A 230686-nucleotide genomic window follows, 5' to 3' on the forward strand; every position below is an offset into this window, starting at 1 on the left:
AACGTTCCAAGCTGGCTCAGCTTGCCGCGGATTTATTATAGGATTACGGGTAGTTTATTTCCCGGAAAATGTTTCTATTGAACCGGCTCTTAGAGTCGGTTTTTTTGCTGAAAAAATATAAATCAGTTATTGCACAGAACTCGATATGCTCAAAGTATGCAAAATATCGGAAAACAGTTTTTTGGCAGGATAGGACAAGAGCACTACTTATTTGTTACAATGAACGTTGCAGGAAAAAATTAGGGGAGCAAGGAGGAGAAGTTAATGAAGCGTGGACATCAGGTAATATTGTTCGCAGTACTGCTTCTTTCGTTAACGATTCTGTCTCCCAGCTTTGATTTTAGAGGTTCACAGCTTAATCAGGAACGGGATCAGGAAAAAGATGCATTTCCTAACACTTCATCTCGAAATGAGGACCATCATGCCCCTTTAGAGATTGTAGTGTCAATGTCTGAGAAAGACTTTCAGTCGTTTAAAAGAATGGCAAATGAAGTAGCAGATGCTCAACATGTGGAAATTAATCTGCGTAATTTAGAGCCGGATACATATAAGCGAGTGCTTGATAATCAATTTTCGGTAGGTGAAAGCGGAGATATTATTCTTCTGGACAGTGCGGAAGTTCAATACCATGCCAAAAAAGGACATCTGTATCCATTAAACGGTACAACGCTGTCCAAGTCTTTGGGAGAAACGGTGGTGGGCTTGCGGGAAATGACAGAGTGGAATGGTTACCAATGGGGGATGCCGTTTGATTTTGATCCCTATGTAATCGCAGCTCGCTCTCCATTCCTTGAAAAAGCCGGTTTGGAAGGTTTGCCTGAAACTAAGGAACAGTGGGTTAAACTAGTACAACAGGCAGCGCAAAATAGAACGGATTTAATTAGAATAAACTTGAGTGATCTTCACGCGGTAAGTGCATGGTTGAATCAGTTTGAACCAGGCATGGCCCCTGACAAAATTAAGAAAGCGCAAACTTCTTCACAAATGGAGGCATACCAACAGGTCATACAACTACTGGATCAGATCCAGCCATATATTACAGTCGAATCAATAAATCCGACCCTCTCTGCTTCTAATGATCAGACGGATGCTCCTATGGTAGTAACGTTACTGTCTCGTTTGTTAAGCGGAAATCAAAGCGTGGCAGGCGAACAGGGTTCAATGGAGAGGATAGCTCTCAGTAAGTTGGAACCTCTAGGATCAAGAAGCCTTGTAATCGCAGCTGGCTCACTTGAGGCGGAAGAGGCCAGCCGCTGGATAGAAGGTATGACTTCCTCTTCCGTGCAATCGGAGTGGTACCAACAGGCTAGCTATTTACCAGCAAAGCAGCAGGAACTAGATCTTGAGTCACAGAAACTAATAGCAAAATATAATACGACTGATATAAAATCTTGGTTTCCAGCTGAATCTTCACAGTCTTTAATGACTGAAAGTCTTATACAAACTTCTGCCTTTCACAAGAAGATCCAACAACTTCTCGCGGGAGAGATCACGGCCAATCAGTACGTAAAAAGCATTATCGCCCTGCAGAGCGAATCAAAATGAAATAGCAAGCTTCACTTCAAGTATGCCTTCACTTGTGGAAACCTCAGTGGCTTTGACAAACGACAGAATTTTCTGTGGGTAAAATCCGAGATCGAATTCCCGTTCCAGCATACGACGTGTAGTATCGGGGAGCTCTAACTGATTAAACACAAGTTTATCCACATGAAAACGAATTGAATTCTGCGGTTCATTCTCGACCGTATAATGACCTTCAATACTTAATTGCAACTGATCACGCTGTCCCGAGGCGGTAATCCGATCTTTTTCAAACTTGAAGGCGAAGTCTTCGAAGATGGGATTTTGGGAACGAAGAAACGTATTCAGTTCATCTTGTCCAATGCGAATCGTGTATGTCGTTCCGGTAGTGGAGATTCCTCCGTTCTGTTCCTGGATAAATTGCGGCAGGTTCTGCATGGCTGATGCCAATGCTTTGAAGTATCGCTTGACCTCGTAAATGCCGATGTTCTCCCAATAGATGGTTAACTCATCCATCAATTTCTGCATGGCTGCAGCATCCCCGCTGGCAGCTACTTTTCCGTCCACTTCTTTTTGTAAGGCAAGTACGCGTTGACGTTGGTTTTGAAGATTGTTTTTTAGTTCAGACAGTTCTGAAGAGGTCTGGTTAATCTGGGCAGACGTTTGCTGCATGGCGCGATATCGATCCTGATACTTGTCCAGAACAGCCTGATCCCTGCCAATAATAATCTGATAGTAATCGTATAGAACAAACAGGTCTTTAAAGGATCTTGCCCCCAGAACCGTCATCAAGAGACTATCACGCTCTCCGGTATAGTAGGATCTTACAACTGCACCCGCACGGTCTTGCTGAGTATGTATCTGTTCTTTTTGTTCCTGAAGCTGAATGGATAACGTCTGACGCTGTTCGTCCAGCTGTTTTTGTCTTTCTGCAATACGTTCGATTTCATGATCGATTTCGACGATGGATAGGCTTTGTTGCAAAATTTCGCGTGTATCCTCAGAGGAAGGCTCTCCGTAGGCATAAGTCCAAGGTAGCTGGATCAAAAATATAATGCACACAATAAAGCCAGGAATGCCGTATCGACGTTTCACCTATCATTCTCCTTTCCTTATCTAAATAGATGCGAACCGGCTTATCTCTTCCAGACAATATATGAAATAAATACGTGAAATATCCGTAGTGGTTACATAACACAAAGAATAGTCATTTAATCTGAAAACGACAAAAAAGCAATCCGACTATAGCCGGATCGCTTTGATGCTGCTGGCGGATTAAAGCGGCAATCCCATTTCGAATACGGTCCAGTAGCTGAACCCTGTGAAAGTCACGATCATATAACCCCAGAAGAGCAATATGTACGTACGTTCGGTGAATTTCAAATATCCCAAAATGACAAAAAACGCAGTCTGCAGGAAAAAAAGCAAAGCCATTTCGACCAAGTCTCCCGCAAAAGCCATTAGGCCAATCGCTAGCGTGAAGAACCCGAGTACCCGAAACATGCGCGCCACGGTAAGTCCTCCTCTCCTATGTACGTTCATAGATTGTCTACACAACATTATACCGGGAAAGGAAAATGGTGTAAACAAATTTGGATATGAAAGCGAATTCTTTTTTAACCAAAACGAGTTAACGTATAGTTTGTTTTGTATATGCAACGTATGAGCACACATAAATGTGGAAATACATTTTAGTATGAAATCAATTCTATGAACTCTATGAGAGGCATAAGAATGAATGAAGCAGCTTTTATACCTAATTCACATGCCGGGAAATCGGTAATGGGGACGGTTATTTTAGGATGTTGTTAGGAGGGTATTATAGCATGACTGCAGTGAGACAGGATGCTTGGAGTACAGAGGACGATTTGATTTTGGCAGAGGTTACTTTGCGTCATATTCGGGAAGGAAGCACACAACTGGCTGCTTTTGAAGAGGTTGGCGAAAAAATAGGCAGAACCTCTGCCGCTTGCGGTTTTCGCTGGAACAGCTGTGTACGTAAGAAGTATGAGTCTGCCATTAGCAATGCTAAGGCTCAACGACAAAAGCGGAGTTATCTCCGCAAACAACCGGTTTTGCTTGGACCACAGGTAGCAGCTTTGTCTACCCTGGATACGGAAGAAAATCTGTACAAAGCTGATGGGATTTCGGATGACTCTCTATCCATTGATGCTGTTATACGATTCTTGCGGCAATGGAAGGGAACAGTGCAGGAAAACGGTCGCCAGCTTAAGATGCTTGAGAAAGAGCTTCGTGAAAAAGAGGATGAACTTCATGAACTGCGTTGCGAGAATGACCGTCTGTCCAAGGAAGTGAATGAAGTACAGACCGATTATCGTGTCGTAAATGACGATTATAAAGCATTGATTCAGATTATGGATCGTGCTCGTAGACTCGCATTTCTGACGGAAGAAGAAGAGGAACTCAAAACGAGATTCAAAATGGACGCCAACGGGAATTTGGAACGAATTGAATAATCGGAAAATGTGTTTGATGATCAGCATTAGATTAGGCCTGTCACACCTCCGTTACATAACGGCGGGGTTGACGGGTTTTTTGTTTACCGTTTTTGTTCTATTATAGATAAAAGCAACTATTGGAGCAGAGGTAGGGATGCAGCATGATCATTGACGTTGTAGGATCAGGGTCACTGGGTCTTTTGTATGGAGGAAAGCTTCAGGACGCAGGTAATGTGGTTCGATTTTGGACCAGAACGGCTGAACAGGCGGATAAACTAAGTATAGAAGGATTTAAGATCATCGAAAGGGAGAAAACCATCCATATTCCACCTAACCATATCCAGGTCAAGCCGATTACGGAGTTAACCCGAGTGTGGGAAGACTTACCTGGAGATTGGCTATTATTAATGGTGAAGCAGACAGCAATACATGATGTTATTCGTGAAATTGGTTCGTTGGCGAAGCAATCCATAAACATCGCATGTTTTCAAAATGGGGTCGGGCATCTGGATCATGTACAATCCAACTTGCCGCACTCCAATATATACAGCGTCATAACCACGGAAGGGGCGAAACGTCAGCAGGATGGGGTCATTCGTGCTGGTAAAGGGGAGACCTGGATAGGCAAAAGTGAAGAGAAACCTTACTCAGCCCTAATGCCAATGGATCAGAATGAGTCCATTCGTTTACAGGGACTTTTGCAACAGGCAGGATTTGGCTGTACAGTGTCGAATGAAATCGATAAGCTTATTTATAGGAAGCTGTTAATCAATGCTGTCATTAACCCACTTACTGCGATATGGCGTATTCCCAACGGTGAGTTAATTAAAAAGGAAGAGCGAATTGTATTTATGCGTCAGCTATATGATGAGGCGTCAGCAGTATACAAAGCAAACGGAATACTTTTAAATGTAGATATGTGGGAACAAATACTCTCCGTCTGTCGTTCTACAGCCTCGAATACATCTTCCATGCTTTCGGATGTTCTGCATGGACAACCAACGGAGGTGCAAGCCATTAACGGTCAAATCGTAAGGCTGGCGTGTCAATGTGGCCTGACTGCGCCGATGCATGAAGTACTGCTTCATCTGATTGAAGGTATGCAACCGGAAGGAGTGAGTTAATGGGATTTTTTATAGTGTTGAGCATACTGCCGTTCTTTCCGTTTTTTCTGGTTTATTGGATCATGTATGGATGGAAGAAAGATAAGCGTGTGGCGTTGCGCTCGGCCATGGATGTGACAACCGTATTCCTTATTTTCTCTGTGTCGGCGTTATTCAACTTAACATTTGATTCGAATTTTGGATTTTATTTAACACTAATACTCATACTAATAGCACTTGGATTCATCGGCGGAGCGCAAAATCGACTCAAAGGTAAGGTCGATGGGGGTAGAATGTTCCGGGCCGTTTGGCGCATGGCTTTCGTAATAATGAGTTTTGGGTACGTTTTGTTTACTATATTTGGACTATTTAGATACTTCTTGAAACAGATGTGAGGATACATAACGCAAAAGGGCTAAAAAATGTGTCGATTTTGTCGAAAACTGAAAAAAACATTACTTTCTGAAAAAGTAATGTAGATTTTTTTGACCGGTGGTTGTATAATCTATAAACATATACCACATCAATTTAGGGGGAAAGTGTTAGATGAAAAGGAAAAGTCTATTAGTCCTTTTGACGCTGATTTTGGCGTTCGGTACCGTACTTGCAGCGTGCGGTTCGAAAAACGAAGGCACAGGTAACACCGATAATGGTTCTGCAACCGAAGGAAATGGTCTTGCTAAAGATCAAGTCTTGAAAATTAACCTGTCAGCTGAACCTCCTACGTTGGACCCGGCTCAAGCAAAAGACAGCCAAACCAACACTGTTCTGAAATTCTTGTATGAAGGTCTTGTGCGTATCGGCGCTGATGGCAAAGAAGCTCCAGGCGTTGCTAAAGACTGGACAATCTCCGAAGACGGTCTGAAATATGTTTTCAACCTGAACCCGGATGCTAAATGGAGCAACGGCGATGCAATCACTGCCGAAGACTTTGTACGTTCTTGGGAACGTGCGTTGAAACCGGAAACAGCTTCTCCATACGCTTACCAATTGTATTACATCAAAGGTGCTGAGGGTTACAACCTGAGCAAAGACGAAACATATAAAGGTACTAAAATCACAGACTTCTCTCAAGTAGGGGTTAAAGCTACTGATGAGCACACGCTGGAAGTAACGTTGGAAAACCCAACACCTTACTTCTTGGGTCTTACAGCATTCTACACGTACTACCCAGTACACAAGTCTGCTGACACGAATGACAAATTCTTTACAGACTACAAAAACATGATCGTTAACGGACCATTCACAATGGATCAATACGCTAAAGGTCAAAAAATCGTCGTGAAGAAAAACGAAGGCTACCATGCAGCTTCCGATATCAAATTGTCTGAAATCAACATGTCCCTGACAAACAGCAGTGCTTCCGAACTGCAAGCTTACAAGTCTGGACAATTGGACTATACAGGTGCACCTAACGGTGAAATTCCTTCCGACCAAATTCCTTCTGTAAAAGCGGAATTGCCGGACGAGTTTAAAGCTACAGGTATTGCAAGTACGTACTACTATCAGTTCAACGTTAATGAAGCTCCATTTAACAACGTTAAAATCCGTAAGGCTTTTGCAATGTCAATCGAGCGTCAATTGATTGTTGACAAAGTAACACAAGGTGGACAAATTCCAGCTTTCGGCTTTGTACCTCCAGGTATCCGCGGTGAAAACGGCGAATTCCGTGATGAGCACAAAGATGACTACTTCACTGAAAACGTAGAAGAAGCTAAGAAATTGCTTGCTGAAGGTATGAAAGAAGAAGGTTACACAACATTGCCAGCAGTAACATTGATCTATAACACTAGTGACGGCCACGCGAAAATCGCTCTTGCTGTTGCTGACATGTGGAAGAAAAACCTTGGTGTTGACGTGAAAACGGAAAACCAAGAGTGGGGCGTGTTCCTTGAGAACCGTCAAAACCAAAACTTCCAAGTGGCTCGTGCAGGCTGGTCTGCGGACTATAACGATCCATACAACTTCTTGGAAATGTGGACTACTGGAAACACAAACAATGATTCCAAATTCAGCAACGAACAGTATGACAAAGATGTTAAAGAAACTGTAAAATCGGCTGATCCAGCTACGCGTATGGCTGCATTTGCTGATGCAGAGAAAATTCTGATTCAAGATGAAATGGGCGTAATGCCGATCTATTACTACACAAATGTATCTTTGACTAAGCCTTATCTGAAAGGCGTACAACTTGATTTCAGTGGAGCAATTGACTTCACTCGTGCATATCTGGAAGAGAAATAAGTTGTTCTGAAGTCTATATGATTACTTCGGGATATATATGTGGAATTCCATATATATCCCGATTTTTTTGTATGTGCACCGATTTTCCTTATAATTCTTGAAATTTCCGATAAATGGATTGGACATTATTCTTGTCTAATTCTACAATCGATTTGTATACAAAATATTGTTTGTGGAGGTGTGCAAGGGTTGGTTAAGTACGTGCTGAAAAAACTACTATTTATGCTGCTATCGCTTTTCATACTCGCATCAGCAACCTTCTTCCTGATGAAGGCCATTCCAGGTGACCCTTTTACATCCGAGAAAAAAGTCTCACCTGAAATTCGGGCACTTTTGGAAGTGAAGTATGGTCTGGACAAACCGATGTATGAACAATACCTGAAGTATATGGGTGGAATTATCAAAGGTGATTTCGGGGTTTCGATGAAATACCTGAATCAGGATGTATCTGGTATGATTACTCAAACGTTTACAGCATCGCTGAAGCTTGGAATCTTTGCGATTATTATCTCAATTGTTGTGGGTGTCTTGCTGGGGCTTCTTGCCGCAGTTTACCATCGCAAGCTGATTGATGATATTACGATGATCCTCGCTGTTATCGGGATTGCTGTACCGAGTTTCTTGCTCGCATCCCTGGTACAATATGTGTTCGCATTCAAACTCGGCTGGTTTAACGTTATGGGCTTCGATGGCCCACTCGACTATGTGCTTCCAGTTGCAGCCTTGTCTGCATCACCAATTGCCTTTATCGCTCGTTTGACGCGTTCAAGCATGTTGGAAGTGTTGCATGCAGATTACATCAAGACAGCCAAAGCGAAAGGCTTGAAATGGCCTGCTATCATGTTTAAACACGTTTTACGGAACGGTATTCTACCAGTCGTTACTTATGTTGGTCCGATGACAGCGAATATTATTACAGGTTCGGTTGTTATTGAACAAATCTTTAACATTGGTGGAATTGGTAAAGTATTCGTAGAGAGTATTACGAATCGTGATTATACGATGATTATGGGGATTACAATCTTCTATGGTATTCTCTTGATGCTTGCACGTTTCCTGACGGATATTGCTTACGTGCTGATCGATCCTAGAATTAAGCTAGAAAGCCGGAAGGGGGCATAACGTTGTCTGGCACGAATAAAAACAATAATGAAACGGTGAACACAGGCCTGGATAGTCAGGCAGCGTTGAAATCGCAAGAGAGTGTATCGCTATTCAAAGACGCTATGTATAGACTTGCAACCAACAAGGCCGCTATGATTAGTTTGGCTGTTCTAGTCCTTGTTGTCATTTTCTCTATGATTGGTCCAACTTCGTTGTTCTCAAGCTATAATTATTATTCCAATGATTTGTTGAATGCCAATGCCGCACCGAGTGCGGAACACTGGTTTGGAACAGATGAACTCGGTCGTGATGTATGGGTAAGAACCTGGGTAGGTGCACGTGTATCTCTTACTGTAGGTCTAGCTGCTGCTTTAATTGACCTTGTTATCGGGGTAATTTATGGAGCAATTATGGGCTTCTACGGTGGGCGTGTTGACGGCATCATGAACAAGTTCTCCGAGATCCTGTACTCCCTGCCTTACATGCTCGTTGTTATCTTGTTGCTGGTTGTACTGGAGCCAAGTCTGACAACGATTATCATTGCTCTTACCATTACAGGCTGGATCAGCATGTCCTGGATTGTACGTGGTGAGATTATGCAACTCAAAAACAGAGACTTTATTCTTGCGGCTCGTTCCATGGGCGCAAGCACAGGACGTCAGCTTTTCCGTCATTTGCTGCCAAATGCTATTGGACCCATTCTGGTCACATTGACTTTGTCCATTCCAAATGCGATTTTTGCTGAAGCATTCCTGAGCTTCCTCGGATTGGGTGTATCTGCACCTAAATCTTCCCTTGGATCCATGATCAATGATGCACTTACAGGCTGGACGCTGTATCCTTGGCGGATGTGGTTCCCTGCAGGTTTGATGGTTATGACAATGCTCGCATTTAACTTGCTTGGTGACGGCTTGCGCGACGCGCTTGATCCGAAATTACGTAAATAGAAATAGGAGGTGGGATTATGGAGCCGATTTTAACAGTCAAAGACTTGAGTGTGTCGTTTACGACGCGTTCTGGTGAATTTGATGCCGTTAAAAATGTGAGTTTTGAACTTGGCAAAGGAGAGACGCTGGGGATCGTAGGTGAATCTGGTAGTGGTAAGAGTGTTACTGCCCAAACCATCATGAAATTGATTCCCTCCCCGCCTTCGAAGGTCAAAAGCGGAGAAATTACTTTTCACGGGCAGGACCTGCTGAATAAGACAGATAAACAGATGGAAGCCATCCGTGGTAAAGACATCGGCATGATCTTTCAGGATCCAATGACTTCTTTGAATCCTACCATCAAAATTGGTAAGCAAATTACCGAGGTACTGCGCAAGCATCAGAATATGTCCAAAAAAGAAGCTGAAAAAAGCGCATTGGAAATGCTCGAACTTGTAGGCATCAAAAATGCCGAAGTGCGTATGAACCATTACCCGCACCAATTTTCCGGTGGTATGCGTCAGCGTGCTATGATTGCGATTGCCCTGGCATGTCGTCCTTCCCTTCTGATTGCGGATGAACCAACAACTGCGCTTGACGTTACCATTCAGGCTCAGATCCTCGATCTTATGAAGGACATGCAGCAAAAGCTTGGAACTTCCATCATGCTTATCACGCATGACCTTGGTGTAGTTGCAGGAATGTGTGATCGTGTTGTCGTTATGAAGGAAGGCGAGGTTGTCGAAACAGGAACAACTGCCGAAATCTTCAGCAACCCTCAGCATCCATACACGATTAAATTGCTGAATGCTCTTCCTCGTCTGGACGAGCCTAAAAAAGAAAAGCCTGCTCCAGTTGGTATTATCAAAGGTGCCAACAAGCCGCTAGTCCAAGTGAAGAACCTGAAACAATACTTCAATTTGGGTAAAGGCAACATTCTCAAAGCGGTTAATGATGTCAGCTTTGATATTTTTGAAGGCGAAACACTTGGAGTTGTAGGGGAGTCTGGCTGTGGTAAATCCACAACTGGCCGTACAATTCTGCGCCTTTATGAGCCAACAGGCGGAAATGTTAACTTTAATGGAACGGACATCTACAAGCTGTCTCCGCGCAAGATGAAAGAAATGCGTAAAGATATGCAGATGATTTTCCAGGATCCTTATGCTTCCTTGAACCCACGTTTCAACGTTATGGATATCATCGGTGAATCTCTTGATATTCATGGTTTGGCGTCAAGCCGGGCAGAGCGGAAGAGACGCGTTGAAGAATTGCTGGATCTTGTAGGTCTGAATCCTAGCCATGCACTCCGTTATCCACATGAATTCTCTGGTGGTCAAAGACAACGGATCGGGATTGCCCGTGCACTGGCTGTAGACCCTAAATTCATCATCTGTGATGAGCCATTGTCTGCCCTGGACGTTTCCATTCAGGCTCAGGTCGTTAGTTTGCTTGAAGAACTTCAGCAACGCCTCGGCTTGACGTACCTGTTCATTGCGCATGACTTGTCCATGGTTAAGCATATCAGTGACCGTGTAGCTGTAATGTACATGGGTAAAGTGGTGGAGTTGGCAGAAAGTGAAGAACTATATGCTAATCCGATTCACCCTTACACCAAAACATTGCTGTCTGCGATCCCTGTACCTGATCCGGAAGTAGAAGCGAGCAAACGTCGCATCTTACTGCCGGAAGAACAAGCACTTAAGAATGGATCTGGTGGTCCTGCAAATGATCCATACAACCTGGAGAATGCTCAATTGATTGAGGTATCCAAAGGTCACTGGGTTTCAGAACCTTACGTATAAAAGTACAATTTGTATTTGGACTTATCCATGAATATCAAACCGCCGACTTTGTTCGGCGGTTTTTTATTTTTTGATGCACTTTCTTTTGACGAAAAGGGCTCACATTCGGTACAATCAAGTAAGCTCTTTGAAGCAGAATAGGAGGCAGACCTCATGAAAGGTATTACCGAGGCACTCCGCAGCGGAACGAGACTTGCAGAAGACTATGTCTGTTCAAGGGATGCTGCGCGTGGCCTTTACGAGTATGACATTCGCTGGGAATCGGGGCTACATACACGTGCCGAGTGGCTGGACCAATCGGAGAACACACGTGTACCTCGTCAAAGTCTGGCAGAGTATCTACGTATATATAATAAACGGGTGAATGATCATGGTGCAGTCCATGAATCCATCACACGTCTCGCGGAACAAGATGCGTTGGTTGTTACGGGAGGGCAACAAAGCGGCCTGCTCACAGGTCCGTTGTTTGTAATTTATAAAGCGGCAAGTGTAGTTGCAGCTGCTCGGGAAGCGGAGAACAGGCTACAGCGGCCGGTCGTTCCCGTTTTTTGGATTGCAGGTGAAGACCATGACTGGGATGAAGTCAACCATACGTATTTACCTGATCCCAACGGAGAGATGAAGAAGCTCAAGTTACAGGGGCGATTCGCAGGAAGGGATTCCGTGAGTTATGTCCATGTGGAAACGGAGCAATGGATGAATGTGTTAGATCAGGTGGAACAAGTGTTGCCAGATACGGTCCATAAATCAGGATTGATGAAGCTGATCACCGAAATCCATCAGTCGAGCTCGAACCTGAGTGATGCGTTTGCCCGATTAATTTCAGCCTTGTTTGGAAGTAGTGGACTTATTCTGATGGATGCAGCAGATCCAGACTTGCGCCGACTGGAGCAGCCTGTATTTGAGCGATTAATTCGTGAGAATGAGACATTACGCAATGCATACTCACATGGCGCCTCTGTGCTGGAACAAGCCGGATATGCAATGCCTGCTGAAGTCGCGGAAGATGGGGCCAATTTGTTTTACATACATGATGGAGCACGGTTGCTTCTGATGTTGAAAGACGGATTGTACAGCGACCGTAAAGGTCTGGTTTCATTTACAGAAGAGCGGCTGCTTCAGGAACTGGCTGAACATCCTGAGCGGTTTAGCAACAATGTATTGACACGGCCTTTAATGCAAGATTCCATTTTACCTGTAGCGGCTGTTATTTTGGGTCAAGGCGAGATTGCATATTGGGGGTTAACGCGTGAGGCGTTTCGCCGTTTCGGATTACAGATGCCGATCTTACTTCCACGTTTGTCCTTTACCATTATGGAAGATGTTCATCACAAACATATGAAACAGTACGCTCTTTCTTTCCAGGACGTTCAATATCATATGGAAGAAAAGAAGGAACAGTGGCTGGCAAAGCAGGAGACCTTCCAGGTCGATGAACAATTTGAGCGAGTTCAGCAAGCATTTGCCGACTTATATCGTCCATTGCTTGATCAGATCGCAGAGATTCATCCTGGTCTGGAACGTATTGGAGATACCAATATAGGCAAGATCATCGAACAGATGCAGTATCTGCAACAGCAGACCCACAAAGCCATCAAAGATAAACACAATGTGAGTCTAAAACACTGGAACGGGATGCAAAACTCACTCTTTCCCATGAACAAACCCCAGGAAAGAGTACATAATGCACTCTTTTACCTGAACCGTTATGGAACCGAGTGGATTGGACAACTGATTGAAAGTCAGAGCGAATTCCGTGGACAACACCAAGTAATTACATTGTAGTTACCTTTTATAATAGAAGGAATTTATAATCGAGGAGGATGAGGAATGGCTACCCCTGCATTGCAAAACAGTATCGTTAAGGATATGGGACTCGCTTCGGAAGGTCATCTGAAAATTGATTGGGTAGAAGCGCATATGCCGGTGTTGAACCGCATTCGTTCTCAATTTGAACAGGATCTTCCGTTTAAAGGTTTGAAAGTAGCCATTTGCCTTCATCTTGAGGCCAAAACAGCTTATCTGGCGAAAGTCATTCAAGCGGGTGGTGCAGAAGTAACGATTACACACAGCAACCCATTATCGACACAGGACGATGTTTGTGCCGCTCTGGTGGAAGACGGCGTTACCGTTTATGCCAAACATAATCCGGACCCTGTAGAGTTCAAGGAATTGCAACTCCGTGCACTTGAAGTCAAACCTGATCTGATCATTGATGATGGCGGCGACTTTGCCACCATTATTGCATCTGAACGTCCTGATCTTGCTGCCACGATTCGTGGCGGAGCAGAGGAAACGACAACGGGCATCATTCGTCTGAAAGCTTTGGCGAAAGAAGGACAATTGCGCTTCCCGATGGTTGCAGTCAATGACGCTTATTGCAAATACCTGTTTGATAACCGTTACGGTACAGGTCAGTCTGCATTCGATGGTATTATCCGTACAACCAATTTGGTCGTTGCAGGAAAGAACGTAGTTGTAGCCGGTTACGGATGGTGTGGTAAAGGTGTAGCGATGCGTGCTAAAGGATTAGGAGCCAATGTAATCGTAACTGAAATTGATCCCATTAAAGCCGTAGAAGCACATATGGACGGATTCCGTGTGATGACGATGGTGGAAGCTGCAAAATTGGGTGATTTCTTCATTGCTGTAACCGGCAATAAAGATGTGATTACTGGAGAGCATTATGATGTGATGAAGGATGGAGCAATCCTGAGTAATGCGGGTCACTTTGACGTGGAAGTGAACAAACCTGAACTTGCTAAACGTTCCGAATCGATTCGTACCGTACGCCGCAACATTGAAGAATATCGCTTCAAAGATGGCCGTAAAATGTATTTGCTGGCTGAAGGACGTCTCGTAAACCTGGGTGCAGCCGACGGACACCCAGCCGAGATTATGGATACAACGTTTGCATTGCAAGCGCTGGGTCTGCGTTATGTGAGCGAGAACTATGCGGAACTAGGTAAAAACGTTGTTAACGTACCTTATGACATTGACCAACAGGTTGCCAGCTACAAACTGGAAAGCTTGAATATTGCCATCGACTCCCTGTCAGCCGAGCAGGAAAAATATCTGGACAGCTGGAAATTCTAAGAGGCATCCAATAATTACAAGCTGATTAAGTGCTTCAAAGGGTTTAAAATGGTTTATTAATGATACGGCTCATATGCGGGTGTACGTGCAATTGCCCGTAAACGGGAAACGTCTTTGATCCTGAGTGACAGGATCAAAGACGTTTTTTTGCGATTACTAAATTAAAAAAAAGTAAAGCAAGCAAGAAGGGTTTTGATTTTTTTGTGCGAATCTATTATGCTTAGGTGGTGGAAAGTGGGGCAAAGTGGGAGAAACGGGTGAGGAGTGAGTGGGCCAATGTTTATGGGGGAGTTCCAACATAGCATTGATGATAAGGGTCGGGTCATTATTCCGGCTAAATTCCGCGAATCTCTGGGACCGTCTTTCGTTGTCACACGGGGTTTGGACCAGTGTCTTTTCGTGTACCCCATGGAGGAGTGGGGGGTCATGGAACAGAAGCTCAAAGCACTGCCACTGATGAAATCTGATGCACGTGCGTTTACCCGGTTTTTTTTCTCGGGTGCCACCGAATGTGAATTGGATAAACAGGGCAGGGTAAATTTGCCGGGCAATCTTAGAGAGTATGCCAAGCTGGACAAGGATTGCGTTGTTCTTGGCGTGTCGAACCGGGTGGAGATTTGGAGCAAAGGCATATGGGAGAGTTATTTCAATCAATCCGAAGAAGCATTCAACGACATTGCCGAAAAGCTGGTCGATTTTAATTTTGATCTATAAAGTCAGGAGGGGTGCAGGTTGTTTCACCACATAACCGTACTCAAAGAAGAGGCAACAGAGGGTTTAAACATCAAGCAGGACGGTATATACGTGGACTGCACTTTAGGCGGTGGCGGACACAGCTCCGTGATTGCATCCAAGCTCGGTCCAGGGGGGCGTCTGATCGCACTGGATCAGGATGATTGGGCTTTGGATAACGCGCGTGAAAAATTGGCTCCGTATGGAGAGCAGATTACATTGGTCAAAACCAATTTTCGTGATCTGGAACAGGTTCTGAAAGATCTGGAAGTACCGATGAAAGATGGCGTGCCGCAAGTAGACGGTATTTTGTACGATTTGGGGGTATCATCACCGCAGTTCGACGAAGGAGAACGTGGATTTAGCTACAATCATGATGCTCCGTTGGATATGCGTATGGATCAGGATGCATCCCTTACCGCCAAAGAGATTGTTAATGAATGGCCGGAAGAGGAGATTGCCCGCATCTTGTATCGCTATGGTGAAGAGAAATTCTCTAGAAGAATTGCTCGTGTCATTGTTGAAAAACGAAAGCACTCCCCGATTGAGACTACTGGTGAACTGGTGGAATTGATCAAAGAAGGCATTCCGGCCGCGGCTCGTCGAACTGGAGGACATCCAGCGAAACGCAGCTTTCAGGCATTGCGAATTGCGGTTAATGATGAGCTTGGCGCGTTCGAAGAAGGGTTACATCAGGCCGTTCGGTGCTTGGCACCAGGCGGACGTGTATCTGTTATTACTTTTCACTCACTTGAGGACCGGATTTGCAAACAGATTTTTAGCAGTTATCTGGAGAAATGTACATGCCCTCCCGATTTCCCGTTATGTGTTTGCGGCGGTAAGGGTGTCATGCGTTTAGTGAACAGAAAACCGCTGATTCCAACGGAAACGGAACTGGCCGAAAACTCCCGTGCTCGTTCAGCGAAGCTGCGCGTAGCCGAGAAACTGTAAACCAAGAGCGGAGGAGAGAGTCGGAGTATGGCATATACACGTGGTAATCTAGCAGTGAAAGAAAAAGCGTCCCAAGAACGTGTGACCCAGCAGCGGTACAAGGAAACCACCAAGGTGGTGACCCGTCGTACCGGTCTTCCGGCACGCGAGAAATTTTTGTATTTGATTACTCTGGTTGCTGTCATTGTTGTGGGTGGTGTAATGATGTCGCGTTATGCTCACATTTATGATCTGAATAAGCAGGCACAGACGACGTTGTCCGATGTGAGAGAAGCAGAGAAAACCATTGCAGATCTGCAAGTGGAAAAAGAAAGACTGAACAATCTGGTCATCGAGAATGCTCGCAAACTTGGTTATGTTGAGGCTTCCGGCAAGGATGTCATTTTTGTACCTCGCTCAACAAGTACAACGAATTCGGCAGGTACTGAATCGTCTTCGGATACAGCGAATAACTAGAGCATTTTGTATCAATCCATAATGAGACTTCCTATCAGCAAGATGAGGATCGAAATACTGCTATTCGTCAACATCTTGCACTTGGGAGTGAGGTGGATTTGAAATACACAAAATGCTGAAGCAAAAGAGGTGTACCGATGGTAAAAAGAATAAAGATGCGCACGCTGCTTATAGGGGGATGTATTACCCTCTTTTTTCTTGTATTAATAACCCGCATTTTTTTTATTCAGGTTGTTAATGGCAGTATTTGGCAGGAGCGAGCGGCTGGTTTGGTCGAACGCGAACAAACCATCAAGGCCAGTCGTGGGACAATTACAGACCGCAATGGTAATATACTGGCGACGGATGCACCTGCTTACACGGTGTCGGTAAACCCAGAGATGATTAACCAGCTCGGGATTGAAGATGTGGTTATTAAGGAATTGTCTGGTTTGTTGGGGAAAAACGAGAGCGAAATGCGTGCACTTGTAACAGCCAAAAAAGAGGATGGTTCATTCTTTCAGCAACGTGAAGTACGAAGTGAAGGATATAAAATCAGCCCTGAATTAGCTGCTAAAGTAGATGCATTTCGTGAAAAACTGCAGGATGACTACAAGGCTAAAAACGCGATTGTCATGACACAAGAGTCGAAGCGATATTATCCCGAGGAAACGCTCGCCTCTCATCTACTGGGATACATGAGCCGTGATGGCAAGGCTGTTAATGGACTTGAGGTTTCGTATGATGAACAGCTTACAGGTACAGATGGTTATCTGAACTATCAGAAGGATGCCAAAGGTATTAAGCTTCCTGACTCCCAGGATAATTATCTTCCTCCGCAGAACGGGAACAATCTGAAGCTGACGATCGATGATACCATTCAGTACTACATCGAAGAAGCGATGAAAGAAGCGGTAGCCCAGTACAATCCACTGAGCATGACTGTCATCGCAGCAGATCCTAACACCATGGAAATCTTAGGTATGGCCAATTGGCCGACCTTTAATCCTAATACGTATGGGGAAACACCTGATCAGAAAAACTTTATTAACCATGCGATACAATCCATCTATGAACCAGGGTCTACTTTTAAAATTGTTACTCTGGCGGGGGCGGTTGAAGAGAAGCTGTTTGATCCAAATGCAACATTTGAATCCAAACGGGTATACATCGGTGGCTATCCAATCAGTGATAACGGCCACGCCTATGGCCGAATTTCCTACTTGGAAGGTGTCAAACGTTCAAGTAACATTGCGTTTGTTAATCTGGGTTATAACATGCTTGGTGGTGAACGGTTGCGTCATTACATAGACCAATTCGGTTTTGGTAAAAAGACGGGCATTGATCTGCCGAGTGAATCAGCCTCACCAATCAAGCCGCTGGTTTATAAATCAGAAATTGCCACAGCAGCATATGGTCATGGTCTTGTACAGGTAACGCCAATCCAGCAGGTAGCAGCCGTTTCGGCCATTGCCAACGGTGGCAAACTTATGGAACCGCATCTGGTGAAAGAAATAATTAACCCGAATGACGGTACATCAGAAGTAATCAAGCCGAAGGTTGTTCGTCAGGTTATTTCCAAGGAGTCTTCCAAACTGGTGAGCGGGTATCTGGAACAGGTCGTAGCAGACCAAACCATTGGTACAGGGCGTAATGCATACATTGAAGGTTATCGCGTGGCTGGTAAAACGGGTACAGCAAGAAAAGTTGTGAACGGGACATACAGCAAATCGAAGGATGTCGTTTCTTTTATCGGGTTTGCACCTGTTAATAATCCCAAAATCGCGATGTTGATTGTGATTGACCAGCCTGATGGATCCAATATTGGGGGAGGGACTGCAGCAGCTCCGGTATTCAAGAAGATTGTAAGCCAGACTCTTCAGTATATGGGAGTTCCCAAAGACACGGTGAAGACCACTGACAAAAAGTCAAAAACAACTCCGGTTGTTCAAGCGAAAGCTCCTGACCTGTCAGGTAAAACAGCCAAACAGGCCAGAAGCCAATTATTGAACGCAGGAATTGCCTATGAGACGCTTGGTCAAGGTGAAAATGTCATTCGCCAGTATCCTGTGGCGGGTGCAGCCATGAATCCTGGCCAGCGAATCTATCTGCTCACCGAAGAGAGCAGCAAGATGAAGATTCCTGATCTGACTGGCGAATCTCTCCGGGATGCCCTTGAAGTGCTTTCTCTTATGAAAGTGGGGGTAACCGTTAAAGGCGAAGGGTATGTCGTAAAACAAACGGAGCAGGTATCAGGCGAACAGAGAACGGTTGAGCTTTCGCTGCAGACGGCCAAAGCGGCAGTTACCGGTATAGCAGATGAAGCCCCCGAGTCTTCTGATCCAGCATTAGGTGACGAGACTAACAATCAGGGAGCAGCTAATGGTACGGAGAACACCGAAGAAACGGGCAAAACGGATACTACAAAACCACCTTCAAATGAGACAAAATCGTCTGCCAACACATCGGACGAGGGTTCGCTCCCATAGAGATCACTGACAGCTTGTTCTAACCCCCGGTTGTCCTGAATATTCATGAATGGAACACAATCATGATTTTGGGACGAGTGGGGGGATCTTTTCGTGAAGGGGTCAAGCGTAAATCTGCGGCGCAGGTTGTTGTGGAGTTTAGTGATTTTAGTTCTGTTATTCTCAGCCTTGGTGATCAGGCTTGCTTATGTACAGTTGGGAAAAGGACCGGAACTATCCGCGAAAGCGGAGGAGTCTTGGCGGCGGAATATTCCTTATTCAGCCAAAAGGGGAGAGATCCTGGATCGAAACGGAACCTCTCTTGCCTACAATATAACTACACCGACCATTATGGCGATTCCTGCCCAGGTGAAGGAAGCAGAGACAACAGCAAGAGCACTCGCTCCTTTGCTGGGGATGACCGAAGAGAAAGTGCTGGCAACCATCAAAAAAAGAGAACTGATTGTAAGACTACAACCCGGTGGCCGCAAAATTACGATGGAGAAAGCTCAGCACATCCGTGATTTGAAGCTTCCGGGTATCGTTGTTGCTGAGGACAATAAACGCTTTTATCCTTATGATGATTTGGCGGCTCATATTCTCGGTTTTACGGGCATAGATAATCAGGGCTTAACGGGTGTAGAGAAAAGATATGATGATAAGCTGAACGGTTTAAATGGCAGTGTGTCCTACTTGTCCGATGCGGCCGGAAGGCTGATGCCGGGCTCATCTGAGAAGTATGTGGAACCGAAGGACGGTCTGAACCTGAAGCTGACTATTGATAAATCGATTCAGTCCATCATGGAGCGTGAGCTGGATCAGGCCATGGTCAAGTTCCAGGCCAACTCGGCGCTAGCCATTGCAATGAACCCCAAAACGGGTGAAATCCTTGGCATGGCCAGTAGACCCGGATATGAACCAGCGGATTATCAGCAATATCCGGCCGATGTATACAACCGGAACTTACCGATCTGGATGACGTACGAACCAGGTTCAACGTTTAAGATTATTACGCTCGCAGCAGCACTTGAAGAGAAGAAAGTAAATCTGACGCAGGATCAGTTCTATGATCCCGGATTTGTTGAAGTTGGAGGCGCTCGCCTGCGTTGCTGGAAAAAGGGTGGCCATGGAAGTCAAACCTTCCTCCAAGTCGTGGAGAACTCCTGTAACCCTGGATTTGTTGCACTTGGTCAGAGACTGGGTAAAGAATCGCTATTCTCCTATATCAAAGACTTTGGATTCGGGACCAAAACAGGCATCGATTTAAGCGGTGAAGCCAGCGGAATTCTGTTCAAACTGTCACGGGTCGGACCTGTTGAGCTTGCAACAACTGCTTTTGGTCAAGGCGTTTCCGTTACACCGATTCAGCAAGTAGCGGCTGTGTCAGCAGCCATTAATGGTGGTAAACTATACAAGCCTTATGTTACAAAGGCATGGGTTCATCCGGAAACGGGTGAAGTGATGGAAGAGGCCAAGCCTGAACTGGTTCGTCAAGTCATCTCGGAAGACACGTCCAAGCAAGTGCGTGAAGCGCTAGAAAGTGTAGTTGCCAAGGGTACGGGACGTCCGGCGTTTATTGATGGATACCGGGTTGGCGGCAAAACGGGTACAGCCCAGAAAGTAATCAATGGACGTTATTCCTCTACCGAGCATATTGTATCCTTTATTGGTTTTGCTCCGGCTGATGATCCGCAGATTGTTGTTTATACTGCAGTGGATAATCCAAAAGGAATTCAGTTTGGCGGCGTGGTTGCCGCACCGATCGTACAGAACATTCTGGAGGATGCGTTGCATTATATGAATGTTCCTGTTCGGAAGGATCAGGTAGCCAAAGAATACAAGTATGGAGAAACGAAAATCGTGACGGTTCCCGATCTGACAGGAGCTACGGTCGAAGACTTGTATGAGGACCTGAATATGAATTTTATGCTGGCCAAATCCGGCAGTGGAAAATATGTCATTAACCAGGCTCCGAAGCCAGGAGCACGGGTCGATCAGGGTTCTACCATACGCATCTATATGGGTGATGTACTGAATGATATCCATGACCATACCAAGGAGGAAGGACAAGAGCCCTGATCGGGCTCTTGATCTCCACCGCAACAAAATGCACGGAGTTGCGTTTCATTAATTGGCTGTGTTGACGATAGTAATGAATACAGAACTGTTGAAATTGAAGTAAACTTGGAAAAAGTGAGGTTATTCATGTGCTTTTAAAACAACTTTTATCAATGCTGACAACCGCCCGTATCATTGGCGAACCAAATACAGAATGTCAAAACCTACAGACAGATTCTCGCCAGGTACAACCGGGAGATCTGTTTATCTGTCTTCCGGGGCATACGGTTGACGGACATGATTATGCTGAGAAGGCCGTAAACGCTGGGGCTGTCGCTCTGGTTGTGGAACGAGAGCTGGATCTGCCTGTACCGCAGCTGCTTGTAAAAGACAGCCGTTTCGCTATGGCTGTACTGGCGGATTCCTTTTTTGACTCACCAAGCCGCAAGATGAATATGATTGGTGTAACGGGAACCAACGGGAAAACAACGACTACCTATTTAATTGAAAAAATCATGAGTGATTTTGGTCAAAAAACAGGATTAATCGGGACTATTCAAATGCGTTATGACGGGCGTACGTACCCGATGTCAGGCACTACACCGGAAGCACTTGATCTGCAGCGCAGTCTGAATGATATGGTGCAAGCGGGCACGGACTGTTGTGTAATGGAAGTTTCCTCCCACGCTTTGGAGCAAGGTCGAGTAAAAGGGACGGAATTCCGTACGGCTGTATTTACCAACCTGACGCAGGATCATCTGGATTACCATCATTCCATGGAAGAATATCGGGGAGCCAAAGGATTGTTCTTTGCAAGGTTGGGTAACGGGTATACTGCGGATGCTTCCAAGCGCAAATTTGCAGTGATCAACGCAGATGATCCCGCTGCAGACTATTTTATATCTGTAACGGCAGCTGAAGTAATTACATACGGCATGGAGGACAATGCGGATGTACGCGCATCCCAAATTTCAATTACTTCGCAGGGTACCTCTTTCCATGTAGACACATTCAGAGGCAGCACCGATATTCGTTTACGCATGGTAGGTAAATTCAATGTGTACAACGCAATGGCTGCCATCGCTGCTGCTCTGGTTGAGGACATTCCGCTGGAGGAGATCAAACGTAGCTTGGAGACAGTACCTGGCGTAGATGGACGTGTTGAGGCTGTTGACGAAGGACAGTCGTTTGCTGTCATTGTTGACTATGCGCATACTCCAGATGGCCTGGAGAACGTATTGCGGACGGTGAAGGAATTTGCTGAAGGACGTGTGATCTGTGTATTTGGCTGCGGTGGTGACCGAGATCGTACGAAGCGACCTCTAATGGGCAAAATTGCAGCAAAGTATAGTGATATTGTATTTGTCACTTCCGACAATCCGAGGACAGAAGATCCCGATCTGATTCTCAAGGATATTGAACAGGGCCTGATTGAAGACGCCATTGAACCTGACCGTTATACCATGATTGTGGATCGGCGCCAGGCGATTCATGAAGCTATTGAAATGGCAAGCCCTGCCGATGTAGTATTGATTGCGGGCAAGGGGCATGAAACCTATCAGATTATCGGTACAACTAAAACGGACTTTGATGATCGGATCATAGCGAAAGAAGCGATAAGGGGCAAATCCAATTGATAAAAAGAACATTGGCACAATTGGCCGAGATGTGTGGAGGAACACTAACTGACATTGCTGCTTATGGTGATGTTGGTGTTGAAGGTGTATTTACAGATTCGCGTAAGCCCGTCCCAGGCAGTCTCTTTATCCCGCTAGTTGGCGAAAGGTTTGACGGACATGAATTTGTGCAAACCTGTTTAGAGAAGGGCGCTGCCGGGACATTATGGCAAAAGAATCATGGAACTGCACCTCAAGGTGCTGTGATTATTGTGGAGGATACCCTTGTTGCCTTGCAGGAGCTTGCGACCTCCTATTTAAAAGAAAACAAGGCCTCCGTTGTAGGTATTACAGGCAGCAATGGTAAAACAACAACAAAGGACATCGTGGATGCCATTCTGTCTACCACGTTCAAAGTGCATAAGACCCAAGGCAACTTCAATAACCATATAGGTCTCCCGCTCACCGTGCTAAGCATGGAGCCGGATACGGAGATCGTCATTCTGGAGATGGGCATGAGTGGCCGAGGAGAGATCGAAGAGTTATCTGTAATCGCCCAGCCTGATGTCGCGATCATCACGAATATTGGTGAATCCCATCTGCTTCAATTGGGATCTCGATTGGAGATTGCTCGGGCCAAAGTTGAAATTGCGGCTGGCATGAAACCAGGTGGGTTACTGATCTATAACGGAGACGAACCGTTGATTGAGCAGGTTCTGGCAGAGCCAGCCACAAAGCTGCCTGAAGGGCTCCAGCGGTATACATTCGGCCTGCAGGCTGATAATGATGATTATCCTACCGGAATCATGAATGCGCAGAGCGGGGTCGCGTTTACAACCAAGCAGTCTGGAGAAGTTGCTCTTACAATGCCATTATTGGGGACACATAATGTGGTCAACTGTCTTGCTGCATTAGCGGTTGCCCGTCATTTCGGAGTGGCCGCTGAGCAGATTGTGGCAGGACTGTCACGTCTGAAATTAACCGGCATGCGAATCGAGATTATTAACGGTGTCAGTGGTCTGACCATGCTCAATGATGCTTACAACGCCAGTCCGACTTCCATGAAAGCCGCTGTGGATGTGCTGGAGAGCCTTAAGGGGTATCGGATTAAAGTAGCCGTGCTTGGTGATATGCTTGAACTGGGGCCTCAGGAGCATGAGCTCCATCGGGGAATCGGTGAATACATCACACCCGATAAAATGAATATGGTGCTTGCTTATGGCCCATTATCAGCGAGTATTGCAGAAGGGGCAAGACAAAACATGCCAGCGGAAGCCGTGCACGCTTTTGAGAGCAAGGAAGAATTGACCCATTATCTGCTGGAGAATCTCCATTCCAGAGACGTTGTCTTGTTTAAGGCCTCCCGGGGCATGAAGCTGGAAGATGTGGTCGAAGCGCTAAAAATAGCTCCATTACAGAATAGAGTAGACTAGAGGGGTGAACCCATGGATTTTCAGGTATTACTGTTAACAATCGGTGTTTCATTTATTTTGGCGGTGATCGCCGCACCGCTCTTGATTCCATTGCTGCGTCGAATGAAATTCGGACAGCAGGTTCGGGAAGATGGGCCACAGAGCCATCTGAAAAAGAGTGGAACACCTACAATGGGCGGAGTTGTTATTTTACTCGCGTTCACATTGGCCTTTTTGAAATTTTCAGCTGTCAAAAATACGGACTTTTATGTCCTGCTTGTGGCTACACTCGGTTTCGGTCTGATCGGCTTCCTGGATGATTACATCAAGATTGTATTCAAACGCTCACTGGGGCTGACGGCTAAACAAAAGATGATTGGTCAGTTGTTTTTCAGTGCCGTGATGTGCTACTTGCTGATTCAGAATGGACACAGCACAGCCATATCGATTCCAGGTACATCCTTCTCCTTCGACTGGACGGGATGGTTCTACTATCCGTTTGTCGTATTTATGATGCTTGCCATCACGAATGCAGTCAACTTTACCGATGGTCTGGACGGCTTGTTGTCCGGCGTGAGTGCCATCGCCTTTGGGGCATTTGCCATTGTGGCGATGCAGGCAACATCCATGCCGGCAGCGGTATGTGCGGCGGCGATGATTGGTGCGGTACTGGGCTTCCTGGTATATAACGCACACCCGGCTAAAGTGTTTATGGGAGATACGGGCTCACTCGGAATTGGTGGTGCGATCGGTGCCGTTGCGATTGTAACGAAGACAGAACTTCTTTTTGTCATCATTGGCGGTATTTTCGTTATCGAAATCCTGTCTGTTATTATTCAAGTGGTATCCTTCAAAACTCGTGGCAAACGCGTATTCAAAATGAGTCCAATTCATCATCACTTTGAACTGAGTGGCTGGTCGGAATGGCGAGTTGTCATCACTTTTTGGGCGGTAGGTGCCATTTTGGCCGCTCTTGGACTTTATCTCAACAAGGGGTTGTAAACAATGAATCATCCTGAAACATATCGTGGGCAACAAATCGTCGTGCTTGGACTGGCCAAGAGCGGCGTGCAGGTCGCCAAAGTGCTGGATCGTGCCGGCGCAATAGTTACAGTCAATGATAAAAAAGAGAGAGAACAGTGTCCCGAAGCATCCGAATTGGAGGCTTTGGGAATTTCTGTTGTATGCGGGGGACATCCGGACGATCTGATTCACAGTGATGTGAAGCTTGTGGTCAAAAATCCGGGTATTCCTTACCAGGCGCCTCCTGTGCAGCAGGCACTTGCCTTAGGCATTGAAGTGGTGACTGAGGTGGAGGTGGCATATCATCTATGCGCTGCACCTATGATCGGAATCACTGGCTCTAATGGAAAAACGACTACAACAACGTGGGTAGGCAACATGTTGGAGCATGCCGGCTTGAAACCGATCGTTGCCGGTAATATTGGAACACCCTTATGTGAGGCAGCAGAGCAGGCTTCTGCGGATAACTGGATGGTGGTGGAGCTTAGCAGTTTCCAACTGAAAGGCACATCCGATTTCCGTCCGCGCATTGCCAGTTTGCTAAACGTAGCGGAGACTCATTTGGATTACCATGGGGACATGGATGATTATGTGGCTTCCAAGTCCAAATTATTCTCCAACCAGCAACCGGAGGATGTAGCTATTCTGAACTGGGATGATCCAGTATGCCGTGGACTGGTTCCTTATATCAAAGCAAGACTGCTCCCATTCTCGCTGACAGAGAAGCTTGAAGCAGGGGTATATGCTGATCCTCCATACGTGGATGGGGAAGAGGATGACGTGAAGCGCCAGGTGATCTATGCAGACGGTCAGGGAAACCATCATATCATTATTGATGTGGAAGACATCGGACTCCCAGGACGATTCAATGTGGGAAATGCATTGGCAGCAGTAGCTATTGCTGTGACCGCTGGAGCCGACCCGTCTGTTCTTGCTGCGCCTCTGGCTGACTTCAAGGGGGTTGAACACCGTCTTGAGTATGTACTTGAACATGATGGAGCCAAGTATTACAACAATTCTAAAGCGACCAATTCCAAGGCAACTGTAATGGCGCTGAACTCATTCAAGGAACCGGTTGTGCTCATTGCCGGAGGACTGGATCGTGGTTCAGACATGATGGAACTGCTGCCCTTGTTCCAGGAGCGTGTAAAAGCTGTGGTTGCTCTAGGAGAGACAAGAGTGAAAATTGCCAAAGTCGCGGAACTGGCGGGATTAAAGCAAATTAAGGTCGTCGATAATGAGGAGGACGCTGCCCGGACGTTAACCGCTGCCGTGCAGGAAGCTTCACAGTTTGCAGCTCCAGGTGATGTTGTCTTGTTATCACCGGCGTGTGCAAGCTGGGACATGTTTGCTTCCTATGAAGAGCGGGGACGCATTTTTAAAGAGGCGGCGCATAACTTGTAAGTAGGGGGGTGGAAAAGCCCCTACTTCCATGCAAGGGGTGGCCTCCTGATGAAACAGACGCGACCGGCGCCGGATTTCTGGCTCCTAATTTGTATTCTGGCATTGCTTGCCATCGGCATTATTATGGTATACAGTGCGGGCTCGGTGCTTGCTTTTCATGACTACGGTGATTCATTTTACTTTGTCAAAAGACAGCTGCTGTTCGCCGGACTTGGACTTGCTGCCATGTTTGTTACGGCAAATGTGGACTACCGGGTCTGGAGAAAGTATGCAAAGCCGATATTGATTGCCTGCTTTATAATGCTGATTGCGGTGCTGATTCCTGGCATCGGAGTGGTTCGCGGAGGGGCACGGAGCTGGTTGGGCATTGGCTCATTCGGCATACAACCTTCAGAATTCATGAAACTGGGTATGATCCTGTTTCTGGCTCATTGGTTAAGCAAGGAGCCTGGTAAAATCAAAACGTTCACGACGGGGCTTCTGCCACCGCTCGGCCTGATTGGTTTGGCCTTTGGTATTATTATGCTTCAGCCCGATTTGGGGACAGGCACAGTCATGCTGGGTGCTTCAATGCTCATAATTTTCACAGCAGGAGCACGGATGAAGCATCTATTACTGCTTGCCCTCGGTGGTGCAGCAGGGTTTGCCGGGCTGATTGCGGCAGCTCCGTACAGATTGCAGCGAATAACGGCTTTTTTGGACCCGTGGTCTGATCCACTTGGAGCCGGATATCAGATTATTCAATCTTTATATGCGATCGGTCCTGGAGGACTTGCGGGCTTGGGGCTGGGTATGAGTCGACAAAAATACAGTTATGTACCCGAACCGCAGACGGATTTTATTTTTTCCATTTTGGCAGAAGAGCTTGGCTTCATTGGTGGAATGATTGTATTATTGCTGTTCCTAGTCCTGGTGTGGAGAGGGATGCGCGTAGCGATGACGATACCGGATGCTTTTGGCAGCCTTCTGGGCGTAGGCATTGTGGGGATGGTCGCTGTGCAGGTCATTATCAACATTGGCGTGGTCATCGGGCTTATGCCGGTTACGGGGATTACACTCCCACTCATCAGTTATGGCGGTTCATCTCTGACCTTGATGTTGACAGCGTTAGGCATATTATTGAACTTATCCCGTTATGCGAGGTGAATGTACGATGCGAGTCGTTCTAAGCGGCGGCGGTACCGGTGGACATATCTATCCGGCCGTTGCGATAGCAAGGCAATGTGAGGCGGAGAATCCCGACTCGACATTTTTATATATCGGTGGTACCCGTGGACTGGAAAGCAAACTGGTGCCACAAGAGAATATTCCATTTCAATCGATTGATATTACAGGTTTTCGCCGGAAATTATCCTTTGACAACGTGAAGACGGTAATGAGATTTCTGCAAGGTGTACGCAAAGCCAAGAAAATGCTCAAGGAATTCAAACCCGATGTTGTCATCGGTACGGGGGGCTACGTGTGTGGGCCTGTCGTGTATGCGGCAGCCAAACTCGGTATTCCGAGTGTCATCCATGAACAGAATGCCATTCCCGGACTAACCAACAAGTTCCTTACACGTTATGTGGATACGGTCGCAGTTAGCTTTGAGGGTTCGGAGAAAGCATTCTCTGGAGCCAAAAGGGTTGTGTATACCGGCAATCCAAGGGCTACCACGGTAGCTCAAGCCAGTCGTGATCGTGGATTCGCGACACTGGGTGTACCTATGGACAGCCGAGTTGTTCTTGTGGTTGGTGGCAGCCGTGGTGCGAAGGCAATCAATAAAGCTATGGTGGATATGGCACCGATGCTGGCCAAGCTTGAAGATGTGCACGTGGTCTACGTAACAGGTGATTCTTATTTTGACGAAACGCGTGAAGCGATCCGCAGCTCCCTTGGAACGATGCCAAATCATCTGCATGTGCTGCCCTACGTACACAACATGCCAGAAGTTCTTGCATGCACATCGCTGATCGTGAATCGTGCTGGGGCTTCGTTCCTTGCCGAGATCACATCGCTCGGAATTCCATCCATCCTGATTCCATCACCTAACGTGACGAATAATCATCAGGAGGCAAACGCCCGCACGCTTGAGGGTGGAGGCGCATCGGTTACGATGCTGGAGAAGGATCTGACAGGCCAGGGGCTGTATAAAGCGATTGCTGGAATTATGAATGACGAAGCGGCGCGCAAAAGGATGGCAGAGGCCTCCAGGAAACTGGGGAAACCCGATGCAGCCGAGGTACTTGTGAGCGAGATTCGGCGTCTTGCTGCAGGGCGTTAAAGTGCGTTTTGGGCGATTGTCACACACACGGCGGGACTGACATAAGATACCCTATAAATCGTGACAATCGTTCCATGGCGACGCAACACGGCCAGCAGCAATGTAAACTGCCGTGCTCATCGGTTTTGAAGTAAAGGAGGATGTTAATATGCAGCAGTGGATATCGCTACTATCCCAGAACAATGTCGGCAATGTTCTTGAAAACGAGCCGCTAGCCAAATACACCACATGGAAGATCGGCGGTCCTGCAGATGCGCTGGTCATACCGGAAAACAAAGAGCAGATGGTTAATCTCATCCAATTACTGCACAAGCATCAGATCCCATGGATGCAGCTTGGACGGGGTTCAAACATGCTGGTGTCCGACAAGGGAATACGCGGAGTTGTTGTGAAACCGGGAGAAGGCTTTGATTATGCCGAGTTTCACGAGGGCGGGGTAACTGCCGGAGCGGCACATTCCTTTGTTAAACTCAGTGTTGTTGCTGCAAAAAAAGAGTGGACCGGTTTGGAATTTGGCAGCGGCATCCCCGGAACGGTCGGGGGAGCCGTATATATGAATGCTGGTGCCCATGGATCGGATGTGTCACGGATATTTCAATCCGCTGAGATTGTACTGGAGACAGGGGAATTGGTACGTTACAGCAAGGAGGACATGGAATTTGCTTATCGCCACTCTGTTCTGCATGACCGGAGAGGCATCGTGCTGGAGGCTACATTTGCACTCCAGCAGGGAGAACGCAAAGTCATTTCGGAATCAATGGCAGCTTACAAAGACCGTAGGCGCCGTACACAGCCACTACAGATGGCGTGTGCTGGCAGTGTATTCCGGAATCCACCTGGTGATCATGCCGCCCGTCTGATTGAAGCAGCGGGGCTAAAGGGTATGACCCAGGGAGGCGCACAGGTATCCACCATGCATGCCAATTTCATTGTCAATACAGGCCAAGCAACAGCAGAGGACGTTATCACCCTAATGCAGCAGATTCAGAGCACTATATCATCTCAAAACGGTATTAACCTGGTACCGGAAGTCTTCGTAGTGGGTGAACGGTAAACCCCGGAGGTGATACATTGGACAAATTGGTGATTGAAGGCGGGAAACCCCTCTCAGGATCCATACGCATCCATGGAGCAAAAAATGCCGCTTTACCGATCATGGCCGCAAGTTTGTTGGCAGACGGAGAAATTACGCTGCACAACGTTCCGCACTTGCTGGACATCGAAGTGATGCTGTATATCCTGGAACGACTTGGATGCACGTGTCGGCATGAACAGGGAACAGTGACGATAGATACGTCGTCCATCCGGTCATATGATGTGCCTGAGGATCTCATGAAACAGATGCGTTCTTCCATTTTTTTAATGGGACCATTGCTGGCTAAGTTTGGGCAAGTATCCGTGTACCAGCCAGGTGGCTGTGCCATCGGGGAACGCAAAATTGATCTTCACCTTCGGGGCCTGGAAGCGCTCGGAGCTTCGATTGAAGAGTTGGATCAGCAGATCATTTGCCGTGGGCGTAAGCTGGTGGGTACAGATATTCATCTGGATTTCCCCAGCGTAGGAGCCACAGAAAATATTATGATGGCAGCCGTTACGGCTGAGGGCACAACAACGATATTTAATGCAGCCAGAGAACCAGAAATACAGGATCTGCAACATTTTCTGAATGCGATGGGTGCACGAATTATCGGTGCTGGAACGGATACGATTACGATTAGTGGTGTGGAGAAACTCAAGCCTTGCTCTTATGAAATTATACCGGATCGGATCGTTGCTGGAACGGTGATGATTGCGGCCGCAGCAACGAGAGGGAATGTAACGCTTACACACTGCAATCCGGCCCATCTTACTTCCCTTATACATGTGTTGAAGCGTACTGGTGTTCAAATCACAGTTTGCAATGATATAATGACGGTGAGCTGTATGAGCCGTCCCAAATCAGTAGACCGCATTGTGACTTCTCCGTATCCTTCATTCCCAACAGACCTGCAGTCGCAAATTATGGTGCTGCTCAGTCTGGCAGACGGTTTTAGTGTGATGAAGGAAACGGTATTCGAGGGTCGGTTCAAACATGTGGATGAGCTGAATGTCATGGGTGCCGATATTTCGGTAGACCTGAATGCAGCATTTATCCGTGGCGTTCCCCGCTTGTACGGGGCTACAGTGGAAGCAACCGATCTGCGTGCAGGTGCAGCATTAGTCATTGCTGGCCTTGCTGCCCAGGGAAAAACGGTTGTGGAGCAAGTGCATCATATTGATAGAGGGTACGATCGTATCGAGAAGCTCTTTCAGAGTTTGGGAGCTTCGGTTGAGCGACAGTCCCCCGTTTCGAAGCAGCTGGATTTTGCCAATTAACGTCCTTTGAGTCCCCTTCTTAAAGGAAGGGGGCCGGAGGCTTTGTGGAGCGCGACCTATGCCTAAAAGCCAAATTCCGGTTCTGAAGAAGAATCGGCCCAAACGAAACACAAGCCGTAAAATTGTTTTTATTCTGTTACTTCTTTTTATTGTATTACTTGCTGTACTTTTTTTTCGTTCTTCGATGAGTCGGATTTCGGCAATTGAGATTACGGGTAATGTATACACAACAACTTCGGAACTGCTGGAGAAAAGCGGTCTGAAGGAGGGCGAACAGTTTTTTGGGACAAGCTCGGCTGATGTGATCGAGCGACTGAAAACGATCAAGGCTATATCAACCGTAACTGTGGATAAACAATTTCCGGGTACTATTCTTATCAAGGTGCAGGAATATCCAACGGTTGCATATGAACTTGGTTCTGACGGTACGCTAAAAGCCATACTGGCAAGCGGGACAAGCTTAACGGTTCCTGCCACCATTGGAGTTGCCGTAGAGAAACCTATATTAACCCAATGGAAGGCTGATGATCCGCTCAAGGCCAAGCTGAGTGAAACGTTAGCCAAGATCCCGAATGAACTAACGACGGATATTTCAGAGATTATTCCGAATCCTACGCCTTCATTTCCGGATCAGATTCGGATGTATACCAAGTCACAGTTTGAAGTGATTACAACCGTCTCTCTATTGTCCGATAAGGTAGAGTATCTCAACCAGGTCATTGAGACGGAACGGCCAGGGAAAATCACGATGCTGGAGGCCGATACGTACGTGCCTTTCATTCCGGATAACCCGGAAGAAGATGCTGAACCAGGAGCAACTCCCTGATTTCCGCCTTTAATTCGGTTAAGCTGCATTCAAAACCAGGCGGAATCGGGGTTTAGCCCCTCTTATCCAGTGAAAGTTGTTCTTTCTGAGACGAAGAAAAAATGATACACTTGAATATGGCACCTAAGTTGCCTCCTTCTTTTTTCTTCAAGGTTTTATGTCTCACAACCAGATCTTGGCACCCAAAAAAATTGTAGAAAAAAGAGGGAAAGCCTAAAGTGTGTTGAATATGTTTTAAGAGTGTTTAAACCCGAACGTATTTTACTATTTGGAGTCAGGAGGTGCCACAGACTTGAGCAACAATGACATCATTGTTAGTTTGGACATCGGTACATCCAAAATTCGCGCTATTATTGGGGAAATGAATAATGGAACCTTTAATATTATTGGAGTTGGATCTGCCGACTCGGAGGGAATTCGCAAAGGTGTAATCGTAGATATCGATCAGACGGTGCAATCGATCCGCAATGCAGTGGATCATGCAGAACGTATGGTAGGTATTCAAATATCCGAAGTATATGTTGGAATCTCGGGAAATCATATCGGACTGATGAGCAGTCACGGCGTCGTGGCAGTGTCTAACGAGGATCGTGAAATCGGAGAAGAAGACATGGAGCGGGTGTTGAAAGCAGCCGAAGTGATTGCGGTCCCACCGGAACGGGAAATTATTGATGTTGTAGCCAAGCAGTATGTTGTAGATGGCTTGGAAGGCATACAGGACCCCCGTGGTATGATTGGTGTTCGTCTGGAAGTGGAGGCGACCATCATTACGGGTGCAAAAACCGCGATACATAATCTTTTGCGCTGCGTGGAAAAAGCGGGTCTGAAAGTAAGTGATCTGGTACTCATGTCACTTGGAGCAGGTCAACTGGCTTTGTCCAAAGATGAAAAAACGATGGGTTCCGTGCTTGTTGATATCGGAGCAGGGGCTACAACCATCGCCATCTTCGAAGAAGACAGTCTCGTTGCAACTTCAACCCTGCCTATTGGCGGGGAGTTTGTAACCAATGACATCGCCTATGGTTTGCGCACATTAACAGATCAAGCCGAAAAGGTAAAACTGAAATATGGCTGCGCATGGCTGGATGACGCTGCTGCGGATGTCATGTTCAAAGTAACACGGATCGGCAGCAATGTAGACAAGGAGTTCTCTCAAGAGGATCTGGCGGCTATTATCGAACCTAGGGTTCAGGAAATATTCCAGATGATTTCTCAAGAAGTGAAGCGTCTTGGTTACAATGATCTTCCAGGAGGTTATATACTAACGGGAGGTACGGTCTCTATGCCGGGTGTTCTGCAGGTAGCTCAGCATGAGCTTGCTGCTTCGGTACGAGTTGCGGTGCCGGATTATATTGGTGTGCGTGACCCGGGCTATACAAGCGGTGTCGGTATTTTGCACAGTGTAATCCGCAGTTTGCGTATTCGTCCCTCGATTAACAACGGCGGTGGAAATAATAACAACAACAATAATAACAAAAAACCGACCAACCGTCCTAAGCCGAATGCGGCCCAGGAATCGGAGCAGAAACCAGGTCTGTTCGAACGGCTGAAAAATATGTTCAGTGAATTTATATAACAGGTTGGATCCATTTCATACAATTCTTGAAGCCGTTTGAATGCGCTGGTTCTAAAATAAACGCTTTCGTTCGTCGATATATGAAATTGATTCGGTTCAAATCAAAAATTGGACGGGCCATCCATGCACATTGAGGGGGAGATGGAATAATATGTTGGAATTTGATTTCGAGATGGAGAGCTTGGCTCAAATTAAAGTCATCGGTGTAGGCGGCGGCGGAAGCAATGCAGTCAACCGAATGATTGAAAATGGTGTACAAGGTGTAGAATTTATTACGGTGAACACGGATGCACAGGCATTACACCTGGCAAAATCCGAGCATAAATTGCAAATCGGTGATAAATTAACCCGTGGTCTTGGCGCTGGCGCCAACCCGGATGTAGGTAAAAAAGCAGCGGAAGAATCCCGCGATTTGATCATGAATACCTTGAAAGGTGCAGACATGGTATTTGTGACAGCCGGTATGGGCGGCGGTACGGGTACAGGTGCGGCTCCGGTGATTGCCGAAATCGCCAAAGAGTGTGGAGCACTTACCGTTGGTGTGGTTACTCGCCCGTTCACATTTGAAGGACGTAAACGTTCCAGCCATGCAGAGCAGGGTATTGAAGCTCTCAAGGAAAAAGTGGACACGCTGATCGTCATTCCTAATGATCGTTTGCTTGAGATTGTTGACAAAAAGACACCGATGCTGGAAGCATTCCGCCAAGCGGATAACGTGCTTCGTCAAGCGGTACAAGGTATCTCCGATCTGATTGCAGTACCGGGTCTGATCAACCTTGACTTTGCAGACGTCAAAACGATCATGCACGAGCGTGGATCTGCGCTGATGGGGATTGGTGAATCGACTGGCGAGAACCGTGCAGCAGAAGCAGCACGCAAAGCCATTATGAGTCCTTTGCTTGAAACGTCCATCGAAGGTGCACGCGGCGTTATCATGAACATTACGGGTGGCATTAACCTGTCCCTGTATGAAGTTAATGAAGCAGCGGAGATCGTTACATCCGCTTCCGATCCGGAAGTGAACATGATCTTTGGTGCCATCATTGACGAGGATCTGAAAGAGGAGATTAAAGTTACGGTCATTGCAACCGGCTTTGAAGATAAACCTGCTCCACCCCCACCAGGACGTAAACCTGCTCCAGCGAGTGAGCCTGCGGATAACCGTTCGCCGAACCTGCGTCCGTTCGGAAATCAGCCGAGCAATGATCAGCTGGATATTCCGACATTTTTACGCAATCGTTCACGCAATAATAATAACGATTAATACGTTAATCGATTTCAATGAAGACCCGGTACTCCTGATGGAGCCACCGGGTCTTTTTGTTTTTTTACACTTTATCACACATCATTGAACAAATTCTGAACAAGGGGCCTGAGTAATTCCGACAAAAAAAGTTGAAAGGGTCCCCCCATGATTAGACAGACTTTGAAAAGTGCGCTCCTTATACTTGTGAATATGCTCATGAATATCGGGATAACGTTATTTCGATATGTTGCGCGCAGGCAGGTGAAGAATGTGGTAGTTTATGTGGATCTTATTTTTTTGACGAACCTGTGTATTGACGGTGCACTCATCGGCTTGACGGCCTGGATGCGCAAAACGAAGCTGGTCTGGTGGAGATGGTTGCTGTCCGCGATCGTTGGTGCGTTGTACGTGGTCATGATGTTTGTGCCGGAGTTTGATTTTATGTTCACCTTTTTGATCAAGTTTGGATTGTCTCTGGTGATGCTGAGTATTGCATTTGGGTTTAAGGGTCTTCAGGCATTTATACGGACTTTGGGCACCTTCTATGTGATCAATTTTGTCGCCGCCGGAGGAATTCTGGGTGTACATTACATGCTCCAAAGCTCCGGGGAATTGTTCAACGGCATATGGTTTACGGCATCGGGTGGGATGTCATTTGATCTGAAAATCGCCTTCTGGTTCACGTTTATCGTCTTTTTTGCCGTGCTTTTTTTATTCAAAGCCGTGCAGAGCTCGAAACGTAAAACAGACCGAATGACAACGTACTTGGGTAAAGTGGAGGTTTTTATTGACGAGGTGACTATTTCTTGTACAGGCCTTCTGGATACAGGAAATCAACTCACAGACCCCCTTTCACGAATGCCCGTTATGGTCATGGAGGTATCGTTATGGCAAGATATGCTGCCTGCTGCATGGAAGGGCAGGTTGAAGGATGAGGCGCCGGACAACCTTATCATGGAGCTTGATCAGGAGGATTTTCACTGGCAGGATCGTTTAAGGCTGGTACCTTATCGAGGCATTAACAAAGGAACTGCGTTTATGCTGGCAATGAAGCCAGACCGGGTGAAGGTAACGATGGATGAGATGTGTTATGAGACGACAAAGGTATTAATAGGGTTGGACGGGGGCGTACTGTCATCCGATGGAAAATACCAGGCCGTGATTCACCCTGAGCTTGTGCAAGACGCCGCTTCTGCGCAGTCTACGGCTATCTCTGCGGGAGCAACAGAAAAGCCGCTGAATGTGGTATAGGAGGAACGTACATGCTTGTAAAATGGAAACTGGTGGCGCAGCTGCAGTACTATCGTTTATTATTTCTGCTTGGTTTAAAAAGTGAAGAGATTTATTATATCGGAGGCAGTGAGGCGTTACCGCCCCCATTAACACGTGAAGAAGAAGAATTTTTGTTGCAAAAGCTGTCTTCAGGCGATTCGGCGATTCGTGCCATGTTGATTGAACGTAACCTGCGGCTGGTGGTATACATCGCGCGCAAATTCGAGAACACAGGTATCAATATCGAGGATCTCGTCTCTATCGGTGCGATTGGATTGATCAAAGCGGTGAACACGTTTGACCCGGAAAAGAAAATTAAGCTGGCTACCTATGCTTCCCGTTGTATCGAAAATGAAATTTTGATGTACCTGAGACGTAACAGCAAAATTCGTACAGAAGTTTCTTTTGATGAACCACTCAATATTGATTGGGATGGAAATGAACTATTATTGTCCGATGTACTCGGTACAGAGAACGATACAATCTATCGGAATATTGAAGAACAGGTAGACCGGAAGCTTTTGCATAAGGCATTGGAAAAATTAACCGAGCGGGAGCGAATGATTATGGAGCTTCGTTTTGGGCTGACGGATGGGGAAGAAAAGACACAAAAAGATGTCGCCGATCTGCTTGGAATCTCCCAATCCTATATCTCCCGTCTCGAAAAAAGAATCATTAAAAGACTCCGTAAGGAGTTCAACAAGATGGTCTGAACCGGAGCATTTTTCATAATGGGTATTAATGGCAAGGGTGCCAAGTGCGAATAAAAAAGCCTGCCCCGGAGATAATGTACATTAATGTTTCTCCTTGGGAGGTAAATCACGATGACCCGAAACAAAGTCGAGATTTGTGGCGTGGACACCGCAAAATTGCCTGTCCTCACCAACACAGAAATGCGGGAATTGTTTCATTCCCTTCAGCAACACCATGATCGCTCAGCAAGAGAGAAATTAGTGAATGGCAACCTGCGTCTTGTGCTCAGTGTCATTCAGCGCTTTAACAATCGGGGAGAGTTTGTCGATGATCTGTTCCAGGTTGGATGTATTGGCCTGATGAAAGCCATTGATAATTTTGATTTATCCCAGAATGTCAAATTTTCAACCTACGCGGTGCCGATGATTATCGGTGAAATCCGTCGATACCTGCGCGACAATAACCCCATTCGGGTATCTCGCTCTTTGCGGGACATTGCTTATAAAGCACTTCAGGTGCGTGACAGCCTGACGAATAAAAACTCTCGTGAACCGACGATATTCGAAATTTCTGAGGTACTGAACGTGCCGAAGGAAGATGTGGTTTTTGCATTGGATGCCATTCAGGACCCGGTTTCGCTCTTCGAACCGATCTATCATGATGGTGGAGATCCGATTTATGTAATGGATCAGATCAGTGATGACAAAAACAAGGATGTATCCTGGATTGAGGAAATTGCACTGCGTGAAGCGATGCACCGTCTCGGTCAAAGGGAGAAAATGATTCTGTCCATGCGGTTTTTCGAAGGGAAAACCCAGATGGAAGTGGCTGATGAAATTGGCATTTCCCAGGCGCAGGTATCCCGTCTGGAGAAATCAGCGATACAACAAATGCAGAAACATGTGAAGTCGTAACAAGGGGCAAGCCATGAGGCGATTCAAGGGAAGAGATATTCCTTGGATCGTCTTTTTGCTTTTTGCATTTCGACACCAGTGGAAGTGAATTTGTTCAGTTTCCTCTGAAAAAGAGGACATTTTTCGCGTATGAAACATATATTGTATAGAAGCGGAGAACGGGCAGAAGCGGATTAATCGGGGGGCGGGACCATATGAAAGTGAACACAGGTGAACCGGTGGGCAGCGGGATGAAAATTTCGGATTTTCAAACCAAAGATGTTATTAACATTACGGATGGCAAACGTCTGGGTCAGATTAGTGATTTGGAGCTGGATCTGAAACAGGGACGAATCGAAGCGATTGTTGTGCCGGGTTATAGTCGTTTTATGGGGCTGTTCGGCGGGGGAACGGATCTGATTATCCCCTGGAGAAACATTGTGAAGATCGGTTCGGATGTCATTTTGGTTAAAATGGATGAAATGAAGGAAACTACCTATGATGACCGCGACCGTGAAGCCCGCTTGTATGACGAACAGAACAACCGCATGGACCGGGTGGAACGAATCGAACGGCTAGATCGCAGCCAGCGCCGAACGATATAATCGAGACAGAACGGGGTTCATTTGGTACACTGGAAGTTGTGAGGTGAGAGGATGGAACCGTTTATTTTGGATAAGGAAATACGGTCGGGAAGCCAGAACTCAAATTGGGGTCCTGACCCGTTGTTATTATATGTGGAGCCGTGGAAACTGGAGTTTAAGCATATGAAAGCCGGTTTTACGACAAGGCAGGGTGGTGTCGGAAGCGCGCCTTACGCCAGTCTCAACTGTGCCTATCATGTGGGGGATGATCCGGCTGACGTGCTACATAATCGTAAACTTGTAGCTGAAAAGTTGGGTTTCCCTTTGGAATCCTGGACTTGTGGAGAACAGGTACATGGGAAACATGTAACTGTAATTACAGCGGATGATCGGGGCAAAGGTTTGCTGGATCGGCAGTCTGCATTGCAGGATACGGATGGTTTGGTCACCAATGTGCCTGGGGTGCTGCTGACTTCCTTTTATGCAGATTGTGTACCCCTTTACTTCTATGACCCCGTACAACAGGCAGTGGGGCTTGCTCATGCGGGATGGAAAGGTACAGTTGCCGGTATAGCCGAATCGATGGTTGAAAAGATGGAGCAGGAATATGGAAGTCGCAGACAGGATATCCGTGCTGCAATTGGTCCCTCAATTGGGGATTGCTGTTATGAAGTGGATGAAGTGGTTATGCAGCATGTACGGGTTTGGCTGGATCATTCCTCGGGTAATGATGAATACAAGAACTCTGCATCAAATCAAGTATATCGGCCAGCCGGAAATGGCAAAACGATGTTAAACTTGAAAGAATGCAATCGACACATTATGATGAAAGCAGGAATATTGCCGGATCATATCGAATGTACAACTTGGTGTACAAGCTGCAATCCCGAGCTGTTTTTCTCATATCGTAAAGAAAATGGCATTACCGGGAGGATGGCGAGCTGGATTGGGCTGGAAGAGAGGTGACCCTCTGTGTCATTGGAGGAGCGTATACAACTGGTAAATCAGAAGATCGAAGCCGCGTGTCAGCGCAGTGGCCGTCAACGTGAAGATGTGAATGTGATTGCTGTCACGAAATACGTCTCACTTGAAACAACGGGAGCTGTGCTGAACCACGGACTTGAGCATATTGGCGAAAACCGCTGGCAGGATGCACAGGCGAAATGGGAAGCATTCGGTCAGCAAGGTACCTGGCATTTTATCGGTCATTTACAGACGAATAAGGTGAAGGACGTCATCGGTAAATTCCGTTACATACATTCACTGGAGCGTTTGTCCCTGGCCAAGGAGTTGGATAAAAAGGCGGCGTCTCTTGGCATCGAGGTGGAAACACTATTGCAGGTGAATATTTCGGGTGAAGAAAGCAAGTATGGCTTGCAGCCTGAACAGGCGAGTTCTTTTTTACGTGAAATCAGTTCGTTCAACAACCTGAAGGTCATCGGTCTGATGACCATGGCACCCCATGAGGAAGATCCGGAGCTTACACGTCCCGTATTTCGCGGACTGCGTGAGGTTAGAGACCATTTGAATGGACAAGCTCTGACGGCAGAGCCATTAGCCGAGTTGTCGATGGGCATGTCCAATGATTTTGAAGTGGCGATTGAAGAAGGGGCAACCTGGGTTCGGCTTGGATCGATTCTCGTAGGAAAAGAGGAGGGTTCACAATGGGCGTAATGAATAAGTTTATGAATTTCCTCGGGCTACAGGAAGAGGAAGAAATTGTGGAACGTGAGCGTATGGCGGCACAAGAGGAACATGATCCTGATCAACAGGAAGCTGAAACCTCAAGTCTCGATAAACGTAGAAACCAAAGGGGGAATAATGTGGTGAGCATTCATTCCCAGAAAAATGTTAAAGTCGTCCTTTATGAACCGCGTTCTTATGACGAAGCACAGGAGATCGCTGACCATCTGCGCTCCCATCGGACAGTTGTGGTTAACCTGCAGCGAGTGCGTCAGGATCAGGCACTGCGCGTCATTGATTTCTTGAGTGGCACAGTATATGCACTGGGCGGCGGTATTTCAAAAATTGGTGGCAACATTTTTCTCTGTACGCCAGATACGGTTGAAATTCAGGGAGCAATTACGGAAATACTGGCTGACAGCGAGCAAGATTATAACAGAATGAGGTGAGCCACTTTTGCAACAGGTTGAAGTAGTATTGTACACGCTATACCAGATTTATTTTTACATGGTCATTGTCTACATATTGATGTCATGGCTTCCCAACGCACGGGAAAGCTTCATCGGTGAATGGCTAGGCAAATTGGTGGAACCATACCTAAGACCTTTCCGTCGATTTATTCCGCCTTTGTTCGGTATGTTGGATATTTCACCGATTGTGGCGTTAATCGTTCTGCAACTTGCGCTTAATGGGCTGATCTCCATCCTCCGATACTTTGTATATTAGGGTAGGGTGAACATAGATGAGCGGTGAAATTTACGAGCATTTTAGTCATGACGAGCGGGATTTTGTGGATAAAGCCTCGGACTGGGTTGAACGTGCAGGCAAGTTTCATGACATGAAGCTAACTGACTTTCTTGATCCCAGACAGGCCTTTATTTTACAAACACTTGTTAACCGTCGAGATGATGTACAGATTCGTCTGGATGGTGGTTATGAAACAGCTGAACGTAAGCGGGCGCTGGTTGCACCGGATTATCGGTATCTGGACGATGAAGATATGGGTATGCAGGTGATGAGCATTACGTCTGACGATCAGAAGATTAAAGAGCTGGAGCATGGGGACTATATGGGTGCCCTGCTCGGGCTTGGCATGAAACGTGGCAAGATTGGTGATATTCAAGTGCTGGAGGACGGGTGCCATACGGTGGTGGCGTCGGAAACCGGCGCTTTTTTATCGCTTCAATTGAACCAGGTGCACCGGGTACATGTGTTTACAGAGCTACTGCCATTGGATCAGCTGAAATGGTCCCAAAGTAAAATGGAAACGATGGATATTACCGTGGCTTCTCTGCGTTTGGATGGCATCTGTGCAGATGTGTATCGGCTTAGTCGCAGTAAAGTTCTGGTCCCGATCAAGGCTGGTCGCTGTCGTGTGAATTGGAAAGTGGAGGAAGACCCGTCCAAATCACTAAAAGCCGGTGACGTGGTATCCATTCAAGGTTTTGGTCGATTCAAGGTGCTGGAACAGGATGGGTTGACCAAAAAGGGACGCTGTCGCGTAAAAATCGGCAAATTTGCCTAAGTGTGTTGCAGGAAAACCTTCTTTCTTGTCGAAATGTTTAAGGTAAAGGTGCAAAAAACATTCGGTGTTTCCGATATACATTAAAGTGCAAAGGTTGATATGATCGCTAAAGGATCAGAGTCTGATCCTGCATTCCGTATTAGTTGCCAGGATTGGGCATCTCATATACGGCCCCTTGGGTGGAACCCATATGCTGCAAACCTTCTCGGTCCGGGAAGGAACTTTTACAGGAGGTGGACAGCATGCCATTAACGCCGCTGGACATACACAACAAGGAATTTTCCCGACGCTTGCGCGGGTATGACGAGGATGAGGTCAATGAATTCCTGGATCAAGTCATCAAAGATTACGAAGGCGTCATTCGCGAAAACAAAGAGCTGAGCAATCAGTTGCTGTCCGTACAGGAGAAGCTTGATCATTTTGCAACGATTGAAGAGACGCTGAGCAAAACGATTATCATTGCGCAGGAAGCTGCGGATGATGTGAAGAACAATGCGAAAAAAGAAGCACAGTTGATCGTGAAGGAAGCCGAGAAAAATGCGGACCGGATCGTAAACGAATCATTGTCTAAATCACGTAAAATTGCTTTGGAAGTCGAAGAGCTGAAAAAGCAGGCGTCCATCTACCGTGCCCGTTTCCGTACACTTGTGGAAGCACAGCTCGAACTGCTGACTCAGGATGGTTGGGAAGTGCTGGAGAGCCGGGAGCAGGAAGTCCGTGACCGTGAGCGGGAAATGAAGGAAATTTACTAGTCTATCCGCCTGGTTGACTTTTACCTGTAAAGAGGCTATAACTATATTCATAATGAATAGTGATTCCATGACGGGTTCAGTACGTTATAATCTCATCCCTCAGAGAGTTGGCGTTTGGTGCAAGCCAATGGTTGAGTTATAGCCGAATATCTCCCCGGAGAAGTGACGCTGAAGCGGTGAAGTATTGGCCGTGTGTAAGCGAAACCGTGAGCCGAACGTTATATCGGCACCCTGCTGTAGTCAAGCGGGGCATAAGCGCTGTTGATGACAGAGCATACCCAATTTATGTTGGATGTGGTTTGTGATGAACAGAATTAGGGTGGTAACGCGAGCACAACCTCGTCCCTTTCCAGGGATGAGGTTTTTTTGTGTCCAAAAAAAGCAGCGAACGTGCAGGGGACCTCAAGGCGAACGCCCATGAGGCCCGAAGGTGCCTCAAGGAGAGAGCCACCGCCGGGGGAGCGAAGCGCCCGGCAACGGGCCTCACCAAGGCGAACGCCCATGAGGCCCGAAGGGACCTCAAGGAGAGAGCCCACCGCCGGGGGAGCGAAGCGCCCGGCAACGGGCCTCACCAAGGCGAACGTGCATGAGGCCCGAAGGGACCTCAAGGAGAGAGCCCACTCGCCGGAGGAGCGAAGCGTCCGGCAGCGGGCCTCACCAAGGCGAACGTACATGAGGCCCGAAGGTGCCTCAAGGAGAGAGCCCACGCCGGAGGAGCGAAGCGTCCGGCAGCTCCCCCCACTAGTAAGGCCCGGCGGCGTTCCCGGAGGGGACAGCCGCAAAAGGGCCGACTCCAACATACACCCCTTCGCAAACGCCGCCGCAGGTCTCGCCAAAGACAACCCATCCCGGGTGTCCAGAGGGCGGAGCGCCTATGGGGTCCCCCTTGGTAAGGGGGATTTAGGGGGATTGAAACGCTTTTTGTGGACGGTCCACAATCTAACACAGTTGAAAGGAAGAGATAATCATGCAACGAGTTGACGTCAAAGAGAAAGCACGCGCCAGAGAACTACGCGTGTTAAACAAATGGAAAACAGAGAATACATTCCAAAGATCCATCGAAAACCGGGAAGGCAAGCCGAACTTCGTATTTTACGAGGGACCGCCTACAGCCAATGGAAAACCGCATATCGGTCACGTACTCGGACGGGTCATCAAGGATTTCGTAGGACGTTATAACACGATGAAAGGATACCGCGTCGTTCGTAAAGCAGGCTGGGATACACATGGTCTGCCTGTAGAGCTGGGTGTTCAGAAAAAGCTGGGGATCTCCCACAAGTGGGAAATCGAAGATTACGGCGTGGAGAAATTCATTAACGAATGTAAAGCGAGCGTGTTCGAATACGAGCAACAATGGCGTGATCTGACGGAAGGGATCGGCTACTGGACGGACATGAATAATCCGTATATCACACTCGACAACAATTACATCGAAAGTGTGTGGAACATTCTGGCGACGATTCATGAAAAAGGCCTGCTGTACCGCGGTCACCGTGTGAGTCCGTACTGTCCTTCTTGTCAGACTACACTTAGCTCCCATGAGGTAGCGCAAGGGTACAAGGACGTCAAGGACCTCAGTGCTACGGCCAAATTCAAGCTCGATGACAGCGGCGAATTTGTGCTTGCCTGGACAACAACGCCTTGGACATTGCCATCACACGTTGCGCTGGCCGTGAACCCGGATATGGATTACTCCCGTGTTCGTCAGGACAACGAAGTTTATATCATGGCGACCAATCTGGTTGAAAAGGTTATGAAGGACGCCAAAGGTGAATATGAAGTGATCGGTTCCCTGAAAGGGTCCGATCTGGTTGGCAAAACGTATGATCCTCCGTTCAACTACGTGCAGGCTGAGAAAGCAAACATCATCCTGGGTGCAGGCTTTGTAACCGATGCAAGCGGTACAGGGATTGTACACATGGCACCTGCACATGGTGAAGATGACTATCGTGTATGTCGTGAGAATGGCATCAGTTTTGTGAACATGGTGGATCTGGAAGGCAAGTTTGTCCCACAGGTGACTGATTTTGCCGGACGTTTTGTAAAGGATTGCGATATTGATATCGTGAGGTACCTCTCGGAAAAAGGACGTTTGTTTAGCAAAGAAAAATATGAGCACAGCTATCCGTTCTGCTGGCGTTGTGATACACCTCTTCTGTACTATGCTATGGACAGCTGGTTTATCCAAACAACTGCAATCAAGGATCAACTGATCGCTAATAACAGTGAAGTAGACTGGTATCCAGGCCACGTTCGTGATGGGCGCTTCGGCAAGTTCCTTGAAGATCTTGTGGACTGGAATATCAGCCGTGACCGCTATTGGGGAACGCCACTGAACATCTGGGTGTGTGAAGAGACAGGTGAACAATTCGCCCCGCATAGCATCGCTGAACTGCGTGCCCGTGCCATTGGCGACGTGCCTGAGAATCTGGAACTGCATAAGCCGTATGTAGATGACGTCAAAGTCATGAGCTCTTGTGGCAAATATGAAATGAAACGTACACCGGAAGTGATCGATGTCTGGTTCGACAGCGGCTCCATGCCGTTTGCCCAGCAGCACTATCCATTTGAAAATAAAGAAACATTCGAACAGCAATATCCGGCAGATATGATCTGTGAAGGAATTGACCAGACACGGGGCTGGTTCTACAGCTTGCTGGCGGTGTCTACCCTTTTGACTGGCAAAGCGCCTTACAAAGCAGTTATGGCAACAGGACACGTTCTTGATGAGAATGGACAGAAGATGTCCAAATCCAAAGGCAACGTTATCGATCCATGGGAAGTGATTGAAGAATACGGTACAGATGCATTCCGCTGGGCTTTGCTGTCTGACAGCGCACCATGGAACAGCAAGCGTTTCTCCAAAGGCATCGTGGGCGAAGCGAAATCCAAAATGGTGGATACGCTGGTCAACACCCATGCATTCCTGACGCTCTATGCTACGATTGATGGATTTGATCCACAGGAGCATCCGTTCAAGCTGTCTTCACACAACCTGGATCGTTGGATCTTGTCAAGACTGAACAGCCTGATTCTCGTTGTAGAAAAAGCGCTGGCTGTTAACGACTACCTGAACTCTTCCAAAGCTATCGAAGCATTCGTGGATGAGCTCAGTAACTGGTACATCCGTCGTTCCCGTGACCGTTTCTGGGGCAGCGGATTGACAGAAGACAAACTGGACGCCTACCGTACATTGACCGAAGTGCTGGTAACTACAGCCAAGCTCGTGGCTCCGTTCACACCGATGCTTGCAGAAGATATCTATCTGAATCTGACTACTGGTGAGAGTGTGCACATGGATGATTATCCGGTTGCCAATGAAGCGTTGATTGATTTGGATCTGGAGCAGGATATGGAGACAGCTCGCCGAATCGTTGAACTTGCCCGTAACGTTCGTAACGAAACAGGCATCAAGACACGTCAACCGTTGTCCGAACTGATCGTTTCTCTGGATAAAGGCTTTGATCTGGCAAGTTATGAAGAGATCATCAAGGATGAGATCAATGTCAAAAGTATTCGTACCGAGCATGACGATGCGGACTTCGTTGATTTCACTTTGAAGCTGAATCTGAAAGTAGCAGGCAAAAAATACGGTAAAAACGTAGGCTTCCTACAGAACTTCTTCAAGGGAATGTCAGCGGATGAGACTCGTAAAGTGGTGGCAGAGGATGTGCTGAACGTCGTTTCTCCTGAAGGCGAAGAGCTGCAAGTGACGGGTGAAGAACTGCTCGTGGAGAAACAAGCCAAATCCGGTTTTGCCTCAGCATCGGGCTATGGTCTGACGGTAGCTCTCAATACGGAGATTACAGCAGAACTCGAACAGGAAGGCTGGGTCCGTGAAGTCATTCGTGCAGTTCAAGATACGCGGAAGAAGCTGGATCTGCCGATTGAGAAAAGAGTACGTTTGATGCTGGATGTGGACGCTGCTCTTCAAGCAGCGATTCAGGCCTTTGATCATGTGCTGCGTGAGAATGTGCTCGTTACCGAGGTAACCTTCGGAACAAATGATTCGATGCAGCGTATTGAAGCCGGAGGCAAAGCCATCGGAGTATATATCGAGGGGTAATACAGTGATTTTCACGTAAGGCGGTCCTGGAGAAAGGATAGCTTTGTCAGACTTTAACGGGGACAGAGTAACTCTATTTCAAATAGGACAGTATATAGAGACAGACATGCCAACGAGCCTCAGATGCAGGAGAAGAATCCTGTGTCCTGGCTCGTTTGGTTTTTCAGCAAATGGGCAATGATTTCTATTGTGCAGACACTCTATATACATCAAAGGAACTGAGTAAATTATGAACGAACAGGATAGCCAATCGCCATCGAATTCAGAATCCACGCATTCCAAGAATGCGGAGGACAAAATTGAAGAGCTTCATACGCTCACCAACCGGCTCGCCAATGAACTCGAACGTTCGCGGATCGCGCAGTACACAGAATTGCTGAACCGGCCATGGAAGCTGATTGGACTTAATCTATTGTCCGGAGCAGCACGCGGCGTGGGGATCGCAATCGGGTTTACCTTTTTTGCAGCCACGATCATTTATGTGTTACAGGTTCTTGGGGCCCTTAATCTGCCCATTGTAGGTGATTACATTGCAGATATTGTGCGAATTGTGCAACGACAGTTGGAGTTAAACACCTATTAGGCTCCTAAGCAATTAATACGAGTCGTCCGAATCGAAATCCGGTTCTAACAGGCCTTCGCCTTCACGGTTCTCCAGATACTGTCGATATTGCCGATTGCGCACGATGGACACATCATGACCGTAGATATCGGTTGCAACAAAGCTCTCATATGCCTCAACGCAGCCCTCGACCTCGTCTGTGGCTTCAATCGCCATAACATCATAACTGTCGATGTCCCGTCCCTCAGCCATGGCTGGCGTGTTGGAGGTACCCCAACTTTCAACAATCTGCCACGCATCTTCACCGTCGAAACCGTTCTGGTCATCACGTTCATCCAGGCTTGTGCGGCCAAAGGCCGGAGCGAGGAATTCTTCCTCTACAGGACGATTCTCAGAGACAACGGTTTCGGGTTGATGCTTTTTGCAGTACTTGGTGTAAGGAACAGCCTGCATACGTTCATAAGGGATAGGTTGCTGACACACGGCACAAGTCCCATAATGGCCTTCTTCGATGGAATGCAGGGCAGAATCAATACGCTCCAGTTGAAACTCATCATGCTCCAGCAGCGAAATATCCTTTTCGCGTTCATACATTTCGGTAGCGATATCACCCGGATGGTTGTCAATCGGTGATAATTCACCTGTCTGGAGTTTCATGGAGTCACCAAGGCCATAATGTTCGTTCTGCTCCAGTCTATGTTCAATATCACGCTTTTCGGTTATCAGTTGGGAACGTAACAATTGCAGTTGCTTGGCAGTGAAATGTGACATCGTTTTCCCCTTTCTGTTCCGTGTGGACTCCGGATTTTGACTCGGTTGTAGGATGTGCCATTTCGTGCAGAATTACAGGAGGGAAATGTTATCGTTTTTGCCATCCGTACTGCGACGTACCGCGTCGTGGACGATTTCCAAACAGCTGTGCTACAATGAATAAGTCTGGCGTTAAGCCTGGTATCGTTTGGAAAAGACAAGAACGGAGTGACAAACAAACGTGGTGTATTATATCCTCGCTTTTATCGTATTTTTAGTCGATCAGGGAACGAAGTTCCTAATTGCAACCCGGATGGAACTTAGAGATGAAATTCCGGTGATTGGCAATTTCTTTGTCATCACATCACATCGCAACTCAGGTGCAGCCTTTGGTATTTTGCAGGATCAACGCTGGTTCTTTATTGTGGTTACACTGGTTGTCGTGGTGGCTTTGGTTTGGTATTTGCAAAAGGTAAAAGATACTCCGCACAAATTGCTGCCCGTGGCGCTTAGTTTAGTGCTTGGGGGAGCCATTGGTAACTTCCTGGATCGGGCTTTGACCGGAGAGGTTGTCGATTTTATCCAGCTTAATTTTGGAAGCTACACGTTTCCCATTTTCAACATAGCCGATTCTGCGATCTGTATCGGAGTGGTACTGATCATTGTGGAAACGTTGCTTGAAGGACGGCGCGAGAAAGCTGCCGCAAAGGTCGAAGGGAATGAACATCATGAGTAAATCGCAAAATGAAGAACAGATTAACGGAGATATGTCAACACATGACGATGAACTCTTGAATGGCAATGATCGTATGGAATGGACGGTTGCCGCAGAACATAATAGGGAACGAATTGACAAATATATTACAGAATCAATGGATAACGTATCGCGCTCTCAAGTTCAATTGTGGATTGGAGACGGGTTCGTAACGGTGAATGGGGCTAAAGTTAAAGCTAACGCTAAATTATCTGAAGGTGATCAGATAGAGCTTCTGATTCCAGAACCGACGACTGTGGAGATTATTGCTGAAGACATTCCGCTTGAAGTGGTATATGAAGACAGTGATTTGATCGTTATTAACAAACAGCGTGGCCTTGTTGTCCATCCTGCACCTGGGCATACGTCCGGAACACTTGTTAATGCACTGATGTATCACTGCAAAGATCTCTCCGGTATTAATGGAGAGCTGCGTCCCGGAATCGTGCATCGGATTGATAAGGACACCTCAGGTCTGATTATGGCTGCCAAAAATGATCGTGCTCATGCCTCGTTGGCCGCTCAGCTCAAAGAGCATAGTGTGAATAGAAGATATATTGCACTCGTTCATGGGCATCTTAGCCATGATCAGGGTACGATTGATGCACCGATTGGTCGAGATACCAATGATCGCAAAATGTACACCGTTACAGAGCGGAACAGTAAACATGCGGTCACGCATTTTACTGTCACGGAGCGCATCAATGACTACACATTGTTGGAACTGAAGCTGGAGACAGGACGTACTCACCAGATTCGTGTTCACATGAAGTTCATTGGTCATCCGCTTGTTGGAGATCCTACGTATGGTCGTAATAAAGGGATCAAAATGCAGGGACAGGCTCTGCATGCTGCGATTCTCGGTTTTGTACATCCAACGACCGGAGAATACCTTGAGTTTACAGCGCCGCTTCCGCAGGATATGGAAGATGTTCTGGCCTCACTACGTAGTCGCTGACAGCTCGAGAAAGTACAAATGTTCGGAACATTTGTCCATGGTTTTGAACGCGCAAATGCTTCATATTTAAGTGTAGAAATTTGCGTCAAATGAGGAGATGAACAAAATCATGAGTATCGATAATTATCAGGAAACGTACATTCAGACTAATTTTGCCGACCGTATTGGCGGCTCCAACTATGGTAAAGACACCAACATCTATAAATTCGAGAAAATCAAACGTGCCAAAGCTTCGGCTAAAAAAGATTTTCCCAATGTAGAACTGATTGACCTTGGCGTAGGTGAGCCGGACGAAATGGCAGATGCAGGCATCGTAGCTGCATTGGCGGAGCAAGCCTCCAAACCAGAAAACCGTGGTTATGCGGATAATGGTATTCCGGAATTCAAGGAAGCGGCTGCTGCTTACCTGAAAAATGTATTTAATGTAGAGGGTATCGACCCATCAACTGAAATCGTGCATTCCATCGGTTCCAAACCGGCTTTGGCTATGATGCCATCCTGCTTCATCAATCCAGGTGATGTAACGATCATGACGGTGCCAGGATATCCGGTTATGGGTACACACACCAAATACCTGGGTGGGGAAGTATTCAACATTCAATTGACCAAGGAGAACAACTTCCTGCCTGACCTGACGGCCATTCCGGAAGATATCGCAAAACGTGCGAAGTTGCTCTATCTGAACTATCCGAATAACCCAACGGGTGCGAGTGCAACGGTGGAGTTCTTTACGGAAGTGGTTGAATGGGCGAAGAAATACAGCGTTGTCGTTGTACATGATGCTCCATATGCAGCACTGACTTATGACGGCAAAAAACCGTTCAGCTTCCTGTCCGTACCTGGTGCGAAGGATGTTGGCGTAGAGCTGCACTCCTTGTCCAAGTCCTACAACATGACAGGCTGGAGAATTGGTTTTGTAGCAGGTAACCCGCTTGTCGTAAAAGCATTCAGTGACGTGAAAGACAACAATGACTCCGGTCAGTTCATCGCGATCCAGAAGGCTGCTGCCTATGGATTGAACCATCCGGAAATCACGGAAAAAATCGCCGAGAAATATTCTCGTCGTCACGATCTGCTTGTAGCTGCACTGAATGAGCTGGGCTTCCAGGCTGAAAAACCTAAAGGTTCCTTCTTCCTGTATGTTGAAGCGCCAAAAGGGATTGTGGGTGGCCGCCGCTTTGAATCCGGCGAAGACTTTTCCCAATTCCTGATCCGTGAGAAACTGATTTCTTCGGTTCCTTGGGATGATGCCGGTAACTTTGTTCGTTTCTCCGTTACCTTTGAAGCTAAAGGGGAAGAAGAAGAGAAACGTGTTATCGCTGAAATTAAACGCCGCCTGAGCGACGTGCAATTCGAATTTTAATTTAAGTTCACATCATCATAATGATGTAGCTAAAAGAGACCGAAAACGGTCTCTTTTTTGTGCCAAGAATATAAAAATTTTCTTTTAATCCCTTTACAAAATTATACAAGCAACATATGATAAGATCTTTACGTTATGTATTTAGTCAGAAGTTGCTTTTGAAGGGAGTTATGGAAATTGTTATCATCACGTACCAATACCGTGTCCACACCTGCTGCAGGAACAGGTAATACCTTTTCAGGTTTGCTTAAACTGTTGAGGCCGAAACAATGGACCAAAAATTTGCTGTTGTTTGCCGCGCTGCTATTTTCTTTTGAAGAAATTCGGACGGAGACCATTCTAACGACTTTGCTAGGTTTTATTTTATTTAGCCTGGTTGCAGGCTGCGTTTATATTCTTAACGATTATGTTGATCGCGACAGAGATCGTCAGCATCCGGTGAAGAAATTCCGACCACTTGCTTCTGGACAGGTCAACCCGGCTCACGCCCTGCTATTCGGAATTCTGCTGTTGATTCTTTCCGTTGGGACAGCCTTCGTGATGAACCCGTTATTCGGGATGTTATGTATCGTTTATTTCCTATTGAATGTATCGTACTCATTTGTGCTGAAACATCTCGTTATTTTGGATATGATGACCATTGCGGCTGGATTTGTGCTTCGTGCGATTGCGGGCGGTGTGCTGATCCATGTCCCATTTACACCGTGGTTCCTCATCTGTACGATGCTGCTGTCCCTGTTCCTGGCTATTGGCAAACGAAGAAATGAACTTACCCTGCTTGAGGGAAATACCGGTTCACACCGTAAAGTATTGGACAACTATTCAATAACGTTATTGGATCAGTTCAATACGATCGTCACGACTGCTACCATTATCAGTTATTCGCTTTTTACGTTCACATCCGATCGCACCATTCATTTAATGTGGACGATTCCATTAGTCATATACGGCATGTTCCGCTATCTGTATCTGATTCATATGAAGAACCAAGGTGGTTCGCCGGATCGCGTTCTGTTTGAGGACAAGCCCATCTTAATCACGGTCATTTTGTATGTCATAAGTGTTATTTCGATTTTTGCTATTTTTGAATAAAAGCTAGAGTCTGGAAGGCAGAGGGGGATCAAGGTGAAAAGCACGAAAATCGCCATCTTTGATATTGATAAAACGATTATACGCAGAGACTCCATGTTTCAGTTTGTACATTACGGCGTTCGGCGTTACCCATCGCAGGTATGGAGATTGCCTGTCATTGCATTTCATACCGCGCTGTTCAAGGCAGGTCTAATGACCGTTGAACGTGTCAAACGTTCCTATTTCAAGAGTATTGAGCGTATGTCCGAAAAAGATTTGGAGCATTTTTTTGACACACGACTTCGTACTGCCATTTTTGCGGAGGCAAGTGTAGAAATGCAGCACCGTAAGGAAGCAGGCTATCACGTACTGCTGGTGACCGCATCTCCGCATGCCTATATGAAATATTTTAAAAATTTCCCCTGGGTGGATCATGTCATTGGTACCGATTTGGTTCGTCACCCGAATGGCTATACCTGTAGGATTGAAGGCAGCAATTGCAAGGGGGATGAGAAGGTTCGCCGAATTCAGGCCTATTTGGATGAGAAAAAGATGGTGATTGATTATGATCAGTCCTGCTCCTACTCCGACTCCTTATCCGATCTTCCAGTGATGCAGTTGGTAAGTCAGCGATATTTTATTAACAAGCGCGTGCCAGAGATGGAGGCATTGTCGTGGGGGAGATAAGAGGGCGCCATACAGGCAAGTTATTGATGTTGGTCTCCGCCTTTCTTACAGCGACGGGCCAACTGTTCTGGAAGTGGGGTCTGACTGAGTGGATCTATTTGGGCATCGGCTTTCTTTGTTATGGACTGGGTGCCATTTTGATGATCAAGGCGTTTGCTTTGGAAAAACTGTCTGTAGCCTATCCTTTGATGTGTGCCAGCTACGTGTTTGCGCTGATCTATGGATATTTTTTGCTAGGAGAAGAAATTACGGTGCAGAAGTTGGCGGCTGTCGTGCTGCTTGGAATCGGGGTGACATTGACCAGTGTTGATCGATAGCTGGATGATTGCTGTACTGATTGCAATGACCTTGTGTGGAGCGATGGGGGGAGCAGGTTTGAAAGCCTACGCCACCAGCCGCAAAAAGCTGCATGTCCTAATGGGGCTTGGATTCTACGGTACAGGTGCGCTGCTGAACATTGTATTGTTGAAATTTCTTCCGTTAACGGTTGTACTGCCTGCCAATGCGCTAACGTATGTGTGGACACTCATTATAGCGCGGTTTGCCTTTAAGGAGAACGTAGGCCCTTTGCGCTGGATAGGTATCGCATGTATTATAGGCGGGTTGTGTTTATTGGTTTTCTAGAAAATTGAAACTGGATGTGAACGCATGAAATTTATGGACTACATATTTGTTAATCGCAGAACCAATTGGACGGCATTTTGCCTGTTTGCGGGTTTTGCTCTTTTTTACGCTCTCATGAATGGACCTTACGTGACGTACATAGCGAATAACGCAGAGCTTCTAGGGTCATACACGCCATTTAGTACGATGCAGTTTCCACTTAATTTATTTAACTTCGACCCTTCCATGTATTATGGAGACAACAGTTCTTCGGTGATTCATCCGTTAATTTCGTTCCTGGCGGTTACGCTTGGAGCGGGTGCTCAACTGTTAGGCGGGAATTGGTTCTTTCTAATCCTGCAATCACTTGTGAATGCGGGCTCGGTTGTGCTGGTATTTCTGTTTTTGAGTCAAAAAGAGAAACAAACCACCATACCTTTACTTTTCGCTTTAATGTTCGGTTTCAGCTCGTATCTAATGTTTACCGCGTTGATTCCGGATTCTTATTCGTATGTACAGTTTGTTATCCTGCTCTCTGTGCTGTATATGCAATACACCCGTGAGCGGAAAGATGTCCGTTACATCCCAAATGCGCTGCTGGCATCCATTAACTTCGGACTGACGTCGACTAACATTGTACCATTTGCAGCCGCCATGTTTTTCAACTTGCGGACGTGGCGTAACAAGTCGGGTTGGAAAAAGTATATCGGGATTATGGCTCTGGCTGTTGCTTTTATCGTAGTATTGACAGGGGTTCAGTACATCGCGTTTGGCGGTCGCAGTTGGGTCAGCAATTGGTTACTCGGTATTCAAAATGGGGGCACAAGCTATGCCACTCCATTCCAGTTCGCAGTTCATTGGAAGGCTATAGGCTTGCTAACGATTAATCCGATGCTGTCACCGAAAGTGCATTTGCTGGACCCGGGCATGGTAGCGTTTGTAACGGACCTGTCCCGTTCCAATCCGATCTATGTGCAGCTCACGGGTATTTTTATCCTGCTGCTGGCGCTCACTGGGTTTATTAAGGGCATCCGTGAACGGGAAGTGTGGACTCTTGCGCCATACATTCTGTTTGCATTTGTACTTCATATCGTTGTTGGCTTCGGGCTGGCGGTATTTCAATACGATATGTACCTGTATGCAGGACACTATCTGTTTGCGTTTTTCCTACTTGGTGGGGGCTTCGTCATCGGTCTTCGTTCGGGACTGGGCAAAAAAGTGCTAATAGGCTTGATTATGCTGTCTGTTCTCGTTACCGCAGGGAATAACATCTATCGTCATGTAGAAACATTAACAACGATTAAGCAATCCTATGAACAGTTGGAACAGGAACGTACAGTGAAATAATCAGACATTTTAATTATCCTATACACCGAGACAAGGCCATTGGATTTACAGTCCAATGGCCTTGTCTCTTTGAGCATGATTCATTCGGTATGTGCAGGTTGGTTTAAAAACCAAAAGACCCTCTGCATTCATGACGCAGAGAGTCTTTCGGACGATTTAAGCAATAATTTTGGTCTTCTTGGCATTCTCGGCTGAACGTTTGGTGAGACTGCTGAGTGGACGTTTCAAAGCGAGGGCGACGATAAGACTCAGCGCGATGAATATGCACAACCACAGAATATCCTTGAGGGCAGTAGACCACAAGATGCCGCCGACCGACTCACGCAGCAAACTGATCGCATACGTGAAGGGCATGAACGGATTCAATGCCTGGAAAAAAGGTGATGTCATGCTGATCGGAAATGTACCGCCCGAGCTGGAGAACTGGAACACCATGAAGATGATGGCGATCCCTTTGCCGATATTCCCAAAAACGGACAGCAGGGTGTACGTTATGGTGACAAACACGGCACTCACCAGCATGGCAAACAGGACAAACCACAACTTATCTGCGACGTATGTTCCGAGAATCAGGATGTCTCCCAGGCTGACACAGACCGCTTGCAGCGATCCAATGGTCAGAAAAGTAGCAAGACGTCCGAGATACAACTCATATCCCCGGAACTTGCCTTCCGGATTCTCGGCTTCGGCTCGAAGCAGGGAGATCAGCAGCGTTGAACCAACCCACAAAGATAGCACGCCATAAAAAGGTGACATTGCCGATCCATAATTCGGAATCGGGTAAAGCTGCTGTTCCTTGATTTGTACTGGACTTGCAAGGAAAGCACTCTCTTCTTCAATGTCTCCGCGCAAAAGCTTGGCGAGTTCGGCAAACTGGTTATTGCCTTCCACTTCCCTAAGCTTGTCTGCAGCCTTGCTGATGGCACTTTCCAATGCGGGCAGGTCATCACGTACAAGCGTGGCAACACGATGTACTCCTTTTTCGACCTCTGGCAGCTGGTTCTGTACAAAATCAGATGCCTTGCCGATCTGTTTCTCGGCATTAGGCAGATCGTTCCGAACAAAATCAGCCGCTTCGTTCAGCTTGCTTCCCAGCTTGGGCAGATCGTTCCGAATTAATGAAGACACAGTATTCAGAGCTTGGATAAAGCCTTCACTTTTGTTCGCGAGTGTCTCCGATATTTCATGGATCTTAGATTGTATTTGAGGCAGTTCGCTCTGGATTTTCGTCAACTCGGTCTGCCCAAACGTAATCCCTTCTTTGGCTGACGCAAGAATGTCCTTAATATCCGGAATTCGATCTCTGGCCCCCTGTAGTGCATCTGCTGAAGTGGAGAGGATAGACCTGAGTTTATCCGCACCAGCCGCAAGTGCAGGTGATATTTCGCTATCGTAGCTGTTCAGGATATTGCCAATGCCGCTGCTAATGTCCTTGGAGAGGGCATTTAACTGAGCGATGACGTCGGCAGGCGGAGTTGTATTGCGACGCATCGCATCACTGATGATCCCAGCCAGGCGGATTTGCAGCTTAAGTTTATCAGAAATAGTGTTCAGTTGCGTAATTTTATCGCTCAGTGGATGGCTAGGAAGCAAATTGTCGATTTTGCTGAGTAATTCCGCCATACTGTCAACGAGTTTTACCGCAATCCCCAAGCGGGAAGCGATCCGGTCCAAATCCTCTGCTGTCGGCAGTTTACTAAGGTCCGAATTTTGCAATTGCCCAAATACGTCTGCCGCAGCGTTAGCAATTTGCTGCACCAGCAGCAGGTTTTGCCGGATCGCCGGGCCGATAGCCTGAAACGCTTCTTCACTGGAATCCACAAACTGATTCAAGCCCTCGGCCAGCTCAATCCCGTTGCCCGCGATTTGGGATACTTTGTCCAGATCTTGCTCTGCGGCCGTTACGATTGACAGAGCTTTGCCGGTTTTATCCAGAGCCGTTTGGATGACACCTGATACTTGACCAAAGTTTGCATCCACTTCTTGAATACGTTCTACGGCTTTTTGAATATCGGGAATCCGCCCCTGAATAGCTAACACTTCGGAAGCTGCATCATTAATTTGGGGCCAGTACTCCTGCACCTTGAGCACATATTGTGCGGCTTCATTGATTTCGGGCAGTTTTTTTTCGATTTCAACGATCTTTTGAGCATCTTTTACAATACCAGGCATGGCTTTTTCCACTTCCAGTACCTTTTGACCTGCAGCTTGTATAGCGGGAAGATTTTTCTCCAGCGTGAAAATGCCATTCTCCATCTTGCGCAAGGTTGGAAGCTGGGCATTGATTTCAACTCCGGCTTCCTTCAACTTAGTTAGGACAGCCTCACTGACGGCTTCAGTGAAATTTTCATTGATTTGTGTTGTTATGGCTGATACTCCGGAGCCTGTGATTTTTGGAGCAATGGCATTAACCTTCTCATTAACGGTATAGATTACCTCTGGGCGCTCCAGCTTACCGTCAACGATACCTGTAATTTTGGATGAAAAGTCCTCGGGAATGAGCAGGCTTGCATAATACTCTCCTGTTTGTACACCCCGATCAGCCTCAGCCTGGCCCACAAAAGTCCATCCCAGCTTTTCATTCTGTTTCAGGCTGGATACCAGTTCGTCTCCGATATTGACGCTGGTTCCCGCAACAGTTGCACCTTTGTCCTCGGTTGTCACCGCAATTTTAATCCCCTGGGTGTTACTGTACGGGTCCCAGACAGATTTTACGTTAACCCAGTCATACACTCCCGGCAGTAAAATAATAGCCACGATTAGAAAAATACCTGTGGGAACCTTTAGAATATGCAACCAGTCTGTTTTGTAAATGTGCCAAATGTGACGCATAACTTCCTCCTAAATGTAAATAAATGTAGATCTTATCTTATTTCTATGTCGCATATTTTGTAAATCCTTATGTATATCGGCTTTATTGCAGCTTCAATGAATTGTTTCATGTTTATAAACTTTACCCATTTCACAGCGTACTAATGCAGAGCCTTTATGTATTCCGTGTTTCTGGACGTTGAACTCTAGAACTTGAAGATATGGATCGCATTAAATATGCTATCAAAACTTAAGGCAGTTAAGGCTAAACTCAACGAATGTTTTAAAAGGGAGGGCTCTGTCTCCACGTTAAAAATAGTCGGAGGATTATTTTGGCGGTAAGATTCTCCTTAATTTCTTATGGATAAATATACAGTTTTATTGTATAATTATGAATAACGAATGAGATGTGATGTGTTTGGATGTTTTTCAGCCTAACTGCTGATTCTAAGAGGAATACAGTAGAGGAATTTCGCCTGTGATGTTGAGGTGTTGACAGAGGGTTGTCTTTCTGTCATAATTCATGAAGATAAACGGACATATTGAATACAGTACCCTGTGAGGTCCTGCAATATGAACGACATGAATAGCACCTTTAAATCAGTCCCGTGAGACTGGCAAGGTAACGTGAACGATACATCGTTTTTTGCTGCGGCAAATGAAGCGATGCATCCCGAGAGTAAACTTTCTTCAGAGCGGTCTGAAGTTCGGAGACTCCTTGCCAATAAACACGGCAAGGAGTCTTTTTTGTTCTCCTCGTCACGGGGCCATGATCTGAAAGGTAAATCCTGAGGAGGCTGAACGCATGAGCACAGAGACACATGTCATTATGGATGAAACCGCGATCCGCCGCGCATTAACACGGATTGCCCATGAGATTTTGGAAAAAAACAAAGGCATTGAGGGCTGTGTACTGATCGGTATTCGAACACGGGGTGTATACCTCGCAGAACGGATTGCCGCCAAGATTGAAGAAATCGAAGGTACACCGATCCCTTGGGGAGAGCTCGATGTGACCCCTTATCGCGATGATCGCTTGGATGAAAATAAAGCGAATCGCAAGGAACTGTTGACGATGACCCCTGAATCACTTTCGATTCATAACAAAAAAGTGATTTTGTTCGATGATGTGCTCTATACCGGACGGACGATTCGCGCAGCGATGGATGCCCTGATGGACTGTGGAAGACCACAGAACATCCAACTGGCGGTTCTCGCGGATCGCGGACACCGGGAACTTCCGATTCGACCTGATTTTATCGGCAAGAATGTACCGACTTCCAAATCAGAGGAGATTGAGGTTGCACTCATCGAAACGGACGGAACGGACGAGGTCAAAATCATTCAGAACCGGGGGGAACAGGCTTGATGATTACACAACCTGCATTGAAGGACCGGAGCTTGCTTGGCCTTAAGGAACTTAGTCGCGATGAGATCGAATCCATTCTGAACAGAGCAGCACACTGGGAAGCCCAGAAGGAGAAACTGGTTCCAGTACTGGAATCGCACTTTGTAGCTAACATGTTCTTCGAGAACAGCACGCGCACTCGCTTCTCGTTTGAGATGGCTGAGAAACGTCTGGGTGCACAAGTGCTGAACTTCACGGCGGCTGCATCAAGCGTGGAGAAAGGTGAATCCATCTATGATACGGTACGCACACTGGAGTCCATGGGCATTGACGCTGGGGTGATTCGGTTGAAACCATCAGGTGTTTTACAACAACTGGCTCAGAAAGTAAATGTTCCACTGGTGAATGCCGGAGATGGGAATAACGAGCATCCTACACAAGCGCTGCTGGATCTCTACACGATGCGGAAGGCATTTGGTGAACTGAAAGGTTTGCGTGTGTCGATCATCGGAGACATCCTGCACAGCCGGGTAGCCCGCTCCAATCTGTGGGCACTGCAAAAATTTGGTGCAGATGTGCGCTTCTGCGCACCGCAAACGATGCAGGCACCGGAACTCGCAGAACATGCGCCTTATGTAGGTCTGGAAGAAGCGCTGGATGCGGATGTAGTCATGATGCTCCGAGTTCAACTCGAACGTCATAAACACGGCCTGATTACTTCGGCTGAGGATTATCGCGAACACTACGGATTGACGGAAGAACGGGCGTCACGCCTGAAACCAAGCACAATTATCATGCACCCTGCTCCAGTGAACCGCAATGTTGAGGTAGATGATGCGGTAGTGGAGAGCGCAGCATCGCGGATCTTCCCACAGATGGCTAACGGTGTTCCAATCCGCATGGCGGTCTTGGAACGTGCGATGAAACGGTAACAGGGTCTGGCTGTGGGTCATAGGCTGACGGGACGGAAGTTCTTATAGGGCAATGTGAGGGTACACGATAAAAATCATCCGGCTTGTCTGGCAAGTCGGACAGAACCGAAGCGGAGGGCAATTATGCTACAGATTATAAAAAACGCGAACATCTTGAATCAACAAGGGGAACTTGAACGGAAAACGATCATTATAGATGAAGGAAAAATTCAAAAGATCGCTGGAGTGGAAGATGAAGCGGTACTGACAGCAGAGCAATCAGCGCATAGCGTAACCGATGCTTCAGGCAAACTGGTTATTCCCGGTTTGATTGATATGCACGTGCATCTGCGTGAACCTGGATTCGAGCATAAAGAGACGATCGAGACGGGTGCCCGTTCGGCAGCGCAAGGCGGTTTTACAACGATTGCCTGCATGCCGAACACAAGACCGGTAACCGATAATGCGGATGTCGTTAAGTTGGTTTTGGATAAAGCCAAAGAAGCCGACCTGGTGAAAGTACTGCCTTATGCAGCTATTACGAAGAACGAGCTTGGACGTGAACTTACGGATTTTGCCGCTTTGAAAGAAGCGGGTGCGATTGGATTCACGGATGATGGCGTAGGCGTACAAAACGCTCAAATGATGAAAGATGCCATGAGCCTCGCAGCAAGCATGGATATGCCAGTCATTGCTCACTGCGAAGACGACTCATTGGTAGTTGGCGGATATGTGACGGAAGGCGATTTTTCGAAGCGTCACGGTATCAAAGGTATCCCGAATGAATCCGAGGCTATCCACGTAGGCCGTGATATCCTGCTTGCAGAAGCAACGGGAGTTCACTACCACGTCTGCCACGTAAGTACAGAGCAGTCGGTTCGCCTGATTCGCCTGGCGAAGTCCATCGGCATTAAAGTAACTGCTGAGGTATGTCCACACCATCTGGTATTGTCCGATGAAGATATCCCGGGCATGGATGCCAACTGGAAGATGAACCCGCCTCTTCGCTCACCACGCGACGTGCAGGCTTGTATCGAAGGTTTGCTGGACGGAACGCTGGACATGATCGTTACGGACCACGCGCCGCACAGCGAAGAAGAGAAGGCAAAAGGCATGGAGCTGGCACCGTTCGGTATCGTCGGATTCGAAACAGCCTTCCCGCTGCTGTACACGAAGTTTGTGGAAACAGGGCTCTGGAGTCTGGACTTCCTCGTCAAACGCATGACAGCTGACCCGGCACGGGTATTCCGACTGGATACTGGTAAGCTGGAAGAGGGAGCACCTGCGGACATCACTATGATTGATCTGAATCAGGAACAAGTGGTTGATCCGGCAGCTTTTGCTACCAAAGGAAGAAACACGCCATTCACAGGCTGGAAGCTGAAAGGCTGGCCGGTACAGACATGGGTGGACGGCAAAAGCGTGTGGAACAGCACTGTACAACAATAAAACAGTACCTTAGTAACTCAATAAACCATTAAATAAATCATTAAACTTTTACAACATCTTTAACTTATAAAAACAACAAGTAATTTCTATAACTCTAAACTTACAATTTTTACATCAGTACCATCTTTACAACAAACTCGAGGCAGATCATGCCGAGAGTTCAACATACGAAACAAAGAAAAGTTGAATAATGCTTTTGAACATGGACACCAACGTAACTGCGGAGTGGGCAGAAAGAACCCGAAGAAGCAAAGCGTTCGCCTTTATCACCGGATTACACCATTTGAAGAATGGGATCAAAGTAATCCGGGGATAACAGCGATCAAAGGGTTTTCTGCCCACGGAGCCGCACCAAACGTAACGTCCCCCATGTTCAACTCAAAGTATTCAACGGTTGATAAACACAGAGGAGTGAAATGGGATGCAGGCACAGGCAAGATTATTGTTGGAAGACGGCACACTGTTCACCGGGAAAGCGTTCGGTGCTGAAGGTGAAACAACAGGTGAGGTCGTTTTTAATACGGGAATTACAGGCTATCAAGAGGTGCTTTCGGATCCTTCTTATTGCGGTCAAATCGTAACCATGACGTATCCACTGATTGGTAACTACGGCATTACGCGTGACGACTTCGAGTCGATTCGTCCGTTCGTACACGGTTTTGTGGTACGTCGTCATGAGCCGACACCAAGTAACTGGCGTGCGGAATACAGCGTAGACGATTTGCTTAAAGAGTATGGCATCGTAGGGATCAGCGAGATTGATACACGGATGCTGACTCGCCGGATTCGTCACCACGGCACAATGAAAGGAATTCTCACAACAGGATCGAAACCTGTGGAAGAGTTGCTGGAGATGATGGAAGACACCAGCATCGCTGAGCTGCGTAACCAGGTTCCTATGACTTCTACTCAACATGTCTACAACAGCCCGGGAACGGCTGAACGCATTGTCTTGGTTGACTACGGTGCAAAAACAGGGATTTTGCGTGAACTCAGCAAACGCAACTGTGACGTTGTCGTGGTTCCGCATGATGTAACAGCGGACGAAATTCGCCGCATGAACCCGGATGGCATTCAGCTGTCCAATGGCCCTGGGGACCCGAAAGACGTACCTCACGCGGTTAAAATGATCAGTGAACTGCTCGGCGAATATCCGATCTTCGGGATCTGCCTGGGTCACCAACTGTTCGCACTTGCTGCAGGAGCAGACACAGAGAAACTCAAGTTTGGACACCGCGGCGGAAACCACCCGGTCAAAGAACTGGAGAGTGGACGTTGCTTCATCACATCTCAGAACCATGGTTACACCGTAAACGAAGAGTCCGTGAAAAATACGGAGCTTGAAGTGACACATATCAACAATAACGACAAGACCATTGAAGGTCTGAAACATAAAACATTCCCGGCATTTTCCGTACAGTATCACCCGGAAGCAGCCCCAGGACCATATGATAACAGCTATCTGTTCGACCGCTTCATCGAGATGATTCGGGAGCACAAGATCACTCACCCGCAACAGCCGCGTCAAGCCGTACTGGCAGCCGCAGTGAAAGGAGCACAATAACATGCCGATTAACAAAGATCTCAAAAAAATCCTGGTGATTGGTTCAGGTCCAATCGTCATCGGTCAAGCGGCCGAGTTCGACTATGCCGGTACACAAGCATGCCAGGCACTGAAAGAAGAAGGCGTGGAAGTTGTACTCATCAACAGCAACCCGGCTACGATTATGACGGATACCAACATGGCTGACAAAGTATACATTGAGCCAATTACACTGGATTTTGTAACGCAAATCATTCGTCAGGAACGTCCAGACGGTTTACTGCCAACCCTTGGCGGTCAAACGGGTCTGAACATGGCCGTGGAACTGGCACGTGCTGGCGTCCTTGAACGGGAGAATGTCAAACTGCTCGGAACACAGCTCACATCCATCGAGAAAGCGGAAGACCGTGACTTGTTCCGTGATCTGATGCGCGAACTGGAACAGCCTGTACCTGAGAGTGTAATCGTAACAACACTTGAGGAATCACTTGATTTTGCCAATGAGATTGGATACCCAATCATCGTTCGTCCAGCCTACACGCTTGGCGGAACAGGCGGCGGGATCTGTGCCAACGAAGAAGAACTGCGCGAGACCGTAGCAGCAGGTATTCGCTATAGCCCGATCGGTCAATGTTTGGTCGAGAAGAGCATTGCAGGCATGAAAGAAGTCGAGTATGAGGTTATGCGTGACAAAAACGATAACTGTATCGTCGTCTGCAACATGGAAAACTTTGACCCGGTAGGTGTTCATACAGGTGACAGTATCGTTGTGGCACCAAGCCAGACGCTGTCTGACCGTGAATATCAAATGCTGCGCTCCGCATCCCTGAAAATCATCCGTGCCCTCAACATTGAAGGTGGATGTAACGTACAGTTTGCGCTTGATCCGCACAGCTTCCAATACTATGTTATCGAAGTTAACCCACGGGTAAGCCGCTCTTCGGCACTGGCTTCCAAAGCAACGGGTTATCCGATTGCCAAGATGGCTGCCAAAATTGCCATGGGTTACACCCTGGACGAAATTGTGAACCCGGTAACGGGTCAAACGTATGCATGCTTTGAGCCAACACTGGACTATATCGTGAGCAAAATCCCACGCTGGCCATTCGACAAGTTTATCTCGGCAAACCGCAAACTGGGTACACAGATGAAAGCGACAGGCGAAGTTATGGCGATTGGCCGGACATTCGAAGAGTCGATTCACAAAGCGGTTCGTTCCCTGGAAATCGGCGTACACCGTCTGTATCTGAAAGATGCCGAAACACTTGATGAAGAAACGCTGAACGAGCGTTTGGTCAAAGCCGACGATGAGCGTATCTTCCTGATCGCTGAAGCCTTCCGCAGAGGTTATACATTACAACAGCTTCAGGATCTTACGAAAATTGACTGGTGGTTCCTGGATAAACTCGAAGGTCTGATCGCATTCGAAGATCGCATTCGCGAGGAATCCGAATTATCCTCCGAAACTTTGTATCAAGCGAAGCGTCTGGGCTTCACTGACCGTGCCATTGCTGAGCTGCGTGCTGAAGGGCAACCAGGTGGTACGCTGACGAAAGAAGCTGAAGTAAGAGCACGCCGTGAAGAGGAAAACCTTCGCCCAGTGTACAAAATGGTAGATACGTGCGCTGCTGAGTTTGAAGCAACAACGCCATATTACTACTCTACTTACGAAACTGAGAATGAAGTCATTCCTTCAGACAAGAAAAAAGTGGTAGTTCTTGGTTCCGGTCCAATCCGGATCGGTCAAGGGATTGAGTTCGACTACTCGACAGTTCACGCAGTATGGGCTTTGCAAAAAGCAGGCTATGAAGCAGTTATCATCAATAATAACCCGGAGACGGTGTCTACGGACTTTAATACATCGGATCGCTTGTACTTTGAACCTCTGTTCTTCGAAGATGTTATGAACGTGATCGAACAGGAACAGCCTGTAGGTGTTATCGTACAGTTTGGTGGTCAAACAGCAATCAACCTGGCAGCACCGCTGCGTGCTGCTGGTGTAACGATTCTCGGAACAGATCTGGAAAACATTGATGAGGCGGAAGATCGCAAGAAGTTTGAGCGTCTGCTCTCTCGTCTGGAAATTGCACAACCCAAAGGTAAAACAGTTATTTCGGTAGATGATGCGGTCGAAACGGCTCAAAGCCTGGGTTATCCGGTACTGGTTCGTCCTTCCTACGTACTCGGCGGTCGTGCAATGGAGATTGTATACTCCGATGCCGAATTGCTGACATACATGGAACAGGCTGTTAAAATCAATCCGGAGCATCCGGTCCTGATTGACCGCTACATGATGGGTAAAGAGGTTGAGGTTGACGCGATCTGTGATGGTGAAACGGTATTGATTCCGGGCATCATGGAGCATATCGAGCGCGCAGGGGTTCACTCCGGTGACTCCATCGCAGTTTATCCGCCACAGCACCTGTCCCAGGATTTGAAAGAGAAAATTGTTGAGATTACAATCAAGATTGCAAAAGAACTGAAAACGATCGGTTTGGTTAACATCCAGTTTGTTATCCATGACGGCCAAGTGTACATCATCGAGGTGAACCCGCGTTCATCCCGTACCGTACCTTTCCTGAGCAAAGTAACCAACATTCCGATGGCGAATCTGGCAACACAAGCCATTCTGGGCGTGAAGCTGAAAGACCTCGGTTATGTCGATGGTCTGTGGCCTGAGTCGGATCATGTTTCCGTCAAAGTTCCGGTCTTCTCCTTCGCGAAGCTGCGTCGTGTAGAACCAACCCTTGGACCTGAGATGAAATCCACAGGTGAGGTTATGGGTCGTGATCCGAATTACGCCAAAGCGTTGTTCAAAGGTCTTATCGGTGCAGGCATGAAGATCCCGGCTACGGGAGCGATCGTGGTAACGGTAGCGGACAAAGACAAAGAGGAAGCTGTTCCACTGCTTGCAGGTTTCTACAGACTGGGATACAAAATCATGGCTACCGGAGGAACGGCAGCTGCGCTTGAAGCAGCGAACATTCCGGTGACGACGGTGAACAAATTAAGTGAAGGTTCGCCAAACATTCTCGATATGATTCGCAGCGGCGAAGCAAACTTTGTGTTCAACACGCTGACCAAAGGCAAAACGCCGCAGCGTGATGGATTCCGTATTCGTCGTGAGGCGGTAGAGAACGGCATCGTATGTATGACTTCACTGGATACGATCCGTGCCCTGTTGATCATGCTGCAAACGATCAATTTCTCCTCTGAGGCTATGCCGGCCCTTGTAAAATAAATAAGACGATTTGTCACTGATCAAGGACATCAGTCAGCCTTCGGGCTGGCGGGATGTCCTTTATATCGGGCAAAAACGGAAAAATTGAACTTGTGGAAGGAGCGCTGGACTATGAATCACCCGAATTTCAACGAAATGGCTGGCCGTCTGATGGTGGCACTCGATTATCCCGGAGCGGAGCAGGCGCAGGAATTGGTACAAGCTCTCGAAGGCATTCCCTGTTATCTGAAGGTGGGCATGCAGCTCTTTTACGCCGCTGGCCCGGACTTCATTCGGGAACTGAAGTCGAAGGGATACTCGGTATTCCTTGACGTGAAGATGCATGATATTCCAAACACGGTTCGTGGGGGTGCTGAAAGCATAACCCGTCTGGGTGTGGATATGTTCAATGTGCATGCAGCTGGAGGCACAAGCATGATGCGTGCTGCCCGTGAAGGCGCAGAGGCCGCTCTGGCTGCTGATCCTTCTCTGCGCAGACCTGAGATTATTGCGGTTACTCAGCTGACCAGTACCAGTCAGGAAACGATGAATGCCGAGATCGGAATCCAGGGAAGTGTTGAGGCAGCGGTAGTCCGTTATGCAGGACTGGCCCTTGAGGCAGGTCTGGATGGCGTTGTTGCTTCCCCGCTGGAAGTACCTGCGATCCGCGCAGCCTGTGGCAGTGATTTTCACACGGTCACACCAGGCATTCGTCCAGCAGGAAGTGGCCTCGGAGACCAGACTCGTGTCCTGACGCCGGGTGAAGCCATTGCCAGAGGCAGCCATTACATCGTCGTAGGCAGACCAATTACGGGCGCTCCCCATCCGCGTGAAGCGGCAGAAACCATTTTGAAGGAGATGTTGAACGCATGATCGAACTTACTAAAATTCCTAACCATATTGCTTCCCAACTATTAAAAATTAAAGCGGTGGCGCTGCGTCCGCAGCAGCCATTTACCTGGACATCCGGCATCAAATCACCAATCTACTGTGATAACCGCCTAACGATGTCTTATCCCGAGATTCGCAACGACATTGCTGAAGCCTTTGCTGCGATCATTCGTGATCAATACCCCGATGCAGAAGTCATCGCAGGTACTGCAACCGCAGGTATCCCGCATGCTGCATGGGTGGCCCAGAAGCTGAATCTTCCGATGGCTTACATTCGTGATAAAGCCAAAGGACATGGCAAAGAGAACCTGATTGAAGGTCTGATCACCGAGGGGCAAAAGGTTGTTGTTATTGAAGACCTGATCTCGACTGGGGGCAGTTCAATCAAAGCGGCAGAAGCGGTACGAGTAGCCGGGGCAACTCCCCTTGCAGTACTGGCCATTTTCAGCTATCAGCTGGACAAAGGCATTCAGGCTTTTGAAGAAGCGGGAATTCCGCTGCAAACCCTGTCCAACTACACTGCTTTGATGGATGTGGCGTTGGCTGAGGGCACAATCCAGGAGAGTGATTTTGAACTGCTCAAATCCTGGCGTGAAGATCCTTCTTCATTTGGTAAATAATATCATTCACAGTGGATTGAACGGTTTGCTTGTGAACGGTATCAAAATTGTAATGATTGCCGCCATAGAGGCAAATTCATCGAATATTCAAGAGGCATCCCGTACTTCGGGGTGCTTTTTTGGTTTGTTCATCAAAATATTAACTTTTTCGCTGGAACGTTGTAAAAAGCTTGTAACTTTTAGTTGTGATCGGTCGTTTATAATGCAGTGTAGTATGGAATAGATTTCTATTTTTAGTGTCTTGATGAAGTAAACGGGATATGAAGAAAGGATGAGCGTGATTGCTGGCATGAAGAAGTTATTTTCCAAAATCAGACCTGCCAAGAGCCAGTCAGGCGAAGACAGTGCAGTCGGACCAACGGAGCACCAGGAACCCGTTGGGCAGGAGGAAGCGGCATACATAAGTGAACCACAGAACCCATCCATCGACTCGCACGACATAACCAGTGACACAAGCCAGGAGGAGGTTGCGGTTGCAGCAGCTGAACCTGAAGTGAACTCCCAGTCTTCCAAGAAGGATCTGTTGCCTCCATATGACGGGCCCGTGCTGGAGGTTCGCAATGTTCATCGCAGCTTTCAGACAGGAAGCCGCATTATTCATGTGCTCAAAGGCATTGATATGGAAGTGAACCCGCAACAGCTGGTGATGTTGAAAGGGCGATCAGGCTCAGGGAAAACGACGCTGCTCAATATGCTGGGCGGCCTGGATCAGCCTTCAAGTGGAGATATCCTGTTCTCCGGCCAGCCTCTTCAGGATTGGGGAGACCGGCGGCGGACCGCTTTGCGACGCAGGGAAATTGGTTTTATTTTTCAGGCGTATGCGCTGATGCCCTTGTTGTCTGCCTGGGAAAATGTAGAGCTGTCGCTCCGCATGGCGGACGTGCCGCGTTCAGAATGGAAGGACCGGGTAGGTCATTGTCTGGATCTGGTTGGACTAACCAAACGGGTCAAGCACCGTCCATTCGAGATGTCCGGGGGAGAACAGCAGCGTGTGGCCATCGCCAAGGCGATAGCCCACAGACCGAGATTATTGCTCGCGGATGAGCCAACAGCTGAACTCGATTCCAAAATGGGAGCACAGGTGATGGCTGTATTTCGCAATATTATCGAAGTTGAACAAGTAACGATCTGTATGACTACACACGATCCTACGATTTTGGAGGTTGCGGACCATGTTTATGAAATGGCGGACGGCAGATTTATCAAGTAAAGGGGCCGCTCCGAAGAGGGGGAAACGCGCAGCGCTTATTGTGCTTAGTGCGATAGTGGCTGCAACGATGTCCGGATGCTCTTTGCTGCCGGCAGAAACAGAGGAAGAAGTGCTTCCGCCAATTACACCGCCAACGATCTCCAAGAAGCCGGAATATGAAGTTCGGACCGAGACGCTGGAGAAGAAAGTAAGCGGAAGTGGCAAGATGATGAGCCAGCGGGAAGAAAAGGTATATTTTACGCTGGACGGTATGCATGTCAAAGAGTTGAATGTAAAACCAGGGGATAAAGTGAAGAAAGGTCAACTTCTCGCTGTACTTGATGTAGAGAGTGTGGAGAAGGAGATCCGGGCCAAAAACCTGCAAATTCGCAAATCGGAAGTGCAAATGAAGGAAACGCTTCGCAAGCGGGATGAGATGGACCCGGTGGAGTTCGAAGAGTCCACGATTGCCTTTGAAGAACTTCGTCAGGAACTGGCTGATCTGGAGGATCAATTGGGTAAAGCCACTTTGACCGCTCCGTTCGGCGGAACGATTATTGCCGTGCAGGTGGAGAAAGGTGCGGCTGTCAAAGCCTATGACCCGATTGCGACCATAGCAGATACATCCAATCTGGTTGTCGCAGCTACGTTTGCCAAAGAAGATCTGGAAAAGTTCTCGGCTGGCATGAAGGCGGATGTGGACATTAATGGTGCAGGCAAAGTGGCTGGCAAAGTTAAAGTTATGCCTGTTGCCCAAGCATCTGGAAGCGGAACTGGTAGCGGCAGCGGCGGAGGTTCGGGAGAAGGCGGAACGCCTCCAGCGAAAGAAAGCCTGGATCAATATGTTATTGTTTCGCTGACGAAAATGCCCAAGGGTGTTGAACGCGGTACACCTCTAACGGTATCCATTGTTACCCAACGTACAGAGAACGCGATTGTTATTCCTGTATCCGCTTTGCGCTCCATCGGTTCAAGAACGTATGTGCAAGTGGTGGAGAGTGATGGAAGCAAGCGTGAGGTGGACGTGGAAGTCGGACAGCAGACATCTACGGATGTGGAAATTCTAAAAGGTCTGACCGTTGGACAGAAAGTAGTGGGCCGCTAATGGGGCTGCCATTGCTTCGACTGCTATTCCGCAAAATGTGGAACACTCGCTGGATGACGTTCAGCACACTGATCGGACTAATTGTGGCGGTTGCGTTCACCGTTAGTATTCCAATGTATGCCGATGGTGCGCTCAAGCGGGTCGTGGCCCAGACACTGCAGGATAACAGTGAGGGACTGCCAGCCGGTTCGTTGCTCATGAGTTATCAGGCACCTGGTGGTGTGAAGACTGACACACGTGGTCTGGAAGAGGTGGATCGCTATATTCGCGAGGATGTGCCTCGTGACATCGGTTTTCCTTTTCATACGTATGTGAACTCCCGTTCCATCCGCAGCACGGAAGTGAACCCGGAAGATCCTACTAAAGTGGATGCCAGCCGGGTCCGCAGCATGAGCCTGGGCACGATGACAGGTCTGGATGCACAGGTTAATTATTCTGCGGGAGTGAAGCCGGGCAACCAGGTCAAGGACGATATTATTGAAGCGGTCATGCTGGAAGAGGGCATGTATCGTAACGATCTGCATATCGGAGATGTGCTGGAATATCCGATTAACAGCGGTCTTGATATTACGTTGCGTGTGAAGATTACAGGTTCTTTCAAAGCGGATGATCCTAGCAGCCCGTACTGGGTGCAGGGGTTTGACGGTATGATGAACGGACTATATGTAGATGAATCGGTATTTAATGATGTTTTGTTGAAGGAAAAAGGGATCCCTCTTCAGAATTCACGTTGGTATTATGCATTTGATCTGAAAGAGATTCAAACGAGCCAGCTCTCGGGGCTGACCTCTGTGCTGGAAAGGCTGGATATTGATCTGTATCAGCGGTTGAAGGATACGAAAGTGGACATCACCTTCGGGGATCTGCTGAAACAATTCCGCAGTCAGAGTCTGCAATTGCAGACCATGCTGTTCACACTGGCAGCACCGATGATTGCGATGGTCTTTTATTTTATAGCCATGAATGCCAGACAGTCGTTGCAGAAGCAGGAAAGTGACATCGCGGTTCTGCGCAGTCGCGGAGCTTCTGCCCGGCAGATATTCTCTCTTTATCTGCTTGAAGGTATATTCCTGGGTGCGATTGCTCTCGTCATCGGACCGTTTCTTGGATGGTTTATGGCGAAAAGCATCGGTTCAGCCAGCGGATTCCTGTCGTTCGTGGATCGGAAATCCATTCCGATCGGAATATCGAAAGAAGCGATCCTGCTTGGCCTTATCGCTGTGTTGGTAGCCATCATAGCCTCGCTCATTCCGGCAATAACTTATGCGCGGGCGACGATTGTTTCGGCCAAGCGTCGGCAGGCTCGTACGGATCGTGCGCCGGTATGGCAGCGCTGGTTCCTGGATATTGCGTTGCTGGGGCTTGCGGGGTATGGATATTACTTGTTCTATGAACGGCAAATGTTGACGTTCCAGACCGGAATGACGACAGATCAGCTTCAGGTACAGCCGTTTTTATTTTTTGTTCCGGCACTCGCCATCTTTGCACTGGGACTGTTCTTCTTACGGTTGTTCCCGTGGATTTTGAAGCTCATTCAGCTGATCGGGCGCAAGTTTCTCCCGGTTCCATTGTATCTGACACTGACACAGCTTTCGCGTTCATCGTCTTCTTACTATCCTTTGATGATTCTGCTTGTATTGACACTCGGACTTGGTGTGTATAACTCGGCAGCGGCTCGTACTATTGATCTGAACTCGACCGAGCGCACGTTATACCGATATGGTTCGGATGTTATTATGCAGACCGTATGGGAAGGAACACCTGAGGTTAAGCCAACGGGTTCCGGACAAAGCGGCGGTTCAGGCGGAGGACAGCAAGGTGGAGGAAGCGGTAATGGTGGTTCTGGAGGCGGAGGAAATGGCGGCGGAGGTGGATCAGGTGGGGGTGGTGGTTCACAACCCACGAAGATGATCTATTCCGAGCCACCTTTTGAAGTGTTCCGCAGCTTGAATGGGGTCGAACATGCAGCGAGAGTGCTGCAAACGAAAGGCAATATTATTGTCTCTGGCAAATCGGGTGGACAGGGAATGCTGGTGGGGATCGACAATGTGGATTTTGCTCAAGTGGCTTGGTTCCGCAACGATCTGTTCCCGGCACATCCTTATAAGTACCTCGACTTGCTTGGAAAATATGAAGGGGCCGTATTGATCTCTTCCAAATTTGCAGACAAATTCAAGCTTAAAACCGGAGACCTCGTCTCCATTGGTGTACAGGGTCAGGCGATTGAATTTGTAGTTTTTGGCATTATCCCTTACTGGCCCGCTCAGTACCCGGATCAAATGCCGTTCTTCATTGCCAATCTGGATTACATCTATGATCAAGTGCCTCTGATTCCATATGAGGTCTGGCTGAAGATGAAGCCGGATGCCAAAGTCGCTCCGTTGATGGAGAAGCTTGCAGCAGAAGGCATTGAGTTATCGTCAGTACGCGATGTGCGTACAGAGCTGGTATCCCAGGGCAAACATCCGTCAAGGGGCGGAGTGTTCGGCATACTGAGTCTCGGATTCCTTGTGTCGGTCATTATTTCCCTGATCGGATACATCCTGTACTGGTTCTTCAATCTATCCGGGCGTGTAGTACAGTTCGGTGTTCTGCGGGCGATGGGGTTATCCCGTGCGCAATTGAGCGGCATGTTGCTGCTGGAGCAGGTGTTCACGGCGGGACTTTCGATCATTCTCGGTATTGGCATTGGTCAGGTATCCAGTCGTCTGTTCCTGCCCTTCCTGCAAACCACAGATAATGTGTCCGCACAGGTACCTCCGTTCCGAATTGTATTTGAAGAGAAAGATATGCTGCAGCTGTATGGCGTGACCGTGGTCATGCTGATCATTGGAGCAACAATGCTGCTGTGGCAAATCCGCAGGCTGCGGGTTCACCAGGCAGTCAAAATGGGAGAGGAGAGGTAAACGTGATCCAATGCGAAGGACTTGTCAAAATTTTTAAATCCAGCGATGTGGAAGTCGTTGCCCTTCAAGGTCTCAATCTGACTGTCAATCAAGGTGAAATGATGGCCATTATTGGCAACAGCGGCAGTGGTAAGTCTACCTTGCTCAACATCCTGGGAGGACTCGACCGTCCAACAGCCGGTACAGCCGTTGTCGGAGATTGGGATTTGCTGAAAATGACAGATACCCAATTGGTGGAGTACAAACGTCATACCGTAGGATTCATTTGGCAAAATAACGGTCGTAACCTGCTGCCATACCTCACTGCACTGGAAAATGTGGAAACACCCATGATTTTGGGAGGCAAGCGAGATCGCGCCTATGCCATGCAGCTGTTGGAGTGGGTTGGACTGAAGGACCGGATGCATAACAAGCTGCATCAATTGTCCGGTGGGGAGCAGCAGCGGGTGGCGATTGCCATCTCGTTATCGAATCGCCCCAAACTGCTGCTTGCCGATGAGCCGACAGGTTCGGTGGATTCGGAGACCTGTGATACAATCATGGGCATTTTTCGCAAAATGAACAAAGAGCTCGGGGTCACGATTGTGATTGTTACTCATGATCTGACCCTCGCTGGCAAGGTGGACCGGATCGTGGCGATTCGGGACGGCTTGACCAGCACCGAGTTCGTGAAACGCAATCCGAATCTGGATGATGAGCATGGCTTGTCTGAGGCAGGAGCCGCGGATATTCATGAAGCTTTTGTCATCATTGATCGGGCGGGACGACTTCAGGTGCCCAAGGAGTATCTGGAGGCACTGTCCATTGATAACCGTGCCACATTGGAATTTGACGGTGAACGTATTGTTATTACACCGCCAAGATAATTTTAGAGGGGGAATTGGGAGATGAAGAACAGGTTTTGGGGAAAACGGGTGCTGGCCGTGCTGGCTACAGCCAGTCTGGCATTGCCGCTGCTTGCGGGTTGTACAGCGAGTGAGTCCAAGGATAACGAGCAGCGTGTATTGCGTGTAGCAACGATGTGGGGGGGCCAGGATGACAGCTATTTCCGTCAGCAGTTTACCGATGCTTTTGAATTGACACATCCGAATATAACGATTGAAGTTGTTCCTGCCGTAGATCAGGGCAGTATGTATGGATATGGTAACCAGGAAGAGCAGAAGGACGTCCCGGATACCATGGAAAGCTTGAAGAAGATTATGACAGGGGATAACCCGGTAGACGTCATCGTAGCGGATACGGCGACAATCAAGTCGTTAATTCAGGAAAACATGGTGAAACAACTGGATCCACTGATGCAGGAAGACAAGTTTGATACTTCGGATATTGTGCCAAGTGTTCTCGAAGGAATCAAGGATTTGGGAGATCAGAGCATCTACGCTTTGACACCAACGTTCTCCTCTTCAGCATTGTTCTACAACAAGGGCATGTTTGAGAAAGCAGGCGTGGAACCTCCAACGGATAATATGACGTGGGACGATATTTTCAACCTGGGTACCCGTCTTACGAAGGGTGAAGGCAAAGACCATGTGTTTGGTTTCTCGTTCAGTACCTATCAAGGTGGTTCTCCATACTATACGATGTCCCAGTATTATAACTCACTGCAGCTGAAAATTTTTGATGACAAAGCAGAGAAAATGACCGTAGATTCTCCTCAATGGGAGAAAGTATGGAGCACCATTAGCAAACTTGCTCTTGATAAGGTCATCCCTAAAGGAGACGAACCGCAGGATCAGGATGACAGCGGGCGTTATAATCCAATTCAGGGTGATCTGTTCCTAGGTAGCAAAACAGCGATGGTCATTGGAGATTACAGCTACATTAATCAATTGATTGATGCCAATAAAAATGCGGATAAAATGAAAGATTTTACGAAGGTAGATTGGGATGTTGTTACACCTCCGGTTCATCCGGAAGCTCCCGAAATCGGAGGCAACATTTATCTGAGCAACCTCATGGCCATTAATAGTTCAGCTCAGAACCCTGATGATGCATGGGATTTGATCAAGTACATGAACAGTGAAGATTGGGCGAAGATCAAAGCACGCAGCAGTTATGAGATGGTTTCCCGGAAGAGTTTCATTAAACCGAAGGATGGCTTGGATTACAACATCCAGGCATTCTATACGCTGAAACCTGTACCTCCGACCAATACGAACTTGGATAAAATGTATCAAAAAATGCCTAACCTCTGGCAAGTAAGTGACAAGGGCATGGAATACTTCAATCAAGTGCTTGAGAACAAAAAGACACCAAAAGAAGCGCTTGGTGAATGGGCGGCCAAAGGAAATGAAATGCTGGAGAAGTTGAAAAAGAACCCTAAAGCCACGTTTCAATAAGGTTAGATGATCTTGTGATAAAATTATAGATACAGCCGCTGGAGATTTAGTTCTTTGGCGGCTATTTTTATGGAATTGGGGTATTCTACAAAAGCAGGGAAAAATGATGGCACCAGGAAAGGACGAGTGGAATGCACTGGGTATATTTTAGCAAATTGTATACAACCAAATTTCAGGCAGGGTGTCTTGCGAAGCGAATGGAGCAGGATGGATGGATTTACGGTCATAACGAGCCAGCTGAAGTGGAAGTATATCGTTCAAAAAAGGGGCGGTATGGTGTACGTTTCATTCCCTAACATTACCCCTTGACTTATGGCATAGGAATGGTGTATATTAATTAAGTCGCTGTTTTAATATTTCTTACTGACGCGGGGTGGAGCAGCCCGGTAGCTCGTCGGGCTCATAACCCGAAGGCCGCAGGTTCAAATCCTGCCCCCGCAATTTAGTTTTACTGGATGATTCACAGCCATCATGTGAACGTTATACGTTTTTGTTCAGGGCCCTTAGCTCAGTTGGTTAGAGCGGTCGGCTCATAACCGATTGGTCACAGGTTCGAGTCCTGTAGGGCCCATTCTCTCAAAACCCTTGCGGAGCAAGGGTTTTTTTCTGTTGTTACAACTGAAATATATACGAAAACCTGCAAAACTTGAAGGTGATGAACGTAATGATCTGTTCTGGTTGGCTGCAGTTTGGATCGCGACGACTCCGCCCGCTGGGAAATTGGACGTTTATTTTGGAAGTTGATTATTTTCAAGTGCTGAGAATTTTTAAATAATTCACTTGGAGAAAGCTCTGTTAGCATAAGGCTACCGGAGCTTTTTTTATGGCAGACAAGCGAGTGCTAAAGAATTTGTAAACGAACCTGACGGAGTGAATATATGGTATAATTTTGAAATATTTGCAGTAAAGGTGGTGACAGTTCGGTTATCGATTAACCATGGATGTATTAACGAATAGTCCCTGCCCTGAAAGGCAGGTTTTTTCTTTTTAGGGGAGTACAATATTGGCCTTGATTTGACCAGACGAAGTTTATGTTATAATGCGTTAGAGATTGAAGGGTCGGTCTATGAAATTAGAATGGAAAGCAGGGTTACAATTAATGATGCAAAACGAAGGACAGCGATTCCGCTTCAGTGAAGCTCCGGTGTGGGATTGGCAGCGTGCATATTATGAACAAAAAGGGCTGCATGCTTGGACAGAGAATCAGGTACCGCAATACATAACGAGTAATCCGATGATTGCAACGGCGTATGCCGAGATGATTTTTGGCTTTCTTCAGGACCTCGCAAGCAAAGGGAAGACAACCGAAACGGTGACCATTCTGGAGCTTGGAGCAGGTGTTGGGCGCTTAGCGCACCAAATTTTGCTCAAACTGATAGCGTTGAAGGATTTTGCAGGCTTGGAGTTGCCTGCTTTTCGATATGTAATGACCGATCTGGTAGAAGATAATGTGTTGGGATGGAGAGCGCATCCGTCCATGCAATCCTTCATTGATCAAGGGATCCTGGATTTTGCACGCTTTGACGCAATACAGGATACTGAATTGAATCTGGTGGTGGCGGGTACAGCTATTCGGCCTGGTGATTTGAAACAACCCTTGTTGTTGATTGCCAATTACTTCTTTGACAGTATTCCACAGGAGTTAATTTATGTTGGGGAGGGTGAGATATATGAATGTGATGTACTCGTCCAATCTTCAGCACCTTCTTCTCTTTATTCCAAACCTGACGAGCTGCTGGAAAATATGACACTGAGTTATGAGTACCGTCGTGCACCTGAGTACAGTGCAGAAAACTATCCGTATCATGAACTTATCGCGCTGTACAAGGAAGAGTTGGAGGATTCGCACATTCTGTTCCCGACCATTGGCCTGTCCTGTCTCGAACGGTTGAACACGTTATCAGATTCAGGGTATGTGTTGATTACTGCGGACAAAGGGGACCATCGACTGGACAACTGGAAGTTTGCTGAGCCGCCTGAATTCGTTCTTCATGGAAGTTTTTCTTTGACAGCGAATTATCATGCCATTCAATATATATTGGAACAGCGGGGAGCTCACACTCGTTTCACAACACACCATTATAAGGATCTGAACGTGGGATGTATGTTGATGTTGGACGAACCACTGGGGTACGTAAACACACGGCTGGCATATCACCGATTTGTTGAACGTTTTGGACCCGATGATTTTTTCAGTATAAAGGAATGGATGGATGATCAGGTAGAACGGATGGAGCTGAAGCAAATTTTACCTTTTTGGCGTCTGGGCGGGTATGATGCTGAGTTTTTGATCCATAGTGCCAACCGGATTTCGAGTCTTCTACCTGATGCAAGTGATGAGGAAATGCTTGATATTCAGTCTGGAATCCACATCATGTGGTCTTCTTATTATGCAATGGAGCGACAAGGAGATGTAGCATTTCTTGCAGGTCAGCTGTTATATGGGATGTATATGTATGAGGACGCTAAGCGTTTTCTGGAACTGTCCCTGGATGCGGATTCGAGAAAACAAAATTCTGCTGTGCTATACGACTTGGCCGTGTGTTGTTATGAACTTGAACTGGAAGAAGAAACGTTGGCTTACACGCGGAAAGTATTGGCTTTGGAACCTGAGCATGAAGAAGCAATGGATTTGCTGAATAGCTTCGAATGTTTATAAAGATTGAAACTCACTTCTCTTCATCGTATTATTAGGATAATCACACAATAATTTCCGGTGAACGGAAGAGGAGATGAGAAGATGAAGAAGGTTCTGACTATTTTGCTTTATCCACTTGCGGCGGTTGTGGGAGCGCTGGGTGCAAATTCAGCTGCGACTGGTGATATGGTACTTTTTGCGAAAGATATAGCTGTAGATCGAGGTTCTGACGGGCAGGAGATTAATGATAGAATCGAGCGCAGGAATTCCTAATTACATATCATTTAAACTGTAAAAGTAATTGTTAGACGGAGCGGTATACCAAAGACAATTACTCTTGAAGCGAAGTGCGATGAGCAGAAATTCTGCCTGTACAACCTTTAAGCCGGTTTCGTACCTGATTTAGGTGTGAACCGGCTTTTATTCATGAGGGGGATAACCGTTGAAGATTATAATTGGACAGCCCAAGCTGGAACAGCAGTTACTGCAGCTGGAAGCGGAATTGAAGCAACATCCGGAAGCGGATGTATTGTTTTTTCCTGAAGGTTATCTGAATCAGAACGTGGAAGAGGCCAGTCGTCTGGCAGCAGCATATGGAACGATGATTGTGTCAGGTTATCGCAGGTTGGAAGAACGCCCCAAGGACCGTTCGATCATTATTAACAAGGCGGGGGAGACTGTATTGGAGAAAGCGAAGTATACCTCTGCTGAGGTCGTTAAGGAACAGGAGTGGGCCATCAGCACCTTGTTGTGTGACGAGCTGGTGTTACAAGGTTTTCATAATGCGAATATTGGCAGAGTGGATATAATCATGCATTCCATTGGTGTAGGGATGTTCAGTGAAGAGCAGTATACAGAGTGGATGGAAGAAGCACGGCAGATAGCGGTACAAAATCAATGCATCGTTATGGGTACCAGTCATGCGGACGGTACGTATCGTGACAGTGAAATTTCAATTCCAATCGCTTATTGTATTGCCCCCGATGGGCAAGTGGTCTTGGCATCCAGAAACGATCCACGTACTCGTTTGATTACCCTGGACAAGCAGAATACAGCAGACCGCTGTCATGGAACATCAGGAAATAATGTAAATATTCAAGTCGTTCCTTCGGCATAATTCAACTGACAGAATACGCAATGATTGGGCCGTAAGCTTTCCGAATAGCCCGGTCATTGATGTTAGAATCGACATATGTTATGGCATACCTTGAAATTCAAAGGAGGCCAATCAAATGAGTGAAGTTGGATATGGTTGTAATAATGTTGGAGGAGTAGGAAACGGTATTTGTACTTCCACTGCCGCAATTCTGGTACTCTTCATCCTGCTCGTCATCATCACTAAATCTTTCTGGCTGTAAGCCAGAACAGACAAGGTGAGGACCGGGTTACGTGTACGCTCCGCTGAGACTTCAGCGGGGCTTTTCTGCGTTTCTATGAAAGAGTGATATGATGAAAGAGATTTGACAACCGAAAACAATGTGCTTAAAATCACATAAGAGACTATTAATAGAGATTGAAGGGATAGCAATGCCGTTTATTCGTTTTAAAGGATTCACAGGACCCCAACTGGAGGAAGTTGTACCCCGCATCACGGAGCAATTTGCGTTGATTACCAATATTCCGCGGGAGAGAATGAAAGCAGAACGTCATGACGTACAAGCTCTTACTCCTTCCCCGGCTTCAGTAGAGATTCTTATGTTCCAACGTGATCAGGAGATTCATAATCGGATTGCTTCCTCAATGCAGGCTATTTTGGAAGAAGCGGATTTGCCTGATGTGCATATTTTCTTCAATATACTGTCACCAGCGCTGTATTATAAACAAGGCAAGCCGTTGACAGATTACCGATTGGATTGAGAATAAAAGGGCTGCTCCGATCATGTTCGGAAGCAGTGGAGACGAGCAGATTGTGCTCGTCTTTTATTTTTAACTTAATCTTATAACGTAGCAGTTTCCTATCCCTACTTTTCTTTGATTCGATGCAACTGGAAAGCGCAAAGGGAGGATACGATGAATAAACCACCGCCAATCCAATACACCAGCCGAACCCCCATTTGATCAGCAATCAGACCGAAGATTACCGTAGATATGCTCATGGCAGCTGAGAGAACAATACCATGTGCAGCGTATACCTTGGACAGGAATTCGACAGGTACACTGCTCTGAAAAGCCGTTTGCTGAGCAACATCGCGGATCTGATAAGCGGGACCCATAAGCACACACAATACCAGGGCAAGCCAGGGAAGGCTGTTTAAACCGTATGCAATGGTCAGCAAGCTGATGAGAAGCGAACCTATTGTCATACTGGAGATCAGGTGCTTCTGTATGCGAGTGGCCAGCGCGATAGCCAAAATTCCCCCGAGAATGGTGCCTGCAGAGTAGCTGGAGTTGATAAGTCCCCACCAACCTTCTTCTTGGCCCAAAGCTTCTTTCACAAAAGCAAGCGTGATAGCGCCGACCCATATGGAGCCAGCAGCACCTTCAACCAGATCCATGAACGTAATCAGGCGCAACGACCGATTTTTCCAAAGGATAAGCCAACCTTCCCTTAACACATCCCATCTGGAAGTGGCATTTTCGACTTTTTCCTGAATATTGCGGGTAAGTGAGCTGATCGTAATCATCAGCATCAGGACAGCCCAGGATAAGGCTGTAGCCGCCCAAAATGTTTGTGCAGCACCCCAGTGCATAACGATGAATCCGGTCATCGCATATCCGATAATTGTCACGGTCTGAGTGGAGAAGGAGAGAAAACTGTTCGCCTTCACCAGATCTTCTCCTTGAACCAATCGGGGAGTTAACATGTTTAACATTGGAGCTTCCCATCCGTCCAGAAACGACAGAATCGCTACTCCCACAAGCAGAAGGGGAATATGCGTAGTGAGACCAGTAAATGCGATGGCGATCCCGGTAATCATCAATGTTTTGGCTAAAGGAATGGTAACCATCAGCCTCGAGAATGCGAAACGGTTCACAAGCATAGGAGCAGTAAATCCGGCCACGATACGCGCGGACATTTGAATAAATGGAAACAGCGCAGCGTAAAGGACAGACCCGGTCTGTCCGTAAATAAATGTCGTGATAACCATGATATATATAACATTAATGAGAGAGAGCAGTGTTTTGGCAGCCCAAAATGGATAAAATGCGATGTTCATGCTAAGGTGTCCTTTCCACAACGATAATTATATTTTACGGGTATCGTTGTGAACGCACCACAAACAAAGTTATCATTTTCCCGTCATTGAGCAGCAGAAAGACAGCTGTCCCAAGGGATAGCTGTCTTTCTGTTTTCTATAATTCAAGCCACAACGAGCGAAAAAGCGATAAGCAGCATCAGCAAACTGGTCATTCTGGTCATAGCCATATACGGTCTACTGGGTTCACCTTCACCCCGGGAAATCCAGCCATAACGCAGGTACCAGCCAAACTTAGGGAAGCAAAAATTGATGATACAAAGTGTCATGAATATAAAAAAGAGGGTTCTCATACCCGATCTTCCTTCCTCATTTTACATGACCGCCTCAAAATTAACGCTTACGTCTCGTGAAGAAGAAAACAATCAAAATAATAATAATGACAATTAATAGAAATTTCATAAGTGACCCTCCTGATGGCATGAAGAATATTTGTGAATGTATTTATCAGTTATTACCCAAGGAACACATGTCTTGAATAACTATGTTACAATTAATTATATTGTTTTTATATAAACACATACCAACGGGTTATCGATAGCTTCATTAAATACAATAAAGTTTGGTGAGATGAAGGAGGAAGCATGACTAACTACAATCAACTCGCTATACAATGGGAATTTATTATCTCAAAAATTAAATCTTCCGTGACCGTAGTCGATGCTACCTTGCCTGATTTTCCGCTAATATATGTAAATGAATATTTTAATCAATTAACTGGATATTGTGCGGAAGAGTCGATTGGACAGAATTGTCGGTTCCTGCAAGGGCCGGATACGGACCCGGAAACTGTACAGCACATTCGCGAAGCGTTGAAAAAGCAGCAGTCCATAAAGACAGAGATTTTGAATTATACCAAAGAGGGCAAGAAATTCTGGAATGAACTTAATATTGATCCCATCTTTAATGAAGCAGGGGAGTGCCTGTTTTTTGTAGGGATTCAATATGATATATCAGAACGGAAATATGCCGAGCAGCAGCTGCGGATGGCTGCTTCGATGACAGAAATGAACAGTCGGGGACAATTGGAGTTCATTGGGAAGCTGAACCATGAACTTCGCACGCCGCTGAACGGGATTATGGGCATGATTGAACTTGTCAGCATGGGTGAAAACAGTGAGGAGCAGAAGGAGTACCTGGAGCTTGCGCGTCAGTCCGGGGAAGCTCTTCTGAATATTGTTAACAATAGTCTTGATATGGCCAAGCTGGGCAGAGGAAAAATGAGAGTGGAGCAAATCGAATTCCAGCCGTTGAAGCTGATTCAACAGATTATTAAAACGCATGAACCTGCCGCGCGGAATAAACAAATTCGCTTGCACTGTCAGGCGGATCTGACTATTCCTGACGTACTCACGGGTGATCCTCTGCGTCTCCGGCAAGTGCTGGATAACCTGCTCAGTAACGCCATTAAATTTACGGAACAAGGTGAAGTGCACATACAGATGGATGTACAGGAGCGGCGAGGGGATACCGTTATCCTAGTATTCAATGTACATGACACGGGAATTGGCATTCCGGAACATAAAATCAATCAATTGTTCGAAGCCTTCACGCAGGCGGACGTCTCTCATGCACGCAAATTTGGCGGGAGTGGACTTGGACTCACCATCTGCAAAGAGCTGCTCGAGTTGATGAGTGGTCAAATTTCGGTGGAAAGTATCGAGGGAAAAGGGACGAAGTTTGAGGTTACCGTACCCTTACTTCGACAACGGGCGATTCCTAACGTGGGATAGTCTGTGCAGAACAGCCGGGAGATACCGGCTGTTTTTTTGTGCTTATATATTGTTTAGCGAACTGGCGTTCTGGTATAATGCAAGTGTTGAATGGGGGAGAAGCAGCATGAGTAAAAGGCGCAGAAGGAGAAAGAACAAGGGCATGCAACGATTTAAAAAGCAGATATTGACGTTAGTGGCAATGTTAATCGTCGCCCTGTATGCATGGGTTGGGGGAGAATGGCCACTGGATATACCGTCCCAATTCGGGGGAAGCGACCGGAGTGTGGATCATACCATCACATTCCCTGCCGAGCGTTATCCCGAAACGGCCAATCATATCAAGACGGCGATCAAGGCAGGTCATTCGGATGTTTGCACCATTGATCGCGGTGGGGCTGAGGGTAATCGGGATTTGTCCCTCAAAGGTGTTCCAGTCAAAAAGGGGAAAGATCGGGATGAATGGCCCATGGCGATGTGTGCGGAAGGCGGAGCAGATGCGGATATCCAATATATTAGTCCCAAAGATAATCGTGGTGCAGGGTCATGGGTGGGAAACCAACTAAGTACATATCCGGATGGAACACGAGTAAAGTTTGTGGTGAAATAAACGTCAGACGATGAATAAGAAAGTAATTGTTACAGAAATGCCCTGGCTTTGAAAAAGTGAGGCATAAAATGTAGGACAAAAATAAAACCAGACGTCTAGGCGTCTGGTTTTATGGTATGAAGAGCGAAATAAACACGTCTTGTTCACGTATAAATACATGAAGTGCTTATTCCTTGTTTACAGATCAGCCGTAGATAACTGCATTCCACTTAAATGATGAGAGCGGATGCTTAACAACCGTGTGACTTGCTCTACTTCGTCGAATGGAATCCACAGGCTTCCGTGGACTGTCCGTAAGGACAGAATGGACTCGTCGGCTGTACGCTCTGGAAATCCAGTTACCGTTTGACCGCTTGTATTACGGACGATGATCTGTTGTTTGCGCCGAATGGCAATTTCTACCTCTTTTTTCATATGTCATTGCTCCTGGTTATGGAATAGTAATTCGATATGTCAATAATTTCAATGGTTAATTTGTCTTCATTATCTAGTCTATCAGAACTAGGTATAGATTTCCAGATCAGAAATTATATTTTACATAGGTGAAAGGACTTATTTTATTCTATCCGTTTTTGAAGAAGCAACCAGGGTTATATAAGGGTAAAAGGAGGGGCACGGAAATGACACAATTGCTGATTGGACTTGTACGCACAGAGAATGAAGCCATTATGATGCTGAATAAACTGAAAGAGGAAGGCATAGCAGATAAATATTTGGGGGCGGTAGCCAAGGAACAGGTCAATTTAGAAGTGGTAAGTGAGAAGACGGGTTTACCTATGCCTCTGAAGGGTGCAGGAACTGATGGCGCTTTAGGGGTATTCAAAGGGGTACTCGCTGGTCTGGGCAAACGGATGGATCAGACGATGTCCATTGGGAAAGCTGTACGCAAACTTGCAGGCAACGAGATCGGAAGTGAGACGGATGATCTGGTGCTTACCCTGACAGAAGCAGGGGTCTCGGAAGAAGATGCTAATTACTATGAAGATTGGCTGTTGCAGGGGCATATCCTGGTAATTGTAGAATGCAGTGAGGAAGAGGCCGACCGAATTGCCCCTATTCTTCTTTTTTAGTTTAATTTAAGCCTGATTTTAGGTTTCTTTAATGTTGGGGAGGTATTCTTATTTTACACCTCCCTTAATATAGATGGTTTATAGAAAGTTCGGGACCGCAACTCGAACTTTCTAGGCACTGCTCGCTAACGCTGGCAGTGCCTGTTTCATTTTTTTTAGATTATTTGTTGTTAAGGTGTTGCAATGTTATAAATTTCATGGTAAGATATTTCTTGTCGCCTGAAGTGATGAAGCAATACATACATATGCCGGGGTGGCGGAATTGGCAGACGCACAGGACTTAAAATCCTGCGGTAGGTGACTACCGTACCGGTTCGATCCCGGTCCTCGGCATTACAGTGAAAACCTTGAGAAATCAAGGTTTTTTTACTTATTACCCTTGAATAAAGCTTTCGTCAAAAGCTAAAGGTTCTGTATGTCTGGGAATCACTTTCCAACACACAGAACCCTGACGATCATACTCCTTTTCAGTGCTTGTCTAACCACAAGTTCTGAAGAGGAGTTTTTATTAAAGGAAATAAACGAACGATAGTTAAATTTACCTAATCACTAGAGTTTATCAATTACTTTTGTTAGCTTTTGAAGTGCGGATAAAAAGTTTGTTAATTCTTCGTGTGTTAAACTCGCATAATATTTTTCGGAAATCTGCTGCATGAATTTTTCAATTTCTTTTTTGTAAAGCAGCCCTTTTTCGCCTAATTCAACTGAAAATGTACGCTTATCTTCAGGATGTTGTTTTCTATAAATATAATCTTCCATTTCAAGTTTTACCAACTGTTGGCTGATGGCACTTTTGGTAATATTCAATTTTTCTGCTAACTCTGTAGGAGTGGATGATGGATGCCGAATAATTATTGTTAATAACGTATATTGCTGATTATTTAATTGAAAATTCGTATAAGCTCTTTCTTTTGTTTCAAGTAACAGCCATAGTTCTTCAAGTGTTTGATTAATTTCCTCAGGCAGGTTTTCATTTTTCATCTTTTTGTTTATCACCTTTTCTTCTCCAATTTTTGGGGTTAAGCTTACTTTTATATTTGGTCACCACTTCTTTGCCAACAAAGGCAGCACCTATCAGAAAAAAGATTTCTCCCACTACTATACATGCTGTAATAACAGTGGTCTTTATGTGAATTGGGAATGGGGTAAAGGGCACAATAGCTGCAAATGCCCATAGTATAGGATAAAGGATTAAAAGTGCTATTCCAAGTTTAAAAAGGAATGGTTTCTTTTTCTTATCTCCGTTTGAAACGTTCTCTTTTTTCAATGTAAAGCCTCCATTAATTTAATTTAGTTAACTTAACTAAATTGTATATCGAAGCCTTGTTGATTACAAGACTTTAAAATACATTCAATTTGATCATCCTAATAAGCTAGTCGCATGAAGAGATGTATGCCAAAACATAAAAAGGTCCTGTGTGATTTTCCCAATCACACAGGATCTTTTTTTGATACAGCATCCAAATATATCGTAACCCATTTCTCTTAACGGAGAGAGTGTTTAATTGTTCCTCATCAGTGTAAAAGCCACCGGCAGAATCATAGTCAATCCCGCCAGTATGGCTGTACCTGCTGCGCCCCTGTAGTTCTTTTGTTTCCAGAGTCTTGGAGCCAGACTTCCAATATAGAGGCTTGCCCACAAGGAAATCACGCCTAATATAGAGAGTTTTACAATTACAACCGTCATTTTGTTATTTCATCTCCTTCAACGGCAGGACTGACCTGATCTCCATGCCTTTTCATGTGAAAACGAATATTCAAATGGTATTTCGTTTCTTTGATATGTTCTCGCCATTTATAAGCGTACCACTCCTGAAGTGTGGGGAAAGTCGCCCGGAGGCGGTTTCCAATATGGATACAATCCACATTCCATTTATAGAGTGTTTTATTTAGAAGTTCCGAAGCCATGGATGTCAGTTGTTCCTGAACCGAATCTTCTAACAGCTTAATATTTTGGGGCAACGTGTAGTCTACCTTGGACATGGAGCCTATCAACTCCCCAACCATATGGGGAGACAGGGAGATGTTGATTTGGTCATCTTTCCGTGTCAAAGTAAGCGGGTTTTTTTTCAGCGCATCCATACTGATCGTCAGATTGTATTTCGGATCAACTGGATCATGAAATTCCATAACGGTTTCCTCGAACTCCCCACGCAGAATATTGAGCGTTTTGGTCTCCAGCCCAGTAAGATAACCGGCCAGCTTTTGCCCCTTATATACTGCACTTCCAAAAAAATCAATGGGGGATTCTCCTTTTCTGGGAAGATCACCGGCATAGGTATTACTCGTGATTGGAGGCTCTCCTTTGGAGTTCGATGAAGACGACTCTTCCTTGTCCCACTTCAGGGTACCTTTCTCTACATCAGGACGTTCCGCTGATAGGATTGTTGTGCCTCCAGTTCCGGGTTGTTCAACATCCAGGACAAAATCGTGGAAGCGGGAACGCTTGGGCGTGATGGCTCCTGTATTATGGGGGTCCATCTCAAGCTCAAACCACAGATCAATATCATCCTCCATTATAGGTTTAATATTCTGGATGTAGGTATCGGCCCGACCTTTTGTTGTAATGACATTGACTGTCCGCCTGAATTCTGAATTACGCACAACCTCACCAAGGATGGGCATAACGCCCTGACGGGCAACGCCGTCTCCCAGGATGAATGCCTTGGAATGGATGAGGGTCAGCCTTCGGGCTACATAGCTTTGACTTGTTAACATTGCGGAAGACAGGCTTGAACCCTCTTGAGAAAAAACATTGACGATATTTTTGGATTCAGATTTGCTTTCGCTGCTTGAGCTGCTGCTTGACTTCGGCATGGCGACGGCAAAAGTATAGATATAATCGTTCCTTGGACCGGTATCGACGCCTACAGCCATAATGAATGCCATGTTTTCCGGGTCCAGTCGGTCCCAACACCCCGTCAGCAGCGGAAAAATTAAGATAAGGAGGAGGGAGCACTTGCAGATGGACTGCAATCGTGTCATGTTGGGCGCCTCCTCATTTTCATTTTAATTATGCCGACCAACCATGTAATCATAGGCAGGCCTATAGAGATGATTGACCCGTAAGTGCGCAGAAACTTTCCGTCCCAGGCGACGGCTCTCATTTCACTGGTAGGTAGTAAGGCAAAGGCATACACCAGGAGAGACAGCGGGAAAATAAGCGGCTTGACCTTCGTCAACTTCAAAACCTGGGATAATGTCGCAGCAGCACAATATAATCCGATGGCGAGCTTGATCACGGCGCTAATTAGCCATGCAATAAGGAACAGACTCTCCAGACGCTGAATCCATCGCCCAAAAATAATTAAACGGCTCACTTCAAACATTGGAACATTAAGCCTGATCGCTGTGGGATATGGGAAAACAAACAGATATACAATGGTGGTGCCGAATAGCATGATTGAAGAAATCAAAATGCACCACCACGCGGCCTGTCCCCATTCCTGTTTTTTGCGCAATCGGGGCAGAAGGAATCCAAAGACAAGCATTTCCGAAAATAATGAACTTTTGATAATCCCGAATTTGAACACCTCTGCTCGTCCCGTTCCCCAGAAGGGAGATAGCGCATTGACTTCCGAATGGGTCATTAATCCGCCCATGAGTACAATAACTACACCACCTACAATCAGTAAGATGGCGATCCAGCATAAGCGTCCAATCGCCTCAATGCCTGAATGGGCCATAAAGGCAATCGAGATTAGCAGCGAGACTTGAATAATGTTAATCGGTGTCCGTGGCAAAATATCGGAAGTGAGCAGTTCCGAAAATTCACGCAGAACCAGGAAGGTAATCATGAAAAAGAAGCAGAAATAGATGATATTCAGTAACGTACCGATCAGCGAGCCCCAGATTTCTTCCGTCGCTTCGATCAGCGTAGAGCCCTCAGTAGCATTTTGCAGCACCCCCCGGATTGCCCACCATGTCAGCGGACAGAGAGCAGCCCCAATCAGAACAATGATCCATGCCGCAGTCCCCCCGAGTTCGGCAAGTGATCTTTGAAATGGCAAAAAGATTTTGGTGATGATGAAAATGATCCCGATGGATGCCGCTTCATACACACCAATATAATTTTTTTTCACGAAGGACCTCCTTCTTCTCCGGAAGGAGAGGGTGGAGTTATAGCCTCTGGTTCTCCCATCTTGTTTTTCTTTTGAGGGCGCAGTGAAGCAGGTCTGCGAGTCTGGTGATGCCATGGATTACGGAGCAGGGAGTTATCACCCGGATGCTTAGGTGTAATTGGAGACAAGCTGGGTACTCCGAATCGGTTGGTGGCAATCCAGTCAGTCCATAGAATCATCGACAGCAACAGAATGCCAATCAACCCCATAAACGAAGCACAGGCCAAATAAACAAACCTGAGGATTCGGGTTGCGAATTGCATGTTATAGTTGGGAATGGTGTAGGAGGCAAGTGCCGTCGCCGCCGTGATAATAACCATGATTGGACTTACAATGTTGGCCTGAACAGCAGCTTGTCCCAAAATCAACGCTCCGACAATGCCTATGGTCGGACCGATCACACTTGGAATACGTACACCTGCTTCCCGAATCAGCTCGAACATCGCTTCCAGAAGGAAGGCTTCGGCGGCGACGGGCAGCGGAATGGATTCCCGTGTACTTGCAATTGCGAGCACAAGTGTAGTTGGTATCATCTCCTGATGGAAATTCGCAATAGCAACAAATAATGCGGGCAAATACAACGAAAGGAAAAACCCAACCACCCGGATTATCCGAAGAAAAGAGCTGTATTGCCAGCGAAGATTGCTGTCTTCGGCCGTTTGCAGAAACAAGGGGAACTGACTAGGCACAATGAGTGCAAAAGGAGAGTTATCCACCAGAATGCATACATAGCCATCCACAATTTGACTGGTAGCACGGTCCGGTCTTTCTGTACTTAACATCCCGGGATAGATGGAATTGGGTCTGTCCTCAATCCATTGCTCCAACATCCCGCTGTCGCCGATGTAATCCATTTTAACGTTAGCGATACGTCTGCGTACTTCATTGACAAGGGATGGATTGGCGATAGATTGCAGATAAACGATCGAAATGGAGGTGCGGGAGATCGTACCGACCACACCCGATTCAACCATCAGATCGGGCGTTTGCAGACGTCTTTTGATTAAGGACAGATTGGTTTGTATATTTTCCGTGAATCCAACCTGGGAACCGAGGATTACATTTTCCGTTTTGGGATTCTCCAGGCTTCGTTCATTTCCGTCTTTAACGTCCACGATTACCGCTTCATCTAGTCCGTTTACCATGACGATAGCTGAACCCTTTAGAATGTCTTGCACGATATGTTCAAGAGAAGAGGTCGCATTCTGTTTGCAGTTCGTCAAAATTTCGTTCTCCAGCGTTTCGATCTTCATTGGCTGGTCCATAGATAGATTCGCTCTCAACAAAGGATGAATAACGGTCTCATAGAGCAACCGTGCATCCACCTGACTTTCCATAAAGATGACCATACCCTCAGTGTCCGGAGAGCCAATCGCAACAGGGTGGAAAATTAAACCACTGCTCTGAGGATAAGAAAACTGTTTGCTCAGCCAATCTATATTCTCTTTCATAACCAAAGACAGCGAAGGAGCTTTTTTATCACTACTCCATGGTTGGGCCTGAGGCATTTCTACGTGCTCATCCTGCGATGAGGGCTGACTCGGTTCTCCTTTGTTTTCAGTATTCCAGTGTCCAAGGGAGAAGGTTTGATCAGAGTTGGGGCCCTCCGACAAATCAGCGATCACGTATTTTTTGAATTTTTTCCAGCCACTCATCTGTCTCATCTCCTGGGAAAAGCGAGTCAGCGCTCGCAGTATGATTATATATTGGTAATTGTAGTGTCTCTTCCCAATTTCATATTTATGCGGCGTTGAGGGTTAGAATTTGTATCTCACGTCTGTTGAAAGGGCAAAAAAAGATTTTTCATTACAATGAAAATCTTTTTCGTGTCAGCGATTATTTTATGGTGGGGTTCATAATACATATCAGAAGACGCCTATGGCTGCCCGTTAGGAAGACATGCAACGATGGTGTATAATATCCATAGGCATAAATTACCTTTATCTCTGAACTTGAAGAACTTAAGGTTGCATATCAAAATAAACAATTTTATGGACGGAGGACTCGACCCATGTTGAAACAGCTTAAGCCCTATAAGGTGCTGCAGGAACGCAGAATCGAAGAGTTGAAATCAGATGCGTATCTCCTGGAACATCAGAAATCCGGTGCCAAAATTGTACTCTTATCTAATCAGGATGATAATAAAGTGTTCAGTATCGGTTTCCGTACTCCTCCAGAAGACAATACAGGTGTAGCTCACATTCTGGAACATTCCGTACTTTGTGGTTCCAAGAAATTTCCGGCCAAGGATTCCTTTGTTGAATTGCTGAAGGGTTCACTTAATACATTTCTGAATGCGATGACCTATCCCGATAAAACGATCTATCCGATTGCAAGCCGGAATGATCATGATTTCCATAACCTGATGGATATTTATCTGGATGCGGTACTGCACACCAATATTTATGATAATGAAAAAATATTTCTACAGGAGGGTTGGAATTACAACCTGACCTCAGCTGAAGATGAGTTAACCTATAACGGTGTTGTATATAACGAAATGAAGGGTGCATTTTCTTCACCGGAACGGATTGTACGCAGAGAAGTTCTGAATTCACTGTTCCCGGATACCACGTATTCCTGTGAATCAGGCGGATTTCCCGATGCCATTCCCGATCTGACGTATCAAGGATTGCTGGATTTCCACTCCAGATATTATCATCCGTCCAACAGCTTCATTTATTTATACGGGGATATGGATATGGAAGAGAAGTTGCAGTGGCTGGATGAGAACTATCTGAGCGAATATGATCGAATCGAGATTGATTCTGCCATTCAGCTCCAGCCTGCATTCGGAGAAAGAGTGGATGCCGTCAAGACATATTCTGCCGGAAGTACCGAATCGGAAGTGGACAACAGCTTTTTGACCTATAATGCGGTCATTGGAACAAGTCTGGACAAGGAATTGAATATCTCTTTTCAGATTTTGCTGTACGCACTGCTTAACGCTCCGGGAGCGGTTCTGAAGCAGGCTCTGCTGGATAAGGGCATTGCGAAGGATGTATATGGCACGTATGATGACAGCTTGTATCAGCCTGTGTTCACCGTTGGATTGAAGAAGAGCAATCTGGCGAGCAAAGAAGATTTTCTGGGGACTGTAAAAGAGGTGCTTGAACGTGTTGTGAAGGATGGCTTCGATCCAAAAGCGCTGCTCGCAGGCATTAATTCCTATGAGTTCAATCACCGGGAAGCGGATTATGGAAGAATGCCCAAAGGGCTAATCTACGGTTTCTCCTCATTGCAAAGCTGGCTGTATGATGTGGAAGCTCCATTTACTCATTTGGAAGCGAATGACGTATTTGCCGAGCTGAGAACGAAGATGAATGAGGGTTACTTCGAAAAGTTGATTGAGACGTATTTACTGCACAATACGCATACTTCTTTTGTCGCAGTCACGCCGGATAAAGGGTTGAACGCCCGTAAAGAGGAAGCACTGAAAGCACATCTGAAATCGGTTCAGGCAGGACTGAGTCAGGAAGAAATTCAGCAGCTCATTCAGAGAACCGAGGCTCTCGCCGAGTACCAGAATGCACCTTCAACCAAGGAGCAACAGCAGGTGATTCCGACGTTGTCGATAGAGGATATTGAACCAAAAGCTTCCACCCTGTATCAGACGGTAAACCAGGTTGAAGGGACAACCGTTCTGCATCACAACATCTATACCAATGGGATCGGTTATCTCCGCCTGTTGTTTGATATTAAGGAAGTCCCACGGCGTTTGCTGCCCTATGTTGGATTGTTGAAAAGTGTGCTGGGTTACGTCGACACTCAAAATTACTCGTTTAATGAATTGTCGAATGAAATTCACATTCATTCCGGGGGCATTCATAGTGGCATTGGTACGTATGCAAACGCGCATGATCACCATGATTTCAAGGCTACCTATGAATTCAACGCCAAAGTGCTGTATGACAAGCTTGGATTTGCTTTTGACATGATCAAAGAAATTGTGTTTACATCCAAATTTGATGATTCGAAGCGTTTATACGAAATTATCGCCCAATTGAAGGGCAACCTGCAGCGCAATCTGATCAGCGGAGGGCACTCAGCGGGAATTGGCCGCTCTACCTCTAAACACTCGGCTGTTGCCAACTTCAGGGAAGCCGTTAGCGGCATCGCCTTTTACCAGTGGCTGGAGGATCTTCAGGCGAACTTTGAGGCAAGAAAAGAAGAGCTGTCGACCAGCCTTCAATCGCTGACAGGCTTTATTTTCAGACCGGAAAACTTGCTGGTGAGTTACACTGCGGATGATCAGGGATATGCGGGCTTGGAGGAGCAGGTGTCTGATTTAAAAGCGAAGCTGTTCACCCAAGACGTTGCGAAGGAAAAAGCAGCATTTACACCTGTGCAGCACAAAGAAGGATTCAGATCACCATCTGAAGTCCAATACGTCGTTCAAACAGGCAATTTTATCGATAAAGGGTATGCATACACTGGCTCGCTTCGTGTCTTGCAGGGGATTCTATCGCTGGATTACTTGTGGAACAATATCAGGGCCAAAGGCGGAGCATATGGCTGCATGTCAGGCTTCAGACGTAATGGAGACAGCTATGTAGCATCGTATCGCGACCCGAATCTCGAAAAAACATATAAGATTTATGAAGAGATGCCGCAATACTTGAAGGATTTCAAAGCAGATACGCGGGAAATGACGAGATATATCATTGGTGCCATTCAGGATCTCGATACGCCGAGAACACCTCATGGCGAAGGGTCATTCTCCCTGGAGTGTTATCTGTCCAATGTTACCGAGGCCGATCTCCAGAAAGAACGGGATGAAGTGCTGAGCACAACGGAAAGTGATATTATCGGTTTTGCTGAACTGATATCCTCCATATTGGAACAGCAGCAACGCTGTGTTATCGGTAATGAAAACAAGATTGAGGACCAAAAGCAATTATTTGACGAAACGCTGGATTTGATCAAAAACTAATGCTTGAGTTGAAGGTTGCAACAAGGCTGAAGGCTTGGAAGGAATGCATAAACAAATGATTCAAAAGGGCGCTTTTATGAGCTGTAATAGCTTATAACTGCCGCCCTTTACTTGTTGCAGGGGTTCTTTCTCTAATGCAATCGGAGCAAGTTTATGTTAAAGGTTTAAGTGACGGCGAGCATATTATAGATCTTTAACGTACGCAGGTCTTCTTTGGAAATTTTCAGTTCGTTATATAACTCCTGATTCTCAGGCAAGGGTGTTCGAGAGAATAACATTTTCAAGGCGATGGGCATAAAGGGACGGAAGGAGACACCTGCCATTAACCCCCACTTTTTCTCGGATTCCTGAAAAGACGCCAGAATGTTAATGTACAGCTTTTCCAGCGGTGTGGCCTGATTTTTCAAAATCAGCGTGGTGAGTGTGTCGTAATGCTCGGTGTGACCCCAATACATATTTTCGCATTCCTGATAATTCTCAAAATTCTTCACATTCATATACATTACGGTTCGATAACAATTGGCATCTGACTGTGCCATCATGTCAATGACACAACGGATGAGGCTATTGTTGCGCCCGTCATAAAAGTAGGAATAAAAGCGTGTAGAATTTTTGAAAAAGCTGGACGGTACCGTATTCATAAGCGGAGAGGCTTGCTTAGGTTCAATATACAGCAGTTGCTCTACTTGAATGTTCAATGAATCAGCAATTTGATGCAGCGTGACTACATCAAGTGTTATATCGCCGCTCTCATATTTGGACAGGGTCGCTTTGCTTTTGTGAATCTGATCCGCCAACTGCTGGACTGTCAACCCTTTCCATTTGCGAAAATTACGGATTTTCTTGCCCACTTCTTTGTTGATGATGTTCATATCCGGATCTCCTTCTGCTAAGTTTCTTAAGAATATGTGAAAAGGTGAAACCCGTTGGGAAAATCAATCTCTACGAAGAATATAACACTTTTATCGTGAAAAAACCTATTCTGAAGAAACATTTAGATATATTTGTTTCTTTTGAATAGATTGTATTACGTTTGATGTAGCTTCCGTGCCATGAAATAATACATCTAACAGAAACTCATTCCAGGATGGATAACAGAGAGAAAGAGGCGCAGAAGGCTATGAAGTATGATTTTGATGAGATAATTGATCGCACAGGAACTAATGCCATGAATACGGATGGTTTCCGTCAATATATTTTTAACGCAACAGAAGATATGAAATTTCCTTTCAAGGATGAAGAATTTATACGGATGTGGATCGCAGATATGGAGTTTGCCACACCTCCCGAAATACGGGAAGCAGTCAAGGAGCGCCTGGACCGAAAAATTATGGGGTACTCCCAGGTGTTCGATCCCGCATACTACGAAGCTGTCTCCAACTGGATGAACAGATACTACGACTGGTCTTTTCCCAAAGAGCATCTGGAGACATCGCATGGCATCATACCTGCTCTATATGAATTAGTTGAATATATTTGCAAACCGAATGAGAAGGTGCTGATTGTGACGCCATCCTATGGTTTTTTCAAATCGGCTGCGGAGCATAATCATCTTGAGCTGGTTTGCTCAGATTTGATCAATGAGCAGGGACATTATTCGATAGACTTTGCAGATTTTGAAGCCAAAGCTAGCGATGAACAAGTCACGTTGTGTATTTTCTGCAATCCGCATAATCCGTCTGGACGGGTATGGACAACAGAAGAGTTACAGCGTGTGGGCGAGATTTGTCTCAAGTATAACGTGTGGGTGATCTCGGATGAAATTCACTGTGATTTGCTGCGTACAGGAAGGAAGCATACACCTCTTGCCAAGCTGTTCCCAGATACGGATCGAATCGTTACCTGTATGTCTCCAAGCAAAACCTTCAACATGGCGGGTCTGATGTTTTCCAACGTGATTATTGCAAATGAAGGACTCCGAACGATCTGGCAAACCCGGCATTATGGATTTAAAAATCCGCTTAGCATTGCTGCAACTCAAGCCGCTTACGAACATGGCGACGAATGGCTGAAGCAGTTGAAAACGTATCTCGATGACAATTTTGCCTTTGTGGATCAATATGTGAAACGTGATCTGCCGCAGGCGGTCTTTCATATTCCGGAAGCTACGTATCTGGCATGGATTGATATCAGGGCATACGTCCCCAAAGATGTAAATCTGCCTTTATTTTTCGCTGAACAAGCAGGGGTATTACTTGAAGATGGTCATATGTTTGTAGCTAACGGAGGTGGGTGTATCCGCCTAAACCTGGCCTGCCCGCGTTCGGTTCTTGAAGAGGGGCTCAGAAGAATAAGCACCGTATTGGTTAATAAAAGTGAGAGCGAACCCGTTCAGGTCTGATTGTAATTATCTGTAGACAGCAATAGCCATCCCATGGTTAGTCTGGAGCAATGATTTGTTATACAAGTTATACAGGCATCCCTAACCCTAATGTACACTTCTGGTCTGCCGTCCCCGGTTATGTTAAAATGGTGGATAGTCTATGAGTCGTAGAATACGGCTCTCGCAGGTGGCAGTTCGTTATGTGGACTGCACGGATATGTATTTATGAGGGAAAGGAGCCTTTACATATGTTTGGAAATGATTGGGACACTGTGCTTCAGGAAGAGACTGAAGCCGAGTATTTCAACAACATTCGTTATGCACTCGCCGCCGAGTATAAAACACAGACCATCTTTCCACCCAAGGAAGATTTGTTCTCGGCTCTAAAACTGACCCCGTATCATAAGGTCAAGGCTGTTATTATCGGTCAGGACCCTTATCATGGAGCGGGTCAGGCACAAGGATTAAGTTTTTCGGTCAGACCCGGGGTACGTATTCCTCCTTCTTTGAAAAATATATATAAGGAGCTCCACGCGGATCTGGGCCTGCCGATCCCTAAGCACGGATCGCTGGTTCATTGGGCTGAGCAGGGGGTGCTGTTGCTTAATGCCGTTCTGACGGTACGGGAAGGGCAGCCGAACTCCCATCAGGGACTGGGTTGGCAGACGTTTACAGACGCTGTCATTCGGGCATTGAATGAACGTTCAGAACCGATGGTATTTATGCTGTGGGGCAGTCATGCCCAGAAGAAAGGGGCATTCATTAACCGGGATAAACACCTGGTGTTGGAGTCTACACATCCAAGTCCGCTTGCAGCGCATCGTGGCTTTCTGGGTAGTCGTCCTTTTTCCAAAGCCAATGAATTCTTGACCTCCAAAGGTATTGAACCGATCGATTGGACGATACCGGATAACTAGACAAACAGGGGGTGAAGGCATTGCGACATTGGGTAGGACGGAAAGTAGCCGTATATCGTGCAACCGGCATACGAGAGCCACTGAAAGGAACGCTGGTCGAGTGGGATGAAGAAGCGGATTGTGTACGAATCGGACCGAAACGGATCAAGGTATCGTTCGACAATATCGCAATGATCCGGCCTCTGCCTGAAGAGAGCCTTCCCTTAAAAAAAGCGCGTTCCGAGGTGCATAAGGTTGGATATGTGATGAAAAAGGCCGTACAGTTTGAAAATGCCATCTATTTCAAATCACAGGTTATGATTTGGCGTCGGGCCAAAATTGTAGCATTATCCACAACGATTTTACGCCATGACGATGATCAGGTTGAGCTTGCAGACGGCCGGATTCTTCGCAAGGACAAGCATATGTTTGTGGTACGCTCACGACGTGGAATACGATAAGTCACTCATATTTAATATTCATTTCATGCAAAGATCATATGGATTTAATGTTCGGCCTTTATAGTAAACAGTATAACAACCCCTTCTAAATGATGTGTATGAATTATGGGAGCCCGGCCGGCTGCAAACGGCCGGGTTTTTTTTATTCACATGTGTATGAGGAGTGATGTAACATAGTATTTACATTCATGTTATACACTAATGAAATAGTTAATGAGAAGGAGTGAAACCCATTGAAACGTATATGTGTTTTTGCAGGCTCCAATCCGGGAAATCACCCCGATTACACACAGCAGGCTATTAAATTGGGTAAACAGATCGCGGATAACGGGTACGCACTCGTCTATGGCGGTTCTTGTATGGGACTAATGGGTGCGGTCGCCGATGCTGCTCTGGAACAGGGTGGGGAAGTGATTGGCGTCATGCCAACTGGCCTGTTCCGGGGAGAGGTCGTACATGGAGGTCTTACGCAGCTGATTGAAGTGGGAACGATGCATGAACGCAAGGCGACGATGGCCGAGCTGTCCGACGGATTTGTGGCGCTTCCTGGCGGTATGGGAACATTTGAAGAATTGTTCGAGGTTCTTTGCTGGGCCCAAATCGGCATACATCGTAAACCTGTGGGTCTGATAAATGTAAACGGATATTATGAGCCGCTGATGAAAATGGTTGAGCACAGCGTGCAGGAAGGGTTCTCCAATACTTCACATCTCAGTCTATGGAGCCTGGAATCGGACCCGGCTGAGCTGTTGAACCGGATGTCATCCTATATTCCGGCCCAGTTGACCCAGAAGTGGTCACAGCTTCAAGATAAATAACTACCTGCTCCAGCGGAAACTTTCCAGTGTGCCCAATCAAGTTCCCTCCCCAAACATAGTCTATAGTGTACTTTCTTAAAAGAGGGGAGTGTCACTCATGAGCGAAATCAAAGGCACAGGATACGGTTGCGGATACGGCGGCTTTGGCGGTGGAGCTTGGACATCAACAGGCGCGATTCTGGTGTTGTTCATCCTGCTCGTTATCATCTCTCGTACATTCATTCTGTAATTCGATCAGCCATTCCGGGACGGTGACTTCATCGCCGTGGCAGTACCCGATGAAGAAATGGCCTTTCCAAAGAGACGTCGGTGGTGCTGGCGTCTCAGGGGAACGGTTTTTTTGTTTGCCGCAAAAAGAAAACTCTGTCTCCATGGAAAAGAGATACAGAGTTGAGGAAGGAAGCTAGAAAGTTACAACTGTACCGGTACTGCTTGGCAGGAAAAGTGTTTTCCAGGCAATGTATAGCCCAATGGCGGCAGCAATAAGAACCAATATAGCAGCGACAAATGCTAGCTGATCCAGTCCATGCTGTGTTTCAAAAGTGGAGGATTGATCGCTCGTTTGGTCAGATGCAGCCATGCCTCGAATGGACGCCCGCGTTATGCTTTGGCGTGATTTGGGGGGAGTTCGTGGTCTACTGCCCGGTCTGCCCGATCGGTTTTTGACAGGAGTCTTGGGCAATAGAACATGATTGGAGTAAGATTTGGAAGATACGGATTTCTTTTTCGTTAGGGGTTTCAATGGGCAACCTCCTTACAGCGGAGTGCAGATATCTATGACTGATACTATGTTATGTCTGCTCTACAGATTGAGTTCGCAAAATGAGTGAATCCCCAGGTCTTCAATCCTATGTCCTATACACGGACGGAGCATACAATTAAACCCTCTGTTAATACAGGTATGACAAACTGCGTATATAGTGAGAATCATAGAGTTCATGTTACACTCAGGAGGCGCTGGAATGAGAAGAATTGAGAATATCGCCCATAGGGGAGCATCTGCCGTATGCCCCGAGAATACGATGGTTGCGTTTGAACGCAGCTTGGAACTTGGAGCGACTGGCATTGAAACGGACGTACAGTTGTCCAGTGATGGTACACTGGTGTTGATACATGATGAGACGTTAAGCCGCACGGCTGGAGCAGAAGGCTGGGTTAAAGATAAATCGGTTGAAGAATTGCGTACTCTTGACGCAGGCGCTTGGTTCCATGCTGATTTTGCTGGAGAACGTATTCCATCTTTGGATGAATTATTTGATCTGGTTCGAGGCAAAAACATTCTACTTAACCTGGAATTGAAAAATGGTATTATTAGTTATAAGGGAATGGAAGAAAAGATTATTCAAGCGATTCGGGATTGGGACATGGAGCAGCAGGTGATTTTATCCAGCTTCAATCATGCTTCATTAGTAAGATGCAAACGTCTTGCCCCTGAGATTCGCACAGCACTTCTATATATGGAAAAGCTCTACCGCCCATATGATTATGCTGCCAGACTGGAAGCCTCTGCGCTGCATCCCTACAAGCTGGCTGTAACACGTGAAGAAGTTATTGCTGCGCTGGCTCAGGGAATTGCAACACATCCGTTCACAGTAAATGATCCTGCCGAAATGCAGGAACTGATTGACATGGGCGTGCAAGCGATTATTACCGATGTGCCTGATGTTCTGGCAGCACTGACTGCGGTACAGGCTCGTTAAGAATTACACCAATACAAGTGAAGTTAGTCCAAAATAAAGTGGGAATTGCCGACGAATAACTCGTTTGCAGTTCCTTTTTTGCGTGGTAGATCGTAAATCAAGGTGCTGTATTCCGAGCTACGATGCTTCGTGCAGCCCTTTTTACGTACAAAAATTCATTTATGCAATAAACTTGTCCCATTTGTCCATTGCCAGAGACAGTTCGTTGACATACAATGATCTATGGGAATGAGAATCAATATCATTATCAGTTTTGTATTAATAGAGAGGTGATTGTTATGTACATAGGATCTGTCTACACCACTCATAACAAGGGTGGAGACATATGAGCTCGAAAGTTTCATCGGAAAATCAGCCTGCGGAATCACCGACAGCCAAAATACACACTCGTCCCTGGGCTGCCACATTGATCCTGACCGGGGGGATTCTGCTGCTCGCGCTGGGGATGGCGTTGTCCATTTCGTTTGGTGCCGCAGATATCAAGCTGGGCGTTGTATGGCAGGCGATTTTCAACTTCAATCCTGATCTGACTCCGCATCAGATCATATGGGAGATTCGGTTACCGCGTATTCTGGGCGGAGCGATGGTTGGTGCCTGCTTCGCTGTAGCTGGTGCGATTATGCAGGGGATGACCCGTAACCCGCTGGCAGATTCGGGGTTGCTCGGATTGAATGCTGGCGCAGGATTTGCGCTCGCTATCTGCTTTGCCTTCTTCCCGGGCATGCCATATATGTATATCATTTTGTACTCCTTCGTCGGGGCAGGACTTGGGGTATTGCTAGTCTATGGTTTCGGTGCTGCGTCCAAATCTGGACTTACACCTCTCCGGCTCGTTCTCGCGGGAGCGGCAGTATCTGCCATGTTGTCCGCGCTGAGTGAAGGGATTGCGTTATATTTCAAAATTGGACAAGACCTCGCATTCTGGACAGCGGGCGGTGTGGCCGGGACGAAGTGGTCCCAGTTGGAAGTCATGTTCCCATGGGTTTTGGCTGCGCTTATTGCAGGGATTATTATCTCTCGTTCCATCACGCTGCTTAGCTTGGGAGAAGACATCGCCGTTGGATTGGGTCAACGTACTGGCCTGATCAAGCTGGTTGGTCTGGTTGTCGTACTGATTCTCGCAGGTACAGCCGTATCCGTGGTTGGTGCGGTTGGTTTTGTAGGACTCATCATTCCCCATCTGACTCGTAAATTGGTTGGGGTCGATTATCGCTGGATTATTCCATGTTCCGCAGTGATGGGCAGTCTGCTGCTTGTGTTCGCGGATCTGGCTGCACGTATGATTAACCCGCCATACGAGACGCCGATTGGCGCCCTGGTTGCCCTGATTGGGGTACCTTTCTTCCTCTATCTGGCGCGTAAAGAAAGGAGGACGCTGTAACGATGGAATCCTCAACTCTGGTTGGAGCGGAACGCAAAAAGAGAACAAAAAGCACCATTGTCTTGATTGTGCTTGGTGCGTTGATTATTACAGCTTTTATTATCAGTATGAATACAGGCTTCACTCGGCTTTCTCCACTTGAGGTCATGCGTACCTTGTTTGGTGGTGGGACGGCTAAGCAGGAACTCATCCTGTTTGAATTCCGTTTGCCGCGTATCGTCATTTCGGTTTTGGTCGGTGCGGGACTTGCTCTGTCCGGCTGTATTTTGCAGGGAGTGTCCCGAAATCCTCTGGCTGATCCAGGGATTCTCGGCATCAACGCTGGAGCCGGATTGGTTGTTATGCTGTTCGTTTCCTTTTTCCCGACAACGACGGCTGCTCCCGTATTTTTACTGCCGATCCTGGCCCTTATTGGGGCAACCTTTGCTGCCTTCCTGATTTATGTGCTCTCTTACAAAAAGGGAGAAGGTCTCATGCCTACGCGCATGCTGCTTACAGGGATTGGTGTAGCAGCAGGGATTAGCTCTGCCATGATCGTGCTTACTCTTCGGCTGAGCCCGGAGAAGTATCAATTTGTGGCGACCTGGATGGCAGGAAGCATCTGGGGTTCGAATTGGAAATTCGTTAAGGCGTTACTGCCATTTCTCCTGGTGCTGGTACCGCTTGTCCTGTACAAGGCCCGTGTGCTCAATGTACTGAACCTTGGGGATCAAACAGCGAGCGGTCTTGGCGCTCCGGTTGAGCGTGAAAGACTGATCCTGCTCGCTGCTGCCGTGGGACTGGCCGGATCTTGCGTATCCGTCAGTGGCGGAATTGGTTTTGTGGGTCTGATCGGTCCACATCTGGCCCGTCGTCTCGTGGGGCCGAAGCATCAGTTCCTTTTGCCTGCATCCGCATTGGTCGGTTCATTGCTTGTGCTTGTTGCAGATACGCTCGGGCGTGTCATTTTACAGCCTTCTGAGATTCCGGCAGGGATTCTGGTTGCCATCATTGGAGCCCCATACTTCCTGTATCTCTTGAGCAAAACGAAATAGAAAGCAATCATGTGGTATGGTTGCTATAAGGAGGGCTTCAGCCCATGCTTCGCCGTTTCTTTGCCTATTACAGGCCGTACAAAAAGCTGTTCATTCTGGACTTTAGCTGCGCGATTTTCGTAGCTCTGCTGGAGCTGGCCTTCCCGCTGGCAGTCAATCGAGTCGTGGATGACCTGTTGCCAGGGGGCCGCTGGGACTGGATTTTATGGGCGTGTCTTGCACTGCTCGCGATCTATCTGTTAAGCTCGTTCCTTAACTTTGTGGTGACCTATTGGGGACATAAACTTGGGATTAACATCGAGACCGATATGCGTAAGGCGCTCTTCAATCATGTACAGAAGCTGTCGTTCCGTTTCTTTGACAATACCAAAACTGGGCACCTGGTCTCCCGCATGACCAATGATCTGATGGATATCGGGGAGATTGCCCACCATGGTCCGGAGGATGCCTTTATTGCGGTGATGACCTTGATTGGTGCATTCAGCATTATGATGAGCATTAATGGAAATCTGGCCGTGTTAACATTTATCATCGTACCGCTCATTATTTATCTTTCCCTGTATTTTGGCAGCAAGATGTCCAAGGCCTTTAGCCGAATGTTCGGGGATATTGCGGACTTCAATGCACGTGTAGAAAACAATGTAAGTGGTATCCGCGTTGTTCAGGCTTTTGCCAATGAAGAACATGAAAAAGCTCAATTCGCTGTAAACAACAGTCGTTTCCGCCAAACGAAGCTGATTGCGTACAAAATTATGGCCTGGAACTCTTCCGTCAGTTACATGCTGATGAAGCTGGTTTCCCTCTTTGTACTCGTATGCGGCACATGGTTTGTCATTCAAGGCAGCATGAGCTATGGTCAATTTATTGCATTTATTATGCTGTCCAATGTATTCCTCACGCCGATCCAGAAGATTAACTCCGTGATTGAGACGTATCCCAAAGGGATTGCGGGTTTCAAACGTTATACGGAACTGCTCGATATGGAGCCGGATGTTGAAGACCGCCCGAGTGCCGTTAAGGTATCCCACCTGCGTGGAGATATCCGTTATGAGCAAGTGACGTTTGGTTATTCGGATCAGGAGCCTGTTCTGAAAGGAATCGATCTGAATATCCAGGCTGGTGAAACGGTGGCCCTGGTTGGACCATCTGGTGCAGGGAAAACAACGTTGTGCAGTCTGCTGCCTCGTTTCTATGATGTGCTGGAAGGTCGCATCACGATCGATGGTCAGGAGATTCAGGACATGACGCTGGATTCATTGCGCAGCCAGATCGGGATTGTTCAGCAGGATGTGTTCCTGTTCGATGGGAGTATCCGGGAGAACATTGCCTACGGCAAGCTGAATGCATCCGAAGACGAAATCTGGATGGCCGCTCGCCGTGCACAGATGGAAACACTGATACTATCCATGCCGGAAGGGCTGGATACGTTAATTGGTGAACGCGGCGTGAAGTTGTCCGGTGGACAAAAACAACGTTTGTCGATTGCTCGCATGTTCCTGAAGAATCCACCGATTCTCATTTTGGACGAAGCCACATCTGCACTCGACACGGAAACCGAAGCTGCAATCCAGCAATCGCTTGCTGAATTGTCTGAAGGACGGACTACCCTGGTCATTGCCCACAGATTGGCTACCATCAAAAATGCGGATCGCATTATTGTTGTTGCCGAGCAGGGAATTACGGAGCAGGGCAGACATGAGGAGTTGCTTGCAGCGGGTGGAGTTTACAGCCGCCTGCATTATGCACAGTTTGGTGCCTGAACGTAACACGGTGTGTTTTGTAACAACTAAATAATGATGAAAATAACGCCCTTCGTCTACTACTCTACAGGAGTAAGAACCGAGGCGTTATTTTGCTTTTTAATCTGTCCATACTGCTCCTGTTGGCAAGGTCTGTGAAAATAATGCGTTTGCGTTTGGCATGTACCAGAATGTCTGCTTTGTGAGCCGGAAAACGTATAAATGTTGCTATCCTTTTGTACTGGTTTGCTTAAGTTGGGTTGGTGGTAATATTCATTAAAAGGGTACCAAATTTGCATGCTGCTTTTATCGTTAAGGTTCATGCTTAGGGAGGGGAACATCGATATGCTATACATTTTCATAACTTGGCTAATATTGATTTTATCGCTGATTATCCTGGCTCAAGGCATCCAGAAGAACTCCGAAGATGGCGGGGAATTGGTTTATAAACGTTGGGGCGGATGGCTGATCGGACTTTTTGTTGTAGGCAGCGTGCCTTTGGGGTTTGCGTTATATACGGAGCTACGCGGGGGCTATATTGGGGCCAACATCGGGTTGGGACTGGCTTTGTTTTTTACCTGGGGATTATGTGCGCTTTTGTTATGTGTGGCATTGATTATATGGGTTAGGTACTGGTACAAGAGGAATAGAGTAGAGTAATTGATGTAGCCAGCACAGTTGTTGAATTACATTTATTGGAAACCTTTATCATATGTGAAACGTCAGAGTTAGAAAGAGGCAGTGAATAGAGGGGATATACACATGTTCAATGTTCGTATAGTGCTCATATCGTTCTCGGTCTTGATATTATGTCTTACAGGATGTACCGGGCAAAACGAATGTGAGACGCATGTTCAAGCGGATGCACAGAGAGAAAAAGGCTTCACTGGTTATGTGGTTGACCGCAAAGATGATTCCATCCTTGTTGTTGATCCTGTATATGAAGATTTAAGTGCCAATGGGGGAGCAGATCGGTATTATCCGGCAAAATGGTTCTCCAATGCGCCTGATCCACAGATCGGCTCATACGTTGAGATCTGGACGGATGGTGGTCCGGAAAACCAGCCTTACCCTGGGCAGGCGAAAGCAGAAACGATTGCTGTATCTTGTCCGGCCACTCCAGATGGTGCTTACATGAGTGAGGCTGACGCGGTTCGGGGTGGGCTCTATTCATCAGATGGAGAGAAAGTTCGTATTCCCGTGATCAAGGATGTCAATTTCGATGAGGATTCAAATACATGGACCATTCGGATACGAGATGCGATGTCAACGACAGATAGTGAGAATGAGATTAATGTGCAAGTAGATGATGTAGAGCCAGTGGGGGAGCAAAAGTAAGAATGATGGAATTCATTTATGGAGTTAGAAGTAGAAGAGAGGAAATCTGTATGGATATTAGGGAATGGCTTCCCCGAGACAAGCATGATTTTGAAGCGGTGCGTAAGTTAAGTAAATGTAGTGATGCAGAATTTAAGGAGATCATTCCCGAACTTATGGAGTGGTTACAAGATGGAAATTGGCCCATTTCTAAATCCGTCGAAGATTTACTTTTGAGATTTGGAGAAGAACTAATTCCTCATATAAAAAATGTTTTTAAAACAAAAGATCCACAGTGGGAATATTTTATGCTGACGCGACTAATTAGTAGATAGCCTTCTAAGTATTTGGTTTTGTTGAACGAAGATTAGAAAGATTATTAAAAAATCCTACGGAAGATGAGATGCTTGAGGAATTGGATGAGGTTATAGTGCCGCTACTGAATAAAATACAATAACAAGCAGTTCAGTGATTCAGGAAAGTTCATACTGAAGAGCAGCCCTTAACAACCTTGAACGGCTTAACGCCTTTCAGGGGTGTTTTTTTGTCAAACATATAACTTGAGTAATATTTTTCTGAGTTGAACTGAGATCCACTTGTGTTTAATTTGGAAACCACAAAAAAACGAACGTATGTTTTACAAATGAATTGACTTTTTGTTGCTACAATAATATATTTATTATGGACACAAAAAGTGGGGTGAAGCGATGTCGTCCAAAAAGATGGGGCGTCCACTATCTGACAATCCCAAAAGTGAATTAATTCGAGTACGTGCCGATCAGGCCATTCTGAGTAAGCTTGATGCTTGCACCGAAAAGCTGAACACCACTCGCTCGGATGTTATTCGTAAAGGGATTGAGAAGATCTACGACGAGCTCCAAAAATAAAAAAAGGAAGCAGCGTGAGTCCCGAGAAGAACACCGCTACTTCCTATCCCGCAATCACTATGAGAATGAGCTGACTGCATAAATATCCTACCATGTGCAGAAGGCTCATTCAAGTCGATGCGATTACATTCCTAGGAGGATGCACATGAATTCGATTTTGGAAGCACTTTATAGTGGACGACTTCGCCCGGATGAGACGATGATGCCAACTCATCCTGAATATCAAATGTTGGGTCGACAAATTGCAGTTATGACAGAACAATGGAAGAATCGATTGAGCGAGGAAGAATTCCGTGAGCTTGAACAGTTGTTTGACTTGTGTGGTCAATGTGATGGTATGCATAGCGAAGCTGCATTTGTTCAGGGGTTTAGGTTGGGAGCTAACATGCTGATTGAAGTGATGAGTCGACGTGAAGAGTCAGTTCTGGCGACTTCATAGGCTTCTGAGTGAACATGAGTTAAGTTTTACTTCAAATATGCACATACAAAAACAAGCCCTCGATCCTGCCACCAAAGCAGCAAAATCCGAGGGCTTTATCTATTTTTCATGCCATATCAACAACAACTAATACATCCACTACATAACGCTACCTTAATCCGCAATATTCCCCGCCATCTTCAGACGACGTGCAATTTCTTGGAAGTCTTCGTGAGAAATGCCTGGTGCGAATTCTTCTTCCACCGCAGGAGCTTCGGGGATCGGGAACCCTTCAGGTACGCCTTGAATGACTTCCAGCGGTTGTCCATCTTCGGGGTGTGTCCCTTTCCAGATCTGACTGATCGCAGTAAAGTCTTTATCACTATAAGTGTACAGCTTGGTGTGCAGGCCTTTTTCTTCGTATTTCCACGCTTCGTTAAAGGATTTATTACTCAGGGATGGAACCGGCACCAATTTGGTTACATTTACTCCGGTTGCAATCTCAAGCGCCTTGGCATAAGCAACCACATGCACACCGCCGCGTACCAGTAGGTAACCAACTACCGCCCGGGCTGCAGGGTGATCGGTCATTTCGTAAACTTTCATCTTATGAGTACGTGCTCCGCATTCGAGGAAAAAGTTATGCAGCAGATCTTCGACCAGATTGCCACTGTTGAAGACATGTGCGCCTGTCCATGGATTGCCCATGGAGTCGAAAGGCATGGCTCCCTGTGCACCAGCCAGGAAATGATAGGACAGACGAGCATCCTTCACGGAACCAAGCGGTGTATCATCAGGCTCTTTGTACTCGGTGGAACCTCTGAGGCATTTGTTAATGCCATGAGACACAAGCTCCACATGCCCCAATTCTTCGGCGGTGATACTCATCACCAGGTCGTAGAAGGGTTTCAATTTTTCCTTGGAGCGAAAATTAAACGATTGATAGAGGTAGTTGTTCAACGTTGACATCTCTCCGAATTTACCACCCAGCAATTCTTGGATCGCTGCCGCTGCATTCGGGTCTGGTTTCTCGACATTGGGGATTTCAATTGCGATTTCATCCATACGTTTGAACATTCGGGTGTAACCTCCTCAAAATGATTGTTCAGAATTCAGAATAATGAAGTGATGCCGTCAAGGCCTATTACACGTATATCCACTTTGCTAAACCCATAATTATGCAAATGAGGCTTTAGACGTATACTATGGAGTCTACATTTGTTATTTCCAATCTCATGTTATTTATGTACAATCAGGACGAATGAAGTATATCTGGTTGTGATGATGTTATTTAAATGAAGGAGAAACAGGAGAAATGCACAAACGTTGGTTTATGGTGGGATGGAGTGTTCTATTATTTGCAGTTTTGGGATGTCGTGATGTCACGGCATATGCAGATGCTCCGATTGAGTTGGATCAACAAACACGAGATGCAATTGCAGAAAAGTACGGTTTGGAAAAGCCGGAAGATCCACCACCGCGAAATCTGTTATTGGAGGGTGACTGGGGGATAAGCTTCAGTTCTCCAATCGAACGGTATAAGATGGCGGTAAGTACAGTTCAAACGCTCCAGCAACCGGTTACGGTTATCCTTCGTTTACTGGTGTAAAATAAACTTCTACAGGGCAGGCTAACGTAAACGTTGCCCAAGGAGTGAATGATATGAGAATGCTCATTGTTGCACTGATCACGGTGGTACTAAGTTTAAGTGGACTAACAACAAGTTCAGCAACCGCGATCCCTGATTATGCGAAGTGGGGAATCATTGCAGTGAAGGAAACGCAAACCAAGTACAATGTGGACATTTTGGATTACAAGCATATCGGCCGCACCTCGCTCACAGCAGACCAATCCCGTGAACAGTTCAAGTTATGGGTACGTAATAAAGAGGGCAAACAATTTGCTGTATATGTGAATGTTGATTTTAATCCGTCTACCCAGCAGCTGAAAAAAGTACAATTCACGGAATCAGATCGAAAATGAGGCCATATAACAGTAGCACGAAAGGTTTATAGATTGATTGCTTGCTTAGCAAGCTGAATAAGAACCAGACTTCCCTATAAAAAGGAGGGAGTCTGGTTTTTTTAATTTCAAAAAATCCTTTTTTTAGTTGTTGAATAAAGAACTTATGTTCGCATATAATAATAAAACAAACACATGTTCTTATTGGAGGGATGATTATGCTAGGAAAATATATTGGTCAGATGGTGGAACTCGTCTACATGGATCGTGCAGGGCATATTACACAGCGGCAGATTCGAATCAACAGTGTACGAGGAGGGATGATTAGAGCATCCGCAGGAAAAGAAGGGGCCCCCCGAACATTTCTGGAACAAGGTATTCTGGCATGGCGTCCCGTTCTCCATAAGGAAGGGAAGGAAGAAATATGCTGAATGATTTTGAGCGCAAAATTTTGCGTATTATTGTTAATTATGCAGGGCAGCGTCGCCGAGTGCCTCGAATGGATGAGCTGGAGAATAAGACAGGAAGAAGCAAGGCGTTCATTCACGAGTCATTGCTGGAGCTTGAGCGCAGGCAACATATTGTGTGGGAGAACAAGTCTACACTGGAAGGCATATTAATTCTTCAGGCATGGGAGCAGGAACCACAACCCATTCGCAAAAGCCAGCCTGCTGGCGATGCCGTGAAATATTTTACCGAATATTAGAACGTAAAAACGCCAACCCGGAAATCCGGATTGGCGCCTTGTTAAGCAGCAAGCATCTATTTTAGAAAATTGGAAGTTGATCAAGGTTATTGGTCGGGTCGCCGTCTGCGTCACCACGAATGTACATTTCACCATCTCTGCCTTTAAAGACGTTCACACCTGCAATTGATCCTGCTTTGACTTCCGCCAGTGCCTGTTGGTAATCCAGCACACGTCCAGATGAAGTTTGAAACGCCGTCAGATCGCCGTCACCATTTTTTTGTACTGCTGTGAAGCTTTCGCGTGTCGTTTGATCCATGATGTCACACTCTCCTTTATCTGACCAAATAGGAATCTGGGTTCCTCTTTAGCATGTCCGGAACAAAAAAAAGTATGCACAACATGGCTTCATATTGCACTAAAAGGATAGTTACAGGCTCTTTTGCATACGAACGTGCAGAATGTCTGCATCATAAAAAGGCTCTTCCGAGATCACTTCATATCCGAGCTTTTCATAGAACTTTTGCGCCTGACATTGGGCATCCAAAATCGAGTAAACCAATCCCAATTCGCGAGCTCGTTCTTCCATGGCTAACAGAAGTACACGACCATAGCCGAATGCACGATGAGATTGGAGCACAGCGATCCGCTGCATTTTGGCAGTATCCTTGGTGTAATAGATCAGACGCCCTGTGGCTACAGCTTGTCCATCTGTACTCAACAGTACGTGATGCACATCAGGACTGATGATATCATATTGATCAATCTCAATGTCAGCAGGCACCTGCTGCTCGATCACAAAAACATGATTGCGAATCTCCAGCGCTTTCTGGAGTTGTTCTTCAGTCGTTACATAACTAATCTCAGCTGCCAATTCCATTCCTTCTTTCTGCTCTACGCTATCAGTCTGAATTATACAAAAAAATGCTTTTCCTGTATAGTTAAGTCTGGAACATACTGGGAGAGGAGGTGCGAACCATGGGCATGGCAGGAGTGATGGCAATCACATTTTTGATGTCGGCCGGAATGATAGCTTTATTGTATTATGTGACCAAGAAGGCGTACTCCAAAAAGTGGGACGAAGACGAGTGAAATGCGATATCATGTTTCTCAGGGTAAGACTTCAACATGGCCTTGTGGGGAGTAAACATCATGCACAACAGACTTGGAATACACATCCAGCCAGACAGGCAGATCATCATCAACTTCATTGGGCTCCTTTAACTGTTGGAACTGTACCGTATGTTCATCCCGCTCTAAACTGCAACCTGCAGCAGCGCTGATTAGTATGACAAGCACAAGTAGACAGATTAAATTTTTGGCTGTTATATATAAATGTAGCTTGCGTTCTTTCTTGTTTCTCATATGGAAGTCACCTCGTCATCGAAATGGTAATCATTCCTTTATTGTGCCCAATACGGATAAAATATTACCAATAAAACGATTGACAATGAACACGGTTACTTGGTATGATACTGTTACTTGATTGGAAAACAATTAGATATCATGATCTGTTAGCTCAGCTGGGAGAGCACTATCTTGACAGGGTAGGGGTCAGTGGTTCGAGCCCACTACAGATCATACAGAAAAAACCCTTGTGTGCCAAGGGTTTGAGCGTTTAGACAGTCAAGGTGTAAAGCTCCAAATTTTGCGATTTGGGGGAGAAATGGGGGAGGATTTTTAAGTCGTTAGTTTTCTTCTTTTGGATTTCGAGAAAACTTATCGAACTTATTAGCTGACCTCTTTTTTATTTTTTTTGTAGCATGGACATATATATCAGCAGAGGTTGATAAACGGGAATGCCCCAAACGTTCCTGAATCACTTTTAAAATTGAATCAAAATTATTTTCAGATTCATCTTCAAGCAATAACGTGCCCGAGCTGTGTCTAAGCCCGTGAAATTTTATATATCGTATTTCGTGCCGGGTGCAAAATCTTCTCCACCATTTTGACGGATGTTGATAGTAATAAGGATTTCCTTCGCCATTATGAAAAACATACTGTCGATCCCCTCCAAGCCATTTTGTTCCAAGGCGCTTTCGTTCGCGAATCCATTCATCATAGTAGTCTTCTAATTCTTTCATATACCATTCTGGGAAATCTACATTTCTATGTGATGATATAGATTTGGGGCTTTTTTCTATTGCTTTTCCATTTTTAGATAAAGGAATATTGTTGTTTACCGTTAAAGTTCCTTCTTCAAAGTTTACATTCGGCCACTCTAAGGCAATTAACTCACCTCTTCGCCATCCTCCAAACATGGAACCAAGGATAAGTAGCCTCCATTTTCTTGATTCTTTGTAAAGAGCGTCTACTACCAGTTGCGCTTCCTTTTCTTCGTAATATTGTGGATTCTCTAATTTCATTAGTTGCTTTGCTCTTGCATTTTTATCTTTAGGTTTCTTGACTCCTTCCATGGGATTGGTTTCAATGTAATTCCATTCCTTCGCACGACTCAAAATGTTTTTCAATACTCTATAAATATAGCCGATCGTTCCAGCATCTAAGCCATCGGATTTCCCATCAAGTCTTGCTCCGGGTTGTTCCAAATCTTTAAGGAAATTTAGGATATGCATTGATTTTATTTCTCCTAGCTGCATGTGACCAAAACGGGGGATTAACCTGGAATCTAAATGTGTTTGGTAAACTTCCAATGTTGCTGGAGAAAGTTCATCTCTCGCGTAATTGTTGTACCAGTCCTTGAAAACAAAATCGTTAAATGTTAACTTTTCGGGTTTTACATAATTGGAAGCAAGTACTTTGTTGGTAAAGTTTCTAAGAGCGTCTTGAAGATACTCTTTTGTTTTTTTTGGGGATTTAAGTATGTCAGGATCGTCAATTGTGATCTTATCGCGTTCTCTTATTTGAGTAACCCCGTCAGCTTCATAGCCAGTAACCACAACCATTCTCCAAGTGTTTTTACCTCTTTTTTCTACATATCCCAAAAAAATCACCTCATATAAGAACGTATGTTCTATTTTTGTGTATAAAAAGACATTACTGGAGTGAAAAAGTGATGCATTTCAAGCGGAATTTTATTTCTTAGGAAAAATTTTTCTACGGTTTCTCCGCTTGAAATCTTGTTATCTCCAAGCAGTAGGATTATAGCGAAACTATTCGCCTGCCGCTCGAATTTACCAGGTAGATAGAATGACTTTTCATCAACAAAAAATCTCCCTATTCCTTTGTGCAATCTCTCATGTGCCAATTCATGTGCGCAGACAAAGCGTTTCCATTCATCTGGCAAGTCCTTATGTATACAGATATACTTTCGCTTTAGTTTTTTATAATAGAAACCACGAGTACCTTTGCCTAAATCAGCGAACATGACATTGATATTCAGATGAGCTGCAAGTTCGTAAGGGCAATTAGTTTTGTATTTAGATGTGAGTTTATCCACAATGTCACGCATAATATTTCCCCCGTGTTAGTCATCTATTGGTTTTCTTTTATTTTTCTTCTTGGCATCCCAGAACATCGCTTCCATTACTCTAATTATTTTTTCTTTGTCTTCATCCGCAATTGGAACCCCATCAAACATGACTTCTTCATCCTCTTCTAACATTCTCTTGAAATCCCGCTTGTCTTTAGAAGTTGCCCAAGGAGGGATGATTTTTCCATCTGCATTCTGCTCTACTCCTAAAAGAGAATCTACAGAAACGTTATGGATTGCTGCCAGTTTAGCTATCATTTCGATATCTGGTTTGGATATATTGTTCTCCCATGCATTATAACGTGCTCTTTTAATGTCTAATAATTCTGCCATTTGATCTTGGGTGTATGTTTTTTTGTTTCTTAATTGAGTTAATTTGTCTCCGATTTTCATAATGATCTGACAACCCCCTGAAAGTTTTGATAAAAATATTATCTAAATATGTTGACGATAATTAAATTATCAAATATAATCAGAAGTACATAAAGGAGGTGCACCAATTGATGGCTGCTAAACGTCTACTGTTTAGGCAATGTCGCGAACAAATCGGCTCTCAAGCTTTAGTTGCTTCTGAATTAAAAATTTCAACTGTCTACGTTAGAATGATTGAAAACGGAACTTTCACTCCTGGTAGAGATTTGATGTTCCGCATTGCACAACACTTTGGCAAAACCGAAAAAGAATTATTCCCAGATTACTTTGACAAAATCAAAGTTACTTAGCATCCCAAAAGCGATAAAAATATTATCTATTACGATTATAATTGATAAGTATATTATCGTCAAATATTTTGTTTGTTATGCATTTTTTTTACTATTATTGATAATTTAATTATCATTTGGAGGTGGAATATGATTGATAGTAATGCTTCTGATAATTTCCTTAATGATCTGGCGAAGCGAGTAGCTCAAATAATTTTGCCCGAAGTCATTAAGGTAGTGGGTAGCGAACAATTTAAAGAATCAGAAGATGCAACATTGGAAGCGGATGAAGCTGCTGCATACATTAATATTTCACGAGTCACCCTTTATCGGATGTGCGCAGAAAACTTATTACCGCATATGAAAATAGGTAGTAAAGGCAGCAAGCGATCAAAGTTGTTGTTCAGTTCCAACGCCTTAGATAAGTGGAAACGAGATCAGCTTAATGCTAATTATCAACCAGATGAAAAGTGAATATAAGGAATTTTATGACGATGTTGCTCAACATTATTAATTCAAAGTTAAAGGAGAGTTCATATGTCAGCGTTATTACCTACAACCCCTGCATTCGCTTTTCACCTGTTCAATGTAATGCAAGCACATAACGTATTGTGTGGCTTGGAATTTAAAGGAGGGCAAGCAGATCCGTTGCTCGGAATCGCTTATCAGCCAGTGAAGGTCGATCGCATCCTTGATAGCGCCCCCGAGGATCAATCATTAATTGTGAGTCTTGGAGAAGCGGAGTTTGCATTTGGATTGAAGGAACATCAGTTTTCTTACACAGTATCAGGCAGTCAAATTGATATTTGCATCACATCAGAAAATCATTCAGCTTGGTTCAACACTACTGGTATGAAACGATCTGCATTGAATGCAGCACTGGACTACGATTCAGATTCTGATGACAAAATCATTCATATGGAAGTTACCTCTGATGACTTCGAGGATGCTTTCCAGTTCTTAACGAACCTGATCCGTGAAGGAAGAGTCATCAAGAGTGTGAAGGTGCTGGGAGACGGGAATCAAGTACTGACGGTGGGTTACGTTGGTAAGGTGAGTTCATGACCCTTCCTGAACTGGCTCGACTCTGGTTCGGTAACCCCCTTCAACACGCCATTATTGTACGTAACATCCAAAAACAAACCAAAGGAGCGAAAATCCATGAAGCTGTCTGATCAAGAATCAGCCCTGATCCAATATATTCGAACGCTGAATTTCGAAACCATGTTGGACGCTTGCGATGCAATCGGGGAATCATCACGTGAATCCAAACGCAATGCCCTGGAAGAGTCCTATGATCGGAGCAATGCCGCTAGCGTTGCAGTGTGGTTTGTTCGTCACGATCAATTAAGTAAATTGCAGAAGCTGCTTGGAGCGGCAAACAAAGAATACCAGGAGCGGATTTCTCATGAATCCATCTGAGATTGAAAGTTTACTCAGCCGTCCCCTTACTCATGAAGAACGTCAAAAAATAGAATGGATGAACGGATGGGAGCGGGATACTCAGACTGTGGTTTGGGGTTTGCTACAAGCGGCGTATAAAGCCGGAGCGAAGGCGGCTCCCGCTCTTGCTCCGGATGTTATCCAGGACTACAAGGAACGCATGGTTAAAGAACTGGATTATCACGGTTTTGTACGTGAAGAGTCCTACACTATTATCGCACATGCAGTCATGAGTACCGATCTTCCCGACAATCAGAAGTTTGAGTATGTTCAAGCGTTGGACGATGTGTACACGGATTTACAAGATAAGGAGGGGAAGCTATGACCCATTCTAAAACAAAACATCGTGGTATGAGGGAAGAACTTCGGACGATTTACAGTCAAATCCTTGAAACTACGGATGTTGAACTGCAGGCGAATTTGAGAGTGAGAGCCCAGCGGATTTCAAATAAGTTGAAAGACAAAGAAGAATCCAGAAGCATGGAAGAATTCAGGATGGACAAGTATACCGCGGGTTATTGCATGAACTGCGAATATCACGTTCATGTCTGCGATCCGAGGAAAGTTATTGTAAAGGGTTACCTGTATTGTTGTGAAGGTTGTGCGGTGCATGATCAGGAGATGTCAGGGTATAGAAAAATGACCGCGTCTCGCGAACGCAGTCACCCATTTGAACACTTTTACAATTCATACGCCGTTATCATACCAAAGATCGTAAAAAAGGACAAGTTCGCGTATCCTGGGGTCCATTCATGACATTTGAACATCGGCCTTATAGTAAATCACAACAGACCGGAAGTAAGCGCATCAAGCCTACACAGCGCCAAATGGGTGACATTCGCAAGTCGGTAGACACTTCACTTAAAAAGCGCTCAGGCGGTGTGTGTGAAGCATGTGGCGAAGCAAGAGCAACGGAACGTGCTCATTTAACTGGTCGCAAGCAGCTTGAACATCGTACTGAGGTTTATGATTTAGCCCATTTATGCAAAGAGTGCCATGTCATGTTGGACGAGACGATCCAAGGGCTAAGGTTTCGACGCATGGCGGCGACGATCATAGCATCAATTTTGAAATAAAGAAAGAGTAGGTGAGACGGGTGACCGACTCTCGCAGGAAGAACGGATATGTAGCCATTGCCAACGAGATATGGGATGAGGTCATTCGTCGGGATTTCACCAAGCGCCAGAAAGATATTTTGTTCTTCATTTGGCGGCTTTCCTACGGCTGTAATCAACAGGTTGCAGTAATCCCGATGCAGAAGGATTTCTCCCTCTGTGGCGTGGGCAAGGGTCACATAGGGGCTGAACTGAAGCATCTGGAGACCTGCAAGGTGATTACACGAACGGACGCCGAGTATTGGTTTAACGAAAATTATGACTTATGGAAAATCGACTCAGTTCGTGGTTGGGAAAAAGAACGCTTTCATGAACTTATACATTTGAACTTAAAAAATAGTCGCTTATCTCGGCAAAAAGTTACTGAAACAGGAACCGAACCACTACCAGATTTGAGCGACAAACCGCCAGATGATGGTTACCGAAACAGTAACTCAGAACCTGTCCCAGAGTTACCAAAACAGGAACCGAAGATAATTCCTAAAGTTACTGAAACGGGAACCGAAATCGGAAACGAGTTACCAAAACAGGGACTTGCGGTTACTAAAACGGGAACTGAGAGTGCCGATGATCCTAAACAGGACGCGGCTTCCCGGCTCTCTAAAGACAGTTTAAAGACATTAAAAGATAAAGACAGTAAAGATATGTCCGTTTCTGATTTCGAAACCTTCTGGTCTGCCTATCCAAAAAAGGTTGCCAAAAAAGCAGCATTGAACATGTGGGAAAGAGCGATCAAGGCGAAGGTAGATCCTGCACTCTTGATTCGTTGTTCACAGAACTATGCAACACATTGCAAGGCGAACAGGACGGAAGAGAATTTCATCCTTCATGGTTCAACCTTTTTAAACCCGAAAAACGAACGGTATGCCGATTTCGAAGAAACTCCAGAACAAACAACAGTTGCTCCGGTGATTAAAGGCCAAGGCAATTCCCGGTCAGATCGGAACAAGGACATTTTACAAAAGCGGATGGAGGCAGCGCGATTTGAACAATCAAGAGGTACTAAGAATTTTGGCGGTAGTGGTTACAGCCTACCCCATAGTGGAACTTACTGACGAAATGGTCACGCTTTGGGAACGAATGCTTCATGATGTTCCTTTTTCACAAGCAGAACAGAACCTTTCGTATCACATCAAAACATCGCATTTTCCACCAGCGATTTCACAGATATACGGAAATCCAGCAGCTTCGAACATAGACAGGCTTCGCGCAGAGACACAGGAGCGCTTTGCCCTTATGGAGTCTTGGGAGAAAAGCGCCGTGCCGCTTCTGAAAGACGGTGAACCGGTTGAATAACCTTTACAACCTGCAGGCTGAACAGGCGGTAATAGGCAGCCTTCTGCTAGATCGTTCAGGAGATAATACAGCACTTGCTGTAGCTCTACTTACCCCGCAGGACTTTTCTTCACAGCACCGCCTAATTTTTGAATCGGTAATCGTGTTGCATGAATCTGAAAAAGCCGTCGATCTGGTAACACTTTACGCCGATCTGGAGACGCGAGGCGTTACGGAAGATATTGGAGGTATTGAATATCTTGGCAATCTGGTTGATGCAGTGCCGACCGTAGCGAATGCCAAGGAATACATTGCAATTGTTCAGAGTCTTGGACTCAAGCGGCAGGCATTGCGATTGTTGGAGGAACAACGCCAATCTCTTGAAGAATCTGCGGACCCGCTTGAAGTGATTGCAGGCATCAAGGCGGGGGCGGAAGAGTTATCAGGACGTTCACCAGTTGAAGGCGGCATGGTCAAGATTAATGACGTGATGACAGGTCATGATGACGATCTGGAGACACGTAGTAAATCTAAAGGCATAACGGGCGTTCCTACGTGCGGTGTTGATCTGAACAGGCTCACGGGCGGCAGACAGAAGCAGGATTTAATCATTGTTGCTGCAAGGCCTTCGGTGGGGAAGACGGCATTCATGCTGAACAACTCCAGAGCAGCGGCCATGTCTGGCGTAACCGTAGGGATATTCAGTCTTGAGATGCCCGGTAAGAAGCTTGGGGAACGGTTGATAGGCAGTATCGGAAATTTGGATGGTACCCTTCTTCGAACTGGTCAACTTGGACCGGAACACTGGCCGGAATACACGATGTCCCGCTCTATATTGAACGAGCTACCAATCTACATTGACGACACTCCTGGTATCACCATTCAGCAGATAGCAGCCAAGGTGAAGAAGCTCAAGAAAGAGCATGACAACTTGTTTATCCAGATCGATTATCTCCAGTTGATCAGCGCAGGCAAAAAATTCTCAAGTCGTGAACAGGAAATCGCTTATATCAGTCGTTCCTTGAAGCAAATTGCCCGAGACAATGATTGTCCGGTGGAAGTCCTGTCACAGCTCAGCCGGGGTGTAGAGCAACGACAGGACAAACGTCCGATGATGTCAGATTTGAGGGAGTCAGGTTCTATTGAACAGGATGCAGACGAGATTGATTTCTTGTATCGGGATGACTACTACAACGCCGAGACTGAGAAAAAGAACATCGTAGAAATCATTGTAGCTAAGGGACGGAATACAGGTACCGGACTTGCAGAGATGATCTATCTCAAGAATTTCAGCAAATTCGTAAATATAGAACGCATGCAGTACTGACGAGAAAGGCGGGGTGAAGATGACAAGTTCAGCAGATGAACTGGAGATCGAAAACAGCGTAAGGCTGATCATGAGATATCAAATCATGTTGGTCAGCCATTTAGAAAATGCGTTAAAAAACGGTCGAATCGACGAACACACATTCACCCGCTTGAAAAGTCAGGGCTGCATTGCTCAAACGCATGACGAAATATTGGATCATTTCGAGGGAATTTTTCACGAATTGCTGGCCTATTATCAGGATCGGTTACGAGAACGGATTGTGAAGGGTGCAGAATTTATTGATTCGCTTTCCCCAACTGATCCACGCAGGGAACCTGCATTAGATAAATACGACAGGCTGTGTGAGCAGCTAAGGGGGACAAGACACGCATGATCATCACAGGAAACTGCATCGACGTGATGCCGGAGTTGGATCCGGAATCATTCCACACATGCGTAACGTCTCCACCATACTGGGGTCTGCGTGATTACGGACTGGAGCATTCATACTGGCCCGAAACAACTTACACGCCGATGCCAGGGCTTCCACCGATTACAGTACCTGAGTGGACTGGATGCCTTGGTCTGGAGCCAACACCGGAAATGTTTGTTGCTCATACGGTACTTGTGTTCAGAGAAGTATTCCGGTTGTTACGACAGGATGGAACGTTATGGATGAACTTTGGAGATAGCTATTGTTCAACTGCTCCAGGCACACAAGGAGATCCAATTCATGCAAGGGGATATTTTAGCGGAGTCACTGAACAACGTGCTGCAGCAAGCGCAAAAATGAGACCTAACATTCCGGAAGGATTGAAGAAAAAAGACCTGATTGGTATTCCGTGGCGAGTAGCTTTTGCGCTTCAGGCGGATGGGTGGTATCTACGAAGCGACGTTATATGGGCGAAGCCTAACCCCATGCCAGAGAGTGTAGGGGATAGACCGACAAAGGCCCATGAATACATGTTCCTCTTGAGTAAATCGGAGCGCTATTACTACGACAAAGAAGCTATTAAAGAACCTGGAGTCCAGGACGAATGGGCAAACGGGTTCCGAGGTGGTAGCTACACAGGGAACGAAACGTTTGACAATCAAGATGGTGGCAAACGAAAAAATAAAGGGAACTTTAGAGTGCCAGCGGGGTGGGATACTGAACCGGGATCTCACGGCGCAATTCATCGGTCGGGACGTAGCAAATCGAACTCTTTCGCAAGAGCTGTTAAAGAATCTCCACCGCCAGGACAACCGCAACAACATCGACCTGATCGTAAAGACGTGGAATACAGTGGAATGCGGAATAAGCGCAGCGTTTGGACAGTGGCCACACAAGCTTTTCCAGAAGCTCATTACGCCACATTCCCCGAAAAGCTAATTGAACCTTGCATACTGGCAGGCGCCCCAGTCGGCGGACGTGTACTTGATCCATTTGGCGGATCGGGAACAACGCTGAAAGTAGCACATGAGAACAATCGGGAATGCACAATCATTGAAATGGGACGGCATAACGTTGAGATAGCAGAACGGCGTACTGCTGTGGTACAGCCAACATTGATTTTTTAAAGGAGCGGATGGAGCGTGGAAGCACTTAACATATACGAAATTTCATACCCTGGATTCTTTGATGATTATCCAGACTATTCAGTAACTAAAACCGCAAAATCAGCAGGTGCCGCTAAATACGATGCTTACCTTGGGTTTAACGATGGTTATGACATGACATTCCGAGAATACCTGAAAATTATTAAGGTTCGTAAGATCGGGCAATCAACTCCGGCAAGAAACGAAAAGCCGTTCCCGGGCCAGAACAGAATTGACACAGTAAACGCCTTAATTCGCGAGATTGGCAGCAGGGGAAGGAAGTTTTTGTATTCGAGCAGGCACGACAGATTTGCTTCTTTCCACTGGGCAGGAGGAAAGTTGTGGTTAACGGACGATCACACAGGTCTACCGCTTGTTATGCATGAATCAATGCCTGATGAGCATTACCATTTCAGTCATGGTGGAACACTTTGGGCGCTGATGTGTGATTTCCGAGATTATATCAGTGGTGACGACGACGCTAATCATAACAACGGATACGGCGGTCTGTACTGCCCTCATTGGGGATACTCAGCAGAGGATATGGATGTTATTCAGACTTATGCGATTGAAATTGGATATTTAAAACCACGGGTATAGGCCCACCAAAGGAGAGATATACCATGGTTAGCTTAATTACAACAGTCATTGGCAGATTCAAGTTGTTCAAGCAGCCGTACAAGGTCGGGCAAACCATAGAAGTTCGTGGTGAACCTTTGCTTGTATTAGGGATTGAGAATTTCGAAATATTCAGCTCTACGATCCTTATACGGTACACCTGCCAACGGCTCAATAAGATGGATTTTGTGAGTAAAGCGAAGGCATATAGGCAACCTTTCAACGCTGAGATGGTCATTGAAATTCCCCACAAACAGTGGGAAGAAATAGTTCCAGGCATCCGATTAGGTTCTATTCATTCGATCAAGGGAGAAGTATACAAGGTTACAGAATACACGGGCATAGCGTTGAAGAGCACTGATCTGATCATAGACATGATAGCCCGTCCTGTTTACCCGATAGATCGTAAAGAGGCAAAAGCCAAGTTGTTTAGCGAACGGCGGAAAAAACTGAAAATTGAAGTGTTATAAGGAGGTAGAACAACCATGAAGGCAATAACAATTATTCAACCGTGGGCGACACTGATCGCCATTGGAGCAAAACAATATGAGACACGCAGCTGGCCTACCAAGCATCGGGGAGAGATTGCTATCCATGCAGGGAAGAAGATTGACAATGAAGCCTGCAAAGAGCCTGAAATCCGTGCAGCACTGGAACGGTACGGATACACAGTAGACAATCTGCCTACAGGCGCGGTTGTGGCGACAGCTAAATTAACCAACTGCCTTAAATCGCTTGACACATGGACGGATGGGTATGAGCTTGAGGGTAACAGATTGGTTTACTCTCCAGAATACGAATTTGGAGACTTTACACCAGGTCGGTATGCATGGGAAATGTCGGATGTAAAACTTCTGAACGAGCCGATATCAGCTAAAGGGCAGCAAAGGCTTTGGAATTGGAATGAGGAGGAAGTAAGTCATGAGTAATGAAAAAGTAAAAGCTAATACACATTGGGTATGGACAGAAAAGGCCGCTGCGCAAAACCCAGCACATTCTCGTGTAGGTGAACCGATATGGCCCCATTTCAAGACCGCTGCTCCAAAAGATTGGTTGGAAGAGGGTTTGATCCAAGATGCATCGGAAATTGAACTTGAAGGGCAAACGACTATAGATGATTATATATAAGGGGTGTAAGGAATGGGGGAAACTGGTCAGATGGAGTTATTCCCGTCCCCCAGCCCTTCAGACATTCAACAGACTCGCGAACTGTTGAACAAGTATGTTCGGATGAGGAAGGCAGTTCAGGAAATCGGGACAATGACTAATCCATCAGAAAGATGGAAACAAGTTCAGATGGAGTATGAGGAGAAAACAGCTAATATTGAAATGGCTGTACGTTTAATAGTTGATGATAATGTACGAAGAGTAATGGACTTTCGGTTCATCCGAGGTAACCCGAGATGGGGAACTATTAAAAGATTCAGCAGTGTAACGGATAGGTCGATCGATCGGCAAATTATTAGAGGGATTGAGTCAGTAGCAGAAACTCTCAAACTAATTGGAGTAATTTAGACAAACTTTAGATTAATACAAAAAAAGAGGGTGTACATCCCTCTTTTTTTGCTCCACAGCTATGTAGTTCGGCCATACTTTCTTAAAACTTTCTAAGTATGAAATACAACGTTGCCCATAATAGCGTAGCTGGTACTAATCCCATTGAAGATGCATATACACCCAATAAGAAGAGCATGTACTCCAACAATGTCCTGGTAGTTTGATAACCCATTTATTTCGCCTCCTCTAACAAATATACAAGGGCAGACCCTTGCTGGGGAACGGATTCTCACCTTTCCCCAGAGTTAGAAGAAGTTAATTAATGGGAAATACCAAGATATTGCGGTGGATATTAGTGTGAGGTGGTAAATCAGGCTCAATGACATAAACCATAATAGAGGAGTTCTAAATGGGCCGGTTACCCTACCAGGAGTAAGCCGTTCATAATTACCAGAAAAATTAACGATCAATGATCACTTTGATAAATGGTATTTAATCAAGTAATACAACAAGACGTTAATTTTCTCTTGAAACATCCTTCCCTATATGTATTTTATGTACGCTTGATTTTCCTCACGTAAATCATTATATTTTCGAATGGGAAAACAATCAAGGGATTATATGGTAATTCTTATTCGTTTATAGTTTGGCTTGTCTGTATCGTGTCTTGTGTAGGACACTAGTAAGACAACATACCGTCTGGGGTTTGGAACTAAACTAGGGACATAAGGCAATTGCCTGGGTGTCCCTGCAAACCCGACGAACTATTCGATGCAGGACTCGACTGTGCTGTGGGAAGGTGAACTTCCTTAGACGTGGATCGCTTCGGCGGTCTCCTAGATCGTCAAGGGTGCAGATTGTGGGAAAGGCGGGTAAGATTCCTGCCGTTATATTATGACCTATTGGTGTAAGCTTGGTTCGATTCCCGGCAAGGTCAATACAAAAGGACAATTTCTTTCTCTGCCGAATTATGTTTAGTAAGGAAAGGAGGGGGAAATGGTGAGTTATTCCAACGAAAGACAAATATTAGCATCGGACATTGCAGCTAAAGAACTTCGTATTGATGACCTTAAGAGTAGGAGAGGTTATCCTGGGTTGTCAGATGAAGAAATTGATAAAAGCATCGCTAAAGAAAAAGAGGAAATTGAGCGAATGAAAGCTCGTATATTTGAACTTAATAAAGATTAACATTAGCACCCTTCGGGGTGTTTTTTTAGTCGCCCCGTTTAACCATCAAGCTATCAATAGTAAGCTGGTTCTTCAGGTAGCACGGAGTCGATGTTGAGATAGCGTAACATTGGAGATAATAGGAATTATGAAGGAGGGATGATCATGAGCCAAAGCACAAAGGATCTGAGCCAAGAGCTTTCAAATCGTGAAGGTGTTCAAGCTATTTCGGTTGAGCCTCACCAGGAATTCAAAATCACAGTAGGCCAGCAGGAACAAACATTTACTGGCCCAGCTGTGATCTTAATTAATCAAGATTAGAGCTTGCGATAACTATAGCCGCCTTTCTTGATATGGGCGTCGAAATAACTCCCATGCGAACTTGCAGACAGGAGTCCTGCATATTTGCTTTGCGGCACATTGGCATAAGAATATTCGCCACCATTGTTGAACCTTACGAAGAGCGTGGACGTGCTATCGTCGTAAGCCACAGCATCAAGGTTAGATGAAGATACAGATGTCCAATTCATGATGAAACACCTCCTTTCGTCCTAGTTCTTTCGACACCAAAAGAGGGAAATCCTTCCTATGCGTCGAAATGTGTTGTCGACGAGAGGAGGTGGGGGAATATGTGGATAGAGCAAACTTTTGTGTTAAAAAGCGGTTATGTCGTAACTAATACTATTGAAATTACAACAGACATTGAAACACATGGAAAAGAAACAGCAAGAGCTTTACAGAAATTTGACGGAATACTAACTTTTGAAAAAGGAAAAAACAGCGAGGGTGTTTGGTCGATCAGAACATCAGAGATTGCAGCACATTCTGTAAGAATACTAGATTAAAGATTAAGCATCCTTCGGGGTGCTTTTTTTATATCCAAAATGTGAGGTGGTGACATGAACGAGGTTCAACCGATCCGAGATAAGGCAGTTGTTGAACAGATCAAAAATTACCTGAAGGTAACCAGCTTCCGTAATTACATTTTCTTTAGTATGGGCGTTCATAGTGGATTGCGTGTTTCTGACTTACTGCAGCTCAAAGTCGTTTCCGTTCGGGATCAGGAACACATCAACTATGTGGCACAGAAAACAAAGAATCGGAAACGTAAGAAGCGTAAGCGGAAAAAGTTCATCATTCACCCTGATATCTACGATGATCTAATGATTTACATTGCAGATATGGACGATGATGATTACTTGTTCCCCAGCAGGCAACGGAAGACGCTCACTGGAGCCGTGGGAGAGCCAATCCATAGGATAACAGCATATAAAATGATTAGCGGTATAGCCAAGCGTTTTGGGCTTACGGACATCGGTGTCCATTCGCTCAGAAAGACGTGGGGTTATCACCTTTATAATGACGATCCACGCAATCTGGCGTTACTAATGGAGATGTTCGGGCATGAGGATATGGCAACCACGCTGATGTATTTGGGTATCACCCAGGACGCCATGGATGATGCAATACGCCGTTTGAGTTTTACACAATCCGGCTAATGTTGCACTCAAACGTGGGAATGGGACAAAGCTTGATTTAATCAGATTCTTGAACTTTCTCCAGTGCAACAGAAATAGAGTTATGTTTCACTCTACTTACTTAAATTGGTTCTAAATGGATCAAAAATGGTTTTTATTTTGGGTTGTATTTCAAGAAAAACAATTAGAAGTTTGTCTATTTAGACTGATTCTAAGAAAACCGACTCAATTATGGCTGTATAAACGATGAATAAACGCCCCATTTGAGGGCAATAAGTCGGGAAATAATCAAAATCGGCAAAATCGAAAAATCCAGTAATGACGCGGGTTTTCGGGTTTATGCATAAACTATGTATATTCACACAATTCAGTTAGCTGTCAAAAAGCCCGTAAAATCAGGGTTTTCGGCGTGGTTGTGGGAAAGTACATATGTACAAAAGACCGGGTTTTGAACACATGTCTTTGCATAAATATTGCATAAACGATGTCAGGGGTGAGGTGTATTATGTAATGGCGAGAGAGAGAAGCCCGGACCGCAAGAAAGCATTAGCGATGTGGTTCGCCAGTGGCAAGGAAATGAAGCCAGGAGAGATTGCCGAAAAGCTTGGAATCAGTGCTGGTCTTGTTCGTAAATGGAAAAGCCTTGATGAATGGGAGAAGCAGCCTGAGCCGCGGCCAGGAGCGCCCAAGGGCAATCAGAATGCAGTAGGCAATAGAGGTGGGCACGGTGGACCATATGGCAATGATAAAGCCGTCAAGCATGGTCTATTCCGTAAGTTTCTGCCAGATGATGAAGAAACACAAGAGATTTATGATACGACAGCCGAACTTTCCACGTTGGACATCTTGTGGGAGGGCATACGCATCCAGCTCACGAATATCATACGTGCCTTGAAGATCCAGCACGTAACGGGCAAGGATGAAATGATTAAGGAACTCAAAAAACAGAAGTTCGAAGTCCATAACACGGGCACCAAGAAGGAACCCAACATTGAACAAATACCGATTGAACAGGAATACGAATTCCAGTTTGCGTGGGATCGATCAGCGAACAGCCTGAAAGCCATGGCTGCTGCTTGGACGGCGCTGGGTAGCTCCATTAAGAAGTATGAAGACGTTTTGCGGATGGCTTCCCCTGATGAGGTGAACGAAGTCCAGAAGCAGCGTCTGGAGCAGATCAAGGCCAGTATTGCTGTGATGCGGGGTAAGGTGCCAGATAACAGCAAGCTTGATCTAAACCAGCAAATCACCGCATTGGCTGACTTGATCAACAACCCAGTGCCGGAGCGGGTGATAGACAATGACTGACACAGCCTTGATCCCCTATGCTCCATTTAATACAAAGCAGTCAGAGTATATCCGGCGTTGCCAGGACTCATGGCTGAACGTAGCTGAGGGCGGCAAGCGTGCAGGCAAGAACATCATTAATCTGATTGCCTATGCCATGTGCTTGGAGGTTCACCCCGACAAGCTCCATTTGGTTGCTGGTGTGAGTATGGCAGCCACGAAGATGAATGCCATAGACTCCAATGGATTCGGGCTGCAATGGCTGTTCAAGGGCCGTTGCCGCGAAGGTGAATACAAGGACCGTGCAGCACTCTTCATCCAGACCAAGACGGGCGAGAAGATCGTTATTATCGCAGGCGGGGGTAAGGCAAACAACGCCGCACTGATCAAGGGTAACTCCTACGGTACCGCATATGTGACAGAGGTTAACGAGTGCCACCCATCGTTCGTGAAGGAAGTATTTGACCGGACATTGGCGTCCACCAAGCGCCAGTTGTTCTTTGATCTTAACCCCAAGCCGCCAGCCCATTGGTTCTATGCAGACATTCTGGACTTTCAGGACGAGTTGTTAAAGCAGGGGCAGAACGCAGGGTACAATTATCAGCACTTTACCGTGTTCGATAATCTGAGCATACCTGATGATCGACTCAAGGCGTTGCTATTGACTTATGACAAGTCCAGTCTGTGGTACAAGTCAGAAATTAAGGGAGAGCGCACAGCAGCTACAGGACGGATATACACGGGCTACACCGTCAAGGATGTCATCATTGCTCGGGAGCAGATACGGGCCGAACGGTTCATTGAGTTTTCGGTTGGCATAGACGTTGGGGGCACGGACGCCACAGTTGCCACGCTCACTGGATTTACGCCGCGATATGGAGCGGTTATGCTGCTGGATGGCTTCTACCACAAGCAGGGCAAGGAGAATGGCTATACACATGATCGTTACGCCAAGGAGATCGTTGAAAAGATAGTCGAATGGTCGGAAACCTATCCGGCCTTTTTGTCGTGTGCCCATATATTTGCTGAATCTGCTGATAAACTGTTCCGGCAGGCGTTGTCTAATGAGCTTAAACGCCGTGGGATACACATTCCTGTGGTGCCTGCTTATAAGAAAGAGGGCATTGTTGACCGGATCAGATTGACGAACGTCCTGATTAACCAAGGGCGGTACAAAATCATGGCCCATCTTAAACATTGGATTGAAGCCATAGAGAATGCCACTTGGGACGAGACAGAACGCCAGAAGGGTGAATGGGTGCGGACGGATGATGGAAGTTACCCGGTGGACTGCTTGGATAGTAGCGAATACGCCGTTCAGCCGTTCAAGAAGAGACTGGAGGTATAGAAATGGGGTGGATCAAGAATATGGTCATGAAAATGCTGCGTATTAACCCAGCGCCGGAGAATCGAATTGTAAACATCACTGAGCCGCTATCATATCGGACGAATGTACTGCGTAACCGTTTATGGTTCCGTGGTGATGCTTCTGAGCTGGATCAGTTTTACAAGCAGACCGGGACGGATGCAGTGGGCAAGGCAAGGTTCTGGGCAGCGGTACCCAGTCAGAACATGGCGATTAGGAAAATCCATTCTGGAATGCCTGCCATGATTGTAGAGCGTCTATCGGATATCGTCGTTGCTGATCTAGAAGCCGTTGAGGTAGACAAGGAAACCGCATGGGATGATATCAGTGAGGACAATGATTTTCCTGAGTTGTTAGGGCAGAACATCATAGATGCTTTAGTGGCTGGGGATGGTGCATACAAGATTACCGTGGACACAGCGGTCACGGAGTATCCCATCATTGAGTTTTACAGTGGGGATCAGGTGGAGTATAGACGTAACCGGGGCAGGCTGCATGAGGTTGTGTTCTTTACGGATCACACGCTAAAGGGCAAGGACTACCGGTTGGAAGAAACCTATGGCCGTGGTTACATCCGGTATCAGCTTTATGATGCTTACGGAAAAGGCGTGCCGCTTACTGTATTACCTGAGACGGCAGCACTGGCTAACATTGAATACGATGGCAAGTTTATTATGGCCGTGCCGCTGATGTTCTTCCGCAGCTCCAAGTGGGAGGGACGAGGGAAATCCTTGTTTGATAGCAAGTCAGACAACTTTGACGCATTGGATGAGGTGGTCAGCCAATGGTGGGATGCAATCCGGGCCGGACGGGTGCAGAAGTACATTCCAGACGACTTGGTGCCGAAGAACCCTGAAACGGGGGCTCCAATGCGTGCCAATCCATTTGATAACCAGTTCATCAAGGTTGGCAGCTCCATGGCTGAGGACGGTAAAGACCAAATCACCATGTTACAACCGCAAATCCTGTATGAAGCATTCGTGGGGTCCTATGCCAGCGCACTGGACATGTGCTTGCAGGGCGTTATGTCGCCATCCACGCTGGGCATTGACTTGAAGAAGACCGACAATGCAGAAGCGCAGCGGGAGAAGGAGAAAGCCACGCTGTATACCCGCGGGAAGATCATTGATGCGCTGAATGAGGTGTTACCCCGTCTGGTGGAAACTGTATTGAAGGTACACGACACGATGCAGAGCCGGGCAGCAGGCGAGTATGAAGTATCGGTTAAGTTCGGAGAATATGCCAGTCCATCCTTTGACGCCGTTGTAGAGACGGTGGGCAAGGCCCGGACGTTCGGTGTGATGAGCGTAGAACGTGCCGTGGAAGAAATGTATGGTGACACCTGGACGGAGGATGAGAAGGCCGCTGAGGTTGCGCTCTTGAAGGCAGAGCAAGGATACATTTTAGACGAACCGGCACTGAATCGCGATGCCCCACCTGATCCCGAGGACGATGATGAGTCAGAAGAGGATGAGGTATGAAGAAGCGATATGACATCCGTCAAATCTTCTCTGACATGGAAATGGATCTGATCAAGTCCATGAAGCGCAACCTGAAACGCCATGAGCTTGCCGAAGAAGAGGAAGGCAAGGAATGGGAACAGTGGCAGCAACGCAAGCTGCAAGACATCCAGCAGTACCGCAAGGAGACACGCCAGATATCCAAGAAGTATGAGCCAGAAGTGAAGAAGGCAGCCGAGGAAGAGGTTAAAGGTTCCTGGCGGCGTGGGGCAGATCGTGTTGTTAACACGGTCAAGGGCTTGTGGAACAAGATCACGGGCAAAAAGCCGGATATCGAAGTTGAAGATGGTTCAGACCGAAGCTTCTTCAAGATCAACGAGAAGCGAGTTAACGCTTTGGCAGATGCAGCAGAGAACAATCTTCAAATTGCCCGCCATGCCATGCTGAGACAAGCAGATGACGTGTACAGACAGACCATCTACAAGTCCCAGGTGTATTTGAACAGTGGTGCTGCTTCGCTGAATCAGGCTATAGACATGGCGACGAAGGAGTTTCTGGAGAAGGGGTTTGACAATATCACCTATGCCAATGGACGGCGGGTGAACATTGCTTCCTACGCTGAAGTGGCGTTGCGTACATCTTCACAGCGTGCGGTGTTTGCCGGAGAGGGTGCCAAACGGGATCAACTGGGCATTCGAACCGTGGTCATATCTTCACACGGCAACTGTTCGAAGCTGTGTCTGCCTTATCAGGGCAAGGTGTTCATTGACGATGTGTATTCCGGGGGATCGGCTGCAGACGGGAAGTACCCGCTTCTGAGTACCGCCATAGCTGGGGGCTTGTTCCATCCGAACTGTCGTCACAACATGACCACGTTCATTCCGGGTACCAGTTCACTACCCAAGCCAGTTGACGATGAGCAGGCGGTATCCAACTATCAAGCGGAACAGAAACAGCGATACATGGAACGTCAGATACGCAAGTACAAGCGCTTGGAAGCGGGTAGTGTGGACGAAGAGAACCAAGCGAACTACAAGGCCAAGATTAGACAATGGCAAGCTCAGATGAGGATGCACCTGCGAGAACATGATTACTTACGCAGGGATTCCAAACGTGAAAAACTCAGAATACCGTCTAATTAGCACCTTCTCATGTAGAGGGTGCTTTTTGTATGGGCTCCAAATGAGACTTTTGGGGCTCACCGCTCAATAACCGGAGCATAACGGTTAACTCCCTTAGCTGGAGAGCAGCTATACAAATCTATGGAGGTTGATGATATATGGATTGGCTGAAAACGTTGTTGAAGAATGCGGGATTGGATGATTCAAAGATTGACGGGATCGTAACGGATGCAGGCAAGGAGCTTCCAAAACATTTTGTTCCCAAATCGCAGTACAACGACTTATCGGATGTGAAGAAAAAGCTGGAGAAGGACGTCACGGATCGGGACGCACAGCTTGAAACGCTCAGTAAGGATGCAGGAGCTTCGGAATCGCTCAAGGCTGAGATTGCCCGCCTTCAGGGGGAAAACACCACAGCCAAGCAGCAGTACGAAGCAGATTTGAAGGATATTCAGATGAACAATGCAATTTCTACCGCGCTTAATGGGAAGGTCCATAACGAGAAGGTGGTTACGGGCATGATCGACAAAGCCAAGTTAGTTATTGGCGATGACGGCAAGGTGGTTGGGCTGGATGAGCAATTGAAGGGGCTTCAAACATCGGATGCCTACTTGTTCAAGCCTGATGAAGCAGGCGGCGGTAACGGTGGCGGTGCTGGTGCTGGTGGTTTCCGTGTTGGTACGCCGGGACAAGGAACAGGACAAGCCACAAATGAACAACTGGCAAATATTTTCGGCGTTGCTGAAACGAAGTAATAAACCAATTTACTCATTTAAGGGAGAGATGAACACATGGCGTTCAACTATGTAGAAAGTTTTTTGACCACATTGCAGCAAAAGTATACGAAAGAGCTGGCTTCCGATGCCCTGACCACGCAAAATGCGATCTGGGTGAATACCAAAACAATCCAGGTGCCGAGTTTGGATGTAGCGGGATATAAGAACCACAACCGTTCTGGGGGCTGGAACCGACAGGCGGTTAGTAATACTTTTGTTAACCTGACTTTGGACTTTGACCGTGACGTCGAGTTCTTCGTTGACGCGATGAACGTAGATGAAACGAATCAAATCGTGTCTGCTGCTAATCTGACAGCTACATTTGAGAAGGAACAGGCCATTCCTGAGCTTGATAAATACCGTTTCTCCAAAATGTATGCAGATTATGTGGCGATGGGCTACACACCGGATACGACTGTGCTTGATGTTACAAACGCTTTGGAAGTGTTCGATGAAATGATGATGAACATGGACGAAGCAGAGGTACCACAGGAAGGCCGGATCATGTACGTAACGCCAACCTATATGAAGCTGCTGAAATCCGCTGAGAAGATTCGCCAGATCGTCACCGTGGGTCAGAACAGCGGGGTGATTGACCGGGCAGTACGAAGCTTGGATGAGGTTGTGTTGAAATCCGTACCTTCTAGCCGTATGAAGACAGTTTATGACTTCACAAACGGTGCTGTAGCGGGTGTGGGTGCAAAACAGATTAACTTGATCCTTGTTCATCCTGAGTGCGTGTTGGCGCCGATCAAACACAGTGCGGTTTATCTGTGGGAGCCAGGTAGCCATACACAAGGGGATGGGTATCTGTACCAGAACCGCCGTTACACGGATCTGTTCTTGATCGAGCGCAAAGCCGCAGCAATCCAAATGAATGTTCAAGCCTAAACATAACAGGCCAATAGAGAGGGGCAAATCACATGTTGATTGCAGTAAAGGGAAATACACAATTGAAGATTGATGATGCTGACCGGGATACCTATCTTAAACTCGGTTACGATATCGCTGAACAGTCGGGGAATACGCTTGAGGTGGTAGAGAATTCTTCAAGCAAAAAGGTGTCTTGGAAGGAATACGAAACCCTGGTAAGAGAGAATGAGGATTTGAGAAAACAGATTGCGGCATCCGGTTCCGGCACACCGGAAGCACTAGAGGGGATGAAAACCCAGTTGGATGACGCAAACAAGGAAATCAAATCACTCAAAAAGCAGCTTGCAGCCGCAGCCACACCTGATGACAAGTAGGTGATGGTATGTCATATGTAACGGCAGAAGAGTATGAACTGTATGGGGACGGCGTGATTCCGGCTGAGGACTTGAATAAGGCTCTCAGTCGGGCATCCGACCAAATAGACAGCCTGACCTATAATCGCATCGTACAACGCAAACTGGACGGTCTGACAGCCTTCCAGCGTGGGAACGTGGTCAAGGCGGTATGCCAACAAGCGGATTTCCAATACCAATACGGTGATTACTTGGATTTCCCACTCTCTGGATACTCCGCAGGCAGCGTGAGCGTGTCTTTTAAGGCCGTTGACGGTCCCGGAGGGGTTAGGACTACCGAAGGTGTTACAAGCCTGCTGAGGGCCACAGGGTTGATGAATAGGGGGCTACGTTGATGCGGGGCAAGTTTCCGTTTCCACATTGGATATTGAAGACACCGGTTCAAGTGTTTCACACCAAACTGTCAGAAGACGGGGAGCCTATCGAGGATTTAATCTTTGATGGGCTTGCTTGTTATGACGAAAAGATGCGTCAGAAGCTGGACAAGGAGCGCCGCTTGGTTACGCTGTCCGGTAAGGTGATTATTCGAGGTGACATTTTGCCCGGTCAACTGATTGAGGGTTTTGTCCGGGTTGGCGGTACTAATCGAATCATATTCAGCGCATCACGGCCGCAGCATCCAGACGGAAGCGTCTTTTCTACGGAATTGGAGCTGAGTTGATATGAAGGTTAAAGTGACGATGGATCCCAGAGCAATGCAAAAGCTTGCTAAAGCACCCATCGAAGCGCTTGAGGTTGTGGTGAACGGTAAGGAACAAAGCATTTTGACCGAGATTGCCAATGCGGGTGTTGTTCCGAAGCAGACAGGTGAGTTGGAGCGAAGCGCCTGGGTGGACAAAACAGGGCTGAAAAAGGGCCAGGTGAAGATTGTCTATGACACGCCATATGCACGCCGTCTATACTGGCACCCAGAATACAACTTCCGCAGGGATAAGAACGCAAACGCCCAAGGGTTGTGGCTGGAAGCTTGGCAGAAGGAACAGAAGGGCTGGATTCGCAAGACGTTTGAAAAGCTGATCAAGAAGTTTGGGGGTGGATTCATCAAATGATGCTGTCCGAGTTTCGGGATTGGCTGAAAACACAGATCGATTCCCCAAATTGGTACATTGGCAAGATTGATGGGAAAAAGGAACAGTCCGTTGGAATCTACAACCTCAACACCGGACAACCCTACATTGCCATCGGAGGGCTGGAGAACACCAGCTATGCCAGCAAGTCCATATCCATCTTGGTTCACTGGTCCAAGAATGCAGATACAGCGGAGCGTAAGGCCCATGAGGTCTATGCTGCGCTATTTGGTCGTTCTGATGGTGAGATTGCAGGGCGCCGTGTCATTGCCTTTGAGATGCACACGCCATGGCCTATTGATGTGGGTACCGACGATGCGGGAATTTACGAGTATGTGATTGAGACAACGATTTATTACGAGAGGTAGGGGAATGGAATGGCGACAACAGGCGTATTTCCGGTTCATAACAATATTTTCAAAGTGGGTATCAAAGGCCGTGAGTCTACGGATTCGGACATGAAAACGATCAAGGATTTGGAGAACTTCGCTCCGGCCATTGATGGTAATACCGAAGAGTGGAGCGCGATGGACCAAGGGGGCTGGACAAGACGTGCTGTAACAGGTAAATCCTTGTCTTTCAGCTTTTCAGGTAAACGGAACTATGGTGATCCCGGTAATGATTACGTTGCGGGATTGCTGCTTGGTACCGGGCAAGAGGTGGAAACGATCTTCGAGTGGACCATGCCATCCGGTGCGAAGCTGACCATGGATTGTGTCATTAACTTGACCACACCAGCAGGCGGCGATGCAACGAATATTGACGGTCTGGAATTTGAATTGTTGTCTGACGGTAAGCCGGAATTTGAGAAAGCACCAACTACACCATAATTCATAAACCAAGGGGGATTCACCATGTCAAATGTTATTAATATCACTGATAAGTTTTCTACTGAACTACCATCAATTCAGATTGGCGATAAGTTGTATCCGGTCAATAACGGTATTTCAGCCATGTTAGCGTTTGAAGAAGCGGCAACGGGTGGAATTGCTGGCATCCTGAAAGCCTTGGAAGGTGCGTTTGGCAAAAAGGCATATAAGGACATGGATGTCGAGGGCATGAGCATGGTAAATATCATGGTTCTGGCATCGGCAGTTCTTGCAGCAATGATGAACATCACCTACGAGGAAGCGAATGCGCGATTTCAGCGGGAAGTCCAGTCCTGATGGGTGGTATGACCTGTACGAAGATTGGGGGCTAATCGAAGCCAGTCTTGCCAAGCAATATGGAATCCGCATCCGACAACACGGGGATATGCCGTGGGAAGAGTTCTGTACATTAGTTGGCGGCCTTATGCCGGATACACCGCTGGGAAGCATTGTATCAATCCGGGCAGAGCAAGATCCCAAGACTATTAAGGGGTTCAACTCCGATCAGCGCCGCATCTACAATGATTGGCGTAAACGGCAGGCTGACAAACAATTGGACAACCCTGATAAGTTGGATCAGGAGATGAAGAATCTGGAAGCCGCAATGGCTCGGGCCTTTGGGGGTGAGTAGATGTCAAGTGCAGGCCGCGTAGATTTAGACTTGGGCTTGAACTACGGAGCCTTTCAACAGCAGCTCAACGGTATCTCCGGTACCGCTACGAATATGGTTGGCGGGGCATTTAAAAAGTTGGGTGGGATCGTTGCCGCAGCCTTTGCTGTTAATAGCTTAAAAGAGTTTGGTAAGGAAGCCATTAACCTGGCATCGGATTTGGCCGAAGTACAGAACGTGGTTAACGTCACGTTTGGATCAATGACAAACCAGATTAACAACTGGTCATCGAACCTGATTGAGTCATTCGGTCTGTCCGAGTTGTCCGGTAAACGATACGCATCCACTATGGGTGCCATGCTTAAATCTTCCGGTATTTCCGGTGAAGCCATGAAACAGATGTCCGTTAGATTGACGGAATTATCTGCTGACATGGCTTCTTTTTATAACATCACTAATGACGAAGCGTATTACAAAGTATTTAGCGGTATGGTCGGTGAGACTGAGCCGTTGAAACAATTGGGCGTAAACATGTCCGTGGTCAATATGGAAGCCTATGCGATGTCACAGGGCATCACAAAGTCCTGGTTATCCATGACGCAATCGGAACAGGCCATGCTTCGGTATGGCTATTTGTTACAGGTCACAGCCGATGCTCAGGGTGACTTTGCCCGTAATGGTCAATCATGGGCGAACCAAGTCCGTATGATGTCGGAACAGTGGAACATCTTCAAGGGTACAATGGGTGCGGGATTCATTAACATTCTGACGCCGATCCTGAAAGGGCTCAACTGGATCATAGCCAAGCTACAAGTTGCGGCAGCTTATTTCAAAGCATTTACGGAACTGGTCTTTGGTGACGCCGTTAATGCGGGTGGTGCTGGAATGACGGTGGCTACCGATGCCATGGGCGGCATGGGTGATGCAGCGGCCGCGGCAGCTCCTGCTGTAGAAGATACAGGGAAAGCCGCAGAGAAGGCAGGCAAGAAAGCCAAAAAAGCTGGAAAAGACATGAAGGGCAGTCTGGCCGGATTCGATCAGCTCAATACGCTGGCACAATCGGCAGCGTCGGCTTTGGATGATGCAGGGTCAAAAGCTGCAGGAGCTGGCAAAGGAATTGGCGGCCTGGGTGGTATGGCTGGGTTTGGTGACCTGGACTTGGGCACGCCTTCGATAGACGTCGATCCGATCAAGCAGCAAGTGGCGGCGTTCCTGGAGGACATCAAATCCCGATTCTCAAAAGCTTGGGCGTATATCTCTTCCGGCTGGGGTGAGATGCGTCCGGCATTGCAACCCTTCATCGACATGATGGTTCCCATTCGGAAGTCAGTTGATAACATTGGGAAGACATTCCTGGATCTGAAAGACAAGGTTCTAGTGCCGATGGCCAAATATGTATTGGGCGATTTTATCCCATCCATCGTTACTGGCTTTGTGAAGGCTTTTGCCCCGGTTATTGCGAAGCAGATTGTTTGGGCATTTGACATGTTCGACAAGACATTCCGCAATTCCACCGATCAGGCAATTAAGCTGTGGGATACTGTATGGCTGCCTAGTCTGGAGAAGGTGAAGAACGCCTTCGTTACCAACATGCCGTTAATTGCCACAGCTTTACAAAGCCTGCTGGACGGGACGCTTAATCCATTTACAGACTTCATGCTGAATGATTTTGCTATCCCGGTATCCACGGTGCTGGCTGAGACATTGGTACCTATCTTCACGGATACATTGGTTTGGGCCATTGATTTGTTCACCAAGACGTTTACGAATGCGGTCAACCACATCAACGATCTATGGTCAGGGACGTTGAATCCAGCATTGGAGAAGTTCAGGGATTTGTTCTTGGACATCATTCCGCAGATTGGGAAATCATTTTCTGACTTGCTGAATGGTACGATTAAACCTTTTGTGGATTATGCCTTGAATGACTTCATCATTCCGATTGCCGCGAAGGTCATTGATACGCTGGTGCCCGTATTTACAGACACGTTGGTCTGGGCTTTCAAGGAAGCAGCCAATACGTTTGAATGGGCTGTCAAGCTCATCAATGACATTTACAATACGGTACTCAAGCCTGTGTTCGATCTGATCAAGAAAATTGTCTTGGATACGCTGGAGACGATTAAGGGCCTATGGAACAAATACGGGGCCGAATTGCTTGCGAAGCTGACGGAGTTCATGACGAATACACGGAATCTGTTCCAGAAGCTTTGGGACGATATCCTGAAACCGATCATAGAGCCGTTCCTTAAAAAGCTGAATGAAATTTGGGACGGAACGCTCAAAGACATTATCAAGCAAATCGGTGAAGTGGTCATGAAACTGGTTAGCGCTGCGCTGGACATCTATAACAAGTTCATCGTGCCATTGATCAGTTATGTCATAGACAAGCTGGCTCCAAGCTTCACGAAGGGCTTTAACATCATACTGAACATCGTGACAACGGTCATCGAGAGCGTAGGCGGGATCATCAAGGGGCTACTGAAAACACTTGGCGGGGTCATTGACTTTGTGGCGGGTGCTTTCACGGGTGACTGGAAGAAGGCATGGACAGGCGTAAAAGACATTTTTGGTGGCATATTCGATTCCTTGTACAGCCTGGTCAAAGCGCCGCTGAATCTGATCATTGATGGCATCAACAAGGTCATTGAAGGGTTTAACAGCCTGAGTGTAAGCATTCCTGAGTTTGAGGTCTTTGGTCAGAAGGTGGGCGGGGGCTCCATTGGGGTACCGCAGATACCGAAGATTCCGAAGTTGGCAAAAGGTGGTTTGGCTTACGGGCCGACACTCGCGATGGTCGGGGATAACCGGGGTGCTTCCGTTGACCCCGAAGTCGTGTCGCCGCTGTCCAAGCTTCAAGACATGATCAGCGGGAATAATCAGCCGTTGGTGGAAATATTGCTCCTGATTCTGGATGCAATCCGTAACGGAGATAAGCAGACCGTCATTCAGCTCAACGGTACGGAGCTGGGGCGGGCTACCGTAGCCGCCATAAATGACATCACAAGGCGTCAAGGCCGTTCACCATTAACGACATAGGGAGGGATGCAGATTGGAAATCAAAATTAATGGTCAAGCGATTGCAGCCTATCCTTCATCTTATCAGGTGACGGTCCTTGACTTGGATGATGCGAATTCATCCGTGCGTACTGCAAATGGAACCTTGAACCGGGACCGGATAGCCGTCAAACGGCAGATAGACATGACTTGGGGGATGCTGACGTGGGCAGAGATGTCCTCCATCCTTCAATCCATGTCCAATGTGTTTTTTGATTGTACTTTTCCAGATCCGATGACAGGTAAGCACGAAACTAAACGAATGTATGTCGGTAATCGGCCTGCACCGTTTAGCGTCATGAGTGGCGGCGTCATGTACTGGAATGGGCTCAAATTGACGCTGACAGAGAGGTGATGAGATGTATCCAATATCGCCGCTCTACACGGATTATTTAAGACGGCCAGACCGGGAATTTATCGTCAAGGCTCTGGTGGGCAGCGAGGAATACGATAGCAGTAGAATCGTGGATTTCAGTATTGAGAACAGTTTGAGCCTGACCGATGGTTTCCAGATCGGGACGGCCATCCCTTCTAAACTGACAATTAAGCTACGAACAAACGAAATCATTCCAGCGAATGCGCGTATCGTGCCATACCTCTCGCTGTCTCTGGCTGGCCTGACGTGGCTAGAAGCGCAGTACCCATGGCAAGACATGAATATTACTTGGACGGGCTCAGGGACGGACTGGTTGCCGCTGGGTGAGTTCTTTGTCGATGATCGGGAAAAGATCAATGATGTCTGGACGTACACCTGTTACGACAAGCTGGTTATGGCTGACGTGGCGTACATATCATCATTGACGTATCCGACCACGCAAAGAGCGGTCTTCAACGAAATTTGCAACCGGCTTGGCTGGACGTATGATAGCAGCGTAGTGATTAATCCGGCCTATCAAGTGCAGGCAGGGCCAGCAGGGTACACTATGCGCCAAGTCCTTGCCTATATCGCTTCCGCGAATAGCGCTAGTATTTTTATTGATAAGGCTGGCACATTGAAATTCAAGCGGTTTACGGCTGCTGAAGAACCTGTATTTGAAATGACCACCGCAGATTATGTGGTTGCCAAAATGACTAACCCTGTCAAGTCATACAGCCGTGTAGTAGTGACGTACAACACCGAGGATGATTTGCAATATGAAGCGGGTACCGGGGATGAGAACCATACCCTCTACCTGGAAAACCCGTTCATGACCCAATCGCAAGTAAACAATCTTCACGCTGCACTGAATGGCTTTGCTTATCTGCCTTTGACGATGGAAGCGCGGGGGTATCCTCAGTTGGAACAAGGGGATGTCATCGGATTTGTGCAGCAGGAAGGCAGCACTTGGATTGATACCGTGTCAACATGGGAAGATACTCAAATCCCATGGAACGGGCTTGTAGAATACAAGTCAATCATCTTACACCAGGTGTTCAGTTTTGCAGGTGGCTTGAAGATGAGTCTGGAAGCACCGTCTGTGTCCGAACAGCGGAGCGAATTTGTGGTTGAAGGTAGCCTAACGCAACAAGTGAACAAGCTGAATAAGGATGCGGTCAAGGAAGGGAAGTCCTACTATGGGGCTACCATCACCCGTACAGAGGGGTTGATCATTGAACGGGAAGATCATAAAAGCAAGGTCATTCTGAACAGCGACAAACTATCATTCCAGGCCGATGGTCAGGACAAATTGTACTTCGATCCGGTTGCAGGCAAATACAAATTCATAGGCACGCTGGAAGCTTCGGATGGTGTGTTCAGCGGCACAGTTTCCGGTGGACGCATTGTGGGTGGTAGTATCCAGATAGGCAACTCATTTTCCGTCAACGAGTCCGGCCATATGGTTGCGGTTGGCGGGGAGTTTAGCGGTACGATCACGGCGGCAGTCATCACAGGGGGCCAGATTAACGGTGGTACCATCAATGGTTCAACCATCATTGGTTCGGTTCTGAAAACAGCCAATAGTGGTAGGCGCATTGAGATTGATACGGCTGGCTTCCGATCGTATGATTCCAGTGGACGCAACCGGATACAGATGGCGACTACAGATGATTCTTTGGCCGCTGCTCTAATCTTTAGGGATGCAAACGGAACATCGGTGGGCGAGATCAATTCCTATTCAAACAGTGGCGTCCTGACCATGTATGGAAATAGCATCATAATTGGTTCGAACAATACATCAAACCCTATACGGATGCAAGGGGCAGTCACCTTTGCTGGGGCTGTAACGTTTAACAGCTCTAACATAAGCGGTAGCATCCCTATGTCAGTTATCTCAGGATTGATGAATGAGATTAATGCGCTCTGGACAGCTGTGAATGGTAAGGCTTCAGCAAACCATACACATACAGTAACTACCGCTCATCATAATCACGGTAATAGTGCAAATAATCCGAATACTGGTGGTGGAACCTTTACGACATCGACCCCGTAATGTATCATATTAGGTAAATTGAACCAATTGCGGAGGTATAGTCATGAAGAAGTTTGCACACAAAGTTGCATATATTGCTGGCGGTATTATTATCGGCGTTGTTTTTTCGACATCAGCAGGCGCATTTGCCGATACGATCAAGAGTATGGTAGGAAAAAAAGTAACCGGAGAATATAGTATCGTTGTTAATGGACAATCTCTTGTCGAAAAAGGGGCGGTAATAGATTCTCGGGCAAACGTACCTGCTAGAGCTCTTTCAGAAGCGTTGGGAGCTGACGTTAAAGTGGAGGGGAGAACGATTAGCATTACATCTGATGAGGTACTTACGGATACAGGGAATACTGAAACGTCCACAACAAACAAATATGATGGTTTGTCAAAAACTTCGATTGAAGAAAGCATAAAAACTTTGAAAGAAAACATCATTCCTTTCAATGAGAGAATGAGAGCGAGTGTCCTCGCCGAGATAGAACAAGCCAAAACTGCCGGAGCAGATGAGTTGGTAAAAACAAAACAGAACCAGCTCAAGGAAGTTGAAAGTCAACTTTCTCAAGCTAAACAAGATTTGTCTAATGCCGAATCTGCTCTGTCTACAGCAAAATAATATCAACATTTCAGAGAGTCCATTCATGGGCTCTTTTTTTGTTGCCCTGGAAAGGTGTGATTAGCATGGAAGAACAGCGATTACGCGAGATTATCCGTGAGGAATTGATTGCCCATGACGAACGGACCAAGTCCGAGGTTATCACGATCCGCGTCAATGATCAGATGAAGGGCACTATGCTTGGAATCATGAAGAATATGAATTGGAGTGGTACAAGTGAAAATTAAGAAGGTGCTTGAACTATCTGTAGACGTGACTGACATTTTCCGCGAGAGTCCTTTGGTAATCCGGGCCATGGTTGATACATTGCCCACGCTGGATTCACAGGTTGCGTTCCTTCGGGCAATTCACCAGGACGTTGAAACATTATTGAAAGGAGTTGTTACGAATGGCGAACCGGTTCGCGAATCTGGAGGGCAGCAAAAAGATAAGTGAGGATTTCCAAAATATTAACATCGGCTTTGACCGTGTGCAGGCTGAAATGGATACCAAAGGTACACCAGCAGATGCCCAGGCTAAAGCCGATGCAGCCAAGGCTGCTGCTATTGCTACTGCAGCCGAAGCTCTGGCAACCCACAAGGCACGGGGAGCTGATGAGCATCCCACGGCAAAAGGCAATGCAGCGGGATTCATGAGTGCTGCGGATAAGCTCAAATCTGATGCCAGTACCAGCGCCGCAACGGCTGACACACTTATGCAGCGTGACGCAGAGGGACGGGCCAAGGTAGCAGCTCCAGCCGCAGCGGATGACATTGCCCGTAAAGCTGAAACGGATGCGGTACAGACCAAGCTGGACAGTCATGCAGCTGATACGGTTAAGCATGTGACCCAGGCTGAGCATGACAAGCTAAACGGGATTGCTGCAGGAGCTGAGGTCAACCAAAATGCCTTTGCCAAGGTGAATGACGTGGAAGCTTCCAGCAAGTCCGATACAATTAATTTTGTGGGCGGTGTCGGGATTACAGTCTCCACAAATCCAGAGACAAAACAGGTGACCGTAACCGCAACAGGGGAAGCAACGCCGGGGGCTCACGCGTTAACCCACCTTCCGGGAGGTACAGACGTCATTCCTGACGCAGTGACAGGCGGGTTGTCAGGACTCATGAGCGGAGCGGATGCCAAATTTGTTCGTGAAGATGGCGAGAGTAAAACTGGAGCGCAAGCAAAGGCAGATGCAGCTAAACAGGCCGCAATAGATGTGAGTCTGCCCCGTGCAGGCGGTGCTTTGACAGGACCGCTACGTATAAGTAGCTGGGGAGATATCAGCGCAAGCAGTGGTGGATATGTGTTGTATGGTCATAACTGTTATCTGGATGCGACTGGCGTTGTATATCGTTACCGTAACACTCACGCCAATATGGGGGCGCGAGGGATCGTGTTTAGGCTTGGTTCTGGACTTCAAGGAGCTTGGATGTTTGACATGGGGGCAATCGCGACAACAGCAGGGGCATCCTTTACGCCTGTCCTAAAGCGTATGCTTAATACAGATGACTATAGCGCAATCGTGCAGGATTATATCCGGCAGCCCGGATATGCGGCTACTACTGGCACGGCAACAACGTACACAGCTGCGCTTGATCCGGCGCCTGCATCTCTACCTGATGGATTTGGAATTACGATTGTGCCGCACGTTGCAAACGGAGCAAATCCTACCCTCAACGTTAACGGTCTTGGTGCGGTTGCGCTAAAGGATCAAAAAGGGGTAGCTTACACTGCTGGAAAACTGGTCGCAGGAAAACCATACACATTTCGAAAAGTTGGGTCGGATTTTTTGGCCGATAGCGGGTCGAGTAGCGGTACGGCTCAACCCGCACAAGTATTAGCTGGAGCAACGTTTGGGAATGACAACGGAGATCAAGTCGGAACCATGCCTAATAATGGTGCGGTTACGCAGAACATCACAACTCAGAATGGAACTTACACTGTGCCGGAGGGATACCATAACGGGACTGGCACTGTTCGCGCCGCTATAACAAATTTATCCGCAGGAAATATCAAGTCTGGAGTATCAGTAGGTGGAGTCGCCGGATCTTTTACTGGAAACTCATATGTCAATAACGTTCTATTACCAGGGAGGGGTAGCATTAATATTGATGTAGGGTTCACATACAATTCTGTCTTTGCATCATCCGATGCGAATACAGCTTATTGGGCTTTTTTGATTAAAAACAAGAAGACGTACAACAATCAGCCGTATTTGCAGGTAGCGAGTGGCGGGTCAAATATAATAACTTTGTCTGCCTCGGATTACGCTGCGAACCAAAACGTTGGATTAGATGTCTATTAGGAGGGTAACTATGTCTGACCAAATTAGAGAATTTCTAGCATCAAGTTTTGGAAATGCTATCTGTTTTAAATCATCGGATTTAAAAATAACTTACTTCTGCACCTATGAAGACTTTATCATCATGTTTGGCGAAGTGATTCGAAATGGTATAGAGAACGGCTTGGGTACGGATCAGTTAATTGAAGAAATCAAGGTTCATGATCAAGTTATGGGCTATGGCTGGTCCAATATTCTACAAACAAGTACAGACCAAAACGGAAATATCGTGTAACGGGCGTTCCGAAATCGGAGCGCTTTTATTATGCCCTCTGGAGTGGTCAGGGGGCTTTTTATATTCAGATAGAGACGGGGGAACGGTATGGAATGGACGGTACTGATCAGCGTTGTCGCAGCTATTAGCGGACTAATATTAGGGTGGTCAGGGCGCACTAGATCTTTTAGGCAAGACATTATCCAAGAAGCGGGAGCTGATGCCTTGCAACGCGCAGATGTGGATTACATCAAGCGCGGCGTGGATGATATTCGACTGGAACAGAGAGTTCAGGCGCAGCGTGTAGATGCTTTGTCGGAGCGGGTGACACGGGTCGAAGAGTCGGCCAAGCAAGCCCATAAACGGATTGACCGAAAAGAAGATAATGGGGGCGTATAAACTATGGAATGGGAAATTATTAACGGTTTGATTGATGCGAGATTACTTGTTGTCCTGGCTGCCTGCTGGGTTATAGGTTACATCCTCAAGCAAACGCCACGGGTACCGGACTGGACCATCATTTTTATTGTGACGGCGGTCGCTATCGTGTTTGTGTTGCTGATGCTGGGCCTGTCGGTTGAGAGTGTGGTACAGGGCATCCTGGTAGGCGCTGTGGCGGTCTATGGTAATCAATTGGTTAAGCAGACGAAAAAGGGAGTTGATACAGATGCAAGCGCGTAAAACAGGTAATGCCCAAGGGATTGACGTATCCCATCACAACGGTAATATCGATTTTAGAAAGGTAGCCGCTGACGGGATTTCATTCGTATTTATTAAGGCGACACAGGGTAAGTCCTTCCGGTCAAACAAGTTTCTGCAGTTTGTCAAAGATGCAAAGGCAGCTGGCCTGCTGATCGGTGCATATCATTACGTGGATGACTCTGCTGGCAGCGTTGATGCTGCGAAGGCAGAAGCGCAGAATTTCTACAGGGCTATCCATGATGCTGGCGGGATTGGCACGTTCGACTTACCACCTGTCATGGATTACGAGTCCAACAAAAATGGCTATAGCAAATCGGTTATCACAGCCGTAGCGAGGGCTTTCCTTGAAGAAACTCATAGGCTGACCGGAGTTAAGCCGCTGGTATATACATACCCGGCGTTCATTGGCAACTTTACAGGCTTGTCCTCCTATCCGCTCTGGATTGCACGATACAGCACACAAACGCCTGCTGATGCTTCTGGTTGGACACGATGGGATTTTTGGCAATATTCAGACGGATCAGCAGGGGCTTATCTGCCACGGGGAAACCGAAAGGTGGACGGAATCAGCGGAGCCGTGGACCTGAATGAATTTGACGGCACAGTGGAAGAGATGAAAGCAAAGTATTCTAAGAAGAGTGAACCCGTGAAGGAGGACAAGCCAGTGACACAGGAGAGAGACATTAACGTCCCAAGTAAGTGGGCCGAAGCAGCATGGGCAGAGGTTACAGCCAATGGTTATTTTGATGGGACACGTCCAGGGGCAACTATTACACGTGAGGAAGCTGGAATTGTTGTTAATCGGCTAAGGGAAAATTTCCTTAAGCTGATTGCAGGAATTAATGGTGATGTAGCCGATATGGATGAGCGTTTGAAAAAGATTGAAGCAACGCAGGAATAATACTAATCGCTTGGAAATACAAAAGGCCCTACCAGTACGTTCTGGCGGGGTCTTATTTGCGTTTGTAAGACTCATTCTGCTGGAGCTTCACCTTTCCCTCTTCTGAATAACTACCTTAAGTTCCATATTGTTAACCTTCCGCTGAAATTCAGAAGCGTATTCCTTACATTGTCTAAGCCCTCTTTCCTCAGTTTCACTATAGAAAACGTGAAGCGAAAAGCCGTTTGCCATAACTTCCAGTCTGTATAGGTTCATTATGTATACCCTCTCGTTGAGATGTTTCCATAAATCATACCAAAAACAAACGAAAAAACTACTTCATTTAAACAAATAAGCGATAATATGAAGTTTATATTCGACAATATAATATCTATTAACAGGAACATATGTTCCGTGTATAATGTTAGGTATATCTTTGGCACAAAGTCAATTCGCGGTTTTGTGAAGTATTGAGATGTAAAGTTTTACCTTCGGGACGTTCGACACATTGCGACACAACATGTCATAGGAAAAAGGTATTATTTTCTTATAAGTTTAGAACAAAATGTTCTAAATAATCCGGGGGAGTGCGGTAATACCGCCTCATGTAAGCTTCATATCAAACTCATATAAATCTTCCCATTTACACCCTAATATCATCACGGCAGTGTACATATCTTCAGGCAGCATCACACGGGTGTCATTACAATAATGGGAAATCATTCGCTGGGATCGACCAGACCGATTAGCATATTCAGTCTGGGTCCACCCCCTAGCGGTTATGAGTTCAAGAAGCCTACATCTCCCTCGGGAGATTTCCACTTAGACAACTCCTTGTAACTTGTTACTTTTCGAGACAATTATATCACGATAAGTTTAGATGAGAAAACAAAGACCGGGGAAGAAATTTTACATCAAGGGAGAGGGTCGCATGATAGAAGAGTGGATTAAAATTGCTGCTGATATTAAGCAAGAAGAAATGGTGGATATCTGTGAAGAAGCAACTGATACAACCTATAAAGAATTGATAAAAAATTTAGAGGAAATAAAGCGGAGCCACCCTGAGTTAATTTTAGTTACTGATAAAATTGAAAACTTGTTTATAAAAAAGACGAGAGAGGACGTTGCTGCAATTTTCTATAAAACGCTTGTTGATGGAATAGAAATAGGAAAAAATATAAGATGAAAATCAAATAGGGGAGTTGGGGGAGAAATGGGGGAGGAATTGGGGGAGAACCAGATAAATACAGATAAAACTAGATTAAAGCGAATTAGAAAAGTCCTTATGTATCAACGGTTTGTGTAACATTAGATAGGATTAGATAGTGGCTAAACCGACTTTGACAGGGTAGGGGTCAGTGGTTCGAGCCCACTACAGATCATAACAAAAAGTCCTTGCGCAGCAAGGGCTTTTTTCTTTTTGTCTGTTTTTTTGAGAAGGCATTATGGAAGACTTGGGGAACAATTGGGGGAGGAAAGTAAAAGAAATCTATCCTTCGTGGCAACCTTTTCACTGAGTTGTTTTCTGCAAATCAGCAAGATTCTGTCTCCCCCAATTGCAGAGAATCTCCAGCACAGGCATCAGCGTTAATCCTTCACGAGACAAAGAGTATTCTACTTTTGGCGGTAATTGCGGGTACTCTGTACGGATAATTAATTGATCGGCCTCTAATTCCTTCAGTTGAGAACTTAACATTTTATGCGTAATTCCATCCAAGGCTCTTTTTAATTCTCCATATCGCAATGTTTCTTTTTTCCATAACCAAAACAAAATATGCATTTTCCATTTTCCACCGATCAACGACATGGCGTGTGAGAATGGTCTAACGTTTACTTCCTCAGCAGTTTCCATATTCCACTCTCCTTTTAGATAGTATCTATCTTTTAAGTGCATACTATACTCTCATTTCACCCTACTATACAATAACTCATGAAACAGAGACAAGGGCGAGCAAGCCCAATAGAAGGAGAGAACATATATGGAAAATAATAATCATAATTTCTTGCAGCCTTATACATTTACGAATGGTTTTACGTTGAAAAATAGAGTGGTTATGGCGCCGATGACAACGATGTCCAGTTTCTTCGATGGTTCAATCACCAATGATGAAGTTGATTATTATGCAGAACGTGCTGGTGGCCCTGGTATGATCATTACGGGTGTTGCGTATGTAACCGAAGGGGGAAAAGGCTTCGAAGGTGAGCTTTCCATCGCAAGTGATTCTACAATTAAAGGACTTTCCAAAATTGCAAGAGCTATTCAGAAGGACGGAACCAGAGCGATTGCACAAATCTTTCATGCAGGACGCAAAACGAATTCCAAAACGCTAAGAGGTGTTCAACCCACCAGTGCGAGCGCAATCGCCTCCGTGCATCCAACAGGCTCGGAGACGCCGCGCGAGCTGACTTCCGAGGAAATCGAAAGCATTATCAAAGACTTCGGCAGAGCAACCTTACGCGCGATTCATGCCGGTTTTGACGGGGTAGAGCTTCACGGGGCGAACACGTATCTTTTGCAGCAATTTTTCTCCGTGAATTCCAATCAACGGACGGATCAATGGGGCGGCAGCTTTGAGAATCGCATGCGATTTCCGCTGGCGGTCATTCAGGAGGTCGCATCGATTATCGACGCCCATGCGGATAAACCCTTTATCCTCGGTTACCGGATTTCACCGGAAGAAATTCATATGCCGGGCATCCGACTCGAAGACTCTTTGGCTTTTGCCCAAGCTCTGACAGACACTCGGGTTGATTACATTCATCTGTCGATGGCCAGCTACAAACGAACATCCTTAAATCAACCTGAGGACAAGGAGCCGATCTTAGCCAAATTCGTCCGGGTTTTGGACAACAAGAAGCCTCTGATTGGCATTGGATCGATTGAACGGCCAGAAGATGCGGAAGAAGTCATCCATGCCGGGGCAACCTTGGCTGCACTCGGCCGGGAATTGATTCGCGAGCCAAAATGGGTGCAGAAGGTGGAAGCAGGAGACCTTGCCAGCATTCGCTATCAAATATCTCCATATGATATGGATGAATTGCGCATTCCATTGGCGATGCAGACTTATCTGGAGGGCTCGTTCCGGGAGGTCATGCACTTCACCACCGACGGTCAGGTGGATAATGACTACCAGAATTCGCTTGCGCCGATGGAGGGATTTGAGAAGAAGATGTAGTGGGTCGAATATATAAATAGGTGAATTCAACTTTTGGATAAGTAATAGACATTAGACATTTATCTATTAAGAAGCAACCATTTCCTTGTATTACACGAGGGGATGGTTGTTTTTTTATTTTACAATAATGATTTACAAACACAATTAAATTGTGTACAATTTAATTGTTAGCTAAACAAAAAGCGGCATCATCATTACAAAATAAATTAAAACATACAGAGGAGCCAAACCAAATGAAAACATTATATGAAACGACAGTAATCAATACAGGTGGACGTCAAGGAATTGTACAATCGCCAGATAACGTATTTATGCTTGATGTTGCTGCCCCACCTGAGCTGGGAGGCAAAGTAACGACAGCTACGAATCCAGAGCAATTGTTTGCAGCGGGCTACAGTGCTTGCTTTAATTCCGCGTTAGAGTTTCAGTTGAAGAAACACAACGTCGAAATTGAGAAAAGCACGGTTTCTGCAACGGTTATGCTTGTAACGGACCCTACGGATAATGGTGTGAAGCTGGAAGTGGAACTTGAAGTTAAAATTGAGGGGCTGGACGAGGAGACTGCACAGAAGTTTGTCAAACTTGCTCATGACTACTGCCCGTACTCCAAAGGCATCAAAGGAAATGTTAATGTTTCCGTAGAACTGGCATAATTACTGCGTTGGTCATATTTGAAGGTCGAAGTAATGCTTAAACTACAAGATTTTGTTTTGTTGTTCATTCTAAGCCTCCGAGAAATCGGGGGTTTTTTCGTATTCTGTTATTCCATGGGCGATGTCTCTGGGCACAAGGGAAATAAATGATAGAACTCAATTTTGATTGAAATATACCCATATGGGGTATATTATAGACGTAGAATTAAAAACCCAAAGGAGTGCAACTCATGAAAAAGTATGCAATGTTATTACTGACTACGGTGATTATGGGCAGTCTGATGTTAAGTGGATGTGGCAAGAATGCTGAGCAGGACAATCACAGTAGTGACAGTCATACAACGAGCACAGGCGAGATGCACCACTCCGAATCAGGGGAGTTACCGGAAGGAATTCACGTAAAGAGCAATCCTACATATCCAGTAGGCAGCCAAGCCATAATGAGCGCGGACCATATGCAAGGAATGAAAGGTGCAAAAGCGAAGATTGTGGGGGCTTATGAGACGACGGCGTATGCAGTCTCGTACACACCAACCACAGGTGGAGATCCAGTGGAAAATCATAAATGGGTTATACAAGAGGAAATTCAGGACCATACAGATCAACCGTTTGCAGCAGGAACAGAGGTTGTGCTGAACGCTGATCATATGCCAGGAATGAAAGGCGCTAAGGCCATAATTGACTCGGCAGAGCAAACCACGGTATATATGGTTGATTACACACCAACTACAGGTGGAGATCCGGTGAAGAATCATAAATGGGTCACGGAAGAAGAATTGTCTGCAAAATAAAAGAGTTTCCATAGATACTAGCGTAGCTCGTTCATATCTTCTTTTTTGAGAATTAACAAATTTTCATTCAATTATGGGTTATAATGGGATGAGAATGAACCAAAGTTGTTGGAAAGGAGAATGCATATGATGGACTTCAGCAAGCCACCCCATGCCTCCGAGTCACATACACACAAACAGCGTCATGAAGAAAAGGAACAACAGCTTTTAGCCGGAGGGAAAAGCATTTGGTGGGAAATCAGTAACTGGCTGATTCTCGGTGGCATACTCGTGGTGATCTTCGTATTGTTTAAGTACGTTTTCTAGTAAAGAATAATCGTTGAATTTAATCTAATAATGGATGTATGAATAGTGCAATACTCAAAACTCCATCCTTAAAATGGAGCATATACACAATCATGTAGGAGAAATATTAAAACGTTGTAAAAGGGCCATATTAAATGGGCTCTTTTTTTCTTGTACGGATAAAATGACATCTCAAGCTCATGACAAATGACAAAAATAAATATTTGTCATTTGTCATGAGCGATGTTAATCTATTTTCAATGGAGGTGACTTGAGGATGGTGTACCCATCTTATTCATATGGAAAAAACTTCTGAATTTTTAACCAAAGAACAAATCATCGCAGCAACGCAGGAAACGCTCAGACGTTTCGGTGTTGCCAAGACATCTGTTACGGATGTCGCTAAATTGCTCGGGGTCAGTCACGGAACCATTTACAGGCACTATAAAAGCAAGAAAGAATTACTTGAAGGCGTGACTGCACAATGGCTCGAAGATGAGATTATCGCGCCTTTGACAGCAATAACTAAGGATCAGAGTTATAGCGGAGAGGGAATACGTCATCTTAAAGTATATATAGAAGCATTAATTCGTCTTAAACGTCATTATGCCGAATCCGATGCAGAGTTGTTTGAGATGTACGCACGGGTGACACAGGAATCGGCAGAGATCATCAATAAACATGTGCAGCATCTTATACGTCATTTGAGTGAAATCATTCAGCAGGAGAACCAGTTCAAATACAGCAATCCAGATGTAGTTGCAACGGCGATTCTTCAAGCTACAGCTCGTTTTCATCATCCGGCACACGCCTATGAGTGGCTAAGCCCTACCATTGATGCGGAATTCGCACAGGTATGGTTGTTGTTAGAAAAAGGATTATTACATTTGGATCAAGAGAGGGAGTAATCGTAAATGAAAAAGCTAACAGGTAAAGTGGCCATTGTAACAGGCTCATCCCGGGGCATAGGACGTGCCATTGCAGAGCAGCTCGCTGAATTGGGAGCGGATGTCGTCATCAACTATGCGAGCAGTCCCGACAAAGCAGAACAAGTGGCGGACATTGCTCGCCAAAAAGGAGTACGTGCCATTATCGTTCAGGCTGACCTTGCCCGGAAGGATGATGTGGAGCGTTTATTTTCACAAACGATGAGTGAGCTCGGTAAAGTTGATATTCTGATCAACAATGCAGGTATCATGAAGACGACGCCTTTAGCGGATGTAACGGAGGAAGAATTTGATCAGCAGTTTGCAATCAATGTGAAAGGTACGTTCTTTGCCTGCCAGCAAGCGCTGAAACATATGGAGGACCAAGGCCGAATTGTTAACTTCTCCACCTCTGTAACGGGACAGATGTTTCCGGGGTACAGCGTGTATGCAGGAACCAAAGGAGCAGTAGAACAGATCACCCGTCAGCTTGCCAAAGAATTTGGTTCAAGACAAATCACCATCAATGCCGTTGCACCAGGCCCGGTGAATACCGAATTGTTTTCTGCTGGCAAGACGGAGCAACAGCTTGAAGGCATGCGTAAAATGAATGCCTTTGGTCGTCTGGGTGAGCCGGAAGACATCGCAAATGTGATCTCTTTCCTCGTCAGTGCAGAGTCTCAGTGGGTTACAGGACAGACGTTGCGTGCAAACGGTGGCTTCATTTAACGATATCATGCACGAAGTTTATTCCTTTTGACACACAACCGGGCGAATCCCCATATGATGCATTACATCAGCAAGCAATTGGGGAAATGGGGAATCCGGGATGGCAAAAGCAAAGGTAAAAAAAGCTCCCGTATTAAAGAGTGACAAACTTCGTGTATCGATGAAGTTGGTTACTTCGGATGTATGTGAGCGTTGCAAGACCCCCTGTACACGAGGAATGGATTATGCAGCACGGATGCGAACGGATGGAGCTGTAGGCAAGGGCGTACCTTGTATATTGACTCGTCATACTTCGTAGTTCCAGCAGTATAATAAGGGACTCACAAGAAGTTCGTATAATTACGCATTGCCAACAACAATACTATAGAGGCGCCCTTTAACAGGGAACGCCTCTTTTTGATCGTTCCAAGGGGTGGAAAATATTCTGGATAAAAAATGAAAAATGATGAAAAACAGCGCAACTTTGTTGCTGAATCTGCAGTATAAATGTACAACAGCTAGCAGCAGGGGAGGGAATATTGACGGAATGAAATGGAAAAGAATTTTGCTGTGTGTCACGGTATTCTCCTTGCTCGGCGGGTCTTTATTGTTTGCAGATTCAGTGAACGAGAAGATTCGGGTTCTCATAAACGGCAAGGAAGCAGCTGACGGTGGTTATCTCATTGACGGAACGACCTATGTACCTGTAAGGGAAGCGGGAGGAATCGCCAGATGGGATAGCACAAACAAGAGAGTAACGGTTATCAAACCGAATGTACATATTTTTCTCTTCAAGGGAGATACCGTGTTTGGCAACGTGAACGTGGGTAAGCTGAAATTTAATGTGTTCTCACAAGTCGACAGTTTGACAACAGATATAGCTGCCGTGAAGGTGACGATTACCAATCCAAGTGGTGATGTTAAGGATATACAGTCCCAGGAGCTTAAGACCCAGAAGGATAACTTCTGGTTCCGAACGTACGATTTTACGTATGACTTCAGCCGGGCTGGCAAGTACCAAGTCGGTTTTTATATTAAAGAAAATGCAAACAGTAACTATGTGCTGGCAGCTGAGAAAATCATTACCGCGCTGAACGAATGAAGCAAAAATAACCTTGTCGGTTAAATTGACCTGGCCCTATGAACATGTTACGATATGCAAGGTTACACAATATCTATTTATAAAGCGAGGTATTTCAATGAGCGATCACACACATGAACACGGCGATGCCTGCGGTCACGACCACGATCACGACCACGACCACGAGCATGAAGAAGTTCTTCTGACACTGACAGACGAGAACGGAAATGACGTGGAGATGGTTTTGGTGGAGACGTTTGACGTGGAGAAGCATGTTTATGCGCTCCTGCTGGAACGTAACAATCCTGAAGCTGACGGCATCATTCTGCGTATGGAAGAAGAAGACGAGGAAATGGTGCTCTACAATATTGAAGACGAAGAAGAGTGGACCCGTGTTGAAGCGGCGTACAACGAACTCGTTGCAAGCCAAGAATAGTCATCCTTTTGGAATAAAGCAAGAAGGCTCCTTGATCACAGGGGGCCTTTTGTTTGCTTTTTATTAGGCTTAAATGCTGCTTTTTCTTGCGAAAGGGACAGTGGAATAGGTGGAAAAATGCAAACGATACAGCGATCATAAGCCCATGGCAGTTCAATCTTCTTGGAGAAAAAAATAAAAAGGACCAAGCATCCCGCTTGGTCCGTAGAGATCGATTAACTCCATGTAGAAATGGCTGTTTTAGAAAATGGCATCTGCTTCCACAATGACTTTCACGTTGGTTACGCTGCGGTCCTCGGGTCCTTTTACAGGAAGTCCCACTTCAACATGATCAATGATGTAATCGATGTTTTCCTGAGTGATAACCTCACCTGGCAGCAGAATCGGAATTCCTGGTGGATAGACATAGATGAATTCCGAAATAATCCGGCCCGCGGATTCCTTGAATGGAATGACTTCGGTATCACCGTAGAACGCATCGCGTGGAGTCAGCATCAACTGTGGTACATCGGGTACCTTGACTACCAGCTCATGGGCTGGATTCACTTGATAATACGTACGGGATAGATCTTGCAGGGCGTTCAGCAAGATTTCTATGGAATCATCCGTATCTCCAGGCGTAATGAGGCACAGAATATTATACATATCACTGAGCTCCACCTCGATTTTGTAATGCTCACGTAGCCAGTTCTCTGTTTCGTAGCCTGTAATGCCCAGGTGGCGAACATGAATGGTTACTTTGGTTGGGTCGTAATTAAAGGTAGCCTCTGTGCCCAGCACCTCTCTGCCGAAGCAATACAGTCCGTCCATATCATTAATGGAGCGTCTTGCAAACTCAGCCAGATCAATGGCTTTCTGTGCCATCTGATGGCCATTCAGAGCCAGATTACGTCTCGACGTGTCGAGCGAAGCCAGCAGGATGTAAGAAGTCGACGTTGAAGTCAACATACTCAGAATGGTTTGAACACGTTGTGGATTCACATATCCATTCTTGGTGTTCAGATTGAGTACAGAACTCTGTGTCATCGAACCACCCAGTTTGTGCACACTCGTTGCAGCCATATCAGCACCGGCTGCCATGGCAGAGAGCGGCAGATCTTCATGGAAATGAATGAGTACGCCATGCGCTTCATCCACAAGTACTGGGACCTGATAGCTATGCGCCAGTTCAACAATTTCTTTCAGATCGGTACATACGCCGAAGTACGTTGGGTTAATGACGAGCAAGGCCTTGGCATCGGGATGACGCTCAAGGGCACGTCGGATCGCGCCTGTAGTAACACCGTGATCAATCCCCAGATTGGCATCCTGCGCAGGAGAGACGAACACGGGTTTCGCTCCTGAGAAAATAATGGCAGACATGACCGATTTATGCACATTACGGGGCACAATAATCTTGTCACCCGGCTCACATACCGACAGAATCATGGTCATGATGGCACTGCTTGTGCCCTGTACACTAAAATAGGTATAATCGGCTCCGAAGGCATCGGCTGCCAAAATCTGCGCTTCCTCAATGACACCGGTTGGCTGATGCAAATCATCTAGCGGAGCGATGTTAATCAAATCTATGGAGAGGGCGTTATCGCCGATAAATTCACGAAATTCGGTATCCGTTCCCAATCCTTTTTTATGTCCCGGAATATGAAATTGCACCGGATTGAGTGCCGCGTGATTTTTTAAAGCGGTAAACAGCGGCGTACGGCGGTGATCCATCAGTGCTGTCACAACCTTTCCTAATTATAATTTGTAAGAAAAACGTCTTTCGACGTAAATTCTATGAAGACAGACCGCATGTAGCGGAAGTTTTTCTTGCGATCACGGATGGATTTAGTTCAGCTTCGCTGAGAACTTATCATTTTGTAATCTTAAACAAATTTGAGTATAGCAAATTAAGAACCGAATGCAAGCAGTATTGCTTGACAATTTTTCGAATTGCTGAGATTTGGACACATCCCCGAGGGTTACAGTAAGCATAGGAGATGGGCAAGCAAGCATCGAAAGGGGAAAAAGAATGCAAACCAATACAAAACCAGCCAAAATCTTGCGATCACCTTTTTTTATCGCTATGTGGCTAACGCTTTTTCTAGTTGAGATTATCAAGGGTGCCTTGCTGGTCGCTGTTTTGCCCGTGTATATGGACAATATTCTGGGCCTGTCCGCTGGCGTGATTGGTGTGGCCTTTGCCCTTCAATATTTGGGTGATAATCTGTTCCGGGCTCCCTCTGGCTGGGCAGCAGAACGAATCGGGTTCCGTGCCACGATGGTAACGGCCCTAATTTGTACATTAGTCGCTGTAATCATGATTATCTTTTTCAAAAGTGCATTTGGACTTGCCATGGCTTGTCTTATTCTTGGAATTGGTACGTCACCCCTTTGGCCGTGTGCCATGACAGGTGTGACGGCGATGTCGGGGCCGCAGAACAAGAACGGCACAGCCATGGGCGCGCTGGAGATGGCGGCTCTTGGAGGGACCGGACTTGGTCCAATCGGCATGAACTGGCTGCTGGAACGGACGCATCACGATTATCGCACCATTTTCCTGGTATTGATGGGTGTTGCCATTCTGGTCATTCTGGTCGCGCTGATTTTGCCCGGACGTGTCGTTGTTGAGGGAGAGCATGCGGAAGGGGAGAGCAAGCGGGCGGATATGAAATATCCAGCTAAACCGAATTTGCTTACGCCTTTCATCCGACTCAAAAAGAGCGTCCAGGGTACACTGCAACGGGTACGTAGTACTCTTAATGTGAATCCGCTTGTATATCCTGCATTGTTCATGCAGTCCTTTGTTATTGGTCTGCTTAGTCCGGTAATCACGCTGTACACACGCACAGACCTGCATATCTCACCCAACCTGTACAGCCTGTTGCTGATAGCAGGGGGTGGGATTACGGTCATTGCACTGCTGCCTGTAGGGAAAATGGTAGACCGGTTTGGAACAGCACCCTTCCTGAACATCGGGTTTTTGATGGCAGCAGCGAGTCTGTTTGCATTTTCATCCATTACGTCCATTCCTGTGGTGTTCGGTATCGTTATGCTGGTTGGCGTCAGCTATGCGATGATTCTCCCGGCCTGGAATGCGTTTGTAGCCACATTGATTCCCAAAGGAGAACGCGGAGCGATCTGGGGGTTCTTCCTGACCCTACAGGGGTCAGGCATGGTCGTAGGACCGATTGTATCCGGACTGCTGTGGGATCACATTAGTCATCCGGCTCCATTTATCGGAAGTGCTGTCGTTATGGCTGGACTTGCTGTTGTGCACTATGTGTTATCCCGTAATCCGTATCGTACGGCCCCTGCAAAATGATGCGATTGAAGTCCGATGAGGATGAGTTGATAAGAAGAGGGAGTTCCAACGACCGTACAGGTTGTGGAACTCCCTTTTGGTGTAGATAATGCATCCATTCAGCTAACGACCAGAAGGTAATTCTGCCCGGCTTATGTTTCATTTCTGAATAAGAATCAATCGCTCTCTGACTCCATCCTCTTTAAGAGAATGACATCTGTATACCTTCATTTCGCGTCCATCATAGCATGAAAATCGGGGGCTTGCCCCTGTGCATCTGCGGAAAGCTGCGATCCCTCGGATCAATCGGTGAAAAATAGTCAAATAACCAAGTACCCTTACATAAAATGAAGTATAAAATAGGGTAAGCCGATTGAGTAGAAGCGATTGAAGAAGATGGCCGGAGCATCTCCGGTACAGATGGAGGGAGTGCCGTGAATAAGAGTTATGAAGTTGAATATTGCAATCTGGAGCTGCGGTTCAACCGTCGGCATATCCAAAATTTGATCAAAGACCTTATTCGTGAGGGGTATTCACTATATTGGAGCGAGGACGAATCCTTTTTTATTCTGTCAGTCCGCACCGGACGCAAGCTGGTAAAGCTCCGTTTTCAACAGACGCGCAGTGGGAATTACAAGATGACGGGGGATTATATTATTAAGGATGCAAAGCTTGCGGAATGGTTGGAGAAGCTGATTGGGGATACGCGCGGGCATGCCGTTGTGAAACGGTTTAAGGATCAGCAGATGACCGTGGAGAACATTTTGTTTGGTGAAGTCATCCGTCTCGTTGAAGTGTCCGGGTTCAAACAGCGCGTTATTTTTCAAAAGGAACCTGCGCCGACGGCGGAAGAAATGGAAGAGATGTTCCTCTCGCGCGAAGGCGAGGAGCGCCTCCTGCTGCTGCGTATGGAAGTGGACGATGAACTGGAGCGTCTGCATGCCGCCATTCAGATGGATAATATCGAAAAAGCAGATGCCTGTCGTAAAGTCCTAAAGCAGTTGTCAGGGCACATGTTGATGCTGGAAGGCTGACATTTAACGCTGTATTTATGAAAATACGATGAACACCTCAGGCAATTGGGGTGTTTTCTCGCTGTGCGACCATGGTCCGGGGTTCACTTCTATGCGTAAAACCGTTAAAATGAGGGTATTGTTGAGAGTACATTTCAATAAAATTAATTGGAGCAAAGGATGGAGGACCAGATGGCGAAACAACAGATCGGTGTCATTGGACTTGCAGTAATGGGCAAAAATTTGGCCCTTAACATTGAAAGCAGAGGTTTCTCTGTATCGGTATTTAACCGTTCCCCGGAGAAAACCAACGATCTTCTGAAAGAAGCCGAAGGTAAAAACCTGACAGGCACATTCTCCATTGAAGAGTTTGTGGCATCCCTGGAATCCCCGCGCAAAATCCTAATCATGGTACAAGCTGGTTACGCAACCGACGCAACCATTGAGCAACTGCTTCCTCATTTGGATGAGGGTGACATCATCATTGATGGCGGTAACGCCTATTTCCCTGACACCCAACGTCGCAGCAAAGAGCTGGAAGACAAAGGCATTCGCTTCATCGGTACAGGCGTATCCGGTGGGGAAGAAGGCGCGTTGAAAGGCCCGGCTATCATGCCAGGTGGACAAGAGAGTGCGTACAAGCTGGTTGAACCGATCCTGACAGCCATTTCGGCCAAAGTCGGTGACGATCCTTGTTGTACATATATCGGACCAGACGGTGCCGGACACTATGTGAAAATGGTGCACAACGGTATCGAATACGGAGACATGCAGTTGATTGGTGAAGCTTACCACCTGCTCAAATCCGTGTTGAATGTGTCCGTTGAGGAGCTTCATGCCATCTTTACAGAATGGAATCAGGGAGAGCTGGACAGCTACCTGATCGAAATCACGGCAGACATCTTCTCCAAATACGATCCGGAAACGGGTAAACCAATGGTTGATGTCATTCTGGATGCAGCTGGACAAAAAGGAACAGGCAAATGGACAAGCCAAAGTGCGCTGGATCTCGGCGTACCTTTGTCCATGATTACGGAATCCGTATTCTCCCGCTTCCTGTCTGCGATGAAAGACGAGCGTGTGGCAGCGAGCAAAATCCTGAACGGACCTGCGGTTGAAGCATTCTCCGGTGACAAAAAAGCGTTCATCGAGAATGTGCGCAAAGCGCTGTTTGCAAGTAAAATCGTATCCTACGCACAAGGCTTTGCCCAAATGCGCGCAGCTTCGGACGAGTACGGCTGGGATCTGAAATATGGCAACATCGCCATGATCTTCCGTGGTGGCTGCATCATCCGTTCGCAGTTCCTGCAAAACATCAAGGAAGCGTATGACAAGGATGCAGCACTGAAAAACCTGCTTCTGGACCCATACTTCCAAAACATTGTTGAATCCTACCAAGGTGCATGGCGTGAAGTTGTGGCTGCTGCAGTAACTCAAGGGGTTCCGGTTCCTGGATTCTCCAGTGCATTGTCCTACTACGATAGTTATCGCACAGAGCGTTTGCCTGCAAACCTGTTGCAAGCACAACGTGACTACTTCGGCGCACATACGTTCAAACGTCTGGACAAAGAAGGCAGCTTCCACCACAACTGGATGGAATAGTAATGTATATACGCAAGTCCGTGAGTTTGGCTAAAGCGTCTTGAATCAGGGGCCTTGGCTGGAAGAAAGGCATGGACGAACGCTTGGAAAAGGGGACTTGGAGAGTCGGTTCATACCGATGAACTCCAGGTCTCTTTTTTTAACCGCATGTGTAAGCTGGTCCTACATCTTACGAACCCGAGAAGCTCTATTTCGTGAATATGAGCCTTTTCTATTCTCTAACGAACTCAGAAGGTCCTATTTAGATCATTTGGAGTGAAATTCCGCTGTGTTGAGGGTGTTTTTGAAAAATAAGTTTTCTGAGATTCGTTACAATTTTATAATCGCCTATCATTCAGAAATAAGCTCATCTGAGTTCGTTAGAAATCTATGGAGTAAGTGGACTTGCTTTGAGATACCTTAGAAGTGCTTGTGACCAAAGGGAGGGGAGTCGTTAGTAGGATAGCCTTCCCCAGTCCGCAGGGCTGTGTTATGATAGGACAAAAGTGCTCACGAATTGCTTGAATTAAAGGAGTGTACACCTTGAGCAAGTCTAATAATATTATTCTCATCGGCATGATGGGAACTGGCAAATCAACCGTCGCTGACATGCTCGCTCGAGAGCTGGGCTATCGACTGATTGATGTGGACGCTGCGGTGGAGAAAGAGGAAGGCTATACGATTCCTGAATTGTTCACAGGCAAGGGAGAGACGTATTTCCGGGATGCGGAGAGTCGAATGTTGTGCTCGGTGCTGGAGAAAAAGGCGCAGGTGATTGCAACCGGAGGCGGTGTCGTTCTGCGTTCCGACAACTGTGATGTCATGTCGAAGAACGGCTGGGTGGTTGCCCTGACTGCCGATCCGGCAGTGATTGTAGAACGCGTCAGCGGCTGTGAAAATCGTCCGCTCTTGGCAGGCAATGCGGAGGAACGCATTCAGACCATTATGCAGGAACGGAAGGACGCATACCGGTTTGCGCATTACACGGTGGATACAACCGAGTTATCCGCTTCTGAAGTGACTCGTTTAATTTTAGCGCATTACCGCGTCTAAGCTTGTAATTGTTTCTATGCCGGAGGATGTTAGTGGTGAGTGGGGTCATGTAATTTTGGCGGATAGATGTGAAAAACGGGCCGATTGGCCCGTTTGACTGACTGTAAGGATCATGATGTACAGGGCTTATGATGAACTGCTGATTGCAGCTGTCCTAACCCCTATATCCCGATACTGATGTTTTTTAGTCTTCCTGCTGCCATTGCAGCATGCCGCCAACCATATTGGTGCAGCCATCATATCCGAGCTGCTGCAAATACTCACAGGCACGCTCGCTGCGGTAACCGCTGCGGCAGATCAGAACAATCTCACCGGACTTTTGAATTTCAGACAGTCTGTCCGGAATCTGTCCGAGTGGGATGTGTTTGGCTCCCTCGATCATGCCTTGAGCGACTTCATCGTCCTCACGGACGTCTATCATCTGCAGCTTCTCTCCCGCCTGCAAACGGCGGCGCAGCTCAGAAGGTTCAATTTCAGCAATTTGTGTCATATTCAGGTCCTCTTTTCTGTATGGACTTAACGCCTATAATGATACCCAAGCGATGTATGGAATGTCAATTTGGCAGTATAGCATCACCACATGTATCCTGAACCAAATACGTAGCAGGATCATCTAACGAAGCACATTATAATCAATGAAGGAGAATTTCATCCATGGACGTTATCGTTAAACCGACCCCATCCCTGAACGGGGAAATTGGAGCTTTGTCTTCCAAAAACTACACTACACGCTACCTGCTTGCTGCCGCATTGGCAGAAGGCACGAGTACGATCCATTACCCGGCCCATAGTGAAGATAGTGACGCAATGCGCAGATGTATTCGTGATCTTGGAGCAGTCCTTGAAGAAGATGACAGCAAAATCGTCATCCAGGGCTTTGGCAGCCATCCACGGGATGTGCGTGAATTGAATGTAGGCAATGCAGGTGCAGTGCTCCGTTTCCTGATGGGGGTAACGGCACTTTGTCCTGAGGTTACGTTTGTGAATACGTACCCGGATTCTCTGGGCAAACGTCCACATGATGACTTGATCGATGCACTTGGTCAGCTCGGGGTTGAAGTACAGCACGAACAAGGGCGCTTGCCGATCACGATCAAAGGCGGTCAGGCCAAGGGAGGACATATCCGTGTATCCGGTTCGGTCAGCTCCCAGTACTTGAGCGCATTACTGTTTGTCACGCCTCTTCTGGCCGAAGACAGCACCATTGAAGTATTGAACGACCTGAAATCCAAAGTGGTCATTGGTCAGACGCTGGAAGTACTGGAACAGGCGGGCATTGTCATTCATGCGAGTGATGATTACATGTCCTTCCGCGTACCTGGCGGTCAAGCCTATAAACCACAAACATATACGGTTCAAGGAGATTACCCGGGGTCAGCAGCTGTTCTCGCGGCCGCGGCAGTTACCCAATCCGATGTTAAAATTTTGCGATTGATGGAACAGAGCAAACAGGGTGAACGTGCCATTGTTGACGTTCTGCGCATGATGGAAGTACCTTTAACTCATGAGAACGATGTGGTACACGTTCAAGGTAACGGTACATTGAAAGCCGTAGAATTCGACGGAGATGCCGCGACAGACGCGGTTTTGGCGATGGTAGCGGCAGCTGTGTTTGCGGAAGGCACTTCACGGTTCTATAATGTAGAGAACTTACGTTACAAGGAATGTGACCGAATTACGGATTATTTGAACGAACTGCGGAAGGCGGGAGCCAACGTAGAGGAACGCCAAGCCGAAATTATCGTACACGGTCGTCCGGAAGGTGTAGAAGGCGGCGTTGAGATTAATGCTCACTACGATCATCGTGTAATTATGGCACTGACCGTTGTCGGTCTGCGTTCGAAAGAACCGCTTCGTATTCGGGATGCACACCATGTAGCGAAGTCTTATCCGCAATATTTTGATCATTTGCAGGCGCTTGGCGCCTCGGTTCAATGGGTAAAAGAGTAAAATAACACGTTTAAGAGGTTGTTCAAAAAACCGCTTTTGATTACGAAGGATGCCTGGAGGCATCATCAGCATCGAATATGGAATTCAGCCGAAATAAGCGGATGCTTGCGAAGTATGTTTCCTTCGGAAACATTGTAGTTGCTCACGTAGTTTTCCCTACGCTCCGCTACTCCATTTCTAACTGCACCCCATCTTCTCGGTACTGAGAACCGGTCTTTTTGAACACGCACTTTAAGCAGAAAAGGATGGTGCTTGAACATGGAATTTAACAATCCTACTCGTGAAGAAATTGGACAAATTTTGCGCAAGGCAGGCAACATCGCAGTCGTCGGCTTATCGGACAAATCAGATCGAACTTCCTATATGGTAGCGGAAGCCATGCAAAGCAGAGGGTATCGCATCATCCCGGTAAATCCACAGGTACAAGGTGAGATTCTCGGTGAGACCGTATATGCAACTCTTGCGGATATCCCTGAGCCAGTCGATATCGTGAACGTATTCCGCCGCGATGAATATTGCGCGGATGTCGCTCGTGAAGCTGCCGCGATCAAAGCGAATGTATTGTGGCTCCAGCTTGGTATCCATAGTGATGAGGCCGTACAGATTGCTGCTGAGAACGGCATGACAGCGGTGACGAATCGTTGTATCAAGGTAGAGGATTCCATCGTTCTGCGCGGTGCTGGACGCGGTTAAATCTCGATCAAGCAAAAATCCCGTCAACGTTGACGGGATTTTTGCTGTTGTATAATTGAAACACAGAATATAGTTTGCAGAAGAGGGTCGGATAAAGTTAAATCCAAGCGGTAACCAAATTGCCAACAGCTTACTGTTTTGCTTTGACAAAACGTGGCGTAAAGCTTACCATCTAGGATAGAAAGGAGAGGTCGCCATGAATTGGCTCGGATCCTTGCAGCAGCTCGGACGAGCGGTAATGCTGCCTACAATGGTCCTGCCCGCCGCCGCAATTTTGCTGAGTGTTGGCAGTTTGCCCTGGGACGCCTGGGGATTGAAAGTTGTTGGTGAAGTGTCTACCGTGGCCGGACACGGTATTTTTTATTTTTTGCCGTATTTGTTTGCTGTCGGCGTAGCACTGGGACTCTCCAACCAGGCTGGACAAGCGGGACTCGCTGCTCTGGCTGGTATTGTGATATATGATCAGGTGACTCGCAACTTCGGCGATGGCACCGTTCAACCTGCTTCCTTAATCGGAATTATTCTCGGTGCACTTGCCGGGGTGACGCATAATCGCTTTAAAAGCATTAAACTGCCTGAAATTTTACAATTTTTCGGTGGTTCCAGGTTTGTTTTGCTCATTGTTGGACTATGCTCCGCACTGTTCTCTTGTTTTATGTTATGGATCGCTCCAATTCTGCAACATGGATTGAACGCCATCGCCACCTGGGAATACAGTCTCGGCGGTTTTGGGCTGTTTATATATGGGGTCCTGTACAGGGTGTTGGTTGCCTTTGGACTGCATCATCTGCTTAACAATGTATTTTGGTTCCAACTGGGGACGTATGAAACACCAGACGGAAACATTGTTCAGGGGGATTTGCCGCGATTTTTTGCAGGTGATCCAACAGCAGGATTTTTTATGGCCGGTTTGTTCCCGATCATGATGTTTGCGATACCAGCGATAGCCTTTGCAATCATTCAGGAGGCAAGGGAAGACCTGAAGCCGAAAATCAAGAAAACATTTCTCACTTCCGCACTCGTTTGTTTTCTGACAGGGGTATCGGAGCAGATCGAATTTGCCTTTTTGTTCGCGGCACCTTATCTGTTCATCGTGCATGCAGTCATGTCGGGACTTGCGATGTGGATCAGTTACTGGCTTGATATACGCCATGGTTTCTCCTATTCAGCAGGCATTATTGACTACATACTCAATTTCCATCTATCGGAGAATGCTTGGAAGCTCATACCGATTGGCATACTATATGGGTTGGTCTATTATTTCCTGTTTAGGTGGGCGATTCGCACGTTCAAGATTCCAACGCCAGGGCGTGAAGAGGGCTCCATGCTGGAAGATTGGGTTGGAAACATACCTTATCAGGCTCCTCTTATTTTGGAAGCACTGGGTGGGAAAGAAAACATTGTGCAGGTAGAGGCTTGCATTACGCGACTTCGCCTCACGGTGCATAATGATCGGTTAATTGATACTGGTGCAATGAAGAGTATGGGTTCCGCAGGGCTCATCAAGCTGGGTGGCGGTAACGTACAAGTGGTATTTGGCACCTATTCGGAATTAATCCGGGAAGAGATTGCAAAGCTGCTTGAACGCGATCTGCAGCAGGTTCTGTTCTGTGCTCCGGTGCAGGGCAAAATGCTGCCGATTGAAGAAGTACCTGACCAGATTTTTGCAGCCAAGCTTGTGGGTGACGGAGTCGCCTTTGTCCCGGAAAAAGGAGAGCTGGTCTCCCCCGTGTACGGAACGATTATGCACATGTATCCGACGATGCATGCCTTGGGCATCTCAACCAGGGAAGGACTTGAGGTCCTGTTGCATATCGGTATTGACACATCCCAACTGAAAGGCCATTTTGAAGCCTTTGTTCAGGAAGGGGATACGGTGGAGCCGGGGCAATTGTTAATTAAATTTGACCTGGCTGTATTGCGAGCCGAGGCGGCATCGCTGACGACACCAATGGTGATCACGAATCCAGATCGAGTCAAATCATGGAGCTTTGCTCCATTTAAGCAAGTTAAGAAAGGTCAGGCATCCGTTATGTCCGTGGTGCTCTATGACAGGAACGTTGGAGGGGTAGAATGAAGATACAAGGCATCAACGGCGCTGCAGGCATAGCCATCGGCAAAGCATTTGTCCTGCCCAGTTGGGAATGGGATCTGCCGGATCAGAAGATGGATTCGGTGGATCTCGCCCAAGAGTTCGAACGGCTGTACGAGGGCATACGGACATCGAAGGATGAGATTGAATATATCAAGAACGAGTTCAAGGAAGTGGTCGGTCCTGAAGAGTCCAGCATCTTTGATGCGCATCTGGCTATTCTGGAAGATCCGGTGTTCATGAACGAAATTCGCGGCATTATTGAGCGGCAATACAAGGCGGCAGAAGTGGCCGTCAAAGAGGCCATTGATCATTTTGTCACGATGTTTGACCTGCTTGAGGATGAATACATGAAGGAACGGGCCATAGACATCAAGGACGTGGGCAACCGTTTGTTGAAACATTTGCTGGGCGCACCAGAAATTACGCTCCCATCGGATACCCAGCCTTATATACTCGTGGCCAAAGAGCTGTCTCCCTCTCAATTGGCGCATTTGAATCCAAGCCACGTGCTTGGCATTGTGACACTCATCGGAGGCAAGACGTCACATTCGGCAATTATGGCTCGGGCCCTTGGCATTCCACTCGTTTCCGGTCTGGAAGCGAGTCTTGGCATGCCGGTGGAGACCGGGGATATGCTGGTTGTCGATGGAGATAACGGTCTCGTATTTACAGAGCCGGATCGCAAGACGATTGAACGTTACACGATGATTCGCAGCAAACAACTGAAGAAAAAAGAACAGTTACAGGTACTTGCAACAGTGGATGCGGTAACGAAAGACGGTTCCGTTCTGCATCTGGCTTCTAACATCAGTTCCGTCAAGGAACTGGACATGGCACTGAAACATGGGGCGAAGGGCGTAGGGTTGTTCCGCACAGAGTTCCTATACATGGACCGTGCTACGTTTCCGGGTGAGCAAGAACAATATGAGGTCTATCGTCTTGTCGCTGAGAAAACTGCAGGTCAGTCTGTAGTTATTCGTACGCTCGATATTGGTGGTGACAAGCATCTGGACTATTTTGAACTTCCGGAAGAAGATAACCCGTTTCTGGGATATCGAGCAATCCGGATCAGCCTGGACCGTAAAGATCTGTTCAAAACACAGCTTACAGCCATTCTGCGCGCCAGTGCTGCAGGCAATGTCAAAATTATGTACCCGATGATCTCTTCGGTAGAAGAACTTCAGGAGGCCAATGAAATCCTGCGTGAAGCAATGTCTGATCTGGATGAGCGCCAATTGCCGTATGATCCACATATTCAGGTGGGCATCATGATTGAGGTTCCGGCAGCGGTGATGATCGCCGATCTACTTGCAGAAGAAGCTGATTTCTTTAGTATCGGTACGAATGATCTCGTGCAGTATGTATTGGCGGTAGACCGAATGAATGAGCAGATTGCACATATGTATCATCCTTATCATCCGGCTGTACTGCGCATGCTGCGTGCGACAGTGGATGCGGCTCATACGGCAGGGATTGATATCAGTGTGTGCGGGGAGATGGCAGGAGACGAACGTTCGATTCCCCTGTGGCTTGAGCTTGGAATTAGCAATCTGAGCATGTCCCCGCAATCCTTGCTGCGTGTGAAGCACAGGGTCTTGAATACGACAGCCGCTGCTGCCAAAGAGGCAGCATCTGATTGCTTCACCCTGCGGACAAGTGCAGATATCGAACAACGTCTTCAGGTCTTCAATGATTCGATGGGCAGTCCGGATGAACAGAGCGGATCAAATGCATCTTAGAATGGTTGATTTCAATTAAATACCTTTAAATGAAAATATTTACTTTTGTACAATTTTGGAAAAAAGAAGTATTTAACAACAAAACCCCACGCCAATATCAATATGGCATGGGGTTTTGCTTTATTTTTCAGCAAGGGCATCACAAAATGCTTTGCCATACGGAGGAAGGTCAGGCGGACGACGAGCCGAAATAATGTGTCCATCTACGACAACAGCTTCATCTTTCCAGATGGCTCCGGCATTTTCCATGTCATCTCTGATTCCAGGCGTAGATGTGACCGTAACCCCATCCAGTATTTTAGCTGAGATCAGCACCCACCCTGCATGACAGATCTGTCCGATGGGCTTACGCTCCGCGTGCATTTCCTTAACCAGTTCAATTACTTTAGGGTAGCGCCGAAGCTTGTCCGGAGCCCAACCTCCGGGTACAAGAATACCATCGTATTGTGAACTATCCAGTTCATCAAAACTGTATTCCGCTTCAGCGGGAACACCATATTTACCGATGTAGATTTTACCTTTTTTTTCTCCGGCGAGATGCACCTCAGCGCCTTCCTCACGGACACGATGCACCGGATACCACAGTTCCAGATCTTCGAATTCTTCATCGACCAGGGCGATGACTTTTTTGCCTGTTAATCTCATTCATCATCTCTCCTTTTGCGGTAATTAGTACATAGCGTCCTTATTGTAACAGATTCTCACAGTGACTTCATTGTCATGCATTTTCTCCATCACGTAAGCGATTCCAACTCAATGTATGCCTGCATTCGACAACCTTCATCTGGAGGTAGTGGTAATTTGTGCAACCTATGGTTTATAGCAGGATTTGAGCGGAAATAGGTCGAATGGTATCTATATAAGAGTATAGAACGAATGAGGTGATGACTGTGCGTAAGACGTGCAGATGCGGACATGTAATGGAACTTGAATTAAGAACGGTGGTATACGCCAAAAAGGTGGAGATCCGTAACGTACCTGTATTTGCTTGTACAGACTGCGTTTCCTATGAAGTGCTTCAGCCGGTCAAGCCGGATTTGAAAGAGTGCATCAGTACACTTGGGGAACAACCTGCCAAACAGGATGTATCGTTTGGAGAGCGAAATGAACTTGCAGACCTTTTTCATGAGCAGCTGCTGGCCTGGCCTGACGCTACGGATCGAGAGATGGAGCATCGGATGCAATGTGCTGTTGAAGAGCGAATTAATCTGCTGCTGGACATTATGGGGTACGCCCAAAAGTCTAATGATGAGGAATGGATCGAAACAACACAGCGCAGATTGGGTCAATTATCCGGATTTGTATGGCAGGCGCATTTCTCGAATGCTGTCTAATTTTGACGTGCAAAATGCTTGTTTTCATGAAAATTGGCTTTTTCGGCCGCTTTTTGTTAAGATATCGTAGAGTGAAAACGCTCAACATAGCGGTATTCCTGGTAAAGGGGGATGTATATCAAATGGCTGACATGACTAAAATGACAAGTATTGAACAGCTAAACTCCGCAGTGGAGGCTACCGAGGATCAACCTTTGCTTCTGTTTAAGCACAGTACACGCTGCCCGATCAGCGCGAACGCCTATCAGGAGATGAACGATTATTTGCAAAATAGTCCAAATGAACAAGTGAAATACGGTATCATCTATGTAGTGGAAGATCGCCCTGTATCCAACGAAGCAGCAGACAAGCTGGGTGTTAAGCACGAATCTCCACAGGCGATTCTAGTCAAAAAGGGAATTCCTGTATGGCATACTTCCCACTCGGATATTACGTCAACCACAATCACGAAAGCACTGCGTGAGTCCTAAAGCCTATTTTAATTGATTAATGCATAAATTTGTCGTAATATAAATCTTAATGAAAATGGTATGAAAATTTACTGGTAATGGAGAGAAGTACTGTGACGGTAACCATTTATGATGTGGCACGTGAAGCCGGTGTCTCTATGGCAACGGTATCACGGGTTGTTAATAATAACCCTAATGTTAAGCCACAGACGCGCAAAAAAGTATATGAAGCCATCGATCGGTTGGGATATCGTCCGAATGCGGTAGCCAGAGGTTTGGCGAGCAAGAAGACAACCACGGTCGGGGTCGTTATTCCGGACATTTCGAACTCAACCTTTGCAGAGATTGCCCGCGGGATTGAAGATATCGCGAATATGTATCACTACAACATTATTTTGTGTAACGCGGACAAGAAGAAAGAAAAAGAAATTCGTGTAATTAACACACTGCTGGAGAAACAGGTGGACGGTCTGCTCTTCATGGGTGGAACGGTAACGGACGAGCATATTCAGGCGTTCCAGTCAGCGGCTGTGCCGATCGTTCTCTGTGCAACAAGTGACGAGAAGGGCACGTACCCTTCTGTAGATATCGATCATGAAGCTGCGGCATTTGACGCTGTAAACACGTTGATCCGTCACGGACACAAGGAAATCGCAATGATCAGTGGTACATTGCAGGATCCTGCCAACGGTTATGCTCGTTTCCAAGGCTACAAGAAAGCACTTGAAGCAGCAGGTATGGAATATCAGGAAGATCTCGTACGCATTGGTAACTATCGTTATGAGTCTGGTGTGGAAGCGATGAAGTATTTCCTCGGATTGAAGAAAAAACCATCGGCAATCTTCGCTGCAACAGATGAGATGGCGATCGGTGCTATTCACAGCATTCAGGATGAAGGTCTGAAAGTACCGGATGACTTCTCCATCATCAGTGTGGATAACATCCGTATGGCTTCCATGGTCCGTCCTCAGCTGACTACTGTAGCTCAACCGATGTATGACCTGGGCGCTGTAGCAATGCGTTTGCTGACCAAGCTGATGAAGAAGGAAAATGTGGAGAACCCACGGGTTATTTTGCCGCATGAAACGATTCTCCGTCTGTCTGTAAGCCACGCAGACGTAGTTTAAATAAGAAAGGGAGAAGACATTCTCTCTACATAGTGGAATGACGGAAGCTCCGGAAACGGAGCTTTTGTGCTGAATGGGCTCTGAACGTAAACGGAAAATCACACTTGGTTGGGTCAAGATTAAGTTCAACATGCAGAACGTATACAGGAGGTCAGAACATGCGTGAAACGATCGGCATCATTGGTGCAATGGATGAGGAAGTAGAACTTCTCTTGGCTGATATGAAGCAATTAGAGACTGTAAAACAAACCGGTATTACCTATGTTGCAGGCGAATGGTTGGGTAAGCAGATTGTGGTCTGCAAATCAGGCGTAGGTAAAGTAAATGCCGCTGTGACGACACAGATTTTAATTGATCGTTTTCAGGTTAATCGTATTATTTTCACAGGTGTCGCGGGCGCAGTTAATCCGGAATTAAACATTGGGGATATGGTCATCTCGTCGGTATGTGTACAGCATGATATGGATGTGACCCCACTTGGATTCGAGCGTGGGGTTATTCCTTACCAGGAGACGTCTGCCTTCCCGGCGGAAGCATCTCTTATCGCATTAGCTGAAGAAGCCTGCAAAGCGCAGGGAGCGAACTATATGATCGGCAAAGTGCTGTCAGGAGATCAATTCATTGCAAGCAAGGATACCGTGAAAATGCTGTATACCGAAATGGATGGGGCCTGTGCGGAGATGGAGGGAGCTGCTGTAGCGCAAGTGAGCTTCATGAACCGTGTTCCGTTCGTTGTACTTCGTGCGATGTCTGACAAAGCCGATGGATCAGCGCATGTAAACTTTGCCGAGTTTACGGTGGCGTCGTCCCAGCGTTCCCACCGAATTGTGGAACATATGCTGGAACATATGTAGACCCTGAGATATGCAAGTTTTGAGTATGACAGAGGGTTAAGAGGGCAACAAAAAACCGCTTCTTCGTAGCAGATCATCCATGATGAAACTGTTCACGAAGGGGCGGTTTTACTATGTATACCTATTTCAAAATCATCCATGTGGATTCATGATCAGTACATAAAACGATGGCGGAATCGCACGCGGTCGAACTGTTCTTCCGACTCCAGGGGAACCTGACTGCCAATACGGACCATGAGGCAGTTGGCTGGATGTGAACAGATCTCGGGATCATCGGTGGCGTACCAGGTCATGTCTACGGTTTGCATCAATTTTTCCATCATCTTGCGGTAATCCCATACGGAAAGGCCGCTGCCTTTCAAATCCCAATGCCAGTAGTATTCTGTTGTGAATATGATATATTTCTCCATCTGTCCGTTTTCAAACGCGGTGAGCAGCATTTCACGTCCAATCCCGAGAGAACGATAGGAATCGGCAACCTCAATGGCGCCCAGCTCAATTAGATCGGTCATATTGCCTTCGGACCAACGCTCGCAATCATCTGCATAATGGAAAGTCACATAACCGACAATGGTCTCATTTTCCCGTGCAATGATGATTCGACCTTCGGGCAATGCGGCAATTTCAGCTAATGCCTCCTGTTGTTCCGAAGGGCGCCTGAAGGCATCCAGATCTGTATGAAATCCAAGCTGCTCGATCGTCTCGGCCTGAACGGGTCCTTCAATAGTGATTCGGTGGCCGGACTTGAAGATGGAACGCACATGATGCTCCTTAATATGCTCCATGGTTCATGCTCCTCTCTTCCCCTACTTGTAGAGGTTGTTCAAAAAGCCCGCTTTTGATTACGAAGGATGCCTAATGGCATCATCAGCATCGAATATGGAATTCAGCCGAAATGTCCGTTGCTCACGTAGTTTCCCTACGCTCCGCTACTCCCTTTCTAGCTTCATCCCATCTTCTTGGTACTGAAAACCGATTTTTTTGAACACATATTTATAGCAAAAAACCAAAAATTTGAAAAGCCATAGACGATGATTGAAAAGATTTGCTATAATTGCGTAGACAAAAAATGTTCACAATTCAACTGCAGTTTGGGTTCATCGGTTTGACCTGGCAAGTACATGATGAAAAGTTCTCTCTACTAATGTAAGCGCTAACTGGAAGTTCAGTCAACACAAAGGCAATCAGAAGTGACCCATAATGGGAATCGAAATGTCGAGTTGAAGGAGGCTGGCAAGCATGAGTCAAGCACATGGTGAGATGCTGCAAACGGTTGTGTCTGAATCTAATCTGGGCGATTATACGGAGGCCCGAAGCCGGTTTGATTGGGAATCGGTTGAAAGGCACTTTACGTGGCACGCCAGCGGGAAAGTCAACATGGCGCATGAAGCGATAGATCGTCATGTGCTGGAAGGAAGAGGCGGGAGAACGGCACTGTTATACAGTGATGCTTCTCGTGAAGAGGCGTATACGTTTGCCGACTTGAGCGAGCAGTCGAGTCGCTTCGGTAATGTACTGCGCAAATATGGCATAGCCAAGGGAGATCGGGTATTTATTTTTATGCCTCGCAGTCCTGAGCTCTATTTCAGTCTGTTAGGCATATTGAAGGTTGGAGCTATTGCAGGTCCGCTATTTGAAGCCTTTATGGAAACTGCGGTGAAGGATCGGCTGGAGGATAGCGGAGCTGTGGCACTGGTGACGACCCCTCAATTGCTGGGACGAATTAAACGTTCCGAATTGCCGGAACTCAAGCATATCTTTGTTGTGGGTGGCGGTGCGCAGACGGAAGAAGGACTCATCGACTTTGATGCAGAGATGTCTGCTGCTTCGGACGATATGGAAGTGAAATGGTTGACTCGTGAAGATGGTCTGCTAATACACTATACATCCGGTTCTACTGGTAAACCCAAAGGTGTATATCATGTGCAGAATGCGATGATTCAGCATTATTATACCGGCAAGGTTGTGCTGGATTTGCGGGAGGATGACGTGTACTGGTGCACAGCTGATCCGGGGTGGGTCACAGGTACATCCTACGGGATCTTTGCACCCTGGTTGAATGGCGTGACCAACGTTATTCGTGGGGGACGATTTAGTCCAGGAGACTGGTACAGCACCATTGAGAAAAATAAAGTCACCGTATGGTACAGTGCGCCGACTGCTTTCCGGATGCTGATGGGTGCGGGCGAAGAGACCATTGCCCAGCATGATCTGAGCAGTCTTCGTCACGTCATGTCCGTCGGTGAACCTCTTAATCCGGAGGTCGTTCGTTGGGGCTGGAAAGCCTATGGTCAGCGAATTCACGATACCTGGTGGATGACGGAGACGGGTGGACAGTTGATTTGTAATTATCCGGGCATGCCGATCAAACCAGGTTCCATGGGTCGTCCATTACCAGGAATTGATGCAGCCATTATTGATGATCAAGGACAGGAATTGCCACCATACAGTATGGGAAACCTGGCGATTCGTACATCCTGGCCGTCCATGATGGCGAAGATCTGGAATAACCCGGCTAAGTACGAGGAGTATTTCCGGCTTTCTGGCTGGTATGTATCCGGAGATTCTGCGTATATGGACGAAGATGGCTATTTCTGGTTCCAGGGCCGGATTGATGATGTCATTAATTCTTCAGGGGAACGAATTGGCCCCTTTGAGGTGGAGAGCAAGCTTGTAGAGCATCCTGCGGTAGCAGAAGCAGGTGTTATCGGCAAACCGGATGTAACTCGTGGAGAGATCATCAAGGCCTTTGTGGCACTGCGTGAGGGCTATGAGCCGACACCGGAGCTGAAGGAAGAGATCTATCGATTTGTAAAAGAAGGCTTGTCTGCCCACGCCGCTCCACGTGAGATTGAATTCAAGGATAAACTGCCCAAGACCCGCTCCGGCAAGATTATGCGCCGTGTGTTGAAAGCCTGGGAGCTGGATCTGCCAACAGGCGACCTATCGACCATTGAAGATTAAAGAGTAAACCAATGGATGCAGCGTGTCTGCCTGCCCCATGATTCCAATGCAAAGCCTGATCCGTGTTTCATTGCGGATCAGGCTTTTGCTTTTGGATATCAATGCTTCAATGCAAAACAAAAACCCCATCCTCAACATACGAGAATGGGGTTAAAAGTGGAATCTTGATAACTCAGTATTTACGGTTGGAAAAGCACGGCCCCGGACGCTTCAGATTCGCCTATACTGTTGCTGGCGGATACCTTGAACCATCCACTGGTGGATGCAGGCACTCCGTAGTCCATGGAGGTACCTGAAGTTGTGCCAATTTTGGTGTATGGGGCTGCCCCCGTTTCACTAAAATATACAGCATAACTTTGAACGCCATCCGATTCCGGATTGGAGGCCCACTGAATGCGAAGTCCTTGGGAGAGCGCCGACACGCTCACTTGGCCCGGTGTAGCCGGAGCCGTAGTTGCGGCGTTCTCATTCTGGGAATCTTCCGGTGTAACGACCGTTCCCGGAACATTAATCGGTTCATTTATTTCTTCATCTGGAGGAGGCTGTGCCACTCCTGCACTGCTAACTGCTGCACTAGGAGCGGACTCTCGGCCAGCGACATCCACTGCTGTAACGTAGAATGCAAAGTCCCCACCTTGTGCATAAGCGCTGAATGATCTGGACTCACCTGTCAGGACAACCTGGCCCTGATTTTGGAATCCGGCACCATTTACTGAGCGATACAGGCGATAACCAACCACGTCACTTTCCGGTGTGGCATTAAACGTAATGACGGCGTTCCCGTTAGCAACGGAAATTCTTACATTGCCTGGTGCATCCGGTGCCTTGCCGTTATCTGTTCTTGGATCGATCTGTGTCGGCATGTCTGCATCAGCATCTTCCGGCAGGTAATAAGACAATGATTCATGACGACTCATGCGTGAGAATGCACTTTGAAGTTCCTTGATGAGATCAGAGATCGGTTTTTTGCGCTTGACGACCGTTTTCTCCTTCGTCATGTCTCCAGGCGTTTCATCACGCGGAATGTAGTTGACACCATTGTAAGTGATATATTTGGCTTTTGCGACGCCATCATCGCTATCCTTCGGCACAAATTTGCTATTGAAAATATCAGTGACAAATCTGTCCGTCAGAGATGTTGGCAATTTGCCGCTATAAGCCGATACGGTTCGTGTCTCGATTCCGGATGGTTTCTTGAACGAATCGGTTACAAACATCTCTTTATCTGTAGCAATGACTTGATTCATAATTTGGGTCCACAGCTGCTGGGCACGTTTCTTCTGTGATCTTGTTTCCAGCGTGTTTACCGGCTGTTTGTATCCCACCCATACACCTAGTGTGACATCCGGCGTATAGCCTTCAAACCAGACATCCGCATAGTTTTGGGTTGAACCCGTTTTGCCTACGATTGGCACACTCTTGGAGTACTTGTAATTTTCACGAACTTTATCCGCTGTACCTTCCGTAATAACGGTGCGAAGCATATCTGTCATCAGGTATGCCGTCTGTTCTGAGAAGGCCTGAACAGGTTCTGCATCGTGTTTATATACGATATTGCCATTGGAGTCTACAATTTTGCTGATCATATAGGAATCATTGTATACACCATTGTTGGCAATGGCTCCATAGGCATTGGTAAGCTCCTCGACGGTAACACCGTACTGAAGTCCTCCAAGAACACCAGTCTGAGCTTGGTAATCAATCGGCTGGATGGTGGTAATCCCCAGCTTCTTGGCAAAAGCCCATGATTTGTCGATGCCAACTTCTTCGTTGAACAGCTTCAATGCAGGCACATTCAGCGAGTAGTTGAGTGCTCTGCGGGCAGTCACAAGTCCTTGGTAGCGATTGTTGGCATTTTTCGGAATATGGAATCCATTCGGACCGTCCTTCAGAATAATCGGTGAATCATCAATAATGGAAGCTGGTTGAACAAGTCCTTCATCCAGTGCAGGCAGATAAGCGGCAATAGGTTTCATGGTTGAACCTGGCTGACGCACCATCTGGGTTGCATAGTTCATCTGCTCATCCTGGAAATCACGGCCTTCAATCATGCCGAGAATAGCGCCTGTTTTGTGATTAATCAACATGGCAGCCGTCTGTTCTTTTCCCTTCACGGGATCGTCAGCAGAGAAACTACTGTCATCTTCAGCAATGGTACGCATGGTTTTGTAGATACTCTTGTTGATGGTCGTGTAGATACGATATCCGCCAGTACGCAATTGCTGCTGGGCTTCTTCCAGCAAGGCACTGCTTTCTTTTTGCGGTGTATCGGTATCCGTATTCTTGGCAGTATCCGCTTTGGCATCCGTGCCTTCAGCTTTATCCGAATTGAGTTGCATTAGAATCTGTGCAGCTTGTCGTTCCGTTTCCATCATAAGGTATGGATAAGTATTGTAAGCTTTGATGGTTTTGGGTGCGAGTGAACTCTTGATGTCAAAAGCAAGAGCTTCGTCATACTCGGATTGATCGATTTTGCCCAGTTCCAGCATACGGCGCAAGACCAGATGCTGACGATTGATTGCACGCTCAAAATTATCCTCAACAAAATCGCCTTTTCCATTAAAGGCAGAGTAAGAGGAGGGGAGCTGAGGCAAACCTGCAAGATAAGCAGCCTGAGCTGTGTTTAATTTGCTCAAATCATTGATATTGAACAGTCCTTTGGCAGCTGCCTTGACTCCATATACATTATATCCACTGGAGCCGTTACCAAAAGGAACCTTGTTCAGATACGCTGTCATAATTTCGTCTTTGGTCAGGAAACGTTCGAGTCGGAGCGAGAGTAATATTTCTTTCACTTTTCGGTCCTCGGTTCGATCCAGATTGAGGAATACACGTCGGGCCAATTGTTGAGTCAGTGTGCTTCCGCCCGTTTGAACAGATTCTTTCAGCACTTTCTGTTTCACGGCTCGGAGCGTTCCGCTCATGTCTACACCTTTATGTTCGTAAAAATGATTGTCTTCAATCGAAATGACTGCATCAATAACCTTTTGCGGAATCTGGTCAAACGTGACCGGACGCCTGTCTTCTTCTGTTCGTAATTGACCGATCGGGCTGCCGTCGGCAAAGTAAGCAAAGCCTGTGATGGAGTTTTCGCTGACTTTTTGTTCAATCAGCGCCCTTGAACGGACGGGTTCGTCTTTCACAATGGAACTGACGTATCCCATCAGAGCACCGCCTACAAATAGTACCCCCATGAATCCCAGGACAACCATCCATTTGACGAAACTACCCAGTCTGCGGGCAAAGCTGCGCTTGCGTGCAGGCTGTTCATCGGGCTTATTCTTATTAACATCAACCATTCAGTGTCTTCCTCCTTTTAACAGCACTTATTATAGCATAAAAAGGCTGGTTTGCATGCCTGAGAAATACAAGCAATGGTCGAAAATTGCCATTCTTTCTTGGATTATGATATATATCATACGGAATTGAATTACATATCATGAGAAGTCGTGGAGAATTTCAGTAAAACGTGGAAGTATTGAGCATGCAAGTGTAGATGAAAATAGATGGCTAACCATACGAAGGAGGCCGCATCCATGCATTAGTGCAGGTACGACCTCCTTGTTCTTTCCCTGTTGTTTCTTTTGTAATAAAAAACAGCTGCCGAGAAAATCTCGACAGCTGTTTGGAGTAGAGCTTAATGAAATTCCAACGATTAACGGTTGTAGAACTCGACGATTTGTTTTTCGTCGATATCTTGGGACAATTCCGAGCGCTCAGGCAAACGAATAAATTTACCTTCCAGAGCAGTATCGTTGAATTCTACGTATGCCGGAAGATGCGAACGGTTTTCAATAGCTTCCTTAACGGAAGAAAGACCGCGGCTTCTTTCACGCAGGCTGATAACGTCGCCAGTGCTTACTTGGTAAGAAGCGATGTCAACTTTTTTGCCGTTTACAGTTACGTGACCGTGGGATACCAACTGACGCGAACCAGCGCGGGAGTTAGCGAATCCAAGGCGGTATACGAGGTTATCCAGGCGGCTCTCAAGCAAGAACATGAAGTTTTCACCCGCGATACCTTGCATTTTTTGCGCTTTAGCAAAGAGAGTGCGGAATTGCTTCTCGCCCAAACCGTACATGTGACGCAGTTTTTGTTTTTCTTGCAATTGCATACCGTAGTTGCTGATTTTTCTCCGTTGGTTAGCTCCGTGCTGACCTGGAGGGAAAGGACGTTTCAATTCTTTGCCTGTTCCGCTCAGGGAAATGCCGAGGCGACGGCTCAATTTAAATTTAGGACCAGTGTAACGTGCCATGTTTAAAGTAGCTCCTTTTTAGTTAAAGTTCATATAGGGCTCTGTTTGCGCTCCAATTTGTTGATGCGGGCTATGCCTCGCATAAAACGATCAGGAAAGTTCAGCCGCTGTCCTGAAAGCAACAAAAAGAATGAGGGTGACACAACCGGTAATGCCCAAATTTAAAGACCCATTAGTAGTCTTCATCAACAATTTATTTTACAGTTTACTAGAACCAAAGTCAAGCATGTGATAAAAGCAAAAAAACGTCTAAATTTGTCGATAGGTCATTAGGCCCAAAATAATGGGACAATTTTCTGAAATATGGATGCAAAAAACCTTTAAAGAGAGTAAAATAGATTGTATCTTAACTTTAAATGATCTTGTACATTAAGGTTATCGCACAGAATTTGCAGGTTTGCGATAACGTCTGCAGATTAATGCATCCGAGTGGATGCAAAAACGGTGCAAAGGAGCGCCTGACATGTTAGAACATCTAAGAAGTAAACCCGCCAGCTTGAATTCGCGAAGTTCGGGCGATTCCGCATCTTCTGCCGCTCCTCACGAAGCGCATGTATTCTGGATGCAAAAAATGGATATCACACCTTTTGATTTTTCATATCTGGGAAGCCTGCTGCAGCAAGCGTATACCGACTGGTATACCCAACGACGGCCACACTCAGACAGATCATCGATAATATACAACGTATGGAATACAGAAGGGATCTGTATGGGGCAAGGGAATGAAGGGGCTCCTCCGCTGGACGTACATTCGACTGTAATGCAATGTCTTGAATCGGGACAGGCACAGTCGTTACGTGGAACCACTGAAAACGGAGAATATCATCTAATGGCTGAGCCTCTTTTCTCCAGGACAAACAGGGATATGTTTGCTGTCTTCACTGCTGTAACCTACGAGCAAAATCGAGATGACACGTCTGAAGCTGTTGTTCGATCGGAGGGATTGCATTATCGTACCTGCTTTTACCGAAGATTTGAATACATATTTATGACGGACATGTTACATGCTCATGAACAAACTGCCCGTGAAGAACACCGAAGGTCGATTCTGTTCCAAATCGTTCAACGGATGCATGACAAGATGGATGTGGACGCCATTTTGGATGAAGTGTTTGACAGCATTGACTACTTATATCCAACAACGGGCATGACACTGTATATGTCTCAGGATCAGAGCAGCCTTAACCCTCGCATCAAGCCGCTGCTTGTTCATGAACGTGGAGAAGACATCTGTGTACAATCGTTCATGGAGGGCAAGCTCATTGTTGTTCGGGCACGTGAAGGTGATGATCGCATACTGGAGGTTGGCCTTCCTCTAAAAGGCAAGCAAGGGATCTATGGTGTATTTCACATTGAGATGAATGAGGAGTTAATGGGAGATTCCGATCTGCAACTCATTACGATGATGGCGGATACAGCCGGAACTGCCTTTGAAAATGCCAAGCTTCACGAGCAATCGAATATGTTAATCCAGGAACTTCGTCTAATCAATGATCTGACACAACGTTTGAATAAGAGCCTGCAGCTGATGGAGATCTATCAATTCTCAGAGCAGGAGTTGAAGGACATCTTTCAGGCTGAATCCTGCTGTATCCTTCAACTGGATGACACTACGAGTCATTTTGAAGTGATGTCATCCAATGTAAATGAGCTATGTCGCAAATCATTTCCAATAGACTACGGAATTGCAGGGGTGCTGTATGAGACAGAAGAACCGCTCATTCTATCCAATTATGCGGATTATGATAAAGTGTCATCCGTCTTCATGGATATTACCGGTTCAATGTCACTAATAGCCACGCCCGTTCGGGTGAATGGTGAAGTGAAGGGTGCCATTCTGCTGGGACATCCCAAAACACAGTATTTTTCGTACGATAATTATCGTCTGTTGCAGATGCTGTCCATTCATATAGGACTTGCACTTTCCAATGCAACACTTCATGCCGAGGTACGACGCTTGGCAAACCTGGATATGCTGACAGGGCTGTATGTAAGGCATTACCTGGATAGTGTGATCCATGAACGTCAGGCCCATGATTTCTGTGGGGCGCTGGTGGTCGTGGACATTGACCAGTTCAAGCAGGTGAATGACACATTTGGGCACCAAACAGGTGATCAGGTATTGAAGCAGGTGAGCGACATTGTAACGAGTTCTGTCAGACCTGAGGACATCTGCGCCCGATGGGGCGGGGAAGAGTTGGCCATCTATATGCCCCAGATTGGTGCTCGTCAGGCACTGGAATATGCCGAGACCATTCGCACGAGGGTTGCTGAAGAGACAAGGCCTGCGGTGACCGTATCCAGTGGTATTGCGGAATGGAACTGGATGGATGAGAAAGTCAGTGTGGAATCGTTATTTTACCGGTCTGATATGGCTCTGTACGATGCGAAGCATGGCGGTCGAAACCGGATCGTCATGGAAGAACAGGAAGTTACACGTTAAGAGAGGACTATTCCGATTGCGGAGTCGTCCTCTCTTTATTTTTTTGAAATGGCGATGCCAAAGGAAGGAAGTATAAGCAAATAAGGGAGGGGCAGGCTATGGAGAAAAGTTGACGGAAGGGTGGAATAAAACATGTTGAAGCGTCGGTCTATACGTGGGCTATTGTTGATTCTAAGTATTGTTGTGTTATGTGCTCCTGGTTGTGGATTGTTAGAGCGTGATCGAAGTCCCGAGGAATTATTCTCACTGGCTTTATCAGGGATAGCAGGCAAAGAAAAGCTGAGTTTTGACGGAGAAGCGGGACTGCGACGTGAAAGCAGCGGGTTGTTCGAAAATCAGTTCAAATTTGAAGGCAAGCTGGAGGATCATGACCGCTTGACCTTGCAAACGAGACTGCCTGGAGCTGTGACTGCTGCCGGAACGGGAGTGAAAGGAGTGAATGCCAAGGCTGTTAACAATAGCGGTCAACCAAGCGGATTTAGCGCTTCTTTTGTACGAAAACAAGGACAATGGATGGCTTTAACTGCCGAGCATGAGCCTCTTCGCGGCTCGCTGTCCCGCTTTAATCCCATTGCTCAAATGGAAAGTATCGATCGGTTGAACAAAACGATAAAGTCCGAGTACGGTTCAGGCCATCGAACAAAAATACTGCGGATTGAACTCGAACCGAAAGATGCCAAAACCTGGGCGCTCGCGCAGCTTAACGACGAGATGAACGCAATCCGGGCAGAGTATATGCACAAGGCAGCTACAGTTAAGGGAGGCAGTCAGGAGGAGCTTGAGAAGGATCTGAGCAACGTGTGGGAGCAAGGGGAAACATCGATGCAAGAGATGATGAAACAGGCCGAGGTACATACGGTGTATCATCTAACCGTGGATCGGAAAACCAGCTTGCCCTTGCGTCTGTCCTCTGAAAGCCAGGTGAGCTATAAGGATATGAACAGCAAAAAGAATAAAGAAGCTCTTGTCACAGATGTAAACTTTAGGTCCTATGAGTAAATGAATTGCGGGACTGCCTGCTGACGGGATGGTTGTTGCGTGCTACAATAGTATCGTAATTTACCGTTGTTCAATTCAGGAATGGCAGATGACAGGAGGAGTTTACAAGATGAAGGACCCAAGAATTCAGAAGCTCGCAGCCAATCTGGTGGGCTATTCTGTAGATGTACAACCCGGCGAGAATGTGCTGGTAGAGATGATTGGTACAGAACGTGATCTGATTAATGCAATTATTGAAGAAGTAGGCAAAAAGGGCGGTAACGTCTTTGTACAGCTGACTGACAAGACAGTACAGCGTGCGATGTTCAAAAATGCGACAGAAGAGATGATGAAAACCTGGGCAGAGATCGATCTGAACCGGATGAAACAAATGGATTGTTACATTGGTATTCGTGCAGGGGAGAACGTGAATGATCTGTCCGATGTACCGGAAGAAAAAATGAAAATGTACAATTCACTTTATTCCCATCCGGTACATAGCGAGCAACGGGTAAAACATACGAAATGGGTTGTGCTTCGTTACCCGAATGCAAGTATGGCACAGTTGGCGAATACAAGCACAGAAGCGTTTGAAGATTTCTACTTTGACGTATGCAACCTGGATTATGCCAAAATGGATAAAGCGCAGGATTCACTGGCTAACCTGATGAAACGCACAGACAAAGTGCGTATCACTGGACCGGGAACAGACCTGAGCTTCTCCATTAAAGATATCGGTGCAGAGAAATGTTCTGGTCAAAAAAATATTCCGGATGGCGAAGTGTACAGTGCCCCTGTACGTAATTCCGTGAACGGAACAATTAGTTATAACGCGCCAACGCTGTATAACGGAGTTACTTTTGAGAATATCAAATTCACCTTCAAAGACGGTAAAATTGTTGAAGCAACGAGCAATGACACAGAACGTCTGAATGAAATTCTGAATTCAGATGATGGTGCCCGTCATATCGGTGAATTCGCGATTGGATTCAATCCACATATCCTGCATCCGATGAAGGACATCCTGTTTGATGAAAAAATCGCAGGCAGCCTGCACTTTACGCCAGGACAGGCTTATGAAGAAACAGATAACGGGAACCGCTCATCCATTCACTGGGATCTGGTGCTGATCCAGCGTCCAGACTACGGTGGTGGCGAGATTTATTTTGATGATGTACTGATCCGTAAAGACGGTATTTTCGTTATTCCTGAGCTGGAATGCCTTAATCCGGATAACCTGAAGTAGGAACAGTATTTTGCTGTTGCTAGGAAAGCGGATTCACGGTATCATGTAGTGGTAATTAATAGATGATACCAAAAGTGAAAAGACGGAGGGATTCCTATGTCGAGTAATAACGCAGCGGTAGTTGAAATTGCTCAAACAGCGAGCAAATTTACTTCTTCAATCGTACTTCATTCAGAGAACAAGTATATCGATGTAAAAAGTATTCTCGGGCTGTTTACAACGCTGATCAGCACGCACAGCTATGAACTGCACGTTCATGGCCCGGATGCAGCCGAAGCCAAAGCAGCCATGTCAGAAGTATTTGCCAAGCATGGACTGAATGTGAGTATCGCATCCGAGTAATGGCACTAAGAAGCATCTCTGCCTATTATGGCAGAGGTGCTTTTTTGGCATGAGATCATTCAGGTGTTCGGCAAGACCTCTGTAAAATAGGGGGATTATGCAGGAATAAAGCTCTTCAGAATGTATGGTTATTTTGGTCAGGTTCTTGTATTAGCTCCTGATTTCGTCTAATATTAGAGGTAGAACGTCTTTACGCGATTTTTGGGACATAGGGGGGAAAAATGCATGACTTCATCTGATCTGCAGGACCAGTTGCACTTGAAAGCGATCAGTCTTCTTCAAGAAGATGCAGATAAAATACAGAAGCTTATTGAAGTACAGATGGAGAATCTGGCTACCCGCTACTGCCCTCTCTATGAGGAAGTATTGGATACACAGATGTATGGGTTCTCCAAGGAAGTCGATTTTGCTGTTCGTGCAGGGCTTCTTCCAGAAGGTGCTGGTAAGCAGCTGGTAAGCGCGCTTGAGCGGAATCTGGCAATTCTATATGAAGCTTTGAACAAGAAGAATGAGCAATAGCCTGCAATAGCGCGGGTCAGAATAGAAGGCATGCAGGTATTTGCATGCTTTTTTTGTGCGGTTGAATCGGTAGATAGGTTGGTGGGATAGAGGCAGAGGGATAAATGAAAAAACAACCTGGAAAATGCGATTTCCAGGCTGCTTCTTGCGCTAAATGGTCTACCAAATCGTACGAGTGAAGTAGGTTATACCAGGAAGAACGATACACCCAAAATAATATACACAACCATCAGGAGCAGACCTTCGTACCAGTTCGTTGAACCGTCCTGGGTGATGGATTTGGCTATAAATACGGCTACGCCAATGGCTACCAGCTCAATCGTTGTAAACACAATGTCCATCGTTCTGCCTGTGAAGTAGCTGACAAAAACGAGTACAGGAGCAACAAAGAGTGCGATTTGCAAACTGCTGCCGACCGCGATCTCTACAGCGGCGCCAATTTTGTTTTTCATGGCAAGCATGATGGCTGCACTATGCTCTGCGGCGTTACCGATAATGGCAACGAGGAACGCACCGACGAACAGTTCGCTGAGTCCAAATTGTTCAGTAAACACCTCAAGTGTGCCAACAAGCCATTCACTGACGAAGGCAACCATGACAGTGGCAAGAACGAGATAGAGAATTGATTTTTTCTTGGACCACTCGGGTGCATGTTCATGCGGTAATTCTTCATCTTCATCCACAGTGACATCTGCGAGATAGTTCTTGTGTGTGACCATGGAGAACACTAACCATGCTATGTAGGCAAGGATCAGCAAACCTGCGACAATGAGACTGAGTGTATTTGTATCCTTCTGTGTGATGGAATGGGTATTCAGGAATACGGCTGGAATAAACAGGGCAATGATGGCTACAATCATGAGAGAGCCGTTCAAACCGGCAAGTGATACATTGTAATTCTGAATTTTGAACTTGAGTCCTCCCGCAAAAATACTTAAACCAAGCACCAGCAGCAGGTTACCAATAATCGAGCCTGTTAAACTGGCCTTAACCATGTCAAACAGTCCCTCTTTGACGAGAAAAATGGCGATAATCAATTCGGCGGCATTCCCGAATGTTGCATTCAAAAATCCGCCTAACCGCTGTCCGGCATAATGGGCTACATTTTCGGTGGCTTTTCCTAAAAAACCGGCCACAAAAATAACCGAAATAGCTGAAATGACGAATTGCAGAATCGAATCCCATTTCATGTAGTGGGCGACGGCGCTGAGCGCAAAAAAAGCAATCAGCAAAATGGATGAAATCCGGTTTCTCACAACTAACACCTCGGTTATCTAATTATTTTGTTTTAAACGACATCATAGAACGGTTTATGAGAATATTTTCATATTTCAATATAACCAAATCGTGGTAGGTTGTAAACGCATCTTTTTGAGTTTAATTTGCTTTTTGGGGTGGAAAGGATTTAAAATACGAGTAACGAAGTGAAGGAGGATGTGGCATGGCAGAACAACTTCAACTAGAGGGCGGAAACATCCGGATTGCCGATGACGTAGTGGCGAAAATTGCCGGAATGGCTGCGATGGAGACACCCGGAATTGCCGCAATGTCTGGAGGATTGTCAGAGGGCTGGGCCAAGCGCCTGAGCGGTAAAAACGTACAGAAAGGCGTAGGCGTGGAGGTCGGCCAGCTGGAAGCAGCCATTGATCTGCGCATCATCGTCCTGTACGAGACACCGATTCATGAAGTTTCCCGCATGCTTCAACAAAATGTAAGAGAAGCGGTAGAGACCATGACGGGATTACGTGTTGTTGAAGTCAATGTAAAGGTAGAAGGCGTATCTTTCAGAGGCGACGATCTGTAAACCTTAGCAATCCGCGATGGAAGAACAGCAGTACATTGAACCTGGTTCTTCATCTAGATAGACAACACCAAAAAGACTTCGCATCGAAATCGATGCGAAGTCTTTTTGTGTTTACTTCATTTTGTTCCAAAACCATTCGTATACCGTTCCTTCTCATTACCGAATTCGGCGAATGGATTCACGTGAACGAAGTGCAGGAGATGTACGTGATGTTTGAACGGTCACCGACTTTGTTTTTTCTTCCTTGATGACGTCCAAGTTATTGGTACGAGAGATGCTGAGCAGGATGCCCATTGCCACCATCATCACAAACAGTGAGGTACCGCCATAACTGATAAACGGAAGGGTAACCCCTGTCACCGGAATGGTTTGGGTCACACCCCCAATGTTGATAAAGGCCTGAATTGCAATTAATCCCATAATCCCAATACCGACCAGTGTCCCAAATGGATCGGGACATCGAAGGGAGACGATAATGCCTCGCCAAATGAAGTAAAGGTAGACCAACAGGAACAGGGCTGTTCCAACAAAGCCAAGCTCTTCTCCAATGACGGAGAAAATGAAGTCATTATAAGCATTTGGCAAGTAATGCAGCTTCATCGTGCCTTGTCCGATTCCTGAGCCAGTGATGCCTCCATCCCCGATTGCAACAAGGGAGCGGTAAAGGTTAAGACTTCCGCCGGTTTTGTCGGATAAAGGATCAAGGAATGCTTGAATGCGCCCGATTTTGTAGTTCTGTGTAGCTTCCGTAGCTATGGTGCTATCTGCAATATCTGAAGAAGACACGGAAGAAAACAAGGCATTCGCTCCAAGCGCCAATGCTGCTCCTAACACTACCAGCAGAATGGAAGCCATAATGTGTTTCATGCTTGCGCCACCTGCATAAATGACCAGACCGCAAGTAGCCACGAGAATGAAGCACGTACCAAAGTCCGGTTGCAGCATAATCAGTCCGGCGATGAACCCAACAATAACCAGCACAGGGAAATACCCTGTCTTAAGATCCCTGAAGCGTTCCCCTTTTTTGGTGATCAGGGCAGCAAGGTACAGAATAATAGCGATTTTGGCAAACTCGGCTGGCTGAATACTAAAGCCAAAAATGTGAATCCAGCTTCGTGCGCCGTTCAGCACCTTGCCTGAAACCAAAACAATCAGGAGTAATACCGTGGTGAACAGGAAAAACGGTGCATAAAGTTTCTTGTATTTGTTAAATCGGATATTCATGGCAAAAAACATGCCCACTAAACCGATAACCGCCCACATAAGTTGTTTTTTCGTGAAGAATAGGGCATCATTGTTAAAACTTTTGCTTGCAATTGCAATGCTGGAACTGGAGCTGAACACCATCACCAGTCCGAAGCCCACCAACAATAAAGTGAGGATTAGCAGTTGAAAATCCGGCGTGCCTCTCTTCGTTTTCGTTTGGGCCGTTTGTTGTTTCATGGTTAGGCCCAGCCTATGCTTCCAGCAGTTCTTTAAGCTGCTGTAATTTTTGGGCCGCCAGCTTCACGACTGGCTGTGGTACGGTAGACTCATAATCCAGACCATGCGGAAAGGTTGCTTTTCCAAGGTAAACAGCTTCAACTGCGAGAACCGTATCCGGTTTTTCGAGTTTGCCATCGATCGCACGGGTATTAATACGTACAAAGTATTCCGATTTGGTTTGTTCATCTTCAATTTTGTAGTCATATGTAGCACGATAATATTCCCATTGCCACCGGACAAATCCGACTTTCTCGGCGCTCTCATCCAGGTATGCCAAGTCGCTCTTCAAGCCATCCAAGCCTGTATTCTCAAAAATCATAAGCGTCTGATCCTCCTCATAAGCTTCCGAGAGTATAATTCTCGTTCTTTTCTCTATTTTATGATAGTATGTTTCCCCTTCCCGTGCAAGCTTTCCAGGGGTCATTCGTATCGGTTTTCTTCCAATTCTGCTACAATATACAGCAATAGGTTTCAAGAGGAAGGTTCGGGCTTGATGAAAGTCCCGTACAGAGAGCGAAAGGATGGGGAGACATGACAAACAATATATGGTGGGATGATTTGCAAATCCACATGGTAGAATGGCGTCGTCATCTTCATCGGAATCCTGAGGTTTCCTTTCATGAGGAGAAGACATCCTCTTTTGTAGCGGGTATGCTGGAGAGCTTTGGCGTTGAAGTGAAACGACACGTGGGCGGACACGGGGTTATTGGTACCCTTCGCGGAGACAAGCCAGGGCCTGTCGTAATGCTTCGTGCGGATATGGATGCACTTCCGATCCAGGATGAGAAGGACGTGGAGTACGCGTCACAACAAGCAGGGGCCATGCATGCCTGTGGCCATGATGGGCACATCTCCATTTTGCTGGGCACTGCACTGTATTTCAGTCGCCATAAACATGAGATTAAGGGTGAGATTCGCTTTTTGTTCCAACCTGCAGAAGAATTGCTCCCAGGCGGGGCGCTCAAGGTCATTGCAGACGGTGGACTGGAAGGGGTAGATGTCATCTATGGCATTCATTTGTGGACCCCATTACCTGTTGGTGTGGCTGCGAGTACCCCGGGGCCGATGATGGCAGCGGCAGATGATTTCTATATTGAAATCAAAGGAAAAGGCGGTCATGGCGGCATGCCGCAATCTACAGTGGACAGTCTGGTAGCGGGATCGGCGCTTGTGATGCAATTGCAGACAGTTGTCAGTCGCTCGGTTGATCCCTTGCGTCCTGCGGTGTTAACCATTGGCACGATGCAGGCGGGTTCCGCGCAGAATGTCATCGCCGAATTATGCAAAATGACGGGTACGGTGAGAACGTTCGACGAAGAGACACGCAGTATCATGAAAGAACGTGTGCATACGGTCGTTGCCCAGACAGGGGCAATCTACGGAGCAGAGACGCAGTTGAACTATATCATGGGGTACCCTCCGGTCGTGAATGATGAGCAGGAAACGGCCCGTTTCTTCAGGGAAGCAGTGGACGTATTCGGGGCAGACTCTGTACAGAAGTCACCCATGATGATGCCCGCGGAAGATTTTGCTTATTATCTGCAGCAGATTCCCGGCTGCTTTATGTTTGTTGGTGCAGGCAACCCGGAGAAAGATGCAATTTATCCGCATCATCATCCTAAGTTTGACTTTGATGAGGATGCCATGCAGAATGCTGTAAAACTATTTATAGCAATGGCTAAAGGATATACAGCCGAATGATTTGAGTATAGTTGGGCATCCTATTCATACGAAAGTATGAGCAGGGTGCTTTTTTTTGTAGGGTCTACCTAAAGGTTAAGGTAAGGTCGAACTGTTGTACTAAACAGGTTCAATTTCGGAAGACACCGGAACTGAACTTTTTGTGATGCCTGTTAATCAGATAACATATGGATCATTTTTTAAATGAAGGAGGAAGCGGAATGGAAAAAACGGACGCCTGTATTGTCCAGCGCGATTTTACAGTATTGCTTGAAGTGGGTCATCCTGGATTTGATCAGGCCAGAGCACAACTGGGGATGTATGCCGAACTGGTAAAGACACCTGCGGCTTTCCATACCTATCGTATTACTGCATTATCGCTGTGGAACGCTGCTGCACTTGGATGGAGTGCTGATCAAGTGATTGCAAATCTGGAATCAGTGTCACGTTGGAATGTTCCTGCCGCCCTCATTCAGGATATCCAACGGATTATTGATCAATATGGAAAGTTGAAATTGCAGCCAGAGGCCGATCACAAGAGAATGCGTCTCGTGAGTGAAGATAAGGGATTGCTGGATGAATTAAGTGGTATGAAGACCATCTCGGCTTTTCGGATGGAACGTGTCGACCCCCATGAGCTCGTGCTTGGCGGGGAGCAGCGCGGACTGCTGAAACGTGAATTGACCCGTTTGGGGTATCCGGTGCTGGATTATGCCGGATATCGAGAAGGAACAAGCCTTCCGTTTGAATGGCGGGCGAATACTCCAGGGGGAAGTGTAGAAGGCTTCGGGTTGCGTCCATACCAGCGAGATGCTGTGGATGCTTTTGAAGGTAGCGAGGGCATGGGAGGAAGTGGGCTGCTTGTTCTTCCCTGCGGTGCAGGCAAAACGGTTATTGGGATGGCCGTGTTGGAACGTCTGCAATGTGAATGCCTTATCCTAACCTCGAACACGACATCCGTGCGGCAATGGATTCAGGAATTGCAGGACAAAACAACGATAACGAGTGAACAAATTGGTGAGTATTCCGGTCAGAAAAAACAAGTTAAACCTGTGACTGTGGCTACCTATCAGATTCTTACACATAGAAAATCCAAAGATGCTGATTTTACGCATATCAAATTGCTTAGTGAACGCCAGTGGGGGCTTATCATTTATGATGAGGTCCATCTGCTTCCAGCGCCTGTATTCCGTGCTACTGCAGATATTCAGGCAACAAGAAGACTGGGATTAACAGCAACATTGGTGCGTGAGGATGGCTGTGAACGGGATGTATTCTCACTTATTGGCCCGAAATTATATGACATGCCGTGGAAAGAATTGGAGCAGCAAGGCTGGATTGCTAATGTTCAGTGCCAGGAAATACGCATCCCGTTCACTCCTGAGCTACGATCTAACTATTTGGAAGCGGAGGTGAAACATCAGTTTCGTCTTGCAGCCGAAAATCCGGCTAAATTGGCTGTGATCAAACGGATATTGGAGCATCATAAAGGGGTGCCGGCACTTGTCATCGGACAGTATTTGGATCAGCTTGAGAGCATTGCCCGGGAAATTGAAGCACCCCTCATTTCGGGCACGATGTCCCAGCAAGAACGGGTAAAATGGTATGCAGCGTTCAGGCGGGGGGAAATCAAAACGATAGTGGTGTCCAAGGTTGCCAACTTTGCCGTAGATCTGCCAGATGCAGCCGTTGCACTTGAAATATCCGGAAGTTTCGGTTCAAGGCAGGAAGAAGCCCAGCGATTGGGTCGGATTCTAAGGCCGAAGTCCGGAGAAAATAAAGCATATTTCTATGCCCTTGTATCTGAGGATAGTAAGGAACAAGAGTTTGCATTACGGCGTCAAATGTTTCTGGTCGAGCAGGGATATGAGTATAAAATCGTTCATGAATTGCAATGAAAAGATCTGTTCACATCACCAACTAAAATAATGGGAAAGGCAAGATAAGCCATGCATACACAAAGTAATCTGGATATGAATTCATTCCAAGAGCTATCATGCGTTGAAAGAACGGTACTTGGAGCGATTTTTTGCAAATATGCCGGACAACCCTTTTCCAACATGATGACACCAGCAGAGTGGGCAGCGGATGGTCTTAGCAGAGCTGAAGCGGTGACAGCCTTTATAACACTTCGGCACAAAGGATGGATCAAAGCTGTGCGCAAGTCGTGGGGCGAACGTCTGTATTACATACCGAATTCACTGCTTTCTTTGTTATCCATTCCCTATGCAGCAAGGGTTGGACCGTTTGTTCAGCAGAAGGTGAATGTGATACAGGATGAAGGTGCACTTCATAAGTCCGTATCCAGTAATGAAGTCCGAAGTGTGAAGATTGTTCGAGAGGGAAAGCCCCATATTGCTGCTGAGCTTCTTCATGTATTGGCTTGGATGCTAAGAGAAGGTCAAGCGCAAGGAGGACTTCCATTAACAAGTAAAGGGACTATCCACAAGAGAATGGTGCAGCGATTAAGTCGCATGACAGTTCTGGTACCTGAAGACTTCTCTGGATTAGGCATTCACTACGATCACGCAGATGTATATCCAGTCCATGTAGCCATTATGATTGATATGCTGCTCCGTCTGGGTTTAATTGAAAAGACGCACAACCGCCTGCAGGTGTCCCCTGACCGTCTTGATCATTGGTTAACATTGTCGTGGTCTTCAATGCATCGAGAAATCTATAGTGTATGCATGGACCGATATGGCTTAGCAGAGCCCAATCTTCAGCATTTTCGCCATCAATTAATGATGTTTGCTTCACGGGGAAATGAATGGTTGAGTATTACGGCAGGGACGTTAGATAACGATGGGTTGGAAGAAGCCATTGAGAGTAAAGAGAGTGGAGGTTCTTCAGAATCATCCTTCTTAACACATATCCGGGGATGGCTCATTGCTCTGGCGGGTTTGGGGTTTGGTGAGGTAGGGGAGTCCGCTGAGGGAGAGTTATATTATCGTTGGCAGATTGAACCTGACATTTTAAAGGAATTTGCGAAGGACGAAGCAGAAAATGCTGGGGAGAATTTGATTTTTGTACAGCCTGACTTTGAAATTATGGTTCCGCCAGATGTAACCCCACAGGTCCGTTGGGTTCTGGAAATGAGTACAGAGCTTATAAGCCGTGATCGCATGTCCATATACCGAATGACAAAGGAACGAATCATCGCTGCATCAGAGCTCGGTCTTACAGCCGATGAAATGATAAACTTCCTTAGGCGATATGCCGGATCGGGTGTGCCTGAGCATGTGGAACTAGCAATCCAGCAGTGGGGACTGGAGGTAAACAGACTTCACATGGACGTAGGCCAGAACGTTGATCTGGATGAGTCGGTGGATAAAGCCAACAAAAAGGATACATGGACATATGAATCAAGAAGTGCATTACATGAGAAGCTGAACCCCCCATGTTGGCGAGCCTTTGCAGATGAGTCCATAGTCGGAGCAGATGAGGAGTTCAATGTCGGACTTAAGGTAGAGAAGGAACTCTTTTATATGCGTGGAAGAGTAGGGCTCATTGAAGGTGAACTCAATCTGCATGCGTATGAACCGGATCACTCCATTACAGAGCAATCGGGTCTGTTTCCCGGATACGGAGAGATCCCGGAAATGTGGCATAACGAGTGGCGAGGATATCATGTGTCCACAGCTCGTCAGATTGCTGCAAAAGCCATTGAATGGCAGACAAAACTAGGTCTGAAGCTGGACAGTAATATCTTTTATGTTATCCCCGATCAGATTCATGGTCATGAAGATTGGACACTAACGGGCTGGTCCATATCGGATAGTGGTACAAATCCCGCAGAACGTCGCTCTTTTTCGCCTAACGAATGGAGTCAGATACGACTGATTATGCCGGACCATGCTCAAACTTGAATCGACTTTGCAAAAGCAGATCCCTTGTTCCCCTTATTTCTATTTGCAGGAAAAACACTTCTTAACTTTTCGGGGATATGATATGATGAAGTAGTCTACGTGAAGTAGAACTTTATATATAGATAGGATGAATTTCATGAGCGTAGCGGAAATGAACACGGTCGATATGGCCCAAGTGTTAACGGGCGCATATGAACTGGGCGACATGATTAACCAATCAGCCGAAGTATCGGATTATTTATATTGGAAACAGCAAGTGGAGACGAACCCTGACATTCAGGTGGGAATACGCAAGCTGAACGCCAAAAAGGAATTATTTGAAGAAACCCAGCGTTTTGGGCATTTTCACCCGGACTATCATGCGGCAAAAGATCAGGTTCAGGCTTTGGAGCTGGAGTTGGAGCGTTTCGAGGCGGTAGCCCGCTTCAAACAGGCGGAGAAGGCATTGGACGATATGTTGTTCCAGATGTCGGAGACGATTGCATTCGCGGTGTCAACGACCATTAAGGTACCGAGCAATGATCCCAATCCGAAGGGCGGCTGCGGTAGCGGAGGCAAGTGCGGTTGCAGCTAAGGCTGGATAAGAAAAAATTCGTGACAGACCGGACCTTTCCGAGGTCCGGTCTCCATTATAGAGAGGCGGGGAAAATGATGTTTGCGGAAAGGACAGGATTCATCATATGGGTCAGTGATTTGAAAGCGGCTCGTAATCTCGAAAAGTATGGTACCGTTCATTACATCTCCCGCCGTATGCATTATGTCGTTATGTATGTTAATGCAGAGCGGGCTGAAGATACGATGAAAAATGTGAACAGACTTTCCTATGTGCGCAAGGTCGAACGTTCTTACCGGAATGAGATCAAAACGGAGTATGCCAGCAAAACATTGGACAAAACAAGTTTTTACGGGATATAACAAAATGGTTTGGGAATGTATAGTGAACTTCTCTTGTTGCTATTGAACATTTCGAAACGATTAACCAGAGGGGTCCTTCGGGACCGCTCTTTTATTGAATTAGGCATAAACTGGATTTTGTGAAAAAATCTGAACTTACGCCTTGAGGTTGCGGGACTTATGTTGTAATATATTGGGTAAATAAATAGATAGAAAGTCCTATCTGGTGGAGAGTGATTCCCATGCGTGATAAGGTGATGCAACGTTGGAGCACGTACGAGCCTTTTTTCGTGGCTCTTGGAGACAAAAAAGTGGCCGACATCGTCATTACCCATCATGCCAAGATGCGGTATGCAGACCGTATTGAGCCGGCACGTAATGATGATGACCATATTGCGGCATGGTTATGGGAGTGTCTGAAGCAGGACCGTATTACACCATACTACCGTAATGAGCAGGATGTCTACCTGATCGACGAGGATCTGGTCGTGGTTGCTGAATTCTCCGAACTTGAAGGGGAATATGATATTGCTGGCAATCCGCTTCATAAGATGATTGTAGTTACGTTTCTGGGGAAAATGTCCGAGACGATTGAACTGCGGGATCTGAAATCGTATTATTCCTGGCTGAGACATTCAAGACGAATGACTCTGGTCAAGAACAGTCGCAAGCATAAGTGAGTTCGGAATAATCCATATTTTCGAATTGATAGATTCAGGTTACATCGCATGCAGACAAGCTGCATGCTTTTTTTGTTGTAATTATAGAAATCGGCTACAATGAGGGAAGCGTACAGAAGAGGGGCGAAGATATGAATTTTCATCAATTGCATATTTTTTATACCGTAGCAGAGAAGGGAAGTTTTTCAGCGGCTGCGCAAGCACTACATATGACACAACCTGCGGTGACGATGCAGATCCAATCGCTTGAGGATTATTTTGGGACCAAGCTGCTGCACCGTTCTACCAAGAAAATAGAATTATCCGAGGCGGGTCGGACATTATTGCCTCATGCCAAACGCAGTGTAGAGTTAGTCAGACAGACAGATGAGGCGATGTCTGCATTTACGCAGATGCTGCAAGGCAGATTGCAGCTCGGGGCAAGTTTGACGATTGGTGAGTATGTGCTGCCACGGATGCTGGGTCCATTTGCCCGCCAATACCCGGATATCTCGATTGTCATGAAAGTGATGAATACGACGCAGATTATGGACGATATCTTGAAACATCAGCTTAACTTTGGACTGATTGAAGCGCCAGTTCATCACCCGGATATGATTGTTGAGCCGATCATGCAGGATGAATTGAAGCTGGTTGTTCCGGCAGGGCATGCATTGGCAGATCGTGGGGCAGTAGAACTGGAAGATGTGATGAACTACGCATTTGTGCTGAGGGAAAAAGGTTCGGGTACCCGTCAGGTGATGGAAGATCAGCTTCAGAAGAGAAATATAGATCCACAGGACATGAATGTGGTGATGGAACTTGGCAGTACAGGTGCCGTGAAATCCGCCGTCGAAGCGGGTGTAGGTATCACGATGTTATCTCCGTCATCGGTTCAGCATGAGCTGGCCCTTGGCCTGGTTCATATCGTGGATATTCGTGGGCTTGAGTTCAAAAGACAATTCTACGCTATACATCTGAAATCTTCATTGCTTCCCCTGTCAGCAGTTGCTTTCCTGAATTATTTGCGTCAGCATGAGCAGACAACATCAGAAGGACAGGCGGAATAGGGACAATAAATGCAGAGCTGGAATAATGCATGATTGATCCAAAGAATGGTGGAAGGCAATAAATTGCAATGGTCTGACCTATAATGAGCCGATTAAAGGGAGTTGTTATTTATGAATCATCATCAAGGACGTTGTGATCTTCATACCCATAGCCAAGCTTCGGACGGAATGCAGCCACCTGCCGAGAATGTGAAGCTAGCCAAACAAAGAGGTCTCTCTGCGGTTGCGCTGACGGATCACGATACAGTAGCGGGTGTATCTGAGGCACAGCGGGCGGGCCGTGAATATGGTATTGACGTTGTTGCAGGAGTAGAGATCAGTACTCGTGCGGGCGGCAAGGATATTCATGTGCTGGGGTATTATGTGAATATAGAAGATGAGCAATTTCTGGAGCGACTGCGCGGGCTTCGGGAAGCGAGGGAAGAACGCAATCATCTGATCATTGCCAAGCTGCAGGAGCTTGGACTTGAGATTAGCTGGCAGGAGGTCATCGATGGCCTTGGCCGACCGCTGGAACCGGATGAAAGCATCGGTAGACCTCACATGGCCGATGTGTTGGTACGGAAAGGATATGCCGCTGATATGAGGGATGCATTCAATCGTTATTTGGCTGAAGGCCAACCGGGATTTGTATCGGTTCCCCGAGTTGCACCGGAAGATGCATGCCAGTGGATTAAAGATGCCGGTGGTGCTGCGGTTATTGCCCATCCTGGTTTATACGGAGACGATGAATTGGTTCGTCGCATTCTGGTGGATGCCCATCCTGACGGAATTGAAGTGGTTCATTCGGATCATGGACCGGAAGAAGAGCGCAGATATGCGGAGTTGGCACGGGAATTTGGACTTATCCAGACAGGTGGTTCTGATTACCATGGTGTAAGACAAGGAGTAGTTTTCCACGGAGATCTGGGTAGCAAAACTGTATCCATTGATGTGCTCGATAAGCTTCGCGCTGCAGCTGGAAGGTCTTGATTCGGAAACTTTGCATCCGTTGTGTGAGACTGGAGTAGAAGTAATCGGTTGTTATCATGCGGAATGAAACGGGAAAATAATGAAAGGACATAGAATGGTGTGACCATTAGTCACTAGCCATGTCTCTATGTCCTTTTTTGAATCCACTATAATTAGGTGATGGAATAATTCACCCAAGTGCCTCGAGCAGCTTCAAGACGTTCAAATAATTGCTGTGCCCGCTCGTTGGTTGCTGCTGTGATCCAGGACATGTAAGCACATCCGTGTTCACGTGTATACTGCTGACAGTGTTCGAATAGGCTGGCCTCGGCTTCGCCTTCTCTCCAAGCCTCCGTCACAAACAAGTCATTCATAATGGCAACGCGGTTTGCCTTCATCGTGCTATAGGTAAAATAGAGAGTAGCGAACCCGATGAGTTCACCGTCCTGTTCTGCAACAAATTGAACTCCTATCTGCTGATCAAGCAGGTTTTTGATCAAAAGCTCGATTGCCTGATCACCAGGCCAGGGGTTGTTATAAAACCCGACGACATACTCGTGTATTAATGCACTCAACGGAAGCAAATCATTAGGTTGAGTTGGTCTGATATGTAGAGTCATGGGACACATCCTTAGAAGTTTATTTACAAAAAATCCCCCGAACATTCTTTTGTTCCGGGGGATTTTACGTTGTCTAACAGGATTGAAAGCAAGCATCCTATCCATTTTTGATGGTGGATGGCAGACTCTTAACCAGTTCTTCGTTTGGCGTCACAAACAGGGTCTTCTGGTGGTCATAAATGACAAAGCCTGGTTTGGAGCCACTTGGCTTGCGTACATGTCGGATAAAGGTGTAATCCACCGGCACGCTGCTGGATTCTTTGGCCTGACTGAAGTAAGCCGCAAGTTGAGCTGCTTCCTCCAGGGTAGCTTCGCCAAAGTCAGTGCTGCGAATGACGACATGTGAACCCGGGATGTCTTTAGTATGCAGCCAGGTGTCATTGGACGAAGCCAGACGGTTGGTGACGTACTCATTTTGCAGATTGTTTTTGCCTACGAGAAGTTCAATTCCCTCCGAAGAAGTAAACTGATGCACTGTAGGGCGGTCGTTTTTCTTTTTCTTTTTGCCTTTTTTGTTACGGTCACGAAGATAACCCTGTTGTACAAGCTCCTCGCGAATTTCCTCGATGTCGTTCATGGATGCGATAGACAGCTGCTGGAGCAGATTATCGAGATAGTTGATCTCGTCTTTGGTTTTACCAAGTTGCTCATGAATAACAGCCAGACTGTTCTTATATTTGTTATATCGCTTGAAATAACGTTGTGCGTTGTCAGACGGAGTTAGTAATGGGTCAAGCTGAATGGTAATGTTGGCTTGATCTTCATCATAGAAGTTCACAAGCTCCACACTTTTGTCCCCTTTATTAACCTGATGCAGGGAGGCAAACAGCAGCTCACCCCATAATCTGAATTTGTCCGCATCGTCGGCTTCCAGCAGATCCTTGTTCAGGTTGTCCAGCTTTTTAATATTTTTGCTTCGCTCATTTTGCAGAAAACGCAGCAGATCGCTCACTCTTTGTTTGACCGTATCGCGCTCAGCCTTGTCTCCGTAATAATCTTCCATACACTTGCTCATCGTGTCATAGGTTTTCTCCGCGTCCTGAATGCTTTGAAGCTGAACGGCTGAGAAAATCATTTTGCCTTTGGCATTCAGCCCGGTCACAGGCGTGTAGCTGTTATCTCTAACTGGCCCCATGATGGACTCAAAAGCATTCCATAGGGCATCGGCTTCGATTCGAGAGTCCCCTTCGCTTGCAGCTTGATCAGCTCCTGGATCGGCAGATACCCGAGAGGTAATCTCTCCTGCGATCAGCGGACTAAGACCGCTGAATGAATTTACCAGCCAACGAGAGGCCTCTTCTTCAGCGGCAGTATAGCTATTTTTGAATTCAGTGCTGCTCACTTCCAGTGGATTGCTCTTATGCTGCTCTGGTGGTTCAGTGTACGAAAATCCAGGCATAATGACCCGGTAACTGCTGATGGACGGAGTTACGTGGTGAATACCATCCAGAATCGTTCCCGTTATCGGATCGACCAAAACAATATTACTGTGACGTCCCATCAATTCAATGATGATCCGTTTGACCGAAACATCACCCAGCTCATCGCGCTGACGCACGTCAATATGGATAATCCGCTCCATGCCAATCTGACGAATCTCCTCAATGATCGCTCCTTCACAGTGCTTGCGGAGCAGCATGCAGAACATCGGAGCTTCAGTAGGATTAACAAACGTTTTCTCTGTAAAGTGCACACGCGGATATGTTGGGCTGGCCGAAATTAGCAATTTGCTATTTCCACGCTGAGCACGGAGGGTCAGAACAACATCATGGCCGTTAGGTTGATGTATTTTGCTGATTCGTCCGCCCTTGCAGCCTTGCAGTTCATGTACGATGGCTCGTGTTACGATGCCGTCCAATGCCATTTTTTTCAACGTCCTCTCTATCTATAACTGAAATGAACACCGGGATATGTAAAAAAGAACCCGTTGCAGATTCGTATTCGTTTGCATAGCAAAAATCGGATTGCCACTGCGTGTATAACCACAGACCTTTATTTTAGCTTATTCTGCCCATCAGGGAAAGGATTCGCCATTGGGTGCTAATTAAGGTCCTGTCCGAATACATATAGAGCAGGTAGTTTGTCCGGCATCGCGTACAACCTGTTGATGAGCATAGCCGGTGTAGTATGTGTGACGTTTTACAGAGGAAATACAGACTGGGAGGGAATTTTGAAGCATGGAACATACCAAGTGGCACCAACTAAGCGTTGAAGAGCTTCGCAACACTCTTGGCGTCAGTCTTGAGGACGGGTTAACTGAAGAGACTGCAACAGAGAAGAGGAAAGCCGCAGGTTCGAATGAACTGAGTGAAGGAAAGCGCATATCTCCAATTACATTATTGCTTAATCAATTTAAGGATTTCATGGTTCTGGTGTTGATGGGGGCCACACTGGTGTCCGGATTGCTTGGAGAATATTTGGATGCTGTAACGATTGTTGCCATTATCGTGCTTAATGCCATTCTTGGTTTTGTGCAGGAATTCCGGGCAGAGCGTTCCCTTCGTGCACTGAAACAATTGTCGGCACCATTGGCCAAAGTGCTCAGGTCGGGTCAGGAAGTACATCTTGCAGCCAAGCTTCTGGTGCCAGGGGATATCGTTCTCGTGGAGAGCGGTGATCGCATACCTGCTGATGTGCGCTGGCTGTCCACGAACAGCCTCGATGTGGAGGAATCTGCACTGACCGGGGAATCAGTTCCTGTAAGCAAACATTGCCATCCCATAGCTGCAGATGACGTGCCTCTTGGAGATCAGAAGAACATTGGATTTATGGGGACGATGGTCACTCGCGGTACGGCTAGGGGCGTTGTAGTTCGAACGGGCATGGGTACCGAGATGGGCAAAATCGCTGATCTGATCCAGAATACAGAGGAACAGGAAACACCGCTGCAACACAGATTGGAGCAGTTGGGTAAAATTTTGATTTTTGTCGCGCTTGGATTAACTGTCATGGTTGTTGTTGCGGGTATTCTGCATGGACAACCGGCAGTAGGCATGTTTCTGGCAGGGGTCAGCCTCGCAGTCGCTGCCATACCAGAGGGGCTGCCAGCGATTGTAACGATTGCGCTAGCTCTAGGTGTACAGCGCATGATCAAGCGTAAAGCAATTGTACGCAAGCTTCCTTCCGTCGAAACCCTTGGTTGTGCCTCGGTCATCTGTTCGGATAAAACAGGTACGTTGACCCAGAACAAGATGACAGTTACGGACGTGTGGCTGGAGGGACGCAGCATCAAGGTAACCGGGGATGGTTATGCGCCGGAAGGGCAGATGCTGGAGAATGGTCGTACCTTGGAGCTGAAGAGTGATCAGACATTGCGAAGAATGCTCCAAATCAGTGCGCTATGCAATAATGCCAGTATTATTGAGAGTATCGCGGATGACACGCCGAATAAAAAGAAAGGCAAAGAGAGCAAAAAGGATAGCAAGCATGATAATCATGACTCCAAGAAAGAGCATAAAAAGGAAATGGTCAAGGAAGACAGCGTCGTATGGGAGCTGAAAGGCGATCCTACGGAAGGAGCACTTGTAACACTGGCTTCCAAAATGGGTCTTACCCCTGCTGGGCTCAAAGAGTTATATGCACGTGAGCAGGAATTTCCGTTTGACTCTGATCGGAAGCGAATGTCTGTGCTGGTTCATCATCAGGGTGGGCGCATGATCTACACCAAAGGTGCACCGGATGTGCTGATTGGGCATTGCAGCTACATTTTGTGGGAAGGCAATGTTGTACCATTCACGGGAACACTGCGGCAGAAAGTCATGGCGGCGAATGAGAGCATGGCTGGGGCTGCGCTGCGGGTTCTCGGGATGGCTTATCGCGATGTAAGGCCGGAAGAAAAAGTGGAGAATGAGCATGCTGCCGAGAACCAACTCGTCTTTGTCGGGCTTGCAGGCATGATTGATCCACCGCGGCGTGAGGCACGGGATGCCATTGCCACTTGCCGCAGAGCAGGCATACGTACCGTTATGATTACCGGCGATCATGGCACGACGGCAGAGGCGATCGCCCAGCAGCTGGGTATCCTCCCCCGGGGTGGGTCTTCCCTTAGCGGCCAGCAATTGGCGGGCATGACGGACGAGCAGCTGGATAAACAGGTGGAGGGCATCTACGTGTTTTCACGAGTATCGCCTGAGCACAAACTGCGAATTGTGAAATCGTTGCAGCGCAAAGGACATGTCGTAGCCATGACCGGAGATGGTGTGAACGATGCACCGGCTATCAAAGCGGCAGATATCGGTATTGCGATGGGGATTACAGGCACGGATGTGACAAAGGAAGCATCGGCATTAATTTTGAGTGATGATAATTTTTCTACTATAGTAGCTGCGATCGAAGAAGGGCGTAATATTTATGAGAACATTCGCAAGTTTATCCGGTATTTGCTGGCATCGAATGTAGGCGAGATTTTAACGATGTTTTTCGCGATGATGATGGGTTTGCCATTGCCACTTGTGCCGATCCAGATTCTATGGGTCAACCTGGTGACGGATGGCCTGCCAGCGATGGCGCTGGGCGTGGATCAGCCGGAAAAAGATCTGATGGAACACAAGCCTCGCGGCTCCAAGGAAAATATTTTTGCCAGACGACTAGGCTGGAAAATCGTCAGTAGGGGTGTATTGATTGGACTTTGTACACTCGGCGCGTTCTGGCTCACCCTACAGGCCGCACCCGATCAACCGGGTCAGCTCATTAAAGCTCAATCTGTGGCCTTTGCTACGCTCGTTTTGGCACAGCTCATTCATGTATTTGACTGCCGGAGTTCCCGCTCCATTTTCCACCGGAATCCATTGCAGAACAAGTACCTGGTGTTTGCAGTCATTTCATCCGTCGTACTGATGCTGGCGGTTATGTATGTAGAACCATTGCAGCCTATCTTCAAAACAGTACCACTGGGTATGCGCGAATGGGCCATTTCCATCGTTGCCGCAGGTATTCCAACCTTCCTCATGGGAATTGGCAGCGTATGGGGAGGTCGCCGCAACCGTCGCCGGATGGGCCCTGAGCGCTTCGTACCGAAAAGTACAAAGTTTTCGGCATAAAATCAATAGCAATTACTTATCGTTTTCGTTATGCTATCCTCAAAATGATTCGAGGCGAGAATCCTCGGCATTTTGCAGGATAGCTTTTTCTATTGGGGAATGTTGGATATGAATGTTCCTAGGGCATCCTGTAGAGGAGCAAGAATAACGCTTTGGCAGCAGACTGCCAAAAGGAGTGGGCAAGATGATGGAATTTACAAAAATGCATGGACTCGGCAACGATTTTATTGTTGTGTTTGGAGAGAAACAGCTCCCGGCTGATGCAGCAGAATTGGCTGTAAAATGGTGCAATCGATTTTTCGGCATCGGTGCGGATGGCCTGGTTTATATACTGCCTTCGGAGAAGGCGGATTTTCAGATGCGCATCATGAACTCGGACGGTTCGGAAGCAGAGCAATGTGGCAATGCCATACGCTGTGTATCCAAATATGTATATGATCACGGCCATGTGACACAAGCACAGATTACGATTGAAACCATCGGTGCCGGTGTACAACCAGTCAGCCTGAACATTCGAGATGGTAAAGTGGAAACCGTTCGTGTGGATATGGGAGAGCCTATCCTGAATGGACTTCAGGTTCCAACAACCGTCGATGCCAATCCGGTGGTGGATCATTCCATTGAAGCCAATGGACAGGAGTTCAAATTTACGGCTGTATCCATGGGTAATCCTCACGCAGTCATCTATGTGGAGGATGCTGTGAATTTTGATCTCTCAACATGGGGGCCACTTCTTGAAGTTCATCCCATGTTCCCGAAAAAAATCAATGTAGAGTTCGCAACGGTTCGCGATCGCGGATATGTGGACATGCGTGTGTGGGAACGCGGTGCTGGCCCGACACTCGCTTGTGGAACTGGAGCTTGCGCAACCCTGGTATCCTCCGTTTTGAATGGACATACGGATCGAACAGCGGTGATCAGCCTCAAGGGCGGCGATCTTCATATTGAGTGGAGCGAAGCCGACAATCACGTGTACATGACTGGACCTGCTGAAGTTGTTTTCAAAGGAGTCATTTCGTAAAGAAGACGTTTAAATGAGGAGGCCTAAGGCCTCTTTTTTGCATTAATATGAGAATTCCTACTGGTTCAGATGGTTATGGAGACTGGATTTCACGAAAAACCTGTGTTTTTCTTCGTTTTCAGATGTTTTTTGTGTTACATTAGTATGAAATGATCAGTCAGGCGGGGGGAAAAGGGATGAAGGCGGATTTGCGGAGTGTAATGCAGGAACGGGTCCTCATTGGGGATGGGGCAATGGGAACATTCCTGTATCAGATGGGATTCCCGGTAGGGATTTCTTATGAAGAGCTGAACTTGATTTCACCTGAAGTAGTGGCAGATGTGCATCGTCGTTATCGCGATGCGGGTACAGAAATTCATGAAACGAATACGTACTCTGCCAATTACGACAAGTTGTCCAAGTTTGGTCTGGAGTCCAAGGTGGAGGATGTTAACCGTGCCGGTGTACGCATTGCCAAAGAAGTAGCTGGTGCGAACGGTTATGTTCTGGGTGCGGTTGGTTCCATTCGTGGAGGAAAGCGGACGAACGTTTCAACGAGTGAATTGAAGCGTTTCTACCAACAACAAATTTTTGCGCTGCTCGATGAAGGAGTGGACGGCATTCTGCTCGAAACCTTCTATGATATTGAGGAGATGGATATCGCCCTTCTGCAGGCACGCAAGTTGAGTGATCTGCCGGTAATTGGACAGTTTGCTGTTGAGGATGTAGGGCACACTCTGGACGGATATACAATGCCTGAAGCTTTCCGTATCATGCGTGAGCAAGGGGCTGACGTTATTGGTTTTAACTGCCGTTCCGGTCCAAACGGAATTATGCGCGCGATGGAAACAGTGTCAGGCCGTATCGGAATCCCGATGTCCGTATATCCGAATGCGGGTGCAGCGGACTACGTCGATGGTCAGTTCCGTTATGGAGCGTCCCCGGAATATTTCGGACAGACTGCCGTGCAATTCGCTGATCTGGGTGCGCGTATCATTGGAGGGTGCTGTGGTACGACGCCTGATCATATCTCGGCCATAGCCAAGGCTCTTGTTGAATACACACCTGTGCCGATACTGGAACCAGATCCATCCGAGTCAAAACCGCGTATTATCCTGCATGAGAATGTAGATGAACGGTCTGGACGAGGTGGGCAGCCTACGATTGTGGATCTGGTCAAACAACGCCATACGGTCATCGTCGAACTTGACCCTCCGCGTGATCTCGACATTGCGAAATTTATGAAAGGTGCCGAGACACTGAAAGCGGCTGGTGCAGATGCGTTAACATTGGCGGATAATTCCCTGGCGGTTACCCGCATGAGTAATATGGCTCTCGGCCATCTGGTTCAGGATCGCACTGGATTGCGCCCTCTGGTGCATATTGCATGTCGTGACCGGAATCTGATCGGGACACAGTCGCACATGATGGGGTTTGATGCTCTCGGCATTAATCATGTACTCGCTGTAACAGGTGACCCTGCACGATTTGGTGACTTACCGGGATCGAGCTCGGTATACGATCTGACTTCTTTTGAAATTATACGTATGATCAAGCAGTTGAACGACGGTGTGTCCTTCTCCGGTAAGCCACTGAAGCAGAAGGCAGGTTTTGTTATTGGTGCCGCATTTAACCCGAATGTGAAACATCTGGATAAGGCCGTACAGCGGCTTGAGAAAAAGATGGCTTCCGGAGCCGATTATATTATGACGCAGCCGATATACGATCCCGAACTAATCGTAGCCATGTATGAAGCGACCAAGCATCTGGATGTGCCGATCTTTGTAGGGGTGATGCCGCTAGCCAGTGGCCGAAATGCGGAATATCTGCATAATGAGGTTCCGGGTATTCAGCTGTCGGATGAAGTGCGCTCCCGGATGGCCGGTCTCGAAGGTGAAGAAGGTCGGGCCATGGGTGTGAAGATCGCCAAGGAGCTTCTGGATGTAGCGACAGCGCACTTTAAAGGAATCTATCTCATGACTCCATTTATGTTCTATAGTATGACGGCCGAATTGACCCAATATGTGTGGGAGAAGTCGGAGCATCAATGTCCTACTTGTTTCAACCCTAATAATCAATTACAATAGTGTAACGGATGTGATGCCGATGTCATTCAGTATGACCGGATACGGTCAATCCGCCTTTCATTTTGGAGGCTATAAGGTACAATTGGAAATCAAGTCTGTCAATCATCGTTATTGCGAAGTGATGATGCGCCTCCCGAGAGAGTGGACGTGTTATGAAGATGGATTGAGGAAAAAGGTACAGAGCCGATTGAAACGTGGGCGGATTGATGTTTATGTAATGAAAGAAAAAGATGAAGACCAGGCTCTTCCCGCTGTTCTGAATGAGCAGGCGGTCAGGGCCTATCTTCAGGCCGCAGAGCAATTGGAGAGCCGCTATGGTATGCAGGGCAAACCGAGCATTATGGATATGCTGGCACTTCCAGAGGTCATGGTTCATTCGGATGGGACGAGTTCGCTTCCGGAAGAGCAGAAGGACGAATGGGAGCGTGTCCTGCAGCAGGGGTTGGAAGAGGCTTTGTCCGGTCTGGAACAGATGCGCGCCCGCGAGGGTCTTCATCTGGCCAGTGATCTGGAACGACGAATCAGTCGTCTGGAATCACTGCATACCGAGATGCTTGATCTTGCGCCGACTGTGGTGAGTGATCATCGCAACAAGTTAAGACAACGACTTACGGAAATGCAGGAAGAAGGCTCTTTCCCTTTTGACGAGCATAAATTGGGTATGGAAATTGCTATGTTTGCCGATCGTTCTAACATAGAGGAAGAGCTTACGCGTCTACTGAGTCACTTTGGACAGAGCAGGGAACTGCTGAAAAGTGATGAGCCAGTAGGCCGCAAGTTGGACTTTCTTATTCAGGAAATGAATAGGGAAGTTAATACGATTGGATCAAAAGCCAACCATTTGGCTCTGGTGAACCGTGTTGTCGAGATGAAGGCGGAACTGGAGAAAATTCGTGAGCAAGCGGCGAATATCGAATGAACGGTCATATTTCGGCAAAGAGTCGCATGTATAGGGGGAAGAACCTGATTATGGCAATCAAACTCATTAACATTGGATTCGGTAACATCGTATCGGCGAACCGGATTATATCCATCGTGAGTCCGGAATCGGCGCCGATCAAGAGGATTATACAAGAGGCAAGAGACCGTCATATGCTGATAGACGCAACGTACGGAAGACGTACTCGTGCCGTGATTATCACGGATAGCGATCATGTCATTCTGTCTGCGGTTCAGCCAGAAACGGTCGCCCATCGTCTTTCTTCGAAAGATGATGACAACGACGAATAAAATGGAGTGTAATATGTCTAAGGGATTACTGGTAGTGTTGTCCGGCCCATCTGGGGTCGGGAAGGGTACAGTATGCAGCGCTTTGCGCAAACGGGTGCCGGAATTGATTTATTCTGTATCGGCAACGACTCGTCAGCCTCGTCTGGGTGAGGAACATGGCGTCAATTATTTCTTCAGAAGCCATGAGGAATTCCTGAACATGATTGCTGAAGATCAACTGCTGGAACACGCAGAGTATGTAGGGAACTATTATGGAACACCGCGTGATTTTGTGGAGAAAACGATTAACGAAGGCCGGGACATCATTCTTGAGATTGAAGTTCAAGGCGCGTTAAAAGTGAAAGAAAAGTTCCCGGAAGGGATCTTTGTATTTCTGTTGCCTCCTTCATTGGACGAGCTTAAAGATCGCATTCAGGGCCGTGGTACGGAAAGTCAGGCGACGATTGATCACCGGATGTCCGTCGCGGTAGATGAGATCAGTCTGCTGGAGCAATACGATTACGCTGTCGTTAACGATGAAATTGATTTGGCGTGTAAACGAATAGAAAGCATCATTATCGCCGAACATTGTAAGATCAATAAATAATTCATTTGCCGCCGCAACATGCGATAATCAGTGGAGCTGCTGTCATAGGATATATAGGTAGAGCAGCTCCAGTCTGGTTAGCGTGATCAGCGGGGCACCATGATTCCGTCAGGCGGGTATTTGAATTATACTAATGCAAAGAGGTGTTTTGTAAATATGCTGTATCCTTCTATTGATGAAATGATGAACAAAGTCGACAGCAAGTATTCTCTTGTTGTTGCCGCTTCCCGCCGGGCCAGACAGCTTCGTGAAGGTGAGAAAACGGATTTGAGAAATGCCAGATCCCATAAACAGGTTGGCGTTGCACTTGAAGAAATTTATGGTGATCTGCTCGTTGTCATCAAAGGACAGGACGAAGAGGAAGAAGAGTAAGCCGCCTGCGGCTGCTCTTCAACTGCATACGGCGCAAGCCGGATTTATTTGACAACCGCGAGGTTGTTATTTTTTTCTTTATTCATCCTTTTTAACGTCGTATATATCGGGGGGATAACCATGTTGAACGGTAAAAAAATCGTGCTTGGTGTGACTGGCGGCATAGCCGCATACAAGGCGGCTACATTATGCAGCAGGCTGGTGCAAAAAGGAGCGGACGTTCATGTCATTATGACGAATTCCGCCAAACAGTTTATTACCGAATTAACGCTGCAAACCTTGACCCGAAATGCAGTATATAGTGATACATTTGATGAGCGGGAGCCCTCAGTGGTCTCGCATATCCATCTGGCCGATATGGCCGATCTTGTTTTGGTTGCTCCGGCAACAGCCAATGTGATTGCCAAAATGGCACATGGCATGGCAGACGATATGCTCTCAACAACCCTGCTTGCCACCACTGCACCGGTGATGATTGCGCCAGCGATGAATGTACATATGTATGATCATCCGGCTGTACAGCAGAATATGTGCCTGTTAACCGGGCGCGGAACCATGATGATTGAACCGGGTGAAGGACAACTGGCGTGTGGGTATGTGGGTAAAGGGCGTTTGGAAGAGCCGGAAACGATTGTTGAGGTAGTCGAACGTTTTTTTGAACAGCAGGAGTCTGCAAAACGGGAACGCAAAGAACAGCTTTCTTTGTTGAGTGGCAAGAAGGTTGTGGTTACTGCAGGAGGCACCATTGAACGCATTGATCCAGTGAGATATATTACCAATGATTCTTCTGGAAAAATGGGTTTTGCCATTGCAGCGGCGGCGCGTGATCTGGGAGCGGATGTGACCTTGGTTATGGGAAATACTCAAGTTCAGCCACCGGCCAATGTACATGTGATTCCGGTAAAGTCAGCGCAGGATATGTATGATGCGGTAGCAGGTCAATGGGATGATGCAGATATCGTTGTTAAGGCCGCAGCTGTTGCGGATTATCGCCCCAAGGAAGTGTACACAGAGAAAATCAAGAAGAAAGGCGATACGTTATCGCTTGAACTTGTTAAAAATATAGATATTCTTGAAACATTGGGCAAGCAGAAGAGCTATCAGTTTTTGATTGGTTTTGCTGCCGAGACGAATTCGATGGAATTGTATGCACGTGAGAAACTGGAACGGAAAAACTGTGATCTGATCGTAGCCAATGATGTCACCCGGGCGGGTGTCGGATTTGGAACAGATACCAACGCGGTGCACATTTATGACCGTGAAGGATTGGTGGAAGAGCTTCAGGTGGTGGCGAAGGAAGAGGTCGCTCGCCGGTTGCTTTCAATTGCGGCGGAGCGCATTGCCGGGAGGAATTAATATGGAGATCGCCAAGGTTATTGTCGATGTTCCTGTGAAGCAGACGGACCGGCCCTTTGATTATCTGGTGCCGGAATCCATGCGTGAATGGATTGAGATTGGCAGCAGGGTAGGTGTACCTTTTGGTCATCGGACGGTGCAGGGATTTGTCATTGATTTGGTGCCTCGTACGGGTACGGAGTCTTTCAAACTCAAACCGATTCAGGAGCTGTTGGATATCGTTCCCCCGTTGTCTGAAGATTTGGTGGAATTGGCCGAATGGATGAGTGAGCGTTATGCCAGCAACCGCATTTTGTCTTTGCAGGTGATGGTGCCGACCGCGCTGAAAGGCAAAGCGGAACGGTATATTTCGCTTGGAGATGGTCTTGATGGACAAAAGGCTGGTTTGGAGTCAGGTGAAGAAGTCCTTTTTGTGTGGGGAGAGGAATCGACATCAGAGAAAGTACAGCAAGATATTATTCGTTTTGTGAAGAGTCGTGGGCAGGTTCCCTTACAACAACTGAGTCGCAAGTACCCCAATCATGCTGCGCTGATCAAGAAGTTGCTGCTCAACGGTGTCCTGCTGGAAAGCCAGGCGATCAAGGACAAGCTGAATAAAAAAACGATGAAGTCTATTGATCTGGCTGTGGATGTGGCAGCTGCGGAAGAGGCGTTGACTTCGTTTCCTGCAAAAGCACAACGGCAGAAGGAAATTTTGGCTTTTTTGCTAGAGATGAAAGAACTGCTACCCATGGCGATGAAAGAGTTGCTGGCTACACTTCAGGTATCAGCGGCTACAGTCAAAGGGCTGGAGGAGAAGGGGCTAGTTGTAACGGAGGACGTCGAAGTCTTTCGTGATCCCTATCAGGGCCGTAAGTTCCGTGCGACAGAGCCACTGAATTTGACCGACGAGCAGCAGCATGTATATAACAATATCAATGGTCGATTACAGGAGAGACGCCATGGCGTCTTTTTGCTTCATGGTGTAACAGGCAGCGGCAAGACGGAAGTCTACCTCCAGACCATTCAGCGCTGTATTGAACAGGATCGACAGGCGATTGTGCTTGTACCTGAAATTGCACTGACACCGCAGATGGTGGAACGTTTCAAAGGGCGCTTTGGCGATCAGGTCGCTGTGATGCACAGTCGTCTGTCTGGTGGAGAGCGTTATGATGAGTGGCGTAAAATTCGGGAAGGCCAGGTGACGGTTGCCATTGGTGCCCGGTCGGCCGTTTTTGCTCCGTTCAGTCGTCTTGGCCTGATCATTATGGATGAAGAGCATGAGACTTCATATAAACAGGAAGAAACCCCGAAATATCATGCCCGTGATGTAGCGGTAAAAAGAGCACAGCAGCATCAGGCGGTCGTTGTTCTTGGTTCGGCGACACCCTCGCTGGAAAGTTACTATGCTGCACGTTCACAGAGTAATGATGAATTTGCACCACTTTTGCTGGAGATGCCTACCCGTGCACTGGGCAACAAGTTGCCAGAGGTGCGGATTGTGGATATGCGCGAAGAGCTGAAGGATGGAAATCGCTCGATGTTCAGCCGCGCCTTGCACAAAGGGCTGGAGGAGCGGTTGGAGCGTGGGGAACAGACGGTGCTTCTGCTGAATCGACGCGGATATTCGACATTTGTGATGTGTCGCAGTTGTGGATACGTTGCAGGCTGTCCCGAATGTGATATTTCACTAACCTATCATCAGCGCTCCAACAATCTTCGTTGTCACTATTGTGGATATGCGGAAGCAGCACCAGAGGTGTGTCCGGATTGCGGCAGTGAGCATATTCGATATTTCGGTACGGGTACACAGCGGGTAGAGGAAGAATTGGCCAAGCTGTTCCCGGGTATTCGCGTTATTCGGATGGACGTGGATACAACGAGCGAAAAAGGGTCACATGAGAAGCTATTGAAGCAGTTTCGCGAGAAAAAGGCAGATGTATTGCTGGGTACCCAGATGGTTGCCAAAGGACTTGATTTTCCGGATGTAACCCTGGTTGGTGTTATAACAGCAGACTCGGCACTCAATTTGCCTGATTTCCGGGCTGCCGAAAAAACATTTCAGCTGCTCACTCAGGTGGCGGGCCGTGCAGGACGGCATCAACTGCCGGGTGAAGTATTTGTTCAATCCTACACACCAGAGCACTATTCGATTGGGCATGCGAGCCAGCATGACTATGTTTCGTTTGTCCGTGAGGAATTATTGCATCGGCGCAATTTGCAGTACCCGCCTTACTGTCGTCTGATTCTGGTGACATTCTCGCATGAACAGCTTCCGGTGCTGATCCGGCTGGCAGAGAACTACACAAGAATATTAAAAGAAAAGGCGAATGCGGCTGGCTGGCTGGGAAGTCTGGATCGTTTCAGCAATGAAGCCTTTGACGTGCTGGGCCCGGTAGCATCGCCCATTCCTCGGATCAAGAATAGATACCGATTCCAATGTATGATAAAATGGCGGGGGGATGTCGACGCCATTGGATTGGCGCTCGCAACGGCCCGGCGTATGGACGACGATGTTCAGGCGCAGAAGCTTCAAATTAGTCTGGATGTAGACCCGCAAATGTTAATGTAAGCATTTTGTAGTAAAATGCGGATGCAAACAAGCGGTATAAACATAGATTAAAAACAACATGAATGATGGCTCGATCTTTAAAATCAGTTTTTGATACCTGCTACATAGCAGAAAATCAGTACTTATTTTTGAATGAGCCTGATGTCCTGAAATTATGATGAGGATTAGGAAGGTGCTTACAACATGTCGATTCGTATTATCGTGAAAGAACCGGATGAGGTACTACACAAAAGAGCTAAAGAAGTAACCAAAGTTACACCGAATGTTCAGAAGCTGCTGGATGATATGGCAGATACAATGTATGACGCAGAAGGCGTAGGTCTTGCTGCACCACAGGTTGGTATTTTGAAGCGCCTCATTGTGATTGATTGCGGAGATGAGCAGGGCCTGATCAAGATGATCAATCCGGAAATCATTTCGAGCGAGGGAGAGCAATTTGGACCCGAAGGCTGCTTGAGTATCCCTGGCATTAACGGTGATGTGCGTCGTTTTGAGACGGTTACCGTAAAGGGACTGGACCGTGAAGGCAAAGAACTGATTATTACGGGTAGTGGCTTGTTGTCTCGTGCGTTCCAGCATGAGATTGACCATTTGGATGGCGTACTCTTTACGGATATTGCTGAAAAAGTGTACGAAATTGCAGCCGATCAAACCGGGCCGCGTCGTAACTAAGGAGTGATTGATTTGAATATTGTTTTTATGGGAACGCCTGAATTCGCAGTTCCGTCTCTCGACATGCTTATCGCCGAGGGATATAACGTGGTTGGTGTAGTTACACAGCCGGATAAACCACAGGGCCGCAAAAAGGTGCTTACACCAACACCAGTCAAGGCTGCGGCAGAACGCCACGGCCTGCCTGTATTTCAACCCGTGAAACTGCGTGCTCCAGAAGCTGTAGCCCGATTGGCTGAATGGAACCCGGATCTGATTGTGACTGCGGCTTTTGGGCAGATTCTGCCCAAAGCTGTGCTGGATATGCCCGTTCGTGGTTGTGTGAACGTGCATGGTTCTCTTTTGCCCAAATATCGCGGTGGTGCCCCGATTCAACGTTCCATTATTAATGGAGAGTCGATGACGGGAGTTACGCTGATGTTCATGGCTGAAGGCCTGGATACGGGGGATATGATCTCACGTGTGGAAGTGGCGATTACGGATGAAGATACATCAGGCTCCATGTTTGTGAAGCTTAGTGAAGCAGGCTCCAAATTGCTTCAGGAAGAAATGCCGCGACTGGTTGCAGGCGAAACAACGGCTGTTCCTCAGGATGAAGCCGAGGCTTCGTATGCTCGCAATCTGACTCGGGATGACGAGAAGATGGACTGGAATCGAACGTCGCGTGAATTGTTCAATCAAATTCGCGGTCTTGTGCCGTTCTCGGGTGCATTTACGATGTGGGATGAGCAGGTCTTCAAGGTCTGGGCAGCAGCAAATCCGGGGCAGGCGGGTCTACTCACGTCTTCGGATGCTGGACAAGCTGAGCCGGGAACGGTATTACAATTGGGCAAGAACGGCATTGAAGTTCGCACAGGTGACGGTTCTCTCTGGCTTACTGAGGTTCAGCCTGCGGGTAAAAAGGTAATGCAAGCTGCAGACTTTGCACGTGGCGGAACCCTGAAACCGGGAACGGTGCTGCAATGAGCGGAAATACACCGGGCCGCCCGTTAGGAACTGGTCATAAAGTCGCAGGTAATGCGTCCGGGCGTGGAGGAAACGAGCGTCGTCCGAACTCCGGGAAATCTGGTGGTGCAGGGAATAGGTCTGCATCCCAGTCTGCCGCTAATAGCGCTTCACGCACTCCACGGCCCAAAACATCTGCTCGTGCACTCGCAGTGAAGGTGCTCAGCGCTGTTGAGCAAGAAGGAGCCTACAGCAACCTTGAGCTGAACCGGCGTTTGAAGGAAGCTGAGCTTAGTCCGGCAGATGCTGGATTAGCAACCGAACTGGTCTATGGTACGATCGCAAGACGGAATACCCTTGATTATTTTCTGGAACGCTATGTAGCCAAAGGTGTATCCAAGCTGCAACCGTGGGTTCGCAGCCTGCTGCGCATTAGCGTGTATCAGATGCTGTATCTGGACCGTATTCCGGAACACGCCGTGGTGAGTGAAGCTGTCAATCTGGCTAAGAAATTGGGTCATCAGGGCATCTCAGGCATGGTGAATGGCGTTCTGCGGAATATGATCCGCAATCGGGATGAACTGCGCATTCCCGAACATCTGCCTGCTGCTGAACGTATCTCACTGGAGCATTCTCACCCGCTGTGGATGGTCGAACGCTGGATCAGCCAATATGGCGAAGATAAAGCGGAAGCGATCTGTCGTGCAAATAATGAGCCGCCTGCGGTTAGTGTTCGTGTGAACACGACAATGACCACACGCGAGAAAATGATGCAAGAGATGGAGAGCACGGGGGCAGTCGTGGAACCCTCCCGGCTTAGTCCCGACGGCATTCTCGTTCGCAGTGGTGGTAATATGGCACTTACGTCCTGGTATCGGGATGGCCTGTTATCCGTACAGGATGAGAGTTCGATGCTTGTAGCTGAGGCTGTTGGACCTGAGGAAGGTGAGACGGTACTGGACTGCTGTGCAGCTCCTGGTGGCAAGACAGCCCATATGGCAGAGAAAATGCAGGACCGTGGACGGATTGTTGCCAATGATGTACATGCTCATAAACGTCAGTTGATCATGGATCATGCAGATCGTCTCGGACTCAGCTGTATTGATGCGGTGACAGGTGATGCCCTTGATCTGGATGAGCGTTATCCAGAGGCATCGTTTGACCGCATCCTGCTGGATGCGCCGTGTTCCGGTCTGGGTGTTATTCGCCGCAAGCCGGATGTCAAATGGACCAAAACTGCTGAAGACATTCAGGATATCTCCAATCTGCAGCGTGAACTGCTGGATCGGGTTGCACCACTACTAAAGCCAGGTGGTATTCTGGTATATAGCACGTGTACAATTGAGCCAGCGGAGAACGAGCATAGGGTTGCTGACTTTTTGGACCGGCATCCGGAATACAAGGCGGCTGAAGAGTCAGCCTGGTCTGGTCTGGAAACAGGCGAGTGGAAGGTTGTGAACGGTGGTGTGCAGATTCTGCCACAGTACGCTCACAGTGACGGTTTTTTCATTGCCAGGTTGACAAGGATAGCGGATTAACAGTTTAATAGAGCACTGAAGGACAGCCGCCGAGGGGAACTTCGGCGGATTTCTTTGTGATAAGACTGAAGGTTAATGATCAGTTAAAAGTGATGATAGGGTGCGATGCAGGCATTGAGGTGTTATAATGCATGAAGTAAAGGCATCAAGGGTATACATGGATGTAAAGTGGTCTTTGTGATAGAATAGGACGAATGGAACGAAAATAAGGAAGCCAAACGAAAAGAAAAGAAGGAATAGGTGTTGACAACAAAATGAAACCTTTTATATATGATTATTCCCTGGAGGAGCTGCAGCAGTGGGCTGTTGAGAATGGGGAACCGGCTTTTCGCGGTGGTCAGATCTTCGACTGGATTTATGTGAAACGTGTGAATGATTTCAGTGAAATGACGAACCTGTCCAAAGCGCTCCGTGAAAAGCTGACTGAACAATTTGAATTTGTTACACTTACTGAAATTACGAAATTTGAATCCAAGGATGGAACAGTGAAATTCCTGTTTGGTTTGCATGATGATCATGCGATCGAAACAGTTATCATGAAGCACAACTATGGTAACAGCATCTGTGTAACGACACAGGTTGGATGCCGGATTGGCTGCACGTTCTGTGCCTCCACGCTGGGCGGACTCAAGCGTAACCTTACAGCTGGCGAAATTGTCGCTCAGGTTGTGCAAGCCCAAAAAATTCTGGATGAACGCGGTGAGCGGGTCAGCAGTATCGTGATCATGGGTTCAGGGGAGCCTTTTGAAAACTATGAAGCCACGATGACGTTCCTGCGGATCATGATTCACGAAAAAGGGCTGAATATCGGTCAGCGCCATATCACCGTGTCTACAAGTGGAATCGTACCGAACATCTATAAATTTGCAGATGAAGATACGCAGATTAACCTGGCGATTTCCATCCATGCGCCAAATGATGCTTTGCGTTCCAAGTTGATGCCGGTAAACCGCCGTTTTCCTTTCGAAGATGTAATGGAGTCTTTGCGTTATTATTTGGCCAAAACGGGTCGCAGAATTACGTTTGAGTACGCACTTATCGGCGGTGTGAATGATCAGCCGGAACATGCGGCAGAATTGGCAGGCGTGCTTAAGAACATGCTGTGCCACGTAAACCTGATTCCGGTCAACCATGTACCTGAGCGCAAGTACGTAAGAACATCCAGAAGCGACATTTTCAATTTTCAGAAGATTCTCTCGGAGCAGGGTGTTAATGTAACCATTCGTCGTGAACAGGGACATGATATTGCTGCCGCTTGCGGTCAGCTTCGTGCAAAGCATATGGAGTTGAGGTGAGAACGTTTTGATCAAAACAGTTCATGTGAGCCATATCGGACGGGTGCGTTCGGTGAATGAAGATTCAGCCTGGATTCGAAATCTCGATACAGGTTATATTCTGGGTATTGTTGCCGATGGTATGGGCGGTCATCTTGCAGGAGATACGGCGAGCCGCCTGGCGGTCGAGACGTTGGTGCAGGATCTGGGGACACTTGAGCCAGGTCTTTCACATGCGTCTTTGTCAGCCGCATTGAGCGATGCTATTTTGCATGCCAACGAAGTGATCTTCCGCACGGCTTCTACGGATGATAATTACCATAACATGGGGACCACCGTAGTTGCGGCATTGCTGAATGATACGGAAGGCGTTATTGGTCACATCGGTGACAGCAGGGCATACAAAATTGCAAATAAACATGTGATCCAGTTGACCGAGGACCATACACTGGTGAATGAATTGTTCAAAAATGGTCAGATCAGCAAAGAAGATGTCTCTCATCATCCGCGTCGCAACGTGCTCACACGTGCACTTGGGACAGATGCTGAAGTGAAGGTGGATCTGGATACCGTCAAGTTGGAAGAAGGCGAAGTTCTTCTCTTGTGCAGCGACGGGCTTAGTAATCTGGTCAGTAATGAGCAGATCATTCAGGTCGCAGGTAATCTGGAACTGGCGTTGGAAGATCGGGCTGATCGTTTACTTCAGCTGGCTTTGCTTGCGGGTGGAGATGACAATATCACGATAGCTTTGTTTGAACTGCAAAAGGAAGGTTCCGTGATATCGGAAACGGGGTGTGAGTCATGATTGGGCACCAGCTAGGCGGACGCTATGAAGTGATCGAGCGTGTCGGCGGCGGAGGCATGGCTCTTGTGTATAAGGCCCAGGATCTGTTGCTCAACCGGAATGTTGCCATCAAAGTGTTAAGACAGCAATTTGTGCATGACGAAGAATTTATACGCCGTTTCCGCAGGGAAGCACAATCCGCAGCATCGCTGTCTCACCCTAACGTGGTCAGTATTTATGATGTGGGTCAGGAAGATGAAGTTCATTACATTGTTATGGAGTATGTCGAAGGCAAAAACCTGAATGAAATTATTAAAGAGCGGGCGCCTTTGCAGGTGGACGAAGCGGTTCGAATCGCCTCCCAGATTGCAGATGCTCTCGATCATGCACATCATAATCAGATCATTCATCGGGATATCAAACCCCATAATATATTGATTGGCCGTAATGGCCGTGTGAAAGTAACAGATTTCGGGATAGCCCGTGCGGTTACGTCCACAACGATTACACAGACCGGCTCAGTGGTCGGTTCCGTTCATTACTTCTCACCTGAGCATGCCAAAGGCATTGTGACTGGCGAGAAATCGGACTTATATTCTCTTGGTATCGTACTCTATCAAATGCTAACTGGGCAGCTTCCGTTCCTGGGAGAAAGTCCGATCAGCGTTGCTTTGAAGCATTTACAGGAAGAGTTTGATGAACCGCGCAAATTCAATCCGCTGATTCCGCAAAGCGTGGAGAACGTTATTCTGAAATCCATGCGCAAAAATCCGCAGGAGCGTTACCAATCTGCGAAAGAAATGCAGACAGATCTGGAAACCTGTCTGATGCCGGAAAGACGTAATGAAATGAAGATTGATTTTCCGGATGAGGATGATATCGATCAGACCCGTGTTATGCCGGCGATCAAGCCGGAGCCGCGAGGGGTTACATCTACAGGTGCTGTGCCCGTGATGGAGTCTGACGATGATAATAACAAGGGTAAACCCAAAACAAAGAATTGGAAGAAGCCAGCGCTGCTGATCTCGTTGACGGTGCTTATTCTTATCGCGATGGTTGGAGTTGTATGGTACGTGAAGGGCATGCTTGTTGTGCCTGATGTGAAGGTGCCCAATGTTGTGAGTCAGACCGAAGAAAAGGCTCGTCAAATGCTGCAGGATAACGGGCTTGTTGTCAGTGATAATGTCATCCGGGAGTACAAGGAAGGCATTGAGCCGGGTATTGTATTCGATCAGAGCAGGGATGAAGGCGATATCGTCAAAGAAGGCTCTGAGGTCCAGCTGAGTGTTGGGGCGGAAAAAGCACTGTCGAAGATGACTGACCTCAAAGACCTTTCATATGATGAGGCGGTCAAAAAACTTACAGCTCTGGGCATTAAAGAGGATCAGATTCAGCGTAAGGAAGAGTTCTCGAATGATAAGTCATCAGGTACTGTTCTGTCCCAAACGCCTGGGGTAAATGAAGAATACGATCCGGCGGAGGTTCAGATTGTTTTAACTGTAAGCAAAGGATCCGAAACAGTAAAAATGCCTGACTTGAAAAATCACACTCGAAGTGAGGCGGAGAGTATACTTAAATCCGCCGGCTTAGTCCTTGCTCAGGTTCAGGAAGAGTCGAGCTACACCGTAGCTGAAGGCAAAGTGACACAGCAATGGCCTGTGGAAGCCGGTGCAGACGTAAATCCTGGTGATAAAATTACCATTTTCATTAGTACAGGATACCCGCCAGAGGCATTGAACTACCCCTATAACATTAACGTTTCGCCAAAAGAAGTAGGAAAGAGCAGCAAAATTCGAATTACTTTCGAGGATGCTCGTGGCAAAAGTCAGGAATGGGGAACCCGGACAATCAAGTCTGCCCAAACGCTGACAATTCCGCTTATTTTGGCTCCAAACGTCGATGGTGTTGTCTCTGTCTACCGGGATGGGCAATTCCTGGATACGTATCTGGTGTCCTATAGTGATGCCAAAAACGGAACGGTAGTTGTGCCTACCATTGAGCCTGAGAAGGGTGCAGACCCCCCTCCAACAACGGAGGAGCCTGATCAAGGTGGCGGTGGCGATGACGAAGGCACCGTGGATACACATCAGGAAGGTGAACCGGATACACCTGTTGAGGGTGAAGGGGACAACGAAGAGACAGATACTTCTGCGATGAAAAACGGTAATGGTCACGTCAAGGGAAAAGATAAGAAAAAGGAAGTCGTTAACGCATCAAGCCGTCCATAAGGGCGGCTTATTGCTGACGTTCAGGGTAGATGTATTGTAAATTAAAGGAGGGCGACGGAGCTATGCCAGAAGGTATCATCGTTAAAGCGCTAAGCGGTTACTATTATGTCATGCCACTGGAAGACAGCGGGGTGCCTTCGGTTGAAGGCTCCGCCGTTCAATGCCGGGCCAGAGGCATCTTCAGAAAACGAGGTACCTCACCGCTTGTGGGTGACCGAGTCAGTTATATGCTGACAGAGAACGGGGAAGGAACAGTAGATGAGATTCGAAAACGTGAGACGGAGTTGATTCGTCCCCCGGTAGCCAATGTAAGTCTGGCTGTTCTGTTATTTTCCGTGAAGGAACCGGACATGAATCTCAATCTGTTGGACAAATTTCTGGTACATATCGAGCAAGCCGGACTGGATGCACTGATTGTGCTCACCAAGCAGGACCTGGCTGATCCGGAAAACGATGCACGTGATACAGTAGCTGAAGTAAAGGCATTATATGAGCAGATCGGATATGAAGTTATCTCGACCAGTTCACGAACCGGTGAAGGCAATGAACAGCTCAAGAAGCGTCTTGCCGGCAAGATTAGCGTATTCTCCGGGCAATCCGGTGTAGGTAAATCTTCCATGCTAAACGCCCTGATGCCAGGCCTGACGCTGGAGACCAGTGCAATCAGTATGCGTCTAGGCCGAGGGAAACACACCACCAGACACGTGGAGCTCATCCCCCTGGATAATGGTGGCTTTGTCGCCGATACGCCGGGATTCAGCCAACTGGACTTTCTAGAGATTGGTGTGGAGGAGCTATCCACTTGTTTCCGGGAGTTCGCTCAATATGCGGACCAGTGTAAGTTTCGAGGTTGTACGCATACGCATGAACCAGGTTGCCGAGTGCTTGCAGCCAAAGCGGAGGGAATGATCTCCGAAAGCCGTTATCACCATTACGAACAATTCCTTACAGAAATGAAAGACAAGAAGCGGAGGTACTAACATGATTAAAATTGCCCCATCTATTTTATCTGCGGATTTTGCCCGTCTCGGCGCGGAAGTGGCGGAAGCCCAAGCTGCTGGCGGAGACTGGATTCATATTGATGTCATGGACGGTCATTTCGTCCCTAATATTACGCTTGGACCTGCGATTGTAAAAGCGATCGCTCCACATACAAGCTTGCCGCTTGATGTTCATTTGATGATTGAGAATCCGGAGCGTTATGTGGAGGATTTTGCGAAAGCTGGCGCTGCAGTCATTACGGTTCATGCCGAGGCTTGTGTGCATCTGCACCGGGTTATTCATCTGATCAAGGAACAGGGAGTTAAGGCAGGGGTTGCCCTTAATCCGGGAACTCCGGCGAGTGCTATTCAGGAAGTGCTGGACGATGTGGATATGGTCCTTGTCATGACGGTGAATCCAGGTTTTGGTGGACAAGCCTTCATCTCCGGCACTATGAACAAAATCAAGCAAATTCGCAGCTGGCTGAACGAAAAAGGACGTCATGATGTGCACATTGAAGTAGATGGCGGTATTGCTGCAGACACGGCTCCACTTGTGGTGGAAGCTGGAGCGGATGTGCTCGTCGCGGGAAGTGCTGTATTTGGTCGTGAAGATCGGGCTGCGGCGATTGCCGAAATTCGCAGTAGCTACGGAGGCTGAGCATGAACCTCAAGGAGACGCTGTGGACAATGGCTGCGAGTCTCGTTACGGGACTGGTGCTTGCGATGTTTGCGGTTATTCAATCCCCTTACAATGCGATTACGTCATTGATCGGGGTTGGTGTTGTGATTATGTACTTCCGCAAATTTGACCGTACAGGACTTCGGGTTACTTTTGTGATATTCAGCATACTGTATTACTTATTGAGTGTATTCATGATTGCTGTCTATCAATATATCCCTACCCAAACCTAAATGAGCTGATAACCGGGCTCGTCATTGTGGAATAGGGACAAAGGGTTCCGCATAAATATGGTTACATGAGCAGGTTTCTCATGTAGCCTTTTTTGTCGTGTTTAACGTAAAGAAGGCCTGGAGCATAGGATACGGCGGATGCATGAGCATGATGGGGAGGGTGAAGTATGAAATTTTACACATTCAAACTGCCGAAGTTTTTGGGAGGGTTTGTAAAGGCAATCCTTAATACGTTTCAAAAGAACTGACATGATTAAATGGTTACATTGGCGAATACCGCCGCTTTGGCTTCAGGATCATCTGGAATTCGGACCTGCGAAGCGCCATGCGGCGGCCATTCACATGCTGATGTGTGTATTCATGATTTTATTTCTGAATACCAAAAAAGCACCTGCAAGGAACAAGGTGCTTTTTGCTTACCCGATTTATAGTAGCTGTGCGTGATTATACGCGAGTCACTTTACCGGCTTTCAGTGCACGGGTGCTTACGTATACACGTTTTGGTTTACCGTTCACGAGAATACGGACCTTCTGAACGTTTACGCCCCAAGAACGACGGTTACGGTTGTTAGCGTGGGATACGTGGTTACCGGTGCCCGGTTTCTTACCTGTCACATAACATTTGCGAGACATAGATTACACCTCCTATCCTAAAATAACCAGTTGCCCTCTGGAGACACGAATGTCATTCCATACGGACTAAAATTGTTCTTCCTGACCGCAATGGCCAGGTTCCAGTAGCTAATGGTGTGTTCAAGCGGCATAGCCGGATCATTTCCATTACTAAACCTGCATAAAACAATACTTGAATATAATATCATATTGAAAAAAGCTTCGTCAACTGATCCAAAAACTTTATTTATTTCTCCTGTCTAATATAGTACAATGTTGAATAGTCCATAATACAGTGGTGAACAGGCTGTTGCCGCGGGGAAGCCGGAGGAAAATCGGCCTTAGAGGTCGGTGGTCTGCTTTTTTGGCAACGCTGTAAGCTGCGGCATTCCATCATTGGCACCAGTCTCCATGCGGCATTCATGCCGGCTCTTGATACCGGTGCATATCCGTATGCCCCGAATTAGGGGTTACAGAGCAATTGCAGGATATCGGTTGCCTGGCCGCCCAGACCGTTAATCCGGCTGACATTATGTATTGTATGCCTGTGCCGGACAAGGTATGGACGAAGAATAACGCGATAGCGTTTGCGCATGAACAGACCAGTTAACATCTTGGTGCAAGATGTTCGTGTATCAAGCTAGGAAGGGGAATTCTCACTTGAGTATACGTTCTTTAAATGGAACAGATTTCACCGCAATGGTACTTGCCGGAGCGGAACAACTTGGACAGCATGCAGAGCACGTCAATTCCCTGAATGTTTTCCCTGTGCCGGATGGCGACACGGGAACGAACATGAATTTGACAATGAGTGCAGGAGTCGCAGAGATTAAACGCAAGAGTTCTGCCTCCATCGGAGAAGCTGCCGGTATTTTATCGAAAGGCCTGCTTATGGGTGCACGGGGGAACTCCGGAGTAATTTTATCTCAATTGTTCCGTGGATTCAGTCGTTCAGCTGCTCCTTACGAGGAACTGAATACACTCCAGTTCGCCGCAGCCCTGCAGAACGGTGTGGACGCAGCTTACAAAGCTGTAGTGAAACCCGTTGAAGGGACCATTCTTACCGTAGCCAAGGAAGCGGCGAAACATGCCAGCTACTACGCAAGACGGACGAATGATATAACTGAATTAATGAATGAAGTTTTGTTAAAAGCAAAAGAAGCACTGGCAATGACTCCAGAATTGCTGCCTGTATTAAAACAGGTCGGCGTTGTGGATTCAGGCGGTCAGGGGCTTGTATATATTTACGAGGGCTTTATGGACGTTCTGCTGCAAACGGACGGGGCTAGTCGCACATCCTTTCAGAAAGACGTACAGCCAACCGTAGCTTCATCTGCATTGAAACCGACTGCACCGTCAGAACTAATTCCTGCGAAGCCTGCACAGCAGGTAATCGTGCCGGAGATGCCAATGTCTGCTCAGGCGAGACTGGAAACGGAAGATATTGAGTTCCTCTATGACATGGAGTTCTTTATTAATCGCGAGCTGGGAGAGAACGCAGGCGTTGCATTCGATGACGAGGCATTCCGGAAAGCGTTGTCAGTAAACGGAGATTCCATCATCATTATTGCTGACGATGAAGTGATTAAGGTTCACGTGCATTCCAAGACACCTGGAGATGTATTAAACCTGGCCCTCCGTTATGGAGAAATCACACAAATTCACATTCTTAATATGCGTGAGCAGCATCGTGATCTGCTGACTGCTGGCATGGACATAGCACCTTCGCCTGAATTGTTCGCAGAGATCCCGCCTGAAGCCACACGCAGTCTGGAGCAAGCGGAGCCACCAGCAGATGAGATGGCGCCATATGGCTTTATCGCGGTATCTTCCGGTGACGGCATTGCAGAGATTTTCAAGAGTCTCGGCGTGGATGTTGTTCTGTCTGGTGGACAGACGATGAATCCGAGTACTGAAGATTTTGTAAAAGCGGTGCGTTCGATTGCAGCGGAACAGGTATTTATTTTGCCGAACAACTCCAACATTGTACTTGCTGCGCAGCAGGCTGGAGAGTTGCTTGAGGATGAGCGCCGAATTACTGTGATTCCGAGCAAGACGATTCCTCAGGGCATGGCAGCGGCTTTTGCTTTCCAGGAGGATGAGTCTGCTGAAACCAACCGTGACCATATGCTTGAGGCGATTAGCCGGGTACAGTCCGGTCAAGTGACTCATGCGGTCAGAGATACGCAATATGATGAGCTTGATATCAAAGCGGGACACTTCATCGGTATCCACAATTCCAAGATCGTGGCAACAGACGAAAGCATGCTGCACGCATGTGAAGGCTTGCTGCAACAGATGATGGCGAGCGGAGATGAAGTAATCACCATCCTTGAAGGGGACGAGGCGGCCCCGGAGATTACTGATGCGCTTGTAGCTTGGCTTGAAGAACAATATCCTGATGCTGAGGTAGAGGTGCATCTTGGAGGACAGCCGGTTTATTATTATTTGTTCTCTGTAGAGTCCTAATAGAGGTTGTTCAAAAAGTCCCCAATGGACTCTTTGAACTTGCACTAATAGCACTTAAGCAAAGAGGAGGGATCTCATGAGCCACAAGGTTGCAATTGTAACCGACAGTACCGCAGATATACCCGAAGAACTGGTGCGTAAATACGGGATTCACATTGTTCCGCTACGTGTTCTGTTTGGGGAAGAAGCTTATGCAGACGGTGTTGAGCTGACTTCAGAACAGTTCTATGCAAAGTTGGAGAAGGTATCTGTGCTGCCTACAACCTCACAGCCTTCTCCCACCGATTTCATGAATATCTATAACACACTGTTGGATGAGGACCCGGAACGGCCCATTGTATCGATTCATTTGTCTTCGGGCATGAGTGGTACCTATCAATCGGCACTGCTCGGCAAATCGTTGCTGGAACGTGAAGGCGATATAACGGTACTGGATTCGAAGTCTGCATCCTATGGATACGGTTTATTGGTTGTACAGGCTGCCGAGCTTGCCGAACAAGGCAAATCCGCAGCGGAGATCGCTGAGGCTGTAGCAGCCATGCAGCGAAGCCGCAAGCTGTTCTTTCTTGTAGATACCTTGGAGTACTTACAAAAAGGCGGTCGGATTGGCAAGGCTGCGGCCATCTTGGGAACACTGCTGAATATTAAACCGATCTTGTCCATTGATGAGGAAGGCGTTATTTACGCAGTGGAGAAAGTCAGAGGTCACAAAAAAGCCATGGCACGCATTATTGAGCTGTTTCAGCAGGATCTGGCGGGTCAACGTGTTAATCTGGCGGTAGGTCATACCGCGGACCCCGGATCAGCGATCGCTTGTGCAGAGCAGTTGCGCGGGCATTTTACACTGAATGAAGTGGTGTATACCAATATTGGAGCCGTCATTGGCAGCCATGTTGGGCCAGGCGTAATTGCCATCTTTATGTGGCCTGTTCCGGAATGAGGGATTAGACATGAAATGGGAAGAAATATCGGTTAAACAAATTAGCGGCGTGAGTGCTCTCAAAGAGGGAGAGCTTCACGCCTTTGGTATCTCTACTGTAAAAGACCTGCTTGAGTACTATCCGTTCCGTTATGAGGACTATCGTCTGCGTTCGCTCAGCGAAGTGAAGGATGGAGACAAAATTACGGTACAGGGCAAAGTGATGGGCATCCCGGTGTTGCAGCGCTACGGCAAAAAGTCACGCCTTACCTGTAAGGTGATGACGGAAGAATGGATGATTTCAGCGACTTGGTTCAATCGGCATTTTCTGAAGGAGCAGCTTACCCCCAACCGGGAGATTGTCATTACGGGAAAATGGGAACAAAAACGTATGCAGATGACCGTAACAGATTCGGAATTCCCGGATAAAGGGGAAGGGCGATCAGGCACGCTGCAGCCTGTGTATTCGGTAACCGGCAAGATTACGCAGTCCTGGATGCGCAAAACGATCAATCAGGGGTTAGTCCAATTCGGGGATATGATCCCCGAAATTTTGCCTCAATCACTCATGAAGAAATATGGATTCATGCCCCGCAAACAGGCGATTGCCGGAATTCATCGCCCACAGGATAACCGGGAAGGTCAGCAGGCCAGACAGCGGATGGTGTATGAGGAACTATTTTTGTTTCAACTCAAGATGCAGGCTTATCGTGCATTAAACCGGGACCGCATGGATGGTGTAGTGCATACAACGGATAATACAACGATTCGCGAGTTTGTTCGCAGTCTGCCATTTGAACTGACGGATGCGCAGAAGAAGGTAGAGCTTGAAATTCTGCATGATATGCGTTCATCGTATTCGATGAACCGTCTGTTGCAGGGCGATGTAGGCTCGGGTAAAACGGTTATTGCGGCAATTGCCCTGTATACCACAGTTCGTTCCGGCTTTCAGGGGGCTCTGATGGTGCCTACGGAGATTCTGGCAGAACAGCATATGCGCTCACTGCAAAAGCTGTTTGAACCTTTTGGCGTAACGGTGGGGCTGTTAACGGGCAGTGTGAATGGACGGAAGCGCAAAGATCTGATTGCATCTTTGCAGATGGGCATGATCGACATCGTGGTGGGTACACATGCTTTAATACAGGAGGATGTATTTTTCCGCGACCTGGGGCTTGTCGTTACGGATGAACAGCATCGCTTCGGTGTGAACCAGCGCAGTATTTTGCGGCGTAAAGGGTACAACCCGGATGTGTTAACGATGACGGCGACGCCGATACCGCGGACACTGGCCATTACGGCTTTTGGTGATATTGAAGTATCGACCATCTCTGAACGTCCAAAAGGAAGGATTCCAATCTCGACGTACTGGGTCAAGCATGACATGATGGACCGGGTGCTTGGCTTTATTTCGCGAGAAGTGGACCAGGGACGTCAGGCCTATCTGATCTGTCCGCTCATTGAAGAGTCTGAGAAGCTGGATGTACAGAATGCGATTGACCTGCATATCCAGATGCAGCAGAATTTTCCGAAGTACCGTGTAGGTCTGCTGCATGGACGGATGACGGCTGGCGAGAAGGAAGAGATGATGCGTGACTTCTACAGCAACGACATTCAGCTTCTCGTCTCGACTACGGTCGTGGAGGTCGGGGTCGATGTGCCTAACGCAACACTGATGGTCATTATGGATGCGGACCGCTTCGGTCTGTCGCAGCTGCATCAGCTTCGTGGCCGGGTCGGTCGGGGAGCTCATGCCTCCTATTGTGTGCTCATTGCTGACCCCAAGACGGAGGTTGGGCAGGAGCGCATGAAGGTCATGACAGAAACCGAAGATGGATTCGAAGTATCCCGTCGGGATCTGGATCTGCGGGGACCGGGTGATTTCTTTGGCACAAAGCAAAGTGGATTACCCGAGTTCCGTCTTGCCGACATGGTTGCGGATTTTGCCGTATTGGAGCAGGCCCGGGATGACGTGTCCAGTCTGATTGCGGATGCAAGCTTCTGGACCTCTGTTGACTACGCGCCTTTACGTGATTTTTTACAGCAGCAGCAAGTATTCCAGGGGGATCTGATCGATTGATTGGGCTGCCGAGTTGTGGTTTTCCACATTTTCCGTGGGAATATGTCAAGTGTACAGGCCCTTCTGTCATATGAATAAGAAGTGAGTTCATTATTCAGGAGGTGCTGTACGTTTTGGGTTACCAACAATATGGAATCAGTCCGCAGCTGGTGGAGCGGATCAAAACGAAGATGAAAAATCCCGCTGTCAAAGAGCGTATCAAAAAGTTGATAGATGGGGTTACCAAGTCTGATTTACAGGATAAGGCCAAGGTGAGAAGATTGGTCAAGTCGTCAGCGGTCATTTTGAATGAGAATTTTTCTACAGCTCAGGAGGAACAATTCGTTGCTTTTGTCCTTGCGCAGAAGATCGATCCGAACAATACATTTCATTTGATTAAGCTGTGGGGCATGTTTAGATAGGGATTCGATGGAATGTTGGGTGGTATAAAATGAACTACGGGGTGTTGTTACATGTGGCCACTCCGAGTGCAGTACCATCTTCCGATCGCTGTTACCCCCGGATTTTTAGATTAGAATTTTAAAAGGGTAAAATCCGGGGATAAAGGCGAGCGCTTCGCTTCTCCAGATTGGTTCTGCACTCTCCGTTACTGTGTAACTGGAAGTTCACTTTATAAAACCAAATTACATCGAATGTGTATGAAGTAATTATAGTGGATGGGGCGGTTCATAAGTCAGCAAGATGACTTATGGACCGCCCCTTTTGGACTTAGCTCCAGGACCAATGATACAAACGTACTCAACGAAAAGCTAATCTAGTTTAACGAACTGAGCCCACGCTATTCGGGGAAATTCCATAGCTTCGAAGTTGTAACGAATCGTAGAGTCCTTATTTCCTCGTTTCGAGCTATTAATTGCAGATTTATATTGGAATAGCGTGGCTAGGGTTCGTTAGAACTTTTATTCCATGCTAATTCTCATAATAAGGTGTAACCGATTCCTTAGCGCGTGCCCTGAAGGATAGGCCACTATTCGCTACATCCTTTTGCATCTCATTTTCACAGGATTGACTTTGTTCTCTTTTTGGTGGAGCTTAAACTTGCTTTTTTATTTACGTTCTCATCTAAATTTCTTCCATGAGGTGTCTATAGGCACTGCTTGATAAATAGTTCTCCATGAATTGTAGATCGAGATTTTTGGACTTTACGATCACACAGATTGCTTTAACACGATCCGGTTTCTGTTGTTCATAGCTGGAATGCAGTGCAATCCTAAGGGGACTACGGGAATCCACATTCCAGAATACGCCTCGTATCTTTTCAATTCCCACACTACAGGGCTTAATTCAAGGTATTCGTCTGACACGGTGTTGGCAATTTCAATAATGATTCCGTGAATGTTCAGTCAGGCAAAAGCCCATTTCTCTTTATCGTTATTCATCTTAAAGGTTGGTAAGCGCTTTGTAGAAACCCAATAATTGTTGAATAGAAGAGAGGGATTTGTCTCGGGCAAATAGTCCATAAATAGATTGACGATTTTATCAACATCACTGTTTTGTTTAACCAAGATATCAATATCATTAGGCCTAATATTGTTACAACCTTGAATCAAAGAAGCTGTTGAGCCAACTATAATCCAATCCATATCTGTACAAACTGAAACCCGATCAGAGAAGACTTTCAAAACCTCCTTGATTGTTGTCATCTTTTTATCCCCCGTTGGTTGCTAAACTAGTTATAAATTACTCTGTAACAAAATCTTTTTTTAGACCCTCTAGTGCCATCTCATCACTCTTTATTCTTAACAAAGAATGAACTGGTAGCTATTAAGGATGCAACAAATACTAAAATTAAAAAATTGTTAGAGGGTACTGTTTTATATATGTAGTTTTCAGCTATTAGTACGAGGGTTGAAATACTTAAAATCACTCTCAGCACATGAGCTGAGGAACGAGTAGGGTTTTTGGTGCGCTTCGAGATAAAGTAAACGATGTACCACAAACCACCAAAAAGCAGGAGTGAACCTATCCATAGCATTATAAACATGTAATACACCTTTCTTAAATAAATTACATTGAACCAATTAGCATAATATTCCAATTGATTATAACACCGTGGATTTATGAAAGTGGCATTTTATGTGTAGAGAAGAGAATCAATTGGAATAAAATGAATTCTGTTTCATCTATTCAACAGTTTAGAGACTGTCCACTACATTCCTGTACATCTCATTTTCACAGGATTGACTTTGCTTTCCTCCTGGGGGAGCGGTAAACTGTTGCATACGAGCATACATGGATTTCAAGGTGAGGAAAACGCTGCTGCGATGAGGGGCGTTTATTTTTGACGGATGTGGAGGAAGTCAGATTGACGGAGATGTTTACGATGCTGCTGGGTTTGTTCGAACGGGCGGCACTGCTGATTATATTTTTATTCTTCCTGTCGAGGGTACCGCGGTTTAGGCAGATTTTGCAAAAGGGAAAATTGAGATGGCAGGAGTACATTGCGGTTACCTTGTTGTTCTGTGGTTTTGCCATCTTTGGTACCTATACCGGTATTAATGTAGAAGGCTCGTTGGTGAATGTGCGTATTATTGCGATCATGTCTGGCGGCATTCTGTTTGGAGCGCCTGTGGGCATCATTACCGGGATTGTCTCCGGGGTGCATCGGTACTTGATCGATATGGATGGGATTACGGCGATCCCCTGTCTGATTACGAGTATCCTGGCAGGTCTCGTGTCCGGTTATATACATAAGTATACGCCCAAGTCTAAGCGCTGGATGATCGGTATCGCGGCGGGAATGATCTGTGAGGCGCTTACGATGCTGCTGATTCTGCTGTATTCCTATCCCGATCCACTGGGTGCGGATATCGTCTCAAAGATTGCACTCCCGATGATATTGGGTGAGATGAATATTGGGCTGATCGTGCTGTTGGTGCAGAGTGTGGAAGGGGAAAAGGAAATGATTGCGGCTCGTCAGGCCAAGCTGGCGCTGGAGATTGCCAACAAGACCTTGCCATACTTCCGTTCCATCGATGAGGACTCTCTACGGAAGATCTGCCGAATTATTCAGGAGGACATTCAGGCGGATGCGGTTGCGATTACGGATACTCGAAATGTACTGGCATATGTAGGGTTTGGTGAGGAACGATATCACATCGGTAATGAAATTATTAGTGAGATGACGAAGAAAACGATCTCCAGCGGTGAGATTACGATCAGTAATGACGTGATAGATGAAAAAACGCCGGATATCCACTCCCTGCTCATCATTCCGCTCAAAGAGCGGGGCGAAGTGACGGGTGCGCTGAAAATCTATTACCGCAAAGCGTACAAGATTACGTATCCGTTGCAAACGATGGCTGTTGGCTTGTCGCAGATTATTTCCACCCAGATGGAAGTATCACGTGTGGAGGAGATTAAGGCTGCGGCCAATAAAGCGGAACTGCGTGCATTACAGACCACAATCCATCCTCATTTTCTATTCAATGCACTGAATGCCATTGCTTCATCGATTCGCACCAAGCCTGATCGGGCACGCGAGCTGATTGTGAATCTGTCTGGATATATGCGTTATAACCTGGAGCTTTCGGATGAACTGATCGATATTCATAAGGAACTGGAGCAGGTCCGCAATTATGTGGAAATCGAGAAGGCGCGCTTCGGCAGCAGGCTTAACGTCATCTATGATATTGATGAAGTGGCTGTGCATATTCCAAGTCTGGTCATCCAGCCGCTTGTGGAAAATGCCATCATCCACGGCATTCTCAAGGTAAAAGGGCCCGGAACCGTACGGATACGGGTACAGGATTATCCTGACTTTGTGCGAATTGGGGTCAGTGACACAGGAGCAGGCATTGGAGCCGACATTATTCAGCGTGTATACCATGACCGGATGCCTTCCAACCAGATCGGGTTGTACAATGTGCATCGGCGGGTGAAGCTCATTTATGGACAGGGGTTAACGATTACCCGGCTGGAGCAAGGAACTGATATTTTATTTGATGTACCCAAAGGAGATGCAGTGACTAGGTGATGAACGGTCAATGAGAGCCCTTATTGTTGAAGATGAAATTCCGGCAAGTGAGGAACTGAATTACTTGATACAGGAACATAGCCAAATTGAAGTGGTAGATTGTCTGGAAGATGGACTGGATGTGCTGAAGTTTCTGCAAGAGCAGGAAGTCGACGTTATTTTTCTAGACATTAACATTCCTTCGCTGGATGGCATGATGCTGGCACATCATATTGGGAAGTTTGCGAGCAAGCCTTATATCGTATTTACAACGGCATACAAGGAACATGCGGCAGAAGCATTTGAGCTGGAGGCGTTTGACTATATTCTGAAGCCCTATGATGAGAAACGAATTGCCGCGATGCTGAATAAACTCGAAACGGCATTCAAACGGGATCATGAGCAGGAGAATCGTGAACGTGGCAGCGACGATGGACAGGCTAACCATGCGGCTCAAGTGAACGATGAATGGTCTGCATCCACGATGCAGGCGCGGGAATCCAATGCACAGACGGGACGACGTATCAATCTGCTGCGCAATGACAATATTATTGTGACAGACACCGCCGATATTTATTATGCGGAAGCGCAAGAGAAAGTAACGAAGGTCTATACCAAAAATGGTGAGTTTACGATGCCGGTCAGCATTACCGATTTTCACGGCCGTTTGCCGCAGGAAACCTTTTTCCGCTGCCATCGTTCTTACGTGGTGAATTTGTCTCAAATCCGTGAAATTGTGCCCTGGTTTAACAATACGTATCTGCTTCGCCTGCGTGATCTGGAAGCTGAGGTGCCTGTCAGCCGTGGCAAGGTCAAGGAATTCAGGCAGCTCATGCGCATCTAGAGGCATTTCATTCCGCATCTGATGCAACTCATGCTCAAATCGGTGTAATGAATCCCCTTTCATGTATGATTAGCTTGTGAACGCATTCATATATATGACATCGGCAAAGGGGAGATCACGATGAAAGCAGCTATTTCATCCACATCTAATTCAGCATCTGCATCTATGAAAATGAACCGCTGGCTTATTGTACTGGGTACCATTATTGTACAAATGGGTCTCGGAACCATCTACACCTGGAGTTTATTTAATCAACCGCTGTCTGATCGTTTCGGATGGGACGTCAGCTCGGTCGCGATAACCTTTTCGATTACCAGCTTTGCTTTGGCATTTGCCACATTATTTGCAGGCCGACTGCAAGAACGATGGGGGCTTCGTCGCCTGATTCGGGTAGCCGGTGTGGTGCTTGGTCTGGGACTCGTGCTCAGTTCGCAAGTGAGTTCGTTGACATTGCTCTACATTCTGGCTGGATTTGTGGTTGGATTCGCGGATGGTACGGCATATATTACTTCCCTGTCCAACCTGATCAAGTGGTTCCCTGAGCGAAAAGGGCTGATTTCGGGTATTTCGGTGGGTGCCTTTGGTACGGGCAGTCTGTTGTTCAAATATGTGAACTCGGCATTAATCGGTGCCGTTGGTCCTGCTCAGGCCTTTATGTACTGGGGTATTATCGTATTGGTGTTGATCGTGGGCGGCTCGTTCCTGATCCGTGAAGCGGTTGTTCGGGAACAGGCTCCAGCAAGCAGCACCGAAGGTGCGAAGAAACAAGCAGCACCTCATGATTATACGGTCAAAGAAATGCTGCGTACGAAAGAAGCTTACATGCTGTTCGTTATTTTCTTTACGGCATGTATGAGTGGACTGTATCTAATCGGTATTGTGAAAGACATCGGTGTGCAGCTGGCAGGTCTTAACGTGGCTACAGCTGCCAATGCCGTGGCGATGGTTGCGATCTTTAACACCGCTGGCCGTATCATTCTGGGGGCGTTGTCGGATAAAGTGGGACGGATGAAAGTCATTGCCGGAGCACTGCTGGTTACGGCTGTTGCCGTAATGACGCTTAGCCTGGTACCTCTGAGCTTTGGCATCTTCTTCGCCTGTGTGGCCGCTATCGCGTTCTGCTTTGGTGGCAATATCACGGTTTTCCCGGCGATTGTGGCAGATTACTTTGGATTGAAAA

235 protein-coding genes, 4 tRNA genes and 1 other annotated feature (2 of these 240 running past the window's edge) are annotated in these 230686 nt (G+C 46.8%); of the genes, 202 read left to right on the forward strand and 37 right to left on the reverse strand.

All coding sequences use genetic code 11. The features are described 5' to 3' along the window. Together P5G61_RS01570 and P5G61_RS01575 are read left to right on the forward strand one after the other, a co-directional pair. Positions 1 to 41, forward strand: the 3' portion of a protein-coding gene (locus P5G61_RS01570) for a PhoH family protein (RefSeq protein WP_024628438.1). 1294 nt of this gene lie to the left of the window's left edge; the window shows 41 of its 1335 coding nt (coding positions 1295-1335); the start codon falls outside the window, past its left edge; its stop codon occupies positions 39 to 41. A 223-nt stretch (positions 42 to 264) separates the two neighbouring features. After that, entirely contained in the window at positions 265 to 1545 is a 1281-nt protein-coding gene (locus P5G61_RS01575; RefSeq protein ID WP_301243783.1) for an ABC transporter substrate-binding protein, read from the forward strand. Here the strand turns inward: P5G61_RS01575 and P5G61_RS01580 are convergent. Then, positions 1537 to 2616, reverse strand: a complete 1080-nt coding sequence (locus P5G61_RS01580; RefSeq protein WP_301243785.1) for a coiled-coil domain-containing protein — start codon at positions 2614 to 2616, stop codon at positions 1537 to 1539. The two genes, P5G61_RS01575 and P5G61_RS01580, sit on opposite strands and share 9 nt — an antisense overlap. Positions 2617 to 2796: 180 nt before the next feature. Then, the gene (locus tag P5G61_RS01585; RefSeq protein WP_017687281.1) at positions 2797 to 3033 is read right to left on the reverse strand and encodes a DUF2626 domain-containing protein; all 237 of its coding nucleotides are present in this window, start codon (positions 3031 to 3033) and stop codon (positions 2797 to 2799) included. Positions 3034 to 3347: 314 nt separating this feature from the next. Between P5G61_RS01585 and P5G61_RS01590 the strand changes: the two genes are divergently transcribed. The 37 genes from P5G61_RS01590 (at position 3348) to P5G61_RS01770 (ending at position 46671) form a co-directional block, all read left to right on the forward strand. Continuing rightward, positions 3348 to 3998, forward strand: a complete 651-nt coding sequence (locus tag P5G61_RS01590; RefSeq protein ID WP_301243791.1) for an RsfA family transcriptional regulator — start codon at positions 3348 to 3350, stop codon at positions 3996 to 3998. Between the two features lie 143 nt (positions 3999 to 4141). Beyond that, positions 4142 to 5104, forward strand: a complete 963-nt coding sequence (locus P5G61_RS01595) for a ketopantoate reductase family protein (protein ID WP_301243793.1) — start codon at positions 4142 to 4144, stop codon at positions 5102 to 5104. Further along, positions 5104 to 5478 (forward strand): DUF3397 domain-containing protein, encoded by a 375-nt coding sequence (locus tag P5G61_RS01600; protein WP_079349626.1) that lies wholly within the window; start codon positions 5104 to 5106, stop codon positions 5476 to 5478. The genes P5G61_RS01595 and P5G61_RS01600 overlap by 1 nt, the downstream gene beginning before the upstream one ends. 151 nt (positions 5479 to 5629) lie before the next feature. Then, positions 5630 to 7327, forward strand: coding sequence for a peptide ABC transporter substrate-binding protein (locus P5G61_RS01605; protein ID WP_301243796.1), 1698 nt, complete (start codon positions 5630 to 5632; stop codon positions 7325 to 7327). Between the two features lie 189 nt (positions 7328 to 7516). Continuing rightward, positions 7517 to 8449, forward strand: coding sequence for an ABC transporter permease (locus P5G61_RS01610; RefSeq protein WP_301243798.1), 933 nt, complete (start codon positions 7517 to 7519; stop codon positions 8447 to 8449). Positions 8450 to 8514: 65 nt separating this feature from the next. Next, complete coding sequence (locus tag P5G61_RS01615) at positions 8515 to 9378, forward strand: ABC transporter permease (protein ID WP_373456220.1); 864 nt, start codon at positions 8515 to 8517, stop codon at positions 9376 to 9378. A gap of 17 nt (positions 9379 to 9395) precedes the next feature. Then, positions 9396 to 11159, forward strand: a complete 1764-nt coding sequence (locus P5G61_RS01620) for an ABC transporter ATP-binding protein (protein WP_301243801.1) — start codon at positions 9396 to 9398, stop codon at positions 11157 to 11159. A gap of 153 nt (positions 11160 to 11312) precedes the next feature. Next, complete coding sequence (gene bshC, locus P5G61_RS01625) at positions 11313 to 12944, forward strand: bacillithiol biosynthesis cysteine-adding enzyme BshC (RefSeq protein WP_301243803.1); 1632 nt, start codon at positions 11313 to 11315, stop codon at positions 12942 to 12944. A 45-nt stretch (positions 12945 to 12989) separates the two neighbouring features. Beyond that, positions 12990 to 14255 (forward strand): adenosylhomocysteinase, encoded by a 1266-nt coding sequence (locus P5G61_RS01630; RefSeq protein ID WP_301243805.1) that lies wholly within the window; start codon positions 12990 to 12992, stop codon positions 14253 to 14255. 276 nt (positions 14256 to 14531) lie between these two features. Then, positions 14532 to 14969 (forward strand): division/cell wall cluster transcriptional repressor MraZ, encoded by a 438-nt coding sequence (gene mraZ / locus P5G61_RS01635; protein WP_017687291.1) that lies wholly within the window; start codon positions 14532 to 14534, stop codon positions 14967 to 14969. An 18-nt stretch (positions 14970 to 14987) separates the two neighbouring features. After that, on the forward strand, positions 14988 to 15938 hold the full coding sequence (gene rsmH / locus P5G61_RS01640) for a 16S rRNA (cytosine(1402)-N(4))-methyltransferase RsmH (protein ID WP_301243807.1): 951 nt from the start codon (positions 14988 to 14990) through the stop codon (positions 15936 to 15938). A gap of 27 nt (positions 15939 to 15965) precedes the next feature. After that, positions 15966 to 16394, forward strand: a complete 429-nt coding sequence (locus P5G61_RS01645; RefSeq protein WP_301243809.1) for a hypothetical protein — start codon at positions 15966 to 15968, stop codon at positions 16392 to 16394. Positions 16395 to 16531: 137 nt separating this feature from the next. Further along, positions 16532 to 18862, forward strand: a complete 2331-nt coding sequence (locus P5G61_RS01650) for a penicillin-binding transpeptidase domain-containing protein (RefSeq protein ID WP_301243811.1) — start codon at positions 16532 to 16534, stop codon at positions 18860 to 18862. A 93-nt stretch (positions 18863 to 18955) separates the two neighbouring features. Beyond that, positions 18956 to 20920: a stage V sporulation protein D gene (locus P5G61_RS01655; protein WP_079349618.1), complete on the forward strand. Its 1965-nt coding sequence runs from the start codon at positions 18956 to 18958 to the stop codon at positions 20918 to 20920. A 128-nt stretch (positions 20921 to 21048) separates the two neighbouring features. After that, entirely contained in the window at positions 21049 to 22536 is a 1488-nt protein-coding gene (locus P5G61_RS01660; protein WP_301243813.1) for a UDP-N-acetylmuramoyl-L-alanyl-D-glutamate--2,6-diaminopimelate ligase, read from the forward strand. Continuing rightward, positions 22536 to 23948 (forward strand): UDP-N-acetylmuramoyl-tripeptide--D-alanyl-D-alanine ligase, encoded by a 1413-nt coding sequence (locus tag P5G61_RS01665; RefSeq protein ID WP_301244300.1) that lies wholly within the window; start codon positions 22536 to 22538, stop codon positions 23946 to 23948. The genes P5G61_RS01660 and P5G61_RS01665 overlap by 1 nt, the downstream gene beginning before the upstream one ends. Positions 23949 to 23960: 12 nt before the next feature. Further along, the gene (mraY, locus tag P5G61_RS01670; RefSeq protein ID WP_024628420.1) at positions 23961 to 24929 is read left to right on the forward strand and encodes a phospho-N-acetylmuramoyl-pentapeptide-transferase; all 969 of its coding nucleotides are present in this window, start codon (positions 23961 to 23963) and stop codon (positions 24927 to 24929) included. 3 nt (positions 24930 to 24932) lie between these two features. Next, positions 24933 to 26354, forward strand: a complete 1422-nt coding sequence (murD, locus tag P5G61_RS01675; RefSeq protein ID WP_301243815.1) for a UDP-N-acetylmuramoyl-L-alanine--D-glutamate ligase — start codon at positions 24933 to 24935, stop codon at positions 26352 to 26354. Positions 26355 to 26402: 48 nt separating this feature from the next. Next, positions 26403 to 27500, forward strand: coding sequence for a stage V sporulation protein E (spoVE, locus tag P5G61_RS01680; RefSeq protein ID WP_024628418.1), 1098 nt, complete (start codon positions 26403 to 26405; stop codon positions 27498 to 27500). Between the two features lie 7 nt (positions 27501 to 27507). Continuing rightward, positions 27508 to 28617, forward strand: a complete 1110-nt coding sequence (gene murG, locus P5G61_RS01685; RefSeq protein WP_079349614.1) for an undecaprenyldiphospho-muramoylpentapeptide beta-N-acetylglucosaminyltransferase — start codon at positions 27508 to 27510, stop codon at positions 28615 to 28617. A 148-nt stretch (positions 28618 to 28765) separates the two neighbouring features. Beyond that, positions 28766 to 29671, forward strand: coding sequence for a UDP-N-acetylmuramate dehydrogenase (gene murB / locus P5G61_RS01690; RefSeq protein WP_094937306.1), 906 nt, complete (start codon positions 28766 to 28768; stop codon positions 29669 to 29671). Positions 29672 to 29688: 17 nt separating this feature from the next. Next, positions 29689 to 30972, forward strand: coding sequence for a UDP-N-acetylglucosamine 1-carboxyvinyltransferase (gene murA, locus P5G61_RS01695; RefSeq protein WP_079349612.1), 1284 nt, complete (start codon positions 29689 to 29691; stop codon positions 30970 to 30972). A 58-nt stretch (positions 30973 to 31030) separates the two neighbouring features. Then, a complete protein-coding gene (locus tag P5G61_RS01700) occupies positions 31031 to 31798 on the forward strand; it encodes a cell division protein FtsQ/DivIB (protein WP_301243819.1) in 768 nt (255 codons plus the stop codon). Positions 31799 to 32090: 292 nt separating this feature from the next. After that, a complete protein-coding gene (ftsA, locus tag P5G61_RS01705) occupies positions 32091 to 33374 on the forward strand; it encodes a cell division protein FtsA (protein WP_024628413.1) in 1284 nt (427 codons plus the stop codon). Positions 33375 to 33525: 151 nt separating this feature from the next. Then, complete coding sequence (gene ftsZ / locus P5G61_RS01710) at positions 33526 to 34638, forward strand: cell division protein FtsZ (protein ID WP_064636455.1); 1113 nt, start codon at positions 33526 to 33528, stop codon at positions 34636 to 34638. A 252-nt stretch (positions 34639 to 34890) separates the two neighbouring features. Next, positions 34891 to 35871, forward strand: a complete 981-nt coding sequence (gene spoIIGA / locus P5G61_RS01715; RefSeq protein ID WP_301244302.1) for a sigma-E processing peptidase SpoIIGA — start codon at positions 34891 to 34893, stop codon at positions 35869 to 35871. An 11-nt stretch (positions 35872 to 35882) separates the two neighbouring features. Next, on the forward strand, positions 35883 to 36605 hold the full coding sequence (gene sigE, locus P5G61_RS01720) for an RNA polymerase sporulation sigma factor SigE (RefSeq protein WP_017687308.1): 723 nt from the start codon (positions 35883 to 35885) through the stop codon (positions 36603 to 36605). Positions 36606 to 36716: 111 nt separating this feature from the next. Continuing rightward, entirely contained in the window at positions 36717 to 37499 is a 783-nt protein-coding gene (sigG, locus tag P5G61_RS01725; RefSeq protein ID WP_024628410.1) for an RNA polymerase sporulation sigma factor SigG, read from the forward strand. A 194-nt stretch (positions 37500 to 37693) separates the two neighbouring features. Next, positions 37694 to 38083, forward strand: a complete 390-nt coding sequence (locus tag P5G61_RS01730) for a YlmC/YmxH family sporulation protein (protein WP_301243826.1) — start codon at positions 37694 to 37696, stop codon at positions 38081 to 38083. Between the two features lie 51 nt (positions 38084 to 38134). Then, positions 38135 to 39028 (forward strand): peptidoglycan editing factor PgeF, encoded by an 894-nt coding sequence (gene pgeF / locus P5G61_RS01735; RefSeq protein ID WP_301243828.1) that lies wholly within the window; start codon positions 38135 to 38137, stop codon positions 39026 to 39028. Positions 39029 to 39034: 6 nt separating this feature from the next. Further along, positions 39035 to 39736, forward strand: a complete 702-nt coding sequence (locus P5G61_RS01740; RefSeq protein WP_301243830.1) for a YggS family pyridoxal phosphate-dependent enzyme — start codon at positions 39035 to 39037, stop codon at positions 39734 to 39736. After that, positions 39727 to 40194, forward strand: coding sequence for a cell division protein SepF (locus P5G61_RS01745; RefSeq protein ID WP_024628406.1), 468 nt, complete (start codon positions 39727 to 39729; stop codon positions 40192 to 40194). Before P5G61_RS01740 ends, P5G61_RS01745 begins: the two co-directional genes overlap by 10 nt. A gap of 7 nt (positions 40195 to 40201) precedes the next feature. Then, entirely contained in the window at positions 40202 to 40471 is a 270-nt protein-coding gene (locus P5G61_RS01750; RefSeq protein ID WP_024628405.1) for a YggT family protein, read from the forward strand. A 16-nt stretch (positions 40472 to 40487) separates the two neighbouring features. Further along, on the forward strand, positions 40488 to 41270 hold the full coding sequence (locus tag P5G61_RS01755; RefSeq protein WP_301243834.1) for a YlmH family RNA-binding protein: 783 nt from the start codon (positions 40488 to 40490) through the stop codon (positions 41268 to 41270). A 242-nt stretch (positions 41271 to 41512) separates the two neighbouring features. Next, positions 41513 to 42022 carry a DivIVA domain-containing protein gene (locus P5G61_RS01760; RefSeq protein ID WP_301243836.1) on the forward strand — a complete coding sequence of 170 codons (510 nt, stop codon included), beginning with the start codon at positions 41513 to 41515 and terminating at the stop codon, positions 42020 to 42022. A gap of 58 nt (positions 42023 to 42080) precedes the next feature. Then, positions 42081 to 42372 (forward strand) — a binding site (T-box leader). A gap of 617 nt (positions 42373 to 42989) precedes the next feature. Further along, positions 42990 to 46088, forward strand: coding sequence for an isoleucine--tRNA ligase (gene ileS, locus P5G61_RS01765; RefSeq protein WP_301243838.1), 3099 nt, complete (start codon positions 42990 to 42992; stop codon positions 46086 to 46088). Between the two features lie 229 nt (positions 46089 to 46317). Then, a complete protein-coding gene (locus P5G61_RS01770; protein WP_053784183.1) occupies positions 46318 to 46671 on the forward strand; it encodes a DUF5665 domain-containing protein in 354 nt (117 codons plus the stop codon). 12 nt (positions 46672 to 46683) lie between these two features. Here P5G61_RS01770 and P5G61_RS01775 read toward each other — a convergent pair whose 3' ends face one another. Continuing rightward, positions 46684 to 47421 (reverse strand): TraR/DksA C4-type zinc finger protein, encoded by a 738-nt coding sequence (locus P5G61_RS01775; RefSeq protein WP_301243842.1) that lies wholly within the window; start codon positions 47419 to 47421, stop codon positions 46684 to 46686. A gap of 220 nt (positions 47422 to 47641) precedes the next feature. On the opposite strand from P5G61_RS01775, the gene lspA reads away from it, so the two are divergent. The 8 genes from lspA (at position 47642) to P5G61_RS01815 (ending at position 54183) form a co-directional block, all read left to right on the forward strand. Further along, positions 47642 to 48136 carry a signal peptidase II gene (gene lspA / locus P5G61_RS01780; protein WP_024628399.1) on the forward strand — a complete coding sequence of 165 codons (495 nt, stop codon included), beginning with the start codon at positions 47642 to 47644 and terminating at the stop codon, positions 48134 to 48136. Further along, on the forward strand, positions 48129 to 49112 hold the full coding sequence (locus P5G61_RS01785) for an RluA family pseudouridine synthase (RefSeq protein WP_435874005.1): 984 nt from the start codon (positions 48129 to 48131) through the stop codon (positions 49110 to 49112). The genes lspA and P5G61_RS01785 overlap by 8 nt, the downstream gene beginning before the upstream one ends. A gap of 109 nt (positions 49113 to 49221) precedes the next feature. Next, complete coding sequence (locus tag P5G61_RS01790; RefSeq protein WP_301243846.1) at positions 49222 to 50475, forward strand: LL-diaminopimelate aminotransferase; 1254 nt, start codon at positions 49222 to 49224, stop codon at positions 50473 to 50475. 177 nt (positions 50476 to 50652) lie between these two features. Next, positions 50653 to 51567 (forward strand): decaprenyl-phosphate phosphoribosyltransferase, encoded by a 915-nt coding sequence (locus P5G61_RS01795; RefSeq protein WP_435874006.1) that lies wholly within the window; start codon positions 50653 to 50655, stop codon positions 51565 to 51567. 33 nt (positions 51568 to 51600) lie between these two features. Continuing rightward, complete coding sequence (locus tag P5G61_RS01800; protein WP_301243847.1) at positions 51601 to 52233, forward strand: HAD-IB family hydrolase; 633 nt, start codon at positions 51601 to 51603, stop codon at positions 52231 to 52233. A gap of 26 nt (positions 52234 to 52259) precedes the next feature. After that, positions 52260 to 52550 carry an EamA family transporter gene (locus P5G61_RS01805; protein WP_090810048.1) on the forward strand — a complete coding sequence of 97 codons (291 nt, stop codon included), beginning with the start codon at positions 52260 to 52262 and terminating at the stop codon, positions 52548 to 52550. Continuing rightward, positions 52537 to 52857, forward strand: a complete 321-nt coding sequence (locus P5G61_RS01810; RefSeq protein ID WP_301243849.1) for an EamA family transporter — start codon at positions 52537 to 52539, stop codon at positions 52855 to 52857. The genes P5G61_RS01805 and P5G61_RS01810 overlap by 14 nt, the downstream gene beginning before the upstream one ends. Before the next feature lie 24 nt (positions 52858 to 52881). Further along, positions 52882 to 54183, forward strand: coding sequence for a DUF6080 domain-containing protein (locus P5G61_RS01815; protein ID WP_301243851.1), 1302 nt, complete (start codon positions 52882 to 52884; stop codon positions 54181 to 54183). Positions 54184 to 54339: 156 nt separating this feature from the next. Here P5G61_RS01815 and P5G61_RS01820 read toward each other — a convergent pair whose 3' ends face one another. Continuing rightward, a complete protein-coding gene (locus P5G61_RS01820) occupies positions 54340 to 57015 on the reverse strand; it encodes a YhgE/Pip domain-containing protein (RefSeq protein ID WP_301243853.1) in 2676 nt (891 codons plus the stop codon). Between the two features lie 784 nt (positions 57016 to 57799). Between P5G61_RS01820 and pyrR the strand changes: the two genes are divergently transcribed. From pyrR to P5G61_RS01920, 20 genes are all read left to right on the forward strand, one after another. Continuing rightward, complete coding sequence (gene pyrR, locus P5G61_RS01825) at positions 57800 to 58363, forward strand: bifunctional pyr operon transcriptional regulator/uracil phosphoribosyltransferase PyrR (RefSeq protein WP_024631223.1); 564 nt, start codon at positions 57800 to 57802, stop codon at positions 58361 to 58363. Then, complete coding sequence (locus tag P5G61_RS01830; RefSeq protein WP_301243857.1) at positions 58363 to 59274, forward strand: aspartate carbamoyltransferase catalytic subunit; 912 nt, start codon at positions 58363 to 58365, stop codon at positions 59272 to 59274. Before pyrR ends, P5G61_RS01830 begins: the two co-directional genes overlap by 1 nt. 123 nt (positions 59275 to 59397) lie before the next feature. After that, complete coding sequence (locus P5G61_RS01835) at positions 59398 to 60702, forward strand: dihydroorotase (protein ID WP_301243859.1); 1305 nt, start codon at positions 59398 to 59400, stop codon at positions 60700 to 60702. Positions 60703 to 61123: 421 nt separating this feature from the next. Beyond that, the gene (gene carA, locus P5G61_RS01840) at positions 61124 to 62266 is read left to right on the forward strand and encodes a glutamine-hydrolyzing carbamoyl-phosphate synthase small subunit (RefSeq protein WP_024631220.1); all 1143 of its coding nucleotides are present in this window, start codon (positions 61124 to 61126) and stop codon (positions 62264 to 62266) included. Position 62267: 1 nt separating this feature from the next. Then, complete coding sequence (gene carB, locus P5G61_RS01845) at positions 62268 to 65486, forward strand: carbamoyl-phosphate synthase large subunit (RefSeq protein WP_301243862.1); 3219 nt, start codon at positions 62268 to 62270, stop codon at positions 65484 to 65486. A 111-nt stretch (positions 65487 to 65597) separates the two neighbouring features. Further along, positions 65598 to 66338, forward strand: coding sequence for an orotidine-5'-phosphate decarboxylase (pyrF, locus tag P5G61_RS01850; RefSeq protein ID WP_301243864.1), 741 nt, complete (start codon positions 65598 to 65600; stop codon positions 66336 to 66338). After that, positions 66335 to 66976, forward strand: coding sequence for an orotate phosphoribosyltransferase (gene pyrE / locus P5G61_RS01855; protein WP_301243866.1), 642 nt, complete (start codon positions 66335 to 66337; stop codon positions 66974 to 66976). The genes pyrF and pyrE overlap by 4 nt, the downstream gene beginning before the upstream one ends. Positions 66977 to 67265: 289 nt before the next feature. Beyond that, entirely contained in the window at positions 67266 to 68186 is a 921-nt protein-coding gene (locus P5G61_RS01860) for an ABC transporter ATP-binding protein (protein ID WP_301243868.1), read from the forward strand. Continuing rightward, positions 68149 to 69270: an efflux RND transporter periplasmic adaptor subunit gene (locus P5G61_RS01865; RefSeq protein WP_301243870.1), complete on the forward strand. Its 1122-nt coding sequence runs from the start codon at positions 68149 to 68151 to the stop codon at positions 69268 to 69270. Before P5G61_RS01860 ends, P5G61_RS01865 begins: the two co-directional genes overlap by 38 nt. Continuing rightward, entirely contained in the window at positions 69270 to 72176 is a 2907-nt protein-coding gene (locus P5G61_RS01870) for an ABC transporter permease (protein WP_301243872.1), read from the forward strand. The genes P5G61_RS01865 and P5G61_RS01870 overlap by 1 nt, the downstream gene beginning before the upstream one ends. Positions 72177 to 72178: 2 nt before the next feature. After that, entirely contained in the window at positions 72179 to 73042 is an 864-nt protein-coding gene (locus P5G61_RS01875) for an ABC transporter ATP-binding protein (RefSeq protein WP_301243874.1), read from the forward strand. Positions 73043 to 73063: 21 nt separating this feature from the next. Continuing rightward, positions 73064 to 74515 (forward strand): ABC transporter substrate-binding protein, encoded by a 1452-nt coding sequence (locus P5G61_RS01880; RefSeq protein ID WP_301243876.1) that lies wholly within the window; start codon positions 73064 to 73066, stop codon positions 74513 to 74515. 155 nt (positions 74516 to 74670) lie between these two features. Continuing rightward, positions 74671 to 74811, forward strand: a complete 141-nt coding sequence (locus P5G61_RS01885; protein ID WP_179132216.1) for a hypothetical protein — start codon at positions 74671 to 74673, stop codon at positions 74809 to 74811. A gap of 71 nt (positions 74812 to 74882) precedes the next feature. After that, positions 74883 to 74956: transfer RNA gene (locus P5G61_RS01890), tRNA-Met, on the forward strand. A gap of 56 nt (positions 74957 to 75012) precedes the next feature. Further along, positions 75013 to 75086: transfer RNA gene (locus P5G61_RS01895), tRNA-Ile, on the forward strand. A 528-nt stretch (positions 75087 to 75614) separates the two neighbouring features. Beyond that, entirely contained in the window at positions 75615 to 77174 is a 1560-nt protein-coding gene (locus P5G61_RS01900) for a tetratricopeptide repeat protein (protein ID WP_301244310.1), read from the forward strand. Positions 77175 to 77255: 81 nt separating this feature from the next. Beyond that, positions 77256 to 77426, forward strand: coding sequence for a hypothetical protein (locus tag P5G61_RS01905; RefSeq protein ID WP_301243878.1), 171 nt, complete (start codon positions 77256 to 77258; stop codon positions 77424 to 77426). Positions 77427 to 77595: 169 nt separating this feature from the next. Further along, positions 77596 to 78270, forward strand: a complete 675-nt coding sequence (locus P5G61_RS01910) for a hypothetical protein (RefSeq protein WP_301243880.1) — start codon at positions 77596 to 77598, stop codon at positions 78268 to 78270. Positions 78271 to 78385: 115 nt separating this feature from the next. Then, complete coding sequence (locus tag P5G61_RS01915) at positions 78386 to 78511, forward strand: YjcZ family sporulation protein (RefSeq protein ID WP_301243882.1); 126 nt, start codon at positions 78386 to 78388, stop codon at positions 78509 to 78511. Positions 78512 to 78680: 169 nt separating this feature from the next. Beyond that, positions 78681 to 79010 carry a DUF1904 family protein gene (locus P5G61_RS01920; RefSeq protein ID WP_053784203.1) on the forward strand — a complete coding sequence of 110 codons (330 nt, stop codon included), beginning with the start codon at positions 78681 to 78683 and terminating at the stop codon, positions 79008 to 79010. A gap of 104 nt (positions 79011 to 79114) precedes the next feature. Here P5G61_RS01920 and P5G61_RS01925 read toward each other — a convergent pair whose 3' ends face one another. Then, a complete protein-coding gene (locus P5G61_RS01925; RefSeq protein WP_301243887.1) occupies positions 79115 to 80311 on the reverse strand; it encodes an MFS transporter in 1197 nt (398 codons plus the stop codon). Between the two features lie 143 nt (positions 80312 to 80454). Further along, positions 80455 to 80643, reverse strand: coding sequence for a DUF6199 family natural product biosynthesis protein (locus P5G61_RS01930; protein ID WP_301243889.1), 189 nt, complete (start codon positions 80641 to 80643; stop codon positions 80455 to 80457). Positions 80644 to 80934: 291 nt separating this feature from the next. Between P5G61_RS01930 and P5G61_RS01935 the strand changes: the two genes are divergently transcribed. Beyond that, a complete protein-coding gene (locus P5G61_RS01935; RefSeq protein ID WP_301243891.1) occupies positions 80935 to 82083 on the forward strand; it encodes a sensor histidine kinase in 1149 nt (382 codons plus the stop codon). Between the two features lie 142 nt (positions 82084 to 82225). Then, positions 82226 to 82672: a NucA/NucB deoxyribonuclease domain-containing protein gene (locus tag P5G61_RS01940; RefSeq protein ID WP_301243893.1), complete on the forward strand. Its 447-nt coding sequence runs from the start codon at positions 82226 to 82228 to the stop codon at positions 82670 to 82672. A 177-nt stretch (positions 82673 to 82849) separates the two neighbouring features. On the opposite strand, the gene P5G61_RS01945 is transcribed toward P5G61_RS01940, so the two are convergent. Continuing rightward, positions 82850 to 83086 carry a hypothetical protein gene (locus tag P5G61_RS01945; RefSeq protein ID WP_024631203.1) on the reverse strand — a complete coding sequence of 79 codons (237 nt, stop codon included), beginning with the start codon at positions 83084 to 83086 and terminating at the stop codon, positions 82850 to 82852. 206 nt (positions 83087 to 83292) lie between these two features. Between P5G61_RS01945 and P5G61_RS01950 the strand changes: the two genes are divergently transcribed. Both P5G61_RS01950 and P5G61_RS01955 read left to right on the forward strand, forming a co-directional pair. Next, complete coding sequence (locus P5G61_RS01950) at positions 83293 to 83742, forward strand: general stress protein (RefSeq protein ID WP_301243896.1); 450 nt, start codon at positions 83293 to 83295, stop codon at positions 83740 to 83742. A 247-nt stretch (positions 83743 to 83989) separates the two neighbouring features. After that, positions 83990 to 84075: transfer RNA gene (locus P5G61_RS01955), tRNA-Leu, on the forward strand. A gap of 216 nt (positions 84076 to 84291) precedes the next feature. Here P5G61_RS01955 and P5G61_RS01960 read toward each other — a convergent pair. The 6 genes from P5G61_RS01960 to P5G61_RS01985 all read right to left on the reverse strand — a co-directional run bounded on the left by P5G61_RS01960 (position 84292) and on the right by P5G61_RS01985 (position 89518). Then, a complete protein-coding gene (locus tag P5G61_RS01960; protein ID WP_301243898.1) occupies positions 84292 to 84723 on the reverse strand; it encodes a MarR family winged helix-turn-helix transcriptional regulator in 432 nt (143 codons plus the stop codon). Then, the gene (locus P5G61_RS01965) at positions 84713 to 85009 is read right to left on the reverse strand and encodes a transporter suffix domain-containing protein (RefSeq protein WP_301243900.1); all 297 of its coding nucleotides are present in this window, start codon (positions 85007 to 85009) and stop codon (positions 84713 to 84715) included. The genes P5G61_RS01960 and P5G61_RS01965 overlap by 11 nt, the downstream gene beginning before the upstream one ends. Before the next feature lie 234 nt (positions 85010 to 85243). Then, positions 85244 to 85429 (reverse strand): hypothetical protein, encoded by a 186-nt coding sequence (locus P5G61_RS01970; protein ID WP_301243902.1) that lies wholly within the window; start codon positions 85427 to 85429, stop codon positions 85244 to 85246. Then, positions 85426 to 86727, reverse strand: coding sequence for a Ger(x)C family spore germination protein (locus P5G61_RS01975; protein WP_301243904.1), 1302 nt, complete (start codon positions 86725 to 86727; stop codon positions 85426 to 85428). The genes P5G61_RS01970 and P5G61_RS01975 overlap by 4 nt, the downstream gene beginning before the upstream one ends. Then, positions 86724 to 87824 (reverse strand): GerAB/ArcD/ProY family transporter, encoded by a 1101-nt coding sequence (locus P5G61_RS01980; protein ID WP_301243906.1) that lies wholly within the window; start codon positions 87822 to 87824, stop codon positions 86724 to 86726. The genes P5G61_RS01975 and P5G61_RS01980 overlap by 4 nt, the downstream gene beginning before the upstream one ends. Next, a complete protein-coding gene (locus P5G61_RS01985; RefSeq protein WP_301243908.1) occupies positions 87821 to 89518 on the reverse strand; it encodes a spore germination protein in 1698 nt (565 codons plus the stop codon). Before P5G61_RS01985 ends, P5G61_RS01980 begins: the two co-directional genes overlap by 4 nt. Positions 89519 to 89874: 356 nt before the next feature. Here P5G61_RS01985 and P5G61_RS01990 point away from each other — a divergent pair, with 356 nt between their 5' ends. After that, a complete protein-coding gene (locus tag P5G61_RS01990) occupies positions 89875 to 92796 on the forward strand; it encodes an insulinase family protein (RefSeq protein ID WP_301243910.1) in 2922 nt (973 codons plus the stop codon). A gap of 164 nt (positions 92797 to 92960) precedes the next feature. Here the strand turns inward: P5G61_RS01990 and P5G61_RS01995 are convergent, their stop codons facing one another. Continuing rightward, positions 92961 to 93668, reverse strand: coding sequence for a helix-turn-helix domain-containing protein (locus tag P5G61_RS01995; protein ID WP_301243912.1), 708 nt, complete (start codon positions 93666 to 93668; stop codon positions 92961 to 92963). 248 nt (positions 93669 to 93916) lie between these two features. On the opposite strand from P5G61_RS01995, the gene P5G61_RS02000 reads away from it, so the two are divergent. The 5 genes from P5G61_RS02000 (at position 93917) to P5G61_RS02020 (ending at position 97523) form a co-directional block, all read left to right on the forward strand. Further along, positions 93917 to 95137, forward strand: coding sequence for a MalY/PatB family protein (locus P5G61_RS02000; RefSeq protein WP_301243914.1), 1221 nt, complete (start codon positions 93917 to 93919; stop codon positions 95135 to 95137). A 230-nt stretch (positions 95138 to 95367) separates the two neighbouring features. Next, entirely contained in the window at positions 95368 to 96036 is a 669-nt protein-coding gene (ung, locus tag P5G61_RS02005) for a uracil-DNA glycosylase (protein WP_301243916.1), read from the forward strand. A 20-nt stretch (positions 96037 to 96056) separates the two neighbouring features. Further along, positions 96057 to 96476, forward strand: a complete 420-nt coding sequence (locus tag P5G61_RS02010; protein WP_192268868.1) for a hypothetical protein — start codon at positions 96057 to 96059, stop codon at positions 96474 to 96476. Positions 96477 to 96709: 233 nt separating this feature from the next. Continuing rightward, a complete protein-coding gene (locus P5G61_RS02015) occupies positions 96710 to 97294 on the forward strand; it encodes an LOG family protein (RefSeq protein WP_301243922.1) in 585 nt (194 codons plus the stop codon). A gap of 97 nt (positions 97295 to 97391) precedes the next feature. Beyond that, positions 97392 to 97523 carry a hypothetical protein gene (locus P5G61_RS02020; RefSeq protein WP_301243924.1) on the forward strand — a complete coding sequence of 44 codons (132 nt, stop codon included), beginning with the start codon at positions 97392 to 97394 and terminating at the stop codon, positions 97521 to 97523. A 174-nt stretch (positions 97524 to 97697) separates the two neighbouring features. On the opposite strand, the gene P5G61_RS02025 is transcribed toward P5G61_RS02020, so the two are convergent. Beyond that, positions 97698 to 98036 (reverse strand): hypothetical protein, encoded by a 339-nt coding sequence (locus P5G61_RS02025; RefSeq protein ID WP_301243926.1) that lies wholly within the window; start codon positions 98034 to 98036, stop codon positions 97698 to 97700. A 220-nt stretch (positions 98037 to 98256) separates the two neighbouring features. Between P5G61_RS02025 and P5G61_RS02030 the strand changes: the two genes are divergently transcribed. The 9 genes from P5G61_RS02030 (at position 98257) to P5G61_RS02070 (ending at position 105791) form a co-directional block, all read left to right on the forward strand. Next, positions 98257 to 98994 carry a glycerophosphodiester phosphodiesterase gene (locus P5G61_RS02030; RefSeq protein WP_301243928.1) on the forward strand — a complete coding sequence of 246 codons (738 nt, stop codon included), beginning with the start codon at positions 98257 to 98259 and terminating at the stop codon, positions 98992 to 98994. Positions 98995 to 99319: 325 nt separating this feature from the next. Beyond that, positions 99320 to 100375 carry a FecCD family ABC transporter permease gene (locus P5G61_RS02035; protein ID WP_024631188.1) on the forward strand — a complete coding sequence of 352 codons (1056 nt, stop codon included), beginning with the start codon at positions 99320 to 99322 and terminating at the stop codon, positions 100373 to 100375. 2 nt (positions 100376 to 100377) lie between these two features. Beyond that, positions 100378 to 101409, forward strand: coding sequence for a FecCD family ABC transporter permease (locus P5G61_RS02040; protein WP_301243931.1), 1032 nt, complete (start codon positions 100378 to 100380; stop codon positions 101407 to 101409). A gap of 44 nt (positions 101410 to 101453) precedes the next feature. Then, positions 101454 to 103169, forward strand: a complete 1716-nt coding sequence (locus P5G61_RS02045; protein ID WP_301243933.1) for an ABC transporter ATP-binding protein — start codon at positions 101454 to 101456, stop codon at positions 103167 to 103169. Positions 103170 to 103493: 324 nt separating this feature from the next. After that, positions 103494 to 103808 (forward strand): hypothetical protein, encoded by a 315-nt coding sequence (locus tag P5G61_RS02050; protein ID WP_301243935.1) that lies wholly within the window; start codon positions 103494 to 103496, stop codon positions 103806 to 103808. Between the two features lie 102 nt (positions 103809 to 103910). Beyond that, positions 103911 to 104486 carry a DUF3221 domain-containing protein gene (locus tag P5G61_RS02055; RefSeq protein WP_301243937.1) on the forward strand — a complete coding sequence of 192 codons (576 nt, stop codon included), beginning with the start codon at positions 103911 to 103913 and terminating at the stop codon, positions 104484 to 104486. A gap of 2 nt (positions 104487 to 104488) precedes the next feature. After that, positions 104489 to 104800: a DUF5071 domain-containing protein gene (locus P5G61_RS02060; RefSeq protein WP_301243939.1), complete on the forward strand. Its 312-nt coding sequence runs from the start codon at positions 104489 to 104491 to the stop codon at positions 104798 to 104800. A gap of 372 nt (positions 104801 to 105172) precedes the next feature. Further along, positions 105173 to 105352, forward strand: coding sequence for a CopG family transcriptional regulator (locus P5G61_RS02065; RefSeq protein ID WP_301243941.1), 180 nt, complete (start codon positions 105173 to 105175; stop codon positions 105350 to 105352). 145 nt (positions 105353 to 105497) lie between these two features. Further along, entirely contained in the window at positions 105498 to 105791 is a 294-nt protein-coding gene (locus P5G61_RS02070) for a DUF6809 family protein (RefSeq protein ID WP_301243943.1), read from the forward strand. Between the two features lie 153 nt (positions 105792 to 105944). Here P5G61_RS02070 and P5G61_RS02075 read toward each other — a convergent pair whose 3' ends face one another. Beyond that, a complete protein-coding gene (locus P5G61_RS02075) occupies positions 105945 to 106847 on the reverse strand; it encodes a manganese catalase family protein (RefSeq protein ID WP_301243945.1) in 903 nt (300 codons plus the stop codon). A gap of 238 nt (positions 106848 to 107085) precedes the next feature. On the opposite strand from P5G61_RS02075, the gene P5G61_RS02080 reads away from it, so the two are divergent. The 4 genes from P5G61_RS02080 (at position 107086) to P5G61_RS02095 (ending at position 108438) form a co-directional block, all read left to right on the forward strand. Then, positions 107086 to 107379: a hypothetical protein gene (locus P5G61_RS02080; protein WP_301243947.1), complete on the forward strand. Its 294-nt coding sequence runs from the start codon at positions 107086 to 107088 to the stop codon at positions 107377 to 107379. 53 nt (positions 107380 to 107432) lie between these two features. Next, on the forward strand, positions 107433 to 107753 hold the full coding sequence (locus P5G61_RS02085; protein WP_301243949.1) for a DUF3889 domain-containing protein: 321 nt from the start codon (positions 107433 to 107435) through the stop codon (positions 107751 to 107753). A 197-nt stretch (positions 107754 to 107950) separates the two neighbouring features. Further along, positions 107951 to 108163 (forward strand): hypothetical protein, encoded by a 213-nt coding sequence (locus P5G61_RS02090; RefSeq protein WP_053784259.1) that lies wholly within the window; start codon positions 107951 to 107953, stop codon positions 108161 to 108163. Beyond that, the gene (locus P5G61_RS02095; RefSeq protein ID WP_079349571.1) at positions 108157 to 108438 is read left to right on the forward strand and encodes a hypothetical protein; all 282 of its coding nucleotides are present in this window, start codon (positions 108157 to 108159) and stop codon (positions 108436 to 108438) included. Before P5G61_RS02090 ends, P5G61_RS02095 begins: the two co-directional genes overlap by 7 nt. Positions 108439 to 108499: 61 nt before the next feature. On the opposite strand, the gene P5G61_RS02100 is transcribed toward P5G61_RS02095, so the two are convergent. The 3 genes from P5G61_RS02100 to P5G61_RS02110 all read right to left on the reverse strand — a co-directional run bounded on the left by P5G61_RS02100 (position 108500) and on the right by P5G61_RS02110 (position 109782). Beyond that, positions 108500 to 108736, reverse strand: coding sequence for a DUF3892 domain-containing protein (locus tag P5G61_RS02100; RefSeq protein ID WP_024631175.1), 237 nt, complete (start codon positions 108734 to 108736; stop codon positions 108500 to 108502). 111 nt (positions 108737 to 108847) lie between these two features. After that, positions 108848 to 109291, reverse strand: coding sequence for a GNAT family N-acetyltransferase (locus tag P5G61_RS02105; RefSeq protein WP_285078707.1), 444 nt, complete (start codon positions 109289 to 109291; stop codon positions 108848 to 108850). 236 nt (positions 109292 to 109527) lie between these two features. After that, positions 109528 to 109782, reverse strand: a complete 255-nt coding sequence (locus P5G61_RS02110; protein ID WP_301243953.1) for a hypothetical protein — start codon at positions 109780 to 109782, stop codon at positions 109528 to 109530. Between the two features lie 143 nt (positions 109783 to 109925). Here P5G61_RS02110 and P5G61_RS02115 point away from each other — a divergent pair. After that, positions 109926 to 109998 (forward strand) — tRNA-Val (locus P5G61_RS02115). A 107-nt stretch (positions 109999 to 110105) separates the two neighbouring features. Here P5G61_RS02115 and P5G61_RS02120 read toward each other — a convergent pair. From P5G61_RS02120 to P5G61_RS02130, 3 genes are read right to left on the reverse strand one after another with little or no spacing between them, the layout of a single operon-like run. Then, positions 110106 to 111371 carry a tyrosine-type recombinase/integrase gene (locus P5G61_RS02120; protein WP_301243955.1) on the reverse strand — a complete coding sequence of 422 codons (1266 nt, stop codon included), beginning with the start codon at positions 111369 to 111371 and terminating at the stop codon, positions 110106 to 110108. A gap of 20 nt (positions 111372 to 111391) precedes the next feature. Then, positions 111392 to 111829, reverse strand: coding sequence for an ImmA/IrrE family metallo-endopeptidase (locus tag P5G61_RS02125; RefSeq protein WP_301243957.1), 438 nt, complete (start codon positions 111827 to 111829; stop codon positions 111392 to 111394). Between the two features lie 15 nt (positions 111830 to 111844). Next, positions 111845 to 112243: a helix-turn-helix domain-containing protein gene (locus P5G61_RS02130; protein ID WP_301243959.1), complete on the reverse strand. Its 399-nt coding sequence runs from the start codon at positions 112241 to 112243 to the stop codon at positions 111845 to 111847. A gap of 110 nt (positions 112244 to 112353) precedes the next feature. On the opposite strand from P5G61_RS02130, the gene P5G61_RS02135 reads away from it, so the two are divergent. From P5G61_RS02135 to P5G61_RS02225, 19 genes are all read left to right on the forward strand, one after another. Beyond that, positions 112354 to 112572 carry a helix-turn-helix transcriptional regulator gene (locus P5G61_RS02135; RefSeq protein ID WP_301243960.1) on the forward strand — a complete coding sequence of 73 codons (219 nt, stop codon included), beginning with the start codon at positions 112354 to 112356 and terminating at the stop codon, positions 112570 to 112572. A 129-nt stretch (positions 112573 to 112701) separates the two neighbouring features. Next, positions 112702 to 113025, forward strand: a complete 324-nt coding sequence (locus P5G61_RS02140; RefSeq protein ID WP_301243962.1) for a helix-turn-helix domain-containing protein — start codon at positions 112702 to 112704, stop codon at positions 113023 to 113025. 63 nt (positions 113026 to 113088) lie between these two features. Next, the gene (locus P5G61_RS02145; RefSeq protein ID WP_301243964.1) at positions 113089 to 113616 is read left to right on the forward strand and encodes a hypothetical protein; all 528 of its coding nucleotides are present in this window, start codon (positions 113089 to 113091) and stop codon (positions 113614 to 113616) included. A 96-nt stretch (positions 113617 to 113712) separates the two neighbouring features. Beyond that, on the forward strand, positions 113713 to 113973 hold the full coding sequence (locus P5G61_RS02150) for a hypothetical protein (RefSeq protein WP_301243966.1): 261 nt from the start codon (positions 113713 to 113715) through the stop codon (positions 113971 to 113973). Further along, a complete protein-coding gene (locus P5G61_RS02155; RefSeq protein WP_301243968.1) occupies positions 113960 to 114319 on the forward strand; it encodes a hypothetical protein in 360 nt (119 codons plus the stop codon). Before P5G61_RS02150 ends, P5G61_RS02155 begins: the two co-directional genes overlap by 14 nt. Next, positions 114316 to 114750 (forward strand): hypothetical protein, encoded by a 435-nt coding sequence (locus P5G61_RS02160; RefSeq protein WP_301243970.1) that lies wholly within the window; start codon positions 114316 to 114318, stop codon positions 114748 to 114750. Before P5G61_RS02155 ends, P5G61_RS02160 begins: the two co-directional genes overlap by 4 nt. Next, positions 114747 to 115070: a hypothetical protein gene (locus tag P5G61_RS02165; protein ID WP_301243973.1), complete on the forward strand. Its 324-nt coding sequence runs from the start codon at positions 114747 to 114749 to the stop codon at positions 115068 to 115070. The genes P5G61_RS02160 and P5G61_RS02165 overlap by 4 nt, the downstream gene beginning before the upstream one ends. A 20-nt stretch (positions 115071 to 115090) precedes the next feature. Then, entirely contained in the window at positions 115091 to 116164 is a 1074-nt protein-coding gene (locus tag P5G61_RS02170) for a replication protein (RefSeq protein ID WP_301243975.1), read from the forward strand. Further along, entirely contained in the window at positions 116151 to 116405 is a 255-nt protein-coding gene (locus tag P5G61_RS02175; protein WP_301243977.1) for a replicative helicase loader/inhibitor, read from the forward strand. The genes P5G61_RS02170 and P5G61_RS02175 overlap by 14 nt, the downstream gene beginning before the upstream one ends. Then, on the forward strand, positions 116389 to 117711 hold the full coding sequence (gene dnaB, locus P5G61_RS02180) for a replicative DNA helicase (protein WP_301243979.1): 1323 nt from the start codon (positions 116389 to 116391) through the stop codon (positions 117709 to 117711). The genes P5G61_RS02175 and dnaB overlap by 17 nt, the downstream gene beginning before the upstream one ends. 19 nt (positions 117712 to 117730) lie before the next feature. Beyond that, on the forward strand, positions 117731 to 118087 hold the full coding sequence (locus tag P5G61_RS02185; protein ID WP_301243981.1) for a hypothetical protein: 357 nt from the start codon (positions 117731 to 117733) through the stop codon (positions 118085 to 118087). After that, a complete protein-coding gene (locus P5G61_RS02190) occupies positions 118084 to 119253 on the forward strand; it encodes a DNA-methyltransferase (protein WP_301243983.1) in 1170 nt (389 codons plus the stop codon). The genes P5G61_RS02185 and P5G61_RS02190 overlap by 4 nt, the downstream gene beginning before the upstream one ends. A 15-nt stretch (positions 119254 to 119268) precedes the next feature. Then, positions 119269 to 119871 carry a hypothetical protein gene (locus tag P5G61_RS02195; RefSeq protein ID WP_301243985.1) on the forward strand — a complete coding sequence of 201 codons (603 nt, stop codon included), beginning with the start codon at positions 119269 to 119271 and terminating at the stop codon, positions 119869 to 119871. Positions 119872 to 119894: 23 nt separating this feature from the next. Continuing rightward, positions 119895 to 120359 carry a hypothetical protein gene (locus tag P5G61_RS02200; RefSeq protein ID WP_301243987.1) on the forward strand — a complete coding sequence of 155 codons (465 nt, stop codon included), beginning with the start codon at positions 119895 to 119897 and terminating at the stop codon, positions 120357 to 120359. Positions 120360 to 120374: 15 nt separating this feature from the next. Then, complete coding sequence (locus tag P5G61_RS02205; RefSeq protein WP_301243989.1) at positions 120375 to 120818, forward strand: ASCH domain-containing protein; 444 nt, start codon at positions 120375 to 120377, stop codon at positions 120816 to 120818. Beyond that, on the forward strand, positions 120811 to 121017 hold the full coding sequence (locus tag P5G61_RS02210; protein ID WP_301243991.1) for a hypothetical protein: 207 nt from the start codon (positions 120811 to 120813) through the stop codon (positions 121015 to 121017). Before P5G61_RS02205 ends, P5G61_RS02210 begins: the two co-directional genes overlap by 8 nt. Positions 121018 to 121149: 132 nt before the next feature. Then, positions 121150 to 121404: a hypothetical protein gene (locus P5G61_RS02215; RefSeq protein ID WP_301243993.1), complete on the forward strand. Its 255-nt coding sequence runs from the start codon at positions 121150 to 121152 to the stop codon at positions 121402 to 121404. Positions 121405 to 122385: 981 nt separating this feature from the next. Next, complete coding sequence (locus P5G61_RS02220) at positions 122386 to 122574, forward strand: hypothetical protein (RefSeq protein WP_301243995.1); 189 nt, start codon at positions 122386 to 122388, stop codon at positions 122572 to 122574. Between the two features lie 144 nt (positions 122575 to 122718). After that, positions 122719 to 122874 carry a BC1881 family protein gene (locus P5G61_RS02225; protein WP_435874009.1) on the forward strand — a complete coding sequence of 52 codons (156 nt, stop codon included), beginning with the start codon at positions 122719 to 122721 and terminating at the stop codon, positions 122872 to 122874. Here P5G61_RS02225 and P5G61_RS02230 read toward each other — a convergent pair. Further along, on the reverse strand, positions 122871 to 123083 hold the full coding sequence (locus tag P5G61_RS02230) for a KTSC domain-containing protein (RefSeq protein ID WP_301243999.1): 213 nt from the start codon (positions 123081 to 123083) through the stop codon (positions 122871 to 122873). The two genes, P5G61_RS02225 and P5G61_RS02230, sit on opposite strands and share 4 nt — an antisense overlap. A 99-nt stretch (positions 123084 to 123182) precedes the next feature. Between P5G61_RS02230 and P5G61_RS02235 the strand changes: the two genes are divergently transcribed. The 28 genes from P5G61_RS02235 (at position 123183) to P5G61_RS02370 (ending at position 145250) form a co-directional block, all read left to right on the forward strand. Further along, on the forward strand, positions 123183 to 123398 hold the full coding sequence (locus P5G61_RS02235; RefSeq protein WP_301244001.1) for a hypothetical protein: 216 nt from the start codon (positions 123183 to 123185) through the stop codon (positions 123396 to 123398). A 54-nt stretch (positions 123399 to 123452) separates the two neighbouring features. Then, entirely contained in the window at positions 123453 to 124052 is a 600-nt protein-coding gene (locus P5G61_RS02240) for a tyrosine-type recombinase/integrase (protein WP_301244003.1), read from the forward strand. 489 nt (positions 124053 to 124541) lie between these two features. After that, positions 124542 to 125339 carry a phage terminase small subunit gene (terS, locus tag P5G61_RS02245; RefSeq protein WP_079694206.1) on the forward strand — a complete coding sequence of 266 codons (798 nt, stop codon included), beginning with the start codon at positions 124542 to 124544 and terminating at the stop codon, positions 125337 to 125339. After that, positions 125332 to 126666: a PBSX family phage terminase large subunit gene (locus P5G61_RS02250; RefSeq protein WP_301244008.1), complete on the forward strand. Its 1335-nt coding sequence runs from the start codon at positions 125332 to 125334 to the stop codon at positions 126664 to 126666. Before terS ends, P5G61_RS02250 begins: the two co-directional genes overlap by 8 nt. Before the next feature lie 2 nt (positions 126667 to 126668). Next, positions 126669 to 128165, forward strand: a complete 1497-nt coding sequence (locus P5G61_RS02255) for a capsid protein (protein WP_301244009.1) — start codon at positions 126669 to 126671, stop codon at positions 128163 to 128165. Beyond that, a complete protein-coding gene (locus tag P5G61_RS02260) occupies positions 128162 to 129286 on the forward strand; it encodes a phage minor capsid protein (RefSeq protein ID WP_301244011.1) in 1125 nt (374 codons plus the stop codon). Before P5G61_RS02255 ends, P5G61_RS02260 begins: the two co-directional genes overlap by 4 nt. A 137-nt stretch (positions 129287 to 129423) precedes the next feature. Beyond that, positions 129424 to 130020: a phage scaffolding protein gene (locus tag P5G61_RS02265; protein ID WP_301244013.1), complete on the forward strand. Its 597-nt coding sequence runs from the start codon at positions 129424 to 129426 to the stop codon at positions 130018 to 130020. A 36-nt stretch (positions 130021 to 130056) separates the two neighbouring features. Further along, positions 130057 to 130932, forward strand: a complete 876-nt coding sequence (locus tag P5G61_RS02270; RefSeq protein WP_301244015.1) for a capsid protein — start codon at positions 130057 to 130059, stop codon at positions 130930 to 130932. A 32-nt stretch (positions 130933 to 130964) separates the two neighbouring features. Further along, complete coding sequence (locus P5G61_RS02275) at positions 130965 to 131288, forward strand: hypothetical protein (RefSeq protein ID WP_301244017.1); 324 nt, start codon at positions 130965 to 130967, stop codon at positions 131286 to 131288. 8 nt (positions 131289 to 131296) lie between these two features. Next, positions 131297 to 131662: a head-tail connector protein gene (locus tag P5G61_RS02280; RefSeq protein ID WP_301244019.1), complete on the forward strand. Its 366-nt coding sequence runs from the start codon at positions 131297 to 131299 to the stop codon at positions 131660 to 131662. Further along, positions 131662 to 131988 (forward strand): hypothetical protein, encoded by a 327-nt coding sequence (locus tag P5G61_RS02285; protein WP_301244021.1) that lies wholly within the window; start codon positions 131662 to 131664, stop codon positions 131986 to 131988. The genes P5G61_RS02280 and P5G61_RS02285 overlap by 1 nt, the downstream gene beginning before the upstream one ends. Position 131989: 1 nt before the next feature. After that, positions 131990 to 132376 (forward strand): hypothetical protein, encoded by a 387-nt coding sequence (locus P5G61_RS02290; RefSeq protein WP_301244023.1) that lies wholly within the window; start codon positions 131990 to 131992, stop codon positions 132374 to 132376. Beyond that, positions 132373 to 132762: a minor capsid protein gene (locus tag P5G61_RS02295; protein ID WP_301244025.1), complete on the forward strand. Its 390-nt coding sequence runs from the start codon at positions 132373 to 132375 to the stop codon at positions 132760 to 132762. Before P5G61_RS02290 ends, P5G61_RS02295 begins: the two co-directional genes overlap by 4 nt. 9 nt (positions 132763 to 132771) lie before the next feature. Then, on the forward strand, positions 132772 to 133224 hold the full coding sequence (locus P5G61_RS02300) for a phage tail tube protein (RefSeq protein ID WP_301244027.1): 453 nt from the start codon (positions 132772 to 132774) through the stop codon (positions 133222 to 133224). Positions 133225 to 133248: 24 nt separating this feature from the next. After that, positions 133249 to 133560 carry a hypothetical protein gene (locus P5G61_RS02305; protein ID WP_301244029.1) on the forward strand — a complete coding sequence of 104 codons (312 nt, stop codon included), beginning with the start codon at positions 133249 to 133251 and terminating at the stop codon, positions 133558 to 133560. Continuing rightward, the gene (locus P5G61_RS02310) at positions 133529 to 133894 is read left to right on the forward strand and encodes a Gp15 family bacteriophage protein (protein WP_301244031.1); all 366 of its coding nucleotides are present in this window, start codon (positions 133529 to 133531) and stop codon (positions 133892 to 133894) included. The genes P5G61_RS02305 and P5G61_RS02310 overlap by 32 nt, the downstream gene beginning before the upstream one ends. After that, the gene (locus P5G61_RS02315) at positions 133895 to 136912 is read left to right on the forward strand and encodes a phage tail protein (protein WP_301244033.1); all 3018 of its coding nucleotides are present in this window, start codon (positions 133895 to 133897) and stop codon (positions 136910 to 136912) included. A 13-nt stretch (positions 136913 to 136925) separates the two neighbouring features. After that, positions 136926 to 137285 carry a DUF6711 family protein gene (locus P5G61_RS02320; RefSeq protein ID WP_301244035.1) on the forward strand — a complete coding sequence of 120 codons (360 nt, stop codon included), beginning with the start codon at positions 136926 to 136928 and terminating at the stop codon, positions 137283 to 137285. Between the two features lie 4 nt (positions 137286 to 137289). After that, a complete protein-coding gene (locus tag P5G61_RS02325) occupies positions 137290 to 139341 on the forward strand; it encodes a hypothetical protein (protein WP_301244037.1) in 2052 nt (683 codons plus the stop codon). A 43-nt stretch (positions 139342 to 139384) separates the two neighbouring features. After that, on the forward strand, positions 139385 to 139945 hold the full coding sequence (locus P5G61_RS02330; RefSeq protein WP_301244039.1) for a stalk domain-containing protein: 561 nt from the start codon (positions 139385 to 139387) through the stop codon (positions 139943 to 139945). Between the two features lie 65 nt (positions 139946 to 140010). Then, complete coding sequence (locus P5G61_RS02335) at positions 140011 to 140172, forward strand: hypothetical protein (RefSeq protein WP_301244041.1); 162 nt, start codon at positions 140011 to 140013, stop codon at positions 140170 to 140172. Continuing rightward, entirely contained in the window at positions 140162 to 140380 is a 219-nt protein-coding gene (locus tag P5G61_RS02340; protein WP_301244043.1) for a hypothetical protein, read from the forward strand. The genes P5G61_RS02335 and P5G61_RS02340 overlap by 11 nt, the downstream gene beginning before the upstream one ends. Beyond that, the gene (locus tag P5G61_RS02345; RefSeq protein WP_301244045.1) at positions 140334 to 142232 is read left to right on the forward strand and encodes a hypothetical protein; all 1899 of its coding nucleotides are present in this window, start codon (positions 140334 to 140336) and stop codon (positions 142230 to 142232) included. The genes P5G61_RS02340 and P5G61_RS02345 overlap by 47 nt, the downstream gene beginning before the upstream one ends. Positions 142233 to 142242: 10 nt before the next feature. Next, entirely contained in the window at positions 142243 to 142503 is a 261-nt protein-coding gene (locus P5G61_RS02350) for a hypothetical protein (protein ID WP_301244047.1), read from the forward strand. Between the two features lie 87 nt (positions 142504 to 142590). Next, positions 142591 to 142881: a hypothetical protein gene (locus tag P5G61_RS02355; protein WP_301244049.1), complete on the forward strand. Its 291-nt coding sequence runs from the start codon at positions 142591 to 142593 to the stop codon at positions 142879 to 142881. Positions 142882 to 142884: 3 nt separating this feature from the next. Then, positions 142885 to 143163 carry a phage holin family protein gene (locus P5G61_RS02360; protein ID WP_301244051.1) on the forward strand — a complete coding sequence of 93 codons (279 nt, stop codon included), beginning with the start codon at positions 142885 to 142887 and terminating at the stop codon, positions 143161 to 143163. Next, positions 143150 to 144085, forward strand: coding sequence for a glycoside hydrolase family 25 protein (locus P5G61_RS02365; RefSeq protein WP_301244053.1), 936 nt, complete (start codon positions 143150 to 143152; stop codon positions 144083 to 144085). The genes P5G61_RS02360 and P5G61_RS02365 overlap by 14 nt, the downstream gene beginning before the upstream one ends. A 910-nt stretch (positions 144086 to 144995) precedes the next feature. After that, the gene (locus P5G61_RS02370; protein WP_079694180.1) at positions 144996 to 145250 is read left to right on the forward strand and encodes a hypothetical protein; all 255 of its coding nucleotides are present in this window, start codon (positions 144996 to 144998) and stop codon (positions 145248 to 145250) included. A gap of 324 nt (positions 145251 to 145574) precedes the next feature. On the opposite strand, the gene P5G61_RS02375 is transcribed toward P5G61_RS02370, so the two are convergent. Then, positions 145575 to 145916: a winged helix-turn-helix transcriptional regulator gene (locus P5G61_RS02375; protein WP_301244057.1), complete on the reverse strand. Its 342-nt coding sequence runs from the start codon at positions 145914 to 145916 to the stop codon at positions 145575 to 145577. A gap of 127 nt (positions 145917 to 146043) precedes the next feature. Here P5G61_RS02375 and P5G61_RS02380 point away from each other — a divergent pair, with 127 nt between their 5' ends. From P5G61_RS02380 to P5G61_RS02420, 9 genes are all read left to right on the forward strand, one after another. Next, complete coding sequence (locus P5G61_RS02380) at positions 146044 to 147240, forward strand: NADH-dependent flavin oxidoreductase (protein ID WP_301244060.1); 1197 nt, start codon at positions 146044 to 146046, stop codon at positions 147238 to 147240. A 233-nt stretch (positions 147241 to 147473) separates the two neighbouring features. Then, positions 147474 to 147893, forward strand: coding sequence for an organic hydroperoxide resistance protein (locus tag P5G61_RS02385; protein ID WP_301244062.1), 420 nt, complete (start codon positions 147474 to 147476; stop codon positions 147891 to 147893). Positions 147894 to 148123: 230 nt separating this feature from the next. Continuing rightward, positions 148124 to 148684 carry a DUF1541 domain-containing protein gene (locus tag P5G61_RS02390; protein ID WP_301244064.1) on the forward strand — a complete coding sequence of 187 codons (561 nt, stop codon included), beginning with the start codon at positions 148124 to 148126 and terminating at the stop codon, positions 148682 to 148684. 126 nt (positions 148685 to 148810) lie between these two features. Beyond that, positions 148811 to 148990 (forward strand): hypothetical protein, encoded by a 180-nt coding sequence (locus P5G61_RS02395; RefSeq protein WP_301244066.1) that lies wholly within the window; start codon positions 148811 to 148813, stop codon positions 148988 to 148990. A 278-nt stretch (positions 148991 to 149268) separates the two neighbouring features. Continuing rightward, positions 149269 to 149877 carry a TetR/AcrR family transcriptional regulator gene (locus P5G61_RS02400; RefSeq protein ID WP_301244068.1) on the forward strand — a complete coding sequence of 203 codons (609 nt, stop codon included), beginning with the start codon at positions 149269 to 149271 and terminating at the stop codon, positions 149875 to 149877. A gap of 6 nt (positions 149878 to 149883) precedes the next feature. After that, positions 149884 to 150624, forward strand: a complete 741-nt coding sequence (locus tag P5G61_RS02405; RefSeq protein WP_301244070.1) for an SDR family oxidoreductase — start codon at positions 149884 to 149886, stop codon at positions 150622 to 150624. 100 nt (positions 150625 to 150724) lie between these two features. Then, entirely contained in the window at positions 150725 to 150922 is a 198-nt protein-coding gene (locus P5G61_RS02410) for a hypothetical protein (protein WP_285078564.1), read from the forward strand. A gap of 228 nt (positions 150923 to 151150) precedes the next feature. Beyond that, a complete protein-coding gene (locus tag P5G61_RS02415) occupies positions 151151 to 151705 on the forward strand; it encodes a stalk domain-containing protein (RefSeq protein ID WP_301244074.1) in 555 nt (184 codons plus the stop codon). Between the two features lie 97 nt (positions 151706 to 151802). After that, positions 151803 to 152120: a DUF1292 domain-containing protein gene (locus P5G61_RS02420; protein WP_024631163.1), complete on the forward strand. Its 318-nt coding sequence runs from the start codon at positions 151803 to 151805 to the stop codon at positions 152118 to 152120. Between the two features lie 240 nt (positions 152121 to 152360). On the opposite strand, the gene P5G61_RS02425 is transcribed toward P5G61_RS02420, so the two are convergent. Next, a complete protein-coding gene (locus tag P5G61_RS02425; RefSeq protein WP_301244313.1) occupies positions 152361 to 153836 on the reverse strand; it encodes an aminotransferase class I/II-fold pyridoxal phosphate-dependent enzyme in 1476 nt (491 codons plus the stop codon). Between the two features lie 298 nt (positions 153837 to 154134). Between P5G61_RS02425 and P5G61_RS02430 the strand changes: the two genes are divergently transcribed. From P5G61_RS02430 to P5G61_RS02445, 4 genes are all read left to right on the forward strand, one after another. Beyond that, a complete protein-coding gene (locus tag P5G61_RS02430; RefSeq protein WP_301244076.1) occupies positions 154135 to 155427 on the forward strand; it encodes an MFS transporter in 1293 nt (430 codons plus the stop codon). Positions 155428 to 155840: 413 nt separating this feature from the next. Continuing rightward, a complete protein-coding gene (locus tag P5G61_RS02435; RefSeq protein WP_024631160.1) occupies positions 155841 to 156440 on the forward strand; it encodes a hypothetical protein in 600 nt (199 codons plus the stop codon). A gap of 171 nt (positions 156441 to 156611) precedes the next feature. After that, positions 156612 to 158021: an NADP-dependent phosphogluconate dehydrogenase gene (gene gndA, locus P5G61_RS02440; protein ID WP_079349566.1), complete on the forward strand. Its 1410-nt coding sequence runs from the start codon at positions 156612 to 156614 to the stop codon at positions 158019 to 158021. Positions 158022 to 158543: 522 nt separating this feature from the next. Further along, positions 158544 to 159053, forward strand: coding sequence for a shikimate kinase (locus P5G61_RS02445; protein WP_301244079.1), 510 nt, complete (start codon positions 158544 to 158546; stop codon positions 159051 to 159053). Positions 159054 to 159237: 184 nt separating this feature from the next. Here the strand turns inward: P5G61_RS02445 and P5G61_RS02450 are convergent, their stop codons facing one another. Next, complete coding sequence (locus tag P5G61_RS02450) at positions 159238 to 159543, reverse strand: rhodanese-like domain-containing protein (protein WP_024631157.1); 306 nt, start codon at positions 159541 to 159543, stop codon at positions 159238 to 159240. 164 nt (positions 159544 to 159707) lie between these two features. Here P5G61_RS02450 and aroA point away from each other — a divergent pair, with 164 nt between their 5' ends. The 4 genes from aroA to ptsP all read left to right on the forward strand — a co-directional run bounded on the left by aroA (position 159708) and on the right by ptsP (position 165530). After that, positions 159708 to 161003: a 3-phosphoshikimate 1-carboxyvinyltransferase gene (gene aroA / locus P5G61_RS02455; RefSeq protein ID WP_053784276.1), complete on the forward strand. Its 1296-nt coding sequence runs from the start codon at positions 159708 to 159710 to the stop codon at positions 161001 to 161003. Positions 161004 to 161261: 258 nt separating this feature from the next. Then, on the forward strand, positions 161262 to 161696 hold the full coding sequence (locus tag P5G61_RS02460; protein ID WP_024631155.1) for a CoA-binding protein: 435 nt from the start codon (positions 161262 to 161264) through the stop codon (positions 161694 to 161696). A 196-nt stretch (positions 161697 to 161892) separates the two neighbouring features. Then, entirely contained in the window at positions 161893 to 163773 is a 1881-nt protein-coding gene (locus tag P5G61_RS02465) for a glucose PTS transporter subunit IIA (RefSeq protein WP_301244084.1), read from the forward strand. After that, complete coding sequence (gene ptsP, locus P5G61_RS02470; protein WP_301244086.1) at positions 163770 to 165530, forward strand: phosphoenolpyruvate--protein phosphotransferase; 1761 nt, start codon at positions 163770 to 163772, stop codon at positions 165528 to 165530. The genes P5G61_RS02465 and ptsP overlap by 4 nt, the downstream gene beginning before the upstream one ends. 120 nt (positions 165531 to 165650) lie before the next feature. Here the strand turns inward: ptsP and P5G61_RS02475 are convergent, their stop codons facing one another. Beyond that, positions 165651 to 166175 carry a type 1 glutamine amidotransferase domain-containing protein gene (locus P5G61_RS02475; protein WP_301244088.1) on the reverse strand — a complete coding sequence of 175 codons (525 nt, stop codon included), beginning with the start codon at positions 166173 to 166175 and terminating at the stop codon, positions 165651 to 165653. Positions 166176 to 166450: 275 nt separating this feature from the next. Here P5G61_RS02475 and P5G61_RS02480 point away from each other — a divergent pair, with 275 nt between their 5' ends. The 4 genes from P5G61_RS02480 to P5G61_RS02495 all read left to right on the forward strand — a co-directional run bounded on the left by P5G61_RS02480 (position 166451) and on the right by P5G61_RS02495 (position 169294). Further along, positions 166451 to 166864 (forward strand): hypothetical protein, encoded by a 414-nt coding sequence (locus P5G61_RS02480; RefSeq protein WP_052016637.1) that lies wholly within the window; start codon positions 166451 to 166453, stop codon positions 166862 to 166864. A gap of 122 nt (positions 166865 to 166986) precedes the next feature. Further along, positions 166987 to 167334: a bacillithiol system redox-active protein YtxJ gene (gene ytxJ, locus P5G61_RS02485; protein ID WP_024631150.1), complete on the forward strand. Its 348-nt coding sequence runs from the start codon at positions 166987 to 166989 to the stop codon at positions 167332 to 167334. 92 nt (positions 167335 to 167426) lie between these two features. Continuing rightward, complete coding sequence (ccpA, locus tag P5G61_RS02490) at positions 167427 to 168440, forward strand: catabolite control protein A (RefSeq protein ID WP_024631149.1); 1014 nt, start codon at positions 167427 to 167429, stop codon at positions 168438 to 168440. A gap of 158 nt (positions 168441 to 168598) precedes the next feature. Further along, positions 168599 to 169294 (forward strand): 5'-methylthioadenosine/adenosylhomocysteine nucleosidase, encoded by a 696-nt coding sequence (locus tag P5G61_RS02495; RefSeq protein WP_301244092.1) that lies wholly within the window; start codon positions 168599 to 168601, stop codon positions 169292 to 169294. Positions 169295 to 169446: 152 nt separating this feature from the next. Here P5G61_RS02495 and P5G61_RS02500 read toward each other — a convergent pair whose 3' ends face one another. Continuing rightward, on the reverse strand, positions 169447 to 170079 hold the full coding sequence (locus tag P5G61_RS02500; protein ID WP_301244094.1) for a GNAT family N-acetyltransferase: 633 nt from the start codon (positions 170077 to 170079) through the stop codon (positions 169447 to 169449). 454 nt (positions 170080 to 170533) lie between these two features. Between P5G61_RS02500 and acsA the strand changes: the two genes are divergently transcribed. Beyond that, a complete protein-coding gene (acsA, locus tag P5G61_RS02505; protein WP_301244096.1) occupies positions 170534 to 172258 on the forward strand; it encodes an acetate--CoA ligase in 1725 nt (574 codons plus the stop codon). Positions 172259 to 172437: 179 nt separating this feature from the next. Here the strand turns inward: acsA and P5G61_RS02510 are convergent, their stop codons facing one another. Next, positions 172438 to 175557, reverse strand: a complete 3120-nt coding sequence (locus tag P5G61_RS02510; protein ID WP_301244098.1) for a transglycosylase domain-containing protein — start codon at positions 175555 to 175557, stop codon at positions 172438 to 172440. A gap of 356 nt (positions 175558 to 175913) precedes the next feature. Further along, complete coding sequence (gene rpsD, locus P5G61_RS02515; protein ID WP_024631144.1) at positions 175914 to 176513, reverse strand: 30S ribosomal protein S4; 600 nt, start codon at positions 176511 to 176513, stop codon at positions 175914 to 175916. A 463-nt stretch (positions 176514 to 176976) separates the two neighbouring features. On the opposite strand from rpsD, the gene P5G61_RS02520 reads away from it, so the two are divergent. From P5G61_RS02520 to P5G61_RS02540, 5 genes are all read left to right on the forward strand, one after another. Then, positions 176977 to 178956 carry a sensor domain-containing diguanylate cyclase gene (locus P5G61_RS02520; RefSeq protein WP_301244103.1) on the forward strand — a complete coding sequence of 660 codons (1980 nt, stop codon included), beginning with the start codon at positions 176977 to 176979 and terminating at the stop codon, positions 178954 to 178956. A gap of 132 nt (positions 178957 to 179088) precedes the next feature. Continuing rightward, on the forward strand, positions 179089 to 179955 hold the full coding sequence (locus tag P5G61_RS02525) for a hypothetical protein (RefSeq protein ID WP_301244105.1): 867 nt from the start codon (positions 179089 to 179091) through the stop codon (positions 179953 to 179955). A gap of 109 nt (positions 179956 to 180064) precedes the next feature. Continuing rightward, on the forward strand, positions 180065 to 181180 hold the full coding sequence (locus P5G61_RS02530) for an aminopeptidase (RefSeq protein ID WP_079349554.1): 1116 nt from the start codon (positions 180065 to 180067) through the stop codon (positions 181178 to 181180). Positions 181181 to 181276: 96 nt separating this feature from the next. Continuing rightward, the gene (locus P5G61_RS02535) at positions 181277 to 181522 is read left to right on the forward strand and encodes an HPr family phosphocarrier protein (protein ID WP_024631140.1); all 246 of its coding nucleotides are present in this window, start codon (positions 181277 to 181279) and stop codon (positions 181520 to 181522) included. 225 nt (positions 181523 to 181747) lie between these two features. Next, positions 181748 to 182041 (forward strand): Fpa/YlaN family protein, encoded by a 294-nt coding sequence (locus P5G61_RS02540; protein ID WP_024631139.1) that lies wholly within the window; start codon positions 181748 to 181750, stop codon positions 182039 to 182041. Between the two features lie 185 nt (positions 182042 to 182226). Here P5G61_RS02540 and cax read toward each other — a convergent pair whose 3' ends face one another. Beyond that, entirely contained in the window at positions 182227 to 183297 is a 1071-nt protein-coding gene (gene cax / locus P5G61_RS02545; RefSeq protein WP_301244110.1) for a calcium/proton exchanger, read from the reverse strand. Between the two features lie 185 nt (positions 183298 to 183482). Here cax and P5G61_RS02550 point away from each other — a divergent pair, with 185 nt between their 5' ends. Then, positions 183483 to 183845 carry an Asp23/Gls24 family envelope stress response protein gene (locus tag P5G61_RS02550; protein ID WP_024631137.1) on the forward strand — a complete coding sequence of 121 codons (363 nt, stop codon included), beginning with the start codon at positions 183483 to 183485 and terminating at the stop codon, positions 183843 to 183845. 156 nt (positions 183846 to 184001) lie between these two features. Here the strand turns inward: P5G61_RS02550 and ftsW are convergent, their stop codons facing one another. Further along, positions 184002 to 185288, reverse strand: a complete 1287-nt coding sequence (gene ftsW / locus P5G61_RS02555) for a putative lipid II flippase FtsW (protein WP_301244112.1) — start codon at positions 185286 to 185288, stop codon at positions 184002 to 184004. Between the two features lie 13 nt (positions 185289 to 185301). Continuing rightward, the gene (locus P5G61_RS02560) at positions 185302 to 185649 is read right to left on the reverse strand and encodes a YugN family protein (protein WP_301244114.1); all 348 of its coding nucleotides are present in this window, start codon (positions 185647 to 185649) and stop codon (positions 185302 to 185304) included. Between the two features lie 212 nt (positions 185650 to 185861). On the opposite strand from P5G61_RS02560, the gene P5G61_RS02565 reads away from it, so the two are divergent. From P5G61_RS02565 to P5G61_RS02600, 8 genes are all read left to right on the forward strand, one after another. Next, positions 185862 to 187031, forward strand: a complete 1170-nt coding sequence (locus P5G61_RS02565; RefSeq protein ID WP_301244116.1) for a M20 family metallopeptidase — start codon at positions 185862 to 185864, stop codon at positions 187029 to 187031. 200 nt (positions 187032 to 187231) lie between these two features. Continuing rightward, positions 187232 to 188908, forward strand: coding sequence for a DNA repair helicase XPB (locus P5G61_RS02570; protein WP_301244118.1), 1677 nt, complete (start codon positions 187232 to 187234; stop codon positions 188906 to 188908). Between the two features lie 162 nt (positions 188909 to 189070). Then, positions 189071 to 190879 carry a helicase-associated domain-containing protein gene (locus P5G61_RS02575; protein WP_301244120.1) on the forward strand — a complete coding sequence of 603 codons (1809 nt, stop codon included), beginning with the start codon at positions 189071 to 189073 and terminating at the stop codon, positions 190877 to 190879. Positions 190880 to 191015: 136 nt separating this feature from the next. Further along, entirely contained in the window at positions 191016 to 191453 is a 438-nt protein-coding gene (locus P5G61_RS02580) for a YlbF/YmcA family competence regulator (RefSeq protein ID WP_301244122.1), read from the forward strand. Between the two features lie 77 nt (positions 191454 to 191530). Then, positions 191531 to 191794, forward strand: coding sequence for a YlbG family protein (locus P5G61_RS02585; RefSeq protein ID WP_024631130.1), 264 nt, complete (start codon positions 191531 to 191533; stop codon positions 191792 to 191794). 221 nt (positions 191795 to 192015) lie between these two features. Continuing rightward, the gene (locus P5G61_RS02590; protein WP_053784297.1) at positions 192016 to 192453 is read left to right on the forward strand and encodes a hypothetical protein; all 438 of its coding nucleotides are present in this window, start codon (positions 192016 to 192018) and stop codon (positions 192451 to 192453) included. Between the two features lie 131 nt (positions 192454 to 192584). Beyond that, positions 192585 to 193502 carry a selenium metabolism-associated LysR family transcriptional regulator gene (locus tag P5G61_RS02595; protein ID WP_301244126.1) on the forward strand — a complete coding sequence of 306 codons (918 nt, stop codon included), beginning with the start codon at positions 192585 to 192587 and terminating at the stop codon, positions 193500 to 193502. 111 nt (positions 193503 to 193613) lie between these two features. Next, positions 193614 to 194474, forward strand: a complete 861-nt coding sequence (locus tag P5G61_RS02600) for a PHP domain-containing protein (RefSeq protein ID WP_301244128.1) — start codon at positions 193614 to 193616, stop codon at positions 194472 to 194474. A gap of 152 nt (positions 194475 to 194626) precedes the next feature. Here the strand turns inward: P5G61_RS02600 and P5G61_RS02605 are convergent, their stop codons facing one another. Together P5G61_RS02605 and P5G61_RS02610 are read right to left on the reverse strand one after the other, a co-directional pair. Then, a complete protein-coding gene (locus P5G61_RS02605) occupies positions 194627 to 195073 on the reverse strand; it encodes a GNAT family N-acetyltransferase (RefSeq protein WP_301244130.1) in 447 nt (148 codons plus the stop codon). 97 nt (positions 195074 to 195170) lie between these two features. Further along, positions 195171 to 196937: an Rqc2 family fibronectin-binding protein gene (locus P5G61_RS02610; RefSeq protein ID WP_301244132.1), complete on the reverse strand. Its 1767-nt coding sequence runs from the start codon at positions 196935 to 196937 to the stop codon at positions 195171 to 195173. A gap of 313 nt (positions 196938 to 197250) precedes the next feature. On the opposite strand from P5G61_RS02610, the gene P5G61_RS02615 reads away from it, so the two are divergent. The 20 genes from P5G61_RS02615 to P5G61_RS02710 all read left to right on the forward strand — a co-directional run bounded on the left by P5G61_RS02615 (position 197251) and on the right by P5G61_RS02710 (position 219074). Further along, a complete protein-coding gene (locus P5G61_RS02615; RefSeq protein ID WP_301244134.1) occupies positions 197251 to 200112 on the forward strand; it encodes a cation-translocating P-type ATPase in 2862 nt (953 codons plus the stop codon). Between the two features lie 187 nt (positions 200113 to 200299). Further along, on the forward strand, positions 200300 to 201133 hold the full coding sequence (dapF, locus tag P5G61_RS02620) for a diaminopimelate epimerase (protein WP_301244315.1): 834 nt from the start codon (positions 200300 to 200302) through the stop codon (positions 201131 to 201133). 176 nt (positions 201134 to 201309) lie between these two features. Then, on the forward strand, positions 201310 to 203199 hold the full coding sequence (locus P5G61_RS02625) for a bifunctional homocysteine S-methyltransferase/methylenetetrahydrofolate reductase (protein WP_301244136.1): 1890 nt from the start codon (positions 201310 to 201312) through the stop codon (positions 203197 to 203199). Positions 203200 to 203218: 19 nt separating this feature from the next. Continuing rightward, the gene (locus P5G61_RS02630; protein ID WP_301244138.1) at positions 203219 to 204118 is read left to right on the forward strand and encodes a YicC/YloC family endoribonuclease; all 900 of its coding nucleotides are present in this window, start codon (positions 203219 to 203221) and stop codon (positions 204116 to 204118) included. Positions 204119 to 204168: 50 nt separating this feature from the next. After that, positions 204169 to 204429 (forward strand): extracellular matrix/biofilm regulator RemA, encoded by a 261-nt coding sequence (gene remA / locus P5G61_RS02635; protein WP_006209218.1) that lies wholly within the window; start codon positions 204169 to 204171, stop codon positions 204427 to 204429. A 13-nt stretch (positions 204430 to 204442) separates the two neighbouring features. Further along, positions 204443 to 205015, forward strand: coding sequence for a guanylate kinase (gene gmk, locus P5G61_RS02640; protein ID WP_024631121.1), 573 nt, complete (start codon positions 204443 to 204445; stop codon positions 205013 to 205015). Between the two features lie 156 nt (positions 205016 to 205171). Continuing rightward, a complete protein-coding gene (gene rpoZ, locus P5G61_RS02645) occupies positions 205172 to 205387 on the forward strand; it encodes a DNA-directed RNA polymerase subunit omega (protein ID WP_024631120.1) in 216 nt (71 codons plus the stop codon). Positions 205388 to 205507: 120 nt separating this feature from the next. Beyond that, positions 205508 to 206743 (forward strand): bifunctional phosphopantothenoylcysteine decarboxylase/phosphopantothenate--cysteine ligase CoaBC, encoded by a 1236-nt coding sequence (coaBC, locus tag P5G61_RS02650; protein ID WP_301244200.1) that lies wholly within the window; start codon positions 205508 to 205510, stop codon positions 206741 to 206743. A 1-nt stretch (position 206744) separates the two neighbouring features. Beyond that, a complete protein-coding gene (gene priA, locus P5G61_RS02655) occupies positions 206745 to 209294 on the forward strand; it encodes a primosomal protein N' (protein ID WP_301244202.1) in 2550 nt (849 codons plus the stop codon). Positions 209295 to 209477: 183 nt separating this feature from the next. Next, complete coding sequence (def, locus tag P5G61_RS02660; RefSeq protein WP_024631117.1) at positions 209478 to 209966, forward strand: peptide deformylase; 489 nt, start codon at positions 209478 to 209480, stop codon at positions 209964 to 209966. A 12-nt stretch (positions 209967 to 209978) separates the two neighbouring features. After that, positions 209979 to 210932 (forward strand): methionyl-tRNA formyltransferase, encoded by a 954-nt coding sequence (gene fmt, locus P5G61_RS02665; protein ID WP_301244206.1) that lies wholly within the window; start codon positions 209979 to 209981, stop codon positions 210930 to 210932. After that, positions 210929 to 212449, forward strand: coding sequence for a 16S rRNA (cytosine(967)-C(5))-methyltransferase RsmB (rsmB, locus tag P5G61_RS02670; protein WP_301244208.1), 1521 nt, complete (start codon positions 210929 to 210931; stop codon positions 212447 to 212449). Before fmt ends, rsmB begins: the two co-directional genes overlap by 4 nt. A 254-nt stretch (positions 212450 to 212703) precedes the next feature. Next, complete coding sequence (rlmN, locus tag P5G61_RS02675; protein ID WP_301244211.1) at positions 212704 to 213744, forward strand: dual-specificity RNA methyltransferase RlmN; 1041 nt, start codon at positions 212704 to 212706, stop codon at positions 213742 to 213744. A 7-nt stretch (positions 213745 to 213751) separates the two neighbouring features. Further along, positions 213752 to 214528 (forward strand): Stp1/IreP family PP2C-type Ser/Thr phosphatase, encoded by a 777-nt coding sequence (locus tag P5G61_RS02680; RefSeq protein ID WP_024631113.1) that lies wholly within the window; start codon positions 213752 to 213754, stop codon positions 214526 to 214528. Then, on the forward strand, positions 214525 to 216735 hold the full coding sequence (gene pknB, locus P5G61_RS02685) for a Stk1 family PASTA domain-containing Ser/Thr kinase (RefSeq protein WP_301244214.1): 2211 nt from the start codon (positions 214525 to 214527) through the stop codon (positions 216733 to 216735). The genes P5G61_RS02680 and pknB overlap by 4 nt, the downstream gene beginning before the upstream one ends. A gap of 62 nt (positions 216736 to 216797) precedes the next feature. Beyond that, positions 216798 to 217715, forward strand: coding sequence for a ribosome small subunit-dependent GTPase A (gene rsgA / locus P5G61_RS02690; protein WP_285078594.1), 918 nt, complete (start codon positions 216798 to 216800; stop codon positions 217713 to 217715). Position 217716: 1 nt separating this feature from the next. Further along, a complete protein-coding gene (gene rpe / locus P5G61_RS02695; RefSeq protein WP_301244217.1) occupies positions 217717 to 218376 on the forward strand; it encodes a ribulose-phosphate 3-epimerase in 660 nt (219 codons plus the stop codon). 2 nt (positions 218377 to 218378) lie between these two features. After that, positions 218379 to 218630: a hypothetical protein gene (locus tag P5G61_RS02700; RefSeq protein ID WP_024631109.1), complete on the forward strand. Its 252-nt coding sequence runs from the start codon at positions 218379 to 218381 to the stop codon at positions 218628 to 218630. Between the two features lie 167 nt (positions 218631 to 218797). Then, a complete protein-coding gene (gene spoVM, locus P5G61_RS02705) occupies positions 218798 to 218878 on the forward strand; it encodes a stage V sporulation protein SpoVM (RefSeq protein WP_019424875.1) in 81 nt (26 codons plus the stop codon). Between the two features lies 1 nt (position 218879). Beyond that, entirely contained in the window at positions 218880 to 219074 is a 195-nt protein-coding gene (locus P5G61_RS02710) for a hypothetical protein (RefSeq protein WP_024631108.1), read from the forward strand. On the opposite strand, the gene rpmB is transcribed toward P5G61_RS02710, so the two are convergent. Beyond that, the gene (rpmB, locus tag P5G61_RS02715; protein WP_024631107.1) at positions 219075 to 219263 is read right to left on the reverse strand and encodes a 50S ribosomal protein L28; all 189 of its coding nucleotides are present in this window, start codon (positions 219261 to 219263) and stop codon (positions 219075 to 219077) included. It abuts the gene before it with no gap. Between the two features lie 460 nt (positions 219264 to 219723). Here rpmB and P5G61_RS02720 point away from each other — a divergent pair, with 460 nt between their 5' ends. The 5 genes from P5G61_RS02720 to P5G61_RS02740 all read left to right on the forward strand — a co-directional run bounded on the left by P5G61_RS02720 (position 219724) and on the right by P5G61_RS02740 (position 225108). Continuing rightward, positions 219724 to 219852 (forward strand): hypothetical protein, encoded by a 129-nt coding sequence (locus P5G61_RS02720; protein WP_301244220.1) that lies wholly within the window; start codon positions 219724 to 219726, stop codon positions 219850 to 219852. Between the two features lie 50 nt (positions 219853 to 219902). Beyond that, positions 219903 to 221711 carry a DAK2 domain-containing protein gene (locus P5G61_RS02725; protein WP_301244221.1) on the forward strand — a complete coding sequence of 603 codons (1809 nt, stop codon included), beginning with the start codon at positions 219903 to 219905 and terminating at the stop codon, positions 221709 to 221711. Positions 221712 to 221787: 76 nt separating this feature from the next. Continuing rightward, positions 221788 to 222651, forward strand: a complete 864-nt coding sequence (locus P5G61_RS02730) for a DegV family protein (protein WP_301244223.1) — start codon at positions 221788 to 221790, stop codon at positions 222649 to 222651. Between the two features lie 10 nt (positions 222652 to 222661). Beyond that, positions 222662 to 224707 carry an ATP-dependent DNA helicase RecG gene (recG, locus tag P5G61_RS02735; RefSeq protein WP_301244225.1) on the forward strand — a complete coding sequence of 682 codons (2046 nt, stop codon included), beginning with the start codon at positions 222662 to 222664 and terminating at the stop codon, positions 224705 to 224707. A gap of 113 nt (positions 224708 to 224820) precedes the next feature. Continuing rightward, positions 224821 to 225108, forward strand: a complete 288-nt coding sequence (locus tag P5G61_RS02740) for a stage VI sporulation protein F (protein ID WP_109998615.1) — start codon at positions 224821 to 224823, stop codon at positions 225106 to 225108. Positions 225109 to 226050: 942 nt separating this feature from the next. On the opposite strand, the gene P5G61_RS02745 is transcribed toward P5G61_RS02740, so the two are convergent. After that, complete coding sequence (locus tag P5G61_RS02745) at positions 226051 to 226350, reverse strand: hypothetical protein (RefSeq protein WP_301244229.1); 300 nt, start codon at positions 226348 to 226350, stop codon at positions 226051 to 226053. A 680-nt stretch (positions 226351 to 227030) separates the two neighbouring features. On the opposite strand from P5G61_RS02745, the gene P5G61_RS02750 reads away from it, so the two are divergent. From P5G61_RS02750 to P5G61_RS02760, 3 genes are all read left to right on the forward strand, one after another. Then, a complete protein-coding gene (locus P5G61_RS02750) occupies positions 227031 to 228683 on the forward strand; it encodes a sensor histidine kinase (protein ID WP_301244323.1) in 1653 nt (550 codons plus the stop codon). A gap of 10 nt (positions 228684 to 228693) precedes the next feature. Further along, positions 228694 to 229506 carry a LytR/AlgR family response regulator transcription factor gene (locus tag P5G61_RS02755; RefSeq protein ID WP_301244231.1) on the forward strand — a complete coding sequence of 271 codons (813 nt, stop codon included), beginning with the start codon at positions 228694 to 228696 and terminating at the stop codon, positions 229504 to 229506. Between the two features lie 120 nt (positions 229507 to 229626). Further along, positions 229627 to 230686, forward strand: the 5' portion of a protein-coding gene (locus tag P5G61_RS02760) for an L-lactate MFS transporter (protein WP_301244233.1). Its footprint extends 230 nt past the window's final position; 1060 of the gene's 1290 nt are visible here — the first part of the coding sequence; it begins with the start codon at positions 229627 to 229629; its stop codon lies off the right edge, out of view.

It is taken from the genome of Paenibacillus vandeheii, from assembly GCF_030433635.1.
Classification (GTDB): Bacteria; Bacillota; Bacilli; order Paenibacillales; family Paenibacillaceae; genus Paenibacillus; species Paenibacillus vandeheii.

Bases quoted from the DNA above. Each gene is read 5' to 3' on its own strand.
- P5G61_RS01575 (WP_301243783.1), top strand. From the start codon at position 265: ATGAAGCGTGGACATCAGGTAATATTGTTCGCAGTACTGCTTCTTTCG.
- P5G61_RS01590 (WP_301243791.1), top strand. From the start codon at position 3,348: ATGACTGCAGTGAGACAGGATGCTTGGAGTACAGAGGACGATTTGATT.
- P5G61_RS01595 (WP_301243793.1), top strand. From the start codon at position 4,142: ATGATCATTGACGTTGTAGGATCAGGGTCACTGGGTCTTTTGTATGGA.
- P5G61_RS01600 (WP_079349626.1), top strand. From the start codon at position 5,104: ATGGGATTTTTTATAGTGTTGAGCATACTGCCGTTCTTTCCGTTTTTT.
- P5G61_RS01605 (WP_301243796.1), top strand. From the start codon at position 5,630: ATGAAAAGGAAAAGTCTATTAGTCCTTTTGACGCTGATTTTGGCGTTC.
- P5G61_RS01620 (WP_301243801.1), top strand. From the start codon at position 9,396: ATGGAGCCGATTTTAACAGTCAAAGACTTGAGTGTGTCGTTTACGACG.
- bshC (WP_301243803.1), top strand. From the start codon at position 11,313: ATGAAAGGTATTACCGAGGCACTCCGCAGCGGAACGAGACTTGCAGAA.
- P5G61_RS01630 (WP_301243805.1), top strand. From the start codon at position 12,990: ATGGCTACCCCTGCATTGCAAAACAGTATCGTTAAGGATATGGGACTC.
- mraZ (WP_017687291.1), top strand. From the start codon at position 14,532: ATGTTTATGGGGGAGTTCCAACATAGCATTGATGATAAGGGTCGGGTC.
- P5G61_RS01645 (WP_301243809.1), top strand. From the start codon at position 15,966: ATGGCATATACACGTGGTAATCTAGCAGTGAAAGAAAAAGCGTCCCAA.
- P5G61_RS01650 (WP_301243811.1), top strand. From the start codon at position 16,532: ATGGTAAAAAGAATAAAGATGCGCACGCTGCTTATAGGGGGATGTATT.
- mraY (WP_024628420.1), top strand. From the start codon at position 23,961: ATGGATTTTCAGGTATTACTGTTAACAATCGGTGTTTCATTTATTTTG.
- murD (WP_301243815.1), top strand. From the start codon at position 24,933: ATGAATCATCCTGAAACATATCGTGGGCAACAAATCGTCGTGCTTGGA.
- spoVE (WP_024628418.1), top strand. From the start codon at position 26,403: ATGAAACAGACGCGACCGGCGCCGGATTTCTGGCTCCTAATTTGTATT.
- murG (WP_079349614.1), top strand. From the start codon at position 27,508: ATGCGAGTCGTTCTAAGCGGCGGCGGTACCGGTGGACATATCTATCCG.
- murB (WP_094937306.1), top strand. From the start codon at position 28,766: ATGCAGCAGTGGATATCGCTACTATCCCAGAACAATGTCGGCAATGTT.
- P5G61_RS01700 (WP_301243819.1), top strand. From the start codon at position 31,031: ATGCCTAAAAGCCAAATTCCGGTTCTGAAGAAGAATCGGCCCAAACGA.
- ftsZ (WP_064636455.1), top strand. From the start codon at position 33,526: ATGTTGGAATTTGATTTCGAGATGGAGAGCTTGGCTCAAATTAAAGTC.
- sigE (WP_017687308.1), top strand. From the start codon at position 35,883: ATGCTTGTAAAATGGAAACTGGTGGCGCAGCTGCAGTACTATCGTTTA.
- sigG (WP_024628410.1), top strand. From the start codon at position 36,717: ATGACCCGAAACAAAGTCGAGATTTGTGGCGTGGACACCGCAAAATTG.
- P5G61_RS01730 (WP_301243826.1), top strand. From the start codon at position 37,694: ATGAAAGTGAACACAGGTGAACCGGTGGGCAGCGGGATGAAAATTTCG.
- pgeF (WP_301243828.1), top strand. From the start codon at position 38,135: ATGGAACCGTTTATTTTGGATAAGGAAATACGGTCGGGAAGCCAGAAC.
- P5G61_RS01745 (WP_024628406.1), top strand. From the start codon at position 39,727: ATGGGCGTAATGAATAAGTTTATGAATTTCCTCGGGCTACAGGAAGAG.
- P5G61_RS01755 (WP_301243834.1), top strand. From the start codon at position 40,488: ATGAGCGGTGAAATTTACGAGCATTTTAGTCATGACGAGCGGGATTTT.
- P5G61_RS01760 (WP_301243836.1), top strand. From the start codon at position 41,513: ATGCCATTAACGCCGCTGGACATACACAACAAGGAATTTTCCCGACGC.
- ileS (WP_301243838.1), top strand. From the start codon at position 42,990: ATGCAACGAGTTGACGTCAAAGAGAAAGCACGCGCCAGAGAACTACGC.
- P5G61_RS01770 (WP_053784183.1), top strand. From the start codon at position 46,318: ATGAACGAACAGGATAGCCAATCGCCATCGAATTCAGAATCCACGCAT.
- P5G61_RS01775 (WP_301243842.1), bottom strand. From the start codon at position 47,421: ATGTCACATTTCACTGCCAAGCAACTGCAATTGTTACGTTCCCAACTG.
- P5G61_RS01785 (WP_435874005.1), top strand. From the start codon at position 48,129: ATGAGTAAATCGCAAAATGAAGAACAGATTAACGGAGATATGTCAACA.
- P5G61_RS01790 (WP_301243846.1), top strand. From the start codon at position 49,222: ATGAGTATCGATAATTATCAGGAAACGTACATTCAGACTAATTTTGCC.
- P5G61_RS01805 (WP_090810048.1), top strand. From the start codon at position 52,260: ATGTTGGTCTCCGCCTTTCTTACAGCGACGGGCCAACTGTTCTGGAAG.
- P5G61_RS01815 (WP_301243851.1), top strand. From the start codon at position 52,882: ATGAAATTTATGGACTACATATTTGTTAATCGCAGAACCAATTGGACG.
- P5G61_RS01820 (WP_301243853.1), bottom strand. From the start codon at position 57,015: ATGCGTCACATTTGGCACATTTACAAAACAGACTGGTTGCATATTCTA.
- pyrR (WP_024631223.1), top strand. From the start codon at position 57,800: ATGAGCACAGAGACACATGTCATTATGGATGAAACCGCGATCCGCCGC.
- P5G61_RS01830 (WP_301243857.1), top strand. From the start codon at position 58,363: ATGATTACACAACCTGCATTGAAGGACCGGAGCTTGCTTGGCCTTAAG.
- P5G61_RS01835 (WP_301243859.1), top strand. From the start codon at position 59,398: ATGCTACAGATTATAAAAAACGCGAACATCTTGAATCAACAAGGGGAA.
- carA (WP_024631220.1), top strand. From the start codon at position 61,124: ATGCAGGCACAGGCAAGATTATTGTTGGAAGACGGCACACTGTTCACC.
- carB (WP_301243862.1), top strand. From the start codon at position 62,268: ATGCCGATTAACAAAGATCTCAAAAAAATCCTGGTGATTGGTTCAGGT.
- pyrF (WP_301243864.1), top strand. From the start codon at position 65,598: ATGAATCACCCGAATTTCAACGAAATGGCTGGCCGTCTGATGGTGGCA.
- pyrE (WP_301243866.1), top strand. From the start codon at position 66,335: ATGATCGAACTTACTAAAATTCCTAACCATATTGCTTCCCAACTATTA.
- P5G61_RS01860 (WP_301243868.1), top strand. From the start codon at position 67,266: ATGAAGAAGTTATTTTCCAAAATCAGACCTGCCAAGAGCCAGTCAGGC.
- P5G61_RS01865 (WP_301243870.1), top strand. From the start codon at position 68,149: ATGTTTATGAAATGGCGGACGGCAGATTTATCAAGTAAAGGGGCCGCT.
- P5G61_RS01870 (WP_301243872.1), top strand. From the start codon at position 69,270: ATGGGGCTGCCATTGCTTCGACTGCTATTCCGCAAAATGTGGAACACT.
- P5G61_RS01880 (WP_301243876.1), top strand. From the start codon at position 73,064: ATGAAGAACAGGTTTTGGGGAAAACGGGTGCTGGCCGTGCTGGCTACA.
- P5G61_RS01900 (WP_301244310.1), top strand. From the start codon at position 75,615: ATGATGCAAAACGAAGGACAGCGATTCCGCTTCAGTGAAGCTCCGGTG.
- P5G61_RS01905 (WP_301243878.1), top strand. From the start codon at position 77,256: ATGAAGAAGGTTCTGACTATTTTGCTTTATCCACTTGCGGCGGTTGTG.
- P5G61_RS01915 (WP_301243882.1), top strand. From the start codon at position 78,386: ATGAGTGAAGTTGGATATGGTTGTAATAATGTTGGAGGAGTAGGAAAC.
- P5G61_RS01920 (WP_053784203.1), top strand. From the start codon at position 78,681: ATGCCGTTTATTCGTTTTAAAGGATTCACAGGACCCCAACTGGAGGAA.
- P5G61_RS01925 (WP_301243887.1), bottom strand. From the start codon at position 80,311: ATGAACATCGCATTTTATCCATTTTGGGCTGCCAAAACACTGCTCTCT.
- P5G61_RS01930 (WP_301243889.1), bottom strand. From the start codon at position 80,643: ATGAGAACCCTCTTTTTTATATTCATGACACTTTGTATCATCAATTTT.
- P5G61_RS01935 (WP_301243891.1), top strand. From the start codon at position 80,935: ATGACTAACTACAATCAACTCGCTATACAATGGGAATTTATTATCTCA.
- P5G61_RS01940 (WP_301243893.1), top strand. From the start codon at position 82,226: ATGCAACGATTTAAAAAGCAGATATTGACGTTAGTGGCAATGTTAATC.
- P5G61_RS01945 (WP_024631203.1), bottom strand. From the start codon at position 83,086: ATGAAAAAAGAGGTAGAAATTGCCATTCGGCGCAAACAACAGATCATC.
- P5G61_RS01950 (WP_301243896.1), top strand. From the start codon at position 83,293: ATGACACAATTGCTGATTGGACTTGTACGCACAGAGAATGAAGCCATT.
- P5G61_RS01960 (WP_301243898.1), bottom strand. From the start codon at position 84,723: ATGAAAAATGAAAACCTGCCTGAGGAAATTAATCAAACACTTGAAGAA.
- P5G61_RS01970 (WP_301243902.1), bottom strand. From the start codon at position 85,429: ATGACGGTTGTAATTGTAAAACTCTCTATATTAGGCGTGATTTCCTTG.
- P5G61_RS01975 (WP_301243904.1), bottom strand. From the start codon at position 86,727: ATGACACGATTGCAGTCCATCTGCAAGTGCTCCCTCCTCCTTATCTTA.
- P5G61_RS01985 (WP_301243908.1), bottom strand. From the start codon at position 89,518: ATGAGTGGCTGGAAAAAATTCAAAAAATACGTGATCGCTGATTTGTCG.
- P5G61_RS01990 (WP_301243910.1), top strand. From the start codon at position 89,875: ATGTTGAAACAGCTTAAGCCCTATAAGGTGCTGCAGGAACGCAGAATC.
- P5G61_RS01995 (WP_301243912.1), bottom strand. From the start codon at position 93,668: ATGAACATCATCAACAAAGAAGTGGGCAAGAAAATCCGTAATTTTCGC.
- P5G61_RS02000 (WP_301243914.1), top strand. From the start codon at position 93,917: ATGAAGTATGATTTTGATGAGATAATTGATCGCACAGGAACTAATGCC.
- ung (WP_301243916.1), top strand. From the start codon at position 95,368: ATGTTTGGAAATGATTGGGACACTGTGCTTCAGGAAGAGACTGAAGCC.
- P5G61_RS02020 (WP_301243924.1), top strand. From the start codon at position 97,392: ATGAGCGAAATCAAAGGCACAGGATACGGTTGCGGATACGGCGGCTTT.
- P5G61_RS02030 (WP_301243928.1), top strand. From the start codon at position 98,257: ATGAGAAGAATTGAGAATATCGCCCATAGGGGAGCATCTGCCGTATGC.
- P5G61_RS02035 (WP_024631188.1), top strand. From the start codon at position 99,320: ATGAGCTCGAAAGTTTCATCGGAAAATCAGCCTGCGGAATCACCGACA.
- P5G61_RS02040 (WP_301243931.1), top strand. From the start codon at position 100,378: ATGGAATCCTCAACTCTGGTTGGAGCGGAACGCAAAAAGAGAACAAAA.
- P5G61_RS02045 (WP_301243933.1), top strand. From the start codon at position 101,454: ATGCTTCGCCGTTTCTTTGCCTATTACAGGCCGTACAAAAAGCTGTTC.
- P5G61_RS02050 (WP_301243935.1), top strand. From the start codon at position 103,494: ATGCTATACATTTTCATAACTTGGCTAATATTGATTTTATCGCTGATT.
- P5G61_RS02055 (WP_301243937.1), top strand. From the start codon at position 103,911: ATGTTCAATGTTCGTATAGTGCTCATATCGTTCTCGGTCTTGATATTA.
- P5G61_RS02060 (WP_301243939.1), top strand. From the start codon at position 104,489: ATGATGGAATTCATTTATGGAGTTAGAAGTAGAAGAGAGGAAATCTGT.
- P5G61_RS02065 (WP_301243941.1), top strand. From the start codon at position 105,173: ATGTCGTCCAAAAAGATGGGGCGTCCACTATCTGACAATCCCAAAAGT.
- P5G61_RS02070 (WP_301243943.1), top strand. From the start codon at position 105,498: ATGAATTCGATTTTGGAAGCACTTTATAGTGGACGACTTCGCCCGGAT.
- P5G61_RS02075 (WP_301243945.1), bottom strand. From the start codon at position 106,847: ATGTTCAAACGTATGGATGAAATCGCAATTGAAATCCCCAATGTCGAG.
- P5G61_RS02080 (WP_301243947.1), top strand. From the start codon at position 107,086: ATGCACAAACGTTGGTTTATGGTGGGATGGAGTGTTCTATTATTTGCA.
- P5G61_RS02085 (WP_301243949.1), top strand. From the start codon at position 107,433: ATGAGAATGCTCATTGTTGCACTGATCACGGTGGTACTAAGTTTAAGT.
- P5G61_RS02090 (WP_053784259.1), top strand. From the start codon at position 107,951: ATGCTAGGAAAATATATTGGTCAGATGGTGGAACTCGTCTACATGGAT.
- P5G61_RS02095 (WP_079349571.1), top strand. From the start codon at position 108,157: ATGCTGAATGATTTTGAGCGCAAAATTTTGCGTATTATTGTTAATTAT.
- P5G61_RS02100 (WP_024631175.1), bottom strand. From the start codon at position 108,736: ATGGATCAAACGACACGCGAAAGCTTCACAGCAGTACAAAAAAATGGT.
- P5G61_RS02110 (WP_301243953.1), bottom strand. From the start codon at position 109,782: ATGAGAAACAAGAAAGAACGCAAGCTACATTTATATATAACAGCCAAA.
- P5G61_RS02125 (WP_301243957.1), bottom strand. From the start codon at position 111,829: ATGCGTGACATTGTGGATAAACTCACATCTAAATACAAAACTAATTGC.
- P5G61_RS02130 (WP_301243959.1), bottom strand. From the start codon at position 112,243: ATGAAAATCGGAGACAAATTAACTCAATTAAGAAACAAAAAAACATAC.
- P5G61_RS02135 (WP_301243960.1), top strand. From the start codon at position 112,354: ATGGCTGCTAAACGTCTACTGTTTAGGCAATGTCGCGAACAAATCGGC.
- P5G61_RS02140 (WP_301243962.1), top strand. From the start codon at position 112,702: ATGATTGATAGTAATGCTTCTGATAATTTCCTTAATGATCTGGCGAAG.
- P5G61_RS02145 (WP_301243964.1), top strand. From the start codon at position 113,089: ATGTCAGCGTTATTACCTACAACCCCTGCATTCGCTTTTCACCTGTTC.
- P5G61_RS02150 (WP_301243966.1), top strand. From the start codon at position 113,713: ATGAAGCTGTCTGATCAAGAATCAGCCCTGATCCAATATATTCGAACG.
- P5G61_RS02155 (WP_301243968.1), top strand. From the start codon at position 113,960: ATGAATCCATCTGAGATTGAAAGTTTACTCAGCCGTCCCCTTACTCAT.
- P5G61_RS02160 (WP_301243970.1), top strand. From the start codon at position 114,316: ATGACCCATTCTAAAACAAAACATCGTGGTATGAGGGAAGAACTTCGG.
- P5G61_RS02165 (WP_301243973.1), top strand. From the start codon at position 114,747: ATGACATTTGAACATCGGCCTTATAGTAAATCACAACAGACCGGAAGT.
- P5G61_RS02185 (WP_301243981.1), top strand. From the start codon at position 117,731: ATGACAAGTTCAGCAGATGAACTGGAGATCGAAAACAGCGTAAGGCTG.
- P5G61_RS02190 (WP_301243983.1), top strand. From the start codon at position 118,084: ATGATCATCACAGGAAACTGCATCGACGTGATGCCGGAGTTGGATCCG.
- P5G61_RS02200 (WP_301243987.1), top strand. From the start codon at position 119,895: ATGGTTAGCTTAATTACAACAGTCATTGGCAGATTCAAGTTGTTCAAG.
- P5G61_RS02205 (WP_301243989.1), top strand. From the start codon at position 120,375: ATGAAGGCAATAACAATTATTCAACCGTGGGCGACACTGATCGCCATT.
- P5G61_RS02210 (WP_301243991.1), top strand. From the start codon at position 120,811: ATGAGTAATGAAAAAGTAAAAGCTAATACACATTGGGTATGGACAGAA.
- P5G61_RS02215 (WP_301243993.1), top strand. From the start codon at position 121,150: ATGACTAATCCATCAGAAAGATGGAAACAAGTTCAGATGGAGTATGAG.
- P5G61_RS02225 (WP_435874009.1), top strand. From the start codon at position 122,719: ATGAGCCAAAGCACAAAGGATCTGAGCCAAGAGCTTTCAAATCGTGAA.
- P5G61_RS02230 (WP_301243999.1), bottom strand. From the start codon at position 123,083: ATGAATTGGACATCTGTATCTTCATCTAACCTTGATGCTGTGGCTTAC.
- P5G61_RS02235 (WP_301244001.1), top strand. From the start codon at position 123,183: ATGTGGATAGAGCAAACTTTTGTGTTAAAAAGCGGTTATGTCGTAACT.
- P5G61_RS02240 (WP_301244003.1), top strand. From the start codon at position 123,453: ATGAACGAGGTTCAACCGATCCGAGATAAGGCAGTTGTTGAACAGATC.
- terS (WP_079694206.1), top strand. From the start codon at position 124,542: ATGGCGAGAGAGAGAAGCCCGGACCGCAAGAAAGCATTAGCGATGTGG.
- P5G61_RS02250 (WP_301244008.1), top strand. From the start codon at position 125,332: ATGACTGACACAGCCTTGATCCCCTATGCTCCATTTAATACAAAGCAG.
- P5G61_RS02255 (WP_301244009.1), top strand. From the start codon at position 126,669: ATGGGGTGGATCAAGAATATGGTCATGAAAATGCTGCGTATTAACCCA.
- P5G61_RS02260 (WP_301244011.1), top strand. From the start codon at position 128,162: ATGAAGAAGCGATATGACATCCGTCAAATCTTCTCTGACATGGAAATG.
- P5G61_RS02265 (WP_301244013.1), top strand. From the start codon at position 129,424: ATGGATTGGCTGAAAACGTTGTTGAAGAATGCGGGATTGGATGATTCA.
- P5G61_RS02270 (WP_301244015.1), top strand. From the start codon at position 130,057: ATGGCGTTCAACTATGTAGAAAGTTTTTTGACCACATTGCAGCAAAAG.
- P5G61_RS02275 (WP_301244017.1), top strand. From the start codon at position 130,965: ATGTTGATTGCAGTAAAGGGAAATACACAATTGAAGATTGATGATGCT.
- P5G61_RS02280 (WP_301244019.1), top strand. From the start codon at position 131,297: ATGTCATATGTAACGGCAGAAGAGTATGAACTGTATGGGGACGGCGTG.
- P5G61_RS02285 (WP_301244021.1), top strand. From the start codon at position 131,662: ATGCGGGGCAAGTTTCCGTTTCCACATTGGATATTGAAGACACCGGTT.
- P5G61_RS02290 (WP_301244023.1), top strand. From the start codon at position 131,990: ATGAAGGTTAAAGTGACGATGGATCCCAGAGCAATGCAAAAGCTTGCT.
- P5G61_RS02295 (WP_301244025.1), top strand. From the start codon at position 132,373: ATGATGCTGTCCGAGTTTCGGGATTGGCTGAAAACACAGATCGATTCC.
- P5G61_RS02300 (WP_301244027.1), top strand. From the start codon at position 132,772: ATGGCGACAACAGGCGTATTTCCGGTTCATAACAATATTTTCAAAGTG.
- P5G61_RS02305 (WP_301244029.1), top strand. From the start codon at position 133,249: ATGTCAAATGTTATTAATATCACTGATAAGTTTTCTACTGAACTACCA.
- P5G61_RS02310 (WP_301244031.1), top strand. From the start codon at position 133,529: ATGCGCGATTTCAGCGGGAAGTCCAGTCCTGATGGGTGGTATGACCTG.
- P5G61_RS02315 (WP_301244033.1), top strand. From the start codon at position 133,895: ATGTCAAGTGCAGGCCGCGTAGATTTAGACTTGGGCTTGAACTACGGA.
- P5G61_RS02325 (WP_301244037.1), top strand. From the start codon at position 137,290: ATGTATCCAATATCGCCGCTCTACACGGATTATTTAAGACGGCCAGAC.
- P5G61_RS02330 (WP_301244039.1), top strand. From the start codon at position 139,385: ATGAAGAAGTTTGCACACAAAGTTGCATATATTGCTGGCGGTATTATT.
- P5G61_RS02335 (WP_301244041.1), top strand. From the start codon at position 140,011: ATGGAAGAACAGCGATTACGCGAGATTATCCGTGAGGAATTGATTGCC.
- P5G61_RS02345 (WP_301244045.1), top strand. From the start codon at position 140,334: ATGGCGAACCGGTTCGCGAATCTGGAGGGCAGCAAAAAGATAAGTGAG.
- P5G61_RS02350 (WP_301244047.1), top strand. From the start codon at position 142,243: ATGTCTGACCAAATTAGAGAATTTCTAGCATCAAGTTTTGGAAATGCT.
- P5G61_RS02355 (WP_301244049.1), top strand. From the start codon at position 142,591: ATGGAATGGACGGTACTGATCAGCGTTGTCGCAGCTATTAGCGGACTA.
- P5G61_RS02360 (WP_301244051.1), top strand. From the start codon at position 142,885: ATGGAATGGGAAATTATTAACGGTTTGATTGATGCGAGATTACTTGTT.
- P5G61_RS02365 (WP_301244053.1), top strand. From the start codon at position 143,150: ATGCAAGCGCGTAAAACAGGTAATGCCCAAGGGATTGACGTATCCCAT.
- P5G61_RS02370 (WP_079694180.1), top strand. From the start codon at position 144,996: ATGATAGAAGAGTGGATTAAAATTGCTGCTGATATTAAGCAAGAAGAA.
- P5G61_RS02375 (WP_301244057.1), bottom strand. From the start codon at position 145,916: ATGGAAACTGCTGAGGAAGTAAACGTTAGACCATTCTCACACGCCATG.
- P5G61_RS02380 (WP_301244060.1), top strand. From the start codon at position 146,044: ATGGAAAATAATAATCATAATTTCTTGCAGCCTTATACATTTACGAAT.
- P5G61_RS02385 (WP_301244062.1), top strand. From the start codon at position 147,474: ATGAAAACATTATATGAAACGACAGTAATCAATACAGGTGGACGTCAA.
- P5G61_RS02390 (WP_301244064.1), top strand. From the start codon at position 148,124: ATGAAAAAGTATGCAATGTTATTACTGACTACGGTGATTATGGGCAGT.
- P5G61_RS02395 (WP_301244066.1), top strand. From the start codon at position 148,811: ATGATGGACTTCAGCAAGCCACCCCATGCCTCCGAGTCACATACACAC.
- P5G61_RS02400 (WP_301244068.1), top strand. From the start codon at position 149,269: ATGGAAAAAACTTCTGAATTTTTAACCAAAGAACAAATCATCGCAGCA.
- P5G61_RS02405 (WP_301244070.1), top strand. From the start codon at position 149,884: ATGAAAAAGCTAACAGGTAAAGTGGCCATTGTAACAGGCTCATCCCGG.
- P5G61_RS02410 (WP_285078564.1), top strand. From the start codon at position 150,725: ATGGCAAAAGCAAAGGTAAAAAAAGCTCCCGTATTAAAGAGTGACAAA.
- P5G61_RS02415 (WP_301244074.1), top strand. From the start codon at position 151,151: ATGAAATGGAAAAGAATTTTGCTGTGTGTCACGGTATTCTCCTTGCTC.
- P5G61_RS02420 (WP_024631163.1), top strand. From the start codon at position 151,803: ATGAGCGATCACACACATGAACACGGCGATGCCTGCGGTCACGACCAC.
- P5G61_RS02425 (WP_301244313.1), bottom strand. From the start codon at position 153,836: ATGGATCACCGCCGTACGCCGCTGTTTACCGCTTTAAAAAATCACGCG.
- P5G61_RS02430 (WP_301244076.1), top strand. From the start codon at position 154,135: ATGCAAACCAATACAAAACCAGCCAAAATCTTGCGATCACCTTTTTTT.
- gndA (WP_079349566.1), top strand. From the start codon at position 156,612: ATGGCGAAACAACAGATCGGTGTCATTGGACTTGCAGTAATGGGCAAA.
- P5G61_RS02450 (WP_024631157.1), bottom strand. From the start codon at position 159,543: ATGACACAAATTGCTGAAATTGAACCTTCTGAGCTGCGCCGCCGTTTG.
- aroA (WP_053784276.1), top strand. From the start codon at position 159,708: ATGGACGTTATCGTTAAACCGACCCCATCCCTGAACGGGGAAATTGGA.
- P5G61_RS02460 (WP_024631155.1), top strand. From the start codon at position 161,262: ATGGAATTTAACAATCCTACTCGTGAAGAAATTGGACAAATTTTGCGC.
- P5G61_RS02465 (WP_301244084.1), top strand. From the start codon at position 161,893: ATGAATTGGCTCGGATCCTTGCAGCAGCTCGGACGAGCGGTAATGCTG.
- ptsP (WP_301244086.1), top strand. From the start codon at position 163,770: ATGAAGATACAAGGCATCAACGGCGCTGCAGGCATAGCCATCGGCAAA.
- P5G61_RS02475 (WP_301244088.1), bottom strand. From the start codon at position 166,175: ATGAGATTAACAGGCAAAAAAGTCATCGCCCTGGTCGATGAAGAATTC.
- P5G61_RS02480 (WP_052016637.1), top strand. From the start codon at position 166,451: ATGGAACTTGAATTAAGAACGGTGGTATACGCCAAAAAGGTGGAGATC.
- ytxJ (WP_024631150.1), top strand. From the start codon at position 166,987: ATGGCTGACATGACTAAAATGACAAGTATTGAACAGCTAAACTCCGCA.
- P5G61_RS02495 (WP_301244092.1), top strand. From the start codon at position 168,599: ATGCGTGAAACGATCGGCATCATTGGTGCAATGGATGAGGAAGTAGAA.
- P5G61_RS02500 (WP_301244094.1), bottom strand. From the start codon at position 170,079: ATGGAGCATATTAAGGAGCATCATGTGCGTTCCATCTTCAAGTCCGGC.
- acsA (WP_301244096.1), top strand. From the start codon at position 170,534: ATGAGTCAAGCACATGGTGAGATGCTGCAAACGGTTGTGTCTGAATCT.
- P5G61_RS02510 (WP_301244098.1), bottom strand. From the start codon at position 175,557: ATGGTTGATGTTAATAAGAATAAGCCCGATGAACAGCCTGCACGCAAG.
- rpsD (WP_024631144.1), bottom strand. From the start codon at position 176,513: ATGGCACGTTACACTGGTCCTAAATTTAAATTGAGCCGTCGCCTCGGC.
- P5G61_RS02520 (WP_301244103.1), top strand. From the start codon at position 176,977: ATGTTAGAACATCTAAGAAGTAAACCCGCCAGCTTGAATTCGCGAAGT.
- P5G61_RS02525 (WP_301244105.1), top strand. From the start codon at position 179,089: ATGTTGAAGCGTCGGTCTATACGTGGGCTATTGTTGATTCTAAGTATT.
- P5G61_RS02530 (WP_079349554.1), top strand. From the start codon at position 180,065: ATGAAGGACCCAAGAATTCAGAAGCTCGCAGCCAATCTGGTGGGCTAT.
- P5G61_RS02535 (WP_024631140.1), top strand. From the start codon at position 181,277: ATGTCGAGTAATAACGCAGCGGTAGTTGAAATTGCTCAAACAGCGAGC.
- P5G61_RS02540 (WP_024631139.1), top strand. From the start codon at position 181,748: ATGACTTCATCTGATCTGCAGGACCAGTTGCACTTGAAAGCGATCAGT.
- P5G61_RS02550 (WP_024631137.1), top strand. From the start codon at position 183,483: ATGGCAGAACAACTTCAACTAGAGGGCGGAAACATCCGGATTGCCGAT.
- ftsW (WP_301244112.1), bottom strand. From the start codon at position 185,288: ATGAAACAACAAACGGCCCAAACGAAAACGAAGAGAGGCACGCCGGAT.
- P5G61_RS02560 (WP_301244114.1), bottom strand. From the start codon at position 185,649: ATGATTTTTGAGAATACAGGCTTGGATGGCTTGAAGAGCGACTTGGCA.
- P5G61_RS02565 (WP_301244116.1), top strand. From the start codon at position 185,862: ATGACAAACAATATATGGTGGGATGATTTGCAAATCCACATGGTAGAA.
- P5G61_RS02570 (WP_301244118.1), top strand. From the start codon at position 187,232: ATGGAAAAAACGGACGCCTGTATTGTCCAGCGCGATTTTACAGTATTG.
- P5G61_RS02575 (WP_301244120.1), top strand. From the start codon at position 189,071: ATGATGACACCAGCAGAGTGGGCAGCGGATGGTCTTAGCAGAGCTGAA.
- P5G61_RS02580 (WP_301244122.1), top strand. From the start codon at position 191,016: ATGAGCGTAGCGGAAATGAACACGGTCGATATGGCCCAAGTGTTAACG.
- P5G61_RS02585 (WP_024631130.1), top strand. From the start codon at position 191,531: ATGTTTGCGGAAAGGACAGGATTCATCATATGGGTCAGTGATTTGAAA.
- P5G61_RS02590 (WP_053784297.1), top strand. From the start codon at position 192,016: ATGCGTGATAAGGTGATGCAACGTTGGAGCACGTACGAGCCTTTTTTC.
- P5G61_RS02595 (WP_301244126.1), top strand. From the start codon at position 192,585: ATGAATTTTCATCAATTGCATATTTTTTATACCGTAGCAGAGAAGGGA.
- P5G61_RS02600 (WP_301244128.1), top strand. From the start codon at position 193,614: ATGAATCATCATCAAGGACGTTGTGATCTTCATACCCATAGCCAAGCT.
- P5G61_RS02605 (WP_301244130.1), bottom strand. From the start codon at position 195,073: ATGACTCTACATATCAGACCAACTCAACCTAATGATTTGCTTCCGTTG.
- P5G61_RS02610 (WP_301244132.1), bottom strand. From the start codon at position 196,937: ATGGCATTGGACGGCATCGTAACACGAGCCATCGTACATGAACTGCAA.
- P5G61_RS02615 (WP_301244134.1), top strand. From the start codon at position 197,251: ATGGAACATACCAAGTGGCACCAACTAAGCGTTGAAGAGCTTCGCAAC.
- dapF (WP_301244315.1), top strand. From the start codon at position 200,300: ATGGAATTTACAAAAATGCATGGACTCGGCAACGATTTTATTGTTGTG.
- P5G61_RS02625 (WP_301244136.1), top strand. From the start codon at position 201,310: ATGAAGGCGGATTTGCGGAGTGTAATGCAGGAACGGGTCCTCATTGGG.
- P5G61_RS02630 (WP_301244138.1), top strand. From the start codon at position 203,219: ATGTCATTCAGTATGACCGGATACGGTCAATCCGCCTTTCATTTTGGA.
- remA (WP_006209218.1), top strand. From the start codon at position 204,169: ATGGCAATCAAACTCATTAACATTGGATTCGGTAACATCGTATCGGCG.
- gmk (WP_024631121.1), top strand. From the start codon at position 204,443: ATGTCTAAGGGATTACTGGTAGTGTTGTCCGGCCCATCTGGGGTCGGG.
- rpoZ (WP_024631120.1), top strand. From the start codon at position 205,172: ATGCTGTATCCTTCTATTGATGAAATGATGAACAAAGTCGACAGCAAG.
- coaBC (WP_301244200.1), top strand. From the start codon at position 205,508: ATGTTGAACGGTAAAAAAATCGTGCTTGGTGTGACTGGCGGCATAGCC.
- priA (WP_301244202.1), top strand. From the start codon at position 206,745: ATGGAGATCGCCAAGGTTATTGTCGATGTTCCTGTGAAGCAGACGGAC.
- def (WP_024631117.1), top strand. From the start codon at position 209,478: ATGTCGATTCGTATTATCGTGAAAGAACCGGATGAGGTACTACACAAA.
- rsmB (WP_301244208.1), top strand. From the start codon at position 210,929: ATGAGCGGAAATACACCGGGCCGCCCGTTAGGAACTGGTCATAAAGTC.
- rlmN (WP_301244211.1), top strand. From the start codon at position 212,704: ATGAAACCTTTTATATATGATTATTCCCTGGAGGAGCTGCAGCAGTGG.
- pknB (WP_301244214.1), top strand. From the start codon at position 214,525: ATGATTGGGCACCAGCTAGGCGGACGCTATGAAGTGATCGAGCGTGTC.
- rsgA (WP_285078594.1), top strand. From the start codon at position 216,798: ATGCCAGAAGGTATCATCGTTAAAGCGCTAAGCGGTTACTATTATGTC.
- rpe (WP_301244217.1), top strand. From the start codon at position 217,717: ATGATTAAAATTGCCCCATCTATTTTATCTGCGGATTTTGCCCGTCTC.
- P5G61_RS02700 (WP_024631109.1), top strand. From the start codon at position 218,379: ATGAACCTCAAGGAGACGCTGTGGACAATGGCTGCGAGTCTCGTTACG.
- spoVM (WP_019424875.1), top strand. From the start codon at position 218,798: ATGAAATTTTACACATTCAAACTGCCGAAGTTTTTGGGAGGGTTTGTA.
- P5G61_RS02710 (WP_024631108.1), top strand. From the start codon at position 218,880: ATGATTAAATGGTTACATTGGCGAATACCGCCGCTTTGGCTTCAGGAT.
- rpmB (WP_024631107.1), bottom strand. From the start codon at position 219,263: ATGTCTCGCAAATGTTATGTGACAGGTAAGAAACCGGGCACCGGTAAC.
- P5G61_RS02730 (WP_301244223.1), top strand. From the start codon at position 221,788: ATGAGCCACAAGGTTGCAATTGTAACCGACAGTACCGCAGATATACCC.
- recG (WP_301244225.1), top strand. From the start codon at position 222,662: ATGAAATGGGAAGAAATATCGGTTAAACAAATTAGCGGCGTGAGTGCT.
- P5G61_RS02745 (WP_301244229.1), bottom strand. From the start codon at position 226,350: ATGACAACAATCAAGGAGGTTTTGAAAGTCTTCTCTGATCGGGTTTCA.
- P5G61_RS02750 (WP_301244323.1), top strand. From the start codon at position 227,031: ATGCTGCTGGGTTTGTTCGAACGGGCGGCACTGCTGATTATATTTTTA.
- P5G61_RS02755 (WP_301244231.1), top strand. From the start codon at position 228,694: ATGAGAGCCCTTATTGTTGAAGATGAAATTCCGGCAAGTGAGGAACTG.